The organism is Nitrosospira sp. Nsp11 (assembly GCF_900142705.1).
Lineage (GTDB): Bacteria > Pseudomonadota > Gammaproteobacteria > Burkholderiales > Nitrosomonadaceae > Nitrosospira.
The window spans coordinates 1-230,686 of sequence record NZ_FRBV01000003.1; the positions used below are offsets into that span (position 1 = coordinate 1).

At 52.6% G+C, this 230,686-nt stretch carries 207 protein-coding genes, 4 tRNA genes, 1 pseudogene and 1 riboswitch (1 of these 213 cut by a window edge); of the genes and pseudogenes, 70 read left to right on the plus strand and 142 right to left on the minus strand.

Translation table 11 applies throughout. The features are described 5' to 3' along the window. The first annotated feature begins 688 nt into the window (after positions 1-688). Together gluQRS and BUA28_RS05295 are read left to right on the plus strand one after the other, a co-directional pair. The gene (gene gluQRS, locus BUA28_RS05290) at positions 689-1,585 is read left to right on the plus strand and encodes a tRNA glutamyl-Q(34) synthetase GluQRS (RefSeq protein ID WP_083569888.1); all 897 of its coding nucleotides are present in this window, start codon (positions 689-691) and stop codon (positions 1,583-1,585) included. A gap of 221 nt (positions 1,586-1,806) precedes the next feature. Beyond that, complete coding sequence (locus tag BUA28_RS05295; protein ID WP_072767104.1) at positions 1,807-2,964, plus strand: NAD(P)/FAD-dependent oxidoreductase; 1,158 nt, start codon at positions 1,807-1,809, stop codon at positions 2,962-2,964. Positions 2,965-3,055: 91 nt separating this feature from the next. Here the strand turns inward: BUA28_RS05295 and BUA28_RS05300 are convergent, their stop codons facing one another. The 50 genes from BUA28_RS05300 to BUA28_RS05545 all read right to left on the minus strand — a co-directional run bounded on the left by BUA28_RS05300 (position 3,056) and on the right by BUA28_RS05545 (position 39,681). Further along, positions 3,056-3,511 (minus strand): DUF2806 domain-containing protein, encoded by a 456-nt coding sequence (locus tag BUA28_RS05300; RefSeq protein ID WP_072767300.1) that lies wholly within the window; start codon positions 3,509-3,511, stop codon positions 3,056-3,058. Between the two features lie 82 nt (positions 3,512-3,593). After that, positions 3,594-3,908, minus strand: a complete 315-nt coding sequence (locus BUA28_RS05305) for a hypothetical protein (protein WP_072767105.1) — start codon at positions 3,906-3,908, stop codon at positions 3,594-3,596. A gap of 242 nt (positions 3,909-4,150) precedes the next feature. Beyond that, positions 4,151-4,549 (minus strand): 50S ribosomal protein L17, encoded by a 399-nt coding sequence (gene rplQ / locus BUA28_RS05310; RefSeq protein ID WP_072767106.1) that lies wholly within the window; start codon positions 4,547-4,549, stop codon positions 4,151-4,153. After that, positions 4,536-5,540 carry a DNA-directed RNA polymerase subunit alpha gene (gene rpoA, locus BUA28_RS05315; protein WP_072767107.1) on the minus strand — a complete coding sequence of 335 codons (1,005 nt, stop codon included), beginning with the start codon at positions 5,538-5,540 and terminating at the stop codon, positions 4,536-4,538. The genes rplQ and rpoA overlap by 14 nt, the downstream gene beginning before the upstream one ends. A 33-nt stretch (positions 5,541-5,573) precedes the next feature. Next, positions 5,574-6,200 (minus strand): 30S ribosomal protein S4, encoded by a 627-nt coding sequence (rpsD, locus tag BUA28_RS05320; RefSeq protein ID WP_072767108.1) that lies wholly within the window; start codon positions 6,198-6,200, stop codon positions 5,574-5,576. Positions 6,201-6,210: 10 nt separating this feature from the next. Continuing rightward, positions 6,211-6,600, minus strand: a complete 390-nt coding sequence (gene rpsK, locus BUA28_RS05325) for a 30S ribosomal protein S11 (protein WP_004181016.1) — start codon at positions 6,598-6,600, stop codon at positions 6,211-6,213. A gap of 41 nt (positions 6,601-6,641) precedes the next feature. Continuing rightward, the gene (gene rpsM, locus BUA28_RS05330) at positions 6,642-7,022 is read right to left on the minus strand and encodes a 30S ribosomal protein S13 (RefSeq protein WP_072767109.1); all 381 of its coding nucleotides are present in this window, start codon (positions 7,020-7,022) and stop codon (positions 6,642-6,644) included. A gap of 54 nt (positions 7,023-7,076) precedes the next feature. Continuing rightward, entirely contained in the window at positions 7,077-7,190 is a 114-nt protein-coding gene (rpmJ, locus tag BUA28_RS05335; protein ID WP_072767110.1) for a 50S ribosomal protein L36, read from the minus strand. A 16-nt stretch (positions 7,191-7,206) separates the two neighbouring features. Beyond that, positions 7,207-7,425, minus strand: a complete 219-nt coding sequence (infA, locus tag BUA28_RS05340; protein ID WP_004181006.1) for a translation initiation factor IF-1 — start codon at positions 7,423-7,425, stop codon at positions 7,207-7,209. Positions 7,426-7,442: 17 nt separating this feature from the next. Next, positions 7,443-8,771 (minus strand): preprotein translocase subunit SecY, encoded by a 1,329-nt coding sequence (gene secY, locus BUA28_RS05345; RefSeq protein WP_072767111.1) that lies wholly within the window; start codon positions 8,769-8,771, stop codon positions 7,443-7,445. A 17-nt stretch (positions 8,772-8,788) separates the two neighbouring features. Beyond that, a complete protein-coding gene (rplO, locus tag BUA28_RS05350; RefSeq protein ID WP_072767112.1) occupies positions 8,789-9,220 on the minus strand; it encodes a 50S ribosomal protein L15 in 432 nt (143 codons plus the stop codon). Further along, the gene (gene rpmD / locus BUA28_RS05355) at positions 9,221-9,409 is read right to left on the minus strand and encodes a 50S ribosomal protein L30 (protein WP_072767113.1); all 189 of its coding nucleotides are present in this window, start codon (positions 9,407-9,409) and stop codon (positions 9,221-9,223) included. Continuing rightward, on the minus strand, positions 9,406-9,948 hold the full coding sequence (gene rpsE, locus BUA28_RS05360; RefSeq protein WP_072767114.1) for a 30S ribosomal protein S5: 543 nt from the start codon (positions 9,946-9,948) through the stop codon (positions 9,406-9,408). The genes rpmD and rpsE overlap by 4 nt, the downstream gene beginning before the upstream one ends. A 13-nt stretch (positions 9,949-9,961) precedes the next feature. Continuing rightward, positions 9,962-10,318 carry a 50S ribosomal protein L18 gene (rplR, locus tag BUA28_RS05365; protein ID WP_072767115.1) on the minus strand — a complete coding sequence of 119 codons (357 nt, stop codon included), beginning with the start codon at positions 10,316-10,318 and terminating at the stop codon, positions 9,962-9,964. Positions 10,319-10,329: 11 nt separating this feature from the next. Then, positions 10,330-10,863, minus strand: a complete 534-nt coding sequence (gene rplF / locus BUA28_RS05370) for a 50S ribosomal protein L6 (protein WP_072767116.1) — start codon at positions 10,861-10,863, stop codon at positions 10,330-10,332. An 11-nt stretch (positions 10,864-10,874) separates the two neighbouring features. After that, positions 10,875-11,270, minus strand: a complete 396-nt coding sequence (rpsH, locus tag BUA28_RS05375; protein ID WP_072767117.1) for a 30S ribosomal protein S8 — start codon at positions 11,268-11,270, stop codon at positions 10,875-10,877. 157 nt (positions 11,271-11,427) lie between these two features. Next, positions 11,428-11,733: a 30S ribosomal protein S14 gene (gene rpsN, locus BUA28_RS05380; RefSeq protein WP_072767118.1), complete on the minus strand. Its 306-nt coding sequence runs from the start codon at positions 11,731-11,733 to the stop codon at positions 11,428-11,430. A gap of 7 nt (positions 11,734-11,740) precedes the next feature. After that, the gene (rplE, locus tag BUA28_RS05385) at positions 11,741-12,280 is read right to left on the minus strand and encodes a 50S ribosomal protein L5 (RefSeq protein ID WP_072767119.1); all 540 of its coding nucleotides are present in this window, start codon (positions 12,278-12,280) and stop codon (positions 11,741-11,743) included. An 18-nt stretch (positions 12,281-12,298) separates the two neighbouring features. Continuing rightward, positions 12,299-12,616, minus strand: a complete 318-nt coding sequence (gene rplX / locus BUA28_RS05390) for a 50S ribosomal protein L24 (RefSeq protein ID WP_072767120.1) — start codon at positions 12,614-12,616, stop codon at positions 12,299-12,301. Between the two features lie 18 nt (positions 12,617-12,634). After that, positions 12,635-13,003, minus strand: a complete 369-nt coding sequence (rplN, locus tag BUA28_RS05395) for a 50S ribosomal protein L14 (RefSeq protein WP_025042198.1) — start codon at positions 13,001-13,003, stop codon at positions 12,635-12,637. Positions 13,004-13,199: 196 nt separating this feature from the next. Further along, the gene (gene rpsQ, locus BUA28_RS05400) at positions 13,200-13,466 is read right to left on the minus strand and encodes a 30S ribosomal protein S17 (protein ID WP_072767121.1); all 267 of its coding nucleotides are present in this window, start codon (positions 13,464-13,466) and stop codon (positions 13,200-13,202) included. Then, on the minus strand, positions 13,463-13,663 hold the full coding sequence (gene rpmC, locus BUA28_RS05405) for a 50S ribosomal protein L29 (protein WP_072767122.1): 201 nt from the start codon (positions 13,661-13,663) through the stop codon (positions 13,463-13,465). Before rpmC ends, rpsQ begins: the two co-directional genes overlap by 4 nt. A gap of 2 nt (positions 13,664-13,665) precedes the next feature. After that, a complete protein-coding gene (gene rplP / locus BUA28_RS05410; RefSeq protein WP_025042201.1) occupies positions 13,666-14,082 on the minus strand; it encodes a 50S ribosomal protein L16 in 417 nt (138 codons plus the stop codon). Next, complete coding sequence (gene rpsC, locus BUA28_RS05415; RefSeq protein ID WP_072767123.1) at positions 14,066-14,920, minus strand: 30S ribosomal protein S3; 855 nt, start codon at positions 14,918-14,920, stop codon at positions 14,066-14,068. The genes rplP and rpsC overlap by 17 nt, the downstream gene beginning before the upstream one ends. A 17-nt stretch (positions 14,921-14,937) precedes the next feature. Then, the gene (rplV, locus tag BUA28_RS05420) at positions 14,938-15,285 is read right to left on the minus strand and encodes a 50S ribosomal protein L22 (protein WP_025042203.1); all 348 of its coding nucleotides are present in this window, start codon (positions 15,283-15,285) and stop codon (positions 14,938-14,940) included. A gap of 12 nt (positions 15,286-15,297) precedes the next feature. Next, on the minus strand, positions 15,298-15,585 hold the full coding sequence (gene rpsS / locus BUA28_RS05425; RefSeq protein WP_025042204.1) for a 30S ribosomal protein S19: 288 nt from the start codon (positions 15,583-15,585) through the stop codon (positions 15,298-15,300). A 6-nt stretch (positions 15,586-15,591) separates the two neighbouring features. Next, positions 15,592-16,425 (minus strand): 50S ribosomal protein L2, encoded by an 834-nt coding sequence (rplB, locus tag BUA28_RS05430; RefSeq protein ID WP_072767124.1) that lies wholly within the window; start codon positions 16,423-16,425, stop codon positions 15,592-15,594. Further along, the gene (gene rplW, locus BUA28_RS05435; RefSeq protein ID WP_072767125.1) at positions 16,425-16,760 is read right to left on the minus strand and encodes a 50S ribosomal protein L23; all 336 of its coding nucleotides are present in this window, start codon (positions 16,758-16,760) and stop codon (positions 16,425-16,427) included. The genes rplB and rplW overlap by 1 nt, the downstream gene beginning before the upstream one ends. Beyond that, a complete protein-coding gene (gene rplD, locus BUA28_RS05440) occupies positions 16,757-17,377 on the minus strand; it encodes a 50S ribosomal protein L4 (protein ID WP_072767126.1) in 621 nt (206 codons plus the stop codon). Before rplD ends, rplW begins: the two co-directional genes overlap by 4 nt. Then, positions 17,377-18,102, minus strand: a complete 726-nt coding sequence (gene rplC / locus BUA28_RS05445; RefSeq protein WP_072767127.1) for a 50S ribosomal protein L3 — start codon at positions 18,100-18,102, stop codon at positions 17,377-17,379. The genes rplD and rplC overlap by 1 nt, the downstream gene beginning before the upstream one ends. A gap of 118 nt (positions 18,103-18,220) precedes the next feature. Beyond that, positions 18,221-18,529, minus strand: a complete 309-nt coding sequence (rpsJ, locus tag BUA28_RS05450; protein WP_004180980.1) for a 30S ribosomal protein S10 — start codon at positions 18,527-18,529, stop codon at positions 18,221-18,223. Between the two features lie 88 nt (positions 18,530-18,617). Next, positions 18,618-19,808 carry an elongation factor Tu gene (gene tuf / locus BUA28_RS05455; RefSeq protein ID WP_072767128.1) on the minus strand — a complete coding sequence of 397 codons (1,191 nt, stop codon included), beginning with the start codon at positions 19,806-19,808 and terminating at the stop codon, positions 18,618-18,620. Positions 19,809-19,832: 24 nt separating this feature from the next. Then, positions 19,833-21,923: an elongation factor G gene (gene fusA / locus BUA28_RS05460; protein ID WP_072767129.1), complete on the minus strand. Its 2,091-nt coding sequence runs from the start codon at positions 21,921-21,923 to the stop codon at positions 19,833-19,835. Between the two features lie 123 nt (positions 21,924-22,046). Next, entirely contained in the window at positions 22,047-22,517 is a 471-nt protein-coding gene (gene rpsG, locus BUA28_RS05465; protein ID WP_025042219.1) for a 30S ribosomal protein S7, read from the minus strand. An 89-nt stretch (positions 22,518-22,606) separates the two neighbouring features. After that, on the minus strand, positions 22,607-22,978 hold the full coding sequence (rpsL, locus tag BUA28_RS05470) for a 30S ribosomal protein S12 (RefSeq protein ID WP_025042218.1): 372 nt from the start codon (positions 22,976-22,978) through the stop codon (positions 22,607-22,609). A 522-nt stretch (positions 22,979-23,500) separates the two neighbouring features. Next, positions 23,501-24,913 carry an aspartate aminotransferase family protein gene (locus tag BUA28_RS05475; RefSeq protein ID WP_072767130.1) on the minus strand — a complete coding sequence of 471 codons (1,413 nt, stop codon included), beginning with the start codon at positions 24,911-24,913 and terminating at the stop codon, positions 23,501-23,503. Positions 24,914-24,991: 78 nt separating this feature from the next. Further along, a complete protein-coding gene (gene rpoC / locus BUA28_RS05480) occupies positions 24,992-29,221 on the minus strand; it encodes a DNA-directed RNA polymerase subunit beta' (protein WP_072767131.1) in 4,230 nt (1,409 codons plus the stop codon). A gap of 94 nt (positions 29,222-29,315) precedes the next feature. Then, on the minus strand, positions 29,316-33,389 hold the full coding sequence (gene rpoB / locus BUA28_RS05485) for a DNA-directed RNA polymerase subunit beta (protein WP_072767132.1): 4,074 nt from the start codon (positions 33,387-33,389) through the stop codon (positions 29,316-29,318). Between the two features lie 173 nt (positions 33,390-33,562). Further along, complete coding sequence (gene rplL / locus BUA28_RS05490) at positions 33,563-33,943, minus strand: 50S ribosomal protein L7/L12 (protein ID WP_072767133.1); 381 nt, start codon at positions 33,941-33,943, stop codon at positions 33,563-33,565. A gap of 56 nt (positions 33,944-33,999) precedes the next feature. Further along, complete coding sequence (gene rplJ, locus BUA28_RS05495; protein ID WP_072767134.1) at positions 34,000-34,524, minus strand: 50S ribosomal protein L10; 525 nt, start codon at positions 34,522-34,524, stop codon at positions 34,000-34,002. 413 nt (positions 34,525-34,937) lie between these two features. Next, positions 34,938-35,630: a 50S ribosomal protein L1 gene (gene rplA, locus BUA28_RS05500; protein ID WP_072767135.1), complete on the minus strand. Its 693-nt coding sequence runs from the start codon at positions 35,628-35,630 to the stop codon at positions 34,938-34,940. Continuing rightward, complete coding sequence (gene rplK, locus BUA28_RS05505) at positions 35,631-36,062, minus strand: 50S ribosomal protein L11 (RefSeq protein ID WP_072767136.1); 432 nt, start codon at positions 36,060-36,062, stop codon at positions 35,631-35,633. 104 nt (positions 36,063-36,166) lie between these two features. Then, on the minus strand, positions 36,167-36,700 hold the full coding sequence (gene nusG, locus BUA28_RS05510) for a transcription termination/antitermination protein NusG (protein WP_025042210.1): 534 nt from the start codon (positions 36,698-36,700) through the stop codon (positions 36,167-36,169). Then, positions 36,700-37,044, minus strand: a complete 345-nt coding sequence (secE, locus tag BUA28_RS05515) for a preprotein translocase subunit SecE (protein ID WP_072767137.1) — start codon at positions 37,042-37,044, stop codon at positions 36,700-36,702. Before secE ends, nusG begins: the two co-directional genes overlap by 1 nt. A 170-nt stretch (positions 37,045-37,214) precedes the next feature. Next, positions 37,215-37,290 (minus strand) — tRNA-Trp (locus tag BUA28_RS05520). Between the two features lie 54 nt (positions 37,291-37,344). Further along, the gene (gene tuf, locus BUA28_RS05525; RefSeq protein WP_072767128.1) at positions 37,345-38,535 is read right to left on the minus strand and encodes an elongation factor Tu; all 1,191 of its coding nucleotides are present in this window, start codon (positions 38,533-38,535) and stop codon (positions 37,345-37,347) included. Positions 38,536-38,575: 40 nt separating this feature from the next. Then, positions 38,576-38,650: transfer RNA gene (locus tag BUA28_RS05530), tRNA-Thr, on the minus strand. Positions 38,651-38,737: 87 nt separating this feature from the next. Beyond that, positions 38,738-38,811, minus strand: a tRNA-Gly gene (locus BUA28_RS05535). 159 nt (positions 38,812-38,970) lie between these two features. Beyond that, positions 38,971-39,055 (minus strand) — tRNA-Tyr (locus tag BUA28_RS05540). A gap of 161 nt (positions 39,056-39,216) precedes the next feature. After that, positions 39,217-39,681: an FKBP-type peptidyl-prolyl cis-trans isomerase gene (locus BUA28_RS05545; protein WP_072767138.1), complete on the minus strand. Its 465-nt coding sequence runs from the start codon at positions 39,679-39,681 to the stop codon at positions 39,217-39,219. Between the two features lie 128 nt (positions 39,682-39,809). On the opposite strand from BUA28_RS05545, the gene BUA28_RS05550 reads away from it, so the two are divergent. Beyond that, positions 39,810-40,259, plus strand: coding sequence for a YbaN family protein (locus BUA28_RS05550; protein WP_072767139.1), 450 nt, complete (start codon positions 39,810-39,812; stop codon positions 40,257-40,259). 129 nt (positions 40,260-40,388) lie between these two features. Here the strand turns inward: BUA28_RS05550 and BUA28_RS05555 are convergent, their stop codons facing one another. The 3 genes from BUA28_RS05555 to BUA28_RS05565 all read right to left on the minus strand — a co-directional run bounded on the left by BUA28_RS05555 (position 40,389) and on the right by BUA28_RS05565 (position 42,572). Then, positions 40,389-41,060 (minus strand): YiaD family glycine zipper/OmpA-like lipoprotein, encoded by a 672-nt coding sequence (locus BUA28_RS05555; protein ID WP_072767140.1) that lies wholly within the window; start codon positions 41,058-41,060, stop codon positions 40,389-40,391. A gap of 107 nt (positions 41,061-41,167) precedes the next feature. Beyond that, positions 41,168-42,088, minus strand: a complete 921-nt coding sequence (xerD, locus tag BUA28_RS05560; RefSeq protein WP_072767141.1) for a site-specific tyrosine recombinase XerD — start codon at positions 42,086-42,088, stop codon at positions 41,168-41,170. Further along, on the minus strand, positions 42,075-42,572 hold the full coding sequence (locus BUA28_RS05565; protein WP_072767142.1) for a methylated-DNA--[protein]-cysteine S-methyltransferase: 498 nt from the start codon (positions 42,570-42,572) through the stop codon (positions 42,075-42,077). The genes xerD and BUA28_RS05565 overlap by 14 nt, the downstream gene beginning before the upstream one ends. Before the next feature lie 191 nt (positions 42,573-42,763). On the opposite strand from BUA28_RS05565, the gene BUA28_RS05570 reads away from it, so the two are divergent. The 9 genes from BUA28_RS05570 (at position 42,764) to BUA28_RS05610 (ending at position 54,841) form a co-directional block, all read left to right on the plus strand. Next, positions 42,764-44,290, plus strand: a complete 1,527-nt coding sequence (locus BUA28_RS05570; protein ID WP_072767143.1) for a leucyl aminopeptidase — start codon at positions 42,764-42,766, stop codon at positions 44,288-44,290. Between the two features lie 6 nt (positions 44,291-44,296). Continuing rightward, positions 44,297-44,716 (plus strand): DNA polymerase III subunit chi, encoded by a 420-nt coding sequence (locus tag BUA28_RS05575; RefSeq protein ID WP_072767144.1) that lies wholly within the window; start codon positions 44,297-44,299, stop codon positions 44,714-44,716. Between the two features lie 109 nt (positions 44,717-44,825). Continuing rightward, positions 44,826-45,209, plus strand: a complete 384-nt coding sequence (locus BUA28_RS05580; protein WP_072767145.1) for a hypothetical protein — start codon at positions 44,826-44,828, stop codon at positions 45,207-45,209. A 149-nt stretch (positions 45,210-45,358) separates the two neighbouring features. Further along, entirely contained in the window at positions 45,359-48,184 is a 2,826-nt protein-coding gene (locus BUA28_RS05585; RefSeq protein ID WP_072767146.1) for a valine--tRNA ligase, read from the plus strand. A 184-nt stretch (positions 48,185-48,368) separates the two neighbouring features. Beyond that, positions 48,369-49,022 (plus strand): adenylate kinase, encoded by a 654-nt coding sequence (gene adk, locus BUA28_RS05590; protein WP_072767147.1) that lies wholly within the window; start codon positions 48,369-48,371, stop codon positions 49,020-49,022. Between the two features lie 354 nt (positions 49,023-49,376). Beyond that, entirely contained in the window at positions 49,377-50,636 is a 1,260-nt protein-coding gene (locus BUA28_RS05595) for a 6-phosphofructokinase (protein WP_072767148.1), read from the plus strand. Positions 50,637-50,708: 72 nt separating this feature from the next. Then, on the plus strand, positions 50,709-52,745 hold the full coding sequence (locus BUA28_RS05600) for a sodium-translocating pyrophosphatase (protein ID WP_072767149.1): 2,037 nt from the start codon (positions 50,709-50,711) through the stop codon (positions 52,743-52,745). A gap of 255 nt (positions 52,746-53,000) precedes the next feature. Continuing rightward, positions 53,001-53,408 (plus strand): GlcG/HbpS family heme-binding protein, encoded by a 408-nt coding sequence (locus tag BUA28_RS05605; protein WP_072767150.1) that lies wholly within the window; start codon positions 53,001-53,003, stop codon positions 53,406-53,408. 374 nt (positions 53,409-53,782) lie between these two features. Beyond that, positions 53,783-54,841: an AI-2E family transporter gene (locus BUA28_RS05610; protein WP_072767151.1), complete on the plus strand. Its 1,059-nt coding sequence runs from the start codon at positions 53,783-53,785 to the stop codon at positions 54,839-54,841. 98 nt (positions 54,842-54,939) lie between these two features. Here the strand turns inward: BUA28_RS05610 and BUA28_RS05615 are convergent, their stop codons facing one another. Then, entirely contained in the window at positions 54,940-55,764 is an 825-nt protein-coding gene (locus BUA28_RS05615) for an SDR family NAD(P)-dependent oxidoreductase (RefSeq protein WP_072767152.1), read from the minus strand. 192 nt (positions 55,765-55,956) lie between these two features. Between BUA28_RS05615 and BUA28_RS05620 the strand changes: the two genes are divergently transcribed. After that, a complete protein-coding gene (locus BUA28_RS05620; RefSeq protein ID WP_072767153.1) occupies positions 55,957-56,655 on the plus strand; it encodes an SDR family oxidoreductase in 699 nt (232 codons plus the stop codon). A gap of 133 nt (positions 56,656-56,788) precedes the next feature. Here BUA28_RS05620 and BUA28_RS05625 read toward each other — a convergent pair whose 3' ends face one another. Further along, positions 56,789-57,109 carry a heavy metal-binding domain-containing protein gene (locus tag BUA28_RS05625; RefSeq protein ID WP_072767154.1) on the minus strand — a complete coding sequence of 107 codons (321 nt, stop codon included), beginning with the start codon at positions 57,107-57,109 and terminating at the stop codon, positions 56,789-56,791. A gap of 83 nt (positions 57,110-57,192) precedes the next feature. Next, a complete protein-coding gene (locus BUA28_RS05630) occupies positions 57,193-57,537 on the minus strand; it encodes a hypothetical protein (RefSeq protein ID WP_072767155.1) in 345 nt (114 codons plus the stop codon). Between the two features lie 336 nt (positions 57,538-57,873). On the opposite strand from BUA28_RS05630, the gene BUA28_RS05635 reads away from it, so the two are divergent. From BUA28_RS05635 to BUA28_RS05645, 3 genes are read left to right on the plus strand one after another with little or no spacing between them, the layout of a single operon-like run. Further along, positions 57,874-58,860: an extracellular solute-binding protein gene (locus tag BUA28_RS05635; RefSeq protein ID WP_072767301.1), complete on the plus strand. Its 987-nt coding sequence runs from the start codon at positions 57,874-57,876 to the stop codon at positions 58,858-58,860. A gap of 12 nt (positions 58,861-58,872) precedes the next feature. Next, complete coding sequence (locus BUA28_RS05640; protein ID WP_083569889.1) at positions 58,873-60,558, plus strand: ABC transporter permease; 1,686 nt, start codon at positions 58,873-58,875, stop codon at positions 60,556-60,558. Between the two features lie 15 nt (positions 60,559-60,573). Beyond that, complete coding sequence (locus BUA28_RS05645; RefSeq protein WP_072767156.1) at positions 60,574-61,650, plus strand: ABC transporter ATP-binding protein; 1,077 nt, start codon at positions 60,574-60,576, stop codon at positions 61,648-61,650. A gap of 104 nt (positions 61,651-61,754) precedes the next feature. On the opposite strand, the gene BUA28_RS05650 is transcribed toward BUA28_RS05645, so the two are convergent. From BUA28_RS05650 to BUA28_RS05660, 3 genes are all read right to left on the minus strand, one after another. Next, positions 61,755-62,246, minus strand: coding sequence for a hypothetical protein (locus BUA28_RS05650; RefSeq protein ID WP_256325301.1), 492 nt, complete (start codon positions 62,244-62,246; stop codon positions 61,755-61,757). A 179-nt stretch (positions 62,247-62,425) separates the two neighbouring features. Continuing rightward, entirely contained in the window at positions 62,426-63,082 is a 657-nt protein-coding gene (locus tag BUA28_RS05655) for a response regulator transcription factor (RefSeq protein WP_072767157.1), read from the minus strand. Between the two features lie 12 nt (positions 63,083-63,094). Next, on the minus strand, positions 63,095-64,480 hold the full coding sequence (locus tag BUA28_RS05660) for a sensor histidine kinase (RefSeq protein ID WP_256598245.1): 1,386 nt from the start codon (positions 64,478-64,480) through the stop codon (positions 63,095-63,097). Positions 64,481-64,917: 437 nt separating this feature from the next. Here BUA28_RS05660 and BUA28_RS05665 point away from each other — a divergent pair, with 437 nt between their 5' ends. Then, complete coding sequence (locus BUA28_RS05665) at positions 64,918-65,577, plus strand: thiopurine S-methyltransferase (protein ID WP_072767158.1); 660 nt, start codon at positions 64,918-64,920, stop codon at positions 65,575-65,577. Positions 65,578-65,659: 82 nt separating this feature from the next. Here BUA28_RS05665 and mltB read toward each other — a convergent pair whose 3' ends face one another. From mltB to BUA28_RS05705, 8 genes are all read right to left on the minus strand, one after another. Next, the gene (mltB, locus tag BUA28_RS05670) at positions 65,660-66,655 is read right to left on the minus strand and encodes a lytic murein transglycosylase B (protein ID WP_072767159.1); all 996 of its coding nucleotides are present in this window, start codon (positions 66,653-66,655) and stop codon (positions 65,660-65,662) included. A 173-nt stretch (positions 66,656-66,828) separates the two neighbouring features. Next, positions 66,829-70,422 (minus strand): UvrD-helicase domain-containing protein, encoded by a 3,594-nt coding sequence (locus tag BUA28_RS05675; protein ID WP_083569890.1) that lies wholly within the window; start codon positions 70,420-70,422, stop codon positions 66,829-66,831. After that, positions 70,419-73,187 carry a PD-(D/E)XK nuclease family protein gene (locus BUA28_RS05680; protein ID WP_072767160.1) on the minus strand — a complete coding sequence of 923 codons (2,769 nt, stop codon included), beginning with the start codon at positions 73,185-73,187 and terminating at the stop codon, positions 70,419-70,421. The genes BUA28_RS05675 and BUA28_RS05680 overlap by 4 nt, the downstream gene beginning before the upstream one ends. A gap of 25 nt (positions 73,188-73,212) precedes the next feature. Then, positions 73,213-73,536 (minus strand): ferredoxin FdxA, encoded by a 324-nt coding sequence (gene fdxA / locus BUA28_RS05685; protein ID WP_025040257.1) that lies wholly within the window; start codon positions 73,534-73,536, stop codon positions 73,213-73,215. A gap of 280 nt (positions 73,537-73,816) precedes the next feature. After that, positions 73,817-75,832 carry an alpha-amylase/4-alpha-glucanotransferase domain-containing protein gene (locus BUA28_RS05690; protein WP_072767161.1) on the minus strand — a complete coding sequence of 672 codons (2,016 nt, stop codon included), beginning with the start codon at positions 75,830-75,832 and terminating at the stop codon, positions 73,817-73,819. Positions 75,833-76,011: 179 nt separating this feature from the next. Continuing rightward, positions 76,012-77,715, minus strand: coding sequence for a glycoside hydrolase family 57 protein (locus tag BUA28_RS05695; RefSeq protein ID WP_072767305.1), 1,704 nt, complete (start codon positions 77,713-77,715; stop codon positions 76,012-76,014). Between the two features lie 117 nt (positions 77,716-77,832). Next, positions 77,833-79,092 carry a glucose-1-phosphate adenylyltransferase gene (gene glgC, locus BUA28_RS05700; RefSeq protein WP_072767162.1) on the minus strand — a complete coding sequence of 420 codons (1,260 nt, stop codon included), beginning with the start codon at positions 79,090-79,092 and terminating at the stop codon, positions 77,833-77,835. Between the two features lie 412 nt (positions 79,093-79,504). Next, positions 79,505-79,858, minus strand: a complete 354-nt coding sequence (locus BUA28_RS05705; RefSeq protein WP_072767163.1) for a hypothetical protein — start codon at positions 79,856-79,858, stop codon at positions 79,505-79,507. 294 nt (positions 79,859-80,152) lie between these two features. On the opposite strand from BUA28_RS05705, the gene glgB reads away from it, so the two are divergent. After that, a complete protein-coding gene (glgB, locus tag BUA28_RS05710) occupies positions 80,153-82,366 on the plus strand; it encodes a 1,4-alpha-glucan branching protein GlgB (RefSeq protein WP_072767306.1) in 2,214 nt (737 codons plus the stop codon). 371 nt (positions 82,367-82,737) lie between these two features. Then, positions 82,738-84,219: a glycogen synthase GlgA gene (gene glgA / locus BUA28_RS05715; RefSeq protein WP_072767164.1), complete on the plus strand. Its 1,482-nt coding sequence runs from the start codon at positions 82,738-82,740 to the stop codon at positions 84,217-84,219. A 151-nt stretch (positions 84,220-84,370) separates the two neighbouring features. Here glgA and glgP read toward each other — a convergent pair whose 3' ends face one another. Further along, on the minus strand, positions 84,371-86,926 hold the full coding sequence (glgP, locus tag BUA28_RS05720; RefSeq protein WP_072767165.1) for an alpha-glucan family phosphorylase: 2,556 nt from the start codon (positions 86,924-86,926) through the stop codon (positions 84,371-84,373). Between the two features lie 320 nt (positions 86,927-87,246). Then, a complete protein-coding gene (orn, locus tag BUA28_RS05725; protein WP_072767166.1) occupies positions 87,247-87,792 on the minus strand; it encodes an oligoribonuclease in 546 nt (181 codons plus the stop codon). 98 nt (positions 87,793-87,890) lie between these two features. Between orn and BUA28_RS05730 the strand changes: the two genes are divergently transcribed. From BUA28_RS05730 to rsgA, 3 genes are read left to right on the plus strand one after another with little or no spacing between them, the layout of a single operon-like run. Continuing rightward, positions 87,891-89,147, plus strand: coding sequence for a M48 family metallopeptidase (locus BUA28_RS05730; protein ID WP_072767167.1), 1,257 nt, complete (start codon positions 87,891-87,893; stop codon positions 89,145-89,147). Positions 89,148-89,197: 50 nt separating this feature from the next. After that, complete coding sequence (locus BUA28_RS05735; RefSeq protein WP_072767168.1) at positions 89,198-89,539, plus strand: 4a-hydroxytetrahydrobiopterin dehydratase; 342 nt, start codon at positions 89,198-89,200, stop codon at positions 89,537-89,539. Beyond that, positions 89,536-90,423: a ribosome small subunit-dependent GTPase A gene (gene rsgA / locus BUA28_RS05740; protein ID WP_072767169.1), complete on the plus strand. Its 888-nt coding sequence runs from the start codon at positions 89,536-89,538 to the stop codon at positions 90,421-90,423. The genes BUA28_RS05735 and rsgA overlap by 4 nt, the downstream gene beginning before the upstream one ends. Positions 90,424-90,586: 163 nt before the next feature. On the opposite strand, the gene BUA28_RS05745 is transcribed toward rsgA, so the two are convergent. From BUA28_RS05745 to BUA28_RS05775, 6 genes are all read right to left on the minus strand, one after another. Further along, positions 90,587-91,171: a gamma-glutamylcyclotransferase gene (locus BUA28_RS05745; protein ID WP_083569892.1), complete on the minus strand. Its 585-nt coding sequence runs from the start codon at positions 91,169-91,171 to the stop codon at positions 90,587-90,589. Positions 91,172-91,555: 384 nt separating this feature from the next. Continuing rightward, positions 91,556-91,990 carry a universal stress protein gene (locus tag BUA28_RS05750; RefSeq protein ID WP_072767171.1) on the minus strand — a complete coding sequence of 145 codons (435 nt, stop codon included), beginning with the start codon at positions 91,988-91,990 and terminating at the stop codon, positions 91,556-91,558. A gap of 77 nt (positions 91,991-92,067) precedes the next feature. Next, positions 92,068-93,414 (minus strand): SulP family inorganic anion transporter, encoded by a 1,347-nt coding sequence (locus tag BUA28_RS05755; RefSeq protein ID WP_072767172.1) that lies wholly within the window; start codon positions 93,412-93,414, stop codon positions 92,068-92,070. 1,101 nt (positions 93,415-94,515) lie between these two features. Further along, positions 94,516-95,022, minus strand: a complete 507-nt coding sequence (locus BUA28_RS05765; RefSeq protein ID WP_072767174.1) for a COG3415 family protein — start codon at positions 95,020-95,022, stop codon at positions 94,516-94,518. Positions 95,023-95,553: 531 nt separating this feature from the next. Further along, positions 95,554-95,883 carry a P-II family nitrogen regulator gene (locus BUA28_RS05770; protein ID WP_072767175.1) on the minus strand — a complete coding sequence of 110 codons (330 nt, stop codon included), beginning with the start codon at positions 95,881-95,883 and terminating at the stop codon, positions 95,554-95,556. A 128-nt stretch (positions 95,884-96,011) separates the two neighbouring features. Next, positions 96,012-96,992, minus strand: a complete 981-nt coding sequence (locus tag BUA28_RS05775) for a sodium-dependent bicarbonate transport family permease (RefSeq protein ID WP_072767176.1) — start codon at positions 96,990-96,992, stop codon at positions 96,012-96,014. Between BUA28_RS05775 and BUA28_RS05780 the strand changes: the two genes are divergently transcribed. Next, complete coding sequence (locus BUA28_RS05780) at positions 96,991-97,302, plus strand: hypothetical protein (RefSeq protein WP_072767177.1); 312 nt, start codon at positions 96,991-96,993, stop codon at positions 97,300-97,302. The two genes, BUA28_RS05775 and BUA28_RS05780, sit on opposite strands and share 2 nt — an antisense overlap. A gap of 333 nt (positions 97,303-97,635) precedes the next feature. Here BUA28_RS05780 and BUA28_RS05785 read toward each other — a convergent pair whose 3' ends face one another. From BUA28_RS05785 to BUA28_RS05855, 15 genes are all read right to left on the minus strand, one after another. Further along, entirely contained in the window at positions 97,636-98,931 is a 1,296-nt protein-coding gene (locus BUA28_RS05785) for a sensor histidine kinase (protein ID WP_072767178.1), read from the minus strand. Further along, positions 98,891-99,574, minus strand: a complete 684-nt coding sequence (locus tag BUA28_RS05790) for a response regulator transcription factor (protein WP_072767179.1) — start codon at positions 99,572-99,574, stop codon at positions 98,891-98,893. Before BUA28_RS05790 ends, BUA28_RS05785 begins: the two co-directional genes overlap by 41 nt. A 221-nt stretch (positions 99,575-99,795) precedes the next feature. Continuing rightward, on the minus strand, positions 99,796-100,857 hold the full coding sequence (gene hemE, locus BUA28_RS05795) for a uroporphyrinogen decarboxylase (RefSeq protein ID WP_072767180.1): 1,062 nt from the start codon (positions 100,855-100,857) through the stop codon (positions 99,796-99,798). 307 nt (positions 100,858-101,164) lie between these two features. Continuing rightward, on the minus strand, positions 101,165-102,286 hold the full coding sequence (locus BUA28_RS05800; RefSeq protein WP_072767181.1) for a deoxyguanosinetriphosphate triphosphohydrolase: 1,122 nt from the start codon (positions 102,284-102,286) through the stop codon (positions 101,165-101,167). Beyond that, positions 102,279-103,379, minus strand: a complete 1,101-nt coding sequence (gene aroB / locus BUA28_RS05805) for a 3-dehydroquinate synthase (protein ID WP_072767182.1) — start codon at positions 103,377-103,379, stop codon at positions 102,279-102,281. The genes BUA28_RS05800 and aroB overlap by 8 nt, the downstream gene beginning before the upstream one ends. 98 nt (positions 103,380-103,477) lie before the next feature. Then, positions 103,478-103,891: a protoporphyrinogen oxidase HemJ gene (hemJ, locus tag BUA28_RS05810; protein ID WP_072767183.1), complete on the minus strand. Its 414-nt coding sequence runs from the start codon at positions 103,889-103,891 to the stop codon at positions 103,478-103,480. A gap of 309 nt (positions 103,892-104,200) precedes the next feature. After that, positions 104,201-104,761 (minus strand): NifU family protein, encoded by a 561-nt coding sequence (locus BUA28_RS05815; protein WP_072767184.1) that lies wholly within the window; start codon positions 104,759-104,761, stop codon positions 104,201-104,203. A gap of 72 nt (positions 104,762-104,833) precedes the next feature. Continuing rightward, entirely contained in the window at positions 104,834-105,316 is a 483-nt protein-coding gene (gene sufU / locus BUA28_RS05820) for a Fe-S cluster assembly sulfur transfer protein SufU (RefSeq protein ID WP_072767185.1), read from the minus strand. Then, the gene (locus BUA28_RS05825) at positions 105,316-106,575 is read right to left on the minus strand and encodes a cysteine desulfurase (RefSeq protein WP_072767186.1); all 1,260 of its coding nucleotides are present in this window, start codon (positions 106,573-106,575) and stop codon (positions 105,316-105,318) included. The genes sufU and BUA28_RS05825 overlap by 1 nt, the downstream gene beginning before the upstream one ends. A 2-nt stretch (positions 106,576-106,577) precedes the next feature. Beyond that, a complete protein-coding gene (sufD, locus tag BUA28_RS05830) occupies positions 106,578-107,888 on the minus strand; it encodes a Fe-S cluster assembly protein SufD (RefSeq protein WP_072767307.1) in 1,311 nt (436 codons plus the stop codon). A 2-nt stretch (positions 107,889-107,890) separates the two neighbouring features. Beyond that, positions 107,891-108,679 carry a Fe-S cluster assembly ATPase SufC gene (sufC, locus tag BUA28_RS05835; RefSeq protein ID WP_072767187.1) on the minus strand — a complete coding sequence of 263 codons (789 nt, stop codon included), beginning with the start codon at positions 108,677-108,679 and terminating at the stop codon, positions 107,891-107,893. Continuing rightward, positions 108,676-110,112: a Fe-S cluster assembly protein SufB gene (gene sufB, locus BUA28_RS05840; RefSeq protein WP_072767188.1), complete on the minus strand. Its 1,437-nt coding sequence runs from the start codon at positions 110,110-110,112 to the stop codon at positions 108,676-108,678. The genes sufC and sufB overlap by 4 nt, the downstream gene beginning before the upstream one ends. A 98-nt stretch (positions 110,113-110,210) precedes the next feature. Next, positions 110,211-110,552, minus strand: coding sequence for a HesB/IscA family protein (locus tag BUA28_RS05845; protein ID WP_072767189.1), 342 nt, complete (start codon positions 110,550-110,552; stop codon positions 110,211-110,213). Between the two features lie 66 nt (positions 110,553-110,618). Continuing rightward, a complete protein-coding gene (locus BUA28_RS05850) occupies positions 110,619-111,140 on the minus strand; it encodes an Rrf2 family transcriptional regulator (protein WP_072767190.1) in 522 nt (173 codons plus the stop codon). 135 nt (positions 111,141-111,275) lie between these two features. Further along, positions 111,276-111,515: a recombinase family protein gene (locus tag BUA28_RS05855; RefSeq protein ID WP_083569893.1), complete on the minus strand. Its 240-nt coding sequence runs from the start codon at positions 111,513-111,515 to the stop codon at positions 111,276-111,278. Positions 111,516-111,902: 387 nt separating this feature from the next. On the opposite strand from BUA28_RS05855, the gene BUA28_RS16215 reads away from it, so the two are divergent. Next, complete coding sequence (locus BUA28_RS16215; RefSeq protein WP_072767192.1) at positions 111,903-112,739, plus strand: hypothetical protein; 837 nt, start codon at positions 111,903-111,905, stop codon at positions 112,737-112,739. A 330-nt stretch (positions 112,740-113,069) separates the two neighbouring features. Here BUA28_RS16215 and BUA28_RS05865 read toward each other — a convergent pair whose 3' ends face one another. Next, positions 113,070-113,714, minus strand: coding sequence for a TetR family transcriptional regulator (locus tag BUA28_RS05865; protein ID WP_072767193.1), 645 nt, complete (start codon positions 113,712-113,714; stop codon positions 113,070-113,072). A gap of 182 nt (positions 113,715-113,896) precedes the next feature. Between BUA28_RS05865 and BUA28_RS05870 the strand changes: the two genes are divergently transcribed. From BUA28_RS05870 to BUA28_RS05890, 5 genes are all read left to right on the plus strand, one after another. After that, positions 113,897-115,102, plus strand: coding sequence for an efflux RND transporter periplasmic adaptor subunit (locus BUA28_RS05870; RefSeq protein ID WP_256325266.1), 1,206 nt, complete (start codon positions 113,897-113,899; stop codon positions 115,100-115,102). A 12-nt stretch (positions 115,103-115,114) separates the two neighbouring features. Then, positions 115,115-118,252, plus strand: coding sequence for an efflux RND transporter permease subunit (locus BUA28_RS05875; protein ID WP_072767195.1), 3,138 nt, complete (start codon positions 115,115-115,117; stop codon positions 118,250-118,252). Then, positions 118,239-119,636 (plus strand): efflux transporter outer membrane subunit, encoded by a 1,398-nt coding sequence (locus tag BUA28_RS05880; protein WP_072767196.1) that lies wholly within the window; start codon positions 118,239-118,241, stop codon positions 119,634-119,636. The genes BUA28_RS05875 and BUA28_RS05880 overlap by 14 nt, the downstream gene beginning before the upstream one ends. A 493-nt stretch (positions 119,637-120,129) precedes the next feature. After that, a complete protein-coding gene (locus tag BUA28_RS05885) occupies positions 120,130-121,368 on the plus strand; it encodes an efflux RND transporter periplasmic adaptor subunit (protein ID WP_072767197.1) in 1,239 nt (412 codons plus the stop codon). Continuing rightward, a complete protein-coding gene (locus BUA28_RS05890; RefSeq protein ID WP_072767198.1) occupies positions 121,365-124,538 on the plus strand; it encodes a multidrug efflux RND transporter permease subunit in 3,174 nt (1,057 codons plus the stop codon). Before BUA28_RS05885 ends, BUA28_RS05890 begins: the two co-directional genes overlap by 4 nt. Positions 124,539-124,617: 79 nt before the next feature. On the opposite strand, the gene BUA28_RS05895 is transcribed toward BUA28_RS05890, so the two are convergent. Continuing rightward, positions 124,618-125,541 (minus strand): LysR family transcriptional regulator, encoded by a 924-nt coding sequence (locus BUA28_RS05895; protein WP_072767199.1) that lies wholly within the window; start codon positions 125,539-125,541, stop codon positions 124,618-124,620. Positions 125,542-125,683: 142 nt separating this feature from the next. On the opposite strand from BUA28_RS05895, the gene BUA28_RS05900 reads away from it, so the two are divergent. The 5 genes from BUA28_RS05900 to asd all read left to right on the plus strand — a co-directional run bounded on the left by BUA28_RS05900 (position 125,684) and on the right by asd (position 132,328). Then, positions 125,684-127,153 carry a ribulose-bisphosphate carboxylase large subunit gene (locus tag BUA28_RS05900; protein WP_072767200.1) on the plus strand — a complete coding sequence of 490 codons (1,470 nt, stop codon included), beginning with the start codon at positions 125,684-125,686 and terminating at the stop codon, positions 127,151-127,153. Positions 127,154-127,176: 23 nt separating this feature from the next. After that, positions 127,177-127,611: a ribulose bisphosphate carboxylase small subunit gene (locus BUA28_RS05905; protein WP_072767201.1), complete on the plus strand. Its 435-nt coding sequence runs from the start codon at positions 127,177-127,179 to the stop codon at positions 127,609-127,611. Between the two features lie 234 nt (positions 127,612-127,845). Further along, on the plus strand, positions 127,846-128,805 hold the full coding sequence (gene cbbX, locus BUA28_RS05910; protein ID WP_113072962.1) for a CbbX protein: 960 nt from the start codon (positions 127,846-127,848) through the stop codon (positions 128,803-128,805). Positions 128,806-129,233: 428 nt separating this feature from the next. Continuing rightward, a complete protein-coding gene (locus tag BUA28_RS05915; RefSeq protein WP_072767203.1) occupies positions 129,234-131,069 on the plus strand; it encodes an ABCB family ABC transporter ATP-binding protein/permease in 1,836 nt (611 codons plus the stop codon). A gap of 389 nt (positions 131,070-131,458) precedes the next feature. After that, positions 131,459-132,328, plus strand: coding sequence for an archaetidylserine decarboxylase (gene asd, locus BUA28_RS05920; protein ID WP_072767204.1), 870 nt, complete (start codon positions 131,459-131,461; stop codon positions 132,326-132,328). Between the two features lie 130 nt (positions 132,329-132,458). On the opposite strand, the gene galU is transcribed toward asd, so the two are convergent. The 8 genes from galU to BUA28_RS15495 all read right to left on the minus strand — a co-directional run bounded on the left by galU (position 132,459) and on the right by BUA28_RS15495 (position 140,894). Continuing rightward, positions 132,459-133,541, minus strand: coding sequence for a UTP--glucose-1-phosphate uridylyltransferase GalU (galU, locus tag BUA28_RS05925; protein ID WP_083569894.1), 1,083 nt, complete (start codon positions 133,539-133,541; stop codon positions 132,459-132,461). A 152-nt stretch (positions 133,542-133,693) separates the two neighbouring features. Then, on the minus strand, positions 133,694-135,223 hold the full coding sequence (locus tag BUA28_RS05930) for a cytochrome B6 (protein WP_072767205.1): 1,530 nt from the start codon (positions 135,221-135,223) through the stop codon (positions 133,694-133,696). A 499-nt stretch (positions 135,224-135,722) separates the two neighbouring features. Next, entirely contained in the window at positions 135,723-136,502 is a 780-nt protein-coding gene (locus BUA28_RS05940) for a Crp/Fnr family transcriptional regulator (RefSeq protein ID WP_072767207.1), read from the minus strand. A 364-nt stretch (positions 136,503-136,866) separates the two neighbouring features. Then, positions 136,867-137,274, minus strand: a complete 408-nt coding sequence (locus BUA28_RS05945; RefSeq protein ID WP_072767208.1) for a DUF4870 family protein — start codon at positions 137,272-137,274, stop codon at positions 136,867-136,869. Positions 137,275-137,379: 105 nt separating this feature from the next. Beyond that, entirely contained in the window at positions 137,380-138,153 is a 774-nt protein-coding gene (locus BUA28_RS05950; protein ID WP_072767308.1) for an MlaA family lipoprotein, read from the minus strand. A gap of 362 nt (positions 138,154-138,515) precedes the next feature. Continuing rightward, positions 138,516-139,670, minus strand: coding sequence for a cysteine desulfurase family protein (locus BUA28_RS05955; protein WP_072767209.1), 1,155 nt, complete (start codon positions 139,668-139,670; stop codon positions 138,516-138,518). 81 nt (positions 139,671-139,751) lie between these two features. Further along, positions 139,752-140,222 carry a Fe-S cluster assembly transcriptional regulator IscR gene (iscR, locus tag BUA28_RS05960; protein WP_072767309.1) on the minus strand — a complete coding sequence of 157 codons (471 nt, stop codon included), beginning with the start codon at positions 140,220-140,222 and terminating at the stop codon, positions 139,752-139,754. Between the two features lie 354 nt (positions 140,223-140,576). Beyond that, the gene (locus BUA28_RS15495; protein ID WP_143148447.1) at positions 140,577-140,894 is read right to left on the minus strand and encodes a hypothetical protein; all 318 of its coding nucleotides are present in this window, start codon (positions 140,892-140,894) and stop codon (positions 140,577-140,579) included. On the opposite strand from BUA28_RS15495, the gene BUA28_RS05965 reads away from it, so the two are divergent. Further along, positions 140,856-141,173: an AI-2E family transporter gene (locus tag BUA28_RS05965; protein ID WP_072767210.1), complete on the plus strand. Its 318-nt coding sequence runs from the start codon at positions 140,856-140,858 to the stop codon at positions 141,171-141,173. The two genes, BUA28_RS15495 and BUA28_RS05965, sit on opposite strands and share 39 nt — an antisense overlap. Positions 141,174-141,325: 152 nt before the next feature. Here BUA28_RS05965 and BUA28_RS05970 read toward each other — a convergent pair whose 3' ends face one another. After that, positions 141,326-142,108 (minus strand): RNA methyltransferase, encoded by a 783-nt coding sequence (locus tag BUA28_RS05970; protein ID WP_072767211.1) that lies wholly within the window; start codon positions 142,106-142,108, stop codon positions 141,326-141,328. Positions 142,109-142,293: 185 nt separating this feature from the next. On the opposite strand from BUA28_RS05970, the gene BUA28_RS05975 reads away from it, so the two are divergent. From BUA28_RS05975 to BUA28_RS05985, 3 genes are all read left to right on the plus strand, one after another. Further along, positions 142,294-143,103 (plus strand): inositol monophosphatase family protein, encoded by an 810-nt coding sequence (locus BUA28_RS05975; protein ID WP_072767212.1) that lies wholly within the window; start codon positions 142,294-142,296, stop codon positions 143,101-143,103. A gap of 131 nt (positions 143,104-143,234) precedes the next feature. Further along, on the plus strand, positions 143,235-143,429 hold the full coding sequence (locus BUA28_RS05980; protein ID WP_256598246.1) for an amylo-alpha-1,6-glucosidase: 195 nt from the start codon (positions 143,235-143,237) through the stop codon (positions 143,427-143,429). Between the two features lie 5 nt (positions 143,430-143,434). Continuing rightward, a complete protein-coding gene (locus BUA28_RS05985; RefSeq protein WP_072767213.1) occupies positions 143,435-146,155 on the plus strand; it encodes an MGH1-like glycoside hydrolase domain-containing protein in 2,721 nt (906 codons plus the stop codon). 362 nt (positions 146,156-146,517) lie between these two features. Here BUA28_RS05985 and BUA28_RS05990 read toward each other — a convergent pair whose 3' ends face one another. Beyond that, positions 146,518-147,219: an SDR family NAD(P)-dependent oxidoreductase gene (locus BUA28_RS05990; protein WP_072767214.1), complete on the minus strand. Its 702-nt coding sequence runs from the start codon at positions 147,217-147,219 to the stop codon at positions 146,518-146,520. 702 nt (positions 147,220-147,921) lie between these two features. On the opposite strand from BUA28_RS05990, the gene BUA28_RS05995 reads away from it, so the two are divergent. Continuing rightward, entirely contained in the window at positions 147,922-148,914 is a 993-nt protein-coding gene (locus tag BUA28_RS05995) for a serine/threonine protein kinase (protein ID WP_072767310.1), read from the plus strand. A gap of 78 nt (positions 148,915-148,992) precedes the next feature. Beyond that, positions 148,993-149,484 carry a YchJ family protein gene (locus tag BUA28_RS06000; RefSeq protein ID WP_072767215.1) on the plus strand — a complete coding sequence of 164 codons (492 nt, stop codon included), beginning with the start codon at positions 148,993-148,995 and terminating at the stop codon, positions 149,482-149,484. Between the two features lie 312 nt (positions 149,485-149,796). Here BUA28_RS06000 and dnaJ read toward each other — a convergent pair whose 3' ends face one another. The 4 genes from dnaJ to purB form a co-directional block, all read right to left on the minus strand. Next, on the minus strand, positions 149,797-150,903 hold the full coding sequence (gene dnaJ, locus BUA28_RS06005) for a molecular chaperone DnaJ (protein ID WP_072767216.1): 1,107 nt from the start codon (positions 150,901-150,903) through the stop codon (positions 149,797-149,799). Positions 150,904-151,036: 133 nt separating this feature from the next. Beyond that, on the minus strand, positions 151,037-152,968 hold the full coding sequence (gene dnaK / locus BUA28_RS06010; RefSeq protein ID WP_072767217.1) for a molecular chaperone DnaK: 1,932 nt from the start codon (positions 152,966-152,968) through the stop codon (positions 151,037-151,039). Positions 152,969-153,056: 88 nt separating this feature from the next. Continuing rightward, entirely contained in the window at positions 153,057-153,641 is a 585-nt protein-coding gene (gene grpE, locus BUA28_RS06015; protein WP_072767218.1) for a nucleotide exchange factor GrpE, read from the minus strand. 221 nt (positions 153,642-153,862) lie between these two features. Continuing rightward, positions 153,863-155,248: an adenylosuccinate lyase gene (gene purB, locus BUA28_RS06020; RefSeq protein WP_072767219.1), complete on the minus strand. Its 1,386-nt coding sequence runs from the start codon at positions 155,246-155,248 to the stop codon at positions 153,863-153,865. Positions 155,249-155,533: 285 nt separating this feature from the next. On the opposite strand from purB, the gene BUA28_RS06025 reads away from it, so the two are divergent. After that, positions 155,534-156,142: a glutathione S-transferase gene (locus tag BUA28_RS06025; RefSeq protein ID WP_072767220.1), complete on the plus strand. Its 609-nt coding sequence runs from the start codon at positions 155,534-155,536 to the stop codon at positions 156,140-156,142. An 18-nt stretch (positions 156,143-156,160) separates the two neighbouring features. Here BUA28_RS06025 and mnmA read toward each other — a convergent pair whose 3' ends face one another. Then, on the minus strand, positions 156,161-157,261 hold the full coding sequence (gene mnmA / locus BUA28_RS06030; RefSeq protein ID WP_072767221.1) for a tRNA 2-thiouridine(34) synthase MnmA: 1,101 nt from the start codon (positions 157,259-157,261) through the stop codon (positions 156,161-156,163). Between the two features lie 9 nt (positions 157,262-157,270). Continuing rightward, positions 157,271-157,735, minus strand: coding sequence for an NUDIX hydrolase (locus BUA28_RS06035; protein ID WP_072767222.1), 465 nt, complete (start codon positions 157,733-157,735; stop codon positions 157,271-157,273). Positions 157,736-158,211: 476 nt separating this feature from the next. On the opposite strand from BUA28_RS06035, the gene icd reads away from it, so the two are divergent. After that, positions 158,212-159,465, plus strand: coding sequence for an NADP-dependent isocitrate dehydrogenase (icd, locus tag BUA28_RS06040; protein WP_072767223.1), 1,254 nt, complete (start codon positions 158,212-158,214; stop codon positions 159,463-159,465). A 110-nt stretch (positions 159,466-159,575) separates the two neighbouring features. Here icd and BUA28_RS06045 read toward each other — a convergent pair whose 3' ends face one another. Beyond that, positions 159,576-159,779, minus strand: a complete 204-nt coding sequence (locus tag BUA28_RS06045) for a cold-shock protein (RefSeq protein WP_004174375.1) — start codon at positions 159,777-159,779, stop codon at positions 159,576-159,578. A gap of 291 nt (positions 159,780-160,070) precedes the next feature. Between BUA28_RS06045 and clpS the strand changes: the two genes are divergently transcribed. Then, positions 160,071-160,379 (plus strand): ATP-dependent Clp protease adapter ClpS, encoded by a 309-nt coding sequence (clpS, locus tag BUA28_RS06050; protein ID WP_072767224.1) that lies wholly within the window; start codon positions 160,071-160,073, stop codon positions 160,377-160,379. A 1-nt stretch (position 160,380) separates the two neighbouring features. Further along, complete coding sequence (clpA, locus tag BUA28_RS06055; protein WP_072767225.1) at positions 160,381-162,639, plus strand: ATP-dependent Clp protease ATP-binding subunit ClpA; 2,259 nt, start codon at positions 160,381-160,383, stop codon at positions 162,637-162,639. 97 nt (positions 162,640-162,736) lie between these two features. On the opposite strand, the gene BUA28_RS06060 is transcribed toward clpA, so the two are convergent. From BUA28_RS06060 to ovoA, 9 genes are all read right to left on the minus strand, one after another. Continuing rightward, positions 162,737-162,958, minus strand: coding sequence for a dodecin family protein (locus BUA28_RS06060; RefSeq protein ID WP_072767226.1), 222 nt, complete (start codon positions 162,956-162,958; stop codon positions 162,737-162,739). A 275-nt stretch (positions 162,959-163,233) separates the two neighbouring features. Beyond that, on the minus strand, positions 163,234-165,801 hold the full coding sequence (cphA, locus tag BUA28_RS06065; protein ID WP_072767311.1) for a cyanophycin synthetase: 2,568 nt from the start codon (positions 165,799-165,801) through the stop codon (positions 163,234-163,236). Between the two features lie 66 nt (positions 165,802-165,867). Beyond that, positions 165,868-168,102: a cyanophycin synthetase gene (gene cphA, locus BUA28_RS06070; RefSeq protein ID WP_072767227.1), complete on the minus strand. Its 2,235-nt coding sequence runs from the start codon at positions 168,100-168,102 to the stop codon at positions 165,868-165,870. A 595-nt stretch (positions 168,103-168,697) separates the two neighbouring features. Then, positions 168,698-168,898: a hypothetical protein gene (locus tag BUA28_RS06080; RefSeq protein ID WP_072767229.1), complete on the minus strand. Its 201-nt coding sequence runs from the start codon at positions 168,896-168,898 to the stop codon at positions 168,698-168,700. Between the two features lie 24 nt (positions 168,899-168,922). Then, the gene (locus BUA28_RS06085) at positions 168,923-169,396 is read right to left on the minus strand and encodes a cyanophycin metabolism-associated DUF1854 family protein (RefSeq protein ID WP_072767230.1); all 474 of its coding nucleotides are present in this window, start codon (positions 169,394-169,396) and stop codon (positions 168,923-168,925) included. Then, positions 169,393-171,702: a cyanophycin metabolism-associated ABC transporter gene (locus tag BUA28_RS06090; RefSeq protein WP_083569907.1), complete on the minus strand. Its 2,310-nt coding sequence runs from the start codon at positions 171,700-171,702 to the stop codon at positions 169,393-169,395. Before BUA28_RS06090 ends, BUA28_RS06085 begins: the two co-directional genes overlap by 4 nt. 289 nt (positions 171,703-171,991) lie before the next feature. After that, entirely contained in the window at positions 171,992-172,921 is a 930-nt protein-coding gene (locus tag BUA28_RS06095) for a DMT family transporter (protein WP_256598247.1), read from the minus strand. Between the two features lie 240 nt (positions 172,922-173,161). Further along, entirely contained in the window at positions 173,162-174,391 is a 1,230-nt protein-coding gene (locus tag BUA28_RS06100) for a MalY/PatB family protein (protein WP_256598248.1), read from the minus strand. Then, positions 174,388-176,499, minus strand: coding sequence for a 5-histidylcysteine sulfoxide synthase (gene ovoA, locus BUA28_RS06105; protein ID WP_072767314.1), 2,112 nt, complete (start codon positions 176,497-176,499; stop codon positions 174,388-174,390). Before ovoA ends, BUA28_RS06100 begins: the two co-directional genes overlap by 4 nt. 726 nt (positions 176,500-177,225) lie before the next feature. Here ovoA and BUA28_RS06110 point away from each other — a divergent pair. From BUA28_RS06110 to BUA28_RS06125, 4 genes are all read left to right on the plus strand, one after another. Then, a complete protein-coding gene (locus tag BUA28_RS06110; protein ID WP_256598249.1) occupies positions 177,226-177,942 on the plus strand; it encodes a DUF3047 domain-containing protein in 717 nt (238 codons plus the stop codon). 65 nt (positions 177,943-178,007) lie between these two features. Further along, positions 178,008-178,991 carry an alpha/beta fold hydrolase gene (locus BUA28_RS06115; RefSeq protein ID WP_218587235.1) on the plus strand — a complete coding sequence of 328 codons (984 nt, stop codon included), beginning with the start codon at positions 178,008-178,010 and terminating at the stop codon, positions 178,989-178,991. Positions 178,992-179,235: 244 nt separating this feature from the next. Next, positions 179,236-179,784: a Slp family lipoprotein gene (locus BUA28_RS06120; RefSeq protein ID WP_072767317.1), complete on the plus strand. Its 549-nt coding sequence runs from the start codon at positions 179,236-179,238 to the stop codon at positions 179,782-179,784. Positions 179,785-179,924: 140 nt separating this feature from the next. Beyond that, positions 179,925-181,175: a YfiM family lipoprotein gene (locus tag BUA28_RS06125; RefSeq protein WP_072767232.1), complete on the plus strand. Its 1,251-nt coding sequence runs from the start codon at positions 179,925-179,927 to the stop codon at positions 181,173-181,175. A gap of 63 nt (positions 181,176-181,238) precedes the next feature. Here BUA28_RS06125 and BUA28_RS06130 read toward each other — a convergent pair. Beyond that, positions 181,239-182,027 (minus strand): annotated as a pseudogene (locus BUA28_RS06130) (SDR family oxidoreductase). A 56-nt stretch (positions 182,028-182,083) separates the two neighbouring features. Between BUA28_RS06130 and BUA28_RS16220 the strand changes: the two are divergent. Beyond that, positions 182,084-182,209: a hypothetical protein gene (locus BUA28_RS16220; protein ID WP_256598253.1), complete on the plus strand. Its 126-nt coding sequence runs from the start codon at positions 182,084-182,086 to the stop codon at positions 182,207-182,209. Positions 182,210-182,993: 784 nt separating this feature from the next. Here the strand turns inward: BUA28_RS16220 and BUA28_RS06135 are convergent. From BUA28_RS06135 to BUA28_RS06145, 3 genes are all read right to left on the minus strand, one after another. After that, positions 182,994-183,380 (minus strand): alpha/beta fold hydrolase domain-containing protein, encoded by a 387-nt coding sequence (locus BUA28_RS06135; protein WP_072767233.1) that lies wholly within the window; start codon positions 183,378-183,380, stop codon positions 182,994-182,996. Positions 183,381-183,493: 113 nt separating this feature from the next. Then, entirely contained in the window at positions 183,494-183,883 is a 390-nt protein-coding gene (locus BUA28_RS06140) for a RidA family protein (RefSeq protein ID WP_072767234.1), read from the minus strand. Between the two features lie 117 nt (positions 183,884-184,000). Then, on the minus strand, positions 184,001-184,456 hold the full coding sequence (locus BUA28_RS06145) for a hypothetical protein (RefSeq protein ID WP_072767318.1): 456 nt from the start codon (positions 184,454-184,456) through the stop codon (positions 184,001-184,003). Positions 184,457-184,766: 310 nt separating this feature from the next. Between BUA28_RS06145 and BUA28_RS06150 the strand changes: the two genes are divergently transcribed. Continuing rightward, positions 184,767-185,213, plus strand: coding sequence for a hypothetical protein (locus tag BUA28_RS06150; RefSeq protein ID WP_072767235.1), 447 nt, complete (start codon positions 184,767-184,769; stop codon positions 185,211-185,213). Positions 185,214-185,288: 75 nt separating this feature from the next. On the opposite strand, the gene BUA28_RS06155 is transcribed toward BUA28_RS06150, so the two are convergent. The 5 genes from BUA28_RS06155 to BUA28_RS06175 form a co-directional block, all read right to left on the minus strand. After that, positions 185,289-187,679 carry a sucrose synthase gene (locus BUA28_RS06155; RefSeq protein ID WP_072767236.1) on the minus strand — a complete coding sequence of 797 codons (2,391 nt, stop codon included), beginning with the start codon at positions 187,677-187,679 and terminating at the stop codon, positions 185,289-185,291. After that, positions 187,669-189,831 carry an HAD-IIB family hydrolase gene (locus BUA28_RS06160; protein WP_072767237.1) on the minus strand — a complete coding sequence of 721 codons (2,163 nt, stop codon included), beginning with the start codon at positions 189,829-189,831 and terminating at the stop codon, positions 187,669-187,671. Before BUA28_RS06160 ends, BUA28_RS06155 begins: the two co-directional genes overlap by 11 nt. Further along, the gene (locus BUA28_RS06165) at positions 189,828-190,745 is read right to left on the minus strand and encodes a carbohydrate kinase family protein (protein ID WP_072767238.1); all 918 of its coding nucleotides are present in this window, start codon (positions 190,743-190,745) and stop codon (positions 189,828-189,830) included. The genes BUA28_RS06160 and BUA28_RS06165 overlap by 4 nt, the downstream gene beginning before the upstream one ends. 416 nt (positions 190,746-191,161) lie before the next feature. After that, positions 191,162-191,896 carry a bifunctional demethylmenaquinone methyltransferase/2-methoxy-6-polyprenyl-1,4-benzoquinol methylase UbiE gene (gene ubiE, locus BUA28_RS06170; RefSeq protein WP_072767239.1) on the minus strand — a complete coding sequence of 245 codons (735 nt, stop codon included), beginning with the start codon at positions 191,894-191,896 and terminating at the stop codon, positions 191,162-191,164. Between the two features lie 170 nt (positions 191,897-192,066). After that, positions 192,067-192,459, minus strand: a complete 393-nt coding sequence (locus tag BUA28_RS06175; RefSeq protein ID WP_072767240.1) for a gamma-butyrobetaine hydroxylase family protein — start codon at positions 192,457-192,459, stop codon at positions 192,067-192,069. A 119-nt stretch (positions 192,460-192,578) separates the two neighbouring features. On the opposite strand from BUA28_RS06175, the gene BUA28_RS06180 reads away from it, so the two are divergent. After that, positions 192,579-193,667 (plus strand): FAD-dependent oxidoreductase, encoded by a 1,089-nt coding sequence (locus BUA28_RS06180; protein WP_256598250.1) that lies wholly within the window; start codon positions 192,579-192,581, stop codon positions 193,665-193,667. Between the two features lie 31 nt (positions 193,668-193,698). Here the strand turns inward: BUA28_RS06180 and BUA28_RS06185 are convergent, their stop codons facing one another. Further along, the gene (locus BUA28_RS06185; RefSeq protein WP_072767242.1) at positions 193,699-194,208 is read right to left on the minus strand and encodes a DUF1269 domain-containing protein; all 510 of its coding nucleotides are present in this window, start codon (positions 194,206-194,208) and stop codon (positions 193,699-193,701) included. A 242-nt stretch (positions 194,209-194,450) separates the two neighbouring features. On the opposite strand from BUA28_RS06185, the gene BUA28_RS06190 reads away from it, so the two are divergent. The 11 genes from BUA28_RS06190 to BUA28_RS06240 all read left to right on the plus strand — a co-directional run bounded on the left by BUA28_RS06190 (position 194,451) and on the right by BUA28_RS06240 (position 206,532). Then, positions 194,451-195,575: an S-(hydroxymethyl)glutathione dehydrogenase/class III alcohol dehydrogenase gene (locus BUA28_RS06190; protein ID WP_072767243.1), complete on the plus strand. Its 1,125-nt coding sequence runs from the start codon at positions 194,451-194,453 to the stop codon at positions 195,573-195,575. Between the two features lie 58 nt (positions 195,576-195,633). Continuing rightward, the gene (gene fghA / locus BUA28_RS06195) at positions 195,634-196,488 is read left to right on the plus strand and encodes an S-formylglutathione hydrolase (protein WP_178297925.1); all 855 of its coding nucleotides are present in this window, start codon (positions 195,634-195,636) and stop codon (positions 196,486-196,488) included. A gap of 169 nt (positions 196,489-196,657) precedes the next feature. Continuing rightward, a protein-coding gene (prfB, locus tag BUA28_RS06200; RefSeq protein WP_143021637.1) for a peptide chain release factor 2 occupies positions 196,658-197,762 on the plus strand; the annotation gives its coding sequence in 2 pieces (ribosomal slippage) (positions 196,658-196,738 and positions 196,740-197,762; 1,104 coding nt in all). Positions 197,763-197,774: 12 nt separating this feature from the next. Then, positions 197,775-199,304 (plus strand): lysine--tRNA ligase, encoded by a 1,530-nt coding sequence (gene lysS / locus BUA28_RS06205; RefSeq protein ID WP_072767246.1) that lies wholly within the window; start codon positions 197,775-197,777, stop codon positions 199,302-199,304. Positions 199,305-199,736: 432 nt separating this feature from the next. Next, positions 199,737-200,822, plus strand: coding sequence for an urease accessory protein UreH domain-containing protein (locus BUA28_RS06210; RefSeq protein ID WP_072767247.1), 1,086 nt, complete (start codon positions 199,737-199,739; stop codon positions 200,820-200,822). 56 nt (positions 200,823-200,878) lie between these two features. After that, positions 200,879-203,278, plus strand: a complete 2,400-nt coding sequence (locus BUA28_RS06215; RefSeq protein WP_072767248.1) for a heavy metal translocating P-type ATPase — start codon at positions 200,879-200,881, stop codon at positions 203,276-203,278. A gap of 51 nt (positions 203,279-203,329) precedes the next feature. Beyond that, a complete protein-coding gene (locus BUA28_RS06220; protein ID WP_072767249.1) occupies positions 203,330-203,539 on the plus strand; it encodes a heavy-metal-associated domain-containing protein in 210 nt (69 codons plus the stop codon). Then, complete coding sequence (locus BUA28_RS06225; protein ID WP_072767250.1) at positions 203,523-203,834, plus strand: metal-sensitive transcriptional regulator; 312 nt, start codon at positions 203,523-203,525, stop codon at positions 203,832-203,834. The genes BUA28_RS06220 and BUA28_RS06225 overlap by 17 nt, the downstream gene beginning before the upstream one ends. 79 nt (positions 203,835-203,913) lie before the next feature. Next, positions 203,914-204,645, plus strand: coding sequence for a c-type cytochrome (locus tag BUA28_RS06230; protein ID WP_072767251.1), 732 nt, complete (start codon positions 203,914-203,916; stop codon positions 204,643-204,645). Further along, a complete protein-coding gene (locus BUA28_RS06235; RefSeq protein WP_072767252.1) occupies positions 204,642-205,943 on the plus strand; it encodes a c-type cytochrome in 1,302 nt (433 codons plus the stop codon). Before BUA28_RS06230 ends, BUA28_RS06235 begins: the two co-directional genes overlap by 4 nt. A 100-nt stretch (positions 205,944-206,043) precedes the next feature. Further along, a complete protein-coding gene (locus BUA28_RS06240; protein WP_083569900.1) occupies positions 206,044-206,532 on the plus strand; it encodes a hypothetical protein in 489 nt (162 codons plus the stop codon). A gap of 161 nt (positions 206,533-206,693) precedes the next feature. On the opposite strand, the gene hpnA is transcribed toward BUA28_RS06240, so the two are convergent. From hpnA to BUA28_RS06265, 4 genes are all read right to left on the minus strand, one after another. Then, complete coding sequence (hpnA, locus tag BUA28_RS06245; RefSeq protein ID WP_176767771.1) at positions 206,694-207,686, minus strand: hopanoid-associated sugar epimerase; 993 nt, start codon at positions 207,684-207,686, stop codon at positions 206,694-206,696. A 215-nt stretch (positions 207,687-207,901) separates the two neighbouring features. Further along, entirely contained in the window at positions 207,902-209,548 is a 1,647-nt protein-coding gene (locus BUA28_RS06250) for a MutS-related protein (protein WP_072767253.1), read from the minus strand. Positions 209,549-209,951: 403 nt separating this feature from the next. Then, positions 209,952-211,313, minus strand: coding sequence for a TolC family outer membrane protein (locus tag BUA28_RS06260; RefSeq protein ID WP_072767255.1), 1,362 nt, complete (start codon positions 211,311-211,313; stop codon positions 209,952-209,954). A gap of 111 nt (positions 211,314-211,424) precedes the next feature. Further along, complete coding sequence (locus tag BUA28_RS06265; RefSeq protein WP_072767256.1) at positions 211,425-212,090, minus strand: protein-L-isoaspartate O-methyltransferase family protein; 666 nt, start codon at positions 212,088-212,090, stop codon at positions 211,425-211,427. 64 nt (positions 212,091-212,154) lie between these two features. Further along, positions 212,155-212,258, plus strand: a riboswitch (TPP riboswitch). 32 nt (positions 212,259-212,290) lie between these two features. Between BUA28_RS06265 and thiC the strand changes: the two genes are divergently transcribed. Then, entirely contained in the window at positions 212,291-214,198 is a 1,908-nt protein-coding gene (gene thiC, locus BUA28_RS06270; protein ID WP_072767257.1) for a phosphomethylpyrimidine synthase ThiC, read from the plus strand. Between the two features lie 134 nt (positions 214,199-214,332). Here the strand turns inward: thiC and BUA28_RS06275 are convergent, their stop codons facing one another. Continuing rightward, the gene (locus tag BUA28_RS06275) at positions 214,333-214,512 is read right to left on the minus strand and encodes a hypothetical protein (RefSeq protein ID WP_072767258.1); all 180 of its coding nucleotides are present in this window, start codon (positions 214,510-214,512) and stop codon (positions 214,333-214,335) included. A 2-nt stretch (positions 214,513-214,514) separates the two neighbouring features. On the opposite strand from BUA28_RS06275, the gene BUA28_RS06280 reads away from it, so the two are divergent. Further along, entirely contained in the window at positions 214,515-215,339 is an 825-nt protein-coding gene (locus tag BUA28_RS06280) for an undecaprenyl-diphosphate phosphatase (RefSeq protein ID WP_072767259.1), read from the plus strand. A gap of 73 nt (positions 215,340-215,412) precedes the next feature. Here the strand turns inward: BUA28_RS06280 and BUA28_RS06285 are convergent, their stop codons facing one another. Beyond that, positions 215,413-215,865 carry a rhodanese-like domain-containing protein gene (locus BUA28_RS06285; RefSeq protein WP_072767260.1) on the minus strand — a complete coding sequence of 151 codons (453 nt, stop codon included), beginning with the start codon at positions 215,863-215,865 and terminating at the stop codon, positions 215,413-215,415. Between the two features lie 258 nt (positions 215,866-216,123). Here BUA28_RS06285 and glnA point away from each other — a divergent pair, with 258 nt between their 5' ends. The 3 genes from glnA to BUA28_RS06300 all read left to right on the plus strand — a co-directional run bounded on the left by glnA (position 216,124) and on the right by BUA28_RS06300 (position 219,534). Continuing rightward, on the plus strand, positions 216,124-217,533 hold the full coding sequence (gene glnA / locus BUA28_RS06290) for a type I glutamate--ammonia ligase (protein ID WP_072767261.1): 1,410 nt from the start codon (positions 216,124-216,126) through the stop codon (positions 217,531-217,533). A 75-nt stretch (positions 217,534-217,608) separates the two neighbouring features. Beyond that, positions 217,609-218,271, plus strand: a complete 663-nt coding sequence (locus tag BUA28_RS06295) for a tetratricopeptide repeat protein (RefSeq protein WP_072767262.1) — start codon at positions 217,609-217,611, stop codon at positions 218,269-218,271. A 6-nt stretch (positions 218,272-218,277) separates the two neighbouring features. Continuing rightward, on the plus strand, positions 218,278-219,534 hold the full coding sequence (locus tag BUA28_RS06300; protein ID WP_072767263.1) for a putative Na+/H+ antiporter: 1,257 nt from the start codon (positions 218,278-218,280) through the stop codon (positions 219,532-219,534). 158 nt (positions 219,535-219,692) lie between these two features. Here the strand turns inward: BUA28_RS06300 and BUA28_RS06305 are convergent, their stop codons facing one another. From BUA28_RS06305 to BUA28_RS16230, 6 genes are all read right to left on the minus strand, one after another. Then, a complete protein-coding gene (locus tag BUA28_RS06305; protein WP_072767264.1) occupies positions 219,693-219,995 on the minus strand; it encodes a LapA family protein in 303 nt (100 codons plus the stop codon). A gap of 268 nt (positions 219,996-220,263) precedes the next feature. Continuing rightward, positions 220,264-221,094: a D-alanyl-D-alanine endopeptidase gene (pbpG, locus tag BUA28_RS06315; protein WP_072767266.1), complete on the minus strand. Its 831-nt coding sequence runs from the start codon at positions 221,092-221,094 to the stop codon at positions 220,264-220,266. Positions 221,095-221,249: 155 nt separating this feature from the next. Then, positions 221,250-224,336, minus strand: coding sequence for an EAL domain-containing protein (locus BUA28_RS06320; protein WP_072767267.1), 3,087 nt, complete (start codon positions 224,334-224,336; stop codon positions 221,250-221,252). Then, the gene (locus BUA28_RS06325) at positions 224,336-224,770 is read right to left on the minus strand and encodes a response regulator (protein WP_072767268.1); all 435 of its coding nucleotides are present in this window, start codon (positions 224,768-224,770) and stop codon (positions 224,336-224,338) included. Before BUA28_RS06325 ends, BUA28_RS06320 begins: the two co-directional genes overlap by 1 nt. Positions 224,771-224,782: 12 nt before the next feature. Further along, positions 224,783-226,018: a sensor histidine kinase gene (locus BUA28_RS16225; protein ID WP_072767269.1), complete on the minus strand. Its 1,236-nt coding sequence runs from the start codon at positions 226,016-226,018 to the stop codon at positions 224,783-224,785. Next, positions 226,018-226,797: a PAS domain-containing protein gene (locus BUA28_RS16230; RefSeq protein WP_072767270.1), complete on the minus strand. Its 780-nt coding sequence runs from the start codon at positions 226,795-226,797 to the stop codon at positions 226,018-226,020. The genes BUA28_RS16225 and BUA28_RS16230 overlap by 1 nt, the downstream gene beginning before the upstream one ends. 421 nt (positions 226,798-227,218) lie before the next feature. Here BUA28_RS16230 and BUA28_RS06340 point away from each other — a divergent pair, with 421 nt between their 5' ends. From BUA28_RS06340 to BUA28_RS06350, 3 genes are read left to right on the plus strand one after another with little or no spacing between them, the layout of a single operon-like run. Continuing rightward, on the plus strand, positions 227,219-227,863 hold the full coding sequence (locus BUA28_RS06340) for a MotA/TolQ/ExbB proton channel family protein (RefSeq protein WP_072767271.1): 645 nt from the start codon (positions 227,219-227,221) through the stop codon (positions 227,861-227,863). Further along, the gene (locus BUA28_RS06345; RefSeq protein ID WP_025041929.1) at positions 227,850-228,251 is read left to right on the plus strand and encodes an ExbD/TolR family protein; all 402 of its coding nucleotides are present in this window, start codon (positions 227,850-227,852) and stop codon (positions 228,249-228,251) included. The genes BUA28_RS06340 and BUA28_RS06345 overlap by 14 nt, the downstream gene beginning before the upstream one ends. A gap of 3 nt (positions 228,252-228,254) precedes the next feature. Continuing rightward, positions 228,255-229,121 (plus strand): hypothetical protein, encoded by an 867-nt coding sequence (locus BUA28_RS06350; protein ID WP_072767272.1) that lies wholly within the window; start codon positions 228,255-228,257, stop codon positions 229,119-229,121. A 129-nt stretch (positions 229,122-229,250) separates the two neighbouring features. On the opposite strand, the gene BUA28_RS06355 is transcribed toward BUA28_RS06350, so the two are convergent. Both BUA28_RS06355 and BUA28_RS06360 read right to left on the minus strand, forming a co-directional pair. Then, positions 229,251-230,141: a GGDEF domain-containing response regulator gene (locus tag BUA28_RS06355; RefSeq protein WP_072767273.1), complete on the minus strand. Its 891-nt coding sequence runs from the start codon at positions 230,139-230,141 to the stop codon at positions 229,251-229,253. Continuing rightward, on the minus strand, positions 230,138-230,686 hold the end of the coding sequence (locus BUA28_RS06360) for a PAS domain-containing hybrid sensor histidine kinase/response regulator (protein ID WP_072767274.1). It continues 2,793 nt past the right edge of the window; only the last 549 of its 3,342 coding nucleotides appear in the window; the start codon falls outside the window, past its right edge; its stop codon occupies positions 230,138-230,140. Before BUA28_RS06360 ends, BUA28_RS06355 begins: the two co-directional genes overlap by 4 nt.

The window sequence follows — 230,686 nt, forward strand, 5'->3', positions numbered from 1 at the left end:
CCGAATTTGTACCACCTCGAGTCATACCACTCCGACATGTCGTAGTCGCGACCACTTGCCTTGGCGTGACCCGACGTTCCTAGTGTTGTTGCCATGTTGTTTCCTCCTGTTGCCTTGTGCGTTGATCATGTGCTGCGCGCTCTACCGGCTTGAACCAAACTTCGACTCCTTAACCACTCCCCGCCGGTATGAGCTTCGATAATTTGTTGCTGTCTTTCGTTGCTATCAATCTGGTGTTGCTCAATGCTTCTGGTGCTGCTTATACTGCAGGTGTTGCCCGGTGCTGTCAGAGGTGTTTCCAGGTGTTTCTCTGTACCTGTGTTTCTGAATATGGTGTTACCAATACGTTACATACCCATAACCTCATAAAGACTATCCCCGAAGATGCCCTAAGTCAAGCAGTTTGTCAGGGCTGCAACAGGGCATCTTTCATAGCAATTTCTATGCCAATCAGTGTTGGTTTTTTCGTAATCTTTCAGTGATGCAGTCCGATAGATATTTTGTCGCCTGGAAGAACGCCAGTAAACGGGGATATGGTTTCGTTATTCGTGGAAGAATTGTAATGGAAGCTACCCGGTTAGCGACAGAATAAGCTAAGATAATTTCGAAAACGTATCATCATCTGTTACCACTTTTTTTGTCGATTTATTTTGCTGATCCTTCATACCCGGATCGATTACGTTGACCGTTGGCTAATAGTCCACCTATCTTTCCACCCTATCGTGGACGCTTTGCTCCATCTCCGACCGGACCGCTGCATTTCGGCTCCCTTGTCGCTGCCGTCGGCAGCTATCTTGAGGCGAAATCGCGTCAGGGCGAGTGGATGGTCAGGATCGAAAACCTGGATCCGACACGCGAAATTGCCGGCGTATCGGGGCAAATTCTAAATACCCTGCAAGCGCTGGGAATGGAATCGGATAGTGAGGTTATCTATCAAAAACAGCGCTACAAAACGTATCAGGCAGCGCTCGCTGTACTTGAAAGGCAGCATTTGGTTTATCCCTGCGTCTGCAGCCGTAAGGAAATTGCAGATTCCACGATCACAGGAATAGATGGACCCATTTATCCTGGTACCTGCCGTGGACGCTTCCTTCATGACCAATGCCCCGGGGCACGGCGAATACGAACTGATAACAGGCTGATCCAGTTCAGGGATTCGCTGCAAGGGCTGATTCTACATCGATTGCACAGTGATATTGGGGATTTCGTGCTGCGCCGTGCCGATGGGGTTTTTGCTTATCAATTGGCAGCGGTCGTTGACGATGCCGAGCAAGGAGTCACTCATGTGGTGCGTGGGAGAGATTTGCTGAATTCTACTTCTCGCCAAATATACCTGCAACAATTGCTGGGTTATCCGACTCCTTCCTATCTGCATCTTCCGGTAGTAGTTAACGCTCGAGGTGAGAAACTCAGCAAACAGACCGGCGCTGCGCCTCTTGATGTTTCCGATCCGATGCCACAATTAATGATGGCGATACGTTTCCTGGGTCAAGCACCACCGGCAGAATTGATCGGAAGCGATGTCGGTTCATTTTGGAAGTGGGCGACAGAATATTGGAAACCGGAGAAAATTCCTCAAAAATAGCGAAACTTCCAGCAGAAATCGAATTCGGTCAAGATGCAACGCCCTCATCAAGACATTCGTGCTACGCTGCTGCCCTGATTGCGATAGGCTGAGTAACTGGATGGCACCTCGTAACTTATTAAAGATGTTATATGAAATGAATATAACCCTGCAGGGATCTGAGAAGGGATACCGATGAATAGTGAAATACCTGAATTGATCTGCATTGCGAAGGAGGAGTAGTGCCGTTTCTGCCATTTTACATACCCAGGCATAAGCAACTCAAAATTGTAATTGTGGGTGGCGGTTATGCGGGAATCGCTGCGCTGGTAACCCTTCTGCGCCATATGCCCGAGGTCCGCATCACGATCATAGATCCCAGGCTTCATCACCTTAAGATTACGCATATACATGAAACCTTCCGGTATCCGCTGGACGACTTTCTCGTATCGTTTTCAGATCTGGAAAATCGCTTTGGCTGCCGACACGTTTGCGCCCAGCTGATCCTGAACGATTGTGTTCTCCAGCAAAGCCAGAAAGATAGATTTATCGTGGTCAACGACGAAATACTGGAATTTGATTATCTTCTGGTGGCCTCAGGTTCGCCTCTCGCGCAGCTGAGTAAATCAGAGGATATTTTCGACCTGAATGATTTCATGATCAACACCGGCTCGGACTTACTGAACCAGCAGCGCTATATACATGAGCCCGGCGAGAAAATCATTTCAGTAATAGGCGGAGGCGCCACAGGTATTCAATTTCTTTTCGAAATCGCCCATTTTCTCCAGCGCCAGAAATTCGGATGGAAATTGCGGTTGATTCATGGGGGAGATCGTGTACTTAACCAATTTGGAGTAGGCTTTTCGGAATATACCCAGGCACGCATGTCTGAACTGGATATAGATTTTTATCCTAATACTCGTTACCGGGACCAGGTCGCGAATAAGATTTTGCTGCAAGAAGTCGAAACGGGTCACCAATTCGAGCTACCTTCCACTATCTCGCTCCTGTTTCTCGGCAAAAAACTTGATACGCCGCTCTTCGCCAATGCGTTCGGACAAGTTGTGATCGAGCAGAAACAGTTGGAGAATATTTTTACCGCCGGCGATTGTTCCATATATAACTCTGCCGGTTCCAATGCCATGACAGCGCAATCCAGCGTTCGCAAAGGAATGCTGGCGGCAAGAAATATTTTACGTCACTCAGGCTCATTAAAGTTGCTGGAGCCATACTTTCATCGCGACTTAGGTTACGTCATCAGTCTTGGACCATCGGATGCCGTCGGTTGGCTGGCACTCGAAGGTAACGTGGTCGGTGGCATGCCGGCGCTGATGATCAAGGAGGTGGTAGAGGCTCAATATGATTTATTGCTGACAGGAATCGATACGTATCTGATCTAAGTTCGAATGTTTGGCATTAACAATACAATACCATATCGTTAAAATAAACAGTTGAAGAGCGGGCTATTAAGAGCGGGCTATTAATCGATATTCACCGGTTCGCCAGGATAGACGATATAACCATACCCTGCTGAAACCATTTATCGATCACATATTCATAAAACTCCTGATTTCGGTTATTGCTGAAAACGGTCGCTAGCGCTTTCCCTTTTTCTGTCAGGAGAACGTGTCCAAGATCAAGCTGATTGTTCGCTTCCTCCGGAAATTGGATTTTCGTAGCCTGGCCGAAATAAAACAGACGGGTATGCTTACCAAACCTTCTCTTCACATATCCAGCGGCCTCAAAGGATATCAAACCGATTGACTCCAAATGTTTTAATACCCGTAAGCTGATGCCATGCTTTGCATAAACCGCATGCTCCGGATTATAAATTAAAAGCAGCGGCTCCCCTTGAATCCATACAAACTGGCACAGGGATGTAAAAAGCGCTGCATCGTCTTCATCAAGATCAGGAATATGGGCGTCTATCTCTTTCTTTAAAGACATTGCCAACTCGATATCAATGGAGTTTTTTATTTCCTGGAAATTGGCTGCATCCAGGTGAAAACGCCGGGGATGGCGTAGCGCGTTAAAATTGATGGCCGCGACGGGTAAGTTCCTGGTCAATTTTTCCGAGAAAACTTATATTTTTTTTGCGCTGTTTGTCGCCCTTGTACCAAGTAAAACAGGCAAGAGTACCAAGCAAGACCAAGAGAAGGTTTGTCGCAGCCGGACCGCCGAAAAACATGTCCATAAGCCCGGTCAACAATGCAAACGCGCCCGCTATACCATTCCAGTTCAAGAACTTATTTCCCCACGTCGGGGCTTCACGTTGGAGACGCCACGCAAGAAGTTTCTCACGTATCGAAACAAGTTCGGCCACGGTCCAGGTCGTTAAATCCATCGGAATAGCCCCAACTGAAATAAAAGATACATAACCGATCGAATGTCCATGCTATCAATAGCTCAGATCAGTGTATGTTAGAAGCATACAAGAATTCTCTGAACCAGACAATGATTTATGCTGGGCAGAGCTAAAGCAGTTTTTATTCCGCGATGCCAAACCGGATGATGGTTTATTAATACCGGTCAGGCATAAAGAAGCCGGGATAACCCGGCTTCTTTTTTTTACCTTATCGCCGGCACTTACGTATCGGCTTTCTCAGCTACGGTCGTAGTTAATTGCTCTGGTCGATCCAACAATTCCACTAAAGCCATCGGTGCGTTGTCACCCTTGCGAAAACCGAATTTAAGAATACGCAAATAACCGCCGTTACGTGTTTGATATCGCGGACCCAGTTCACCGAATAACTTACCGACCATGTCACGATCGCGCAAGCGATTGAATGCCAGACGTCGATTCGCCAGCGATGGTTTTTTACCTAGCGTTATCATTGGCTCGATTACACGGCGCAACTCCTTGGCCTTAGGCAGCGTGGTTTTAATAACCTCGTGCCGCAACAATGAATTGGTCATGTTACGTAGCATCGCCAGTCGGTGGCTGCTCGTACGATTTAGCTTTCGTAGCCCATTATGGTGCCGCATGACTTGTTTCCTTTTTTCCCTTATCAAGATTGGAAGGCGGCCAACTTTCCAGCTTCATGCCCAGCGTCAATCCACGCGAAGCCAAGACCTCCTTTATTTCATTGAGAGATTTTCTTCCCAAGTTAGGGGTTTTCAGCAATTCGGTTTCCGTGCGCTGAATTAGGTCGCCAATATAATATATATTCTCCGCTTTCAGGCAATTGGCCGAGCGCACGGTAAGCTCCAAATCATCCACTGGCCGAAGCAATACCGGATCAATCTGAGGTAATTTTGGCTGCTCCACCGGTAACGGTGTGCCCTTAAGGTCGGCAAATATGGAGAGTTGCTCAACCAGCACCTTCGCCGCATAACGGATCGCTTCTTCCGGATCGACGACGCCGTTGGTTTCAATATCCATAACGAGCTTATCGAGGTCGGTACGCTGCTCAACCCGAGCACTCTCGACCGCATAACTTACGCGCCGCACAGGACTGAAAGAAGCGTCCAGCAAAATGCTACCGAGAGCACGACCTTCACTTGTCAATTGCCGCACAGTTCCAGGTACATAACCGCGCCCAAGCTCCACCTTAATTTGCATATCCAGCTTTCCGCCGGCAGTAAGATGTGCCACCACATGGTCTGGATTAATGATTTCCACATCATGTCCTGCTTCGATGTCGCCGGCAGTCACCGTACCTTCACCTTTCTTTTTAAGGATCAGTATAGCCTCGGTTCGGCTGTGTAGCTTTAGAACGATACCCTTAAGATTGAGCAAAATATCGACCACATCCTCTTGTACACCGTCCAGTGCGGAATACTCATGCACTACACCGCTAATCTGGACTTCGGTTGGTGCAAATCCCGGCATGGACGATAGCAAAATTCGACGTAATGCATTTCCTAACGTGTGACCGTACCCACGTTCAAACGGTTCCATGATAATCTTGGCATGCAGCGGGGAAATATTCTGCACGTCAATAATGCGGGGCGTAAGAAAAGTGTTACTTGGCATAGCCTGATCCTTTTGCGGAAACCTTGGCGGTAATTACTTAGAATACAACTCGATGACTAGAGACTCATTGATGCTTGAAGGCAAGTCAGAACGCTCCGGTTTAACTTTAAACGTTCCTTTCATAGCCTTGACATCCATCTCTATCCACTCTGGAAAATTACGCTGCTCCGCTGCTTCCACAGCAGCCTTGATGCGCAGATGACCTTTAGCCTTTTCCGCAACCTCTATCACATCACCGGGCTTAACCTGGTAGGAAGGAATATTGGTCCGGCGTCCATTTACCAGGATGCCGTTATGGCGCACGATCTGGCGCGCCTCTGACCGCGAAGCACCAAATCCCATCCGGTAAGAAACCGTATCCAGGCGACATTCCAGCAACTGCAGCAAATTCTCGCCAGTAATACCGCGCTGTCGTTCCGCTAGCTCATAATTGTTATGGAACTGGCGCTCCAATATGCCATATATCCTGCGCAACTTCTGTTTTTCGCGCAATTGGACCCCATAGTCAGACAACCGCGTACTTTTCTGACCGTGTTGACCGGGCGCATAGTTCCTGCGCTCGATTGCACATTTGTCGGTGAAACACTTCTCACCTTTCAAGAATAACTTCTCCCCTTCCCGTCGACATTGGCGACATTTAGGATCAAGATTTCTAGCCACAGACTACTCCTTAAATACGGCGTTTTTTCGGTGGGCGGCAACCGTTATGCGGAACCGGCGTCACATCCGAAATACTGGTGATTTTAAAACCGGCTGCGTTCAAAGCCCGCACGGCGGATTCACGTCCCGGACCAGGACCTTTGATACGCACTTCCAAATTCTTTACTCCGCATTCCTGAGCAACCTTACTTGCCTGCTCGGCTGCTACCTGAGCAGCGAATGGAGTACTTTTACGCGACCCCTTGAATCCGGCACCGCCGGAAGTCGCCCATGATAAAGCGTTGCCCTGGCGGTCCGTGATAGTCACGATAGTGTTATTAAATGATGCATGAACGTGGGCAATCCCCTCCGCTACATTTTTTTTGACCTTCTTGCGAACCCGTGTGGCTGCTTTTACCATATCGAATTATTCCTGTATGCTACCGTTCAGTTGGCTGAAAATTATCTCGTTGCTGCCTTTGCGTTGGAAGCTCGAACTGCCTTGCGTGGCCCCTTACGCGTCCTTGCATTTGTACGAGTACGCTGGCCCCGTACCGGCAAACCACGACGGTGACGCAATCCACGATAACAGCCCAAATCCATCAAACGTTTGATATTCATAGAAACCTCACGCCGCAGATCGCCCTCGACCGCAAATTTTGCGACGTTGTCTCTCAGCTTTTCCATTTGAGCATCGGTTACATCTTTGATCTTAGTGGAAGCACCGATGCCAACCGCAGCACAAATCTCCCGCGCTCTGGCGCGACCTATGCCGTAGATTGAAGTTAACGCAATTTCGGCATGCTGATGATTCGGGATATTTACTCCAGCGATACGGGCCATACAGGTTTCCCACAAAAATTTTGAATTATAACATCGAAAGTGATGCTTATTCGATCAACCTTGGCGTTGCTTATGCCTTGGATCTGAACAAATTACCCGAACTATCCGATTGCGTTTAATAATCTTGCAATTACGGCAGATTTTTTTTACAGAGGCTAATACTTTCATAAATACTCCTTCCCCACTATTTCGCGCGAAATGTAATTCGCGCTCTGCTTAAATCGTATGGCGTCAAATCCACCGTTACCTTATCACCAGGTAAAATCCGAATGTAATGCATTCGCATTTTTCCGGAAATATGGCCCAGCACGACGTGCCCATTTTCCAGCTTGACACGGAAGGTTGCGTTTGGCAACGTTTCGAGTATCTCGCCCTGCATTTGTATCGTTTCTTCTTTGGCCATCCTATCCTTAGATGTAACTATCTTGCCGGTAATCCGCCGCCGCCTTTGAAGTTGGTTTTCTTCAGCAAGCTCTCATACTGATGGGACATTATGTACGCCTGAACCTGCGCCATGAAGTCCATGGTAACCACCACGATAATGAGGAGAGACGTCCCTCCAAAGTAAAATGGCACGTTCCATTTCAAGATCAGGAATTCCGGCAGCAAACACACGAGTGTTACATAAATCGCTCCGGCCAGGGTAAGTCTTAGCATAATGCGTTCGATATACCGGGCTGTCTGCTCGCCCGGACGAATCCCAGGGATGAAAGCCCCGCTTTTTTTCAGATTCTCGGCAGTTTCTCTGGGATTAAATACAAGCGCGGTATAAAAGAAACAGAAAAATATGATCATTGCAGCATACATGATCACGTAAATCGGTTGGCCCGGCGATAGCGCGCCGCTCATATCCTTCAACCAACTCATGGATTCGCCCGTCGCAAACCAGCCTGCCAGCGTAGCTGGAAATAATATGATGCTGGAAGCAAAGATCGGAGGAATCACACCGGACATATTCAGCTTCAACGGCAAATGAGAGCTTTGGCCGCCATAAACTTTTCGTCCCACCTGGCGCTTCGCATAATTCACTAGTATCTTGCGCTGACCCCGCTCGACGAAAACCACGAAGGCTGTCACTGCCGTTGCCGCCACAAAGATCCCCAATGCAACCAGAAAATGCATTGCACCAGTTCTGACCAGTTCCAGCGTACCGCCAATTGCGCTGGGAAGCCCCGCTGCTATGCCGGCAAAAATTATGAGCGATATACCATTCCCGATGCCGCGTTCAGTAATCTGTTCGCCTAGCCACATTAGAAATATCGTTCCGGTAACCAAGGTTATCACCGTTGTCAACAGGAACATCGGCCCAGGCTCGATCACCAATCCGGGCTGGGATTGCAACGCAATCGATATGCCATAACCCTGCAGCAGCGCCAATCCCAACGTACCGTATCGAGTGTATTGGGTAATTTTCCTGCGGCCTGATTCCCCCTCCTTCTTCAGCGCTTCCAGATAAGGGAACGCAACTGTACCCAATTGCATAATAATAGAAGCAGAAATATACGGCATGATCCCGAGTGCAAAGATCGAGAAACGGGAAAGCGCGCCACCCGAAAACATGTTGAACATCCCAAGGATGCCCCCTTGCTGCGACTCGAACAGGTCTTTTAGCACCACTGGGTCGATACCTGGTACCGGAACATGCGCACCGATTCGATAGACGACTAATGCGAGCAACAAAAACCACAACCGACGTTTCAAGTCGCCAAGTTTTCCGGAGAGTCCCCGCAGGGATTCGCTAGCGGCCAATCTGTATCCTCTCGAGTTTATTCAACGCTGCCCCCAACGGCTTCGATGGCAGCCTTCGCGCCTTTCGTTACTGCAATTCCCTGCAACTTAAGTGCACGCTCGACCTTTCCGGAAAGTATCACCTTCGCACTCAAAGCAGATCCGGGAATAACCCCTGCCTGTTTCAGGATGAGGATATCGATTTCATTTCCTGGCAATTTTTCCAAGGCCGACAGTCGCACTTCAGCGGTAGCGCTCCGGGTAAGTGATACAAAACCACGCTTGGGCAAACGACGTTGAAGGGGCATCTGGCCGCCTTCAAAACCTACTTTATGAAAACCGCCAGAGCGGGATTTTTGTCCCTTGTGACCTCGTCCGGCAGTTTTGCCGAGGCCGGAACCGATGCCGCGCCCCAAACGCCGCCTTGCATGCTTGGCGCCACCGGCTGGCTTAATCGAATTCAGCTGCATCTAGGCCTCACTCTTTACAAGGTAATAAATATTATTAATCATACCTCGCACAGCCGGAGTATTCTCCAACTCAGCGCTACTATTTATTCCGCGCAGTCCCAACCCACGTGCAGTCGCACGATGCGATCGTTTCGTACCGATCAGGCTTTTGACTAAAGTCACTTTAATCTTTTTTTTATCCGTAGTCATTTCGCCAAGCCCATGATTTCTTCCACACTCTTGCCCCTCTTGGCTGCGATTTCCGCGGGCGTATTCATCGCTTGCAGTCCATGCAAAGTCGCACGCACTACATTATAAGGGTTGGTTGAACCGATACATTTGGCGAGAATATTATGAACACCCATCACTTCGAATATTGCCCGCATCGGCCCACCGGCAATAATACCGGTTCCTTCGGACGCAGGCTGCATATAGACTGTAGCAGCGCCATGTCTGCCGATGACTGGGTGATGTAGCGTGCCATTCTTCAAGCTTACCTTGATCATCTTGCGGCGGGCTTCATCCATTGCCTTTTGTACGGCAACCGGCACTTCGCGGGATTTACCTTTACCCATGCCGACAGCGCCATCCCCGTTCCCAACTACCGTCAGCGCGGCAAATCCGAGGATACGACCTCCTTTGACTACTTTGGTGACCCGATTAATCGCCACCATCTTTTCCTTAAGGCCATCACCTCGATCATCACCCTGAGGCACCTTTCCTTGCATGCGTCCTTGCATTTTAGCCATTATCTTCCCTCAGTTAGAATTTGAGGCCATGTTCACGAGCAGCTTCGGCTAATGCCTTTACGCGCCCATGATATTTGAACCCCGAGCGGTCGAATGAAACCGTCTCGATACCTAAACCTCTGGCTTTTTCTGCAACGCGTTTCCCAACTGCCGCCGCTGCATCAACGGTGCCGCCATTGGGCAACTCCTTGCGAAGCTCCGGCTCCAAAGTAGATGCACTGGTCAAGACCTTCCCGCCGGAGCCATCTATCAACTGTGCATAAATATGACAATTGCTGCGATGCACCGACAACCGCACCATCTTCAGCTCGGCGATCTTGGCGCGCGTCCGACGAGCACGGCGCAAACGGGATTTTGTTGGATTCGGCATATCTACCCCAATTATTTTTTCTTGGTTTCTTTCATAACGATGACTTCATCGGAATAACGCACACCCTTCCCCTTATAAGGTTCCGGCTTGCGGTAAGCACGTACGTCAGCCGCGACCTGGCCGACCTGTTGCTTATCCATTCCCTTGATAATGACCTCGGTTTGAGTGGGCGTTTCCACTTTAACGCCCTCAGGCATCTTGTGAGCGACGGGGTGTGAAAATCCCAGAGTCAAGTTTAGAACATCATTCGCCGCCTGAGCACGATAGCCTACTCCAACCAGTGTCAGTTTCTTTTGGAAACCGCTGGTAACTCCCTTGACCATATTGGCAAGCAATGCGCGCATCGTACCAGACATCGCATTTGCGTGTTTCGAATCATTCGCAGCTTTAACAAGCAAACTATCGCCCTCACGCTCGACAGAGATGTCTGAAACCAGATTGCGCTGCAACGCGCCCAGCGGTCCCTTTATCGACACTTCAGAGGCGGAAAGCGTTACCTCAACACCTGCGGGAATCAGCACAGGATTTTTACCCACTCGAGACATTTTTTATATCCTTAAGCCACAATGCATAGTACTTCACCGCCAACGCCATTGGCGCGCGCCTTTCGCTCCGTCATTACACCTTTTGAAGTGGAGACGATCGCTACGCCCAACCCGTTCATCACATTAGGAAGCTTGTCGCTGGCTTTGTAAATCCTCAGGCCGGGACGGCTAACACGTTCAATTTTTTCAATTACAGGACGTCCCGCGTAATATTTTAAACTGATATCCAACAGCGGCTTTCCGTCCGCTTGGTGAACCGCGAAATCCTCGACGTAACCTTCATCCTTCAATACTTGCGCAATCGCAGCTTTGAGCTTGGACGCGGGCATTACAACGGATGTTTTTTCGGAAAGCTGCGCGTTACGAATCCGCGTCAGCATATCGGCGATAGGGTCACTCATGCTCATCTAGGGATACCTCTAGAAATCCAGATTCCGTAACCGGAAAATATACTAATCTCTGAAATTATTAAATTGATCATGTTGGGTCCGCCTTTTGTATGAACGAAAGTCGCGTTTGGTTCATTAGTATTTAGACGCGCCCAAAATATTATGTCGCTCAATCTTACCAACTGGCCTTGATTATGCCGGGAATCTCCCCGCTCATCGCAATATCGCGGAGTTTGCTGCGGCCCAGACCGAACTTGCTGTAAACGCCACGTGGACGACCAGTCAGGGAGCAACGATTACGCAGACGCACCGGACTTGAGTTGCGCGGCAACATCTGAAGCTTGATCCTGGCAGAATGTCGATCTTCATCGCTCGAATTGGCATCGTTAATTATGGCCGACAATTCAGCGCGCCGAGGCGCATATTTCTTTACGGTTTCGCGTCGTTTCAAGTCGCGGTTAATCACAGCTATTTTGGCCATGCTACTCTCAATTTTTAAATGGAAATTTAAATGCCGCCAACAACGCTTTCGCCTCCGCATCCGTTTTTGCGGTGGTGGTGATGGTTATATTCATGCCCCTTAGCGCGTCGATTTTGTCATATTCAATTTCAGGAAAAATGATTTGCTCTTTTACACCCATGTTGTAATTTCCCCGCCCATCAAATGCCCTGCCGGAAACACCGCGAAAATCACGAATACGCGGTATAGCCACGCTAACCAGTCGGTCCAAAAATTCATACATGCGAATACGGCGCAATGTAACCATGCAGCCCACCGGATATCCATCACGAACCTTAAACGTCGCGATGGATTTTTTCGCCTTTGTCACCACCGGCTTCTGCCCTGCAATTTTTTGCATATCGCTTACGGCGCTATCCATGACCTTCTTATCGGCGACCGCCTCTCCCACACCCATATTAAGCGTGATTTTCTCGATGCGGGGGACTTCCATCACAGACTTGTAGCCAAATTGCTGCATTAATTGTTGGACTACAGTGTCGCGGTAATACTCTTGTAGACGAGCCATATTCTTTCCTTAACCTATTCAGGCATCAAGCAGTTCGCCGCTCGACTTGAAATAACGGACTTTACCTTTGCCTTCCTGAATTCTGAAACCCACACGGTCGGCTTTACGAGTGAAGGGATTATAAATCGCTATATTCGAGACCTGAATTGGATTCTCCATTTCGACGATTCCACCCGTGGCTCCCTTATTTGGATTGGGCCGCTGATGTTTCTTGACCTTATTGACGCCCTCGACCACCACCAAGTCAGCATTCACCGCGCGCAGCACCGTGCCACGCTTGCCCTTATCCTTGCCGGTGATGACAACAACATCATCACCTTTCTTTATCTTTCGCATATTCAGTCCTTACCGCGCCTACAAAACTTCTGGCGCAAGCGAAACAATTTTCATGAAACGTGCATTACGCAATTCCCGCGTTACCGGTCCAAAAATACGCGTACCAATTGGCTCCAGCTTGGCGTTCAACAACACGGCAGCGTTACTGTCAAATTTGATTAACGAACCGTCAGCGCGACGCACTCCTTTTGAAGTGCGAACCACCACCGCATTGTACACTTCGCCTTTCTTGACGCGTCCCCGCGGCGCAACATCCTTGATGCTGACTTTTATAATGTCGCCAATACCAGCGTAACGCCGCCTGGATCCGCCCAGCACCTTGATGCACATGATCGAACGAGCACCAGTATTGTCCGCGACTTGCAGAATCGATTGCATTTGGATCATTTTTTACTCACTCTTTCCAACTTTTCCCGCCCCGAGACCGAGGTGTGGATAGTATTGGAACCCGTCCGGGTTATGAAGTCACCAATTGATGACTGCCAAAATTAAAGATCTGAAAAACGAAGAGGCCGAATTATAAGTTAATCCCGCGAGAAAAACAAGGAAAAAGAAATATTGGCCTATCGGGCTCGTCAGTAAATCAACTGACTTGGTTGCCCTTCTCCATTAACTTAACCACGCGCCAGGCTTTTGTTTTAGAGAGAGGCCGGCATTCTTCGATTACTACCATATCACCTGGATGAAACTCGTTACTCTCGTCATGAACGTGGTATTTTTTTGAACGAACCATAATCTTCCCATAGAGGGGATGCTTAACTTTACGTTCGACCAAAACAGTAATGGTCTTATCCATCTTATCACTCAACACTTTTCCGCTGAGGGTGCGGCTTAAATTAGCTTCACTCATGACTGCTTTGCCTTCTGGCTAAGTATGGTTTTTGCGCGCGCGATATCCCGGCGCACGTTACGTAATTGGTTGGTATTACTCAACTGCTGTGTTGTGTGCTGCATCCGCAGGCCAAACTGCGCCCGTAGGAGCTCTAACAACTCCTGCTGCAACTCTACCGGATTCCGGGATCTAAGGTCTTTAGTTTTCTTTTTCATAATTAACCGCCTACCTGTCTTACAACGAATGTAGTCAGAATCGGCAGCTTGGACGCAGCTAAACGAAAGGCTTGTCGCGCCAGCGCTTCATCAACGCCGTCCATTTCATACAGCATTTTACCGGGCTGAATTTCCGCCACAAAGTACTCCGGATTTCCCTTCCCATTGCCCATCCGAACCTCGGCTGGTTTATGGGAAATCGGTTTATCCGGAAATATTCGGATCCAGATACGCCCGCCGCGCTTTATGTGACGGCTCATTGCGCGCCGCGCAGCCTCGATCTGTCGCGCTGTTAATCGACCACGGCCAACTGCCTTGAGACCATATTCCCCAAAACTGACTTTCGCACCGCGGGTTGCAACCCCGGTATTACGTCCTTTTTGCTGTTTGCGGTACTTCGTTCTAGCTGGCTGCTGCATCTTTTGCTCCTGGCGTTATAGTTGCAGACTTGGAGGAGGGCGCTTCAACCGTGTTCTCAGGTTTTCTGGCAATTTTCCTCTCGCTCGTTCTTGCGTCGGTCCTGGGTTCACCCCTGCCAGCCGGCTTCCTTGCTGGACGTCTGGCTTCCGGTTCTCCCGCAGGAGTCGGTGCTTGCGTTGCTGGCCCAAGTGCCCCCGATTGCTCGTTACGTCCTATCACTTCGCCCTTGAATACCCAAACTTTGATTCCGATCACACCGTATGTGGTCTTGGCTTCCGAAACACCGTAGTCCAGATCAGCACGCAAGGTGTGAAGCGGCACACGGCCTTCACGGTACCATTCGGTGCGAGCAATTTCAATACCGTTCAATCGCCCGGCACTCATGATTTTGATGCCTTGGGCACCTAAGCGCATTGCGTTCTGCATCGCGCGTTTCATGGCACGACGAAACATGATACGTTTCTCTAACTGCTGCGCAATATTGTCTGCAATCAATTGCGCATCAATTTCCGGCTTGCGGATTTCCTCGATGTTTACGTGCACCGGAACACCCATAAGCTTTTGTAGCACACCGCGCAGAACTTCTATATCTTCGCCTTTCTTGCCGATTACGACACCGGGACGTGAACTGTAAATGGTAATGCGCGCATTCTTGGACGGCCGTTCGATGATTACGCGACCGACGGATGCGTGCGCCAATTTCTTTTTAAGATATTCCCGAACCTTTATATCTTCGTTCAGCATCCCGGGAAAATTTTTTGTATTGGCATACCACTTCGACGACCAGTTTTTAAGTACAGAAAGGCGGAAACCCGTCGGATTTATTTTTTGTCCCATAATGTCCTGGTACGTCCTTATTTTTTGTTGCCGGCTTTGTCGCCAACAGTAAGAAGAATATGACAAGTTGGCTTGACGATGCGATTGCCACGCCCCTTGGCGCGGGCGCTGGTACGCATCATTGACGGTCCACGATCCACATATATCGTCGATACCTTTAATTCGTCTATATCCGCTCCATCATTATGCTCAGCATTGGCGATGGCCGATTCGAGCAGCTTACGAATAATGACAGCGCCTTTTTTGGGACTGAAGGCAAGCAGATTAAGCGCTCGATCCACAGGTAATCCCCGAATCTGATCCGCCACCAACCGACCCTTCTGTTCGGATAACCTGACCCCACGCAATACGGCAGTTGTTTGCATAATTGATTATCCCTATCTCTTCGATCCAGCCGCAACTTTCCTGTCGCCTGAATGTCCCTTGAAAGTACGAGTGTGAGAGAATTCTCCAAGCTTGTGTCCTACCATGTTCTCGGTAACGTATACCGGGATATGCTGTTTACCATTATGTACCGCAATGGTTAAACCAATAAAATCCGGTAGAACAGTTGACCGACGCGACCAGGTTTTGATCGGGCGCTTGTCATTGGTAGCGCGCGCAGTCTCCACTTTGGCTATCAGATGCAAGTCAACAAATGGACCTTTTTTTACAGAACGTCCCATGATTCATTACCCTTTATTTGAATAACGGCGCCGCACAATCATACCATCGGTACGCTTATTGGCACGAGTACGGAAACCTTTGGCTGGTGTCCCCCATGGGCTGACTGGATGACGCCCTGCAGCGGTTTTACCTTCACCTCCACCATGGGGATGATCTACAGGATTCATCACCACACCGCGCACTGTAGGCCGAATGCCGCGCCAGCGCTGTGCACCTGCTTTACCGATCGATCGCAAATTATGCTCCTCGTTTCCGACCTCGCCTATCGTGGCGCGGCAGTTTACGTGCACCCTTCGGATTTCTCCGGAACGCAGGCGAAGCTGGGCATAATCACCCTCGCGTGCCAGAAGCTGCACCGACGTACCTGCAGAGCGGGCCAGTTGCGCACCTTTCCCGGGCATCATTTCCACGCAGTGAATTGTGCTACCCACCGGAATATTGCGCAGCGGCAGCGCGTTACCGTTCTTGATCGGCGCATCCACGCCGCTCATCAATTGCATGCCGGCGGCAATGCCGCTCGGTGCGACGATATAGCGCCGCTCCCCATCGACATAGCAAAGTAATGCCAGATTTGCGCTGCGATTCGGATCGTATTCCAGCCGTTCTACCTTGGCAACGATACCATCCTTATTACGGCGGAAATCCACAATGCGATAATGTTGCTTGTGGCCACCGCCCATGTGGCGGGTAGTAATGCGACCTTTATTGTTGCGTCCCGCTGTATGATTCTGCTTCTCCAGGAGCCTGGCATAAGGTTCACCTTTATGCAAACCTGGATTAACTACCTTGACAACTGCGCGGCGGCCGGGAGAGGTTGGTTTGACTTTAACCAGTGCCATTATTTGACTTCTCCTTGAGCAATTTCAGAAAAATTTATTTCCTGACCAGCCTTTATGTTGACATAAGCTTTCTTCCAGTTGCGGCGGCGGCCCATGAAACGACCAAAGCGCTTTTCCTTGCCTTTGACGTTAGCGACCTGCACGCTCTCTACCTCAATATTCTGGCCCTTCCACAGTAGCTCGACCGCTGCTTTGATCTCGGGCTTCGTAGCATCCTGCGTCACGCGAAAAATGACCTGGTTATGCTTTTCAGCGATATAGGTAGCCTTCTCCGACACTTGCGGTGACAAAATGACCTGCATCAGACGTTCCGGATTGAATGTTTGCGTGCTCATGCAAGCATTTCCTCCATCTTGGCCAATGCGCCGCGAGTTATCAGCACGTTGGCAAAGCGCAGAAGGCTGACCGGGTCGACGTGACCCGCTTCCACTACCTTTACGAGAGGCAGATTTCGTGATGACAAATAGAGATTTTCATCCACACTATCGGTAACGATCATGACCTCATCCAATTTCATATCTTTCAGTTTTCCAGCCAGGGCTTTGGTCTTTGGCGTATCCAGGGCAAAATTTTCCACCACTGACAATCGGTTTTCACGGACAAGCTGGGATAAGATAGCCCCCATACCAGCACGATACATTTTACGATTGACCTTGTGGCTAAAATTCTCTTCAGGACTGTTGGGAAAAATTTTTCCACCACCACGCCACAACGGGCTCGACGCCATACCGGCGCGTGCGCGCCCCGTACCTTTTTGCCGCCAGGGCTTGCGAGTGGACTTGGCAACATCCGAACGTCCCTTTTGGGCGCGGTTGGCGCTACGAGCGTTTGCGAGGTAAGCGGTCACCACTTGATGCACCAGGGCTTCGTTGTACTCCCGACCGAAAAGGGAATCAGGAGCCGAAACACTAGCATCCGACTGACCATTATCGCCAATGAGTTTAAGTTCCATTATGCACCCGCCTTCTTACCGGACTTCGTACCGCTTTTTGCCGCCGCTTTTGCATCAACCTTTACAGCAGGCTTTGCAACAATCTTGCTGATCTTTGCGCTCGGATGCACCACCACGTCCCCGCCTTTCGATCCGGGTATCGCACCCTTGATGAGCAACAGGCCACGCTCGGCATCAACCCGCAGTACCTCAAGGTTCTGGGTGGTGCGTTTTACGCTACCTAGATGTCCGGACATGCGCTTCCCGGGGAAAACACGACCAGGGTCCTGCGCCATTCCGATGGAACCTGGAACGTTGTGAGATCTGGAATTACCATGGCTGGCACGGTTTGAGGAAAAACCGTGACGCTTGATTACGCCAGCATAACCCTTTCCGATGGTAATACCGGTCACATCCACTTTTTGGCCAACGCGGAAAATCTCCGAACCTACGACTACACCGGGCTTGAGACTATCAGTTACCTCCTGCCCCACACGGAATTCCTTAAGGACATGACCGGCTTCCACTGCAGCTTTGGCAAAATGCCCCGCTGCAGGTTTGTTGACGCGAATGGCACGGCGTTTGCCGAAAGTGACCTGCACTGCGGAATAGCCATCAGTGGCCGGTGTTTTGATTTGGGTTACACGATTGTTGGACACGTCAAGTACTGTGACCGGCTGGCTATCGCCATCGTCGGTGAAAATACGAGTCATGCCAATCTTGCGGCCGACAAGCCCTAAACTCATTTTAATTACCTTTTCAGAAAAGGTGCCGATTACAATTGACCGGCAAGTACATTTGTTTAAATCAGGGATTCAGATTATTCGTCAAAAAAACGATTAACTAAAGATTAAATTCAGCAACTCATAACTTTATTTCTACATCAACCCCTGCGGGGAGATCCAACTTCATCAAGGCATCCACCGTTTTATCAGTGGGGTCCATGATGTCCATCAGGCGCAGATGAGTCCGAATCTCGAACTGATCGCGTGATGTTTTATTGACGTGAGGGGACCGCAATACGTCGAAGCGCTCAATGCGCGTCGGCAGAGGTACAGGTCCTTTAACTACCGCCCCCGTCCGTTTGGCGGTTTCAACGATTTCCATCGCCGATTTATCGATCAATCGGTAATCAAACGCTTTCAGACGAATACGAATTTTTTGACTTTGCATAAACGAACCTCAGGTTGAGGATTTGGATTTCGAATTGACGATTCGGTGCTGTGGCACGAAATCTCAAATCCTATCCTTGATCCTGTTATTACTCTATAATCTTTGCCACCACGCCTGCGCCAACGGTTCTGCCGCCCTCGCGAATGGCAAAACGCAGACCTTCTTCCATCGCAATCGGCGCAATCAGGTTGACCGTCACGGAGACGTTGTCGCCCGGCATGACCATCTCGGTGCCCGCAGGCAATTCAATCGCACCCGTTACGTCGGTGGTGCGAAAGTAGAACTGGGGCCGATAGCCCTGGAAAAACGGGGTGTGACGCCCACCTTCTTCTTTGCTCAGTACGTATATCTCGGCGGTGAATTTGGTGTGCGGGTTGATGGTGCCAGGCTTGGCCAATACCTGACCACGCTCGACGTCTTCTCGCTTGGTGCCTCGCAGCAATACGCCAACGTTGTCGCCCGCCTGCCCCTGGTCCAGCAGTTTCCTGAACATCTCCACGCCGGTACATACTGTCTTGATGGTGGGCTTGAGTCCCACTATCTCGATTTCCTCGCCTACCTTGACGATGCCGCGCTCTACTCGTCCAGTGACTACGGTGCCGCGTCCGGAGATGGAGAAAACGTCTTCCACCGGCATCAGGAAGGGGCCGTCTATCGCGCGAACAGGCTCAGGAATGTAGCTGTCGAGCGCATCCGCCAGCTTGAATATGGAGGGCTCGCCTATGTCGCTCTGATCGCCTTCGAGTGCTTTGAGGGCAGAACCGATGATGATGGGGGTGTCGTCTCCCGGAAAGTTGTATTTGGACAACAGTTCCCGTACTTCCATTTCCACCAGTTCCAGCAGTTCGTCGTCGTCTACCATGTCCGCTTTGTTCATGTAGACAACTATGTAGGGAACCCCTACCTGACGCGCCAGAAGTATGTGTTCGCGGGTCTGCGGCATCGGTCCGTCCGCAGCCGATACGACCAGTATCGCGCCATCCATCTGCGCAGCACCGGTAATCATGTTCTTGACGTAGTCGGCGTGGCCCGGACAGTCAACGTGCGCATAGTGACGCTTCACCGTCTCGTACTCTACGTGCGATGTGTTGATGGTGATGCCTCGCGCCTTCTCTTCCGGCGCCGAGTCAATCTGCGCGTAACTCTTCGCCTCACCACCAAACTTCTTCGTCAATACCATGGTGATCGCCGCCGTTAATGTGGTCTTGCCATGATCCACATGCCCTATCGTGCCAACGTTTACGTGCGGCTTCGTCCGCTCAAATTTACTCTTTGCCATGATCGTTCCTTTACTTGATTACCGTTATTTCTTATTAATAATTGCTTCAGCCACATTTTTCGGTGCTTCAGAATATTGCTTGAATTCCATGGTATAGGTCGCCCGCCCCTGAGTCGCGGATCGCAGCGAAGTCGAGTAGCCAAACATCTCCGCCAGCGGGACTTCCGCACGTATCACCTTGAGACCGGGCAAGTCGTCCATACCCTGGATCATTCCGCGACGGGATGACAAGTCGCCTACCACATTGCCCATGAAATCCGCTGGCGTTTCCACTTCCACTGCCATCATGGGTTCCAGCAACACTGGACTCGCCTTGCGCATGCCATCCTTGAACGCGATCGAAGCGGCCATTTTGAACGCATTCTCATTCGAATCCACGTCGTGATAAGAACCATCAAATAACGTAACTTTGGCATCCACCACTGGAAAGCCTGCCAGCACACCATTCGGAAGCGTCTCCAGCAATCCTTTTTCTACCGCCGGAATGTATTCGCGCGGTACCGTTCCACCCTTGATTGCATCAACGAACTCAAATCCCTTACCCGCCTCATTCGGCTCCAGCTTGAGCCAGACGTGACCATATTGGCCCCGCCCGCCGGATTGCTTGATGAATTTACCCTCGACCTCTACCGGCTTCTTGATGGCTTCACGATAAGCGACCTGAGGAGCGCCCACGTTGGCTTCCACGCCAAATTCCCGCTTCATCCGTTCTACAATAATTTCAAGATGCAGTTCGCCCATGCCGGAAATAATAGTTTGTCCCGACTCTTCGTCAGTGCGAACGCGAAAGGACGGATCTTCTTGTGCCAGACGATTCAATGCCATTCCCATCTTTTCCTGGTCAAGCTTAGTCTTCGGTTCCACGGCAACGTGAATCACGGGTTCCGGAAATATCATCCGCTCCAATGTGATCACAGCGGTGGGATCGCACAAGGTGTCACCGGTAACAGCCTCTTTCAAGCCTACCGCAGCGGCGATGTCACCAGCCCTCACCTCCTTGATTTCCTCTCGCTGATTAGCATGCATTTGCAGCAATCTTCCAATTCGTTCCTTCCGCCCTTTAAGGGGGTTATAGATGGTATCACCGGAAGACACCACGCCAGAGTAAACGCGGAAAAAGATTAATTGGCCAACATAAGGGTCGGTGGCAATTTTGAATGCCAATCCAGAAAACGGCTCCTCGTCGTTTGCATGGCGTTCATCATGTCCGCCCTTCTCATCTTCTCCATTGATCGCGCTGATATCTACTGGCGAAGGCAAGTAGTCCAGGACGGCGTCCAGCATCGCCTGCACACCCTTGTTCTTGAATGCCGAACCACAAAGCATGGGAACGATCTCGTTTCCGATCGTACGAATGCGTAGCCCTTTCTTGATGTCGGCCGGAGATAAATCGCCCTCTTCAAGATATTTGTTCATCAACTCTTCATTCGCCTCGGCGGCGGTTTCCACCATTTTTTCACGCCACTGCTTGGCATTCTCCAGCAAATCGGCGGGTATATCCCGCTCCTCAAACTTAAGCCCCTGGCTCGCATCGTCCCAATAAATGCCTTTCATCTTTATCAGATCGATAACGCCTTCGAATTTATCTTCCGCACCGATAGGTAGTTGTACGGGTACCGGATGCGCTTTCAGGCGAGATTGAATTTGTTCATGAACGCGCATGAAATTGGCGCCGGCACGATCCATTTTATTGACGAATGCCAGCCGTGGGACCTTGTACTTATTGGCCTGACGCCATACTGTTTCAGTCTGAGGCTGCACTCCGCCAACGGCGCAGAATACGGTGCAAGCCCCGTCGAGGACACGTAGCGACCGCTCCACTTCGATGGTGAAGTCAACGTGACCCGGGGTATCGATAATATTGATGCGATGATCAGGATAGTTTTTTTCCATCCCCTTCCAAAAGCAGGTGGTCGCCGCGGAAGTGATGGTAATGCCGCGCTCCTGCTCTTGCTCCATCCAATCCATCGTTGCTGCGCCGTCATGCACTTCGCCAATTTTGTGCGATATACCGGTATAGAACAGTATGCGTTCCGTGGTCGTAGTCTTGCCGGCGTCGATATGCGCCATTACGCCGATATTCCGATAACGCTCGATAGGGGTTTTTCTTGCCACGATTCTTGAACCTTAAGGTTTTATTTGTCGGAGCAAAGCGCTCAGCCAAGTAATAAAATGAATTTGTTTCGGAAACAGGTCAGCCAGGGACCTGAATTTCGGTGATCGTCGCCGTAACTGCCGCTAGAACCGGTAATGTGCAAATGCCTTATTCGCCTCTGCCATACGATGAACTTCCTCACGCTTCTTGACGGCGCCGCCCCGGCCTTCAGCTGCTTCCGCTAATTCACCGGCAAGTCGCGCGCCCATCGATTTTTCTGCTCGTTTCCGGGCAGCATCGCGCAACCAGCGCATCGCCAGCGCATTTCGCCGAATCGATCGCACCTCTACGGGGACTTGATAGTTGGCTCCGCCGACACGACGGCTTTTTACTTCCACCATGGGACGAACATTGGATAGCGCCTGCGTGAACACTTCCACCGGGTCCTTGCCCGTTTTCTTCTGGATTTGATCCATTGCGCCGTAAATAATGCGTTCCGCTACCGACTTCTTTCCCCGGGTCATCAGCACATTGACGAATTTCGCCACCTCGGTACTGTGGTACTTGGGATCCGGCAAAATTTCTCGTTTTGGAACTTCTCTCCGTCTTGGCATTTTCTAACCTTGGGGGTAATTATTCAGCTTAAGTAACAACGTATTCAGTTCAATATTATCCGGCGCTAACGCTCAAACCGCTCTTAAGCCTATTTCGGCCTTTTGGCGCCATATTTGGAACGACTCTGTTTGCGATCTTTTACTCCGGCAGTATCCAGACTACCCCTTACGGTGTGATAGCGAACGCCCGGCAAATCCTTGACGCGGCCGCCACGAATCAGCACTACGGAGTGTTCCTGTAGATTATGTCCCTCTCCACCAATGTAACTGGACACCTCAAAACCGTTAGTCAGACGAACCCTCGCCACCTTGCGCAAAGCCGAGTTCGGTTTTTTTGGCGTAGTTGTATAGACTCGGGTGCATACCCCCCGTTTCTGGGGACTATTTCCCAGCGCTGGAACCTTGCTCTTCACACGTCTCGCCGCACGAGGCTTGCGTACTAACTGACTGATTGTCGGCATTTTATTCTCTACAAAATCGGGATGGCAATATAGCCGTCCCGCTGGCAATATGAAATTTTCTATCTTTCCGCGCCAGATATTTTTATCCAGGGACGGCTAAAAAACTGCGAATTCTAGGGGGTTTATCATGTGATGTCAAGCTAAAGTCTTTTTTGATTTCTGGTGAAAATACAATTCTTAAAACCTTAAACGTCTGTTCCAAATGGTCTTTGGCCATCCCTCTTACTCTTATTTGGATAACCGGCATGCGTCTGACCGACAGGCTTTCTGGCAGGACGATGCATTCATGGTATAGCTGCCGACAGCATAATGGCGGCAGAGCCTGTGATCTGGATCGAGCTTATAGTTGCCTGGCGAAGAGCACCAATAGTATATCTATCAGGCGCCTGCGGCTGAACAAGCCTACTTCAGTAGTCCTAGTCCCCACATTCGCCAGAAAGCCAGACTCTGTGTTTGTCGGCGTCCGTATGGATGATCTACACGGAACCGAGTCGCGGCATATCCAGTATCCGGTATTTAACGTCAGGTGGAGGCAGCGCGAACTTCGCGCCGCTTTGCGGTAAGCGCGTGGTTGCCCAGCTTCTTCAATACCTCCCACGCTGGTCCGGGAAACTTGTGCAATTTTACCATCACATCCTCTAGCGCTTCCAGGAACCAATCCACATCAGCTTCGCTGATATTCAAGGGTGGAAGAATTTTTACGATGGGCATGGCGTGTCCCGCTACCTGAGTCAAGATATGATGATCGTCCAGGAGCGGAAGAACGATCGCTTGGGCGAAAAGATTCTCATCCATCTTGTTGACCATAGCCCAGGCCGCCCTGAGAGACATCGATTCGGGTTGACCGAACTCAATGGCGATCATTAGGCCACGTTGACGCACGCCCTTCAGAAATTCGAAGCGGGGCACCATGGCCTCGATACCCGTGCGAAAACGTGCACCGAGCTCAATGGCCCGATCCATTAGCTTCTCATCGTCCAGAACGCTGAGCGAGGCCAGGCCGGCCGCCATTGCCATATTACCCATACCGAACGTCGAAGCATGAACAATCGCCCGATGCATGCCATCGTAAACACTATCATAAACAGCGCGGCGCGTAATAGTCGCACCCAGCGGGATATAACCACCCGAAAGCGCTTTGGAGAGACAGATGATATCAGGGCGGAGTCCCTCGACCCATTGGCTGGCGAGAAAGCGCCCAGTCCGCCCCATACCCGATTGAACTTCGTCACAAATCAATAAGGTACCGTATTTCCGGCACAACTCCTGAGCGCCGAGTAGATACTCGTTACTGGCGATATTAACGCCCTTGCCCTGAATAGGCTCAAGGACAAAGGCAGCAACATCGCCCCGGGCAAGACGTGACTCAAGACCCGCGAGATCCCCAAGATATACTTCCGAGCTACCGGGAAGCATCGGCTCGAAACCCCTCCGGAAACTCGCTTCTCCATTTAGAGATAGCGCCCCCATGGTCAGACCATGGAAGGCTTTAGCAAGATGAGCGGTGCAGGGCCGCCCTGTATAGGCACGCGCGAATTTGATCGCTGCTTCGATCGCTTCGGTTCCCGAGTTGCTGAAATAAACAGTGTCCAGACCAGGCGACATGCGCTTCACGAGTTCGCGTGCCAGCGCAGCCGCAAGGGGTGGAGCGTCGAAACCGATCCATCCGGGGAAATCGGTGTCCAGCACCTGCTGCAAGGCGCCGCGAATGGCAGGATGACGGCGTCCAAAATTGAAAACGCCCCAGTTGGTCAGGAAATCAAGGTAGCGCGTGCCGTGCTCATCCCAAAGATAAGGTCCCTCGCCTCTCACCCACGTTCGATTGAAACCGAGCGTGCGTAAGACTTTGACGAATACCGGATTAACATAATCTTCGTAGAGCTCGAAGTTTTTGCCACGTGTCTCGGCAATTATCGCGTCAATATCAATGGGCATAATTAAGTTTTCCACCAGACACAAATATGATGTTGGCGTTATCTCGCATGGCTGTCGCTGATCCAATCCCTTTATTCGTTAGACAGTATATCCACTATTCCGCATTTCTCCTGCATCTTCCTCTCCCAAACCTATCTTCTCTCCTGCATTTAACAACAGTTTCTGTTTCTTGCGGGTATTATGGAAGGCAAGGCCCGTGCCTGCAGGGATAAGCCGACCGACGATAACATTTTCTTTTAAGCCTCGCAGGTCATCCCGCTTGCCCATGATAGCCGCTTCGGTTAGCACACGTGTGGTTTCCTGAAAGGAAGCCGCGGAAATGAACGAATCGGTGGAAAGCGACGCCTTGGTGATACCCAGAAGCATGAATTCATAGGACGCCGGTTGTTTGTCCTCGGCCACCACCCTTTCGTTTTCCGACAACAGGTCCGCCCGTTCAACTTGCTCACCTGGAATAAAGCGTGTATCCCCCGCATCCACAATTTGTATACGCCGCAACATCTGGCGCACGATCACTTCGATGTGTTTGTCATTGATCTTGACGCCTTGCAGTCGATACACATCCTGGACCTCGTCAGTGATATAGCGTGCAAGCGCTTCTACGCCTAGCAAGCGGAGGATATCATGCGGATCGGCGGGCCCATCGACGATGCTCTCCCCTTTATTCACCACTTGTCCATCGTGGGCTGTGACGTGCTTTTCCTTGGGGATCAGATACTCATGCGAGATCCCGTCCAGATCGGTAATTACCAGGCGCTGTTTACCCTTGGTATCCTTGCCGAAGGACACAATACCGGTGACCTCCGCCAACACGCCAGCATCCTTCGGAGAGCGCGCTTCAAACAATTCCGCGACACGAGGCAGGCCGCCGGTGATGTCGCGCGTTTTTGAACTTTCCTGCGGGATACGAGCCAGTACTTCACCCACGCTGACCTGTTGCCCATCCCGGACCGTAATAACGGAGCCGATCTGGAAAGTGATGCTGACCGATAAAACGCTACCTGCGAGCCGCACTTCCTTTCCCTCTTCATCCAGAAGCTTCACCATCGGACGCAAACCCTTGGTCTGCACCACGCCACGCCGCTTCGGATCAATCACTACAAGCGTAGATAAACCGGTTACTTCGTCTATCTGCTTGGCCACCGTCACGCCTTCTTCCACGTTCTCGAAGCGAATCTTGCCGGCGTATTCTGTAATGATGGGGCGGGTATGCGGATCCCACGCCGCCAGGACCTGCCCCGCTTTGACCACTTCACCGTCGCGGATCAGCAATGTCGCTCCATAAGGCGCTTTATGGCGTTCACGCTCGCGGCCGTTATCATCATGTACCACTACTTCGCCGCTCCGGGAAATTGCGATCAGCTCGCTGCGCGAATTGGTAACGTAACGCATGGTTGGGGAATAACGCACAATGCCGTTGGACTTGCTCTCGACCTGGCTTGCTACAGCGGTTCTGGAAGCAGCGCCCCCGATGTGGAATGTGCGCATCGTGAGCTGAGTACCTGGCTCACCAATTGACTGGGCAGCAATCACCCCCACGGCTTCACCTACGTTTACGGGAGTGCCGCGCCCCAGGTCACGTCCATAACACTTGGCACATAAACCATAACGAGTTTCGCAGGTCAGCGGAGTGCGTACTTTTACCTCATCTATACCCAATGCTTCAATAGTATCGACCGCACTCTCGTCCAGTAGCGCGCCGGCCGGATAAATCACGGCTTGATGCTCCGGGTTGATTACATCGTTGGCGACTACCCGTCCAAGTATGCGTTCTCGTAGTGCTTCAATGACTTCGCCACCTTCGACCAAGGCCTTCATTACGACGCCATTACTCGTGCCGCAGTCGTCCTGGGTCACCACAAGATCCTGTGTCACATCGACCAAGCGACGGGTAAGATAACCGGAGTTGGCGGTCTTCAGTGCGGTATCGGCCAGACCTTTGCGTGCACCATGCGTTGAAATAAAATACTGCAGCACGTTCAACCCTTCGCGGAAGTTCGCTGTGATGGGCGTCTCGATGATCGAACCATCAGGCTTGGCCATCAAGCCGCGCATACCCGCCAATTGGCGAATCTGTGCAGCGGAACCCCGCGCACCCGAATCCGCCATCATATAAATCGAATTGAAGGATTCTTGTGTCAGTGCCTTGCCTTTCTTGTCTTTTTTGACTTCTCCGGTTTCCAGATCGATTATAGGCTCGACTCCCAGCTGATCCATCATGGCTTTAGCCACCTGATCGCCAGCACGACCCCATATATCCACTACCTTGTTATAGCGTTCGCCCTGTGTCACCAAACCAGAAGTGTACTGAACCTCAATCTCCTGCACTTCCCTTTCCGATGCGCCGATGATGTCATTCTTCTGTACCGGCGTCAGCATGTCGTCCAGGCAGATCGATATTCCTGCGCGTGTTGCGTAAGTGAACCCCGCATACATCAATTTGTCCGCAAAAATGACTGTTTCGCGAAGTCCGCAGCGACGGAAGCTGGCATTAATGAGCTTGGAAATCTCCTTCTTCTTGAGCACTTTGTTCATCAGCGGAAAAGGCAACCCGGCGGGGAGAATTTCAGACAGTAGCGCTCGCCCAACAGTGGTGTCATAACGCGTAGTTTTCTCATGACGTTCGCCATCGGCGTCTACGTCATACTCCTTGATTCTCACCGTAATTCTGGCATTCAGTTCAATTATGCGGCTCTCGTAGGCCCGAGAAACTTCGCTGATGTTGGAAAACATCATACCTTCGCCGCGAGCATTGATCTTTTCCCGTGTGGTGTAGTACAGCCCCAACACGATATCCTGAGATGGCACGATGACCGGCTCTCCATTTGCCGGCGACAAGACATTGTTGGTCGACATCATGAGCGTGCGACATTCCATTTGTGCTTCCAGCGATAACGGCACGTGGACCGCCATCTGGTCACCGTCGAAGTCGGCGTTGAATGCCGCGCATACCAATGGATGCAACTGGATTGCCTTGCCTTCGATCAACACCGGTTCGAATGCCTGAATTCCAAGCCGATGCAATGTAGGAGCCCGGTTCAGCATTACCGGATGCTGGCGAATAACGTCCTCAAGAATATCCCAAACGACAGGGCTCTCGTTTTCTACCTCGCGTTTGGCCGCTTTTATGGTGCTCGCGATACCCATTATTTCGAGTTTATTGAAGATAAACGGCTTGAACAATTCCAATGCCATTTTTTTCGGCAAGCCGCATTGGTGCAATTTGAGCTGCGGGCCCACCACAATTACCGAGCGCCCGGAGTAATCTACACGTTTACCCAGCAGATTTTGGCGGAACCGCCCCCCTTTGCCCTTGATCATATCGGCAAGTGATTTTAACGGCCGCTTGTTGGCGCCAGTCATGGCTTTGCCACGACGGCCGTTATCCAGCAACGAATCAACCGCCTCCTGCAGCATGCGTTTCTCGTTGCGCACGATAATTTCCGGCGCCTTCAACTCAAGCAAACGCTTCAAGCGATTGTTGCGGTTTATAACGCGACGATACAAGTCATTCAGATCAGAAGTGGCGAAGCGTCCGCCGTCCAGCGGCACCAACGGGCGCAACTCGGGCGGCAGCACGGGCAGGACCGCCAAAACCATCCACTCCGGTTTAATCCCGGACTTACAGAATGCCTCCAATACTTTCAAGCGCTTGGAGATTTTCTTCATCTTCGTTTCGGAGCCGGTTGTACCCATCTCGCGCCGAAGATTATCAATCTCAACGCGAATGTTGAGATTCCCCAATAAATCGCGCACACCTTCCGCACCCATGCTCGCACGAAAATCGTCGCCATATTCTTCCGTTTTGGCGCGATAGTCGTCATCCGTCAAAAGCTGACACCGCTGAAGAGGCGTCATGCCGGGATCCGTTACCACATAAGCTTCAAAATAGAGTACACGCTCGATATCACGTAAAGTCATATCCAGAACCATGCCCAAGCGAGATGGCAACGATTTCAGGAACCAGATATGCGCTACCGGCGAAGCCAGTTCGATATGACCCATACGCTCGCGCCGAACCTTCGACAGCGTAACTTCCACACCGCATTTCTCGCAGATAACACCACGATGTTTCAGACGTTTATATTTTCCGCACAGACACTCATAATCCTTTACCGGGCCGAAGATCTTTGCGCAGAACAGACCATCTCGTTCCGGCTTGAACGTACGGTAATTGATGGTTTCCGGCTTCTTGACTTCACCATAGGACCAAGAGCGTATTTTCTCGGGAGAAGCCAGACCGATCTTGATCGAATCGAACTCTTCCTTCTGGGTAACCTGTTTGAATAAATCAAGCAGTGCTTTCATTTGTCACTCCTGTTGATCAGGGATCGATACATAAAATTTCCGGTGGAAAAGCGAGGAAAAAAATAACCCTTCTCCGTACCTCTACACAACATGGCTAATGCCGATCCAAATCAATATCCATTGCCAGTGAACGGATTTCCTTCACCAGCACGTTGAATGATTCCGGCATGCCTGCGTCGATCTTGTGGTCGCCCTTGACAATACTCTCGTACACCTTGGTGCGCCCATTCACATCGTCGGACTTGACCGTCAACATTTCCTGCAGGGTATAGGCGGCGCCGTACGCTTCCAGTGCCCATACTTCCATTTCACCAAAACGCTGACCGCCGAACTGAGCCTTACCGCCAAGAGGCTGCTGCGTTACCAGGCTATAGGGGCCGGTTGACCGCGCATGCATTTTATCGTCCACCAGATGATGCAACTTCAGCACATGCATATAGCCTACCGTCACAGGGCGGTCGAACGCCTCACCGGTTCGGCCGTCATGAAGCGTCACCTGACCGGATCTAGGGAAGCCGGCAAGCTCCAGCATATCTTTGATTTCGTGTTCGGTAGCGCCATCGAACACAGGGGTTGCGAACGGCACGCCATCCACGAGATTTTCCGCCAAGTCGAGGATCTCCGCGTCCGTAAGCGAAGCGATATCCTCTTGCTTGCCACTCGTGTTATAGATCTTGTCGAGAAAATCCCGGATCTCGGCGGTCCGGCTGCCCGCGCGAAGCATATCGCCGATCTTCGTTCCCAATCCTTTCGCTGCCCATCCAAGATGGGTTTCCAGAATCTGGCCCACGTTCATGCGCGACGGTACACCCAAGGGGTTCAGTACTACATCGACCGGTGTGCCATCCGCCATGTAGGGCATATCTTCTACCGGCACTATCTTCGAAATAACACCCTTATTCCCATGGCGCCCAGCCATTTTATCTCCCGGCTGGAGCCGGCGCTTTACGGCGACATAAACCTTAACCATTTTCTGCACGCCTGGCGGCAATTCATCACCTTGCGTAAGTTTCTTTTTCTTCTCCTCAAAAGCGTCATCGAACGCTTTGCGTTTCTGGGACAAACCTTCCTCGATCTGTTCGAGCTGCAGGCTTGCCTCCTCATCAGAAAGACGAATATCGAACCAGTGATGCGGATCTATACTATCGAGATATTCCTTGGTGACGGGTGCGCCCTTGACGAGCTTTTTAGGCCCGCCAGTTGCAATCTTACCCTTGAGCAAGCGCTCGATACGCTCAAATGCGTCCCCTTCCACAATCCGCATCTGGTCAGCCAGATCCTTCTTGTATCGCTTCAGCTCATCATCGATGATCTGCTGGGCGCGCTTGTCACGTTCTATACCTTCCCGGGTAAAGACCTGCACATCAATGACTGTACCGGAAATACCGGATGGCACCCGTAACGACGTATCCTTGACGTCAGAAGCTTTCTCGCCAAAAATAGCGCGCAGAAGCTTTTCTTCAGGTGTCAATTGAGTTTCGCCCTTGGGGGTGACCTTTCCTACCAATACGTCGCCAGCCTCCACTTCCGCACCGATATGAACGATGCCAGAAGCATCCAGACGTCCGAGTTGTACTTCCGACAAGTTGGAAATATCACCTGTGATTTCTTCCGTTCCCAGTTTTGTATCACGGCTCACCACCGACAGTTCTTCGATATGGATAGACGTGAAACGGTCATTGGCAACGATACGCTCAGAGATGAGAATCGAATCCTCAAAGTTGTAGCCATTCCATGGCATAAATGCCACCAACATGTTCTGCCCCAGCGCCAGTTCACCCTTGTCCGTGGAGGCGCCATCCGCCACAACATCGCCACGCGCAATGATGTCGCCTACTTTCACCAGGGGCCGCTGGTTAATATTGGTATTCTGATTGGAACGGGTGTATTTGATCAGATTGTATATGTCCACACCCACTTCGCCCACGCGGGTTTCAATATCATGTACCCGAACCACGATACGGCTCGCATCCACATAATCCACGATGCCGCCTCGCACCGCCTTTACCGCTGTTCCTGAATCCACCGCCACTACCCGTTCGATACCGGTGCCAACCAGAGGCTTCTCTGCGCGCAGGCAGGGAACCGCCTGCCGTTGCATGTTGGAGCCCATCAGCGCGCGATTGGCGTCATCGTGTTCCAGAAATGGAATCAACGACGCCGCTACCGACACGATCTGAGCGGGCGCCACATCCATGTACTCGATCCGGTCCGGACTTGAAAGCGTAAATTCGTTCTTATGACGGCAGGAAACAATGTCGTTGGTAAAATTGCCATCGCTATCCAGCTCTGCATTTGCCTGGGCAATCACAAATTGACCTTCTTCAATGGCCGACAGATAGTCAATCTCTTCGGTTACATGGCCGTCCTTCACTTTACTGTACGGGGTTTCCATGAAGCCATATTCATTGGTCCGGGCATACAGCGCCAATGAATTTATCAGCCCGATGTTGGGGCCTTCCGGTGTTTCAATCGGACATACGCGGCCATAGTGAGTGGGGTGTACATCGCGCACCTCAAATCCTGCCCGCTCGCGCGTCAAACCGCCCGGGCCCAACGCGGACACACGGCGTTTATGCGTGATTTCCGAAAGCGGATTGGTCTGGTCCATGAATTGCGATAGCTGGCTGGAACCAAAAAACTCGCGCACCGCAGCCGATACCGGCTTCGCGTTAATCAAGTCATGCGGCATCAGATTATCTGACTCAGCCTGGCTGAGCCGCTCCTTTACCGCTCTTTCGACCCGCACCAGGCCAGAACGAAATTGATTTTCCGCAAGTTCACCGACCGAACGCACGCGACGATTACCCAGGTGATCGATATCGTCGATTTCACCACGGCCATTGCGCAGTTCGACCAGAATCCTGATCACTGCAATAATGTCGTCATTAGACAACGTTGTAGAACCATCCAGTTCAGTCTTGCCTATGCGGCGATTGAATTTCATCCGCCCCACCACTGAAAGATCATAGCGTTCGGGTGCGTAGAACAATCCGTTGAACAACGCCTTGACAGCGTCTTCGGTGGGTGGTTCACCGGGACGCATCATCCGGTAGATGGCTACCTGCGCGGCCATCTGGTCGGCGGTCTCGTCTATTCTCAGTGTTTGCGATATATAAGCGCCCTGATCAAGATCGTTTGTATAAATGGTGTGGATTTCTTTTATATCCGCCTCGCGCAATTTGGCGAGCAGAGTTTCCGTGATCTCGTCGTTGGCAAGCGCGAGGACTTCACCTGTTTCCTTATCCACCACATTATGGCCCAATATGCGGCCTAGCAAAAAGTCTTCCGAAACCGCAAGTTTATCTATGCCGGCTTGCTGCATTTCACGAACGTGCTTGACGGTGATACGCTTGTCTTTCTGAACAATAATTTTGCCGCTTTTGGAGACGATATCGAAACGGGCGGTATCGCCACGCAAACGTTCCGGTATCAATTCAAACAGGATACCCTTCTGCGGCAGGTGGAAGGTATCAAATGAAAAGAAACCCGCAAGAATTTGCTCTGGCGTATAGCCTATTGCCTTGAGCAAAACAGTAATTGGCATTTTACGACGGCGGTCGACGCGGAAATAGAGATAGTCCTTGGGGTCAAACTCGAAATCCAGCCAGGAACCGCGATAGGGAATAATGCGCGCAGAAAAGAGCAGTTTACCGGACGAATGCGTTTTACCCCGATCATGCTCGAAAAATACCCCGGGTGAGCGATGCAGTTGAGACACGATCACACGCTCTGTTCCATTGATAACGAACGAACCTGTGGTGGTCATGAGCGGAATCTCGCCCATGTAGACTTCCTGCTCCTTTACCTCCTTCACGGTTGGCTTGGAAGCCTCCTTATCCATGATCGTCAAGCGGACTTTTGCCCGCAAGGGAGAAGCGTAGGTAAGGCCACGCTGCTGACATTCCTTGACATCAAACGGCGGCATGCCAAGCACGTAATTAACGAAGTCGAGGCGGGCATTTTTGGAATGGCTCTCGATCGGAAAAATCGACATAAACGCGGCCTGCAATCCCTCAGTGGCGCGAAAATCAGGGTCGACTTGAGCTTGCAGAAAAGCTGCGTAAGACTCGATTTGAGTAGCGAGAAGAAAGGGAATCGGCAAAACGCTGGCGCGCTTTGCGAAACTTTTCCGAATACGTTTTTTCTCGGTAAACGAATAGCTCATGGAATCTCTCCGGGGGGGGGTCAGAAGACAGATGGACAGAAAATTGGAGCAGAGTACCTGGTTTTAGCTACCGTGCTGAGTGTTCTGGCGCATAAAAATGCGGAAATCCGAACTTAAAATAGCCAGTATCTGACGGCGTCTTTCACGCCGCCAGCTGGTCTTATCGTTTTATCTTATTTAATTTCAGCAGTTGCGCCGGCTTCGGTCAACTGTTTCTGGATGGCTTCCGCATCGGCTTTGGCGATACCTTCCTTGACTGCCTTGGGTGCACCGTCCACCAGATCTTTCGCTTCTTTCAAGCCCAGTCCGGTAACCGCGCGCACTACTTTAATCACATTTACCTTGCTATCGCCTACGGCAGTCAGCATTACGGTAAATTCCGTTTGCTCTTCCGCAGCCGCGGCAGCAGCACCGGCGGCGGGAGCAGCCGCCATGACGGTAGCGGCGGCGGCGGAGACGCCAAATTTCTCTTCCATTTCCTTAATCAGCTGAGAAAGTTCCAGCACAGTCATATTTGCAATCGATTCTAAAATTTCTGCTTTGGCTATCGCCATGGTTTTCTCCTGATAATTAACCTGATTGATTACGATCTCGAAATACTAATACCGGACTAGGCAGCTTGTTTCTGGTCACGGACCGCTGCAAGGCCCCGGACAAAACGGGTAGGCACTTCGTTGAGTGTTCGAACAAAATTAGCGATGGGCGCTTGCATCGTACCTAACAGTTTCGCAAGCAACTCGTCACGGCTTGGGAGAGAAGCAAGGCTTGCGACGTCATTGCTGGACATCAGCAAATTAGCCATGGCGCCAGCTTTGATCACCAATTTGTCATTGGTCCTGGAAAACTCGTACAGCACCTTGGCCGCCGCAACCGGGTCACTTCCGATACCATAGACAAGCGGACCGACCATATGCCCGGAAAGCTTCGAAAATGGTGTATCTGAAATTGCTCTACGCGCAAGCGAGTTTTTGACGACCCTAAAATATATTCCCGATTGACGCGCCTTCGCGCGCAATTGCGTCATATGTCCAACGGTAAGACCACGGTACTCTGCGATAATGATTGCCTGCGCATTCGCCACCTGAGCGCTTACTTCAGCGATTACTGCTTTCTTTTCTTCCAAATTTAGACTCAAGGGCATTCTCCATCAGTTAAAATGCGACGCGAGCTCAGCTTGTGGTATTGGTAAACTCATAAAACTCAGAACCAAAACCCGACAACCTACTCAACTATCGCGAACCGGCGACCTTAAATCAGGAGCTTAATCTGTTCCTGTTTTGGGGCACGCCATCTGCGCTGGGCGCCTGAGATGAAAAAAAACAGAAGCGAAAGCGATGCAAACGCTGCTGAGCCTCTCTCCCATCTCTATTTGCGATTAAGTTCCAAGCAATAGTTTGCATTCAATAGACTGATACACAGCTTATCGTTACGCTCTGCCATTGCTCAACAACCCCAACGGTCTTTGACAACCCGCCGAACAGGTACAACACGCTAGATACAGCATGCCTTTTCGGCGGCCCAAAGTCTTGCAAATAAATCCATTAAAACTTAACGCATGTTAGCCTGATCCACTCGGACGCCTGTTCCCATGGTACTGGAAACCGAAATCTTTCTAAGATAAACGCCTTTGGAGGCGGCGGGTTTAGACCTGTTGAGCGCATCCACCAGCGCCAGCATATTTTGTATCAGCGCGTCCACGGTAAACGATGCACGGCCGATAGTGCACTGAACGATGCCAGCTTTATCAGCACGATATTGCACTTGGCCCGCCTTGGCGTTTTTTACCGCACCCGCAACATCCGGAGTCACCGTGCCCACCTTGGGATTGGGCATCAACCCGCGCGGCCCCAGTATCTGCCCCAATTGTCCAACAATGCGCATGGCATCCGGGCTTGCGATAGCGACATCAAAATCTATGTTGCCTGCTTTGATCTGTTCCGCGAGATCTTCAAACCCGACAATATCCGCGCCGGCTGCAAGAGCCTCCTTAGCCTTATCACCCTGGGCAAATACCGCTACTCGCACTGTTTTGCCAATGCCTGCGGGCAGAACCACTGAACCACGAACAGCCTGGTCGGATTTCTTTGCATCAATACCTAAATTGACAGCCACATCGATAGACTCGTCAAATTTTGCGGTGGCGGTTTCCTTGATGATCTTGAGGGCGTCCGGCAGGGGATAAAACTTGCTGCGATCAACTTTTTCAATAATCGCCTTGAAACGTTTAGATACGCGCGCCATTTATATGCCCTCCACTTCGACGCCCATGCTGCGGGCACTGCCGGCGATAGTGCGCACTGCGGCGTCCATGTCGGCCGCTGTCAGATCCGGCGTTTTTATTTGTGCGATTTCTTCTGCCTGTTTCCGTGTCAACCGACCTATTTTATCAGTATGAGGCTTGGGACTACCCTTGCTGACGCCCACTGCTTTCTTTATCAGAACGGTCGCCGGCGTGGTTTTCATGATGAAAGTGAAGCTCTTGTCGGCGTAAGCGGTTATAACAACCGGCACCGGCAGCCCAACTTCCATTTTCTGGGTCGCGGCGTTAAACGCCTTACAAAATTCCATGATATTCAACCCTCGCTGGCCAAGCGCAGGGCCTATCGGTGGACTCGGGTTGGCTTTGCCTGCCGCGACTTGCAATTTGATATAACCGACTATCTTCTTTGCCACAATAACTCTCCTTTTGGGTACAAACGAACGTTAAGCTCTCCCCGCGTTAACAACAAACAGGGCAGCGTACTCAATCCTGAGCGCCAACCCATTCCATTCCATATTTAGGCTTTTTCGACTTGGCTGAAATCCAGTTCCACCGGCGTGGGTCGGCCGAAAATAGAAACCGACACCCTGATTTTGCTCTTGTCATAATTGACATCTTCCACGTTACCGTGAAAATCGGTGAATGGCCCTTCCTTGACGCGCACTGCCTCGCCCGTTTCAAAAAGAACCTTAGGCTTGGGTTTCTCCACCCCTTCCTGAATCTGATGAAGGATATTCTGCACTTCCTTGTCGCTGATGGGTGTCGGCTTCATGGCCGAACCCCCGATAAAGCCCGTCACCTTGGCCGTATTTTTGACCAGGTGCCATGTCTCATCGGTCATCTCCATCTCGACCAGTACATAGCCAGGAAAAAATTTCCGTTCGCTGAGATTCTTCTGGCCGCCTTTCATCTCAATGACTTCTTCCACCGGAACAAGTATTTGCCCAAATTTTTCCTGCATCCCGGCACGATTTATTCGTTCCTTCAACGCGCGCTGCACACCCTTCTCGAATCCGGAGTAGGCATGAACCACATACCACTTCTTATCCATCACCCCTCCTGTCCCATCAGATATTTCACCGCCATCAACAAGCCCGCGTCCACCATCCATAAAAACAGAGCCATTACCAGAACAAAACCAAAAACTATTCCGGTAGTTTGCATCGTCTCTTTACGGGTCGGCCATACAACTTTCCGGGTTTCTTCCGATGACTCTCTACTGAACGCATAGAACTGTTTGCCTTGGGTAGTAAACCAGACCACCACCGCCGCAAGAACGATACCAGCGAGTACGGAAATGACGCGTATTACCATGGCACTTTCGCGCAGGTAATAGAAACCGGCAATACCCGAGATCAACAGCAGAAGCGCGAATCCCAACTTGATCTTATCCACTACTCTATCCCACTCTGCCTGTGATACTTATCAGTAAATGAAGCGGTGCAGGAGCTGATCATACAATTTGCAACCTCAGCTCTTCATGCAATGTGTTGGTGGTATTATGAAGCTTTGCTTCCCTAGAAAAATATGCAGTAAGCTATGATTTTCAATAGCATCTCTTAGGGTGGCAGGCCAGGAGGGCATCGAACCCCCAACCTTCGGTTTTGGAGACCGACGCTCTGCCAATTGAGCTACTGGCCTGTATTTCGGACATGAATACAAAGGTCTTCAACGTTTGGAACGGTCTCGGCGACGTCACTCTATAATCTTTGCCACCACGCCTGCGCCAACGGTTCTGCCGCCCTCGCGAATGGCAAAACGCAGACCTTCTTCCATCGCAATCGGCGCAATCAGGTTGACCGTCACGGAGACGTTGTCGCCCGGCATGACCATCTCGGTGCCCGCAGGCAATTCAATCGCACCCGTTACGTCGGTGGTGCGAAAGTAGAACTGGGGCCGATAGCCCTGGAAAAACGGGGTGTGACGCCCACCTTCTTCTTTGCTCAGTACGTATATCTCGGCGGTGAATTTGGTGTGCGGGTTGATGGTGCCAGGCTTGGCCAATACCTGACCACGCTCGACGTCTTCTCGCTTGGTGCCTCGCAGCAATACGCCAACGTTGTCGCCCGCCTGCCCCTGGTCCAGCAGTTTCCTGAACATCTCCACGCCGGTACATACTGTCTTGATGGTGGGCTTGAGTCCCACTATCTCGATTTCCTCGCCTACCTTGACGATGCCGCGCTCTACTCGTCCAGTGACTACGGTGCCGCGTCCGGAGATGGAGAAAACGTCTTCCACCGGCATCAGGAAGGGGCCGTCTATCGCGCGAACAGGCTCAGGAATGTAGCTGTCGAGCGCATCCGCCAGCTTGAATATGGAGGGCTCGCCTATGTCGCTCTGATCGCCTTCGAGTGCTTTGAGGGCAGAACCGATGATGATGGGGGTGTCGTCTCCCGGAAAGTTGTATTTGGACAACAGTTCCCGTACTTCCATTTCCACCAGTTCCAGCAGTTCGTCGTCGTCTACCATGTCCGCTTTGTTCATGTAGACAACTATGTAGGGAACCCCTACCTGACGCGCCAGAAGTATGTGTTCGCGGGTCTGCGGCATCGGTCCGTCCGCAGCCGATACGACCAGTATCGCGCCATCCATCTGCGCAGCACCGGTAATCATGTTCTTGACGTAGTCGGCGTGGCCCGGACAGTCAACGTGCGCATAGTGACGCTTCACCGTCTCGTACTCTACGTGCGATGTGTTGATGGTGATGCCTCGCGCCTTCTCTTCCGGCGCCGAGTCAATCTGCGCGTAACTCTTCGCCTCACCACCAAACTTCTTCGTCAATACCATGGTGATCGCCGCCGTTAATGTGGTCTTGCCATGATCCACATGCCCTATCGTGCCAACGTTTACGTGCGGCTTCGTCCGCTCAAATTTACTCTTTGCCATGATCGTTCCTTTTTAAAGCACCTTTTATATTCACGTCCTATGGAGCCCATGGCCAGGATTGAACTGGCGACCTCTCCCTTACCAAGGGAGTGCTCTGCCACTGAGCTACATGGGCAAGCGTCTTCCTGCCTAAAACCTGTCACTCGCCTTCAGTATCCTGCAATAATTTGCCAATACTTTTAGCTTTTCTCTGGCCCGAATCTGGAGCGGGTGAAGGGAATCGAACCCTCGTCGTAAGCTTGGAAGGCTTCTGCTCTACCATTGAGCTACACCCGCATCTAGCCATCGATCTGGATTGAAGCGCCCAATCAACTCATCAGAGAAAAGGCGTCGCGCACCACCATGCGTCGCCCGCTATCTAAAGCCGGGCTCATCAGGATTGCAGAAGTTGCCAGCGCCTCGCAGCTCTGCCATACCTATATACACCACCTGATTTGGTGGAGGGGGAAGGATTCGAACCTTCGAAGGCAGAGCCGTCAGATTTACAGTCTGATCCCTTTGACCGCTCGGGAACCCCTCCAAACGAAACTGCCAATTGTGAATGCTTTAAGTTGATAAGTCAATGTGCATTTCAGGGTTTTTTGCTTGGCAACCGCGGCTATTCAAGATAGTGAATAGTCTGATTCAATCACCCTGAATTAATCATCTTGATAAGATGCCAACACCTCATCGCCGGGATAATCAGTGTGTAGATCCTTGGCGCAAGCCTAATAGCTCAACCTCAAAAATCAGTGCCGCGTTCGGTGGAATGACCTTACCCGCCCCTTGTGCGCCATAGGCCATATCGGCGGGAATGATCAAAGTTCGCTGCCCCCCCACCTTCATGCCGGCCACACCTCGATCCCAGCCTTTGATTACGCGGCCCGCGCCCAGCAAAAACGAAAAAGGCGTGCCGCGATCACGCGAGCTATCGAATTTTGTTCCTTTTTTATCAGCCGCGCTGGGATCGTAAAGCCAGCCGGTATAATGCACTTCAACCGCCTTGCCGACGACCGCCTCTTCGCCAGTACCGATTTTGGTATCTTCTTTTATAAGTTCGGTCACGTTGGACGCTCCTTGCCTGGTTTCAGAAAATGCAGCCTGGGGCAATAAAACCATGCCCAATAGTAGTATGCTCAAATTGATCAGTGCGTTTACTTTAGACATGATTGCCCCAAGAATTGAATTAGTATTTGGACGCCCTCAAACCTTATTATACCGGCTAACCGCCCACGGCTTGATAAAAGAGCGATTAAATTTTTAAACTCGTCAACATTTCCATTAAGCCTACGCATATGCAAGAGCGTTTGAACGATGAGGTATGCCAGGAGCAGCAAGAGCCGTCGTTGATACGGTTGCACGATTCGCCTGTCGTACGGTATCTCTACCTGGCAGCGGGGTTCGCTGCGCTGATACTTGCTGTGGCAGGCGTAGTGCTGCCGATATTGCCTACCACTCCTTTTGTACTGCTGGCCGCGGCCTGCTTCGCGCGTAGCTCGAAACACTTCCATGACAGGCTTCTGGCTAATCGCGTTGCAGGTCCGATCATCCGAGAGTGGGTTGAACATCGTAGCATTCCACGGCGGGTGAAGCGCTGGGTTTACTTCCTGCTGGCGATATCATTCGGCAGTTCCATCCTGATGATGCCATCTGTCTGGCATCAGGTGATGCTGGCTATGCTGGGTATTATCCTGGTTGCATTTATCTGGCGCATACCCGTAAGGGATTTGCCTGCCGGTCCATGACATCGCATAGCCAAATGCGCCCCATGGAAAGCTGGTGCTTTCAATTTGCGCCCTCCAAGGCGTAAGAGACGATGCAGCCAGTTCCATTTTATCCACGGGTTATTTATTGCGTTGCAAACGCCGGCGGTCCTACTCTGAAGCGGCTTGCGGCTCAGCCACAAAAATTTCGACACGACGGTTTTTAGCTCTGTTTGCGGGCGTATCGTTGGCGACTAGAGGCTCACGCGAACCACGACCATCAATATTGATGCGATTCGAAGAAACACCCCGGCTCACCAAATAATCCCGCGTGCTGGCCGCGCGGTTAATAGATAAGGGATTATTGATTGCATCGCTACCCGAGTTGTCGGTATGTCCAATGATCGTTACCTGGGAAGCAGTATTATTGCTCAGGCTCGTCGCGAAGCTATCCAGTACCGGTTTGAAATCATATTTGATCTCCGCGCGGCCGGTATCAAATGAAATATCGCTGGGGATATCCAGCTTCAGGCGGTTATCCGATGTCTTGACGACTTGTACACCCGTACCGGAGGTAGCTTGTTCCATTTCCTTTTTTTGCTGTTCCATTCTCCTGGACCATACATTCCCGGCAATAGCCCCAAGACCGGCACCCGCTGCCGCGCCAATCGCCGCACCCGTCCCTTTGCCTGCAAGAACGCCAATTATTGCGCCTGTACTCGCACCGATCCCTGCGCCTATAGCCGTGTCTCGAGCTCTATTATTCTGCGTTTCGGGCGTGCTAGCACAGCCACCCATTGTCAAGACCAGCGCCATTGAAATAATTGATAATTGATTACGCATGATTTTCCCCTTATTTGTCGGTAAAGTTATGTGGAGTGCAGATAATTTCTGCATATCAGCAACTCGCTTAAGCTAACTCTAGCAGAGAATGGGTGAAAAGCTATCAATCATCCTCGTGGATGATGCAGGGCATGAATACGCTTCAACCGTTCGCGCGCAACGTGAGTATAGATTTGCGTGGTGGAAATATCTGCATGGCCCAGCAGCAATTGCACCACGCGTAAATCAGCACCATGATTCAGCAGATGCGTAGCAAAAGCATGGCGCAATGTGTGTGGCGACAGCGGCTTGGCGATACCGGCCTGCTGCGCATAACGTTTGATCAGATACCAGAAAGCCTGGCGTGTCATGGCCGAGCCACGGGTGGTGACGAACAGCGCGTTACTCAATCTCCCTTTCAGCAACCCCGGTCTAGTCTCTCTAGTGTAGCGAGCTACCCACTCTAGCGCGTCCTCACCCAAAGGCGTCAGCCGTTCTTTCCCGCCCTTGCCGATCACTCGTACAATGCCCATGTTCAGGCTGATTTGTGGGCTTTCCAGGCTGATCAGCTCGGATACCCGCAGTCCGCTCGCGTATAGCACCTCAAGCATGGTGCGATCACGCAATCCTAATGGAGTCTTGACATCAGGCGCATCAAGCAATGCTTCCACATCCGCCTCAGTCAGGCTCGCGGGCAAATTACGGGGCAGTTTGGGCGTATCGATATTGAGACTTGGATCAGCCCGAATTCTTCCCTGGCGTAACAGGAAACGATAGAACCGCTTTAAACTCGACAGTTCGCGGCTGGTGGTGCTCGCCTTTACCCTGGCGGAAACCTTACAGGCAAGAAACTCCAGCAGATCGGGATGCGTCGCCGCCACCAGCAAGCTATCACTCTGTTTTCGCTCTTTCTGCTTGGCAAGCCATTGGCTGAATTGTTGCAGATCGCTGCGGTAGCTTTCCAATGTATTACGTGACAAACCGTCTTCCAGCCATAAGGCATCCGAGAACTCGTCCAGCAAGCATGAGTCAAGCTCAGGCACCTTCATGGTGCAATAGCCAGCGCTTGATAGTAAGCGGGACGCCGTCGCTCGCATTCATAAACCCCCCCAGCCCGCCGTTTTTTGCAATAACGCGATGACACGGAATAATTATCGGCAGCCGGTTGGCTCCGCATGCCTGCCCCACGGCACGCGGGGCAGAATGCAGTTGTGCAGCGATATCGCCATAACTGCGGGTGGTCCCGCTGGAAATATCCTGAATGGCACGCCATACCCGCCGCTGATGGACAGTGCCGCCAATGTGCATCGATAGATCGAATACAAAGGCCGGATCAGCCAGATACGCCTGCAGCTGCTCGCAGACTTCCTTGGCCAAAGCAGTACGCGGCGCAAGTAAAGGCGTGTCGACGGGCAGGTACGCTATATCGGTGAGCCAGTCTTCTTCGACGCGAAGACCGAGTACGGCAAATGGGGCAGCAAGCTTTGCCTGATAGTTGTTTGCTGATTTTTGAACAGCCTTAGGCTTCATCATGACAATATTGAGATCGCTTATTCATCTTGCTTACCGCCGCCTGGGGCAGAGAATTCAGTAGTCATAGAGGCTTTGTAAACAGCTGTAACAGTTTTCTGTCCGCTTTGACTTTATGCCGACAGTCCGGCGATAATCAGCCATTATCCGGCTTGAGTAATCTGCCGGCAAGACCCCTGATCAAGGAGCAAGTGGTGAAATTTAATATAAAAAGCGGAAACCCGGAGAAGCAGCGCAGCGCGTGCGTGGTGGTGGGCGTATTCGAGCCGCGCAAATTGACTGAAGCGGCAGAAGCCATGGACAAGATCGCCGATGGGTATATCGGCGGACTATTGCGCAGCGGCGATATGGAGGGTAAGACAGGCTCTGCACTGGTTCTGCACAACGTGCCCAACACCTTGTGCGAGCGAATACTCCTGGTGGGACTCGGCAAGGAACAAGAGCTCAGCGATAAAGCATACTGCGATGTGGTACGCAGCGCGTTCAAGGCATTGCATGGCACAGGCGCTACGGACGCCGCCCTGTTTTTGAATGAGGTACCGGTCAAAAACCGTGAAACCGCATGGAAAATTTCACAAACCGCCATTATCGCGATGGAAAGCAGGTATCGCTTCGATCGACTCAAAAGCCAGGTTGAAGAAACTAAACCGCCTCTTCGTAAGGTCACGCTTTGCACCCTGAGCGACGGCGGCCGCATAAAACTTGCCACCAGCGAAGAAGCCCTTCAGCAGGGCCTTGCCATTGCCGATGGCATGAATCTTGCCAAAGATCTAGGCAATCTTGCGCCCAACATCTGTACCCCGACCTACCTGGCGGAGCAGGCCATCGACGTGGCCAAGGCTTATAAGCTCAAGGTTACCGTTCTGGAGCAGAAGGACATGGAGAAGCTCGGCATGGGCGCATTGCTGGCCGTTGCCCGCGGCAGTCACCAGCCCGCCAAGCTGATCGCGCTGGAATACTGGGGGCGAACGAAGAAGGAAAAACCGGTCGTGCTGGTGGGCAAGGGCGTCACTTTTGATACCGGCGGCATTTCCTTGAAGCCCGCAGCGGAGATGGATGAAATGAAGTACGACATGTGCGGCGCAGCCAGCGTGCTCGGCACCATTACCGCGGTGGCAAAAATGCGACTTCCCGTCAACGTGATCGGCATCATACCCACCACCGAAAATATGCCTGGTGGCAATGCCACCAGGCCCGCGGATGTCGTTACCAGCATGTCCGGGCAAACCGTGGAAATTCTCAATACTGATGCTGAAGGACGGCTGATCCTGTGCGATGCGCTGACTTATGCCGAGCGCTATGAACCCGAGACCGTAATAGATATTGCGACCCTTACCGGTGCTTGTGTCATCGCCCTCGGCCATGTTGCGTCGGGATTACTCAGCACAGATGAAGAACTGGCAGAGGAATTGCTGCAGGCTTCCGGTCAAGCAGCAGATCCCGCTTGGCGACTGCCATTATGGGACGAGTACCAGGAGCAATTGAAAAGTAATTTTGCCGATATCGCCAACATCGGTGGCCGCGCCGCCGGAACCATTACCGCGGCCTGCTTCCTGTCGCGTTTCACGAAGAAATATCGATGGGCTCACCTGGACATAGCGGGTACTGCCTGGAAATCCGGCAAGGAAAAAGGGGCCACAGGCCGACCTGTGCCTCTGCTGACACAATTCCTGATCGGGCGGGCGGCGAAAAAAGGGCCTGCCGAGCATAAATCGAAATAGACTGGCATGACCGAGATCGACTTCTATTCCGGCAGCGAGGATAAACTTCATACCGCTTGCCGTCTCGTTGCCAAAGCGTTGCGGAAAGGCTTCAAGGTAATGATTTATTCAACCGATATAACAATGATCGAGCGGCTGGATAAACTTCTTTGGACTTTTTCTTCAATCGACTTTATTCCTCACTGCCGTGCTGACGACAAGTTGGCCGATGCCACACCGGTAATACTCGGCTACGCCGCGAATCTTCCACATAATGATGTCCTGCTCAACCTGGATCCTGAAAATCCTTCGTTCTTCAGCCGCTTCCGGCGCTTGATCGAAATCGCCGGCACTACGCCGGAAGATACGCAAGCGGCGCGAAAACGCTATCGCTTCTATCAGGATCGGGGATATGAAATTCGCCATCATAAGCTTGGAGCGGTATAGTTAAACCCAGATTGAGTCAGATGCGGGAATATATCCTGCATCACCTCTTTCCGCCGGATGTTCTTCTCTCCAGGCACCCTTTCAACTATTCGCGAAATCCGGCACTTCCATGACAAACAGCAGCGATGAAACGACGCCAGAAGCTGATTACAACGAAATCCTGAGCAAGCTCGAAGCGTTGCTGCGCAAGCACCAGGGCAACCCATCGGCTCCAGCCTCGGTTGAAACGGATGGCAAAGCCGAGGCTTTTCATATTGCTGCTCACGGAACCGCATTAGCATTAGAGCAGAGGTCGTTGATAGCAGTAGACGAGATACCAACGCTGACTGAAATGGTGTATCTGGCCCCTGAAATGCTGTCGCCTCAGCCTGATATTACATCGCTACTGGCGCAAATTCTGGATTCCGCGCTTGGGGACGCGGAGGTCGACCTGAATGCCGACGCGAGAAAAATATTGGTTCAGGCGCTGGAATCCCGCTTGTTCGGACTCTGAGCGGCTTCCGGCCACCGCGCGTGCATCAGCTTAGCCTCATCCCGGTTGGCCACCGCTTCAGGATAAACGTCACCTGACGATAACCGTCACTGTTTGCATCCGCACCTTCCGTTATAATTGCCGGTTTTCCGCCTTCCCCGTCAATATCCATGGAACTCGAAAAAAGCTTTAATCCCCGCACCATCGAAAACCGCTGGTATTCGCGTTGGGAATCCGCCGGCTATTTCAAATCCATGCCCGATGGGACACCCGCTCAAACAGGGATAGTTCCTGCCTACTGTATTATGCTGCCCCCCCCGAACGTAACCGGCACACTGCACATGGGCCACGCTTTCCAGCATACCTTGATGGATGCGCTTTCGCGTTATCACCGCATGTGCGGGGAAAACACGCTATGGCAGCCCGGCACAGATCACGCCGGCATTGCAACGCAAATTGTCGTAGAACGCCAACTGGATCAGCAGAATATCGATCGCCGCGACCTGGGGCGGGAAGAATTCATTGAGCGCGTATGGCAATGGAAAACGGAATCCGGCTCCACCATCAGTCGCCAGATGAGGCGCCTGGGTGCTTCCTGCGACTGGTCGCGCGAACGCTTCACCATGGATTCAGGATTATCCCGAGCCGTTACCGAAGCATTCGTCCGGCTTTATCGCGATGGCCTCATCTATCGTGGCAAACGGCTGGTGAATTGGGACCCGGTGCTGCAGACCGCGGTTTCCGATCTGGAAGTGATATCCGTCGAGGAGGAAGGATCTCTCTGGCATATTCTCTATCCACTCGAGAAGGACGGGGAAATAGATCTGGACGACAGAGCGTCCACAAGAGTAATCGTCGCCACGACACGTCCCGAAACCATGCTGGGTGATATGGCCGTTGCCGTGCATCCGGATGACCTCCGTTACCGCCACCTGATCGGTCGCCACGTGCGCCTTCCATTGTGTGAGCGAAGTATTCCTATAATCGCCGATGCTTATGTCGATCCGGAATTTGGTACCGGCTGCTTGAAAATTACCCCCGCGCATGATTTCAATGACTACCAGGTCGGGAAGCGGCATGAGCTTATTCCGCTCAGTATTCTCACGCTGGACGGAAAAATCAACGAGTTGGCACCCACGCAGTATCAGGGCATGGACCGTTCGGATGCTCGCAAAAAAATTATTTCCGATCTGGAAGGACAAGGTCTGCTGATTGAGACCAGGCCGCACAAGCTTATGGTCCCGCGCGGAGACCGAACCCACGCGGTAATCGAGCCCATGCTCACCGATCAATGGTATGTGGAGATGGATGGTCTCGCCAAAGCCGGGCTGAAAGTGGTAGCGAGCGGTGAAGTCAGTTTCATTCCGGAAAACTGGAGTCATGTATACAACCAATGGCTCGAAAACATCCAGGACTGGTGTATTTCGCGTCAATTGTGGTGGGGGCACCGGATTCCAGCCTGGTATGACGAGGACAACAACATCTTTGTCGCGCACAGCCTGGAGGAAGCGCAGCGGCTGGCTGGTGAACGCAAGCTCATCCAGGACGAGGACGTGCTCGATACCTGGTTTTCATCGGCGCTATGGCCATTCTCCACTTTGGGCTGGCCCGGAGAAACACCTGAACTCCGGACTTTTCTGCCAACGTCGGTTTTGATCACGGGTTTTGACATCATCTTTTTCTGGGTGGCGCGCATGGTGATGATGTCGCTGTATTTCACCGGCAAAGTGCCGTTCAGGGAGGTGTATATAACCGGACTGATACGCGATGCGGAAGGGCATAAGATGAGCAAGTCCAAAGGCAACGTGCTGGACCCGCTGGATCTCATCGACGGCATCGCCTTGCCGGACTTGATTTCCAAACGCACCACAGGTCTCATGAACCCCGCACAGGCCGAATCCATCGAAAAAATCACGCGGAAGCATTTCCCTGCAGGCATTCCCGCATTCGGCGCCGATGCGCTGCGTTTTACGTTTGCCAGTCTCGCCTCTCATGGCCGGGATATAAAATTCGATATGCAGCGCTGCGAGGGCTACCGGAATTTTTGTAACAAGCTGTGGAATGCCAGTCGCTACGTTTTAATGAATTGCGAGGGAAAAGATACCGGTTTGGCCGCAAGTCTGACCTTGGAATCCAATGAAGTGTCGGCCTTGGAATATTCCGATGCCGACAGGTGGGTCATCAGCCGTTTGCAATTGGCGGAACTTGCGGTCACTCAGGCTTATCGCGATTACCGCTTCGATATGGCGGCACGGGAAATCTATGAATTAGTCTGGGATGAGTATTGTGACTGGTATCTGGAGTTTGCCAAAGTACAGTTGAATGACGGCAGCGCTGCTGCACAGCGCGCCACCCGCCGCACGCTGGCGCGCGTATTGGAGGCGACATTACGGCTGGCTCATCCCATTATTCCCTTTATTACTGAAGAGTTGTGGCAAAACATCGCGCCGCTGGCCGGCAAGCAAGGCGAGAGCATCATGATGCAGCCATATCCCAAAGCCGATCCCGGGAAGATCAGCGAAGATGCAACCGGCCGGATCGCCGCACTCAAGGAAATGATCAACGCCTGCCGAACCTTGCGCGGCGAAATGAATCTGTCTCCAGCATCGAGGGTTCCCCTGCTGGCTGCAGGAGATGAGCAAACGCTCGCTGAATTTGTTCCTTACCTGATGGCGCTGGCTAAACTCTCAAGTGTCGAAATCGTGCGCGACAGCTTGCCCCACGCCGATGCGCCAGTGGCAATCGTGGGCGAATTTCGATTGATGCTTAAAATCGAAGTGGATATAGTGGCCGAGCGCGAACGACTGGCCCGGGAAATTGGTCGCATCGAAGCAGAAGTCGCCAAGGCGGAGAGCAAACTTGCCAATAACAGCTTTATCGAGCGTGCCCCCGCCAAGGTGGTGGAGCAGGAAAAAAACAGGCTTGGCAATTTTGGTGCAACGCTGGTGAAGCTGAAAGAGCAGCTGCTGAAGCTGGATAGCTCGCCACCCCTGTGAATGGATTTCTGATTTTGCCGCGCCATGAAGCAGGAAGAATATATTGAAGCCTCTCGATTCATAAAATTGAAGCAAAAAGTTCAAGCCTCATGCTCGGCTGCGCTATACTTATCGGAAATAATGAAGAAATACCTCTAGCTCTGCCTTATAAGGTGGAGATCATGGAAAGAGATAAGGGGAAATAATCATAATTGTTCTATTAGGCGGCCCCGGCGCGGGAAAAGGGACGCAGGCCAATTACATCAAGGAACATTTCGGCATTCCCCAGATATCCACGGGCGACATGCTCCGCGCGGCAGTCAAGGCGGGTACCGAACTGGGTATCATGGCCAAGAAAATCATGGATGAGGGTGGGCTGGTTTCCGATGACATTATTATCGGGCTGGTCAAAGCGCGCATTGCACAGCCCGATTGCGTAAAAGGTTTCCTCTTCGACGGTTTTCCCCGCACCATTCCCCAGGCGGATGCAATGAAGGCCGCCGGCGTACCCATCAATTTTGTGATCGAAATTTACGTGCCTGACGAAGAGATCATCAGGCGCTTGTCGGGCCGGCGCCTGCATCCCGCCTCGGGCCGTATTTATCACGTGATATTCAATCCGCCCGCCATGGATGAGAGAGACGATGTAACCGGCGAGCCACTGATACAGCGCGACGATGATAAAGAGAGAACCGTGAGGAAACGGCTGGAAACCTATCATGCCCAGACCGAACCATTGGTAGAATATTATGCTAATTGGTCAGCCAACGGCGGAAGGGGCGCCCCCAAGTACGTCAAAATAGCGGGGGTAGGATCGGTAGAAAATATTCGCGACGCCATTTTTGCTTCACTAAAATAAACCTCAAGCAAGAACCTTGGCGGACTTGAGCTTTATGATATCGCCGCCGTTTTAATCCGTGAACAGCAACACAGCAGCAGCCTTAACAAGCTGCAGCCTGGCGCATCGTTGCGCGGCCAGGACGGTAGCACTAACTGCCTGTCGGACTTGAAGAATCGCAGCGAAAAAGTGACTGGGTGAGGGCAGATTTTGAGGATTTTGAAGGTCAATATCTATTGGTCGAAAATCAGCGAAATATCACCCACCCAGACCCTTTTGCAGCCGATTTCCTTTAAGTCCGACAGGCTGCCCGGGCAGCAAACGCATCGGCGTAATGCGCAGCAGATAAAATTTTAGAATAATCAGGGGAAAATCATGGTAGCAAAAAATGCTTTTTATGCGCAGTCCGGCGGCGTCACCGCCGTCATCAACGCCTCGGCCGCTGGCCTTATCGAAGCCGCCCGCCAGCAACAAGGGAAAATAGGCGCGGTTTATGCAGGCCGCAACGGCATTATCGGCGCCCTGACTGAAGATCTGATCGACACCGGCAAGGATTCCGCCTCGGCAATCAGCGCCCTTCGCCATACTCCCTCGGGAGCGTTCGGCTCTTGCCGTTACAAATTGAAAAGTCTCGAACAAAACCGGCGTGAGTACGAACGACTGATCGAGGTATTCAAGGCGCATGACATCGGCTACTTTTTTTATAATGGCGGCGGTGATTCCGCTGACACATGCCTCAAGGTCTCACAGCTCGCCGATACGCTGGGCTATCCCATCCAGGCCATTCATGTACCGAAAACGGTGGATAACGACCTTCCCATTACAGATTGCTGCCCCGGCTACGGCTCGGTGGCAAAATACATCGCCGTGTCCACGCTCGAAGCCAGCTTCGACGTCGCCAGCATGTCAAAAACATCGACGAAAGTATTTGTCCTGGAAGTGATGGGACGTCATGCCGGATGGATTGCTGCGGCAGGCGGCCTGGCATCCAGTGTCGACCGTGAAATCCCGGTTGTCATTCTCTTTCCGGAGATCCCCTTCGATAAAGCGAAATTTATCGCCAAGGTGGATAGCAATGTCAAGAAATTTGGCTACTGCTCGGTAGTGGTATCCGAAGGCGTAAAAGGGGAAGACGGCAAATTCCTTTCCGACCAGGGTATCCGTGATGCTTTCGGTCACGCTCAACTGGGTGGTGTTGCCCCTGTGGTGGCGAATATTGTCAGGGAGGAGCTCGGCCTTAAATACCATTGGGCAGTAGCGGATTATCTACAGCGCGCCGGGCGCCATATCGCCTCGAAAACCGATGTGGAGCAGGCTTATGCGATGGGTAAGGCCGCGGTGGAATTCGCCATCGATGGACATAACGCCGTAATGCCTACCATAGAGCGCGTTTCCAGTCATCCTTATGTGTGGAAGGTAGGCATGGCGCAACTCTCCGAGGTTGCCAACGTTGAGAAAATGATGCCCGAGAATTTCATCAGCGAGGATGGCTTTGGCATCACCGACAAATGCAGGGAATATCTGGTCCCCCTTATCCAGGGAGAGGATTACCCTCCCTATAAGGAGGGCTTACCGGACTATGTGCGACTGAAGAACGTGGCGGTAGCAAAAAAACTGGGGGACTTCACGATTTAAACCCCTTCAAGCTTGATGGGATTAGGAATTCCGTGTGCGTTTTCGAGCAGTCCGACTTAACTGGAGGTTTAAATGGCTACTGGTTTAATTATCGCGATTGCTTGTGCGATGGCTGCGCTCCTGTACGGAGTGGTTTCGATAAAATGGATTGTCGCGTTGCCAACAGGCAACGAACGCATGCGGGAGATTGCTACTGCCATTCAAGAAGGGGCTTCGGCATACCTGAATCGCCAATACACGACCATAAGTATCGTTGGGGTGATTCTACTGGTGGCCATTTTCCTGGCATTGGGCTGGAAAACCGCTGTCGGGTTTTTCATCGGTGCTTTTTTGTCGGGGCTGACAGGTTATATCGGCATGAACGTTTCGGTGCGAGCCAATGTCCGTACCGCAGAAGCTGCAAGAGAAGGTCTCAATGCAGCGCTGAACGTGGCGTTCAGAGGCGGCGCGATAACCGGCATGCTTGTGGTGGGTCTGGGCTTGATGGGCGTGGCCGGCTACTATGCTTTCCTTACCGCCGGCCTGGGCACCAATGAATCAGATGCGACTCACGCCCTGGTGGGTTTGGCTTTCGGTAGCTCGCTGATCTCCATTTTCGCTCGTCTCGGCGGCGGCATTTTTACTAAAGGCGCCGACGTAGGCGCCGATCTGGTGGGCAAGGTCGAAGCCGGCATTCCCGAGGATGATCCGCGCAACCCGGCAGTCATTGCCGACAACGTGGGGGACAATGTAGGCGACTGCGCGGGAATGGCTGCCGATCTGTTCGAGACATACGCCGTGACCATTATTGCTACCATGCTGTTGGGTGGACTGCTGATCACAGACGCCGGTCCTAATGCGGTTCTCTATCCGCTGGTGCTGGGGGGATTTTCCATTATCGCTTCCATCATCGGTTGCTACTTCGTCAAAGCGCGTGAGGGCGGAAAGATCATGAACGCGCTTTATCGCGGTCTCTCGGTTGCCGGTGTACTGGCTGCGGTCGCCTTTTATCCCATCACGACGATGATGCTGGGCGAAGGAGTGATGATTGACGGCAAACTGGTTTCATCGATGAATCTATACCTCGCCGGGCTCGTAGGTCTGGTGTTGACTGCCGCCATGGTGTGGATTACCGAATACTACACCTCTACCGAATATGGGCCAGTACAGCATATCGCGGAAGCGTCCAGCACCGGTCACGGCACCAACGTAATCGCCGGTCTGGGTGTGTCCATGAAATCGACCGCCGCTCCGGTACTTGCCGTCTGCGTCTCCATCTGGTGCGCCCAGGAGTTGGCGGGCCTTTATGGCATCGCTATCGCCGCCACCTCGATGCTATCGATGGCAGGTATCATCGTGGCGCTCGACGCCTACGGACCCATTACCGACAATGCCGGCGGAATTGCGGAAATGGCAGGTTTGCCATCGGAGATACGCGATATCACCGACCCGCTGGATGCGGTAGGGAACACTACCAAGGCGGTAACGAAAGGCTACGCCATCGGCTCCGCCGGTTTGGCCGCGCTGGTACTGTTTGCCGATTACACTCATGCGCTTTCCACGGGCGGCAAGCTCTTGAATTTTGACTTATCCGATCACATGGTGATCATCGGCTTGTTCCTCGGCGGCATGGTGCCATACCTGTTCGGGGCCATGGCGATGGAGGCTGTCGGTCGGGCTGCCGGTTCGGTGGTGGTGGAAGTTCGCCGCCAGTTCAGGGAAATTCCCGGGATCATGGAAGGTACCGCGAAGCCGGACTATTCCAGAGCAGTGGATATGGTAACAAAGGCCGCCATCAAGGAAATGATTATCCCCTCGTTGCTGCCGGTTGCCGTGCCCTTGCTCGTCGGCCTCCTGCTCGGCCCCGTCGCCTTGGGTGGTGTCCTGATTGGCGCTATTATCACGGGTATCTTTGTAGCGATTTCCATGACTGCCGGGGGCGGAGCCTGGGATAACGCCAAAAAATACATTGAAGACGGCCACTTTGGCGGCAAGGGTTCGGAAGCGCATAAAGCGGCGGTGACCGGTGATACTGTCGGCGACCCCTACAAAGACACCGCCGGCCCCGCGATTAACCCGCTCATCAAGATCATGAATATTGTTGCCTTATTGATTGTCCCATTGCTATGAGCCTTTTATTCGCAGACAAGGCACGCCGAGAAATTATGGCGTGCTTTTTTTTGGTACACTAAAAATTGCATACCCGCTTTTTCAATCTTTCCCGATTCCCGGGCGTTATATATTTGGTGAGGAATATCATGTATTTCGTCACTTCAAGCTTGAACCGAAACCCGACCCCAGTCAGCAACAACGTATTTTGCGTCCCATTCGATACCGACTTTCATCGATTTGACGTTCACAATGTCGCCTGCCAGATGGATAGTCATGAATAATAAGATCGCCCTCACGCTCGATGATGCCAAAATTATTGCCGCTGCATCGGAAGCGGAAGCCAGGCGCAATAACTGGCCGGTGGTGATTGCAATCGTTGATGACGGGGCTCACCTGGTTTACCTGCTGCGCCTCGACAATACTCAGTTCGGCAGCGTCGATGTCGCAATTCAGAAGGCCTGCGCGGCGATTGCATTTCGACGTCCCACTAAGGTGTGGGAAGAACACGTCGCTGACGGACGCCTGCGTTATCTCGGCCTGCCCGGAACCCTGCCGATCGAAGGTGGTTTACCCATCATAGTGGATGGCCAGTTCATCGGCGCTGTAGGAGTAAGCGGTGTGAGATCCCACGAGGATGCGCAAATTGCACAGGCAGGATTGAATGCAATGCCAAAAAGCTGATATAAATAAATCAGGCTCATTCGCCTGATGCGGCACAGCTTATCCGCTCGTCGAATCCGGCGGGTTCGATATTAAAGTGTCACCTTTCCGCCTTCATAGTCAATTCAAACGGAAGACGTTGTCATTGGTACATTCAACGCCTGCGCGCTTCAGCCGTAGCCATCCAGACGGGAATTCAGCCAGGCATTCGTATGCATATCAGTATGCCGGGCGCTTCCCAACGGAGCCACCAACCCGGCCATTGCCGTACCCTGAATACAGTTTAACTGGGCAAATTTAGTCTCATTTCTTTCAACACCACTATCTATCCTGGGGCTGAGTTAAGATACGATTCGCGCTACAAATCACGCTCTTTACCTGACTATCTGGATTATATGAATTCTGTGGAGCTCCAACAAAAAACTTTCCTGCTCCTATTGGTTTTCGTTACCGTAGCATTCGGGTGGATTCTCTTGCCTTTCTATGGCGCAGTATTTTGGGGCTCGGTTCTTGCCATCATATTTACTCCGTTTCATCGCAGATTGCTGGTCGTCATGAACCAGCGGCAAAATCTTGCCGCGCTCACCACCCTCCTGCTCTGCCTGATCATAGTGATTCTTCCGGTTACGATAATGACGATTTCGCTGCTACAGGAAGGATCCATCGTCTACCAGGGAATCCGGTCTGGACAGCTTAATTTCGGTGCTTATTTTCAGCAGATCATGGGAGCTATGCCACCCTGGGTCACCAACGTTCTGGACCGGCTCGGGCTCACCAATATTTCCGAGCTGCAGGATATGCTATCGACCGGCGCTTTGCAGGGCAGCCAATTTATCGCAATGCACGCTCTCAGCATCGGCCAGAACGCCTTTGAATTCGTCATCAGCTTCGGCATTATGCTGTACCTGCTGTTTTTCCTGCTGCGCGACGGCGCTGCTCTTTCCATCAGGATCAAACAAGCGATACCGCTCAGCATGGAGCACAAGCGGCATCTATTCAGCAAGTTCACTACCGTTATTCGCGCCACCGTAAAGGGCAACGTTGTTGTTGCCGCGGCGCAAGGCACGCTAGGTGGAATAATGTTTTCGTTCCTCGGCATTCAAGGGGCCTTGCTATGGGGCTTTGTGATGGCCTTCCTTTCCCTGTTGCCCGCAGTCGGAGCCGGACTGATCTGGGTGCCGGTAGCGATCTATTTTCTCTTTACCGGTGCTGTTTGGCAGGGCGTCACCCTCATCGCTTTCGGCGTGCTCGTGATCGGGCTCGTGGATAACATTTTGCGCCCCATACTCGTCGGCAGGGATACAAAAATACCCGACTATGTGATTCTCATCTCAACCTTGGGAGGCATGGTCCTTTTCGGTCTTAACGGCTTCGTTATCGGACCCGTAATTGCGGCGCTCTTCATCGCTGCATGGGATCTCTTTTCTGCATCGAAAGAAGCGCCGGCGGATTGACGACGCGAGTTAGCGGGCAGCAAGCTGTCCTGTTAAAACGCGAAGGAAGCTAGCTATCGAATGAATCGATAGTTCCGGTCCTCCAATTGCCAAGGCTGTTACCGCCTGGAGAATCTCATCTGTAGCCGGACCGTCCAGGCAAAGATGCGGCCACCCAACAGCCACCTGGCTATGACCGAGATTCTGGAATCGAAGGGGAGCGCATGCCTTACCGGTGGAACCGAAGACGTGACGGCATCAAGCACCGCCTTAGCGATAATTTCCGGACCGGGCGCCCTGGGTTCGCCAACCAGAAGGTTATGCACGCCGTCGAGAAGTTTCTTGTAGGCTGGCGGATGCGCAACGGTCTTTAACAACCTTAGCTGGTTGGGAACAAACTCTGTCTTTATTATGCCAGGCGCAATGAGCACAACTTTAATTCCGAACTCCATCACCTCGCCACGCAGGGCATCGGTTAGCGCTTCAATGGCATACTTGGTAGCCGCATACCAACCAAAACCCGGCACCGATATTCTGCTCAGCGCCGAAACGATATTGACTATCGATCCTGATTTCTGCTCCCGCATATGCGGGAGGACTGCTTGCATGAACCGTGCATAGCCGAAAACGTTAACTTCGAACTGCCGATGGGCAGCCTCCATCGAAACACATTCGATAGCGCCTAACTGGCAGAGTGCCGCGTTGTTGACCAGCACATCGATACGCCCCTTGGTCGATATAATGTGACTCACTGCACGGTTAATGCCTTCTTCATCGGTCACATCCAGTTCTATCGGCTCGATGCGATCAGAACGAATCTCTTCCAGCCTGTACAAGCGCCGCGCCACGGCAAATACATAATAACCATTTTGGGCAAGAAGCTCGGCCGCAGCCCTTCCGATACCGCTGGACGCGCCGGTTACCAGTGCAATCCGCTGAATCATATCCTTCGCTCCTTTTATATTGCCATTCGTTTCACTTTTTATACATAATGAGCGAGAAAGCAATTAAACGGTTTATCTCGTTACCCAACATATTAGCCGCCGATATTTCTTTATAGCATCAGGCAGCGCGGGTATATTCCCGTTGACTACCAAGCGCTATTCACCTGCAGGCAGGCGCATGAGGAGAGAAATATGAAAACTGTATTAATCACAGGAGCCAACCGCGGGATTGGGCTGGAATTTTGCAGGCAGTATGCCGCAGAGGACTGGCGCATTTTAGCTTGCACTCGTCATCCTGAAAAATCAGGTGCGCTCAATACGCTGGCCGCCGGCTATCCTGAGCAGGTCACCGTGCATGCGCTCGATGTTGCTGATCATGCGCAAATAGAGGGATTGGCGCAGTCGTCAGCCGCCGAGCCGATCGATCTGCTGCTCAACAACGCCGGAATTTATACCGGCTCTCACGCGGGCACTTTCAATAGTATCGATTATGAGGCTTGGGCCCATGAATTTCGTGTTAATACCATGGCAACGCTGAAGATGGCCCAAGCGTTTAACTCGCATGTTGCCAGAAGCAGTCGAAAAATTATCGTGACCATCAGCAGCAAGATGGGCAGCATTGCGGAGAACGACAGCGGCGGCAGCTACCTGTACCGGTCCAGCAAGACGGCGGTAAATATGGTTATTAAAAGCCTTGCAATTGACCTGAAACCAGCGGGAATCATTGCGGTGGTACTGCACCCCGGATGGGTGCAGACCGATATGGGTGGCAAGAACGCATTAATCTCCACAGCAGAAAGCGTATCCGGCATGCGCCGCGTCATCAGTGATCTCACCTCGGCGGATTCGGGGAAATTCATCGCTTATGATGGTAAGCCAATTCCGTGGTAAGCGCCTGCTCTCCAGCATAGCAGCCGTTGTTAACCGATACAATCTTGCCAGTTAACAGTTGCCCGCAAGTAAAACCCGCTTTCATCCGTCGATAGAGGCTTGGTTAATTCGGAGAATTGGGTTTTCGTAGCGCTTATTCAACGATTACCGCCGTCCCGCTAGCCGAAACCATCAGCATCCCATTTTCCTTGCCCATTATCTCGTAATCGATATCGATGCCGATTACCGCGTTTGCACCGAGGTCCTGAGCGCGTCGCTGTAGCTCGTCAAGCGCGATTTCCCGCGCGCGCTGCAGCTCTTTTTCATAGGTTGCGGAGCGTCCTCCCACAAGGTCACGGATTCCGGCAAAGAGGTCTTTGAACAAATTGGCGCCGAGGATCGCTTCGCCGGCGATGACTCCGCAGTATTTCGTAATGCGCTTTCCCTCAATGCTCGGGGTAGTGGTAAGTTGCATAAACCTCCCATTGACGCTCTTCAATAAAATAAGTAATAAGCCCTAGCGGGCTATCTGTACAGCTTATCCATGGCAACGTGCCGTTACTGCGGCGCGGCGGGTTTCGGCCTCTTGCGAAGCTTCTTCAGGGGGCGCTTCCCTTGTGTACCATCACGGGATTTGAACTGATCAGGGGTCGGCATCCCCTTGCGCCGCACGTTTCGCTCAGCAGAAGAACTGCGCTCCGAGGCGTTTCGTTCCGAAGCGTTTCTCTCTGCGTTGTTCCGCTCCGAGGTGCTTCGCTCGGAAGTCATGGCGCGATTGACGGGAGTAAGCGTAATTTCAAGCTCGTTGATCTCATCCCATTCGGCCTCGGTACGCTGTCTTTCCGGAATAGCAAGAAGCTCTTGCAAGCGAATATTAGGCGGACTCGGCTGTAGTTTATCCATGGTATATTTAATGCGATGCTCTACTGATAATTATTATCATTTATAATAAGATTTGATCGATCTCACTGTTGATATCCGGAGTAAATAACGATGTTAAATGCCTGGTTAAAAAAATATCTGAACAAGACTTGCATTGAGCGCATGGCTGGCAACTTTACCGGAAAAATCGGGAGGACGACAAGGGTCCCGACGGAGGCATCATCGTACGCTTCTACGATGATGCCGGGGATCGCGGTGCAGGGAATATCCCATTTTACCGATAAAATACATTATAGGTCGCCCTCACGCCCTGGTGGGAAAACTCGGAGGCTTATTCAACGGTTCTTCAGCCAATATATTACTGCAATATTTTGCTGTGCCATTTTCTTTGGCGCCAGCGCATCTCACGCAGAGCAAGTAGTAGTCTATTCCGCCCGGATCGAACAGCTCATCAAACCAATGTTCGACGTTTTCACCAAAGATACCGGCATCAACGTAAAATTCGTCACTGACAAAGAAGGCCCATTGCTGGCGCGCCTCAAGGCGGAAGGAAAAAACACACCTGCCGACATGCTGATCACCTCGGATGCGGGCAATTTGTGGGAGGCCGCTCAAGAAGGACTGTTAAGACCTGTCGAGTCAAAAACGCTCCACGCAAATGTTCGCGCCTACCTCCGTGATCCCCAAAATCAGTGGTTCGGCCTGTCCGTGCGGGCCCGCACTATCATATATAACACACAGAAAGTAAAGCCTTCGGATCTTTCTACCTACGAAGCGCTGGCTGAGCCTCAATGGAAAGGACGGTTGTGCCTGCGCACTTCCAAGAAAGTATACAACCAGTCGCTGGTCGCGATGATGATCGCTGAGCATGGCGCGGTCAGGACCGAAGAAATTATCAAAGGCTGGGTCGCCAATCTCGCTATCGATCCTTTGTCCGACGAAACCAAGGCAATGGAATTCGTCGCCGCGGGACGATGCGATGTCACTATAGCCAACAGCTATTACTATGGCCGCCTGATGCAAAAAAACCCGGCATTGCCACTTGCGATTTTCTGGCCTAACCAGGAAGGCAGCGGCGTTCACGTCAATATCTCAGGGGCGGGGATTACCAAATACGCGCATAACGCACCCGCCGCAATCAGGTTGCTTGAATTTCTGTCATCGGAAAAAGCCCAGAATCTCTTTGCCGACGTGAATATGGAATACCCTGTCAACCCCAGGGTGAAGCCCGACCCCGCTGTCGCAGCCTGGGGCACCTTCAGGCAAAATACGATAAACGTAACCACAGCCGGGGAATTGCAGGCAGAAGCGGTAAAACTGATGGATCGCGCGGGCTATCGATAAGGCGTCAAGGATGTGAGAGATGAAACGCTTAGCTCAACGGAGACTGATTCAGGCACGAAAAATGGCTTTTCAAGCGCCTCAAGCTCCGCCTATCGGGTCTCGCACGGCTGGCGTCTAATCCCCTTTCTGGTAGCTGCGGTAGTACTCGTACCCGTTGGCACGGTCATCTCGTCCTTGTTCGTACCGGCAGGCGATGTCTGGCAACACTTGGTTGAAACGACACTGGCCGGCCTGTTGGTCAATACGTTCTGGCTCGCCGTGGGTGTTTCCGCCGGTTCCGCATTGCTGGGGGTGAGCCTGGCCTGGTTTACCGCGGTGTGCGAGTTCCCCGGTCGTAAATTCTTTTCGTGGGCATTATTGCTGCCGCTTGCCATTCCCGCATATGTTACCGCGTTCGTGGCTTTGGGCCTCTTCGATTACATCGGCCCGGTGCAAACGGCGCTGCGCGCCTGGCTGGGACCGGACAGATTCTGGTTTCCGGATATACGCAGCAGGCTGGGCGTTATCATTGTCATGGTCCTGGCGTTTTATCCTTATGTTTATTTGCTGGCGCGAAATGCATTTCTCACACAAGGCAAGCGCTCGCTGGAGGCTGCCCAGTCGCTCGGCTTTAATCGCACGCAAGGATTTTTCAAGCTGGCGTTGCCAATGGCGCGCCCGTGGATTGCAGGCGGGACAATGCTGGCTCTAATGGAAACGCTTGCCGATTTCGGTACGGTAGCGGTTTTCAATTACGATACCTTCACCACTGCTATTTATAAAGCCTGGTTTGCGATGTTTTCCCTCACCGCAGCCTCCCAGCTCGCCTCACTGCTGATCGTCATCGTTTTTGCCGTAATAGTTGTGGAGCAGCAATTTCGCTCACGCATGCGCTATGCCGAAACCAGGCAAAGTGCAAAGGCGACTCCCATTCCGCTCTCCGGTTGGCGCGCATGGCTGGTATCAGGGCTTGCGTCAGGCACGCTTTTTTTTTCGTTCCTGTTGCCGGTCATGCAACTGGGCATTTGGGCCGTGGGCGTTATCGAACGTGATTTCGACCAGCGTTACGTGGAATTTCTTTGGCATTCGCTGCTATTATCCACTTTTGCCGCCCTGCTCACTTGTGCCGTCGCGCTGCTCATGGTCTACGCCGCGCGACGCTACCCGGACGCCGCCACTCGCGGCGCAGTGCGCATATCCACTATTGGATATGCTCTGCCCGGTGCCGTTCTCGCGGTTGGAATTTTCATCCCCATAGCCTGGCTGGATAGTTGGCTGAGCGAAATGGCTATGCAGTTATTTCATATAGAAACCGGTTTGCTCATCCAGGGCACTCTTTTCACGATGCTGATTGCCTATATGACGCGCTTTCTCGCCGTCAGCCACAGCCCCATAGACAGCGCCATGCAGCGTGTGACCGGCAGTATCGATGAGGCAGCCATGGGACTTGGTTTGAGCGGATGGGCAACACTATGCCGCGTACACTTGCCCATTCTGAAGGGTGGAATATTCACCGCCGCCGCGCTCGTATTCGTGGATGTCATGAAAGAGATGCCCATCACGTTGATGACCCGGCCTTTTGGCTGGGACACCCTCGCCGTGCGGATTTTCGAAATGACGACGGAAGGCCAATGGGAGCAGGCCGCATTACCTGCCGTGACGCTGGTACTGGCAGGCCTGCTTCCCCTGATATTTTTTATGCGGCAAACCGAAAGTTGATTTGAACGATTGCCCATGAACGCGCTGCTTGAGCTCAAAAATATCCGGCATGCCTATGGCCGTCAAACAGTCGTAAACGACTTATCGCTCGTGCTAAAAAAAGGCGCCATCGGCTGCCTGCTGGGGCCGAGCGGGTGCGGCAAGACAACGGTATTGCGATGTATCGCCGGGTTTGAGCCCATCTCGACCGGAGAGATTGCGCTCAATGGCGTTGTCATAAGTAGCGCAGGTTTTGTCTTGCCGCCGGAACGGCGGCACATCGGCATGGTGTTCCAGGACTATGCATTATTTCCCCATCTGACCGTTCTGGCCAATGTTGGCTTTGGCCTGCATCGGATGCAAAAAACGGAGCGCGCGGCACGCATCCACGAGATGTTGAAAACCGTCGGCCTTGTTGATGTAGGAGGTAAATATCCGCATCAACTCTCGGGCGGTCAGCAACAGCGCGTGGCCCTCGCGCGGGCGTTGGCGCCAAAGCCTGATTTGCTGTTGCTGGATGAGCCTTTCTCCAATCTGGATGTGACACTGCGTGGCCGCTTGAGCCTGGAGGTGCGCGACATTCTCAAGAGTCAGAATGCTACGGCTATTTTGGTAACGCATGACCAGGACGAGGCTTTTGCCATTGCCGACGAGATCGGTGTCATGCACCAGGGCGAAATCCAGCAATGGGATACCGGCTACAATCTCTATCACAGGCCCGCCAACCGGTTCGTTGCAAATTTCATCGGCCAAGGCGTTTTTCTCCCCGGCAAAATACTGGATCCGCATCACGTGGAAATCGAGTTAGGGACTCTGGCAGGAGAGGTCCCGCATCAATGCATGCCGGACTGCCAACTATGTCGCGAGGGAAATCCCGTGGATGTGCTCATACGCCCGGATGACATTGTGCACGATGACGCCAGCCCCCTTCAAGCCGCCGTGATGCACAAGGCTTTCCGGGGCGCCGACATCATGTACACGCTGCGCCTGCCCGGCGGTGGAACTGCCCTATCACTGGTACCCAGCCACCATAATCATGCAATAGGCGAGAAAATCGGTATCAGGCTGGAGGCGGATCACGTTGTGGCGTTCAGCCAATCTACATCCAGCTGAAGCCTCAACGCAACTGCGTTGATCGCTTATCGGTTCCTGCAAAACTTGAGCGCATCATGTTCCCTGATCGTGTACCCCACCTTTTTATAGGAGTTGCCGAAACTTCAAATCTGCTCGTTGGGATCAGATTCGACCATCGCGTTGCTCTCGTGGTTTCGCTCCCGCCGGTTTTCCGCCGGCGTGGCGTAATCGCGCGGGGCAAGTTTTGATGCCATTTGCCGGTGAAAGGCCGCCTGCTTTATGTCTTCCTCGGCGGTTCGCTTGTATTTGTGCAGCAAAGCTGCGGTATGCGATTGTTTATCTTGTGCCTGTCTGCCATAAAGATAGCTTTTTTCTTCATAATGCTGAAGCAGTTTCTTTTGCTCCTCCGCCTTTTTCAGCATTTCTTGGGCGGTATTTTGGTATTGCTTCGCCAGTTTATCGTGGTCGGCATAAGTTTTCGCACTCTTTCCAGCTCTGTGAATATTGTCATTCTGCGCTTCGAGAGGACTCATTTGCGCGCAGGAAGCCAACAAGCCAAGCGCAGACAAGATCACAACGAATGTTCCTGATTTTGTTTTCACGATGGAACCCAAATAGAATGAAGGTAGCTTCATGCTAACTCGGTTCATACCACCAAATATATTGGGGAAACCCTGGTTTTTTGCTAAGGGAAACCCTTATGCAACTTTTATATGACAGAAGTTGCTATATAAAAGTTGACAGTATATGGGTCGCCCAAGAAAACCAGACAGAAACATCGGACAATCTGACGTAAAACCCAAGGCAATGCCTGCTATTGCGGTTCGGAAATCCAGTGGGTGGCATAACGTATCAAATCCGCACCGTCTTTCAGGTTCAATTTGGTACGAATGTTGAAGCGATGCGTTTCGATAGTTTTAATACTACGGCTAAGCAACTTGGCAATTTCCTGACTGCTATGCCCGGATCCGATCAAGTGCAGTACCTCGAACTCGCTCGGAGTCAGACTGTTGACCAACGGCTCAGACTCCGAATTTCCAGTCGCGACCCGGTTCAACAGCCTGGCGTGCATGGGCTTGCTCAGATAAATATTTCCCCTTAACACCTCGCGGATCGCAGTTATCAGCACTTCACCCGGCTCCTGCTTCATTACGTAGCCACGCGCGCCCGCCCGCAAAGCGCGTTCAGCATACACGCCCTCGTCATGCATGGAAACGACGAGTACGGGTAATGCCGGCATCGGAATGTGTATGCTTTTTATGACCTCAAAACCAGAGAGGGTCTTGAGAGACACATCCATTAAAACGATATCGGCATGATGCCCTGTTTTGAGGGTGGCTAGTGCTTCTTCGCCGTCGCCCGCCTCACCAAATACCTCCATGTCCGGCTCAAGATTGATGAGCATCGCCATACCATGCCGCAACATGGCGTGATCGTCCACCAGCATTACTTGTGCTTTCAAGGCTGACATACGGGAAAACTCCTACACCATTCGCATTGCGAGCCGCACTTCCATTCCCCCTTCCGGGTGCGACAGGAATTCCAACGTCGCGCCAAGCTGCCGGGCACGATATTGCATAATTTTAATGCCCATTCCCGGGGTTGCCCCGCATTTTTTTTTGAAATCGGAAAAGCCGCTGCCATCATCACGGATCGATAAACGGAGCATTCCTTCCTCTGAAATCAGCGAAATTGTCACATGCCGCGCGCGGCCATGACGTATCGCATTATTGGTAGCCTCCTGAGCAATCCGGTAAAGGTTAAGCGCAAAATTCTTATTCTTGACGATGACATTATTTTTGCATATCAAATCACAAGTAATCTTATAGGTAACTGCGATTCTCGACGCGAATTCCCGCAACGCGTCCATCAGGCCATTAGTCTCCAGCTCAAACGGAAGCAACCCCTGCGCGAGCTGCTTGCATTGCATCACGGCGACCTGTGCCTGGGCGGCGATGGATGCGGCAACCGTTGCCACATCCCCACTTCCCGATACGGATATTTTTTTTTCCAGCGCCTTGGCTTGATATCCAATCGCCGCAATCTGCTGCCCGAGATTATCATGCAATTCCTGGCCGATCGAACGCTGGTGTTCTTCTGCTATGGAAACCAGTGTCTGTTCCAGACGTTTGCGCTCAAGCCATCTCTCCAAATCGGTCGCGACCGCGTCGATGAGCCGCTGCTCTTCCGGCACCAGGAATGGCGTATCTTCCGGATAGAAAACACGCAACTGGCCACAGAGCTCATTGTTGGCGTTAATCTCCGAGTGCAGTTCGTGTGTGGAGCCCCGGCCGTAATTATCGGAAGTGAAGCGCCTGCCATCGAGTTCAATCATCGCCGTGGCGATCTCCGGGAATTGCATGGCGGGTATCAGGTGCTCAAAAATCTGCTGGCAAACACTATCTACCGATAGCTCCAGCCCCATACCCCGGCGAATCTCGTAGAGACAGGTGATTTCTTTCAGACGCTCGCGCAGCGCCTCATCGATCTGTTTCCGCTCGAACCACCTCTCCAGATCGGTCGCGACTGTGTCGATGAGCCGCTGCTCTTCCGGCACCAGGAATGGAGTTTCCTCGGGATAGAAAACACGCAACTGGCCGCAGAGTTCGTTGTTGGCGTTAATCTTCGAGTGCAGTTCGTGTTTGCGGCCCTCACGGTAATTATCAGAAGTGAAGCACCTGCCATCAAGTTCGATCACGGCGGTTGCGATTTCCGGGAATTGCATGGCCGGTATCAGGTGCTCAAAAATCTGCTGGCAGACGTTATCCACCGATAATTCCGGCCCCAAGCCCCGGCGAATCTCGTAGAGGCAGGTAATTTCTTTCAGACGCTCGCGCAGCGCCTGGCCTGCATTTGCATGTTCATCCATAGGGGGACGGACCCCATCCGCATGTCTTTTGTTCTAACTGATCTTTAACGGATTTCATCATTCGATCAATTCAATCTCACGTTTCGCCCGTCTCTTGAAATGCACTTGAATATTTCAGCCTATTTTATATCAGCCATCGCTTCTAGTGGGTCATTGCTATACGCGAGGGAAATCCTCTGGATGTGCGTGATTACATCGCACGATGGCGGCAATCCTTCAAGCCACGTGATGCACGCAATGGGCGACAAAATGGGTATCATGCTGAAGTGGACCATTTCACAACTCGCATCGTAACTGCACAACCATAACCCGCAGCCTGAATGTTCTGCATATCCAGAGAAATAGCTCATCGGTTGGCGTTACTTGTAAAGAGACATAACGTGTAAGGCGGCGATAAGCGTAGCGTATTGCGCCGTACGAGTGATCGGGATATAAAAATGGAAAAAGATTATTGGCAGGAGCGCTGGAAGCAGGAAGAAACCGGTTTTCACCAAAACGAGGTCAATCCCTATTTGCGCCAATACTGGCAGGAGTTACATCTCGCCGCCGGCAGCGAAGTGTTCGTGCCGCTGTGCGGAAAAAGCCGGGATATGTTGTGGCTTCGTGAACAAGGATGTGCAGTGCTAGGTGTGGAAACCAGTGCGGTCGCAGTGCAAGCATTCTTCAAGGAGAACGGCTACATTCCTAACCACGCCAGCAGCGAAAAATTCGACCGCTATGATGCTAATGACATACGAATCCTGTGCGGGGATTTTTTTGACTTGAGCAAACACGACCTGGCGAAAACAAGCGCGGTGTACGATCGTGCGTCTCTAATCGCGCTGCCGCCGGAAATGCGCGAACGTTATACACGCCACTTGTTGAACATTCTACCGCCCGCAGCGCAAATCCTGCTGATCACTCTGGATTATCCCCAACAGGAAATGGCAGGCCCCCCGTTTGCGGTTTCTGCGAACGAAGTCGAAGCGCTCTACCACGAGCAGTTCACGACACGCCAGCTGTCGCAAATGGACGTGCTCGCGCAAGAACCACGCTTTCAGGCACGTGGCTTAAGTCGGTTACAGGAAAGTGTCTTCCTTCTGGCACCGCATAAATAGCGAAACTGAGCAGCTATTTCAAAAATCGAGTATCTTCCCTAATCGACTACGAATGGAGAGTCAAAATCTTGCACAAGCAATTTCAATTTGAATTTCTTGCCGCGCGAATCTCGTCAGCCAGTTGCAGCACGCTCATGGCGTAATTCACGCTGCGGTTATAACGAGTGATGACGTAGAAATTATTGAAACCCAGCCAATGTTCGTTTCCGGTTTCATTTTCCAGTTCGATCAGCGTAGCCTGGCGGCCACCCGGTATGGCGACTTGCGGCGCAATGCCCAATTTTCTCATTCTTTCCACGGTATATGCTGGTCTTTCCCCTGCGTATATCGCCTCCCGGTAGTTTTCGCCGTTGACGAGGGCGGACGCGACTATCGCTTGCTCTGTTTCCCAGCCGTAGCCCTTCAGATAATTGGCGACGCTGCCAATGGCATCCACCGTGCTGCCCGACAAATCGACCTTGCCATCATTATCGAAATCCACGGCATATCGCCGATAGCTGCTGGGCATGAATTGCGGGACGCCGATAGCCCCCGCATACGAACCTTTGATGCTCAGCAGGTCTGAACGCTGTTCCCGCCCCAGCAGCAAGTAATGTTCCAGTTCGTCGCGAAAGAAAGCAGCACGCTTCGGATAATCGAACGCCAGCGTGGTCAACGCGTCCAGCACGCGATACTTACCGGTTTGTACGCCATAGTTTGTTTCGACACCGATTATGGCAATAATGATTTCTTCAGGAACGCCAAACTCTTTGCGCGCCCGCTCCAAGGTCGACGCATGGCTGTTCCAGAAGACAACGCCATCGGTGACACGCTGGGGGGTAACAAGCATTGGACGGAATTCATACCATGGCTTGGAGGTAGCGGGGCGCGAAATCGCATTGACGATGGCCGGCTGAAACTGGGCCAGGCGGAAAATACTTTCGAGTTCAGCCTGGGTGAATCCATGCCGTTCCACCATCTGGCCGATGAAAGTTTCGAGTTCCGGTCGCAATGGTGCTGCTGCCGCGGTTGCACCGGTCGTACCCGCCGCGCATCCAGCGAGCGTCAGAAATCCGAAGGCATAGAATAGCAGTCGCATGAATTCTCCCTAGTTTGCAAGTACAGAAAGCTGTTTATCTTTTTCACTATTGATCATTATTGATCGGCTTCATTCTCTTCAGCAAACTCATCGCTTTTCGGAAAACGCTGAATCAGCTCTCTCCTTAACGGGTGCGCGACGGCGCTTTCAGGATGGCCTGCCAGAAAGGCACTTTACCGCGTATCGCCCCACTCCCGCCATCCCTTCAGTATTGGGAAATAAAGCCCTCGCTTCACCGGCTGGCCATCGAGCGAGCGCATAAGCACCGCATAACGGTCGAGTTGGGCGCGATAGCGCTCCTGCTCGCTGTCGAGAAAGCCTTCCAGGTCCGAGCCTTCGTGACTACTGGTCTTGTAGTCCACCACCCATCGCTGGCCGCTCTCATCGCGAAAGGTACGATCGATAACGAGATCGATATACTCGCCTTCGGCTATCGTTGTCATGCGCAATTCGTTGCTAGCATCCCGCTGTGGGCCGAGCAGCCACTGTCCCCGCCGATCACTTACCGCATGGGTAAGAGCGGTTATTACCTGTTTGACAGCCGCATCGGTATCGCGCTCATTACCGCTCATGCCGTGGGCAGCGAATTGACGCTTGAAAATATCCCGCAACTCGAGAATCTTCACTGAGCCCCAGTTCTCCACCCCGTCCTCGGCGATGCGCTGTAGCCAGCGGTGTACGATATTGCCGATAATACGCGCCGTTTCCCCCGCCCATGAGTACTCGATCTCGCCCTGAATCGTCGATACCTGCTGCTGAGCCCTCCACTGTACCGAGGGCGGCGCGGCCGGCAGGGTCCAACCCGAGACAAGACGCCGGAGAGACTGATCGATCGCGTATTCGCCTGTCGCGCGCGGCTCTTTATCATCAGCGGCAAATAACGCGCCTGAAGACATCGCTTGTGCCGCAGCTTCTGCATAAATAGGCTCTACCATCGGCCAGATTTTACTCAGCAGCGTTTTTCCCGCAGGCGACTTCAGTTCAAAAGGGCCGCCCCCTTCGCGAACACCCGCGCTGCCCAGCAGATGCAGGCGCTGTTTGGCACGTGTTGCAGCCACGTAGAGCAAGCGCCCATCCTCCAGGCGTTCTTTTTCACCGTCGAGTTTCTCCAGCCATGAGTAAATGCGGTCAGCCTCCCCACCCGTTTCCTGAATCGGCGCGAGCAATAAGTCGTTACCTTCGCTTGGCTCTTCCGTAGCAAGCGCAGGCCGTAAATACTCCATCCACATGAATAGCTTCTTATCGTTGCCGCGCGATGACCGGCCAAGACCGGGTACGATGACATGATCGAATTCCAGGCCCTTGGCCTTGTGGATCGTCATGATTTGCAGGGTATCGTCCGCTTTTACGTCAGGCAGTGCGAAAAGCCTGACGAGCCCTTCCTCCAAGGCAACGACGGTGAGAACGCTGCTTTCGTTTTCGTTTGCTTCGAGGTAATCAAGATAGGCAGCGGCATCTTCGAAATCTGTCGCATCTTCAATACAGGCGGGGCCTCCCAGCGCAAGCCATGCTGCCTCAACAGTGTCACGCAGCGATTGGCGGCAACGGTGAGCCATGCATTCCACCAATACTTTCCGCACGCGTAGAAGCCGGATATAACCATCGGCGGAAACCGATGCCATGCAAACGTCATCATTGATCAATTCCCACACTGTACGATCAGGTGGCTTTGCCGCGCTATCTCTCCCGTCTGCTTGGGTGTCGCTAACGACCGCATCAGTAATATCGCCAATACTGGGTTGGGAATGCACCGATACAAGTGCGTGCATGTCCGCGAGCGTGAGGCCGCACCATGGCGCGCGCAGCAAAGCGAGCCAAGCCATTCTATCGCCAGGATGCGCCAGTGCGCGGGTCAACGCCAGCAAATCCTGAACGATGGGTCTGCGCGCCAGTCCTTCAATTTCTATCGCGCGAAAGCGAATGCCGGCTTCCTTCAGCCGAGGTATGATTTCACCGAGATGGCTACGGTTGCGCACCAGAATTGCCGTGGTGGAGCCGGGATCATCGCGTTGTGCTTGCGCGACGATCTCCACCACTTTTACCGCCTCGGCTGCGTGGTCATCATTGAAAAACGGATGCACGCTGACCCCTGTGCCTTCCAGCACGCTGCGCGTTGCGATGGAGTGTGCATAAGATACCGCTCCAAGGGCGATATCCTCCCGCTCCGGCATTACCTGCGAGAACGTGGCATTGACCCAATCGACGATGCCGCGCTGTGATCGGAAATTAGCGGAAAGAGCGCTCGGCTGCAATGCGACATTGCCTATTCCCTCTGCGCGGGCGCGGAGGAATAACCCAACCTCAGCCTCGCGGAATCGATAGATGGACTGCATGGGGTCGCCGACCGCCAGGACACTGCGGCCATCCCCCGGCTCCCATCCGGCGGTCAATTTCACGACCAGATCATACTGGCTGATCGATGTATCCTGGAACTCATCTATCAATAAGTGCTGAATACGGTAATCGAGCGCGAGTGCAAGATCGGTAGGCATCTCGGGTTCGCCGAGCGCTCGCAGGGCGCCCTGCGCGACCTCGGTAAAGTCCACCTTGTTATGGGCTTGAAACACAAGCCTGAGCTGCGCCACTGCGCGCGGAAGCAGTCGCATTATCGAGCTAAGCACTTGCCATTGCCGTTCGGTGTAAGCAGGGGGCGGAAGCTTTTCACGAATGTCATATAACGCCAGGCAAAGCGCGCTGTCATCTTGCTCAGCCAGATGCGTAACCAATGCCCGCACCCTGTCCTTCCATGAGTCCGCCATGGCTTTTCTGGCCTTGGGCTCCGGGGGAAAACCCTCTGTTATGGTGTGTCGCTTGCGCCATGCGCCTTCTTTTACGAGCAACAGTTCGGCAATGGCATGCCAGCAGGGAACATCTCCCTCGTCATCGCCAGGAAACGTGCTGAGTTCGCAAAGCTGTGCATAGTCGACGACGGACGAACCCTTGCCGCTGTTCGCCAGATTGCGTGAGGAGTAGCGCATCAGCTCAACCAGTTCGTCCCGGCTCGAGGCAGGAAATAGTGAACACAAGCGCCGGAGCGCATCACGGCGCGCGTTCTTCAACGCCCCTTCCAGTTCATCGCGGTCCTTGCCGTGAATATGCCGCAGCCAGTGATCGCGTCGCGCCAGCATTCCGATGAGCAATATAGCAACGCGTGCCGCATCATTGTCGAGATGCTCCAGCAAATGCTCGACATCCTGCGCCACGACATCGTTCCCCTCGACAAGACCAATGGTGGCACGCGCTGCATCGGCATATAAATCAGACGCGTCCTCGATAGTTTCCGGCTGAGAGCCGAACTCCGACAGCACAGGCATCTGCCGCGTCAGCGATGCGCACAGTGAATCGAATGTCTGGACACGCAATCGGGCCGGACTATCGAGAATATGCCAGCCAGCCCGTTCGTCCCGCTGCAAGACAGCGACGGCCAGCTCCCGTGTCAGCCTTTCGTACTCCGTTTGAAGCATTTCAGACGGATAAGATGACGTATCGCGGGCCTGCACAAGCGCCGCCATCAATCGTTCACGCATCTCTGCAGCCGCTTTTCGCGTGAATGTAATCGCAACGATTTCTTCCGGCTCATCCACAAGCGTCAACAGCTTGAGATACCGCTGTATCAGAAGCCCGGTTTTGCCTGATCCGGCAGGCGCCTGAACAATAAAGGAATGGGCCGGATCAAGTGCACGACGCCGCTCGGCAAAGTCCGGGGCCGGACCGGACGCCAAGTGCGGCGCGAGTTCCGTATGGAACAAAGGCGATGTGCTGCTCATCCCTCCTCTTCCTGCTCGGTAAACTCCTTCCCTGCCCGCTCATAAATACGGCAAACGGATCGCACGTCACAGTAGCGGCAAGTGTGCGGATAGGTCTTGGGATCGATTTTGGCATTTCCGCCGATGAAATCGGCCGCGATACGGGCTAGATCGGCATGCCAGGCCGCAACCAGGTCTTCCCACGAGTCATGCTGATCCGCCAAGCGTGACTCGCCCAGCGCTTTTCCACCCGGCAGCAGGTCGCCATCACGCGCAAGTGCAGTGAACCGCATCTCTCCCGCTTTAACCTGCGCAAATGCAACCGCAACCGCGGCTGGTTCGGCAGTAATGAGATACAAGGGCAGTTGCGGTTCTTCCGGACGCTCGCCAAGCATGGCGCTCACCGATGGCGCCCGCGTTTTGTAATCGATGACAATGCGGCGTCCGTCGCTGAGCTCGTCTACACGATCGAGACGCGTCGCCAGTTCAAGCCCGCCGATTTCGATGCTGCGTTTGTCTTCGATAGCAATGACCGCAAAGTCATTCCGCTTCTTGTCTTCATTAAGCCACTCGTGGGCCAATCGCACCAGGCGCCGCTGCTCGATCACCGCAAAACGACCCGAAAGCGTAGTCGGACGGTCGCGATGGATATGTGCGGTCGCGTCTTTCGCGGCCTGCATGAGCATCGCTCCAAGATCGTCATCACTCATGGCGTCAAGCGCATTTTTGGTTTTGAGCTGACCCCAGACCTGCGCGAGTACATGATGCACCAGTATGCCGCGCTGCATTGCATCCAGCCCAATGCCCGGCGCTTTTGTTCCGGACGCACCCAGTCGATGGATAGCGAAAGCCCGGAATGCGCAGGCCGCCTGATCTTTTATCACCGCCATGCCGCCATTGGCCATACCGCTAGCGCCGTTGCCTGCATCTATTGCCGGTGCTTCGTCATTTTTTATGCGTTCAAGCCGTCCGGCGCGATGGATCAGATCGCGGTGATTTGCATAATCGGGTAGTTCAAGCTCGCAAACGGCAATATCCGCTATCAGCGGGCTGGGTGCGAGCGCCCGCCCATCGCGGCCGTCCCCATGCCGTGGGTGACTCAGGATAACTTCGTTCGCCGCCGAGAACCAGGCTTTGGTAAGCCGGGACGCAAGCGCCAGGGAAGCGCCGGCCGAACCCTGCGGCAATGCGGCGGCTTGCTGAAGTTCAATCGGCAGAAAAGGATTGGGACGCGGCTGTGGCGGCCACGCTTCATCAGATAAGCCCATTACCCAAAGATGATCGAACGTCATGCCGGCAGCTTCGAGAACGCCAAGTATCTGGATAGGAACATCCGGGGTCTCAGGCTGAAACAACACCTCGGCAGCCATATGGCGCAGACGCGATAGTGCTTTGCCGTAGCTAGAGTTCGGCATAACGCCGTCGAGGGCAGCGAAGTCGGCGAGAACCTCATGCCATTTTTTCAATATCTGATATTCCGCCGAATCCAGAGCACGTTCGCCCGGAAAACCCATGATCCTCAGCACCTCGGAAAAGACCCTGGCCAACGCTGAGGGCGCTTGCGAACCGCGTAGCTTTACTTTGCGGAACTCGGCATAGGCGATTAGAACCCTCGCTAGAACCGGGCAGCTTTTACCGTCATGTTCGCGCTCGATAAGAGCAAGCAGCCGTTCAAGTGTAATTGTGGGCTCGGTACGATTGCGCAGTTGAGCATCAAGCCTTGCGCGCTGTGCCATTTCAGTTTCGCCGCCGCTGAGAAAAGGCGATCGGAGCAAGAGGCTTGTGCGCTCGAATCCGATTTCTCCCTTGCCGAGTTCGAGTATCAGGAAGGCGGCGTTTATCAAAGGATACGAAGCCAGAGTCTTACCAAGCGATGCATTAAACGGCAATACGCGCTTGGCTGCACCCGGTAGTGATCGCTGGATATCGGGCTCCATCATCGAACTGAAGATGCGCAGGATGGTGCTTCGGTGCTCTGAAAAGGCCGGAACGACGACGCCAACGCGAGCCGAGCCATTTGCTTCGATTCGTGCCCGCGCCCAAGCAGCCGCGTGATAAATCTCCTCACCGGCGTCGTCATATTGCACGCGTCGCGAACCGGGATTTTGCGATGACCGTTGTGGCTGCGGTTGCGCCAGCATTACTTCACAACCTGCATCCTCAAGCTTGACCAACAAAGATGCCTGCTGCGGGGTAATGATATCGAAACCATAGCAGATCAAGCGCCTCGGTTTTTTGATTTCAGGCCGCAGGCACAGCTCGGCTACGAGGTTGCAAAGCCGTGCACGATCGGTCTGCCGTGCGCGGTGGGTTGTTTCCTCATAGTATCGCGACCAATCCCGAAACGCCTTGCCATCTTCATTCAGCGGGAAATTCGCGAGCTGCGGGGTGAGGCGCCATGCATGGGCGAGTTGCCATGCCTCGCGAGCGAGCCGTGCAGCCTCCGCGACGGCAAGCAAAACCGTGCCCGTATCCGAACGGGCAATGGCGTCCTCCCATAACACCTGCTCTTGGGCAGGCCTGAGCAACGCGGGCAGGTGAGAGGCTTGCGCGGAGTAAAGCGCATCCTCGTAGAAACGTTCGATGAATGTGGAGATCGGCAGGATATCCGCCGAATCCCAGGCAGAGATGACTTCGGCTGACCGCGTCCGGTCGAACTCGCGTTTCAGTGTAGCTGCGAGCCGCCGGTTAGGCGTAACGACCGTGACACCGTCCATTGAGCCGACATCACGGCCGACAAAAAAATCCGTCAGAAGAACTTGGGGGAAATTCAGAATGGAGGACATGCGGTAAAAAGCGACCGCTGCCGGATCAGCGTTCCAGTTTGTCCAGTTTCCCGGTTACCTTTGCCCAGTCGTCGGCATCGGGGGGAGAGTCTTTTTTCTCAATGATGGGCTTCCATGCTTTCGATAACTCGGCGTTGAGCGCCGTGAAATGCTGTTGATCCGTCGGCACGTCATCCTCGGCATAAATTGCATCCACTGGACATTCAGCCACACACAGAGTGCAATCGATACATTCATCGGGATCAATTACCAGAAAATTAGGCCCCTCGCGAAAGCAATCCACCGGGCACACATCCACACAATCAGTGTATTTGCACTTGATACAGCTTTCTGTTACTACATAGGTCATGACGGATCCTTGCTGGGCTCTTTGAGAATTCGCAATTTTACCAGAAAATTTACGAATGCCGCTATAACTCTACAACCGGGACCCAGGCCGCCTGCAGGGGTTTAAGGCGAGAATCAAAGCTGGGATGCCGCCGTTGAAAGCGGAGTATGCCCGACTATGTATAACCGCACCTATAGGATGAGTTACCGCCAGGCCGCTTTTCTTTTTGCACGTTTGTACGTTTGTACTTGAGCGTTTGTATAATTCCGACCGGTCCACCGCGGTTACAGAAAATGTTCCGTCACGACGTTTGTCTTGCATTGATTGCCAGCGAGACAACCAACGCTCCAACTGTTACCGGCCATTGCAATTTCAAAGTCACAGCCTGCATGATTTTTTCGAATCCCTCTTCCGACTGTGATACCGAATAATAAGGCTGCGCGTGTAAATCGGCTGGAACAGATGCTTTCAGTTCGACGCTTCCTCCCAGCACATCATCATCAAGCGTTATATCGGTCATAGAGGAGAGCTCGAGTAGTTGACCGAAACCACCCGGAATTTGTCCCCGATAAATATAGCGCCCCCCCCAGCCATCGCAACTTGGCATTGCAAGGTTGATCTCGGTGCAGAATATGCCCTCCGCTTCAGCGGCGAACAAATATGACACCTGCAACCAGTTGCCCGCAAGGGCGATACTTTTTTTTACGTATTGCGAATACACCTCCGTCTGGCAGACTGAATCATCACCATTGGATGGTTCATGCCGATAGGTTATAAAATCACCATTCAGGCGATCCACGAACAACCCCCGAGCATGATCGTCAGCGACCATATCCCCGGCAGTTATCTTATCCTTGAAGCTGAGCCGTTCATGCGCCGAGGCAATTCCGGCATTGCTGTGCTCATGCGGGCCATCCTCGCGTTGATGGATTTTACGATAATAATGCTCGCCCTGGCGCCGCAACGTATCGCCAAAATTATGCGTCAGCAGATAGGAATCCAGTTCGCAGATAACGCCTCCGTCATCCATCTTCAATACCGCCTGGATTTTACCGGTCTGCAAATACATTTCCTCGGTCCCGTCGAGATCAGTATCTTCCAAAAATCTTGCCGGGCGGGGGGTGCAGGCGTCGAGCATCGCTTCCAGCTCGACGATGGCTTTAAATACCGCGCGCCTGAGATGAGGGAGATACAAGCCTCCGAATAAGCCATGCCAATATGCATCGTTGGCCTGAGACTCATACAGCTTATGCTTCATGGCGACGCTACGTTGCCGCTCCGGCAGCGAGGCAAGCCGCTTGGAAAGGCCCAGCATGCGCTTGTGCATCCAGTTGGATTCCGGATAGCGCGAAAAAAAATTTTTCCAGATGCCACCGCGCAGGAACGCCTTGTTGCCGTCATACCAGCCCGCCGCCTTGGCCTGCTGCACAAGGTCGGCATAAACATTGGCAGGCCCTGCAGGAAGTGTCCACTCGTTCATTTCTATATATGAAGTGGTTGGGAGATACACTACACCCCGGGTTTTCTCGACGGCATGATAATCCCGGTAGTGCTGGGTGCGAATTATGGGCGACGCCAGCACTCCTTGAATGAAGTTATCAAGCCAGCCTTTTTCATATACCCACTGATAAGTTTCCGGCCAAATACCGAATTTTTCGATATCGTCAAAATAGACGGCGGCATTGCCATGCCCGGCTGTACTGTTTTCAGCCAGAGACTCTATATACGCTACCGCTTCATCCGCCGGAGAAAACGGCAGCCGGTAACGCAACGCTTCGGAGATGGGAAACAGATCGAGTTTGCGCTCGTCCTCTTCGGTAGTGAAATAACCATCCAGTTCCGCAGCTGTTTTGCCAGCACAAAGAAAATGATAATCGTCCACGATCACGTAGCGTATACCACAATCCGCTAACGCGGGAACTACTGTTGCTTCCCACACGCGCTCGGTCAGCCATGCACCTTGCGGGCGCCGCCCCAGCTTCATCTCCAGCTTATCGGAAAATGTCTGGATCTGCCCGATGCGATCGCGATTGGGAATCACGGCCAGGACCGGCTCTGTATCGCCTGCGCCGAATAGCTCAACCTGACCGCGCATCACCATCTCCCGAAGCAGCGCCATGTCTTCTGGATAGTGATCAAACAGATAATCCAGCAGCCAGCCGGAAATATGCACCGCGAAACAAAAGCTGGGATAGCGGTGAAGGACTTGCAGGAAAGGCCGGTAACAGCGCAGGTGGGCGTCAGCCAGCACTTCTGGAAAATTGCCGACCGGCTGGTGAGCATGAACGCCGAAAAGCAGGGAGACGGGTCGGGACATCGAGTTCTCCTTGAGAGAAAGCTTAGCCACTCACTTGCGCCGCTACGCGCGGCCCAGGCTGGCGCTGGTCAGGTGAAATGCATCAGGTTGCATTATGTGGCCTGGAAAACCAACTCGACTTTCCTGGTTGAAATGCCGCTCTCAAGCTTGCGCCGGCAGTAATGCGCGGCAGGCTTCCTTCAAGAGGCGCGCCGCATTGCGCCCGACTCTTGAGCCACAACGCCGCCGCCGTGGCTGATAGGCTGATGTACGGATACGGGTACCGGCAATTTCAGTAAGGAATAAAGATTAGCCAGATTATCGCGGAATAATTGGTCAAAGCTCGATACTACGTTCGGCGGATTGTAATCACCTAGCCACCAGAACCAGTCGGAGCTTTCGCAGGAAGCGAGTTGCCGTTCGGCTTTAGCTCTTTCCTCCTCGGTCAAGCGCCTGCTTTGCATCACCAGGTCATAGCTATGCTTGGCCGCGCAGAGTAAATCCCAGGCACAGTTTTTGTCCTGATCGCCGATCCATGTGGAAAATGTTCCGTATACCCAACTCCCTGCCGTCAATATCGGCAAGCGGACGACGTCGGCCGGCTGTATGCTTCCCAGATAATCCTTATAAGTGGTCACCTCGATTGCGGGGTGGTTTTCAAGAATTCCGTAGAGATCATTGAGGAAGTAATAGCCGTTGTAAGGATAGTATTCCCATGCATTCTCGCCATCGAGAATAATACTTACCACTGGACTTTCTCCAGATAGTGCATTGCGGCCGATATCTTCGAGAGAGTGCACCAAATGCTCGGCGGCATCTCGTCCAAACCACTTGGAGTACTCAAAGCCGATCATGTCGGATAGTTTTTCGTCTCGAAAGAAGCATGTGACGCTATTGGCCTTACCCTCCAGATGGTAGGGCTTGTAGAGATAGCGGCCTCGCTCAGGCAAGGGTCTGCCCCCATACGACTTGCGCAGGCTATTCGCCAACACATTTTCGCCGCTGGCGCTCCATTGACAATCGTGGTCCGCCAGAATCTCGAGCATTGCAGTTGATATCGCGCCTTCCGCAGGCCATACGCCGCCGGGCCTTATCCCGAAGCGACTCGCATGGCTCTCGATTGCTGACGTCAACTGAAACGCGACCCGGTTTTTCCCTCCTGGATAAGTACTTTCGACCGGCAGTCGCACCTCGGGCATGCTATCGCGCGCGGAAGAAAAGTCTATCAATAGCGGGGCGAGGGGATGGTAATGCGGCGTCGTGGATAATTCGATCTGGCCTGACTCAGCCAACTTGCGATAGCGAGGAATCAATCCCTGTATCAACTCTCCGATCACATTGAGCAAGTCTATCCGGTCGGCATGGGTGAAGCCTCTGTCCTGCGTCATCAATCGCACTACTGCCTCATTGGTCCTGCGCACGCTTTCGCCTGTCCACGCCAAGTGATACCACACGATCAGATCCGCCAGATACTGCCCCGAAAGATAGGACAGTTCAGCCTCTCCGCGTGCCCGCAACGTTTCGTGCATATCATGCAGCCGCTTGTAGGTTGGGTAGGGTTGCATCATGGTGACATGATTGCTGCGAAAACAACTGTCAAACGCCCGTATGCGATCTCGCGCAGAAACCTGTTCCAGGTCGGGCGTCGCCAGCAAACGCAAGAGCGGATCCCGAAACTGACCCGACGCGAACTGTGCCGCATAATCCTCAAGTTGATCCAGCAGTACCGGCACAAAATTAACCACCGCCTTCATGGACGGATGCGCTTCAAGGTGGGCCACCATGTCGCTGTAGTCCTTGATGGCGTGCAGATACACCCATGGCAACGTAAATTCGCCAGTTTCGTAATTGCGGTAATCCGGCTGGTGCATATGCCACAGCAAGACTAAATGTATTGGTTGCATTTCTATCTGACCTGATGGAAGGTGTCGGCTGGACAAGCCCTGCGGTCGGGGCGGAACCTGCTTGATCGGCATAAATTATTTGCCTTATGCCCTCGCTGTCTTATTACAACTTGTTTATCACCTGACATAATGTATTTTCTGCCCCAGCATTTCCGGAGTAATAAGCGTAATGCCATTTTCGGTGACATAAAAGCGCTCGCGGTCCTCCTCCGGGTCAAAACCAGCCATCAACCCAGGAGGAATTATACAATTCTTGTCCACAACGACGCGTCTCAGGCGCACGTTTCGGCCGATGTCCACGTTGGGTAATATTACTGAATCCTCGATACTGCTGTAGCTGCGTACCTGTACATTTGAAAATAATAACGAGCGGCGCACGGTTGACCCACTGATAATGCACCCGCCAGAAACCATTGTATCCAGTGCTTGTCCACGCCGGTCATCGTCGTCGAAAATAAACTTGGCGGGGGGCAGTTGTTCCTGGTGAGTCCAGATTGGCCAATCCTTGTCATATAGATTGAGGTCCGGCGTAATACGGGTTAGATCAAGGTTCGCCTCCCAATAGGCATCAATGGTGCCAACGTCACGCCAATACGGCACACCCGACGCCATATTGACACAACTGTGGACAAAGCGGTGGGCAAATACCCTTCCGCGAGGCACCAGGTACGGGATCATGTCCTTGCCGAAATCATGGGACGAATGCTCGTCATCATGGTCATGAATCAGCTGTTCGAAAAGAAATGACGCATTGAACACGTAGATACCCATGCTCGCAAGCGCGTGCCCAGGCTGGCCGGGAATGGCTGTGGGAACTGCAGGCTTTTCTTCGAAACCGTTGACGCGCCATTCGTCATCGACGCTCATGATGCCAAGCCCACCTGCCGTCTCCAAGGGTACGTCGTGACAGGCTATCGTCATCTCGGCGGACCTTTCGACATGATCAGCAAGCAGCTTGCCATAGTCCATTTTGTAAACGTGATCACCGCCCAGGATCAGCACGTAATCCGGATTATGAACTCGAAGTATATCGATATTTTGATACACCGCATCGGCGGTTCCCTGGTACCAGGTTTCTTCGATGCGCTGTTGAGCTGGCAATAACTCGACAAATTCATCGAATCGCCCATCAAGAAATCCCCAGCCGTGCTGAATATGGCTGATCAGGCTCTGCGCTTTATACTGTGTTGCGATTCCGATACGTCGAATGCCGGAATTAACACAATTGGAGAGAGGAAAATCGATAATGCGGAATTTGCCGCCGAATGGCATGGCGGGCTTTGCACGCCAGTCTGTAAGCTGTCTCAAGCGGGTGCCGCGCCCGCCCGCCAGTATCATCGCTACCGAATTACGCGTAATCTGGCTGATATAACGCAAGCCCGCTTCTCCTTTTGTTTAGAGAACCTCGCCTCTGAAGAAGTTCCCAGTGCGTCGCTCATCGATGGCAGAACCGCACTATTCAAACTGATCAGGCGTGCACGACGAAAGCTCGCACTTACTATTCGTAAAGAGCAACGCCAGGAAGCGTAACGTAGTGAACGTCCGCTGGAACCCGGAGTGAAAGGGCGTCCCCTGCAAGCTGCCTGCTGTGCCAGGCTCCAAGCCGAAAGGAGGCGCCCCCAAAGCATCGTAATAAGCCACCGTCGGGTTCGTCAGTGCCGGGATGCCGCGAAAGCCTGTTCCGGTCCTTACCCCACGCATCTCCCGCAACAGGCGTATGCGCGGACTCCTACGTCTCAGGAAATCCCTTCTCCTGGAGTCCGTAAAACTGCCTCGCATCCACTCAGGCTTATCCGGAAACTCCCTGGGGTTGAACTTCTTCCCAGGTTCCATCGAGCTTGATATAGAACAGTTTTGGCTCGAATCCAAGTGAACGGGCAGTATCCGCCGCCTTGTAAAGGTCCTCCTTTACCGCACCGGCGCCACAGTCCTCGTGAACGGAGAGCACAGCCACGTGGCTATCATGCAGCCTCTTCGAAAGCCCCAGATGAGTTTCAAGCTGTTCTTTATTTGCCGCGCCCCCGGCGCATATCACTCGATCAAACGTTCCCTCTTTAACATTCAGGTACTCAAGTAATTTGTCAATTGTGCCCTGAATCCGAAAGTCCATACATCCAAACACAGCGTGAGAACATGTATGCATTTGTTTTTCCTTATTTTATTTATCCCCAAGATACTGGAGCGAAGCAATGAAGGGATAGAGATTGTGCCCCTCTCCAAATTCCCCGTCAAGTAATCCGTTCAGTTCGTAGAGAACGAATAAATTGTGCGAGTCTGTCGCAAATGTCTGTCTGGATTATGCTATCCCGAAGGGGAAGAGCATGAGGAGGGGAGCATGAAGCGGACAAGAAGGTTACAGGAGGTTCAGGAAATTACCCGCGTTGAATTTCAATTCATGGCCATGTTCCGCCTTATCCTTCAAGCTATAATCGGACGTATGCAATCCGATCTGAAACATCACGGCGTAACGGTCAAAATCGACCCATCCCTGGAAGCGCTGTTGGCAGCCCGACTTCATAATCCTTTCAGTTATCTCGGTGCTCGCATGGAGCATGGCCATAGCTTGATTCGGGTATTTTATCCGTATGCGATAAATGTATGGATCAATATAGAAGGTAGCTTCGAGGGGATGAAGCGGGCACATCCTGCCGGAGTTTTTGAATGGCGCGGCGTCGCGTTGCCGTCCATGCCATATCTTTTGCGCGTCGAAGACGGTAACGCATGGCCGGAAGCATGCGTGTACGAAACTTATGACGCCTATGCCTTCCAGCCGCAAATTTCCGATTATGACGTCTATTTGTTCAATGAAGGCCGGTTACGGCAAGCTTATCGAACCCTGGGTTCGCATATCGCGGAACGAGGGGGTATCACCGGCGTACTTTTTTCGGTATGGGCGCCTAATGCCGAGCGGGTGAGTGTTGTAGGCGGCTTTAACCGGTGGGACGGCCGAGTGCATCCGATGGCGGTTCATGGCTTCAGTGGCGTTTGGGAACTCTTTATTCCCGGCCTCCCCCCGGATTCACTCTACAAATATGAAATACGCAACCGCGACAGTGGTGCAATCCTTCTTAAAACCGACCCCTATGCCAGACACTATGAATTGCGGCCCAACAATGCAGCGCGCACGCCCGTGGTTGGCAAAACAGCATGGGACGACGCTGAATGGATGATAAACCGTGCTACGTGGAATTGGTTGCAGGCGCCGCTGAACATTTACGAAATTCATGCCGGGTCCTGGAAGCGGCATCCTGATGGAGGTTTTTACTCTTATCGTGAACTCGCCCGGCATTTGATTCCTTATGTGCGTGAAATGGGCTACACCCATGTTGAGTTGATGCCAATTTCAGAGCATCCGCTTGACGAATCCTGGGGTTATCAGACGACCGGCTATTTCGCACCTACCAGTCGTTTTGGTTCACCAGACGACCTGAAATATTTCGTTAATGCCTGCCATCTGGAGGGCATCGGCGTAATTCTAGACTGGGTGCCGGCGCACTTTCCTCAAGATGCTTTTGCGTTGTCGCGATTTGATGGTAGCGCACTGTATGAACACGAGGACCCTCGTATTGGCCTGCACCAGGACTGGGGAACACATATCTTCAATTTTGGGCGCAACGAAGTCAAATCGTTTCTGTTATCCAGCGCCCATTTCTGGCTATCGGAATTTCATCTTGATGGCCTGCGCGTGGATGCCGTTGCGTCCATGCTCTATCTGGACTATTCACGCAAGCCGGGTGAATGGCTACCCAACAAATATGGAGGCAGGGAAAATCTGGAAGCGATCGATTTCCTGCGTGAACTGAATATAATGGTGCATGAGGAATTCCCGGGGGCATTGACGCTGGCGGAAGAATCCACTTCATGGCCAGCAGTATCTCGCCCTGCCTATACCGGCGGTTTGGGATTTTCCATGAAATGGAATATGGGCTGGATGAACGATACGCTATCCTACATCCGTAATAACCCGGTTTATCGGCGTTTCTACCAAGACCAGCTTACTTTTGGCCAGTTGTATGCGTACACGGAAAATTTCGTCCTGCCGCTTTCGCATGACGAAGTAGTGCATGGCAAGGGATCGCTGCTGGGCAAAATGCCGGGCGACGCGTGGCAGCAATTCGCAAACGTACGCCTGTTATTCACTTACCAGATGACTTATCCCGGTAAAAAGCTCAATTTCATGGGCAATGAATTCGCCCAGGGACGTGAATGGAACTCAGGACGGGAACTGGACTGGGGTCAATTACGCGACGAACAACACCGCGGCGTCAGGGCTGCATTACGCGACCTCAACCATTTGTATGGCAGTATCGTCGCATTACACCAGCTCGATTTCTTATGTGATGGTTTCGCGTGGGTGGACTGCCATGATGCCAACAATTCTGTCATAAGCTATCTGCGCCGCGCATGCGATGGCTCATTCGCCCTGATCGTTCTCAATTTTACGCCTGTGCCACGCACACGTTATCGCATCGGTGTACCAGCCAAAGGCAGGTACACCGAATTATTCAACAGCGATTCCTCACACTACGGCGGCAGTAATCTGGGCAACATGGGGTGCATCGATACTACCGGCGAATCATGGATGGGAAGGCCCGACTCGATCGTTATCAGCCTCCCGCCGCTGGCGGGGATTATTCTTTCGCTTGAATAATGCTCCCCTGGCAAAATATGAATGGATGAGGTGGGGCTTGCCGCATCGCCCTATCGCGCTTCTAATCGATAATCGCCCGACAAATGGCTGACGCGTTGGAGTCGCGAAGACACGTCAAATAAACAAGACTCTACCGATCGTCTGCCTTTCCAGCAAGCCGTAGCAAAACGTACCTGACAATCGAACTCGCCTGGCACAACGGTGGCCAGGAGTACTCAACGCGGGCCTGCGCCAGCTTATTCCTTTTCTGATGAATGGCGGCATCAAGACGACGCCATGCTCGATCGGCGAGTTTCGGATGGAAATCAGTGAAATCCAGGACTGATCTTCATTTCTCGCTCTTTCCAAGAAAATCTTAATGGGTGGACCTCATGTCACGAGCTTTAGCAAATTCCAATCCCGGCGTTCTGTTTATCACGCCGGAAATTTATCCCCTGAATAAAACCGGGGGCCTCGGGGATGTCAGCGCGGCGCTGCCGCCAGCGTTGCGCCGGTTGAAGATCGACGTACGTTTACTCATCCCAGGCTATCCTCGAGTACTGTCGGGCCTCAAAAACAAACAAAAGATCGCCGAATTCAGGAATCAATTCCCATTTCCGCCGTCGACGCTGCTATCCGCAAAGCTGCCGCTGGGCGCATCCGCATTTCTTCCCACTTTCATCATTGATTGCCCCGTACTGTACAACCGGGAAGGTGGCCCATACGTGGATAGTGCCGGACACGACTGGCCTGATAATGCTTTGCGTTTCGGACTTCTCTCGAAAATTGGCGCAGTTCTGGCCAGTAATGCCAGCCCGCTTGTCTGGCGTCCACGGGTAGTGCACTGCAACGATTGGCAAAGCGGCCTGGTGCCGGCGTATTTGCATTTCCATAGAGGAAAAAAAGCGGCATCGCTGATGTCGATACACAATCTCGCTTTCCAAGGTGTATTTCCGCCCGATACGGTAGCTCAGCTGGGCTTGCCTGTCGAAAGTTTTGATATAAATGGCCTGGAATATTACGGCGACATGTCATTTCTCAAGGCTGGGCTCTACTATTCCGACCACATCTCCACCGTGAGTCCGACGTATGCTGAAGAAATTCAGACGGCGCCGCTGGGCTTTGGCATGGAAGGGCTGCTGGCTGCACGGCGCGAGCATATCAGTGGGATCATCAATGGCATCGCTTCAGAATGGAATCCTGCTACTGATCGCTATATTACGCAAAATTATGCGATTACCAATCTTGCAGCCAAAGCCCACAACAAAACTGCATTACAACAATTGATGGGGCTGGCTGCCGAACCCCATATCCCGTTATTCGGCGCCGTCGGGCGGTTTACTTATCAGAAGGGTTACGATCTTTTATTGCAAGTTGCAGCGCGGTTGACCGAAATACCGGCCCAACTGGTGATTCTGGGCAGCGGTGAAACGGCGCTGGAGCAGGAGTTCGCCAGGCTGGCAAAAAATTATCCGGGGAAAATGGCCGTCCGTATCGGCTTTGACGAAAAACTTGCCCATTTGATAGAAGCGGGCGCGGACAGCTTCCTGATGCCTTCACGCTTCGAACCGTGTGGCCTGAACCAGATGTACAGCCAGCGCTACGGTACGCCTCCGCTGGTACACGCGACCGGCGGCTTGCGCGATACCGTAGTCGATTGCACGCCTGCGGCTCTAGCCGACAAAAGCGCCAGTGGTTTTTTGTTCCACGACATGACCGCAGACGGTTTTCTCAGCGCGATTCGGCGGGTCGCCGTTGCTTATCACGATAAATCAGTGTGGTGCCGCTTGAAAAAAAACGGCATGACAAAAGATTTTAGTTGGCATTCAAGCGCTGCTGCGTACCGGCAAATCTACTTGTCGCTTTTCTCCTGATTTCCCCGCCGAGATAGAGCAATTGCGGGGAAAACCTGGAGCCTTATTCGGCGTTTTGAATCACAGGGAGGATATTTGTTTCAATGATTGGGTGGGGCCGCGAAGCATGGCGCTGGCGCGCGCCCCCTTGGACTAAATTGAAAAAAGGAAATTACACCCACACCATCATGCCCATTTCAAATGGATGCGTCAGCAATAGTTGATATGGATAAACGCGTATGTAATAGTCCAGCTTTCCGCATAAATCCGGAGTAAGGCTCAGTGAATACAGGTGCTCGCCCGATTCTTCGATGCCGCTAAATTCGAACCTGATATGATTGAACTCACGTAAAGTGACCTTGTTGCGCTGACGGCAAATCAACATTTCCACTATCACGTCCTCAGGCTGTAAACCATTCAGCCTTACCGCGACATCAAACTGCACAGCATCACCAAAACTGATACGCTTGCGTGGTGTATCTAATCGACGAATCGCTACGCCTTCCCATGTTTTCCGTACGAAAGCTTTCCAGGCCGCGATTTTTTTCGCCCCGCTGAAGTCATCGGCGGCGTAAAGTGCCCCTTGCCTGCTGGCCGGCACATAAAACTTCTGGGTGTACTCCTTTACCATGCGCGCGGCCGTGTAGCGCGGCAACAACGATATCATTGAGTCTTTCGCCATTTTCACCCACCCTGGGGAGTAACCCAATTTATCGCGCGTATAGTAGAGCGGCACCACGTGATCCTGCAGCGTTTCATAGAAATCCCTGCTCTCTTCCTTGTCGCGCCGCGCCATATCCATGTTTTCCGGTCCGGGCTTGATCGCCCAGCCATTCTTGCCGTTATAGCCCTCGCCCCACCAACCATCGAGCACGCTCAGGTTGAGTGTTCCATTTATACCTGCTTTCATGCCTGAGGTCCCGCTTGCCTCCAGCGGATATACCGGGTTGTTGAGCCACACATCGACTCCGGCCACCAACCGCCGGGCTAGACGTAAATCGTAATCCTCAACCAGCAAAAGTTGTCCCTCAAATTCTGGCAGCTGGGCAACCTGGTTGATGCGGCGAATCAGGTCCTGCCCCGGGACATCGGCGGGATGCGCCTTACCCGCAAAAATAATCATGACCGGGCGGTCCTGATTGAGCATGATCCTGCGCAACCAGTCGAGGTCATCGAATAGCAGTGTCGCGCGTTTATACGTGGCGAAACGGCGCGCAAAGCCGAGCGTCAAAATGTTTGGATTTATGGGATCAGTGAATCTCAGCAGGCGGTCGAGATGCGCTTCAGAACCATGATTGCGGGAAATTTGAACCGCGAGACGCGCACGTATGCTATATAACATCTGGGATTTCAGTGTTTGCCGCACACTCCAGAACAGGTGATCGGGAATGGCGCTGATACGCGACCAGTAATCGGTATCACACATATTGCTACGCCATTCATAGCCGAGATAGCGGTCGAATAAATCCGGCCATTCCTGAGCCAGGAAGGTCGGCACATGCACGCCATTGGTGATATGCGCCATCGGATTTTCTTCCGGCTCGATCTGTGGCCATAAATCTCTGCAGATTCGCGCGGAAACGTTGCCGTGTATCTTGCTCACGCCGTTCTGAAAACGCGAGCCATGAATGGCAAGATTTGTCATGTTAAAATCGTGGCTGCCGCGAACGCGGCCCAGCGCCATAAATTCTTCCCGGGTGATTTCAAGATCACGGTAAAACCCTTCGAAATAAGCGTCCATCATGTCATCGCCGAAGTGATCATGTCCTGCCGGTACCGACGTATGGGTTGTGAACACCGTGCTTGCCGCCACTGCCTCCAGCGAGCTCGCAAAATCCAGCCCTTCTTGCACCAGATTACGCATACGTTCCAGCATCATGAACGCAGCATGCCCTTCATTGATATGCCATATCGTGGGCTTGATTCCCACCGCCCTCAAGGCGCGGACACCGCCAATGCCCAGCAGGATTTCCTGCTTGATGCGCAGGTTCCGGTCGCCACCATAGAGTTGATGCGTGATATCGCGGTCTTCTGGAGAATTTTCCGCTAAATTCGTATCAAGCAGATAAAGCGTAACGTGACCGATCTTTGCCTGCCAGACCTTCACGACGACCTTCCGTTGCGGCATTTCCACTTCGATTCGTACTTCGGAACCATTGTCGCCCAACACGGGCGCTACGGGGAGATCTTCAAAATCCGAATCAGTATAGGTAACTCTTTGATTACCCAGATTATCGATGGTCTGGAAGAAATATCCCTGACGGTAGAGCAAACCCACCCCGACGAATGGCAAGCGCAAATCGCTCGCTGCCTTGCAATGGTCGCCCGCCAGGATGCCAAGGCCACCCGAATAAATTGGAAAGCTCTCATGAAAACCGAACTCGAAACAAAAATATGCCACCCGGTCATCAGGGTGCAAGCCTGCCGTTGCGCCGTTTCGCACGGGCTCTGAATGATATGAATCGTAAGCCGAAAGAACGCTGTTGTAATTAGCCAGAAATACCTGGTCCTCCGCGGCTCTCAGCAGCAGAGACTCATCCACGCGCTTGAGAAAGTCTTTGGGGTTGTGTCCCACTGTCGCCCAAAGGCTGGGATCCCGCCGGGAAAATAGCGAGCGCGTGGAGCGGTCCCAACTGTACCAAAGATCATTCGCCAGTTCCTCAAGCCGCGATAGACGAGGGGGTATTTTTGGATTGACAGCAATAGTAAATACAGTGCCGGAGGACATAGGTAATTTGAAAGGGAAAGTGGAGAGTTGCCTCAACCCGAAAGCCGAGAGGGAATCGCGTAGCTGGATTTAACCTAAATCCGATAGTTGGACGGGGTGAAGTGTACGGTTTTTGGGGTGCAGGGCAAGGCGCAACGACGCGGAATGGTCGTTCCATTCCAAGGAGTTGCAACGCAGCCATGTGCCCCCAAAACTGTGCAATTCACCTTGTAGCGCCCTCACCCGGAAGATGAACGTCAAATAATATGAAATGTTGTTATTAATCATGATACTGATCTATTAAATGAGCATTCAACTACCGGATTTAGGTTTAATCAGCGCTATGCTTTGATAAAGTGCTCGCGATAGTATCTCATCTCAGCAATGGAGTCGTAAATATCCGCCAGCGCCTCGTGCTTGCATTGCTTTGTCAAGCCTGCCGAGATTTCCGGCTTCCAGCGTTTTACCAATTCCTTCAGGCTGCTTACGTCCAGATTACGATAATGAAAATACGATTCCAGCTGTGGCATCCACCGCGCCAGAAAACGCCGATCCTGACATATAGAATTGCCGCACATGGGAGAGATTCCCGCGGCAATATGCTCTTGCAGGAACGTAATCATGGACGCCTCTACCTCGGCTTCCTTCAGGCTGGAAGATCTCACCTTGTCCATGAGGCCGGATTTTGCATGCGTAGACTTATTCCAGTTGTCCATGCCGTCAAGCACGGCTTCGGACTGGGATAGGACCAGCACCGGCGCTTCCGCCACCATATTCAGTTGAGAATCAGTTATCACGAGAGCGACCTCGAGGATATGATCATCCTGCGGACTGAGCCCGCTCATTTCCATGTCTATCCAGATGAGGTTATTATTGTCTTGTGCCATAATTTGATCACTTTGCTGAATTTTCAACGTGTAATTGTGTCATATCGGTACTGACCCGTCACCTTTCATTGTGTTGCCGCTGCGCCCACTCATAGACCATGCAAACGTTCACCACCCTCTTTCTTGCCGCTCTGACGCTTACTTTTTTAGCGCGGATATGGCTGGCAACACGTCACATCCATCATGTTCTCGCACATCGAGATCGCGTGCCCGACGAATTCTCTTCCAGGATTACATTGGAGTCGCACCAAAAAGCGGCTGACTATACCTGTGCCAAAACGCGGTTGGGATATATCGGCATAACGCTCGATACGTTGCTTCTGCTGGCACTTACCTTGGGCGGCGGATTAAATGCTTTGGCGGGTTTCTGGTCAAATTGGTTTGGCGACCCGCTGATACACGGCATAGCGCTTATTGTCAGCGCGGTGCTACTGATGAGCGTAGCAGGAATTCCGGTAAGTTATTATCGAACTTTTGTTATCGAACACAAATTTGGCTTTAACAAAATGAGCCCTCGCATGTTTTTTCTCGACCTGATCAAGCGCGCGATGCTGGGAGGACTGCTGGGCATCCCGCTGCTACTCGGTATTTTATGGTTAATGCAGAAAATGGGGCCGAGCTGGTGGTTTTACGCCTGGCTCGCATGGATGGGCTTCAATCTGATGGTTCTCGCCATCTTCCCGACCTGGATCGCGCCGCTTTTTAATAAGTTCACCCCGCTTGAAGACGCTCCGCTCAAGGCACGTATTGAACAACTGATGCGGCGATGCGGCTTTAAATCCAGCGGGCTTTTCGTAATGGACGGCTCACGCCGCAGCAATCATGGGAATGCTTATTTTACCGGTTTCGGCAAGACCAAGCGGATTGTTTTTTTTGACACATTGCTTTCTCGTCTGGATACACCCGAGATCGAGGCGGTATTAGCGCATGAATTGGGACATTTCAAACGACGCCACGTTATCAAACGTATCGTATGGACGTTCGCCATGAGCCTTGTATTTTTATGGGGACTGGGTTATTTGATGCAACAGGACTGGTTTTACGAGGGATTAGGGGTTTCCGTTTCGCACATGCCTTCCTCCGCTATGGCGGTGCTGCTGTTTTTTTTAGTAATGCCCACGTTCACTTTTCTGTTCCAGCCCGTGGCAAGTCTATACTCGCGCAAGCATGAATTCGAGGCTGACGAGTATGCTGCAGGTAACGCATCGGCCACTGACCTCATACGTGCGCTACTAAAACTCTATCAGGATAACGCTGCCACGCTGACTCCAGACCCCTTGCATTCGGCATTTTATGATTCCCACCCGCCCGCCGCGATGAGAATAGCGCGTCTGCAAAACCTGGCGCATAATTGAACTTCTGGAGTAGGATCAGCTATTTTTTTCACTGACCAGCAGGAGTACCAATGAGCGCCACTGCCAATGATCTCACTAGAAAGCAATGCAAACCCTGCGAGGGCAACATGCCTCCACTTTCTCCCAAGGAAATAACGCTGCTGATGCAACAGCTCGAGGGGTGGGAGTTTTTCGATAAAATAATTAAAAAAAGCTATAACTTCAAGAACTATTATCAGACGATGGCTTTTGTTAATGCCGTTGCCTGGATTTCCCATCGCGAAGATCATCACCCGGACATCATGGTTGGTTACAATAAATGTAAAGTCGAATATACCACCCATGCAATCAACGGATTGTCCGAGAATGACTTCATTTGCGCGGCGAAAATCGATACCCTATTCAACATTTGAGAACACTTCAGCGGGTTCCAACCACGTCGCCGATTACCGGGCAGATAGTCGCCGCATTCGGCAGATCTTTTCTCGTTAAAACCGTAAGCGGAGCAGCACTGTCGTGCGTAATGCGTGGAAAAAAGGGGGGGGTCGCCTGCGGCGATGTGGTGGAGGTTCAGCCGACAGAATCAGGGCAAGGCGTAATTGAAAACATAATGCCTCGTAGCGCGCTATTGTATCGTAGCGATGCTTTCCGCGAAAAACTCATCGCCGCCAATATTACGCAGGTTATTATCGTAGTGGCTGCGGTGCCGAGTTTTAGCGAAGAACTGATTAATCGCTGCATCGCTGCAGCTGAGAACCAGCGTATAAAAGTACTGATCGTACTTAACAAGGCGGACCTGATCCAGCCGACAAGCACTGCTTCCAACATCCTCTCCCTCTATCGGGAACTTGGCTATTCGTTACTGCAACTCAGCGCAAAGACAGATATTGAACCGTTATTACCCCATCTGTACGACCATCTCAGCGTCCTGGTGGGCCAGTCCGGAATGGGCAAATCCACTCTTATCAATGCGCTCATCCCGGCGGCGGAGCGCGCCACCTCCGGTATTTCCGTTGCGCTTGATACTGGGCGACATACCACTACCCATGCCCGACTCTACCACCTCGATGACAATAGCCGGATAATCGATTCTCCTGGCATGCAGGAATTCGGTCTTCATCATATTGACAGGGATGCGTTGGCGTGGGGATTTGTCGAATTTCGCCAATACATGGGACGATGCAGATTCAATAATTGCCGCCACGCGAATGAACCTGGCTGCGCGCTTGCACAGGCTGTTCAGGAAGGCAGGATCAGCGCCCGGCGCTTCGCTTTTTATCAAAAGCTGGCTAAATGACTCACCTATATAACTTCACCCCTTATCGTGAACATGATGGCGCCTAACTGAAGCAACTTCGGTCCAAATGAAAAAGTTAAGCGTTCCGGCAAAACAACGGGAGGTACTTAAACAAGTACCTCCCGCAGAATTAATGTTCCCGAAACGGGAACTGGCTTTTGCCTTAGACTTCGTTGACTACTGCCGCCCGACGCGCATCCATATCAACCTCGAATCGCGCTAGAGACAAATCACCGTACAACAGCGCTTCCCTCTCGGCGCAACGCTCTACATTGGCATCGCCTTGCGCTTCAAATATCCGCAGCCATTCGACATATTCGTTCGGCAGGCCATGCTCGATAGCGCCCAGGACAACCATCGCCTTATGCCAGTGATAAGGCCGAAGCACGGCCTCTTTGTAACTCCCGGCAAAAGTCAACGCGGTGTGTGTGCCAGTTGACGTAACGACTGGAATATTCAGTTCGCTGTAGCCTGTTCCGAGGCCTTCCGCCTGATTCAGGCTTTCTCTATCCTTTATGCTTATCTTATAAAGAACGCCATAAACCCGGTTCCTCTGATTACCGGTTGCTTCGATATTGCTTTTCCCGGAACCGTCACGACTGACCTTTCCAAAGGTAAACCTGTTTCCTTCGATGAAGCCAATGTCTACCGCTACTGCTGATGGCGCGATATTCGAGGCGTTTATTCTGCGAGAGAACATGTTCGCCCCGTAAGCGAAATAAAGAAATGTGTTAGTCGATGTTAGCATGATGGAAATGCCTATAAATAGGTTAGCTGGTTAAAAGTAAAACGCCCAAGTTTTGCATGTATAACTCGTCACTTAATGACAACGTGTTACTGACGGTATGACAACCAGGGTAAGAATTACGCTTTCATGCCGATCTTTTACACCGAGATGAACACTTGCTTCGTCCATCCTATAAAGAAGCTCGACCACCAAATCGCACTTCCCTGACATTTTTTCCCCTCTTGAATCGCTTGTAGGAACATTTTTAAGCGGACTAAGGGTATTTAACTACTTCACAAATACTTGACAAATAGTATATACATTTTTCACAAATTCACAACTATTTTATGCATTCACCACAAATTCTTCACATCCTGGATAAAAATTTTTTAATCTTACGGGCGCCTAGTGGGGCCGGACCAACAAAATTGAAATTTCGACATCTTTTACCAGTTGCTCCGCCACAGAGCCAGTAACCAAGCGCTCCAGGCCGCGGCGGCCTTCCGTACCCACAACGACCAGGTCAGCGCCCCATTCCGTAACGGCAGCGGCGATGGCCTCCACGATAGCAGTCCGGCCGTATCTTTCTTCTGCTTCCAGTAAACGAGTCTCCACTATAGGCGTTGCACTGGTAGTAGCCGTTGTCCTGGCACGTTCCAGCAGCGCCGCTCCGGCTTTCCGGTTATTAACCTCATCATCGTCGATCCCCTTCATCCCTTTCGTCACAGTATGGACGATGCATAGTACGGCTGCATCGGTAGCTGCAATATACTGGGCCTCCTCCAATGCGATCCGGGAAATTTCATCGTCGGCGATAGCTACCATGATCTTCTTGTACATTAAGACTCCTTTTATAGGTGATTTATAAAAAGGGGCGGCATCAGTGCCCGCCCCAATTAAATTGTATCCCCGGTCAGCTAGTCAGCGGTGCCGCCTGTCGAAAATTTCTCGAAATATTTCTTGATGATGACCTTGCTCGGTATCTTGCCAGCCTGTTGAAAAACCAGGTAGTTGATAAGCCCATGAACCGCTAGTGCTACCAGCATGCCTTCGAAGATACCTATCTTGAAGACCAGCAAGGCAGTAAGAACTGAAAGCATCAACGCATATTGTCCGTAGTTTGCGACGTGCCACAATCCCATGACCATTTTCCAGCCCGAGAAAATCATGATTGCGGCCAGCGAGAACTTCGGCAAATACTCAAGATAGTGCGAATTGAAGAAGAAGAAGAGAACGACCAAACCGACGATGGCATTCGAAAACTTGGTATATGCCCCGGCCAGTCTATTGGTGGTGCTTTTAGCCAGTCCGTCCAAATTGGTCATGCCACCAAAAAAACTCGCGCCCATATTGCTTATCCAGATAGACCACAAGCTGTTATTGGTGTTGCATTTGCGCCCCAGCGGATCTATTTTTTCGATCGCGGCGTTGCTCATTACCTGCTCTATCACATCGATCGTGGCAAGCATCGCGGCGAACCCCACGATATACACCCACATCATTGCGCTCTCGATGTGCGGCATCGGGAGGGAAAGCGTAAACGGAACGTCCTCCACGAATAGCATGGACAACGGCAAGAATTGAGCCAGCACGATACTTGCTATTATTAGCAAGAAGTAAGGAATTGCGGGCTTTGTATCCTTGAATTTTGAAAACAGGTATACAAACCCGGCGAAACCGACTATCGATATAAGCACGATCTGGATGCGTGCCTCGTTCCAGAATACATCGGCTGTTTCCTGGTCTGCCGGTATCTCATAACAAAATGTAGCAAATTTGAGACCTATCTTCAGGCCCACTCCCGCCAACAGACCTTCTACGAGATAAACCGGCACCGCCTGCAAAATATACCGCTGCCAATTGTATTTCCATACGACCGCTTGCATGGTGGCAGTCAGGAAAATGACAAAAGCCATATTTTCTATACCGAAAGCATGAACGCCCATCGCCAAAGCAGGCGCGAGACCTGCCGCCACCCCCGGCACGCCGATATAATTGCCCGGCTTGAAAAAAGCATTGACCCATCCGATGAAACAGGCAAAAACGACCGTCGCCAGCGCTACTTTGATAGGATACTCCGACATCATGGCAATGCCGATCGATAGCGGGACCGCCATGGTTCCAGTTATAATTCCAGCCTGAACGTCGCGAGCGAGATACTTGACCTGAAACCCTGCCGACCCTGGCGCGACAACTTCTTCCGGGGTGGCAGCGGGCACATGATCGTCGGTTGACAGCGACTTATCGATAGTAGATGAACTCATGGTACCTATCCTTCCTTTTTAAAAAATTTAAACATAACTTCAAACGAAGAAAAAACTGAGAGGGACCTGCTTTCCGGCGGTTGTTCGACGTCTGCTCAATTTCGTCATAAGTAAAAAACAGCTGATCTGGAAGTAACCTGAAGTCCTTAACTGGCTTGCCCACAATCAGATGCTGAAGCGTTTGCTTAGCCGGCTTTGGCAGCCGCTTTTGCAGCGGATTCAACATTTAAATCTCTACAAATCCATTAAGGCATTAAAAGCAACGCTAACATAGCACCAGCGATGTGAAGAATATGTCTGTTAAATGTCAAGAATTTGTGAAGTTTTAAATATCTACTTCACATCACGCAAAAGCGGGTTTGCTCATTCTTGTGCCAATATGCGTTTAAGTCGTTTTTATACAGCTACTTAACTGATAATAATTTCTGGATATGACACGCTTTGAATCGATGGTATTTGTGACATATGTCAATTTTATGTAGGTAAATCGGAATTACCGCATAAGGAGTAAACGCGCGTCCAAGCCCAATTAAATGGAAGGTGTGCGTTAACCGAAAAAGAATTGAGATAGTATTCGGGCTGAAGCCCTACTATGCTTTGGTGCGGTGATTTGGGCCGACGACGTGATCCCGCGAAATAGCTCTGAGATCAACTGTATCCTGGAAAAGCTGCCATAGTCACGTGCCGTTTTTTCCGGTTCACGTGGACTTGGGGACTTGGGCGGGGATGCATTTAACCTGAATCGGCCCCAGCCGCTCATTTTTCAGCTCGCTTGTCAGCTCATTGTCAACCAAGTGCTAAATTGAAAAGAGATTTTTGTACCCATCCATCTGCCGGATCAGGTTTAAGAAGGACCTGCTCAGGTGGTGAATACTGCCTGTTCCTTGTTGAGCCGAACCACAATTTTCCCTGTTTCTCAAAGGCGTGCGGGGGCAAGGTCAGGCACACGATGAATCTGGGTAAGTGGGGTGGAAGGTGTGACGGTAAATCCGATGGGCTACCCATTGAGGCAGAGTGGCCTCTCCAGAAGATGGCGTAGACCAGGAGAGAGCAGGCGCCCGAAGCGCGGCCGCGGCAATTCGATCGTGCGCAATCCCGACTTCACGCTTCTGGATTATTTTTCTTCTGACCCGTTCTTTGCGGTGGATGCATGGCCGTTGCATCTGTTTTTACGTGGTGCGCCAGCTTTGACCATCCATGGCGGCGAAGCAACTGATATACCGTCGATGTCGACACGGACCCGCCTACGCATCTTTCAAGTTCGGCTTTCAATTCGTGTATAGGAAGAGCGCCCGAGGCCTGGGCTTGGGTAACGAATGGAGCGAGAAACTGTACTTCTTCATCGAGACTCATTCGTGCGTGATTGCGCAGTCCCTTTTTTGTTTTGACCTGTTCAGCGCCGGCCTCAATTCGCTGAAACCGCGTCCGCAGTTTTCCCGTTCTACTTTTAGATAAACCGATGATGACGGCTGTCTGTTCCAATGACAGCCCGAATTCCAGCGGAAGAAGTAATGCCTGAGCAGCACGCAACGCCTCGACTGTTTTGGCTGAGGCGATTTTTTCCTTCGCCACTTCCACAAACTCCCGTCCTGTCGCAGGTCTCGCCATTTGTATTCTCAACTCAGGTTTATACCGAATAATTCGGCTAACTTCAGCCACAATTCAATTTCGCCAGCAGGTTGATCAATTAGTTGGATCTCGATCGTTAAACTCGAATCAGGAAACTACAGTCAGCTTGCGAGTCAAGCCATCCTTCACTCCATCTTCCGATTCGGCCGCCCAAGACGCCAATTCCCTTGAGAACGCGGCCTTACCATCTTTCATACCTTTTGGATTGAAGTGCGAAATCCATAAAATCCGTTCCCTGCACCGACTGGAACGAATCAGTTCCCCGGCTGTTGCGTTCGATATAAGCCGGGGAATTTGATGGCGCCCGGTCAGGAGTAGTTGCCATAATTATTAATAAGCCGGACGGCGGGAGAGCCGAAAGCCAACTAGCAACGTCTTTTCGGGAATTGATGATTTGGCATAATCAACTCCTTAGGTTATTAGAAACTGGCAATGGTCGGTTTAAAAACTCAAAAAGGCGCATTCTCTTTCTTCTTACTTCATATCCTTGAAGCGCCACGCTAAGACGGATCAATAGGAAGCTGCAGGCCCTATAACCCATTTGCAGTCCGACATCAGGCACATTCCGCCATATTCTTTCAGTTTTGGACGAAGCGCCATCACCACTCTCTCAGCCTGCTTTTCTTCGCAAGCCAGAATCACTATGGCATTTCTTTCCTCCAGAGCAATGTCATCCGGGCGCCGCTCGCCGCGCGATCCAAGGCCACCTCCATGTCTCATGAACGTGTAGCCGCGCACATCGACTGTTCGTAACAAGGCAATCAGATCACCGAGTTTTTCTTCATCGATGACGATCTCTATGCGTATCATCGAAATTAAAACGTCTGCTCTATTAAACATGGTTTCTCTCCCCAGAATATTTATGCGTTGATAGTCGGATTTGAATACTCAGCCGGGCCGAAATACTTCTTGAAAGGATTTCAATGAATTGATGAATCACCCCCAGATAACAGCGGCATCCGTTTTCGCTACACACCCGCCAGATACTGGGCGGCACCGTAATACAAGGGAATACCGATTACCACATTAAACGGAAAAGTCACGCCGAGTGACAGAGTCAGGTAAAAAGATGGATTAGCCTCCGGCACAGCCAGGCGCATCGCAGGCGGCACGGCGATATAGGAGCAACTCGCTGCAAGCACGGTGACCAGCGTGACTCCGCCTACCGAGTATCCAAGCCAGAAGTGACCGACCATGAGGCCGCAAATCGCGCCGATCAGAGGCATCGCGATACCGAAACAGACGAGGAAGACCCCTACCGCCTTAAATTCCGACAGCCTTTTTCCCGCTTCCATGCCCATATCGCACAGGAACAGGCACAAGGCGCCCATGAATATGGTTTCAAAAAACGGCTCGATCTTGTGATAGCTTGGGTCCGAGACCACTGCACCTATTCCCATGGAGCAAAACAGCAAAAGAATACTGCCATTGGTGAAGGCTTCGCGCAGCAGGTGCATATACATCCCCTTCTCGCCCTTGGTAGCCCCCCCCATTACTTTCCGCGAATAACCGGCCAGCACCAGACCGATCATGATTGCGGGGGACTCCATGATTGCCAGCATGATGACCGGATAAGCTTCAAAGGTCACGCCGATGCCACCCAGGAACGCCACCGCCGTCATGTAAGTGCCCGCGCTCACCGAGCCGTAGTGCGCCGAAATTGCCGCGGCATTGAGCGGGTCGATCTTTCCAAGCCCCCGCAAAATAATATATGCGAGAATAGGCAAGCCAATACCAAACAGAAAAGCCGCTCCCACGGCAGGCAGGGCATCGCCCATAGACCCCTGAGTCAGAGCCTTGCCGCCATGCAACCCGATACCTATCAGCAGATAAATAACGATCATCTTGTGCATATCGGGCGGAAATTTAAGATCCGATTTGATCACCTGCGCGAACATACCGAGGGCGAAAAATAGTATCGCCGGTACGAGAAGACTGGTAATTGACATGGTAAACCCTCCTTATGTAGTTATTAACCCACTTGAACTATTACGATCACCCGGCCTTCAGGACCAGCCGCGATGGGCGCACTCGAGCCATTGGCTGGTATGTTCGAGCGGCCAGGAGCTCGATGGAGAGTACTTCACCGACTTGCGGGAAAGCAGCCGAGCCCGCAAGCGCGTAGAGGTTCCCGTCAACGAAGATCTTCGATCCGATCTCCCCAACATTTCCACGGGGGTGGCGGAGTTCGCACTTTTCGCGGGCCTGTTCTCAGCACGGGACTTTTTTGCATCTCTCAAGTATATGACTGTCATATAGCCCTCCGAAGGTGAATGAAAATTTCTGGAACGGTGACGGAATCGGTAACGATTCTTTGCTGGGTTCGCATTGGTTTATCCTTATTTGTAAATCAAAAATGTATAGAATGGTGGAAGCTGCAGCGGTAACAATAGTTTTCTTAATACCAGTAAAATCATGGAACAACTCGTTGCTTTACGGCTGCGAAACAAACGTTATAGTTGTGCTTCCATGAAGCACAGATTGCCACAACCCATGTGAAGAACCTGTCGCGGGGTTGTGATTAATTTGTGAAAGGCAAAAAAAGAACGATCACGAAGCGTGATGTTTTTGGAAACCGCAAATGCAGGAGGATTACGGAAAGGTGATGTGGAAGGTGGCGCCTTTTCCCGGCGTGCTATCGACCTCTATGATCCAGCCATAGTGGTCGCAGATACGCTTGACAATCGCGAGGCCGATTCCCAGGCCTTCGCCTTTTGTCGACCCGCGAAAAAAGCGCTCATAAAGGAGGGGCAGATAGGAGGGTTCGATGCCGATGCCGGAATCGGAGATTGAAAGACGCTTCCGGCTGAAATTTACGCGAATAAAACCGCGCTCTGTATATTGCACTGCATTGCGAAGCAGATTCACAAGAGCCGTGTGCAATGCTTGCCGGTTTAGCGTGAGGACAGCATTCGGCTCTACTGCAACCTCGAACATGAGGCGTTTTCGATATATTTCAGTGCATACAGGCTCCACTGCATCATATACGCACTCGGCGATTGCGACGGGCTCCATGATGCCCAGCGCCTGCTCGCGAGCAAGGAATAACAACGCCTGCAATTGTTCTCCCATGCGAGTCGCTGCGACCTCGATCATTCCGATGCGCGCTCGCGCCCTCTCCGAGAAGCCCGGTTCCGTAACGAGCAGTTCGCAACTCGTAAGGATGGTAGTGATCGGAGTACGCAACTCATGACTTATGTTCGCGGTGAACTCCTGCTCGCGTCGCAGCATGCGTGTGATGCGGTTCTGATAGTCGTCCAGTGCGCGGGCTAGTTGCGCCACTTCCTCGTCCTGACCGGGCTGGATCATTGTTGCGTCCTGTCCCGCGCCGGGCGCTAGATGTCTTACTCGCTCCGCGAGATCGGTAACTTGCCTGACAAGTACTCCTGCAAGCAGATACCCCACCAGCAACGCAACCCCGACCACCGAAAGAAGGGATAAAATGATAAGAAGCCTGAGTTCCTGTTGCCGCTGATCATGAAGCCCGATTTCATAGGCAACAAGAAATTTGACGCCGTCGACATGGCGTACCGCGACCCGAATCTCCTCCGGGCCCCTGAAAACCTTGTGGCGTCTATAATTGAGCCCTTGCAAGTACTGTGGGAGTTTGGATTCCTCGGCGGGATCATGGATAATGTACTTTTCGAGATTTGAGCCCACCTGGGGAACAAAATCACTACTCTGGCGATAGCGCTCGAGCAGATAGTCCATCTCGGTTTCCATGATTTGCTCGATATGCGCCTCTTCGATATCGTCAGAAGCAATATACAAGCTGATACCAAGCGTTCCGACGACGACTATGCAGAATACCGCAAAGGCCAGCGCAACTCGTCGGCGTAGGCCACGTTTAATCCCTGGCACGGGAAATGAGGCGGTACCCAAGTCCATGAATTGTCTCAATCGGATCATAGCCGCCAGCGCGACTTAATGCACGGCGCAATTCGTGCATATGGCTGCGCAATGTATCGCTGGTTCCCTGCGTGTCGCCCCAGACTTCGGATTCAAGTTCCCTGCGACTGAATACGCGGCCGGGCTCGCCCATCATGAGTGCGAGCAGGCGGATACATTTGGGGGGCAGCTTAACGGGTGTGCCGGCAAAAAGTACTGATAGCGTTTTGGGATCAAATGACAGATCGCCGGTTTCCAGCATGCGGCTGGTAACCTTTCCGCCATGCCGTTTATGCATCGCGACGAGACGGGCTTCGACCTCTTTTAGCGCAAACGGCTTGATCATGTAATCGTCGGCGCCGTGATCAAATCCTTTGAGCTTATCCTCCAGCGTATCACGCGCGGTCAGCATCAGCACCGGCGTGTCAAGGTCTGCTTCCTGGCGGAGTTTCCGGCACAATGTGATGCCGTCCATGGCCGGCAGACCAAGATCAAGCAGAATCCCATCAAATTTCTGCGTTACCGCGAGATGCAGACCCGTGATGCCGTCAGCGGCAGCATCGACACTGTGACCGCGCGCCTCGAGAAAATCGTAGAGGTTTGTGGCAATAGCCGGATCATCTTCAATAATAAGTATATGCACGGGAAGGCTTACTAAAAAATTATAAGATAAAACGGCTATTTAATTTTAACAACACCCTAAAAATATGCCCGATTTGAAAAATATAGCTGATTCCGACGGAAATCAACATCGACCCAAAATCGCTACTCGCGCTTAACTTGGCTCGGGGTTCGTTGAGAATCTAGCACAGTTCGATATGTTTTGTTGGTATTTAATGCCTTTTTTATTTATAAAATTGCGTATTAGCGATATTTGCGGCTGAGGGCATGAACTGCTTCCACCAAGGTCAGGGCATTCTCCGGTGGAGTAAACTGCGAAATGCCATGGCCAAGATTGAAAACATGGCCGTTGCCTTTTCCGTAACCGGAAAGAATTTTTTCCACTTCAGCAGCAATCACTTCCGGTGTGGAAAACAGCACTGCGGGATCAATATTTCCTTGCAAGGCAACTTTGTGTCCAACCCGTCGGCGTGCCTCGGCGATATCTACGGTCCAGTCGAGTCCAACCGCATCGCAACCACTATCCGCAATGCTCTCCAGCCATAGCCCGCCACCCTTCGTAAAAACGATGTTAGGCACGCGCTCACCACCATGCTCGCGCTTTAGTCCCGCCAGTATCTGACTGATATAGCGCAAAGAAAATTCCCGATAGGCTGCGTGAGACAAGGCACCGCCCCAAGTATCAAAAATCATCACCGCTTGGGCGCCGGATTCGATTTGTGCATTCAGATAAGCGGTTGCAGCCTGCGCGGTAATATCGAGAATGTGATGCAACAGATCCGGTCGCCGGTACAACATGGTTTTGATCTGGCGGAAATCGGTACCGCCGCAACCCTCCACCATATAACAGGCAAGCGTGAAAGGACTGCCGGAAAAGCCGATCAGCGGAACCCGGTTGTCCAACGTCCTTCGGATTTGAGAGACCGCATCCATTACGTAACGCAGGTGTACCTCGGGATCAGGTACCGTAAGCGCACGAATCTCCCATTCTTCACGTAAGGGTCGCTCGAACTTGGGCCCCTCGCCATCGGAGAAATAGAGCCCCAACCCCATCGCATCGGGGATAGTTAGAATGTCCGAAAACAATATTGCAGCATCCAGCGGGAATCGCGCCAGAGGCTGCATCGTAACTTCAGTCGCGAAATCCGGATTTTTGCAAAGAGCGAGAAAGTTGCCGGCACGAGCGCGCGTCTGGTTGTACTCGGGCAAATATCGCCCAGCCTGGCGCATCAGCCACACCGGTGTATATTCAGTAGGTTGCCGCAGGAGAGCCCGCAGCAGGGTATCGTTCTTCAATCTTGTCATCGGCTCCAGTTTAATCGTACAAACTCAGCAAGAAACAGCATCGTTTATGCGCCAGTTCCCGGGTAACAGCTTGTGTCCCGGATCATACCCCGTTGGAACTCATCTTCCTGAGGACAGATTGTTCGCGGGCTTAACTTGTTAATGTTATCAGCTATTGGCTTCCGGGTACATGGTCGCCAGCAAGTGGCGATTGTGGCGGAACTTTATCCTTGCCGGCGCCAGCCTTTACGGTGACCCCAAATAGGCAGCAAATGAAATGAATAAAAGATGTTAAAGACATAGTAGCAGCAAACGCATAGTAGAAGCGTCAGCTCTCCTCGATGGCAAATAACCGTCTATATTCCCGAATTGCATAACGATCGGTCATGCCGGCAATATAATCGGCCACCGCCTGATGCTTATCGTGATGATACTTTGACTGAAATACTGGAGGAAGCAGCCGGATATCCGAGCAAAACGCCTTGAAGAGTGCCTGGATCGTGTGTCGCGCCTTGGCGCTCATGCGCGCCACTTTGTAGTGCCGGTACAGATAATCACGCAGAAATTTTTTCAGTTCCTGTTGTTCCTGCCAGATTCCCTTGCTGAAACCAATCAGGGATGGAGCCGCCCGCACAGCCTCAAGACTATCCGGACGGGTATCCGCGATATTGGCGGCGCTTTGACTGATCAAATCCCCCACCAGCGTATTGATCATGCGTCGAACGGTTTCATGAACCAGACGCCGTCCCGAGATGTCAGGGTAATGACTTCTTGCCATCGATAAATGCCGATCGAATATTTTGACTTCCGCAAGTTGCTCCTGGGTAATCAGGCCGGAGCGCAAACCGTCGTCTACGTCGTGGTTGTTGTAGGCAATTTCATCGGCAAGATTGGCCAGTTGTGCTTCCAGTGACGGTCGCTGATCCGAAAGGAAACGCTCGCCCACATCTCCAAGTTTAACGGCATTCTTTCTGGCGCAGTGCTTGAGGATGCCTTCACGAGTTTCGAAGCACAGGTTCAGGCCGTCAAATGCGCCGTAACGCTCTTCCAGCACATCTACCACACGCAGAGATTGCAAGTTGTGCTCAAAGCCGCCGTAATCTTTCATGCAGTCGTTCAGCGCTTCCTGCCCGGCGTGACCGAATGGCGTATGGCCGAGGTCGTGCGCCAAGGCAATAGCTTCTACCAGGTCTTCGTTGAGATTCAAATTGCGCGCCACCGAACGGCCGATTTGCGCCACTTCCAGGCTGTGCGTCAAACGCGTGCGGAACAGGTCGCCTTCGTGATTTACGAAAACCTGAGTTTTGTATACAAGCCTGCGAAACGCGGTGGAATGAATGATGCGATCGCGATCACGCTGGAAGGCGGTACGTCCTGGCGCTGATTCTTCCGCGATGCGACGGCCGCGCGAACTGGCCGGCGTTACCGCATAAGGCGCCAGCTCATGCATTGGCAGTACATTCCACAAGAGTTTCAGTCAATATATCCGCCGGTACATCCGAATGGAGCACGGCCTCGCCTATATGCCGCAGTAAAATGAAACGCATATTCCCTCCCTCTACCTTCTTGTCCAGTCCCATCAAGCGCAGGTATGTTTCGGGACCGAGAGCGGGCGCTATAGCAGAAAGCCCTGCTTGCGCATAAATTTTCCGGATTCGCTCTACCTCGGCCTCACCGATCATTCCCATGCGCCTGGATAGTTCCGCAGCCAGCATCGTACCGGCTGCAACTGCTTCGCCATGCAACCAGACACCGTAACCCATCGCATTTTCGATGGCGTGACCAAAAGTATGCCCTAGGTTGAGTAATGCGCGACCACCGCTTTCGCGTTCGTCGGCTTGCACAACCTCCGCCTTGTTTACGCAACTTCGGCGTATTGCCTCGACCAGCACATCAGCGTCGCGGATAAGGAGCTTGGCCATATTCTGTTCTAGCCACTCCAGAAAGCCGGGGTCGCGGATAAGGCCGTATTTGATGATCTCGGCAATGCCTGCGCGCAATTCCCTTTCCGGCAACGTATCAAGCGTTGCTGTGTCTGCCAGTACGACCCGGGGCTGATAAAAAGCGCCGATCATATTTTTGCCAAGCGGATGATTGATACCGGTCTTACCGCCTACCGAAGAATCGACCTGTGCCAGAAGTGTCGTTGGAATTTGAATAAACGGCACTCCCCGCAAATATGTCGCGGCGGCAAACCCGGCCAAATCACCCACGACTCCGCCGCCAAGGGCGATGATGGGCGTGCTTCGCTCACAGCGGTGACCAAGAAGCGCATCGAATATGGAGTTCAGCGTCCGCCAATTCTTGTGCTCTTCCCCGTCGGGGAGAACGATGGGTACGGTCGCCACGCCTTGGCCTTCCAGCACGCTGCGCAGCTTTTCCATATAAAGGGGCGCTACCGTAGTGTTTGTGACGATTGCGGCGCGCTTTCGCGGCAAATGGTCCAGGATAATTTCGGAATGGCTCAGAACCCCATTGCCGATATGTATCGGGTAACTACGCTTACTTGGCGTAGAGGCAAAATCTACCGTGATTGTTTGCATGGTTTAGCGGTTCTCGAAGCACGATTTCTATTCTTGTCTACCTGATGATCAACAGGTTTTTGTTGGGCGGAACTCATCATGGAATAGCAAGCAATCTTTCAAAATGGCTTAACCACAACCAGGATTACCACTGCAATCAGGATCGCCACCGGAAATTCATTAAACCACCGGTAATAAACATGGCCGCGCCGATTGCGATCATACTTGAAATCGGCGAGCAGTTTTCCGCAGTAGAGGTGATACGCGATCAGCACGATGACGAGTGCAAGTTTTGCATGCAACCAGCCGCCAGAAATTCCATAACCCAGCCAGAGCCAAAGACCAAAGAGAATTGTCAGCACTGCGCCAGGCGTCATGATCCCATAATAAAGTTTGCGCTCCATCACCTTGAAGCGCTTGATGCCTGGTGGGTCATCGCTCATCGCATGATAGACAAACAGACGCGGCAAATAAAACAATCCTGCAAACCAGGTCACCATGAAAATGATGTGTAGCGATTTTATCCAGAGCATCTCTGATTCTTCTTAGCCTGAACCTGGCATCTATATGAGGTCGGGGGATAATGTATGGCGCGAGAGCAAGCACGGGCAATCTGCCGCGAAAACCGGGCGACCCGCTCTGCAAGAGCCGTAAAAAACAGCAAAAAAAACGCAGCAGCCGATTAGTTCATTGGGTGCCGGTAGGCCAGCACCCTGCCATGCAGAAATCGAGCATACCATAGCCGAGCATGCCCGGATGAAAAGGAATATCATCGAAAACGCATCTTGGAGCAGCAAAACGAGGAAGAACCTACATACTGCAAAGCACGTGGCGCCCAGTCTTTATAGCGCGACAACTTCGATATCGGGTTCTATTGATCTCAGCATATTCTGAATACCTCGCAACGTGCCTGAGATCGAGCTCGGGCAGGTGCCGCAAGCACCTTGATAATGAACGCTAAGCTTGTTGCCATCGAGCCCGAGCACATGCAGGTCGCCGCCGTCATTTTGGAGATAAGGACGAACCTCCTCGTCGAGCATGACATTGATAGTATCGAGCCGCTGCTGGTCCTCCGGACTTAAACCGGCAATCGCACTGGTTGCCGCAGCTACTGTTGCGGCTGATTGCGCATCGGCCGCGGGCGCGGCGCGGATGGGATCGGCCACCTCGCGTGCAAGGTCTTGCCAGTCGGCGCCGCCGTCTTGCGTTACCGTGATCCAGCGATCGACATAAAATACGTTAGTCACATGATCGATGTCGAACAATGCCGAGGCAAGTGGATCGTCTTTCGCCTGCTCGGCATTGTCATACGAACATGTCACCCCCCAGGTCAATGGCTCCTTCAGGATGAACTTCAGCGCGTTTCGATTTGGGGTGCCTTCTATTTCCGCTATTTTTGGCATTTCCTGTTCCTTTCAACCTAAATCAGGTATTTGGACGGATGAAGTGGAGGCGGTCAACTACCGGATTCAGGTTCAAGCATCACCTATTGGAGCATGCATCGGGTCATCCTCGGACTCGGTCGAGATAGTGGTCACGGCATTGAGCGCAGCATGCAGCGTATGCCACGGCAAAATCGCGCATTTTACACGCGTTGGCAGATCACGCACGCCTGCAAACACGGTGAGCCGCCCCAGATGATGCTGGCCCTCGAGATCGAGCGTGCCGGTCGCCATATCACGAAACTCCTTGATCAGCGTCTCTGCATCCGCGCGTGTTTTGCCTTTCACGACGGTGGTCATCATCGAAGCCGATGCCTTGCAGATCGCGCATGATTCACCGTGGAATGCAATGCCGTCAATGCGCTCTCCCTCGAGGTTTAGCGCAATGTCGAGGTGATCGCCGCATAATGGGTTATGGCCAACCGCATGGTGGCTTGCTTTATCAAGCGTGCCATAATTACGGGGCTTCTTGTTGTGGTCGAGAATAACTTCCTGATAGAGTGATTTCGTGTTCATTACATGAAAATTTTTTGCACGGTGCGAAGGCCCGCGATAAATGCATCCACCTCGGCCATCGTATTGTAAAAAGCAAACGAAGCACGTGTCGTCGCGGGTACCTTGAGGCGCAGCATTACCGGCTGTACGCAATGGTGCCCGGTCCGTACCGCGACCCCTTCCTGATTCAGGAGCGTGCCGATATCATGCGGATGCACGCCCTCGACCTCAAACGACAGTACCGCGGTCTTCATTGCAGCCGTGCCGATAATACGCACGCCCGGCATACAGCTTATCTGTTCAGTCGCATAGTTGAGAAGATCAAGCTCGTACGCGGCGATTGCGTCCAAACCGATCGAGGATAAATAATCAACCGCGGCGCCGAGTCCGATCGCAGCTGCGATCGGCGGTGTACCTGCTTCAAATTTGTGCGGTATGGAATTGTATGTGGTTTTTTCGAAAGTTACCGACAAAATCATGTCTCCGCCGCCCTTGAATGGCTGCATGCGCTCAAGTAGCTCAGCTTTGCCGTAGAGCACCCCTATGCCCGTTGGTCCGCATAGCTTGTGGCCGGAAAAAGCGTAGAAGTCGCAGTCGAGATCTTGCACGTCCACCGTCATGTGCGGCACGGCCTGCGCGCCATCGATCAGCACCGGTACATTGCGCGCATGCGCGAACGCAATCATTTCCTTGACCGGATTAACTGTACCCAGTGCATTCGACACATGCAACACACCTACGAATTTGGTTCGCTCGGTAAACAGTTTTTCGTATTCATCGATGAGGAGCTCCCCGGCATCGTTGATGGGCACAACACGGATCTTCGCGCCCTTCTCTTCCGCGAGCATCTGCCAAGGCACGATGTTGGAATGATGCTCAAGTGTAGTCAGAATGATTTCGTCGCCGGCACCGATGAATTTTCGGCCGTAACCATGCATAACGAGATTGATCGCATCGGTGGTGCCACTGGTGAAAATGACTTCCCTGTCTTCGCGCGCGTTGATGAAACGTTGCAATCTACGGCGCGACCCCTCGTATTCCGCAGTGGCCAATTCGGATAAATAGTGCACGCCGCGATTGATATTGGCGTGCTGGGTCGTCTGGTAGCGTACCAGGCGGTCAATTACCGGTTGCGGCATCTGGCTGGACGCCGCGTTGTCGAGATAGACCAGTGGTTTACCCTCAACCTGGAGCTCGAGGATCGGAAAATCAGCGCGAACGCGGTCAATGTCGAACGTCGAAGCGAATTGCGGCTTTAGAGTGGAATCTATTATCTTCATGGTCAATCTCGTTGAGTCCGCTCAAGTACCGTTCGCTCAAGCCGGTGCTTGAGGGATGCAATGGAAATGCGATCGATAATTTCGGCGCCAAACGCGTAAGTCAGCAGATTGCGCGCCACTACCTCGGATAGTCCACGACTCTTGAGATAAAACAGCTCCTCACTGGCGAGTTGACCAACGGTGGCGCCGTGCGCGCACTTTACGTCGTCCGCAAAAATTTCAAGCTGTGGCTTGGTGTCGACACGCGTCTTCCCACTCAGCAGCAAGTTGCGGCTCGATTGCGTGGAATCAGTATGTTGAGCCCCTGGACGTACTATTATCTTACCGTTGAACACGGCGTGCGCAGCGCCGTCCACGATGCATTTATGTAACTGGCGGCTTGTGCAATTCGGCACCGCATGATCAATGCTGGAATGGGTATCGGCAAGCTGGCGTTCCGTAATCAAGGCGAGCCCGTCAATCGTGCACTCGGCTCCCTCCGCCGCAAGCAGCACATTCAAATCATATCGTGAAATACGCGCACCCAGCGCGACGCTGACCGATCGATAGCGGCTAGCATGCGCTAGCGATACCGCACAGTTTGCGATATGAAACGCGTGGATGCTATCTCGCTGCACCCGGATGTGATTGACCTCGGCATTATCTCCCAGCGCGATTTCTGCCACCGCATTGGTGACATACGCGCCTTCATGAAGCGTAACATAATCCTCGACGAGCGTGACCGAACTACCCGATTCGGCAATCAGAAGGCAACGCGGATGGCTTGCAGCCTCTGGCTGTGTTGCAATGAACAACACATGCACCGGTTCCCTTGCCGCCGTCTCACGCGGTACCACGACCAATGCCCCGTCGTGGAGAAACGCGGTATTCAGTGCGGTGAACAGGTTATGCTCAAACCCGGCATGGCGCCCAAGATGCGGCTCTATTGCCACGCCATGCGTGGCAATAGCCGTCGACAGATCCGTGACTACCAAACCGAGCTCCTTGGCCCTATTCGGCGATGTTGAAAACTGCGGCATATATGCGCCATCGACGAACACGAGCCTGACCGCCGCTTCGTCCAGATAGAAACGTTCCACGTCGACAGTTTTCACCCTCGATGCACCGCGCAGCGGCTGGAAGGACAGCTTGGCAAGCGGTGAAATATCGGTAAAGCGCCACTCTTCGTCCCGAGTAGTCGGCACCTTTAATGTACCGGCACGGTCAACAGCATTTGCTCTCAACTGATTAAACCATGCGAGAGGGCTGGGCGGCAGTTGTGGCTGTCCCTGAAGCAAGCTTTCGAGATAGCTGTTGCCGGTAACCATGCTCATGCTCATGCCTCGACCGCAGCACGTTGCTCGGCGCCGACCCAGTCATATCCACGATTTTCGAGATCGAGTGCAAGCTCTTTGTCGCCGGTCTTGATGATGCGACCTGCCTCCATTACGTGCACGTAGTCCGGCACGATGTAATTAAGAAGGCGTTGATAATGGGTGACCAATATGATTGCATTATCCTTGTTGGCCAAGCGGTTCACACCCTTGGTGACGATCCTTAGCGCATCGATGTCGAGTCCGGAGTCGGTCTCGTCGAGAATCGCCAGCCGTGGCTCAAGCAGCGCCATTTGCAATATCTCGTTCCGCTTTTTCTCACCGCCGGAAAAACCTTCATTGACGCCACGATCGAGAAAATCGGGGTTCATGTCCAGCAATTTCATTTTTTCACGCACCAAGTCATCAAATTCGAGCGGATCAAGCTCATCCTTCCCGCGTTGTGCCTGTACAGTATTGTAGGCGAGACGCAAAAAGTGGCTATTGGCAACGCCGGGGATCTCGACCGGATACTGAAAGGCGAGGAATACGCCCGCGCGCGCGCGTTCCTCCGGTTTCAGATCAAACAGATCATTTCCTTCAAACGCCACCGAACCGCCGGTTACCTGGTATGCGTCGTGGCCGGCCAGCACCTTTGCAAGGGTGCTTTTGCCCGAGCCGTTTGTGCCCATGATTGCGTGCACTTCACCGAATTTGACCGTAAGGTCTATACCCTTGAGGATTTCGATACCGTTGACAGTCGCTCGCAGCCCACGTATTTCAAGTAACGTTTTGCTATCCTGATAAATCATCCGACGCTCCCTTCGAGCTTGAATCCGAGCAGCTTGGTCGCTTCGACCGCGAACTCCATCGGCAACTGTTGAAATACATCCTTGCAGAATCCATTAATGATCATCGATACCGCTTCCTCGCTGCCGATACCACGCTGGGCAAAGTAAAATAGTTGGTCTTCACCAATCTTTGACGTTGATGCTTCATGCTCGACCTTGGCTTCCTGGTTGCGAACCTGTATGTAAGGAAAGGTATGGGCTCCGCATTTGTCGCCGATCAGCATTGAATCACACTGCGAATAATTACGCGCCCCAGTAGCGGTAGGCGCGATTCTGACCAGTCCGCGGTAGCTGTTATTGGAATGGCCGGCCGAGATACCCTTGCTGACTATGGTGCTGCGCGTATTTTTTCCGATGTGAACCATTTTGGTGCCGGTATCTGCCTGCTGATAGTTATTGGTGACAGCCACCGAATAAAATTCTCCTACCGAGTTTTCGCCCTGAAGAATACATGAAGGATACTTCCAGGTAATAGCCGATCCGGTTTCAACTTGAGTCCACGAAATACGCGAATTAACGCCCTTGGCCAAGCCACGCTTGGTAACGAAGTTGTAAATGCCACCCATGCCGTTTTCGTCGCCCGCATACCAATTTTGCACTGTCGAGTATTTGATGTCGGCGTTGTCCAGCGCTACCAGCTCAACCACTGCGGCGTGCAATTGATTCGTATCGAATTTGGGCGCGGTACAACCCTCGAGATATGAGACCGATGAACCCTCCGCGCCGATAATGAGAGTGCGCTCGAATTGTCCCGATTCCTCCGTATTGATTCGGAAGTACGTAGCCAGATCCATGGGGCATTTCACGCCTTTGGGAATAAAGCAGAATGTCCCATCCGTAAAAACGGCGGAATTGAGCGCAGCGTAGTAATTGTCGCCCACCGGCACCACCGTACCAAGATACTGCTTCACCAGGTCCGGATGCTCATGAACGGCTTCCGAAATTGAGCAGAATATTATGCCCACCTCGGCAAGCTTCTGCTTGTAGGTCGTCGCAACCGACACGCTGTCGAAAATCACATCTACCGCTACGCCGGCGAGCGCTGCCCGCTCATGCATCGGCACCCCGAGTTTCTCAAAAGTGCGCAGTAATTCGGGATCAACCTCGTCCATGCTGTTCAGCTTCTTTTTCTGCTTCGGCGCCGCGTAGTAGCTGATTGACTGAAAATCAATCTTCGGATACTTGACGTTAGGCCACCGTGGCTCTTCCATCTTGAGCCATTGCTCATACGCCTTCAGCCGAAACTCAAGCAGCCATTCGGGCTCCTCTTTCTTTGATGAGATGAGGCGGATAATGTCCTCGTTAAGCCCTTTTGGCGCGATATCGGACTCGATCTCGGTAACAAAGCCGTGCTTATAAGGCTGATTGACCAGTTTTTGTAATACTGCACTCATGTCGATTGCTCCAATGTCGTTTTGCCTTGAGGATACGTCAAGGCATTGCCGCTCCGTATACGGCTCTTGTTTTTTTACTTCTCAGATCTTTGACATAACTAAACTTTGGCTGGTTCTTTCAAACTGAAGCTTTCACCGCAGCCGCATGTATTGTCGACGTTGGGATTTTCAAATTTGAACGAATCATTAAGCCCTTCCCTGACAAAGTCCACACGGGAACCATCCAGGAAAGGCAGACTGCTGGCATCAACCACTACACTGGCGTTATAAGATTCGAACATCTGATCGCCAGCAAGAATTTCGTCAGCATAGTCGAATGTATAAGCAAACCCGGAGCAGCCCACCTTTTTCAAGCCGATGCGCAGCGCCAATCCCTTGCCCCGCTTTGCAAGCTGCTTCCGGATCTGTTTGGCTGCGTTTTCGGTTAATGTTACTGCCATGCTATTCTCCAATTACCATTCGCAAAATATGGTGACCAGAATAAAGGCGGAGATCCTTGATCGGAATCACGCCGAAAATGCGGCATGCCCAAGCTCAGGCACAACCTTTTCCGACGGAATTACGTTTCGCATATCGAGCATTTGCATAACGCCACTCTCTCTCGCCTTGTTTGCATCACTTCTAGCTTTCTGGTCATCAACCAACTGTTTCAACGTCACAGCACCAAGGTGATCGAAAATGAGTTCATTGAGCTTTACCCATAAGTCGTGAGTCATGCACTTTTTATCGTTGTGACAATTTTCCTTTCCGCTGCATTGCGTCGAGTCGATCGGTTCGTCAACAGCGAGGATAATCTCCGCAATCGACACGTGCGCCGTGTCCTTAGCCAAACAATAACCGCCACCCGGACCTCGCACACTGTCGACGAGCCTGCGCTGGCGCAGTTTGGCAAACAATTGCTCAAGATAAGATAGCGAGATTTGCTGGCGCTGACTAATTTCGGCGAGCGTCACAGGGTGAGCGCTGTGCTGCATTGCAAGATCCAGGAGTGCCGTTACCGCAAACCGTCCTTTGGTTGTTAGCCGCATGATAAACTCCTCTTTACTCTTGTGATTCAATCAAATAGGGATATTGATCAAAAACCGGTTCAGTCATTACCAATACTTCAGTCATTACCAATACATGACTGATTTAGTCAACTATAAGATACCTGATTGATTTAGTCAACTATAACAAAACGTCTCCGGCAGAAGGTCAACATCTGCCGCAAATAAGCGCGGGACACGTCTGTCACCCCTCCCAGTCGCGGCAATTGCCCGAGACAGTCTTTGACGCTCGATAGTTGCTCCGCAGACACCCTGATCGGTGAATATCCGTTTACACCCCACTTTGTTCAAAGCGTCTATCTGCAAACCCGAATTCTGGTCACGGGTGGATACCGCGCATAGCCAATTATTATGAATTTGCTTTCTTTATTTTTGCCCTTGCCCTTTTGCAATAAGCAGGTTTCTTGCCTCAACTGATTCAACTTCTAAACACTTGGAAGTGGCGCTTACGCTCTGGAGCATAGGAAGCGGAAATCTGTCTTGGTATGGCGACAGGAAAAAATCTTATAGTTCATGTGTTTGATTGAAGCACATGAACAAGCGTCTCCCGTGGGGGACGAAATTTTGCTTAAAACTGGCAAAATATCTGTAATCCACTGATTTAAAGATTAATATTTTCTGGCATACAAATTGCTTTTATGCCTATAGCCGCGCTATTGCCGTGTTTGTTTCATTAGACGCCATTGGCCGGCTGCAGCTTCATTTTTTTCAAAAACAATATTAAAAACCTGGAGAATAAGCATTATGAAAATCAATAAGAAAAAGGTGGTACTCGCCCTCGTTGCGGTGTTTGGGCTCGCGGCGGAATCGTCAGCATCTGGCGGATTAGGAGTTTCTGCAGGATTAGGAGCACCTACGGGACTTAGCGGTTCCACAGGCTCAGGCGCTTATGCCGGATCCGGCGCTTCTACGAACCTAGGCACCTCTACAAGCTTAGGAACTTCCGCCAACATGGGAACTGCTACCGGTGCAGACATAGATTTGGGAGTTTCTAATGACCTGGGAGTATCTACCCGCTTAGGGGTTTCCGCAGGAGCCAAGGTTTTAACCAGCACATCCGGTCTAACCGCGCTCGATGCTGGCATAGCAGCCACCATGCCGGTGCCAGCCACAACCAAGGTAACGTTGAGCTCACCGGCGATCGCCGTCACGAGCGAAGTCATCGCTGCACAAGCGGTGGATAATACAACCACGATTACCGTGGGTGCACCCGCTGTCACCGCGATCACCAAGGGCGATGTCACGGCTCCAAAGCTCAGCCTCTTTGCTGATGCAAATGCCTCAACCTCTACCGGGATCAGCGCGTGGGTCGCATCGGCAGCTGGAACCAACAATACCGGAGTATCTGCCGTGCTCGGTACAGATATCGCATATGCAGGTGCTGATATAGCAGGTCAATTAACTGACACCCCTGGTTTCAGCACAACAGTGGGGGTCGAAAACCCGCTTCCCCTCCAACTGGCAATCACGGGGGACGCTGCAGTTTCAGCAGTTCCGGAAGCCAACGAATATGCCATGATGTTGGCCGGGCTCGGACTGATGGGTTTCATGGTAAACCGTAGAAAGGAAAAGCTGAAATAGAAATACAGAAAGCCTGCTGAGGTGCGCCCGGGGCGCTTGGTTTGTTCAAGCGCCCCGGGCGCACCTCAGCAATATTCTTTTGTTGCCTCCTTATTTACCCAAACGACGCCTGATGCCCCGGATCGTCCACTTCAGCCACTACCGGGTTTTTTCACTCGGATTCGACCGCGCTGCCCATTCCGGCATTTGGCGCCACTCCCCCTAGATTTGCTGCTGCGCACCTGGACTCTTTTTGTAGTCACTGGATGATGATTTGAACTTGCTTGAACACTGTTAAACGGATTTTTGTAAAAGAAACAACTGGCAGGAGAGGGTCCCTCGAGAATCCAGCTAACTGGAAGGTTGCGTCAGGGTACTCTCGCGGCGACGGAGATTCATATGGGCTTTTACCAACTCAATCGCCTGATGGCGAAACCGATTGCCATCCGTATCTTTTACCCACATATGCAACAGTCCGATAAAAAATAGATGCGTATCCATCGCCAACTGAGCAGGATCGCGCAATGGAAGCAGCTGCTCCTGGGCTTCCGCGCGCTCGTAAATCAACCGCAATTTTTCCTCGATATCAGAACAGTTACACAAAATTTGCTGCAAAACAGTAGCGAACTCATCTACATATTCACACTTTATCATCAGGATTTCATATACCTGGCGCGTTTCGACGCTGTCCACCAGGGATTGAACAGTGCCGCATAAAAAATTTTCTATACACGTAAGCGCATCTTCACAACCTTCGACCAGCAGAGTATCGTCCATGCGATCAATCAATGGCAGCAATACTTGCTCACGCATGGCCTGAAACAGATCGAGTTTATTACTGAAGTGCCAATAAATCGCACCCCGCGTGACACCGGCCTGGACCGCGATATGTTCCATCGTTGTGCGGCTTACACCGCGCGTCAGAAATACCTGGCGCGCCGCCCCGATCAGGCGCTGCCGGGTTAATTCCGAATTTTCCTTTGTTTTACGGGCCATGGTCCAGTTGCTTTTCCAGTCATTAATTTATTTACATTGATGTGCTTCTTATGTATATAATTTACATACATACACGAATGTATGCAAGATGTTTCTTTTTGACTGTTTCCGTTTACTGCGTGGGGTTAAAGATGTCAGCTGCCAAATATTATAAAAATGATAAAAACAGACTTGGCAATCTGATGGCGACTTCGCATTCGAAAGCGACCATCGCGTTTATTATTGGCATTGCCATGAACATTGCATTGGCCGCTTGTGGCAAGAGTGATCAGGCCTCCAATCAACCGCCTGCTGGAATGGCGCTCCCGGTAAGCGTGATCGAAGTACAACCCACTAGTGTGCCGATCAGTGCCGAGGCGGTCGCACAAACCGAAGGCGCCAAGGAAGTCGAGATACGTCCTCGCGTCGGCGGTATTTTGCTCAAACGCCTCTATGAAGAGGGGGCGGCGGTAAAGCTGGGCCAACCCATGTTCCTGATTGATCCTGTACCCTATAGAAATGCCTTGGCCCAAGCAAAAGCGCAACTCGCAGAACAGAAAGCCCGCATTGCACAGACGGAGCGCGAAGAAAAGCGCTTGCGCGATCTACTTGAAACGCAGGCCGTCAGCCAGCGCGAGTACGATAATGCAGTCTCCGATAACGCAATCGCAAACGCCTCCCTGGAGCAGGCGGAAGTTCGCGTGCGCGATGCCGAGCTAAATCTCTCTTATACCTCCGTGCCGGCTCCGGTGACCGGAGTATCCGGCCGCTTCCAATTTTCCGAGGGAACGCTGGTTGAAGCCAACACCAGTCTTCTGACGACGATTGTCCAGTTATCGCCGATCTGGGTACGCTTCAGTTTATCGGATAACGAACTGGCGCAGATCGGTGGTCCGCTACATGAACAAAACGTGCAGCAGGTAACCTTGATACTGCCGGATGGCTCGGAATACCCCAAAAAAGGCAAGTTGAATTTTGCAGCCAGCGAAATCGATCCAATGCTGGGTACGCAGCAATTGCGCGCAACTTTCGAAAACGTGGATCAGCGGCTTTTGCCAGGGCAGTTTGTGCGTGCGCGCGTAACCACCGGCGAACGTGATGGCGTTTTTCTCGTACCCCAGGTTGCAGTGCAGACGTCCGATCTGGGAAATATCGTGTATATCGTCAATGAAAAAAATGAAGCCACCATGCAACCGGTTGTAACCGGCCATTGGCTGGGCAAGGAGTGGGTCATCCTGAGCGGTCTCAAAGCGGGTGATAAAGTCATAGTCGACAATATAATCAAGCTTCGCCCCGGAGCCGCTGTGGCGCCTAACCTGCTTCGTCCAGAGACACCCGTGGCGACCCATGCTCCGGGATCACCGCCTGCTGAGACTTCTGCTCGGCCCGACCCAGAGAAACAGACTTAGGCGGAAATCATCATGACAAGATTCTTCATCACGCGACCTATTTTTGCGTCCGTAGTATCCATTATCATCGTACTTGCGGGGTTGGCAGCCGCGATGCAATTGCCCATCGCACAGTATCCGCAAATTGCGCCGCCGACCGTGCTGATCACCGCGACCTTTCCAGGCGCCAGCGCCGATACCTTGGCTAAAACGGTCGCTGCACCGATTGAGGAGCAGTTAAGCGGTGTCGAAGATCTATTGTATTTCAGCTCCAGCGCCGATTCGAGCGGTACGCTGACAATAACCGTGACCTTCGAAGTCGGCACGGATGTCGATCAGGCAACTTTCAACGTAAGCAACCAGGTAAATATTGCTCTGCCGCGCTTACCGGAGGAAGTCCGCCGCACCGGCCTGATAATACAAAAGCGTTCCAACGACATTCTTCTGGTTTTTATGCTCGTCTCCAAGGAGAAGGGCAAGTACGACCCCCTGTATCTGAGCAATTATGCGACGCTTAACGTGCTGGATGAGCTAAAACGCACCAAAGGAGTGGGTGACGCGATAGTTTTCGGGGGACAGGATTATTCCATGCGTATCTGGCTGCGCCCTGACCGCATGGCTCAATTAGGCGTTACTACCACGGATATTGCCGCAGCTATTCGATCTCAAAACGCTCAATATGCTGCGGGCAAGATAGGACAGGAACCTGCACCTGCGGATCAGCAGCTGATTTATACCGTTAACGCCAAAGGCCGGCTGCTGGAACCTGAACAATTCGGCAATATTATCCTGCGGGCCGATGGGCCGCGCGGCGCACTTTATCTCAAGGATGTAGCCCGCATCGAACTGGGTGCGCAAAGTTACGATGTGCGCACTGCACTCAATGGCGAACCGGGCGCGGGCATTCCCATCTTCCTTCAGCCCGGTGCAAATGCGCTGGAGACGAAAGAAGCCCTCGTCGCCAAAATGGAGGAATTGAAGACTCATTTCCCTGAAGGAATGGATTATGTAGTGCCTTACGATACCAGCCTGTTCGTTACAGCCTCGATCTGGGAGGTCATTAAAACGCTGGGCGAAGCGATGATACTGGTGATACTGGTTGTGTACCTTTTCCTGCAAAGCTGGCGCGCCACGCTCATTCCCCTTGTCGCGGTGCCGATCTCTCTCATTGGCTCGTTTGCGGGACTATGGTTGTTCGGCTTCTCCATCAACACGCTTACGCTGTTTGCGATGGTGCTGTCTATCGGCATTGTGGTGGACGATGCGATAGTGGTGCTGGAAAATATCGAGCGCTTGATGGACGAGGAACAATTATCACCGATGAAAGCTGCCATCAAATCCATGGAGCAGGTTTCACGGGCCGTTGTAGCCATTGTATTAGTGCTGTGTGCAGTGTTTGTGCCTGTAGCCTTCATGGGCGGCATTGCCGGTGAGCTATATCGCCAGTTTGCCGTAACGGTTGCGGTAGCAGTGGTAATTTCCGGCATAGTAGCGTTGACGCTCACACCGGCGTTGTGTGCCATTATCCTGAAAACCACTCATGGAGAATCTGCATTCTTCAGAAAATTTAACGGTGGATTCCGGCACTTGACCAATTTCTATACCCACACGGTCAGCCTGACATTACATCACCCCATTATTGGTGCGCTCGTATTCGCAGGAATCGTCGGCGTGGCAATTTACCTGGGCAAAACGGTTCCCGAGAGTTTCGTGCCGCCTGAAGACCAAGGCTATGTGGTGGCCGCGACGATTCTGCCTGACGGCGCAACGCTGTCTCGAACAACCCAGACGGCTGAAGCCGTGCGCGCTGCCATTGCAGAAGACCCGGCAGTTTCCCACCAGTTTGTGGTCAACGGTTACGATCTTATCGGCGGCGGAAACAAGACAAGCTCGGCAACCATGTTCGTGACATTCAAAGATTGGTCCGAAAGAATTGCCACTGCCGAGGATATCGTCAACAAGCTGTTCGGTATCGGCATGCAGCAGCCTGACGGCATCGCGATAGCATTTAATCCCCCTGCCATCCGGGGGTTGGGTACCGCAGGGGGGTTTGAAGTTTATGTGCAGGCCCGCGGCGGATCGGACCCCTTGCGATTGTCGGGGGTCGTGAGCAATCTCATCGACGCATTGAACCAGGAACCGCGCCTCGCCGGCATCAATACTTTCTTCCGTCCCACAGTACCGCAATTTTTTATCGAAGTGGATGAGGCCAAGGCGATTTCGCAGGGAGTATCAATTGCTGACCTGTATGCCACCTTGCAGAGTACTATGGGTTCGCTCTATATCAACGATTTTAACAAGTCCGGTCGCACCTATCGCGTACAACTGCAGGCAGAACCCCAATACCGTATGAAGCCGGAAGATCTCGGCAGAGTGTACGTGCGTTCCGAATCCGGTGCGATGGTGCCCATGTCGGCGCTGAGCACGATAAAAAGCATCGTCGGTGCGGAACAACTGGAGCGCTATAATGGTCTTCTTGCCGCTAAAATCATGGGAAGTGGCGCACCCGGCGTAAGCTCAGGTGACGCCATTAAACTCGTGGAAGAGATCGCGGCAAAAAACCTGCCGGATAATTATCAGATTAGCTGGACGGCACAGGCCTTCCAGGAGAAACGCACGGGTTCCGCAGCAACTCTCGCTTTCAGTTTTGCCATTATTATGGTATTTCTGATTCTGGCTGCGCAATTCGAAACCTGGGGATTGCCTCTGGCCGTTATCATGGCCGTGCCCTTTGCGCTGACAGGTGCGCTTCTGGCGGTGCTGGTACGCGGGATGCCGAATGATATTTACTTTCAGGTTGGCTTGATTACACTTATAGGGCTGGCGGCAAAAAATGCAATCCTGATCGTGGAATTCGCCAGCCAGAAAATGAAAGAAGGAATGCCGGTTGCAGAAGCCGCGGTTGAAGCTGCACGGTTGCGTTTTCGCCCTATTGTCATGACTTCCATGGCTTTTGTGCTGGGGATCGTACCGCTGGTAATCGCGACCGGGGCCGGGGCCGCCGCACGCCGCTCAATGGGAACCGGCGTCTTTGGCGGCATGCTGCTTGCGACTTTTGTCGCAACCATATTCATTCCGTTATTCTTCACATGGCTTACTCGCAAAAACCCGGGAAAGTCGGCTGAAGATGTACAACATGTACAAGAGGAAAGGGCAAATGCGCCACTATAATGCATGGGTCAGAATACTGTTCTTACTCCCGATCCTGGTCGTGACCTCTTGCGCCATGGGGCCCGACTATGTCCGTCCCCATATCGACACCGCTGACAGGTTTCGCATGGCTGAAAATGAAGGGCACTCCATTGCCAATCTGCCATGGTGGGAGTTGCTTCACGATGATGTACTTCAACAGCTTATCCGGCAGGCTTTAGCGGAAAATAAAGATCTCAAGCAGGCCGTGGCAAGCGTTGAGGAACTCGAGGCCCGCAGCGCAATCAGCCGTTTTGACCTGCTCCCGAAGCTCGAATACAACATCAACGCGCCTGCATTCGGCACTCTCGGTGGATTCCTTTTCCCCGGATTTCCCACACCGTACAGCTACTTCGCACAAAATAACGTGGCTTGGGAAATAGATGTCTGGGGCAGGCTCCGCCGCGCCAACGAAGCCACTCGTGCCGACTTGATGTCGCGCGAAGAAAATCGCCGGGCCGTTGTCCTCACACTGGTGAGCTCGGTAGCACAATCCTATTTCGATCTTTTGCAATTCGACATGCAGTTGGGCATTGCGCAAAACGCACTGCGGTCTTGGGAAGAATCGGTCGCCCTCTCCCGGGCACAACTACGCGGCGGCGTCATCTCGAGACTTGATCTGGATCAGTTCGAGGCAGAACGGGCCAACGCGGCAACGCGCGTGGCGGAGATCGAGCGTCAAATGGTTCAAAAAGAGAATGAGCTGAGCGTATTGCTGGGCAAGAATCCAGTACCGATCGGTCGGGGGATTGCATTGACAGAGCAACTGTTGCCGCCCGTGGTGCCGGCCGGCCTTCCCTCGGAGCTTTTGCAGCGGCGCCCCGATATCCTGCAAGCAGAACAGACGCTGGCAGCAGCAACCGCCAGGATTGGAATGGCCAAAGCGGCGCGGTTTCCCAGAATTTCGATCACCGGTTTTCTGGGCGTGGCCAGTCCGGCATTGTCCAAGCTGCTTGTTACGGGAAGCGAATTTGGAGCGGCGGGCGTCGGCTTGGCAGGCCCATTGCTGAATCCGCAAAGCCTGGGGTTCGAACAGCGGGCAACTGAGGCTCAGGCAAGGCAGGTGTTGGCCAAATACGAGCAGACCATTCTTGTGGCCTTCAAGGAGGTTGAAGATGCCCTAGTGGCTGTTCGTACGTTCAATGATCAACGTACGGCGCAGCAGGAACAGGTCGAGGCATTGCGCTCGGCTTTGCGTGTGGCTGACCTTCGCTATAAGGGAGGCATTACCAGCTATGTGGACGTGCTTCTTGCCGAGCGCAATCTGTTCGATGCCGAGTTTGGGCTCTCGGCAACACGCCGTATGCATCTGGTGTCTGTCATTCAGCTATATAAGGCCTTGGGCGGAGGATGGTTGCCATCGTAAACGAGCATCACGATACCATTTAGCCCCGGCCAGCAATGTTACCTGTCCTTCAGTTCTTGACGTATTTTCTTTGTACCCGGTCTTTTTGCAAGACTTGCAAGGTTTGACGTTTAAGCACCGGCCAGACGTATCCTCATGTACCAGTACCCTTCGCAAGCTTCGCTACGTTTTTATATTGCTTCACTGGCCTGCTGCGGATCACTCATAATGGAAGAAGCAAGGAAGCGCTTAGTTTTTTAATTTGCTGGCAGTTCGTACTTCATAGCGAATTGCGGCTGAGGCGCGGCGGGAATCAAGAGCAGCAGGCGGAAACAATACGACATTCATAGCCCATGGCCTCCCGCTATGTGTCAGTCGTGGTCTCAACCGAAACCGCAATACGAATATCGATTATCGACTACCCAGAGCTGAATTTCCGGCAAAACCCAATCGCCGGTAATACGATCCCTGGGGAACCTGTCTTTTATCCGGGGCAACCCGAGAGCCGGGGTATATGAATCTGCTAACTCAGCGGTTAATAGAAGTAGTCATCCGGGATGGAACCCTCGTTATTCGCATGAGCGTGGGATTACTCCTGATTCTCCTCGCCGCGTGCTCTGAGAAATCAGCGCCACCCTCAGCCCAGCCTGCCCCTGAAGTGGAAGTCATTACCGTAACCACACAAACGATTCCGGACGAGCCGGAGTTTATCGGACGAACAGAGGCCTTCCGCCCCGTGGAAATTCGGCCACAGGTTACCGGTATCATTCAAAAAATATTTTTTACCGAAGGCCGGAATATTCGCAAAGGTGAACAGTTATATCTCATTGACCCTGTTCCCTTTAAAGCTGTTTATCTCAGTGCCAACGCTCGCGTGGCCCAGACTCAGGCGCGACTTGTCCAGGCGGAGCAGGATCTGGTCCGTGTGAGGCCCCTTCTTGAGGAACAGGCTGTCAGCAGAAAAAATGTCGACGATGCCGTGGCCGAGACGCTGGCGGCCAAAGCCGCGCTGGAAGCCGCGCGAAGCGACCTGGTGAAGGCGAAATTCGATATGGATAATACCCTGATCACGGCGCCGGTAAGCGGCCGAGTCGGCCGTAGCCAGTTCTACGAAGGAAGGCTGGTCTCCGCGCAGACCACCCTTCTTACGACTATCGATCAATTGGACCCCATGTACGTCAACGTAAGCGTCCCGGAAAGCTATCTCCTGCGGCGGCGTCGCGATCTTGCCGAGCACAGGATCGAGAGACCGGACATTTTTCAGCTGCGGGGTGTGATGACCTTTTCGGATGGGAGCGTATATCCAGGAGAAGGCCTGCTTGATTTCGCCGATGTCAACCTGCGGACCGAGACAGGGATGCTACAGACGCGGTTCACATTTCCTAATCCCGAAGGGGGCTTCGCGCCGGGGCAGTCCTACTTTTATCCGGGGCAGTTCGTCAAGATTCGCCTCAAGGGGTATATCCGGCCCGATGCGATCCTCATCCCGCAGCGAGCCGTTCAACAAATGCCTACCGGATCGTTTGTCTACGTGATCGGCGAGGGCGGCAAGGCGGAGCTTCGTCCTGTTCAAGCTAGCTTGTGGTATGAAAACGAGTGGTTGATCGACGATGGCCTTCAGCCAGGGGAACGGGTGGTGGTGGAAGGTTTTCATCGGGTCCGGCCAGGGGCTCAGGTGACCGCTGTCCCATTCCAGGGTGGAAAGACTCCCAATAGTCTTCCGGAGGAAAAACCCACGCAGAACGCATCATGAGTTCCCATTTTTTTATTGATCGTCCAATTTTTGCCTCGGTCCTGTCCATCATTATTGTGGTGCTGGGCCTGGTGTCTTTGCAAAAGCTCCCGATAGCGCAATTTCCGCAAATCACGCCACCTATGGTGCAGATCGATGCGGATTATCCCGGCGCAAGCGCGGAAGTTGTCGCAGAAGCCGTGGCGCGGCCGATCGAGGTACAGCTTCCCGGTATCGACAATCTCCTCTACTACGACTCCACCAGTACGAATGATGGGCACATGACGATGAGGCTCACGTTCGAGATTGGCACTGACGTGGATATCGCGCAGGTCCAGACCCAGAACAGGCAACGCCTTGCCGAACCCCAGTTGCCCGATGAAGTCATCCGCCAGGGTGTAACCGTAAAAAAGACGTCGCCGGATTTGCTGGCGGTCATCATGTTGACCTCGACCGATCCCAGGCATGAGACTGTTTTTCTCTCGAACTATGCCCTGCTTCGCGTTCTCGACAACGTCAAACGAATCCCGGGTGTCGGCGACGCCATCATCTTCGGTGCGCAAAATTATTCGATGCGGTTGATCCTCAATCCTGTCCGAATGGCGCAACTCGATATCACGCCGACCGAAGTTGCGGCCGTGGTCCGCGAGCAGAATCGCGATTTCCCCGCCGGGAGGATAGGCCGCGAACCTACGCCCAAAGGCACCGAACTCACTATTCCCGTCATTACACGTGGCCGAATGAGCGAGGTCAAGGAATTCGAGGATATGATCGTTCGAGCGTATCCGGACGGTTCCATGGTCCGGATGAGGGATATCGCGCGGGTGGAACTCGGTGCTCAATCGTATGACCTCGAAGGGCGATGGAACGGGCAGCCCAATGCGTTCCTGCTGACCTTTCTCTCCCCGGGCGCCAATGCGCTCGAGACCGTCAAACACGTTCGCCAGGAAGTGGAAAAGCTGTCGAGAAGTTTTCCGGCAGGCGTGTCCTACGATATTCCCTATGACACGACCACATTCATTGATGTCTCCATCAAGGAAGTGGTGAAAACCCTTATTGAAGCCACGCTCCTGGTCATCCTGGTCGTCTTTCTTTTTCTTCAGAGCTGGCGTGCGACGCTCATCCCGGCCGTCGCCGTTCCAATTTCCCTCATCGGAACCCTGGCCGGGATGGAAGCGCTGGGATTCTCGATTAATACGCTGACTCTGTTCGGCATGGTTCTTGCAATCGGCATCGTCGTGGACGATGCCATCGTCGTGGTGGAGAATGTCGAGCGGCATATGACCAAGGGAGGCCTGTCCCCCAGGGATGCAGCCAAAAAAGCCATGGATGAAGTAACAGGGCCGGTGATTGCAATTGTCCTTGTACTGGCTGCCGTATTTGTTCCGGTCGCTTTTTTAGGCGGTATCACCGGTGAGCTGTATAAACAGTTTGCCATCACCATTGCCCTGTCTGTCGCCATTTCCGGGTTCGTGGCGCTAACGCTCAGCCCCGCGCTTTGCGCGCTGGTTCTCAAGCCGGGCCATGACTCCGCCAACAAGTTCTGGAATATTTTCAACCAGTCGTTTGACTGGCTACAGAGCCGTTACGTTGGAACCGTCGGGATGATTCTGAAGCGATCCTTGATTGCCCTGGCCATCTTCGGAGCCCTGGCAATCGTCATCCTCGGGCTGTTCAAGACCATTCCAGGTAGTTTCCTTCCGGAAGAAGATCAAGGCTATTTTATTACCATCGTCCAACTGCCGGAGGGCGCCTCCAAGACACGAACAATCGAAGTCTTGAAAAAGATAGAACGCTATTTCATGGCGAATCCGGCGGTCCATTCAACGGATGTCCTGGCGGGCCAGAATTTTGTGTTCGGCACGCGGGGCACGAATCAAGCAACGATGTTCGTGCCGCTGCAACATTGGGATACACGCACCAATCCCAGCGATCAGGTCCCGGGTCTTATCGCGGCGGCTTTCGGGGAATTTGCCAAAATTCCCGAAGCCTTGATTCTTGCATTTAATGCGCCCTCTATCCCGGGTCTTGGTTCCACAGGAGGTTTTTCGCTTCAATTGCAAGACCCCAGCGGTGGCGATTTTACGGAGTTCGCCGCTGTCGCTCAGGAGTTTGTAACCAAGGCGGTGGAATATCCGGCGATCGCGGCTGCCAATACGAATTTTCGCGTGAGCACCCCGCGGTTGTATGCCCAGGTAGACCGCGAGCGGGCTAAAGCACTGGGCGTGCCCATTTCTGAAGTCTTCGATACCATGCAGGCTTATTTCGGAAATCTGTATGTAAACGATTTTGTGAAATTCGGTCGCGTCTACCGGGTGCAAACAGAGGCGCTACCGGAGTATCGTTCCCGCCCGGACGATATCAGCAAGGTATATGTGCGCGCCCAGAATGGGACGGAACATACCATGATCCCGCTGGACTCGGTCGTGTCCACCGAATTCAGCAGCGGCCCGGATCCGGTTACGCATTTCAACGGATTCAATACCGCACTCGTGCTGGGCGGCGCCGCGCCGGGATACAGCTCGGGGCAGGCGCTGGAAGCGCTGGAACAAGCAGCAAATGAGATTCTGATACCGCGCGGCTATACAATCGACTGGAGCGGGATATCTTTTCAGGAGCAGAAGGCTGGAGGACAGTCCATCATGGTGTTTGCCTTCGCTCTGCTCATGGTCTTTCTGGTACTGGCTGCCTTGTACGAAAGCTGGTCTGTTCCCTTCGCAGTCATTCTTGCGATACCTTTCGGTGTTCTGGGCGCACTGCTGGCTATATGGACTCGTGGGTTAACGAATGACATCTATTTTCAAATCGGGTTGATAACGCTGATCGGCCTAACGGCAAAAAATGCAATCCTGATTGTTGAATTTGCGAACCAACGCTACGCCGAGGGCGTGCCACTGATCGATGCCGCGCTCGAAGCGGCACGGCTTCGTTTTCGGCCTATCATCATGACCTCCATGGCCTTCATCCTGGGTGTGTTTCCCCTTGTGGTTGCGTCCGGGGCAGGAGCGGCGAGCCGGAATTCCATCGGGACGGGCGTGTTTGGCGGTATGCTGGCTGCCACATTCCTGGCCATTTTTTTTGTACCGCTCTTTTTTGTCATGATCGGCAAGATCGCTCGGCGAGGCAAGCGACTAACAGCCGAGCCTCAGCAAATTCCGGTTGGCGATTTGTCTTCTGAAGAAAAACCATAGCGGCTATGCGATCAGCACAAATGTTGGCTGCCGAAATCAGCCGTCTCGGTCGTAACAAGGTGAATAACAGGACGCTTCTTTAATCCTTTGCTCCTGTTATTCCCGGCATCAGCGCCGGCGCCTCCTTCAACAAGAATTCCCTGAATGCTTGCGCTACGCTTGAAAGCCGTTTGTTTTTTCGGTGTACCACATGCCAATGGCGAATGATTGGAAAATCCTGCACATCCAGAATCGAGAGACGCTTTGTCTCCAATTCCAGCTCGGCCGTATGCAACGACATGATGCCCAGCCCCATCCCCGCTTGTACTGCCTGCTTGATCGCCTCGCTGGTATCCGTTTCCATCCCCCGGTTAATGGCAATATGGTGCGCCGCAAAAAAACGTTCCATCGCACCGCGCGTGCCCGAACCGGGCTCACGCACGAGGAAAGTTTCCCGCTCCAGCCGTTTTACGGGAATACGGCGCTTTTTGCACAAGGGGTGATTCGGGGGAGCAATGACCACCAGTGGATTTTCCATAAAAGATTCCGTGGCGATATCCAGATCATCCGGTGGCTGCCCCATGATGGCCATATCGACCACGTTGTCGGATAATTGCTTCAAAACCGTTTCCCGGTTGGCGACATTCAGGCTGACAGTAACGCCGCTATAGCGCTGGCAAAACCTGGCGAGCAGGTGCGGGGCAAAATAATTGGCGGTGCTTACCACCGCGATATTCAGTTTGCCTCGCTCCAGACCCTTCAATTCATCGAGCGCCAGCTCCATATCGGCCAGTTGTTGGGAGATTGCGCGGCTGTAATGATAAAGTTCGCGCCCCGCATCCGTCAGATAGATTTTCTTACCCATCTGTTCGAACAGCGGCAGACCGATACTTTGCTCCAGCTGCTTGATCTGCATCGAAACCGCGGGTTGGGTCAGGAAGAGGCTTTCAGCCGCGCGCGAAAAACTCAGGTAGCTGGCAACGGACTCAAAAACCTTTAATTGCCTCAGAGTAAGATGTAGCATGGTCGTTTTGCCGGGGTCGATTTTGAGGAATCATATAAGATAAAGATTATCATAACAATCAAAACACGTGACTGTTGTTTATGATAATTCCGGTTACAATGCATCCTGTAGTACTTTTATCTACCCTATGAGGAGAATCGACATGAGTGAAGAATTAACCGGCAAGGAACGCTACAAATCTGGCGTACTGCCATACAAAAAAATGGGTTACTGGGATTCCGATTATGTACCCAAGGATACGGATATCATTGCCGTGTTTCGTATCACCCCTCAACCAGGGGTGGAGCATGAGGAAGCCGCCGCCGCTGTTGCAGGCGAATCTTCCACCGCAACCTGGACCGTGGTATGGACCGACCGGTTGACCGCCGCCGAGCTCTACCGCGCCAAGGCCTATCGCTCCGAGCTGGTGCCCAACACCGGCCCCGGCACGAAAAACGAGGCTCAGTATTTCGCCTACATCGCCTACGATCTGGATTTGTTCGAGGGCGGTTCAATTGCCAACCTGACCGCATCGATCATTGGCAACGTTTTTGGTTTCAAGGCGGTGAAAGCGCTACGCCTGGAAGACATGCGCATCCCGGTCGCTTACCTGAAAACCTTCCAGGGCCCCGCTACCGGAGTCGTGGTAGAGCGCGAACGCCTCGACAAATTCGGACGCCCCTTGCTCGGCGCCACAACCAAGCCGAAGCTGGGTCTGTCAGGACGTAATTATGGGCGCGTGGTATACGAAGGGCTCAAGGGTGGTCTCGACTTCATGAAAGATGACGAGAATATCAATTCGCAACCCTTTATGCATTGGCGCGACCGTTTTCTGTATTGCATGGAAGCTGTCAACAGGGCTTCCGCTGCAACGGGCGAAGTCAAGGGCCACTACCTGAACGTCACGGCCGGCACGATGGAAGAAATGTACGAGCGCGCCGAGTTCGCCAAATCGCTGGGCTCAGTCATCGTCATGATCGATCTGGTGATCGGCTACACGGCGATACAGTCGATGGCCAAATGGGCACGCAAGAACGATATGATTCTTCACCTGCACCGCGCCGGCAACTCGACCTACTCGCGCCAGAAGAACCACGGCATGAATTTCCGTGTGATCTGCAAGTGGATGCGTATGGCGGGCGTGGATCATATACACGCAGGTACGGTTGTTGGGAAGCTTGAGGGCGATCCGCTCATGATCAAAGGCTTTTACGATACCTTGCGCGAAACGCACACTCCACAGAATCTCGAAACCGGCCTGTTCTTCGAGCAGGACTGGGCTTCTCTGAACAAGGTCATGCCGGTCGCTTCAGGCGGCATTCACGCGGGTCAGATGCACCAGTTGCTTGATTATCTCGGTGAAGACGTGATATTGCAGTTTGGCGGCGGAACGATCGGTCACCCAATGGGCATACAGGCCGGTGCTGTTGCCAATCGTGTTGCGCTGGAAGCGATGGTACTGGCGCGTAATGAAGGTCGCGATTACGTGAATGAAGGCCCCAAGATTCTCGAAGCCGCCGCCAAATGGTGCACGCCGCTCAAGCAAGCGCTGGATACCTGGAAAGACATCACCTTCAACTACGAATCCACTGATACTGCCGATTTTGTGCCGTCCACCACGGCCAGCGTTTAATCATATTAGGAGATATATAAACCATGATGACCAATGTAGGAAATCTCGTCACGCAGGGGCAGTTTTCTTTCCTGCCCCCATTGACGGACAAACAAATCTCGGCGCAAATTAAATATGCGCTGAAGAACAATTGGGCAATAGGCATTGAATATACCGATGACCCGCATCCACGCAACACTTATTGGGAGATGTTCGGCAATCCGATGTTCGATCTGAAGGATCCGGCAGGCATTCTGGCGGAGATCAATGACTGCCGTAAAACCTATCCGAATCATTACATAAGGGTAACGGCATTCAACTCCACTCGTGGCGTCGAGAGTCCAACCATGTCGTACATCGTCAACCGTCCCAAAACCGAACCGGGCTTTGGCGTGGTACGTCAGGAAACGGAAGGTCGCTGCATTCGCTACACCATTCATTCCTACGCAACCGACAAACCGGAAGCCGAGCGGTATTAATCAGGATCTCCCCTATCCCTTTTGACGGATAGGGGGTTGATTGGAGGCAGAAAACGAATGGGCAGCCAACAGCGCTCAATCGACTTCTGTCTCTTCCCTGATTGCTCTTAGCACTACCCTGATTTCAACTAGTAGCAAGGCGGCACACGCGACACCCATGGTGTCTGGCGGGCGCGAATAACTTTATAATTTACCCCGTACAAGCTTTGTATGGCTATTTTGTATGGATCAAACGTGAAAAAACCTTCAAAAGAACCCATTTCTTCGGATGATGATAACCCGGTTGATCTGGCTGCAGAATTTCGCGACTCCAACATCAAGGAGGTGTTGGACAAGCTGGACCTCGAGTTGATCGGCCTTAAGCCGGTTAAAACGCGTATTCGCGAAACAGCTGCACTGTTGCTTGTCGATCGCCTGCGCAAAAAACTGGATCTGACCGCCGGGGCACCCAGCCTGCACATGTGTTTCACCGGCAACCCCGGTACCGGGAAGACAACCGTGGCGTTACGCATGTCCGAAATCCTGCACCGCCTGGGATATGTGCGTGAAGGGCATCTTGTCTCGGTCACACGTGATGACCTGGTGGGTCAATATATCGGCCACACCGCACCTAAAACCAAAGAGGTATTGAAGAAAGCAATGGGCGGCGTCCTGTTCATTGACGAAGCCTACTATCTTTATAAACCCGAGAATGAACGCGACTATGGTGCCGAATCGATAGAGATTCTGTTACAGGCCATGGAGAACAACCGTGAAGACCTGGTTGTAATACTGGCAGGTTACAAAGACCGGATGGATAAATTTTTCCATAGCAACCCGGGCATGCGTTCGCGCATAGCGCATCATATCGACTTCCCGGACTATGGCGCCGATGAGTTGGTCGCCATCGCCAAGCTCATGCTGGCTGCGCAAAACTACCGCTTCAGCCCGGAGGGCGAGAAAGCTTTTCGCGAATATATCGGGCTAAGAATGAAGCTGGAGCATTTTGCGAATGCCCGTTCCGTTCGCAATGCGCTTGATCGAGCGCGTCTGCGCCAAGCCAATCGCCTGTTCGCGGGGGCGAAGAAAAACCTTTCGCGAATAGATCTGATGACTATCGAAGCCGAAGACATCCGCGCAAGCCGGGTGTTCAAGGAAGGCGCGGTGGATCTGGATGGCGATGAGGGAGCGAATGAGATACCGTCAATCGGTTGATCTCTGGGATATCAATTCATAATAAAACGACACTGAAATTATCAAAGCGTGATATGAGGGCGCCCACTCGGGCGCCTTTTTTTTGCACTGCGGAACGACATGCCTGCGGGGTCATCTGCCACGTCATTAGCGACAGCGCCACGTTATACTTATTCTACCATCCTAAATCCGGTAGTTGACCGCTCATTTAATAGATTAGTGTTATGATTAATAACAATATTTCACATTATTTGACACTTACCTTCTAGGTGAGGCCGCTACAGGGTGAATTGCACAGTTTTTGCGGCACATGGCTGCGTTGCAACTTCTTGGAATGGAACGACCATTCCGCGTCGTTGCGCCTTGCCCTGCACCCCAAAAACCGTACACTTCACCCCCTCCAACTACCGGATTTAGGATCATTTGACATTGATCCGAAAAAATAACTGATGCGTCCTACCCGTCTGGAAAAACCGTCCGCCAATCGCAACGATTGGCAGACCATTCGTTCTTTGCTGCCCTACCTGTGGGAATTCAAAGGCCGGGTAATCACGGCATTGACGCTGCTGATCATGGCCAAGCTCGCCAACGTGTCTGTGCCGCTGATTCTCAAAGAAATCATAGACGCGCTTGATCGTCCGCGCGCGCTGATGGTTCTGCCGGCTCTACTGCTCTTGGCCTACGGCATCTTGCGCCTGTGCAGCACACTGTTCGGTGAGCTGCGGGATGCCGTATTCGCCAAGGTGACACAACGGGCTATTCGGCGGGTAGCTATCAGGGTGTTCAATCACTTGCATGCATTGTCCCTGCGTTTTCACCTGGAGCGTCAAACAGGTGGTGTCTCCCGCGACATCGAGCGCGGCACGCGAGGTATTTCGTTTCTGCTTAACTTCATGCTGTTCAACATTCTGCCTACGTTGCTCGAAATCGGTTTAGTAGCCGCTATTCTTCTCTCCAGGTACGACATCTGGTTCTCCGTGGTTATTTTTGCAACGCTGGCTGCTTATATTGCACTCACGCTGATCGTTACCGAGTGGCGCATGATCTTTCGTCGCACCATGAACGACATGGATTCGAAAGCCAATACTCAAGCCATAGACAGTTTGCTGAACTATGAAACGGTTAAATATTTCGGCAATGAGTCATGGGAGGCGCGGCGCTACGACGAGCATATGCAAAAATGGGAGACTGCGGCCGTGCGTAACCAGACTTCTCTGGCCGCGCTTAATTCCGGACAAAGTGCCATAATCGCGGTTGGTGTAACCTTGCTGCTGTGGTTGGCGGCGGATGGCGTCATCAAGGGCACGATGTCGTTGGGCGACCTGGTACTGGTCAACACCTTTATGCTCCAGCTATATATGCCTCTGCATTTTCTGGGATTCGTTTATCGCGAAATCAAGCATTCCCTGGCGGATATGGAAAAAATGTTCAGCTTATTGGCGGAGAATGAGGAGATAAAAGACAAATCAGGCGCAACCGATCTCATTCCCGGATATTCGGCGGTTCGCTTTGAGGAAGTGAATTTTAGCTATGAGTCCAATCGCCAGATTCTGTTTAACGTGACCTTCGATATACCGGCTGGTCGTAATGTAGCAGTGGTCGGGCATAGCGGATCCGGCAAGTCGACGCTGGCCCGTCTGCTGTTCCGTTTCTACGACATCGACAGCGGTCGTATTTTGATAAACAATCAGGATATCCGCGATGTCACTCAGCAAAGCCTGCGTGCGGCGGTGGGTATCGTACCTCAGGACACCGTCCTGTTCAATGACAGTATTTATTACAATATTGCATACGGGCGCCCTGATGCGACTCGTGAAGAAGTACTCGAAGCTGCCAGGCTGGCACACATCCACGACTTCATCGAAAGCCTTCCGGGAAAATATGAAACTACCGTAGGAGAACGAGGATTAAAACTTTCTGGTGGAGAAAAGCAGCGTGTCGCTATCGCGCGCGCAATTCTGAAAAATCCCAAAATTATTATTTTCGATGAGGCCACTTCGGCACTTGATTCAAAATCGGAAAAAGCCATCCAGGCAGAGTTAAAGCGCATTGCCGTGAATCGGACTACGCTGACCATTGCGCATCGATTGTCCACTATCGCGGATGCCGACCAGATTCTGGTCATGGACAAAGGCAGTATTATCGAACGTGGCACCCACTGGGAGCTACTTGCAGCAAATGGTACTTATGCCCATATGTGGGAACTTCAGCAGCAGGAAGAACAAACGAGACAACTGCTGGATGGCCCCAAAGCGCAAGCGGATACCATCGCAGGCCCGGGGTAAATTTTCCATTAACCATCATTTCCATCATTTGCTATTATTCAGAATAAACGCCACTATTCGCGAACCCGGATAACGTTGAAGCGCCCTCTACAAAATCAGCAAAACCAGCGCGGCCCCAACCCTACTACTGGAAAAAATGCGACGCGCCTGAAAAGCTTCTCCCATTAAGTATTATGCAAGTCATCTATTGTAATTGTTGTAAATGACTTGCATTGCAAGGTCATGTGGAATCCGGTTGGAATTTTTTATGGCCTTCCCGTGTCAAAAAAGTTGAGCGGTCAAAATAATCTTGATCCATAGAGCACAAACGGATTCTGTAGGGAGTTTTAGCAAGACTTAATGTGGCCAACCTAATATAATTACCGTTCGGCTTCCAAAGGTACCTCAAAGTGTCCAAGGCGTCTTTTTCGGTTCTTCCGCAATATCTGCTACCCAAGCAGGCAATTACCGTATTTGCCGGAAAGGTTGCAAGTGCCCGTGCGGGTCGCCTGACGGCATTTTTGATTCGCTGGTTCATCAAGCGCTACGATGTGAATATGGACGAAACGGTTAATCCTGATATTCACAGCTACAAGACCTTTAATGATTTTTTTACTCGTGCGTTACTACCAGGGAAGCGGCCTCTGGCTCAAGCGGACTTTATTTGTCCAGTCGACGGCAGTATAAGCCAGCTAGGCGTTATTCGCGGTGATCAAATATTTCAGGCCAAGGGGCATAATTATTCTACAACCGCGTTGGTAGGCGGCGATAGCGAGTTGGCTGAGAAATTTCGCGGGGGCAAGTTTGCCACGCTGTATCTGAGCCCTAAGGATTACCATCGGGTGCATATGCCTTGCGATGGTCGATTGACCCGTATGATATATGTCCCAGGCGTATTGTTCTCGGTAAATCCCCTCACAGCCCGCGGTATTCCAAGCCTGTTTGCCCGTAACGAACGTGTGGTGTGTGTATTTGAGTCGGAGCATGGCCCATTTGTGCTAGCGCTGGTAGGCGCCACCATCGTTGGAAGTATTGCCACGACCTGGCATGGGGTCGTAAATCCTAAACGCTCTGGGCGTGTTCGCGAGTGGCGATACGATTCGCAAAACCTGATGCTCAGAAAAGGCGACGAAATGGGCCGTTTTCAGCTAGGCTCAACGGTGGTGATGTTATTTCCCGAAAATACAATGCAATTTAATTCGCTTTGGGGGCCCATGCGAACCATCCGTTTCGGCGAAATGATGGCCATAGGAACCAGTGACAACAATCGGGATGTGTAGTCAACCTGGTTCGATGAGATGGGCCCGCTTTCTTGAACCCCCACTGTTACTGAAAGTCCCCAAACAAACTGCATCTGAAGCGCGTCCCTCCCCCAACTCAGCACGGACTCATAAGCTTGCTCCAGATTGTTCAGGCCGAGGCACTCTTTAACAGCGCTGGACGAGTGTCAGTCCTGTCGATAGCGAGATTCGATGGATAGGAATGCTCGGACGAGAGTTCACGCCCTACCTCCAGCAGCACTTCCCGAAATTGCCTGCCTACCTCGGGATGCTGCAAGCCATACGCTACCGTGGCCTGCAAAAAACCTATCTTGCTACCGCAATCATAATGCTTGCCCTGGTAACGGTAACTCATCACAGGTTCCTGTTTGAGAAGTCGCGCGATTCCGTCCGTAAGCTGAATTTCCCCCCCTATCCCCGGTTCCACGTTTGCGAGGCATTCAAAAATGGTGGGCGAGAGAATATAACGACCTACAATTGCCAAGTTAGATGGGGCAACATCGGGAGAAGGCTTCTCCACCAAGCTTCGAATTTTCATGGTACGGCTTTCGGCATCCTCCCCGAAAGTATCCACAATCCCATAATGACGGGTGTCTTCGTGGGGTACCGGCCGGACAGCCACGAGGCTGCTAAGGGCTTGCTCGTACTGGGAAATCATCTGTGCCAATACAGGAGGCTGGGCATCGATCAGATCGTCCGGAAGCAACACAGCAAAAGGCTCATTTCCAATTTGATGTCGCGCACATAAAATCGCGTGCCCCAGCCCCCTGGGCTCTTCCTGGCGCACAAAAGTGAAACGGACCCCGTTAGGTGTGAGTTGCCGCAGCATTTTCAACGAGGCGTGTTTCTCTTGTGAGGCCAGTTCGTTTTCCAGTTCCACCGCGCGATGGAGGTGGTCTTCAATAGACCGTTTGCTGCGATGGGTCACAAAAACGATCTCTTCGATACCCGCCGCCGCTGCTTCATCCACAGCGTATTGAATCAATGGCCGATCTACAATGGGCAACATTTCCTTAGCCACCGCCTTGGTTGCAGGCAAAAAACGCGTGCCGAGCCCGGCCACGGGAAATACAGCTTTTCGCACCAGTTTTGTCGATTTACGAACGGATGCGCCATTGAGCGGCACAACTTCTTTTCGGTTTGGGGTTGCGGTTGCGGTTGCGGTTGCGGTTGCGGTTGCGGTTGCGGTTGCGGTTGCGGCGGAAATGCTCATGAGTCCTCTCCTGATTATTTCGTCATCTTTACATCAATCATTTATATTCCAGTCGTAAAAATTCCAAGGATGGGTTCCACTGAGTTTTAGTCAATACAAGTTTCATTCAACACAAATGAGTTTTTCTCTTTCGCCAAATTGCAAAGCGTAAACTATAGTTGGCGCATATAAGCGACAAGATCGGATTTCTCTTCATCTGTCAGTTTGAGCTGCAATACGAGATTGAAAAATTCAACGGTATCTTCGAGGGTTAGCAAACGCCCATCATGCAGATAAGGCGGGCTATCCTTGATGCCCCGCAAAGTGAAAGTCTTTATCGGCCCGTCTCCCGGCTCTTGCAGGAAGCGTTCGAGTTTCAGGTCGTGCATTTGCTGATCAAGAAAAGCGGGCGGCTGGTGACAGCTCGCACATTGGCCTTTCCCGAAAAAAACCTTTTCACCACGAAGTTCATGCGTGGTTGCTTTAGATGGATCGAGCCGGCCTTGCGTGTCGAGTTTTGGCGCAGGGGGAAAGTCCAGCATATTCTGAAGCTGCGCCATATGGCTCACATGAATTCGATCGAGAACCGGGAATCCCTTTTTCATGGCATGAATCGGGTCACCATTGAAATAAGCGGTACGAAACTCGAACTCGGTGAAATCCTCCACCGAGCGCAAGCTGCGTTTGGACCCGTGGATTTGCTGATTGAACATCCCACGCAAGCTTACCGTATCCAGTCGAAAACGCCTTTCCTGGGTCCTGATATCCGGGCTTAGATGAAATTGACCCGTGGTATGTCCGTTCACGTGACAGTCAAAGCAAGTGACGCCCAAGCTGGGCTGTGCGCTTTTACGGTCATCAGTTGGATTAAATTCTTCCTGGGGAAGAGGGGTGAGCAAAATCTGAAGGCCGTTAAGCTGTACGGGGGTCAGAATGTCTTTGAAGAGGCGATAAAAGTTATTGATCGATACGACTTCCCCGCGAGAAACGTCCCCTAGTTCGGGCCGGTTTTGAAGAAAAATGGCGGGGGGAAATTCCGGAAGAAATACTTCTGGCAAATCATGCTCGACGTCAAACCGCTCCAGTCGTGGAAACATGTCGATTTGAGCCTGCGTGAAGACTTGTCCCCCTGGAGATTGTTTCGGGTGAGGTAAGGCCGGGTACGGAAACATATTTTTTACCCGTATTTCGGGCGGAGACATGTCGGCCAATTTTTGCCAAGTCATTCCTGCCGGCAGGCGAGCCGTAGGGCCAACAGCCAGAGGCTTGCCGCGAGACATTTTCGCTTCCTTATCAAGCCGGGGCGTTAAATCGTATCGCCGCAGGAGAAGTTCCCGCTGTGTTTTCATGATTTTGGGGCGAGCGGCCACATCGGCTTTCATGGTTTCCTCGAAAGTCTGCATCGGCTTTTTCGCGTTCAAGGGATCACGATAAAAATCGAATCCCAATGTCTTTCCCTTGTCGGGCTGGTTTTCAAAAGCGGGCGAAGAAGGCATCGCATTCGTGGCGGCAAACTCGCTGGAACGGTCGTGCTCATTCTTCTGCTGTTCGGGCCGGGTATTGCGTGTTTCGCGCGCAGTCTGAGCGCGGACAACAGCATCCTGCGATTGCCGATCCTCCGCGCGGTTATCGTAATCGTTCTGGCCGAAAGCACTTCCCGTGGTCAATCCTAAGCTGAACACCAGAAAACCCAGTCTTCTCATGATAGATCTCCACTCTGATTGCGGAAAGAGTACCAACTCTTCATGACCATTTTTTGGATATCCCACACGTTCAATCAGTAACGTAAATATTCCCACGCTTGAGGTAGCAGGTCTGTGCGAAACCGCACACTAGCAGCCTGTCGAACTTGAAGAATCGCGGCGAAAAAGTGACTGGGTGAAGGCAGATTTTTTCTATTGGTCGAAAAGCAGTGAAATATGAACCACCCAGACGCTTTTGCAGCCGATTTCCTTTAAGTTCATGCATCTCTGCTGGTTGCGCTGCACGTTACAAAGCGGCAAAATGGCGCAAAGGCGAGCAATCGCGTAAGCGTCAGAGAGGGAAAACGCAGCACGCCCGGGTCCTCTTACGAGGCGCTCAGCATCGCGGGCCAACAGGCTGCTAGGAATTGAGCATTTTCTCCTTGGACACACGCTCGACCGGGGACGCCTTGTTTCCTTTCTCCACAGCGAGACTGTCATGCCGGGGCAGATTTGTAACCTACTCGATTGACTGGAAGAACCGCTTGAACTGTTTCTCAGGAGACCGTCCAAAACGGGAGGCAGACGATAGATAAGTCTCCAGCAACCGCTCATACTCTTCTTTTACGATCTTATAGTTCTCGCCCGCGCTGGCTTCCAGTTGTTTGCGGTCTGCTATCGCGATGTGGCCTCGTCTGCAATGAATCGCTCCCGCCATATGAAGTTTGTTCGCTGCTACCGTTACGCTTTCCCGCCGTACTCCCAACATAATCCCAGCCTGTTCATGCGTTATGTGAAGTTCATTGCCCGAGAGGCGGTCCAGGCTCATCAGCAGAAAGTAGGCAAGCTGCTGATCGACAGTATGATATCGATTTGAAACCGCTATCTGTTCCGTCTGGATCATCAGTGCATGCGCAAAACGCAAGAGAAGATGTCGTAGCTCGGTCCCCGCCTCGAATTCGCTTTTTAATATACCTGCCTTGATCCGATAGGCTTCGCCTGTGCTCTGCACTATTACCCGTGCGCGACTGCGCTCGCCGCCAAAAAGAACAGAGATATCTGCCAAACCCTCGTTGCCTATGATCCCAATCTGCGTGCACGCGCCGTTTTCCGTCTCATACAGTCGCGTGACGATGCACGTGGTCGGAAAATATAGATACTTTATGGGGAGCCCAAGCTCGTAAATCACGTACCCCGCAGGCATCGGTACCAGCTCAAGGAGAGGTAACAGGTGTGTGTAACCCGCAAGAGAAAGTGCTGCCAGCATTCTGTTCTGCTTGGGGCTTTGGGGCGCAGGCATGATAAATCCCAGTATCGGTTGTCGTATCAAAAGAATACGTCTCGCAATTCCTAGCCGAGAGTATGATTTAGCCGCGATGTATTGCCGCTTTTGGGCTGGTTTCGGGATACCATCCCCGCTATTGAAAGCTCAGATTGGTGAAATGTTAATGCCCGAGAACAGGTGGCTCTGTACGGCGACACACATAGGCACAAGGCCTCGATGGATCAAATCAGTGGAAGAAAGCTCGGGGTGACCATGATGGCAGTAAAACCATCAATGGATGGAATAGGCGAGAGTAGAGCATCCTACCCCAGCCGTATAACCTGAATTGAGGACGTGCAGCAGACTTGGGGGAAATGCTTTGATCCGATGGGGTGCCGGTTCAGAGCGGCATGGACCTGCCCTCATTAAGAGCCATCCAGCCGCGCCTGACGCGGTAGATGACCCAGATACCCGTGCCTACCGCGAGTATGTATGCAAAAGTGATACCGATGACTGTCGCAAAAGGCATTGCCGCCATAACCAACCAGGGCAAGGCATACCAGAACGTCCGTATTTGCCAGCGGAAATGGGAATCAAGATAAGTGTGGCGTACTTCTTTACGCTTCAAATAGTTAAGGATCACAGCGATAATTGAAGGCCAGCCGCTGAGAAATGTCGTAATGATAAGCGCCGGCCCTAGAATACCCATCAGGACGCTGAAACCATGCAGTAAATAAATGATGTGCGTAAGACGGACGAGGTCTGCCGGAGGGACGGTGGGCACGACTCGTGAGCCGACTTCACTCATGCTTCGAATATCCCCCTCTGAGCGAATAATTGCGCAACACCCAATTTGGAAGATGAGGTGTTTGCGATACCGTAGCGCAAACACCTCTGGACACCTGCAGAGCTACTATAATTTATCCGTAGATCGATCCTCGACGGGTTGATCGTAAGCTTCGGGTGGGGGTTCTCCGTCGTAAATCACGTGCTTGCGCTGCTGCAGGTAGGCATCGCGCACAAAGAGATAAGGCTCCAGCGCTGCCTGGTCACGGATGCGCATGGGGCCGGCCAGCCTCGCTCGCTTGTCAACGGCGCCGATAAAGCCAAGCGGCACCGTGACGGGCGCACCGATTACGAAAATACCTGTCCAGAAGAGAACGTTGGTGAGGGCGGTGACAGGAATGCCGGATATGTCGCGGTTGCTGCTGGGGCCAAGCAAAGGAACAAACAGATAAGTTTTTGCATCAACACCCCATACTCCCAACGTTTGCCCGAAGTCCTCGTCGTGCTGCGCCAAACCCATAGGTGAAGCCATATCGAAGAGCCCAGCGCCGCCAATGGTTGAATTGACAACAAAACGAAGGGTGTCCCGAAACCCCTGGCGTACCTTGCCTTGCAGGAAGGCATTCAGAATGACATTTGGATACTGGAGGTTGTCGAAAAAATTTCCGACGGAGCGCTGTGCACCATTGGGTACGTAATCGATATAGAAATCGGCAATCGGCTCCATGATCTTCCGGTCAACCACATCGGTGAACGTATAGAACTTGCGGTTGATTTTTTCATAAGGATCGACCGGATCGAACGATTCTGTTCTTTGGTCATTTGGTCGCGTGGTAGCGCAACCCGAAAGCAGCGCTACGCATATCAACAACAGGAGGGAAGTAGAATAATTATGTCTCACGATAAGTAATAAGTGAAATGACACGGTTGATTAGAACTTATGAGAATCAGTGAGGCATCGATTCCCTCTGGATGAAATTAGAGTATAACCATAAATTGTCAGATAACGGACAAGATTATTCAATTATTCCGGGAAGACAGTATTCCCCCGCTTAACGCTTCCTGGCGCCTCCTGGCAAGACGAAGGCATATCGTCAATCATCGTTTCGACTGATAGCGACCGGTAGCTATCGCCGACCCATTCCGCAGTCGTAAAACCATGATACATGTAGCCCCCAGGAGAGATCGGTATTCAAGACGAACGCCGTGATCCGTACTCGACCATAAATTCCACCAGGAGCTCATCCGTGATCAAGGTGGTGCTCAAATCGAGGCCATGTTCATTTGCTTTAATTCCTGAACAACGCTACTTAAGGCCTTAAGAAAATTCTCCACCTGTGCCGTTGAATTGCCATCGCCCAGGCTTACACGTACCGCACAGCGCGCCAAATCGGATTCCACCCCCATCGCTTCCAGGACATGGCTTCTGCCGGGGTTTACACTGGAGCAAGCCGCTCCGCTTGCTACTGCGAAACCTGCCTTGTCGAGGCGCACGACCAGTGTGTCGCCTTCAATGTCGGGCAATGCGAAATAGCAGGTATTGGGCAAACGCGACGCACCTAACCCAAAAATAACAGCGCCCATCTCAACCAACCCTTGCTCCAGTCGGGCGCGTAACGCCGAAATATGCGCCGTCCTTTCCGCTATCCGTGCCTTGACTAATCCGCAGGCGACGCCGAGCCCCACAATGGCCGGAACATTTTCAGTACCGGAGCGCAATCCGTTCTCATGACCTCCCCCATAGATAAGGGGCTTGAGCAATAACCGTTTATCGATAATCAGCGCTGCCGCACCCTTGGGTCCATAAATCTTGTGCCCGGAGAATGTCAGCGCATGCACATTGAGCGAAGCGAAATCCACAGGAATTTTGCCGAATGCCTGTACGGCGTCGGTATGAACCCAGGCGCCGCATGACCGTGCTTTCTCGGCAATCGCCGCCACATCCTGGATAACGCCGGTTTCGTTGTTCGCCAGCATTACCGATACCAGACTGGGGTGTCGGTCCGGCAAGGCGTTGTCCAGATCCGCCATATCTACGCGCCCCAGATTATCTACCGTCAATCGATGCAAATTCCAGCCATACGGGTTCCGGACCAATGCCTGAGCGGATCGCATCACACAGGGATGCTCGACCGCGCTCACGGCAATTCGCGCCGGCTTCAGATAACCTGCCGCCCCGTGGATAAACAGATTATTCGCTTCCGACCCGCCGCTGGTGAAAATAACCTGCGCCGGTTGCACGCCTACTGAATCCGCGACCCGCTCGCGCGCCTGGTTCACCGCGTGGCGGGCTGTTATGCCTTTCGCATGGCGACTGGAAGGGTTGCCGTACTCTTTTTGAAAATATGGCAGCATTGCATCCAGCACTGCCTCATCAACCGCTGTCGTGGCGTTATGATCGAAATAAGCGTAAGTCACTTTTTCCGCTCCCGGCAATTACCGATTTTTGTGCACATCCCGTCTGGATCGAATTCTACCTTTGTTGATATGAGCCACCACTCAAGCCAGAACCGTTCCATGAGATTTCTTGCATGCTCTCATGTCTTGCAGTACAGCAATGTCCTTCACCTTTGGATTTGCCACGAGTTGATCCAGCGTAACCAATGCCAGGTAATCCCGTATCCTGCCATTAAGAGTGGCCCACAAGTCGTGGGTCATACATCGCTGGTCGTTGTGGCAATTTTCCTTGCCTCCGCATTGCGTCGCATCGATCGGCTCATCCACGGCAAAAATGATGTCTACCACGGACACCTCGTTCATCGGTTTTGTCAAGCGATAGCCGCCGCCCGGTCCGCGCACGCTACCCACCAGCTTATTACGACGCAGCTTTCCAAATAATTGCTCCAGATAGGACAACGAAATTTTCTGCCGTTCGCTGATTCCCGCTAACGTAACCGGACCCTCCGCACTGTGCAACGCAAGATCAATCATCGCGGTTACCGCAAAACGCCCCTTAGTCGTTAATCGCATTTTTTCGCTCCAATTGGATTTATACCAGGTTAACATCTGCTGAAGTTATCGGCTTAATACCCGACAACGTTAGTCAAGTATATGAATCCCCTCCATTCCGGTCAACTATTTTGTTCAGCTAATTTGAATCAAATTTGACGGTTGTCAACTTTTCTCCGCTTTACCGGCCCAATAACCTCTGGACCTCTGGTTTGTTCTCGCGGAGGTGAGGCGGCAATATCGGCCCCGTTATAGCGTCTATAGCGGCTGACGACACTCACCAGGATTCTACTGGGTCATATTTGCTAGTTCCGGGGGACCAGGCCATATTTTCCGGACGAAACGTGGCTAATGACATTAGAGCTAATCAATTCGTCACGTGTTGGATACCACATATCCTGTGGCACGGTCTGCACGATACGTTGCACGAATGCATCCGGTAAACCGGCGGATATTGCTGTTGACAATCGCAGCGACAGCGGCAAATAGAATTATCGTCAGGACGCCTACCAGGATAATTGCATTGATCCAGTAAGAAACAGGTAGCGATAGATTCCTCCGCCAATGACGCAGAAAGTAATTGGGTGACCGGGGCGCAGATTTTATGCTGGCGCAATCTGCACTGCTGATCACATTTGCGGCACAAGCCCGGTAGTGTTGCTGCTCACCTATTTTTTTGCTGGTATCCGACATACATTTCCGACGCAAACTGTTGCAAATGGCGGGCCGCCGCTATCGCGAAAGAAAGATGTATTGCGAATACTCGAGGAGGTGGATGTGCAGGCCCAGCACTATTCCCTGATCATGCTGACATCAAATGCTGTGGTTGCGCTCCTAACCTGGCTCGCGTTCGAAATGCTCGGGCTCGACCATGCAAGCGTATGGGGCGTTGCCGCAGGAATATTACATTTCATTCCTTATTCAGGAACGGTCACTATCGCGCCCGCCAGCGGGATATCCGGCTTCCTGTAGTTTGGCTCAATCCCGAGCACTCGCTATAGCCGCCCTATCCGCTCTTATTTCAGGCTTGGTCGAACTGCTGTTCATAACATGACTGCAGAGGCGATTCACTCACGTAAACACGGCAGTTTTTTGGATTTGAGCAAATCAAATGACCACAGGTTCTAATCCAGATGTCCCGGAGAAGCGGTCGAGGCGTTGGAAGACATGGGCTGATGCGCTGCCTGTACCTGTTTTTCGCAGGCGCCAAGCATACCGCGCAAAATATTTACTTCTTCCTTTTCCAGGCGGGCACGGGCAAACATCCGTCGGATCCGCTGCATCAACCGTTTTGGTTCCTGCGGATCTAGAAAACCGCTATTGATCGCGACCCGCTCCAGGTGATGGTAAAGTAATTCAATTTCCTCGAAGCCTGCTGGCACGCCAACCGTTGGTAAAGGCTCGATTGATGGCAGCGCCATGCGTAATTCATACGCCATCAATTGCACAGCGCTAGCGAGATTAAGGGAAGAATATTCGGGATTTGCGGGAATATGCAGAATAATTTGACACTTACTCACTTCCGACGTAGTGAGACCGGACATTTCCGTACCAAAAACCAGTGCTACCGGATTTTGCCGCGCATGACCGAGTAACTCCAGCGCGCCGCCGCGAGCATCAAAGATTTCATGCGAAAGATCACGGTGGCGTGCGGTAATGGCCGCTGCCAGAACCGTGCCGCTCAGAGCCTCGTCAAGATCCCGGCAAACCTTGGCATTGTTGAGCACGCTCCACGCACCGGCGGCACGTCTTTCCGCTTCCTTGTCGGGAAACGACTTTGGATTCACCAGGTAGAGCGAATCCAGCCCCATCGTTTTCATCGCTCTCGCCGCCGCGCCGATATTGCCGGGATGACTGGTATGGCTTAACACCACGCGAACATTATCCAGCGGATCGTCAGGATTCATATCGAGTCTAAATCAGGTAATGGGTGGTTCATTCGGTTTAGTGCTGAGCACAAGGACTTTTTGCACCACGTGACCTTCACCTTGCCCGGCGAGCTGAGCCTTTACAGGGGCAAATCGAACACTCCATCCGCCTTAGCGCCGGATTTAGGTTAAGATTCACGCTCGTCCAACTCTGAATCCAGCCAATGCACCCTATGCTCACCATTGCGGTAAAAGCCGCACGCCGCGCAGGCAGTATCATCAATCGTGCCGCGCAGAATCTCGACTTGCTCCACGTCTCGCGTAAAGCGCACAGCGATTTTGTCAGTGAAGTGGATGGCGCTGCTGAAGAGGCCATTATCGGAATACTGCTGGATGCCTATCCCAATCATTCCATTCTAGCAGAAGAAAGCGGGGCTCAAGGTGATGCCAGTAAATCCGAGTACCAGTGGATTATCGACCCACTCGATGGCACCACCAATTTTCTCCACGGCTTTCCACATTATTCGGTATCCATCGGACTGATGCATAAAAACATACTGTTTCAGGCGGTTGTCTACAATCCGGCCGCTAATGAGCTATTTACTGCCAGTCGTGGCGCGGGTGCCTATCTAAACGATCATCGTCTTCGTGTGAGCAAGCGCGCCCAGCTCGCTGATTCCCTGATTGGCACCGGTTTTCCATTTCGCGAATTTACGCACGCTGAAGCCTATCTTGCCATGTTCAAGGATATCATGCCCAGGGTGGCCGGCATTCGCCGCCCGGGCTCGGCCGCGCTGGACCTGGCCTATGTGGCCGCGGGCCGCTATGACGGCTTCTGGGAATTCGGGCTCTCTCCCTGGGATATGGCAGCCGGTTGCCTTCTTATTACCGAAGCTGGCGGACTTGTGGGTGATATGGAAGGCAACGACTCTTATTTGCAGAGCGGCAACGTGCTGGCGGGAAATCCGAGAATTTTCGGACAGCTGCTGCAGGTGATTGCGCCGCACCTGACAGCCGAGCTGAAAACGAACTAAAGACATAAGCAAAGAAAGATTCTCACGTGTTGTGCATTTGAAGTAGCGAAGATGGAACTGCCCAAATTCGTTCACTTCGGCTGTGCAATCTGTTGCGATGGAGGAGTACCGGGTCACCAGGGGATGCCGGGTTGGCTCAATCCCGGCAGGCTCTCCTTCGTGATCACCTGCTGGATGCGGGACTGGGCACCTTGTCAGAAATTTTCGACGGCGAACCGCCTCATACACCGCGCGGCGCTCTGCCACAAGCATGGAGCGTGGCCTGCGTACTGGAAGCCTGGGTCAAGCTGGAGAGTATCTGGCGCGGCAAGCAAAAAGAGGAGTAACGCCTATGTCCCCACTGCTGGATTGCGAAAAACAACGACTTGAAAACCAGCGGCAGGGCATGGAAAATTGGCGCTTGTGGGGGCCATATCTGTCCGAGCGTGCCTGGGGCACGGTTCGCGAAGATTATAGTCCGGACGGCACCGCTTGGGAATACTTTGATCACGATCAATCTCGCTCCCGCGCCTATCGCTGGAATGAGGATGGCCTGGGCGGGATTTCCGACGAGGCACAGCATCTCTGTTTCGGCTTGGCGCTATGGAACGGCAAGGATTCCATTCTCAAAGAACGTGCTTTCGGCCTTACCGGCAACCAGGGCAATCGGGGCGAAGATGTAAAAGAATGCTATTTCTATCCTGACGCGACACCTTCGCATTCCTGGCTCCATTACCTCTACAAATATCCACAGTCCCCATTCCCCTATACTCGACTAGTAGAGGAAAACGCTCGCCGTTCACGCAAGGATCCCCCTTTTGGTTTGATTGATAGCGGCGCTTTCGCCGATGGACGCTATTGGGATGTAGAAGTATTCTATGCAAAAGCATCTCCCGACGAGTTGCACATCCGCATACTCGCCAGTAATCGCGGATCAGACGAAGCCGTCCTATGGCTGTTGCCACAACTCTGGTTTCGAAATTATTGGTCGTGGTCGGAAAAAGGTGAAGTAAAACCGGTCTTGCACACCATGCCCGCGCCTGAAGGCGCTGCCTGGGCAGTTATGGCGGAGCATCCGGCGCTGGGAAATTACAATCTCTACGGGCGGCAGCAAGCCGACCTCCTTTATACCGAAAATGAGAGCAACAACTCCCGCCTGTGGAGCACGCCCAACGCCGGGCCTTATGTTAAAGACGCATTTCACCGCTACGTGGTGGATGGTGAACTGACGGCAGTAAATACGGCCCAGCAGGGAACGAAATTTGGGGCAGTTCATAAACTCACTATTGCGCCAGGCAAGACCGAAACGATCGATCTGGTATTGTCGGCCGCCGCGCGGCCTCAACCATTCGTGTGTCAGGACGAGATTTTTTCCCAGCGTTGTGCAGAAGCCGACGCTTTTTTCGCGACCTTGCTACCTGAAGCTGCCGATCAGGATAAACGCATCCTGCGGCAGGCATTAGCGGGCATGATATGGAACAAGCAGTTCTTTCACTATGATGTTTCCGACTGGCTGAAAGGCGACCAGGCAGCGCCGCCCCCTTCGAGGAAGCACGGACGCAACCACAACTGGCGCCATCTCAAGGCAAGCCATGTCATTTCCGTGCCCGATGCCTGGGAATATCCCTGGTTTGCGGCTTGGGACCTCGCTTTCCACTGTGCACCGCTAGCGCTCATCGACGTGGATTTCGCCAAGGAGCAAATCGAGCTGCTGCTAAATGAAAACTATCTACACCCCAACGGCCAGATTCCTGCTTATGAATGGTCGCTCGGCGACGTGAATCCGCCGGTACACGCCATGGGAGCCCTTAAGGTATTCCGAGCCGAGCGCGTGCAACGCGGCCGGGGTGACATCGGTTTTCTCAAACGCGTGCTGCACAAGCTGTTGCTGAATCACACCTGGTGGATCAACCTCAAGGATGCTGACAGCATGAACGTATTCGAAGGCGGCTTTCTTGGGATGGACAATATATCGGTGTACGATCGCTCCGAGCCGCTAGACCCAGGCTATACGCTGAAGCAGGCAGATGCGACCGGCTGGATGGCGATGTTTTCCCTGCAAATCACAGTGATGGCCCTGGAAATTGCCGTGGAGGATCCAGCCTATGAAAATATCGCAATTCAGTCCTACAGCCAGTTTTTGGCGATTGCCAATACGATAGCCGGCCATACCGGTGCGGGTGTATCGCTATGGGACAATGTGGATGGCTTCTTCAAGGATCTCGTGGTTGAACCGAACGGCGACATACATCGTATCGATGTTTTTTCCTGGGTCGGCATCATTCCGCTATTTGCATGCGAGGTCGTGGATGCGCGCTTGCTTGCAAACAGGAAGCGCTTTAACGCCTTGCTCTGGGAGCACAAAGGCGGCATGTTCGACGGAAGCGTCATATGCGCGTGCCCTGTAGATACGAACGAGCGCGGCGAGCACTTGTTATCGCTGGTAACCCCGTCCATGTTCGTAAAAATGCTGCCGCGCATTTTTGACGAAGAGGAATTCTTTTCCCCGTATGGCGTGAGGAGCGTTTCAAAGCGCCACGCCGCAGAACGAAATCTGGGCCATATCCCTGGCATCGGCAAGGCCGTTATTCGCTATGTGCCAGGCGAATCCGAATCTGGACTCTTCGGCGGCAATTCCAACTGGCGCGGACCGGTATGGATGCCAACCAATTATTTGCTGGTTCAGGCTATTGAAAAAATGCACCGTTACCTGGGCGATGCTTTTACTTTTCCGGCACCTTGCCTGAACGGGTACGAAATCAATCTTAGATATGCGGCAAACATGCTGGCGGACCGGCTTGCGGATATTTTCCGCGAAGATGAATCCGGTCTGATCCCGGCCTTTCCCGAAAACAGTCCCCATCAGGCCGACCCTCACTGGCGCGACCTGCTGCTGTTCCATGAATTTTTTCATGGCGAGACCGGTCAGGGGCTGGGCGCCGCCCATCAAACCGGATGGACCGGGCTAGTGGCCAACCTGGTGATGCGACGATATCGGGCGGATATTCCGGAGTTTTGGAGGCAACAGGTTAAAATTACCCTCCCCAGAATCCTAGTGCCTCAGGAGAAGTAATTGCGATGTGGCCTCAACCACCGCTCGCAGCACCGGTAACACGTGCATCCATGGGCGAGATGGGGATCGAAATCTACACGTGATCGGTGATCGATTTTCATGTTCGTGAACATTGCCGACCTGCGCTCTGCGATGGCGCTGTCCCATTGCTCTATGCACCCATTTTTGGATGGCGGTGAGCCACCCATAATGCATAGGAAACTTTCCGCAATCCTCGTCAATAATGAAACCGGCGCTGGTTGATGCATTCAGCCGCTATGCGGTGACCAAACGCTTCTCATCCATTTCGTCGTCATCAATGGTCGGTAGCCAAACGAATCAGTGGAAATTTCAACATCCTCTAAATCAAGCAATTTCCTCTTTCACCATTTCTCTCCGAAAGGCCGAAGATCAAGCTCGAAGGTCCAAGCCTGTGATTGCTGTTGCGTAAGGAAGTAAACAGTTTCCGCTATCTGAGAGGGTTCCATGAAGAATTCGTCAGGTTTGCCTTCCATGTGCTGCCGGGTTCGCTGCAAATTCAGTATACCGTCTAGAATCACGTAGCTGACGTGAATCCTTTCAGGGTCGAGATACCGCGCCAATGATTGGGCGAGGCCGCGCTGACCCGCTTTCGCAGACGCAAAAGGAGCAAAGTTGGCGCCGCCTTTAATTGATGCGGTCGCGCCGATAATGACTATATTACCGGTTCCCGCAGCTCGCATATCCGGAAGTACTTCTTTTACTGTCTGGAACAACCCGCGGCAATTGACTTCCCAAGCGTCCTGAAAACTTTCCAGTGTCGCATCATCTATGTTTTGAAATGCGCCGGCGCCAGCGTTGTATATTAGAACTTCCACCGGGCCGAACTGCTGGCGGATTTCCGCAAAAACCTCGGATGCCGTCTCCGTATCCTTGACATCATATTGAAATGCACGAGAACCCTTGATCTTCCCGGCGATTTTATTCAGTTTCTCTTTATTGCGGGCGCAAAGCGCCACCCGATAGCCATCTTCCGCAAATCGGGCGCCAATAGCGGCACCGTTACCAGGACCGGCACCTACAATCACACAAACACCTTTATCCATTATTTGACTCCAATGAAGAAGCGGTTGGCCGTATAGGTTGGCCGTATAGCAATGGTAAGCCGCACAGCGATGACCAGGCCACCTCCCTGGTGAAGATGGTATTTTTTAGGTAGCGCTATCGCTCGGAGGCGATATGATCTCAATAAGCGCCGTAAGAGAAAAGATTGCGCTAAGGGTTTATCTTAAAGCTAAAAAATTTGTTGAATCAAAGAACACGCATGAGAATCCGATATCGGCACACCTTGTCTAATATCAGCCATGGCTATTATGCATAGTACCGTGGTAGCCTAAATTCAAGCCGCAGGTTTGTATTTTGAAAAGAAAGCAAACCGGATTTTTGAAGGCGGGTCTGACACGCCACAAGCTGAAATTCGCCAACCTGACACAGTATGCATGTGCTCATGGTCTTGGTGTGGACCCGCCATCTTCCCACCAACAAGCCCTTGCGGGAAACCAGTATCGAAAGTTTTATGGAGCTTTCCTCGATGGACGCCTGGCTATCCCATGGCTTTCGACCTCAAGCAACCGGGAAGGCCTTTCAGGGCCAGACACCATTATTTCACTCCTGAATACGAATACTGCAAGTAGCAACTCACCAGTCGTTTACGGTATAGTCCTTCCGAATTGAAAAACTGCAGCACGCAACCCCCACCCGGTGAAAAAAGAAAACCGGCACCGCATCATCTTGAGTGTTTGGAAGTGATAAAAACGAGTAACCCGCCCCGAAATTTTTCTACACTCCCTCCCGATTGTGTGTTGAACGCGCTGGAAAGCGTGGGCTTCTACAGCGATGGCCGCCTGTTGGCGCTCAACAGCTACGAGAACCGTGTCTATCAGATCGGCATGGAAGAGAGAGCGCCGCTGGTGGCAAAATTTTATCGCCCCGAACGCTGGACGGACGCCGCGATATTGGAAGAACACGCCTTCGTTCAGGAGTTGGCCGAGCGCGAAATCCCCGTCGTGCCCGCGCTGGTGCTGAATGGAAAAACCCTGCATAATTTTGAAGGATTCCGCTTCGCTGTTTTTCCAAAACATGGTGGCCGTGCCCCCGAACTGGAAAACCGCCACACGCTGGAGTGGATGGGACGATTCCTCGGACGCATCCACTCCATTGGCGCACTCAAGACGTTTCGGGAACGTCCCTCACTGGATATAGCCAGCTTCGGCGAACAACCGCGGGACTATTTGCTAACGCATGAATTCATTCCGGCCGATCTCAATGCAGCCTATCGCAGTGCGGTGAATCAGGCGCTGGATGGCGTTAGCCACTGCTTTGCGCGCGCGGGTGACGTGAATGCCTTGCGCCTGCATGGTGACTGTCATGCGGGCAATGTGCTTTGGACGGACGACGGTCCGCATTTTGTGGATTTTGATGACAGTCGCATGGGACCGGCAGTGCAGGACCTGTGGATGTTGTTGTCGGGGGACCGCTCCGATATGGTACGGCAATTGAGCGACGTGTTGGCCGGATATGAGGATTTTTGTGATTTCGACCAACGCGAATTGCATCTGGTCGAGGCGCTACGCACGCTGCGCCTGATTCATTATGCAGCGTGGCTAGCGCAGCGCTGGGATGATCCCGCCTTCAAGCAGGCGTTCCCGTGGTTCAACACCCAACGCTATTGGCAGGATCGCATCCTTGAGTTGCGCGAACAGATCGCGCTGATGGATGAGCCGCCGCTGTGGCAGGCGTAACGTTGCTCACATGTGGTCATGTTGTGGCAAAAAAAATAATTTGAGAAATTCAGACAAATCTAGCGGCTGTCTGTGGATATGGATATAGACGCGAAAACGATGTGCTGCCCATGCCGCGGCGCAGAGGAAACAGCGAAAACGAAGGGAACCCGGCCGCGCTCCTCTTCATCGGACCGCAACAAAACATACGTCGGCTGCTGCGGCCGCTATCTGGATGATGGCGAAGCGGCTCCCACTGCAGAAGCATTGATGCGCTCACGCTACACCGCCTATACCCTCGGTCGTGAAGATTATCTGCTGAGGACCTGGCACCACAGTACACGTCCCTCTTCACTTGAACTTGCAAACAAACCGCACAGCGCGCACTGCAAATGGCTGGGGCTGGAAGTGAGGCGTCATGAACAGCTAGAGCCGGACAGTATGTTGATGGAATTTGTGGCGCGCTATAAGGTGGACGGTCGGGCGCGTCGTTTGCATGAAATCAGCCGTTTTGTGCGCGAGGCCGGGCAGTGGTTCTATATTGATGGCGAAGTACCTGAGATTCTGAAGCGGAGCAACCAGTCTTCTTAAGCGTTATAAATGTCAGATCGCAGTCGTTACGGTAAACGTAATTGCAGTAGACGTAGGGCGACAATAAGCGAAGCGCATTGCGCCGTATGAGAATCTTCTCGAACTATTGCCATGCATGACTATTATAGAGTCGCGTCTAATTTCATTGCGTCATCGAACTCCCGCCCAGAAATGCTGCGTTTCAATCCGGCGCGGTTGATCAAAAGCGCGTTTTCCAAGACCTTACCAACCATTATCCAAGTGATGTTTCAAATTGACGGTGCAATGCACTTCGCTTATTGCACCCTACTTCTTATTCTTATCGCCGGAAGATTACTCCGCAAAAAACTCCCGCACCTTGTCCATCCATGATTTGGCACGGGGGCTGTGGCGAGGACCGTCTTCCTGATTGATCACTTCCAGTTCCTGCAACAACTCTCTCTGACGCGCCGTGAGCTTGACCGGGGTCTCCACTACCACATGACATAATAGATCGCCCTGGTTATTGCTGCGCACGCCTTTGATGCCCTTGCCACGCAGCCGGAATATTTTCCCACTCTGGGTTTCAGCCGGAATCCTGATTTTGGCGTGGCCGTCGAGCGTAGGAATTTCAATTTCCCCGCCGAGTGCGGCAGTGGTAAAGCTGATGGGCATTTCGCAGTGCAGATCATTGTGGTCGCGCTGAAAGACAGAATGAGGGGTGAGCTGGATAACGACATACAAATCCCCCGGAGGACCATTGTTGACCCCGGCTTCACCCTCCCCGGATAAACGGATACGGTCGCCTTCATCCACCCCGGCAGGAATCTTTACCGATAGGGTCTTATGGTTCTTGACGCGCCCCGAACCGCCGCACGTCGCGCATGGGCTCGAGATAAATTTCCCGCTTCCATGGCATTTGGGGCAGGTTTGCTGAATCGAGAAAAACCCTTGCTGCATCCTGACCTGGCCGTGACCGTTGCAGGTGGGGCATGTAACGGGTGAAGTACCGGGCTTGGCGCCATTCCCATGGCAGGTTCCGCACGCATCCATCGTCGGGATGCGGATCTTGGTTTCCGTACCGCGTGCCGCCTGCTCCAGCGAAATTTCCAGGTTATAGCGCAGGTCCGCACCGCGATAGACATTGGCCTGCCCTCCACGCCCCCCGAAGAGGTCACCGAATATATCGCCGAATGCGTCGGAAAATCCCTGGGCACCCGCGCCCGCCATATTGGGATCCACGCCGGCATGGCCATGCTGATCGTATGCTGCGCGCTTCTTCGAGTCCGACAGTATTTCGTAGGCTTCCTTGGCCTCCTTGAAATGCTCTTCCGATTTGGGATTATCCGGATTGCGGTCTGGATGATGTTTCATCGCCAGTCTGCGATAGGCTTTTTTTATATCCTCTTCGCTGCTGTCGCGGTTAACGCCCAGAACTTCATAGTAATCGCGTTTGTTCATGTCAGTTTTAATGGAAAATCGGAAGTGCGGAGACGATAGCCGATACTGTTTTGCCTATTCCCGTAATAGGCAAAACGCAGAATGCAGAAGAATGGCTCTCCGCATTGCTGCGCTTTGACGTTTCTGTGCTTACTTATTTCTTGTTCTTGACTTCTTCAAACTCGGCATCTACTACCTCGCCTTCAACAGGTTTTTCGCCCCCGCCATGTGAAGCGTGCTCCGCACCCGGCTGAGCCTGCTGACCCTGCTCTTGCGAGTACATCTTCTCCGCCAGTTTATGCGAGACCTCGGCCAGGGCCTGAGTCTTGGCCTCGATGACATCCTTGCTATCCGATTTCAGCGCATCCTCCGCCTCTTTCAGCGCATCTTCTATTTTGGACTTTTCATCGGCATCCAGTTTTTCGCCATGCTCCTTCAATGTTTTTCTCACCGAATGGATCATGGCGTCACACTGGTTGCGGGCGGTGACCAGTTCCAGCGTTTTATGATCCTCTTCGGCATGCGCCTCCGCATCTTTGACCATGCGCTGTACTTCTTCATCCGAGAGGCCGGAGCTTGCCTGAATCTTGATTTTATTTTCCTTCCCCGTCGCCTTATCCTTGGCGGATACGTGCAGTATGCCGTTTGAATCGATATCGAATGCCACTTCGATTTGCGGCATGCCGCGCGGTGACGGCGGAATATCGCTTAGATTGAATTGACCGAGGCTCTTGTTGCCGGACGCCATCTCGCGCTCACCTTGCAGTACATGAATGGTCACGGCAGTCTGATTTTCCTCGGCCGTCGAAAATACCTGTTGCGCCTTGGTCGGAATGGTGGTGTTTTTCTGAATCAACTTCGTCATCACACCGCCCAGCGTTTCGATGCCCAACGATAACGGGGTAACATCCAGCAGCAGCACGTCCTTGACCGAACCCTGCAGCACGCCGCCTTGAATGGCCGCACCGACCGCAACCGCTTCGTCCGGATTGACGTCCTTGCGCGGTTCCTTGCCGAAAATTTCCCTGACCTTATCCTGAACCTTGGGCATACGGCTCTGCCCACCCACCAGAATAACGTCATCGATATCGGAAGTCTTTACTCCGGCGTCCTTGATAGCAATCCGGCAAGGTTCCATGGTTCGGTCGATCAACTCTTCCACCAGGCTTTCCAGCTTAGCCCGGGTAATTCTCACCGCGAGATGTTTCGGTCCCGAAGCATCCGCCGTAATGTAGGGCAGGTTGACCTCCGTTTGCTGACTGGATGAAAGTTCAATCTTGGCTTTTTCCGCCGAATCCTTTAGACGTTGCAGTGCAAGCATGTCTTTTTTCAGGTCTATGCCGGTTTCCTTCCTGAATTCATCCACCAGGTATTCGATGACGCGCGAGTCGAAATCCTCACCGCCCAGGAAGGTATCTCCGTTCGTGGCCAACACTTCAAACTGGTGCTCACCCTCTACTTCCGCGATTTCGATAATGGAAATATCGAAAGTGCCACCGCCCAGATCGTACACGGCGATCTTGCGGTCACCCTCTTTTTTATCCATGCCGAAAGCCAGGGCTGCCGCAGTCGGTTCATTGATGATGCGCTTGACTTCCAGGCCGGCGATGCGTCCCGCGTCTTTTGTCGCTTGACGCTGGGAATCGTTGAAATAGGCAGGAACGGTAATAACGGCTTCGGTAACGGGTTCACCCAGATAATCCTCCGCGGTCTTTTTCATTTTTATCAACACTTGTGCCGATATTTCCGGCGGGGCGATCTTCTTGCCGCGCACCTCTATCCAGGCGTCATTGTTGTCGGCCTTTACAATGCTGTAAGGCACCATCTTGATATCCTTTTGCACCATCTCCTCGTTGAACCGGCGTCCAATCAGGCGTTTCACCGCAAATAACGTGTTCTTGGGATTAGTGACCGCCTGACGTTTGGCTGAAGCACCCACTAGAATTTCGCCATCTTCCGTATAGGCGACAATGGACGGTGTTGTACGCGCTCCCTCTGAATTTTCTATGACCTTGGGCTTGCCGTTTTCGATGACAGCCACACACGAGTTCGTGGTGCCGAGGTCAATGCCGATAATTTTTCCCATGATTTGGATCCTTGTTAGTAGTTGGTATCGAATATTCGACTATGCGAAATATCCGCTTGTGCAGAAAATGGGGATTAAGATTGTAATTTCAAGTCTCTCCGGCCTTGGAAACAGACACTAATGCCGGTCGAATCACCCGGTCGTTCAAAACGTAACCTTTCTGCATCACCTGTACTACCGTATTGGGGGCAAGATCGGAATTTACCGTACACATAGCCTGATGCAGATGTGGATCAAATTTCGCACCTTCCGGATTGATCACCTTGATATTGAATTTTTCGAAAACGGTAGTCAGTTGCTTTAGCGTCAATTCCATTCCGCTTTTGAAATTCTCGACCGTCGCGTTTTCCACCGCCAACGCGGCTTCCAGGCTGTCCATCACTGCGAGCAGTTCAGTAGAAAAATTCTCTACTGCATATTTATGCGCGCTGGCGATGTCTATTTGCGCACGCTTTCTTATATTCTCGGCATCCGCCTTGGCGCGCAGCCATGCATCGTGATGCTCCTCCGCATCGAGTTCGGCTTTTTTCAGTAACTGTTCCAGGCTCGGCATCGATTCCGTCGCCGGTTCCGGTGCCTTGTCTTCGTTGACTTTGGCCTCAGACGCGCTTGTTTCATCCATCGCTGCAGTCAGTTCCGTCGGGTCTGATTGGGGTCGATTTAACTCAGTCATGGCGCTTCTCCTAATTTCGTTCATCACTATATCGGGATAGTTTTTTCAATTTCAAGCTCTAGAGAATACCACGGCAGGTTGAGCAAGACCTCGTTTGGGCATGTTACTGAAAGACCCGAATCCTCAGGGGCGTCGCGCCCGGCTTGTACCTATGGCTTGTACCCATGTGTCGAACCGAAGATTGGGAAAAACCGATACCCAGGAATCAGGGCACACAGAAATCAACTGTCTTCAATGCCGATTTTTCGGGCCAGCGCAGCGGCATCGCCAATATAATTCTGCGGCATGATTTTGCATAAGCGTATTTTTTCGCTTTCCGGCAGGGTGAGACTGTCGATAAATTTGTGCAATGTATCTCTGTTGATACCCTCTTTGCCACGAGTCAACTCTTTCAACTGCTCATACGAATCCGGTATGCCATGGCGGCGCATTACGGTCTGTATCGGCTCGGCCAAGACTTCCCAGGCATTTTCCAGATCTTCCATCAAACGTTCCGGATTGACTTCCAGCTTGCTCAATCCGTTGCTGCAGGAGCCATATGCCAGCAATGTATGCCCCAACGCCACCCCCATGTTGCGAAGCACAGTGGAGTCCGTTAGATCACGCTGCCAGCGAGATATCGGAAGCTTCTCGCTCAAATGGCGCAACAGGGCGTTGGCGATGCCGAGATTGCCTTCGGAGTTTTCGAAATCTATCGGATTAACCTTGTGCGGCATCGTTGAGGAGCCAATTTCACCTTCTCTGGTTTTTTGCTTGAAGTAGGCAAGAGAGATATACCCCCACATGTCGCGATTAAAATCCAGCAGTACTGTATTGACATGGGCATAGGCGTCGAATAACTCCGCCATTGCGTCGTGCGGTTCGATCTGCGTCGTGTAGGGATTAAATTTCAGGCCAAATTTTTCTACAAACTCCTGCGCGAATTTTTCCCAGCCGAAAGCGGGGTATGAAGCGAGATGGGCGTTGAAGTTGCCTACCGCGCCATTGATTTTTCCCAGTATGGCCACGCCCGCCAGCCGTTTACGCGCCCGCAGCAGGCGATATGCGAAATTGGCAAGTTCCTTGCCAACTGTAGTGGGGGTGGCGGGCTGACCATGCGTTCGGGCGAGCATGGGCGTATCAGCCAATGCATGCGCCATTTGTATGAGCCTGCTGATGATTTTTTCCAATGCCGGCAGCATCACCCTGTCGCGGCTGTGCATCAGCATCAATCCGTGAGAAAGATTATTGATATCTTCCGACGTACACGCAAAATGGATGAATTGCGCGATATGCGCGGCCTCGGCATTCTTTATCAGATGCTCCCTGAGCCAGTACTCGACCGCCTTGACGTCGTGATTGGTTCTTGCCTCGATAAATTTGACCGACTCCGCGTCGGCCTCGGAAAAATTCGTCGCGAGAGCATCGAGCTGTGCAACGGTGGCGGGAGAAAATGGCGGGGCCTCGGCGATGCCTGTTGCGTTGCTCAAGGCCTTGAGCCACTCTATTTCCAACTGAACACGGTACCGGATCAGCGCGAACTCGCTGAAGTACGGCCTCAGGTCTGCGACCTTTGCGCTATAACGCCCATCAAGGGGGGAGAGTGCGGTGAGAAAAGATGAATTCATGTTCTGATTCCGGGTTATTGTCACCGGTAGGGCATTCTAGCAGCCTGTCGGCCTTAAAGGAAATCGGCTGCAAAAGCGTCTGGCTGGCTCATATTTCGCCGCTTTTTCGGCCACCAGAATAACTATTAACCTTCAAAATCCTCAAAATTCCGTCCTCCCCCAATCACTTTTTCACTGCGATTCTTCAAGCCCGACAGGCTGCTAGCATAGGCACTAGCCCAGACTATGCACCGCGCTGCCGAAAGCCGATATAATGCCCTTTGATAATTCCCCTCAAGGCTGATCATGAAGCTTATCGGATCGCTCACGAGTCCTTACGTTCGCAAGACGCGCATCGTTCTGGCTGAAAAGCATATCGGTTATACTTTTGAGCTGGAAGCTCCCTGGAACGCGGATAGTCACGTATCGGATCACAATCCGCTTGGAAAAGTGCCGGTGCTGATTATGGACGACGGCACCAGCCTGTTCGACTCGCGCGTAATTGTCGAGTATCTCGATAGTGTCAATCCGGTATCCCGTTTACTTCCTGAATCCAACCGGCGCAGAATTATGGTAAAGCGCTGGGAGGCGTTAGCGGATGGTATTTGCGACGCTGCCGCCGCGATGTTCCTCGAACGTAAACGGAAAGACGCGGAACAAAGCGTGGAGTGGATTTCCCGTCAGCAGCAAAAAGTTACGCGGGGCCTGGAAACGGCTGCTCACGAACTGAGCGATAAAAAATGGTGTGACGGCAACGTCTATACGTTGGGCGATATTGCATTAGGATGCGCCCTGGGATACCTGGCTTTTCGATTCCCTCAAATTGACTGGCGCGGTACCTTTCCCAATCTTGCCGATCTTTCCGACAGGCTGGAAAAGCGCTCTGCCTTCATGGAGACAGTTCCGGTAGCATGATGAATGGCTCAGGGAATGCTACTCGCATTCCTTCGCCTGTTCGTCTGTAATTACCCCTCCCCCAAGACATACCTTGCTCTCGTAAACCACAACCGATTGCCCCGGTGTCACAGCCCACTGCGGCTGGGCAAATTCGATTTCGCATTTGCTGTGATCGACATACGCGATTGCGCAGGGCGCATCAGCTTGGCGATAACGGGTCTTGGCCGCATAAACCCAGTTGCAATGGGGCGCACGGCCACTTATCCATGTCAATTCGGCTGCGGTAAGCGAGGACTTGAATAAGTCAGGATGATCGTGGCCCTGTACCACGACCAGGACATTCCGCGCTTTATCCTTGTTCGAAACGAACCAGGGTTCGCCACCCCCCTCTCTTGTCCCGCCAATGCCCAATCCCTGCCGCTGGCCGATGGTGTAGTACATCAAGCCGGTGTGCTCCCCCACGACGTTTCCAGCCGGGGTCTTTATCTCGCCCGGTTCATGCGGCAGGTAGCGATGGAGAAACTCCCTGAAAGGCCTTTCACCGATAAAACAAATCCCGGTACTGTCTTTTTTCGAAAAATTGGGTAACTTATAATCTCTGGCGATCCTGCGTACGTCACGCTTGTAAAGATGGCCGATAGGAAATAAGGTCCGGGATAACTGTGCTTGATTCAAACGATAGAGAAAATAGCTCTGATCCTTGGTTCCGTCTTCACCTTTCAACAGCTGGAACATACCGTTTTTTCTTTGCACCTGGGCATAATGACCGGTAGCGATAAAGCTAGCGCCGAGCCCGGCAGCGTGTTCCAGAAATGCTTTGAACTTGATCTCGGCGTTACATAACACATCCGGATTGGGCGTTCTCCCGGCCTGGTATTCCGCCAGAAAGTGGCTGAATACACGCTCCTTATACTCAACCGAAAAATTTACCGCTTCCAGCGGGATCCCGATGATATCCGCCACCGACGCGGCATCGATCAAATCCTGCCGGGAAGAGCAGTATTGGTCAGTGTCGTCATCTTCCCAATTCTTCATGAAAAGGCCGACTACGTCGTAACCCTGTTGCTTCAACAACAAAGCGGCGACAGATGAATCAACCCCGCCAGACAGACCAACTACTACGCGCGTTTTGCTCATGGTTTAAACCTAAACCCGGCAGTCGGACGCGTACGCGTGTGAAAGGATTTCCAGTGGATAATGCTTTCCCGCTACATGGTCTTCGATGCATTTCATTACTAACGGACTGCGATGGCAATAGGTCGTCTCGCGGATTTCCTCGATTCCGAACCACCCCGCGCGCACTATACCCGTGTCTAATGCCCGATCCGGATCAAAATCGACGACGGAACCGTTAAAAGCAAACCGAATAAAGGTAATATTCTCCGCCTCGGAGTGCCAGTGATAGATACCCAGTACCGATTGTGGGGCAAAAGTGTAGCCCGTTTCCTCAAGGGTTTCCCGAATTGCGCCGTGAATGATCGATTCGCCCGGCTCCAGATGGCCCGCCGGCTGATTGAACAGTAAACCGCCACCAGTTTGTTCCTCGACGAGCAGGTACTTTCCTTCTCTTTCGATGACTGCTGCAACCGTGACGTTGGGTTTCCAGATCATAATCTTTAAACTTCGCTTATTGGAAAAATAGAGTACAAGGAGATATCGCACCCGGCATTCTAGCGCCCTGCAGACGGGAAAGAAACAATAAGTGGGATAAGGCTCCTCCCCGAGGCCAGCCTCGCTTTTTTTGTACAGGTTCTTTTGTATAGGTTCTTTTGTACAGGTTCAAAAATATAGCTGTTAACCGATTTTTCCGGTAAACCGTTTTCCGTAAAGTCGAGCTACCCCTGTCGTTAATATATCCAGCCGAGATAACGCGGGCAATCCGGCGCTGCAATCCGTACGCTTTGTCACATTCGCCCGGTAATTCGATTCCAGCTCCAGGCGGAACAAAGCATGTTAGCGCTTCTCTTCCAAACCCGGGTAAAATGTAGGGGTTTGACCAGTTTACTGTTTACCGTTTACTGTTTACCGTTTACGACAGACTCACTGCTAACCACTACGACCACCGAAACACTCATATTGGAGAAACCATGTACCAGCACATCAAGACGCCAGCCGAAGGCAAAAAAATCTGCGTAAACGCTGATTTTTCCCTGAGTGTGCCGGATAACCCCGTTATTCCCTATATAGAAGGCGATGGTATCGGCGTGGATATAACGCCGGTAATGAAGGACGTGGTGGATGCCGCGGTGAGTCGCGCTTATGGCGGCAAGCGCAAGATTAACTGGATGGAGATTTATGCTGGCGAAAAAGCCACTCGTATTTATGGTGAAAACGTCTGGCTGCCCGAGGAAACACTGCAAGCCGCGGCGGAATATGTGGTTTCCATCAAGGGACCGCTAACCACTCCGGTAGGCGGGGGTATTCGCTCCATCAACGTCGCTTTGCGGCAGGAACTTGATTTATATCTATGCCTGCGTCCTGTACGCTATTTTCAGGGGGTACCCAGCCCGTTAAAGAATCCTGAAAAAACCGATATGATAATTTTCCGTGAAAATTCGGAAGACATTTATGCCGGTATTGAATGGGAAGCCCAGTCGGAAAAAGCGAAAAAGATAATTAATTTTTTAACGGCGGAAATGGATGTAACCAAAATACGCTTTCCCCAAACATCGGGAATCGGTATCAAGCCCGTTTCCAGGGAGGGCACCGAGCGACTGGTACGCAAGGCAATACAGTACGCAATCGACAACAAGCGCCCCTCTGTGACACTGGTGCACAAGGGTAATATAATGAAATACACCGAGGGCGCCTTCAAAAATTGGGGCTATGAACTAGCTTCCAGAGAATTCAACGCCCGCCTGCTCGACGGCGGCCCGTGGATGAAGCTGCCGGAGGACAAGGGAGGCGTCATAATCAAGGACGTGATCGCGGATGCTTTTTTGCAACAGATTTTGCTGCGTCCGGAGGAATACGATGTAATCGCCACGCTGAACCTGAACGGCGACTATATTTCTGACGCGTTGGCGGCGCAGGTCGGTGGTATCGGCATAGCCCCCGGGGCGAACCTCAGCGATTCGATTGCAATTTTCGAGGCAACGCATGGCACTGCGCCGAAATATGCTGGCAAGGATCAGGTTAATCCGGGGTCCATCATACTATCCGCTGAGATGATGCTAAGGCACATGGGCTGGATGGAGGCGGCGGACCTGATTATCGAGGCGATTGAAAAAACGATCCAGGATAAAATCGTGACTTATGACTTTGCGCGTCAGATGAATCATGCGCAGAAGGTTTCGTGTTCGGGGTTCGGACGGGCGCTGATTGAGCACATGCCGGCATAGCTCATGATTAAAAAAGCCCCTTGCCGATTTCCGGCAAGGGGCTTTATATAATTTTGTATTGGATTACAGCATGATCGCGGCTAACCACGTCAGTCTGGAATCGTCAAACGTCAAGCAGACTGAATATTTGAAGCTTGTTTGCCCTTCGGACCTTGAGTAACCTCAAAACTTACTTTTTGACCTTCTTTAAGAGTTTTGAATCCGGACATATTGATCGCGGAGAAGTGAGCGAATAGATCTTCGCTACCATCATCCGGTGTAATGAAACCAAAACCTTTTGAGTCGTTGAACCACTTTACTGTACCAGTTGCCATTTTTGCTTCCTATATAATAAAAAAACCGGGCCGGAAACCCGAACACTGTTTGAGTTTCAAGACCGCAAAACGGCTGTAACCGGTACTGCAGAGAACTTGAAGCCAAACGCCAAGAGCAGTTTTACGCAACTCTAGTATTCAAGTCAAGTGCTCAATCTACTTATTTTATAGAAATGCAATAGAATAATTTTCTGAAGGTACTTGAATATTTCGGTGTAATCGTCAAATATTATATCAAGAGGCAGAGACTTGCCCATTTCGCTCTAACTGATGAATAGCGAGACTGGAGACATGAAAGCAGGGAATCATGGAGATGTTGTACTGGAGGCTAAAAAGAGTAAACTCAAACCACCGCCAATGTTCAAGGTGATTTTACTGAATGATGATTTCACGCCTATGGATTTCGTGGTGGCCGTGTTGCAGACTTTTTTTTCAAAGAATCGAGAACAGGCAACCCAAATCATGCTCAAAGTACATATGGATGGAGCGGGAATATGTGGAGTTTATCCCAATGATGTAGCTACCACCAAAGTTGAGCAGGTGGTCGCATTTGCGAGGCAGCATCAACATCCGCTAAGGTGCGTGATGGAGGAGACGTAAAATGATTGCCCAAGAGTTGGAAGTAAGTTTACACATGGCGTTTGTCGAGTCACGACAGAAGCGGCATGAGTTCATAACGGTCGAGCACTTGTTATTGGCTCTGCTCGACAATCCGACCGCCGCGGAAGTGCTGCGCGCCTGCTCGGTGGATATGGACGATTTGCGTCGACTGCTGACAGAGCACGTTACGGAAAACACACCTACCGTGGGCGGCAGCGGCGAAGTGGATACACAGCCAACGCTAGGTTTTCAGCGTGTGATCCAGCGCGCAATCCTGCATGTCCAGTCTTCCGGGAAAAAAGAAGTCACCGGCGCCAACGTGCTGGTAGCGATATTTGGAGAGAAGGATTCCCACGCAGTTTATTTTCTTCATCAGAAAGGCATCACCCGTCTCGATGTAGTGAATTATATTTCTCATGGCATCAGCAAGGTATCCCAGGGAAGTCCCGCGAAATCCGACAGCGAAGGCGATGCGGAGCAGGAAATGAGTGCGGGCGGCGCACTGGAAAGTTACGCGGTAAATCTCAACTCACTCGCGCTGGCCGGCAAGATCGATCCGTTGATTGGACGTGAGCGGGAGCTGGAACGCCTGATACAGACGCTATGCCGCCGCCGCAAAAATAATCCGTTGCTGGTGGGTGAAGCGGGCGTCGGCAAGACCGCTATCGCTGAGGGGCTTGCAAGGCGGATTATCGAAAATGACGTTCCGGAAATTCTTGCGCATCATCAGGTTTATGCGCTGGATATGGGCGCACTGTTGGCCGGGACGAAATACCGGGGGGACTTCGAACAGCGCCTGAAGGCGGTGTTGAAACAGTTACTCGACAGTTCCAACGCCATTCTTTTCATTGATGAGATTCATACGTTGATCGGTGCGGGGGCCGCTTCCGGCGGTACGCTGGACGCTTCCAATCTTCTTAAACCAATACTTAATACCGGTCAGCTGAAATGTATCGGTGCGACGACTTACAGCGAATATCGGGGAATTTTTGAAAAAGACCATGCCCTATCGCGTCGCTTCCAGAAAATCGACGTACTCGAACCCAGCGTGGAAGAAACAGTCTCGATATTACGCGGCCTGAAAGCCCGCTATGAAGCGCACCATGGTGTCAAATATACGGCCATTGCGCTTACCACCGCAGCAGAATTATCGGCGCGCTTCATTAACGACCGGCATTTGCCGGACAAGGCGATAGATGTCATCGACGAAGCCGGCGCAGCACAGCGCATTTTGCCGAAGTCGAAGCAGCGCAAGGTAATCAGCAAACATGAGATCGAAAGTATCATTGCTAAAATCGCGCGCATCCCGGCACAAAATGTCTCCAGCGATGACCGAAGCACGCTAAAAGTGCTGGATCGAGATCTCAAAGCGGTGGTATTTGGTCAGGACAAGGCCATCAATGCGCTGACAGCGGCGATAAAGATGGCAAGAAGCGGCTTGGGCAATCCACAAAAGCCCGTTGGCTCATTTCTTTTTTCCGGCCCTACCGGCGTTGGCAAAACCGAAGTAGCGCGGCAGCTGGCTTATGCGTTGGGCATTCATTTGCACCGCTTCGACATGTCTGAATACATGGAGCGGCATGCCGTTTCACGCCTGATCGGCGCGCCGCCCGGATATGTGGGTTTCGACCAGGGCGGTTTGCTTACCGAGGCCATCATCAAGCAGCCATACTCGGTACTGCTACTGGATGAAATCGAGAAGGCGCATCCGGATATTTTTAATATCCTGCTGCAGGTGATGGATCACGGCACGTTGACCGACAATAATGGCCGCAAGGCGGATTTCCGCAACGTGGTAATTATCATGACCACGAATGCGGGCGCCGAAGCGCTCAGCAAATCGTCCATGGGCTTCACCACCGGTGCGCAGGCAGGCGATGAGATGGCCGATATCAAACGCATGTTTACGCCTGAGTTCCGCAACCGGCTGGATGCGATCATTTCCTTCGCATCCCTGGATAGGGACGTGATTCTGCGTGTGGTGGATAAATTCCTGATGCAGCTTGAAACGCAGCTGCACGAGAAGAAAGTGGAAGCGATATTTACCGATGCGCTGAGAGAATACCTCGCCAAAAACGGCGCTGATCCTCTCATGGGCGCCCGCCCCATGGCCCGGCTCATTCAGGACACTATTCGCAGCGCTTTGGCGGATGAGCTATTATTCGGACGGCTTGCCAACGGTGGCAAAGTGACGGTGGATATCGGTACCGATAACAAGGTGAAACTTCAGTTTGAGGAAGAAGCCGCCTCTGCCGTATAAGCTTGATCTCATCAACGCAGTTAAAACAAAAAAGGCGCGATCAGCGCCTTTTTTGCATCGGGAATGTCTGAGTAATCCAGGCTTTGCCCAATAACAATTACTTGCTTTCGGTTTCATACTTGAAAGACAGATTCACTCTTGCGCGATACGCAACCACCTTGCCATCCTCAATTACCATATCCAGCTTTACTATTTCTGCAACCCTCAGGTCTCGCAATGTTTTTGACGCCGTCTCGACGGCATTTTTGGCTGCATCCTCCCAAGAGGTCTGGCTGGTTCCGATTATCTCTGTAATTCGATAGATACTATCTCCTGACATGATTTTTCTCCTTGTGGGGTGAGCAATAAAAACAGTTACTGAGCGGTCTCAGCGCAGCAATCTCAACGCTAATTCAGTTTATGGGTAACCTCGGCGGATTGCAATCTGTACTCAGTTGCCGAGAGACGATATCAACTGCCCGCCTGTCTGACCCTGATCGGTGGCATTTGATCAGTTATACGGGCGCGTTGGCGTGTTACAGGCTGATAACCGTATTATATCTGCGGCTCAGTAGCTCTGCTCTCGAGCGCAATCGGTTACGCCAGCGCCGCTTGTCAACCGGCAACCACACGCTGGGTAATATACCCGAGTGCTTCATCCACCTGGTCGATGAGAATAAGGCATAACTCTCCGGCTTTCAGGTTGGCAAAGGCAGTATCGATCGCCACAAACTCGCCGCGAATCTCCTTGACGTCGCGGGCCCGCTTCGCATTCTTCAGACCTTGCCGCAACAGGCTCAGCACTTCCCCATCGGCGCGGCCTCTTTGACACTTGTCCTGATAAAGCACCACCTCGTCAAAAGCATCACCGAGGATCTTGGTCTGTTGACGAATATCCTCGTCGCGACGATCACCCGCGCCGCTAATCACGACCGAGCGTCTCTTGGCAGGCATCTTATCGATGGCGAGCACAAGCGCCCGGATGGCATCCGCATTGTGACCGTAGTCAGCAATAAGCGTGGCGCCCCGGTGATTGAAGAGATTGAAACGGCCCGGTGCGGTTTGCGTGTCGCTGACAAAACTGGCTAAACCGAAACGTATGACTTCCCAGTCGAGGCCAAGCGCCCAGCCCGCTCCAGTGGCGGCCATTGCATTTTCGATCTGGAAAGCGATGGCCCCGTTCTGCGTGAGAGGAATTCCCGCCAGCGTCAGGCGGTGCTCAGCACCCGCTTCCGAAGCGACGATAGAACCCCCGTCGAGATAAATGACACGCTTGCCTTGCGCCCGATGTTTCACTATCACGGGATTGCGGGGATCACGGGCGAAAAATGTGACCGAACCCGGGCAGTGGACCGCCATGCTTGCCACCAAGGGATCAGCCGCGTTGAGCACGGCGACGCCGGTACCTGGTGTAACATTTTGAACGACGATGCGTTTGACGGCAGTTAAATCCTCCACCGTGTTGACGTGGGAAAGGCCAAGATGATCGCCTCCACCGATATTGGTCACCACAGCCACATGACAACGATCGAAGCCCAGCCCCTCACGCAGCAGGCCACCCCGCGCCGTCTCGAAAACCGCCGCATCGACATCGGGGTGAAGAAGAACTTTCTTTGCACTCTTAGGGCCACTGCAGTCGCCCGTATCGATGCGCTGACCTTCAACATAAACACCGTCAGTACTGGTCATGCCGACGCGCATGCCCTGGCATTCGAGGATATTGGCAATCAGGCGGACGGTGGTGGTCTTGCCGTTGGTTCCCGTTACCGCCACAACGGGGATGCGCGCGTCATCCCCGTCTTTGAACATATTGGCAATAATCGCCTCCCCTATAGCACGCCCTGTACCGAATGAAGGTTGCAAATGCATGCGAAGGCCTGGCACGGCATTGATCTCGACAACCGCGCCGTGCTCTTCCAGCGGATTCGACACACTATCGCAGACAATGTCCACGCCACAGATATCAAGACCTACCATTCGAGCAGCGGCTTCCACGCGCGCCGCAAGCTCGGGATGAACATCATCGGTGACATCGGTGGCCGTTCCCCCGGTGGAAAGGTTGGCGTTATTGCGCAGCACAACGCGTTCGCCTCTGGAAGGCACGGATTCCGGAGCCATACCCTTGGTAGCCAGTTGGGCAACCGTAATTTCGTCAAAATGAATTTTTGTCAGTGCGTTCGCATGACCTTCACCACGTCGCGGATCACTATTTATCTGCTCAACCAATTGACTGATGCTGTGCATGCCGTCGCCGACAACCTGGGGCGGATCACGCCGCGCAGCCGCAATCAACTTATTGCCTACCACCAGCATGCGGTAATCATTACCGGGAATGCAACGCTCAACCAGGACTTCACCGCTGATCTCAGCCGCTACCGCGTAGGCAGCGTCCACCTGCTCCCGACTGGTCAGGTTCACGCCTACTCCCCTGCCCTGATTGCCATCCCGCGGCTTGACAACAACCGGGCCGCCTATTTCACAAGCAGCCACCCAGGCATCTTCCGCATTCGCTACCGGTCTGCCTGCCGCGATCGGAATACCGGCACTGCTCAGCAACGTTCTGGTCAGCTCCTTGTCCTGTGCAATGGATTCCGCCACGAGGCTGGTCCGGCCCGTCTCCGCAGCCTGGATACGGCGCTGGCGGCTGCCCCAGCCAAACTGGACCATACTGCCATCGGTCAGCCGGCGAAAAGGAATACCGCGTGCGACAGCCGCACGGACGATCGCGCCCGTACTCGGCCCGAAACGTATCTCTTCATACAATTCATGAAGACAATTAACGGCATTGGCGACGTCGAAGAGAGTATCCTCAATCGCGGCATGACATAAGGTTTGCGCATATTCGAGAGCAAGCCTGCCTACCGATTCTTCGCTGTACTCGACAATGACTTGATAAATGCGGGCTTCCAGCGTGCGAGTAGTCTTACTGAAGGTCACCGGACAGCCGGCCTGTGCTTGCAGGCCGAGCGCAACGCGCCCAAGCGCATGCGCCATGATTCCCGCTTCAGCCAGGAAAACTGGTTGGAGCAAATCGATTTGCGGAAATCGGTCACGCAACCGGATGAGGAAGTCTCTGTTTTCCACGAGAGATTCAGTTTCACCGCAAGAAACTATTGCTTCTATGGCTGTGTGGCGACTCCACAAATTAGGCCCACGCAATGCGCGGACAGACGATACTTTCATTGAAAGTTCTCCTGGTGCTTCTTGCTCATCCGGATGCGTTGCTGATATGCATCTGATTTCCATGTTTTATTGAGCGGCGGCGAAATTTTCAATCCCGGCACGTATGAGAGCGGGCTCGATACCGAGCGCCCAGGCAGCGCCCACTGCAGCCAGAACATTTTCTACCTCCGGAACGGCATAACCACCCCGGGTAAGCGGAATGTCCGCTACTTTTCCCAGCGACGACTCACTGGAACCGGTAACGAGCAGAATTTTCCCATCTCGAACTATCACCGCCCGCTTACCCTGTGTGCCTTTTATCTCCGCCGCAGCGGCTAAACAGTGCTTTCTGATTACGGGTAATTCAGGATCGAGGCTGAAGTAAATGACCTCGCCGTTGCACAGCGCAGCCATTTCAACCAGCATTGCCTCCCTGGCGTTGAGAATCGCCGCACCCGTGGGCAACACCACATCCACTTGAGTGCGCAGTATATCGAAAACCTGCCTGGCGGTTTCGATATAGTGCCGTCCATAGTGACGCTGTAGCTCGACATTGGTAATGACGCCCACATGACATCCATCGTAGGCCAAGCCCTCACCCAGAATGCTATCGCTGCCGTTTTCAAAAACCGCAGCTTCTATCGAACGATTCATCAGGATGTTGTTAGCCGTCTTCCATCTGGCGTGATCGCCCTTGTAGACTTGCCTGCGGTCGAGATAAAACCCATCGCTGCATGCCAGTCCCGTATGTTTGCCAGACAAGGCGAGTAGATGAGCGACAAGGCGCGCTACTGTAGTTTTACCATAGCTGCCAGTAATACCTACGACCGGAACCCGGCCGTCTCCCTGGTTAGGGAAGAGATGGTCAACAATAGCTTCGCCAACGGGACGCGGCGTGCCAATGACGGGTTTGATGTGCATCAGCAAACCGGGGCCGGCATTGACCTCGACAATCGCCCCTCCCTGTTCGGCAAGGGGTCGGGAAATATCCCTGGCAACGAGATCGATGCCGGCAATATCCAGCCCGACAATGCGGGCCGCAAGCGAAGCAGCCGCAGCGATGCTGGGATGTACTTCGTCAGTAACATCAAAAGCGTGATTACCGTTACGCTGAATCAGAACTTCGAGACCGGCCTGCGGCATTGAATTGATGGTGAAGCCCTGGCGCGCAATTTCCATTGTCGTTACGCCATCGATGCTGACAGGATTCAAGGGATGGTCTTCGCTTGTCCCCCGGCGCGGATCTGAATTGATCTGGTGGTCTATCAGCTCGCCAATGGTTGATTTACCGTCGCCGGTCACTGAGACCGAATCGCCTCGGCTAGCGGCCACCAGGCGTCCGCCAACCACCAGCAAGCGGTGTTCCGTACCCGGAACATAACGTTCGACCAATACGCCGTCACCTTCTTCCGAAGCAGCGCGATAAGCGGACTCGACTTCTTCCTGCCTGCTAAGCTCAATAAAGACACCACGTCCATGGTTGCCGTCGCTGGGCTTGACCACGACCGGCAGACCTATGTCCTGTGCGGCTGTCCATGCATCTTCCGCACTATGAACACTACGGCCGTCAGGGACTGAAACACCGCAGGATTGAAGCAACACCTTGGTCAGGTCCTTATCCCGCGAGATACTTTCGGCAATGGCCGGAGTGAGGTCGGTCTCGGCTGTCCATATACGCTGGCTTCGAGCACCATAGCCGAGTTGCACGAGGTTGCCCTTGGCCAGAAGGCGGATGGCGGGAATATTGCGGATGGCGGCGGCCTCGACGATACAGGCGGTCGATGGGCCCAGCCAGAGTGAATCCACCATGTTGCTCAGGCGCTCGATGGAATGCTGGACGTTATAGGGCGGGTTCTCGGGTTGCAGATATCCCATGGCAGCCAGTACCAGTTCACGTGCCTCTGACAGCGCGCTACGCGCGATATTCTCATGCCACGCACTGACAGCCACCTTATAAACGCCGCGCAATGAGGTCTCTCTGGCTCTGCCAAAGCCGCCGGGCATACCCGCCAGGTTTTGCAGTTCAAGCGTAATATGCTCGAGAATGTGGCCTGCCCAGGTACCGTCCTTCAATCGGCGCAGAAATCCACCGCGCTCTCCATAGCTGCAGCGGTGCTCAATCAGCGAAGGGAGCCAGGAATAGAGGCGTTCGTAAAAACCGGGGATGGTATTTGACGGGAAATCCTCGAGATCTCCGATATCAACAATGGCTTCCAGCACCGGGCGAAGCGTCCAGATGTTAGGCCCGTTCAGGTGGTGAACCTCAAGAAATTTGATATCCCTGTTTGCACAATCGGTATTTGTATCCGCGTACGCCAGCATAAAATAGGGTTCTCGAAAGAGTAAGTTAAAACTGGACTAACGCTGCTGACGGGAATCGGTTTACAGCTAAGCAATCAGCTCTGCTGCGTGCTTTGGGCTAAATTCGGCAGTTAGGATGGTTGGAGTATGCGCACAAGGTGAAGCTCACAGGGTACAAAAAATCCTTTTCGATTATAGCGCTCAGCTGGAAAATGGGCTGAAGAATGGACGGTCAATTGCCGGACTTAGATTCAACAGTCTGCTGCAAAAAGGTTTCAGATCCTCGGTCGTTCATCCCGACGCTCTCGCTCAGCTCAAGGCAGCCTGTACGGTAGCAGGCTGTCCTGTTTGATGACTCAGGTTATTGGTAGCTGATGCCGCTATCTCGTGGCGTATCGGCCTGACGAACGTTTTGGAGGAGCACTCGATTTTGCTATGTTCGTTTTTGACACCTGATTATTCCGCGATTATTGGCTGCTGCAGGCCGGAAACCGACAAAGAATAAAGCAATCATCATACCAGTTTTAATTAATCTTATTAAACAATATGTTGCTGTCGCCAAAGGAAAGATTGGCGTCACTATTTACCGACGGTTTATATTCAAATTGATACTAACCTATTGATGAAATAAAAATATCGTATGTCTCCTGTCAGCGACAATTCCATAAAGAGCCTGCCCGGCCGAAACGGGGCAACATGAAAAGAACAACGACGTAAAATCGACGGATGAACCGAGATGCCCCCATGGGAAATCAATGGGAAATCTCAGTTCAAACATGCTGGGGCGAATGGTTCCAAACTGCATCAGCATTTTCATGACACATCTCCTTCGTAGCCTGGGCTAAAGGAAGCGGTCCAGAATCTTGCGGCTGTGATGGTCCAGAGCGAAACGGTCGCGGATCAGAAAATGGATGCCCTGACTGTCCATAATCAGCAGAGAAGGTGGCTTGAGCCTGCGAATGTATTCCTCACCCTTGAGGATGAAAGCGGTTTTGCCCCGATCCGTTTCCACATACCAGGTACTCGGCGTAGCAAAACTCGAAACCTCGTGTATGAGCTTGATTTCCGGCATGAACTCCCGCGCGGCAAGATCCGCTTCCACGAGTTTACGCATCTCGTCCGGCACATCGCTTAATTTTTCAATCCAGGCGAGTTCGCGGCCATGCGAATCGATCAGGGCGATGTCTCGCTCGGGCGCGGTAATAGGGAACGCTCGTACTGGGACTACGCCTTCCTGCACCTTCCCATCGTTCGCGACAAACACCAGCCGCCCGAACGTGTTACGGCTTAACAGATAATCTGGTTTTCCGCTCATTCTCGGCCACCCTCAGCTTTGCGGTCGACATTCGGCCTGCGCAAGTCATCCTCGGTATCGATGTTGCGCGCCTGAGCCTCGTAGAGGCCGTAGTAATGGCCTTTTCGTGACATAAGTTCGTCGTGGCTGCCGACCTCGACGATGCTGCCGCGGTCAAGCACGATGAGCCGGTTAGCATCGCGTAGCGTAGAGAGACGATGGGCAATCGCAATAGTCGTGCGGCCCCGCACCAGATTTTCGAGCGCTTTCTGGATTTCTTTCTCGGTTGTTGTATCGACAGAAGAAGTGGCCTCGTCGAGAATCAGAATACGCGGATCGATGAGCAGGGCACGAGCAATCGAGATGCGCTGCCGCTCTCCTCCTGAGAGAGTCTGGCCTCGCTCGCCGACCAGGGAATCATAGCCATGCGGCAGGCGCAGGATGAACTCATGGGCATGCGCTGCGCGGGCTGCGGCAACCACCTCCTCCAGGCCAGCGTCCGGTTTGCCGTAGGCAATATTCTCGGCGATGGTTCCAAAAAACAGGAACGGCTCTTGAAGCACGAGTCCGATGTGCCGGCGGTATTCGGCGACCGGCAAGGAGCGAATATCTACACCGTCGAGCAAAATTGCGCCTTCGGTAACATCGTAAAATCGACAGATCAGGTTGACAAGCGTGCTCTTGCCTGAGCCGCTGTGCCCCACGAGGCCGATCATTTCGCCCGGCGCGATGGTGAGGCTGATGTCATGTGTCACAGTGCGGGTGCCATAACGGAATCCGACGTTGCATAACTCGATACGACCCTCGACGATAGGCAGATGTACGGGATGCGCAGGGTCGGGCACACTGGAAATATGATCGAGGATTTCGAAGATACGCTTGGTGCCGGCCGCTGCTTTCTGCGTAAACGAGACAATACGGCTCATCGAGTCCAGCCGCATATAGAAACGGCTGATATAGGCAAGAAAAGCGGTAAGCACGCCCACCGTGATTTCGTCCCTGGATATCTGCCAGATGCCGAACACCCACACCACGAGCAGACCGACTTCAGTTAATAGCGTCACGGTCGGCGTGAACAATGACCAGACCTTGTTGACCCTGTCGTTGACCTCCAGATTGCGATCGTTTGCCGAGCGGAAGCGTGCCGCTTCGCGTTTCTCCTGCGCAAACGCCTTCACGACGCGTACGCCGGGAATGGTATCGGCAAGCACACTCGTGACCTCGGCCCAGGCGCGGTCGACTTTTTCGAATCCCGTGCGCAGCCTGTCACGCACCAAATGGATCAGCCAGGCGATAATCGGCAGAGGCATTAGCGTTACCAGCGCCAGCCAGGGGTTGATTGAAACCAGGACGGCCACAGTCATGCCGATCATCAATACGTCGGTAAAAAAATCAAGCAGGTGTAGCGACATGAAAACGTTGAGGCGATCGGTCTCCGAGCCAATGCGCGCCATCAGATCGCCAGTACGCTTTCCGCCGAAGTAGGCATGCGAGAGCTTGAGGAGATGCTCGTAGGTGGCAGTGCGCAGGTCGGCGCCGATACGCTCTGAAACGAGCGCCAGCATATAGGTTCGCGACCAGCCCAATACCCATGCCAGAACTGCGGCGCCCAGCAGGCCGGCCAGATAAAATATGACAAGATCAATATCGATGGGCTTGCCGTTCTGATAGGGAATCAGAATATTATCCATTAGCGGCATGGTCAGGTAGGGCGGCACCATCGTTGCAGCGGTGCTGCCCAACGTCAGCAAGAACCCGGCAAGCAATCGCCCTTTATAAGGTTTGGCAAAGCGCCACAAGCGGAACAGTGTCCAGGTCGACGGCGGCGTTTCGGTTTCCCTGCTGCAGACCTCGCACTCTTCCTGCCCCGGCAATAGGGGTGTATCAAGCGCCCTCAGGCATTTTGAGCAGAAAGCCTGAGCAGGTACCGACGGTACCTCGCCGGTAAGTTGATGGTTGAGTTGCAGGTTGAAGCTCTCGATCAAACGTCCGGCTGCAGTATCCGCTCCAAGCGTGTAGCGCCAGTGAGCAAGCAGTGAATTCTCGTCAAGAAGCTCAAGGCTGCCAATACCGGCATGATCGTAGCGCGCCAGCGTCAGGCCGGGGCGATAAGGCCATTCCTGCCAGGTTGTATCCCTGCCTGATGTAGCCAACAGGCGTTTATTGGTAACAACGACCAGGCCGGATACAAAATACAGTTGGGTATCAAGATCCGTTTCAAGCCAGGCCAGGACATTTTCTTCCTGATAAAGCTGTGATTCAGCGCTTGTAATCCAGGCGGACGGCAGGGTGAGCGGCGGCGTGCCGGGTAAGTGGCCGGCAGGCAAAATCGGCAAAGACTTGGAGTGTGGCGTCGTCAATCTGGTGTAATGGACCAAAAATTTTCTTTACTCAAAAAACAGGGTTGCCGCTACGCAACCTTGCTCATCGTTTTTATGGGCGATACGCAGCGCTCCCGTTGCTGTCGCCAATACAGTTCCTCAACATCGGCCTTTATTCCATTCAATCGGTGACGATTTCCGATCCCCTATGGGGGATTCCTGATGGACTGGAGGCCCCTGGTTGGGATCAGCTTCGTTGGGATCAAGCGGATTATGCCTTATCGAAGATGTTATGTTACCTACATTCAAATCCTGGTTCTGTTTCATGATTCTCCCGTGCTCCAAGGATGGCACCAGCGGTGACCGCAGCTAATCCCGCAAGCGCCAGCAGGGACAGAGGCTCGCCCAGAAGAGGCACAGCAGCCAGCGCCGATACGACAGGCACAAAAGCCATCAGCAAAGCCACTGTTTGGGAACCAAGGCGGCTTACCGCGAAGGTATAAAGCAGCATTGCCAGAAACACCACTACTACGCCCTGATATATTGCCTGAACGGCGATTTCGCCGACAGGTGCTTGCTCAAGCGTACTGGGCAGGAACAACCACCAGATGGGCAGGTAGACTAACGCGCTACCCAGCGTAGTCGCCACCGTCGCGGCAAGAGGCCGTATCGGATAGCGGCTGAGCAGCAGCGTGAAGATGGCCCAGGATGATGAACCGCATAGTAAAAGCAGGTCGCCAAGAATTTGAGTATGGGTGAGTTTCGGCCCGCGAGAAAACGAGTCTACGGCAATCAATACGATCCCGGAAAAGACAATGACCAGCGCGATATGGCGTTTTCTCAATGGTCTCAATCCAAGCCATAACCATGCAATGATCGCCGTCAAAAAAGGCAAAGCGCCGGGCAATAGCACAGAAGCATGAGCAGCCGGCGTCATACGGAACGCAGCGTACACAACAACAGCATAACCTATGCCGCCGAACAGCGAGAACAGCACGATCACCTTGAATGGCGGCAGCAGAATCCGTGGCAAAAAAAAGACCGCGATGGAGGCGCCGACACCAAAACGCAGCGCCGCGATGTCCCAACTTGTCAGCGTGCCGGTGCCGCCCAAACGCGTAACCAGGATGAAGCCGGTCCAGATGCACATGCTTAAGAAAGCCGCGATCCAGCCGCTACGGATGTTTGCTGCCGGATTCGCGGTATTAACTACTACTGTCGGCAAGATATATCCCAAATAAAAAACTATAGCCGGAGCACGGCAATAAAACCTATAACTCTAATGGAACAGCGCAACGCTTCTGTCAAATACTAACGGAAGTAGAAGGCTGTACCAGCAAGGGGGAGCTTCCCGCAAACTTCTGATACAAGCGCGCACCCTGCATTCGCATGGCTATGAGGGATGCTGGGTAAGGGTCGTAGCGTAAATGCTGCGGTATTGAAAATACGGATTTCTAGAAATGCGTCAGGCTGGAACCGATCCAGGCTCAACGCTATGTCGTGCTTTCCTGATATTTTCAAGGGCTGCTTCAATGATGCGGCGCGGGGCGCCGATATTCATGCGCATGAAGCCGCTTCCGGCTTCGCCGAAAAGCGTGCCGGGACTCATGCCCACGCCAGCTTCGTGCACGAAGAAATGCCTGAGCTGTGCATTGTCTATATCCAATGCAGCCATTAGTGCACGACAATCGAGCCAGAGTAGATACGTTCCCTCCGGTCTGATGAGACGAATTTCCGGAAGATGCTTTGCCAGATATGCCGCGACGAAATCGCGGGTTTCCTGAAGATAAACAAGTAACGCGTCCAGCCATGCCCCGCCTTCTCGATAGGCAGCCTCGAAAGCAGTGATACTGAAAGGATTGGATGCACTAACGTGCATCGTATCGAATATTTGCGTGAGTTCCTTGCGGCGCTGCGGATCGGGCACAACGAGCGCGGAGAGATTCATCCCGGGGATGTTGAATGTCTTGCTGGGCGCGGTAGCAGTCACAATATTGTTCCCTTTTCCGGGTGCCGCTTCCGCCAGCATCGACAGCGTATGGTGCTGATTTCCAGGATAGACCAAATCGGCGTGAATCTCATCCGAGAATATCACCAGATCGTATTTCTCGGCAATTTGCAGAATTCGCTCCAGTTCCTGCTTGCTCCATACCCTGCCGACCGGATTATGTGGGGAGCATATCAACAACAGGCGGGCTTTCTCCGCGCATTGCTCCAGGTGGTCATAGTCGATGTCGTAGCGACCGTTCCTGAGGCGCAACGGATTATGTATCAGTTGTCGGCCGGTGCCGGTAACCGCCGAAAAAAAAGGAAAATAAACCGGCGGTTGCACGATAACCGACTCGCCCGCCGAGGCGAAAGCCATTACAGCTGCATGTAGCGAGGGGACCACACCGGGACACATCATGATCCAGTCGCGGCGTACTTCCCAACCATGACGTTGCTTCAACCAGCCTATCAAGGATTCATACAGGCTTTCCGGGTAGACGGTATAGCCGTATATGGGGTGGACGGCACGCCGCGAAAGGGCCTGGGTCACTGCCGCCGGTGCTGCGAAATCCATATCCGCCACCCATAGGGGAACGACGTCCGCTGCACCAAACATACTCTGGCGTGCTTCATATTTCAAACTGGCGGTACCGCCCCTTTCTATTTCAATATCGAAATCAGGGGCGGGAATATTGCTGCCGCTCAATCAATTCTCTCCCAGATCGTCGCTTGCGAGACCGTATGCTGGAATTTCCGCCGGGTTTCCCGAATTACGAATGGTACGTCCTGTGGATCTTGAATCAGTTTGAAATGGCTGCCCAGGATCTTTTTCAGACCGTCAAGCGTGGTAAAACTTTCACCATCCCGCTTGAATCCACCAATCCATGCATCCCGCTTGGTATGTTCCTCCAGCCAGGTATACGGCGAAGCGATCAGCAAAAGACCCCCTGGGTTGAGCCGTGTGTGAATGGTTGTGAGCAGTTTGGCCGGATCGTAAAGACGATCGATGAGGTTGGCTGCAAGGATGAGATCGTAACCGGTAAAGATAGGCTTGAGGTTACAGGCGTCGCCCTGGTAGAACGTCACCTTATGCTTCACATCATCCAGGCCAAGGCCAGTCAGCGTACGCTCTCTATAGAGAACGAGATCGCCCTCATCCGTTAGCGTATAGCGCAACATACCCTGCGCAGCAAGCTGGACGCCTTGTCCGATGAAGCGGGCGGAGAAATCGATACCGGTTACCTCATCGAAGTGCCGCGCCAGCTCAAAAGTCGAACGTCCGGAAGCGCAGCCGAGGTCGAGTGCTTTGCGGGACGGTTTATTACCCATGGCGGCAATAGCCAGCTTGGCAAGTGCCTTCGAAAAATTAGGCACCCCGAAGTAGGTATCGCCATAATGAAATTCCGCATACTCGGAGAGAAGCTTGTCGGTTTCATAGTGAGAGTCATGCTGCACGGCAGGCGCATCGCTAACCACGTAGCGAAATCCGGCATGCTGAAAAAAATGACGCCGAAACGCATAGCGAGCGCTCTTCCGCGATTCATCCCCACATGAAATCCAGGAGCCGCCCTTCATGAGATTGTGCCGCCCATCGAATGTGGGCGTGGTGAAATCATCGTAATGCGGATGAATATCAAAACCTTCAAATGGATAGATGGGGGTTTCAGTCCATTGCCAGACGTTACCGACAATATCGTAGAAATCTCCCTGAGGAAATTCATTGACCGGGTGAGCGGATGCAAAATGATCGAGATGAATATTGGCCGGCGCAGGTTCAGCAGGTAGAAGTTCGGATACCCCTGCCATATCGTAAAGGCGATACCATTCATCTTCCGTCGGCAACCGGTACGGTTGACCGCTTGTTGCCGCTTTCCAGTTACAAAACGCCTTTGCTTCATGATAATTCACTTCAGCCGGCCAATCCCAAGGCATGGGTATCTCTTCGGTCATCAGGCGCAATCGCCACTCGGCGCCTTGCCTGATCCAGAAAAGGGGGTATTCCGCGCGAGCATGACATCGCCAGGCACGGCCTTCTTCTTCCCAGAAACTTTCGGTGCCGTAGCCGTTTGCCTGGACGAAGGCAAGGAACTCCTGGTTGCTTACCAAATATTTCCCTGCTTTAAAAGCCGCAACTTCCGCTACATGACTGCCATACTCATTGTCCCATCCATAGGTGGGATCGGCTTTGTCTTTACCGAGACGCACGGTGCCCGAAGTCACATTGATGAGCCGGTTTTGGGGCGCCGGGCCGGACTTCCGGCAAGGTTCCCATGCTGGATGAGGCTTGACATGTTCAATTGCATGCTGACGGATGAGTACGGATGACGTCTCAAGATGGATGAGCTCGTGCTCGATGCACATCATAATGGTCCACCAGGGGTTATCCCAGCCTATTGGCAAGCTAAGCGGCGTGTCCCTTATAAGCCGGTCCACGACATTACGCACCGTATGGCGGTAAGCTCGAACTTCTTCGACGGACGGCCAGTCGTAATGGGCCGTATTCAGGTCATCCCAACTCATTTCGTCGACGCCGACCGCGAACATGGATTCCAACCTGGGATTGATCCGTTGCGTAATAAGTCCCGCGAGCAGCAGCTTGTTTGTAAAAAAAGTAGACGTATGGCCCAGGTAGAAGACTAGCGGATGACGCAACGGAATCGGTTTTTTGAAATAGGCTTCATCGCCCTGCAATGTCTCAAAAAGCTGCTCGTAGCGATCGAGCGTGGCGTGAAAATATTCGCGTATCTCCTCACGTTTTGCAGCGACATTATCGCCAGAAAGAACCGGCGTTCTCGGGAAAAGCAATTTTGGCATCATGCGTAATTTTGGAACTTCAGAAGCGGACTGGACGGGCATTATGCCTTTTTTTGCGTTCAGATTCATATTCAACCTCGGGTATGAATTGCCTCAATATAGTAAAGAACAAACCAGAAAGTGTACACCTGGATACATGGCCGCGACATTGCTTTAAACCTGAATCCGCCCACTCAGCCGCTCATTTTTTTACTCATTTTCCATTGGCGACATGATCCACAGAGATTTTTTCCACCACTTTTTTCCACTCTTCGGCCTCATCTTTTTGTTCGGTTCGCTACAGCACGGATAGATTAGATCACCTGAAGGAAAATCAGCGTATCCCGAACTGGAGGACCAAGACTTAACCAGCTGAATCAACCAGAAGGTAACCAGCGAGTCAAGCAATGCACCATTTCTGACCAACGTTGAACAGTTAATTATCTTCGAATTCGATTCCGATGACGGGAATGAGTTCCTTAACCCGCTTTCCCCTTACCCCCATTCCCATCTTTTGGAGCTGGATTCCAGCATGTATAGCTGCGAGGGAGAGGCGAAGGATGTGCGTGAGGCGAGAGAGTAGCGCAAATAAGAAAAAAAATGAACGCCCTTGACGTTCAAGCAGGTTAACCTGGTTGCAATGTGAGCTTCTCGTTATCAGCGCTCAACCCCTGTCCGGCTGGGTGATGTCAAGGGCTGGACCAGGCTCAACGATAAGTAAACCCTTACGCGCTATGCGGAAAATCGATGTTGTTGATAGGGGGTACGATCATAATTCATCGCAGGTTCACACCCATTTTCGAGAAGACGCTTAAATATATTCAAATGGCTATGCTGGCTTCGGTATTCGCATTTTTGCCGATCCCGTCATTGGCAGGGAATGAACGGGTGGATATCGCGCGTTTCTCGCGCGGTGACCTGACAGGCTGGAAACCGAAAATATTTTCAGGTCTGACCCGTTATGCCGTGACGAATGAAAACGGGCGAACTGCCCTGCAAGCGCAGAGCAGTGCCACCGCTTCCGGGCTTTATCGCGAGATGAGCATCGAACTCGGCAAGACGCCTATCCTTAACTGGACATGGCAGATCGGCGACATACTGACGGGGGCGGATGAGCGCACTCGTGCGGGCGACGATTACCCAGCACGCGTCTATGTCATCTTCTCCGGCGGCATGACGTTTTGGCGGACCCGCGCCATTAACTATGTATGGTCAAGCAAGCGGCCGGTCGGTAGTAGCTGGCCTAACGCGTTTACGGGTAATGCATACATGATCGCAGTAGAATCGGGCTCTAAGCGGGCCGGCCGATGGGTTGAGGAGCGCCGCGATGTTCTTTCCGATTACCGACAGGCTTTTGGCGAAGAGCCTGGCCCCGTGGATGCCGTGGCAATCATGACCGACACGGACAATACAGGCACAATTGCAACCGCCTGGTATGGAGACATCTGGTTTAGCTCGAAATAAAAATCGATGCTTATCGATATTGTGAAATTGCCCTCTTTTCTTGTCTGTTCCTATTGTTATTGTGAATGCTACCGCGCGCCAACGTCATCGTCACTGTCATCGTCATTGGGATATGTTGCGTTTCATCGCCAACCTACGCCGAACTTGATCGAGACTACTCCATGGAAGAAATAGAGCTTCGTCACGAACGCATGGCGGGCGATGGCATAGATCTTCATGTTGTCGCCGCCGGAAAGGGGCCGGCAGTCATTTTGCTCCATGGCTTCCCCGAAAATTGGCGCTCCTGGCTGCAGCAGATCCCGGTCCTGGCTGCCGCGGGCTTTTCGGTACTGGTGCCGGATATGCGGGGATACAATCTTTCAGGACGTCCGGCGGAGCGAGATGCTTATAAATTAGATCGCCTTGTTGCAGACATCGCTGCTCTGGTGCATGCAACCGGCTACCCCCGAGCCCATATCGTCGGGCACGACTGGGGCGGTATTATCGCGTGGTCGTTCGCAGACCGATACCCCGAGCTGGTGGACAAGCTTGTTATCCTTAATGCGCCCCACCCGAAAATTTATCTCGAAAAAGTGCGACATCTGCCACAAATGCTCAGGAGCTGGTATGTGCTCTTTTTTTTACTGCCACGCTTACCCGAGCTTATGCTTTCAGCCAATAACCATCAGGCAATACGCGATATGTTCCAACTGCGCCCGGCACGAAAAGGAACTTTCGGCGAACGGGATATCGAGCATTATATCGAAGCGCTCTCACAGCCGGGGGCGCTTACCGCCGCACTTAATTACTACCGGGCAAACGTGCCTGGAGGTTTGCGCAAGTTCGCGCAAGATGGGCGTATCAACGCGGAAACCCTGGTGATCTGGGGAGAGCTTGACCCCGCACTGGGACTTGAATTACTGGATGGGCTCAGCGATGTTGCGCCCCGCCTCCGGATTTATCGAATCCCGGATGCGAGCCATTGGGTCCAAAATGAGGCGCCTGCGGAAGTTAACCAGGCGCTCGTGGACTTTTTAAAGGGTGAAGACATGAACACACCGCTTCGTTAAGAGAGCCCTCGCTTCGTTGCAGCCTGTGGGACTTGAAAGAAACCGGCTGCAACGGCGTCCAGCTGGTTCATTTTCGCTGCGATTCTTCAAATCCAACAACCTGCTAGGGAATTTTTCGTGAAGTCAATATTACTCTTCCAGTTTTCAACTATGCTGTAAACGATATTCGGAGAAATTTTGGGGCGCCAAGTGGATGTCACCGCGCATTCCGGAAAGTGCTTTTATAATTGAAGGGAACAAGGCCATGAAATTATATCTATTATCCTTCTGTATGTTGTTGAGCGCATGCGTCGGGCTGCCGTCCGCGGTCAGGAATGTGCCCGTTGCAGATATTACCTATCCCCAGGCAAACCGGGACCTGAACCAGTACAAGGATACATCCGTCCGCTGGGGCGGGGTCATAATCGATGTAGACAATGAAGAAAATTTCACTCTTGTACAGGTATTGTCCTATCCCCTTAATTATTACGGCCGGCCCCAGCTAAACAAATCGGCAGAAGGGCGTTTTGTCATAAAAAGCACCGAGTTCCTTGACCCCGCTGTTTATGCAAAAGATCGGGAAATCACGGTGGCGGGAAAACTTGAGGGCGATATCCAGCGTATGATAGGGAAAAAAACTGTGCTGCTGCCATTGCTGACTTCTCGAGCTCTTTATCTATGGCCGGTATATCAAAACGATCCTTACGGGTATGGTTATAGAGGCATGGGTGGTTATGGTTTTAACCCATATTTCGGATATGGATATTATGGCAGCCCATTTTATTGGGGCGGGTACTATAGACCATATTGGTAAGATATGGACTTGATAGTCGAGTCCTGAAGCCATTCAGGCGCTACCATTTTCGGTTTTCCGCACTGCTACATAGGTGGCATTCGCCCTGGATGCTCGACTTTGCATTTCAGTGATAGCTCTCGAAATATAACCCCTGCCTGATGCACAAACTTCTCCTTATTTCGATAAGCTTGCTGGCCATTGTCCTTTTGGCACTGGCAGCCGCGTTCTCGCTCGCCATCGAAGATCATCCTCGTATAGACCGCCAGGTCATTCTTACGCCAGAGCATATAGGCCGCGCCAAACAGATCATCGACGCGCATCGTTACTGGGTGAGACCAGGTATGCTTGCAGCCGCAAACATAGCGTCCTCTGATGTTGATCTTGCTGCAAATTACCTGGCACATCGTTTTGGAAAAGGCAGCGCGCAGGTAATCCTCGCCGACGGCAACGCGGTCATCCGGCTAAGCCTTCCTATGGCTATAATTCCAATTAACGGCTATATAAATCTTGCGGCATCTGTGATGGAGGAAGATGGAAAACCGCAACTCCAGTCGGTGCAGATAGGGAAACTCATGCTGCCTGATGTGCTTACGCAGATACTCGCGCTTCAGTTCGTGGACTGGCTGCGGCAAAGCGCAGAATATAAAGCTGGGCTCGACTTGCTGAAATGGGTCAAGTTATCGCGCAACGAGTTGGGTATCGTTTATCGTTGGGCGGGCGGTTTTTCCAAGGGTATGCGGGCTTCGATCATTGATAAGCAGGAGCGCGAGCGCCTGCTTCATTATCAATCCCTCCTGGCCGCGAATAGCGTATGCAATGAAGCAGTAATGCCTCTATCCCAAATCCTGCCTCCACTCGTCCGCGTTGCCGCGGCTCGCTCGGTAAACGGAGACGCGTTGGCGGAAAATCGCGCGGTCATTCTGGTCGTGGCATTTCACGTACTGGGCGTCTCTTTGAAACGGATTCTTCCAGAAGCACCGAACTGGCCTCGGTCTGTTCCTCAGAGCATTACGCTCGACGGACGTGATGACTTTGCAAAACACTTCATGGCCTCTGCCGCTATTGCTGCCTATGCCGACACCATGTTATCCGACGCAATCGGGCTGTATAAGGAGATCGAGGATTCTGTGCATGGCAGCGGCTTCTCGTTCAACGATATTGCCGCGGACCGTGCAGGCACGAAATTTGGGGAAAAGGCGGTGATAAGCGAAGCTTCCGCACAGCAGCTCCAACGTCAGGTTGTTTCAGGGCTCAAGGATGCGGATCTTATGCCTCTGTGGTCGGATTTGCCTGAATTCATGTCTGAGATGGAGTTCAAGCAACGCTTCGGCGGAATTGATGCACCGGCCTACCAGAGAATGATGCAGAAGATCGAGCAACGTGTCGCAGCTTTGCGCGTGCTGCAATAAGAATTTCGGGAATTACCATACGTGATATTTATGGAAAGCGCCAGCTGGCGATAATGTCCGGTGCTAGGGTTGTCCTTCTCCGCCGGAGGCGCCGTACACCTGTCCAGTTGCGTAGCTTGATTCCTGCGACGCAAGGAAGACGTACAGAGGACCTAGCTCCGCCGGCTGGCCGGGACGCCCAAGCGGGGTCTCATTGCCGAACCTGCTGAAATCTGCCCATCCAGTCGTTTGCATCGGGGTCCAGAATGGTCCCGGCGCCACCGCGTTTACCCGTATACCCTGCTCGGCTACCTGCTTCGCCAGCGATTTTGTGAAAGCAACGATGCACGCCTTCGTCTGCGCGTAATCGAGAAACGCCTCGGATGGAGTGTAAGCCTCGACCGAACTCGTATTGATAATTGCCGCGCCGGGCTTGAGGTGCGGCATGGCGGCCCTGGTGATCCAGAACATCGAATAGACGTTGCATTAGAATATCGAGTCGAACTGCTCGCTCGTGAGATCGACGATCGACGGTTGCGCGGCTTGCATTGCGGCATTGTTGACGAGGATGTCCAGTCCGTTCAGTTCCCGGACGGCATTGGCGACGAGCCTGGAGCAGAAATTCTCGTCCCGGATATCGCCGAGGATCGCGACCGCCTTTCGCCCTTCCGCCCGGATCAGTTCCACGACCTCCCAAGCGTCGGACTCCTCAACAGGGAGATAGTTGATCGCGACATCAGCGCCCTCACGCGCAAAGGCGATGACGGCAGCGCGGCCAATGCCGGAATCGCCGCCGGTCACGAGCGCCTTTCTACCCACCAGCCGGCCCGAGCCCTTGTAGGTTGTTTCGCCATGATCAGGCCGCGGCTTCATCTTGCTCACAAGGCCGGGCGGCTCCTGTTTCTGCGGGGGGAAGGGGGGGCTGGATATTGCGTCGTCGGGTCCTGTTTACGGGACTGGCTGGGCCCTTGCAGGGAACCTTGCTGCCCGAAGGCTGGAGAGACGAATGCCGTGGCAAGGCCGGCGGTCATGCCGCCAACAAACTGGCGCCGTGAGGCGCTGGCGTCGTCTTCTGGTTTCATACCTGTTCTCCTATGAAAACTGCTGAGGTGGTTTCCTATCAGAGATTCTAGCCAGTCCGACGATCAGACCGGAGCCACGAAACCGAGCACTAATTGTCCCAATGCGCGAACATATGATTTCGCTTTTCATTTATCCCATCCGTGCGTTAAGGCACATTAGAGGCAGGTGTGTAATAGTCTAATAGGGCACAGATCACAGTTTTTGTAATACGAGACAGCAAATTGACACAAAAACGCGGAATGGCAAGAATTGCCACCAATGTAGGGAAGATTTTAGGCAAAAATCCGGAAGCTTACCGGACTTGAAGATGCGAGGCGAAAAAGTGACTGGATGAGGGCGGTTTCGAGTGCCGATTGTTGTTACATCAGCGAAAATCGGCGGAATATGGACCGGCCATGATCCTAAAATTTTTGCAGCCGGTTTCATTTAAGTCCGGCAGGGCTGCTAGAGTTGTCCTTCCCTGCCCGAGGCAACTGTACCACTGTACACTTGTCCGGTTGCGTAGCTAAATAGTCGGCCTGGCGATCAGGTTTGCGCTTGAGCCTGAATTTTCGGGGGAAAAGATGATGAAGAAGTAATGCTTGGGGGTGTATTCCCCGCATCGACGTGCGATAGCCAACTATTAGCAGGGGCGGAGAAACGCTTCAACATGAATCAATGCACGGGTGAGAGCAATAAAACCATGGATTCGCTTGCAGTACCTGAACTGTTGTATGCCGCCCCATACTCGCTATGGCTGGCTACGCGGTATAGCGCTTACAGCCTGTTGAGGAATGTTGAAATGATGGGCCAAGTCCAAGCGTCGATCTCCCGCTCGCCCACTGGCTCAGGCAATTTTGCCGGTAGTTTATCATCGTCGCCGTGAATGAGCAGCACGGGCACCCTCCCCTCGTAGGCGCACCGCAACTCCCATTGCTGACCATCAGCCCTGATAACGTTTTTCGTAATGAGGCCAATTACTCCGTCACAATCGGTCACGATCTTACGGCACTCTTCCTTCCAGGATGGCTCCCATGATTGCTTGATGGGCATTTCCACAAAAGAATAGGTTGTCTGCTCCTTTTTCAATTGCTCAAGGAGCCGGTCGTGCGCCTTGATATCCCTGAGCGCAAAGCTGATAAAAACTTTATTCGTTGAAGCCATTCATTACCTCCCTGGAGTATTTATTGTTACCGGACCTCTATGCAAGCTCAAATTGCATTTCATCATCATCGATTGACCACTTACACCTGCCACCTACAACCGTTGGCAATATCTCAGGTACCCGAACCGCGACGGGCCGTTACCTGTATTTCAATACGCATGCGCGGATCGGACAAGCCGGCCGAGATCATCATCGCCGCGGGCCTGATCTGCCCGAGATGCTTGCGAAAGGTCGGCCAGCACTTAGGGAAGTCTGCTGCATGAGGTAATACATAGGTTACCCGGACAATATCTCTCATACTTGCTCCCGCTTCGCCCAGGGCTGCCTCGATATTCTTGAAACACTGCTCAGCCTGTTCCAGCAGATCATCGGAAATGGTCATCCTGGCATAGTCGAATCCGGTTGTGCCGGAGACAAAAATCCAGTCGCCGTCAACCACGGCTCTCGAATAACCAATCTCCTGCTCAAACGTGGAACCTGAACTTATTAATTGGCGTGGCATAAAATTCCCCCAATTATCGTAGCCGCAAATGCTCAGTTACTGCATTACGGCCCGAAAGAAAGTACATCAAAAGCGCCCCGATAGCGTCCGATATCCACTAGCCCAACTCTGCAGGCATTAATTGGAAAAACATTGACTCTTGTCTGACACAACAGTGCAGGCATATAGCAACTGCTGAACGCCTCCGGCGCGGTTAAAAATATACTCCGCCCTCAGCGCCTTGAACTCGGAATCTTTAAAAGAAATTGATTGAGACACATGGCGCTCCTGGTTCCAGAACCTCACTCTGCAAAAGTCAGGCTCGGACCGGCATATCTTGCTAAGTGCTGCGCCATAAACAGCCTTGTCCATATCGCGGTTGCTATCAATCAGGACCATATGAATATAGTTTCCCGATTTTCCCAGCTCGAGTGACCGGACGAGGCGCCAGCCATCGCCATGGGCTAGCGGTGGTAGCTGTGATTGCTGCTGGGCCTGTGGCTGTGTCTGTGGCTTTGGCTGCGATAACGAGGCAGAGACTGGCCATGACAAGATAAATGCGACAAATGCAATACCTGTAAATTTTTTGTTCATGAGTACTCCTGAGCTAAATTTTTTCCAGCCGTAGAACAAAAAAAATGCCACCCGGCAATAAAACAGCATTGCAGCTCGCGCCACTTGAACGTGCCGAACGAGCCACTGCTAAATAACCGAGAGCATATATCCAACTTTTATGAAGTGTACCTAAAAGCGGCGCCCTATTTCCATAAACTTTTCTATGTCTTGCTGCCTGACGCGTTCAAGATCCCCCTCCCATTATCGCGACAGCTTGAATAGACCCACGTTTATGACTTGAATACGGCATTGGCCACTCATTTTTCAGCTCGTTTGCCAGCTAAGCGCGATGACCGAAAAGGAGTTTTTTGTACCCTTTGAGCTTCACTCTCCCAGTGACTCGCTACGGAACGGATTGAACAGTTTTTGCGACACAGTGCTGCGTTGCAACTTCCTGGAATGGAATGGCGCCGCGAAGTGTCGCAAGAGGGGCCGCGCGAAGCGGGGATCGAGCAGCGTAGGGGAATACCGTGATCGTGTTTTACGTGCGCAGGGCGCCGCATCCTGCTTCGGAGCAAAACTTCCTGCGGAAGGCACTGCTCCGCCCTGCGCGGTGGCACCCCGTGTCGTTGCGCATTTCTTTGCTCCAAAAACCACTCATCCATTCCGTCAAGCCGCCGGATTCAAGATAATCGAATTTATTCTATCAACAAAGAAAGTCGACAACAAGGAAATCCCGTTTGCGGTTACAAGGCTGGCTACATATCGCGAACATCGGACGCCGGATAGCGATTGATGCTTTCCGCCGCAGATTCTATTCCTGGCGCCGCATCAAAGCCAGGAATGTGTTGACGCAAAGACTCTATATTATTTATTGATGAGGGAGCAGTGCCTGTGCCATGGGACGAAATTGCAAATGGTAGAACATATCGAGATAACGTACAGTTTCTTCATGCTCCAGATTGCTGACAAATTTCCAGAAACCGTAAATACGCGATAAAGTCATCATTCGTTCTGCGTACAAACGCCATGTATAACGTGATTCGACCCGTTTTAAAGCCATTTGGGAAATATTATCCCAAAAATTGGGATCGGCGGCTGAGCGAGTGAAAAAATCAGCCATGGCTGCGGCCGCAGCAGAACCATCATTAGGGTCGAAATGATAGCCCGATATTCCATGCTGGATGATCTCTCGCGGACCGCCATAACAGGTAGCGAATACGGGAAGGCCGGAAGCCATAGCCTCGATGATAGTCAGCCCAAACGCCTCGAATCGGGCTGGCTGGACAAAAATGCCGCGCTTATCAGCCACATGCCGATACAATTCACCCGCAAGATTCTTTTCCAGGCGAGTGCCGAGCCAACGCATACGTCCTTCCAGCTTATATTCATTCATGATGGCGTGCATGTGGTCAATCTCGGCGCGTTCCTCACCATCGGTCGAAGCGGCAGGGTCGATATGCCCACCGATTACAAGTAGATTGGCCGCATCCGATAAGCGCGCACACTGGGCAAACCATGCCGCCAATCCGGTCAAATTCTTGACCAAATCGAGGCGAGCCATTGTAAAAATCAGAGGCTTGGCAGGATCGATAAAATGGCCGCGCCAGGGCACGCCGGGATCGTCTCCATATAAGAGACGTTCAATGTCGGGCAATAGCGTTTTCAGGCGGCGCTCCCCGTCGAGATAGGAGAAATACACCTCGGCATCAGCACCGGGGGAGACAATATTGAACTTGGGGTCAAAAAGATCTATGCCGTTCAGCACTCGATACAAGCCGGGCATCGTGTAGTTCTGATAGGTTTCATATTGGCCCACGGTATGAGAAGTACCTGCAATTTCCTGATAGGTACTCGTAATAATAAAATCGGCGCTATTCATTGCGATGAGATCAGCGGTGTATTGGCAATTAAAATGATATTGGGCTTCATTCTCGCGCCAGTGCAAGGCTGAATGCAGGTATTTGCTCTGCTCCAGCGCGTGAGCGATATTGCACTGTGTTACACCGATTCGTTTGGAAATCAGTGAGGCTACCAGGTTTCCATCTGAATAATTGCCGATTACCAGGTCCGGGCGGCCGCTCAGTTGCGCCAGCGCTTCGCGTTCAATATCATGCGCGAAATTCTCCAGATAAGGCCATATCTCGAAACGCGATATCCAGGAACGGACAACTTCGCCGTTGGGTTTACGAAATGGTACACGCACAATCCATGAGTTCTGGGTACCGTGGATTTTTTCCAACGGCTGGTTGCATAAGGTATCCCCCGCCTCGGGGATCAGGCGTGTGCCTATCAGAATTTTCGGTTGGGCCGTTATTCCTTGAAGGATCAGGCGCTCGCTCATGTCCCGTTCCAGAGCCCTTACCTGATCCAGGATGTAAACCACCTGACCGCCCGTATCCGGCAATCCCAACACATTATCCTGCCCGAAATAGCCATGGGGCGACAGGACCAGCAATTTTGATATCATGGGAATTCGCGCCAGAAAATTCTCAAGTATTTGTGCTGAAGGCGCTTCGAGAATATCTACCAACAGACTCATGGTATCGCTCACCCGCGTAGCGCAATCGCCCCAACCGGGTGCAAAGCCCAATCCGCTCAGTGACTCCGCAAGCATCATCCAGGGCGTATCACCTGGATATTTGTCAAGCAACCCAAGCGCGCGGCGCAAACCGGCACGTAACGCAGCCACATCGGCAAAGTTGCCGTTGAGCATCAATTGATGCCCGTCCATGGAATGCACTGTTAAAAAATTCAACAGCTTGACCGAACCCATGCCGGCATGGGTGAACAGCGTGCCCGCCAGTTGCTTGTTGAGAAAAATTACTCCTTGACCGATTGATCGAATTTCCTTGAGCCGCGAGAAACCGCGATTAAATGGCGCAAAATCCAGCTCCAATACCGGTTCATGAGCGCTATCCGGGCGCACCAGCATTTCCTTGAAAGCCAGATAATCGGACACGCTGACAGGCTCAGGTATAAGCTGCTGCTGATGGATACTCATAAAGTGCCAACTCCCCGCGCCTTCGCGTAACGCCATATAGATCAGCGGAGGCCGGCACACCGCTTCTTGCAGGAGATCGACAACTTCATGCAGCGGAGTCTCAACAAGAGACTGGGGAAGCTCTGTGCTTAATGCATCAAAAGCTGCCCGAAGGTCCGAGCGCAGCAAAAGCGGACGTTCCAGTTCGAACCATCTACGTAACAATGCGTACAAATCGCTACGATGATCCGCAGCCCAGACATCAAATTTAGGTATCATTCGCGGTCTCCATGATGGAAGTGCCAAACTCGTAATGTGCCATGCCTTCGGCGATGCCGTCCGCGTAGCCTGCACGGGCAAAATAAATTTGTTCATTTCCCCTTAGACTCGCCAATTCGGGACTATGATTGGCAACGATCACGCCAAGTGTGTCACCGATCAGCATTTCTCTATCGTTGCCTGAATCACCTGCGACTAAAAAGGAACGCAACGGCAGCCCCCACTTATAGGCAAGATAACGTATTGCTCCTCCTTTGGAACCGCGTAGAGGCAAAATGTCGAGATAGGCCTGGCGCGAATAGACCAAATGTGCGGACAATTTTTGCTCGCGTAATAGCGCCCGTATTTTAGCTATTGGTGGCATTTTTTCGGGATCTACATTGTAGCTAAGCTTGAATTCGCGCTGATTTTCTTCCGCTTGCAATGTGAGACCCGGCACTCCGCCAAGCGCGCTTTTAATCGCATCGCGGCGCCAAAGGTGTTTGATAAAATTTTGCCATCCTATATCCGGGCGGAGTTCAGGACCATAATTGATCTCGCTACCGACCGCCGTAATAAGCACATCAGGTAAGGGAACGCCCCACTCCTTCAGTATTTTGAGTGTACTTTCCAGCGTGCGCCCTGTGGCGACTCCAAAGCCTAAATTGGGCGGAGTCGCCCGCATGATAGCCAGAAAACGGCGCAAGGCGGCACGATCACCCAGCAGGGTATTGTCGATATCGCTAATAAGCATATGCGATATCAGCGGTAACGGATGCCGCTGCGGCCTCTGATATATCGCCATGGTGCGCCGGATCTGCTTACGCTCCTGATGCAACAGACGGAACAAAACGCGCAGGTATTTCCTGACGTGGGCATCCCAGGTGTAGTAATTCCTGACCCCTGCAATACCATTGCGCGCCCAGCGCCGCCAACGGGTCGAATCAGCTAATCCGTATTCAATCGCCTCCGCTATGGCCTTGATATCCGTGGGATTCACCAGCACCCCATTTTTGCAGTGCGCCACGATATCGCGTGGCCCGCCATCTTCTGTAGCAACAATGGGAAGCCCGCTGGCGGCCGCCTCGATCAAGGTAAGACCGAACGGTTCGGTGAGCGCAGGATTGACAAATATGCCCCGGCGTCGGGCTGCAAGCCGGTAGAACCCCGCGATATCCGCCGGCTTGTGCTGTTTGGGTAGCGCCACTTTGCCCCATAAATCGTAAAGATCGATATCGAGCAGTAGATCGGTCATTACCTCAACCTGCGCGACGTCAAGCTTACGGATGTCCTCGCGATTACCCGCGATGATGGCCAGGTTTGCGTGCTCATGCAATTTAGGTGAACTGCCGAATGCGGCGATCAAAGCACCGAGATTCTTTCGCATTTCGGGGCGGCAAATCGTGAGTACCAAAGGCTTGCGCGGGTGCACCAGAAAACGGTCGATGAGCCTCGCGGCCTCCGGCTCCGGCGCTATCCGGCGACTGGGCGGAGAAAAGCGCGAGATATCAGTCCCGGGGGGAATAACCACCGCACGCTCACGGTGATAGTTGGTATACAGTCCGTATTGCTCGTCACTCTCCTGAGGTGTGCTTGTTATGATCAGGCTCGCATGCTGAAGTATGGCTTCCTCGGTCGCTATTCGGCGGTAGAAGCTGAATTGACGCTCCAATGCCTGTGGTTTACGCCCTTGTGCAAGCAGGCGCTGCTGTTTGCTTCGCCCAAGCGAGTGCCCGGTATGGATTTGCGGGATACCGAGAAGCTGAGAAAGCTGCATCCCGACATATCCTGCGTCGGCATAATGGCTATGTATGACATCGGGTAAACGTTTCTGCTCGCGCAGAAAAAGCAGCGCACGATCTACTAGTTGATCGAGATAGGGCCAAAGACTCTCCTTGCGCATATATCGGCGCGGCCCGCAAGGAAGACGAATAATTCGTGCATTGTCGCCGAGCATCTCTTCCGGACGAGCATAGTCAGCGGATACAGAGGAATCTTCTATCCTTCGGGTCAGTAGATCGACTTTGACGACCTCGTGCTGGCGCGCCAATGCGCGGGCCAGCTCTACCACATATAGCACCTGCCCGCCGGTATCCGCATCGCACCCCAGTTCCAGGTCGCTCCCCCGGATCAATCCGTGCAGGCTTAGCATCAGGATATATAAATCTTTCATTCAGAGGGATTCATATGCCAATCACTGGTGAAGGGTTCGTAGAAATCGTTGTGTTCCGGAAGTCCGCCACGTATCCGGCAAATTGCACCGGCAAAATGATGTGCCCGTTGCAAGGTGAGGGGTATGGCCCAGCCGTTCAGCAGGCCGAGTATAAAAACGGCCGAGAACGCATCGCCCGCGCCGACCGTATCGCGGATATCCGTGATGGGATCGGATACCACCGCTACCGGTTCCGCGGAATCTGCCAGCCACCAGGCCCCCGCTTCACCACGAGTTATAAGCATGCCGCGCAGCTGATAGCGCTGGATCAGCGCCTTGGCCTGAGCCTCGGCGGATATTTCCTCAATATCCAGTAACTGAGCCATTCTTTCAAGTTCGCTGTCATTAGCCTTGACGATATCGGCGTGCTGCAATGACCATCGTATGCGGTCTACATAAACCCATGGATCGCGCAAATTGACATCAAAAAAACGCTGACCGCCCGCAGCACGCAATAAATGACGCAGGGCTCGATGCGAGCCGGCACGCTGCGCCAATGTTCCGAAATAGACAAATTCCGGATTCGCGGCAAGGGCAGCCATTCGCGATAACCGGGGATGAATATGATCGTAGGCTTGATCGGGAATAATATCGAACCGGTGACCTTCAGAAGTAAAATTAATATCCACCATGCCGGTCGGATAGATGGTATCGAGTTGAACGCCGTGTGTGGCCAATCCTGAGCTTTCCAAGGTCTGTAACAGGCGAGCACCCGCGGCGTCCTGCCCTATACGCGTAACCAGGACAGGGGCGCAGCCGAACGCACGCAAGTGCCGGGCAACATTGAAGGGCGCACCACCCAATACCTCCCTGTCGGGAAACCGGTCTACCAGAATTTCACCAAACAGAAGCACGACATGACGACTGCCGGTCATTGTTTTTACCTTGCGAAGGATTGAACCTCCAATTCAACCTTGATTCAAACATAAATTGGGCCATAACCAACGCATCTGTGAGACTTTCGTGAAGGCAGTCTTCTTCAATATCGATGATGAGGGACAGCAACTGCTTATCATCGGTTGGTTAAAGCGCTTCTTGACACAGGCACGATGCTCATGCTCGAGGCCAGAACTTGCCTTATTATGTCTTATCGGTATCTAATCAGGTTGCATAGACGAGGTCCGCAGCTCATTTTCTGCGGGGATAAGCGGGCCTTTATCCCTCGGGTCGAGAACCGGAAAGATGAGTGATACTGACAGGCTGCGTGGAGTTTTTCTGTGCGCTATCATACATACGACAGTTTGTTTCTCCTCCAATCGCCGACGTGTGTTGGCCTTAAAATCTCCAGACCTTAGAACTTGTAGCCGCGGTGAAGCGCAACCACGCTCGCTGACAGATTGAAGTACTCCACTCGTTCGAATCCAGCGTTTTGCATCAATTGTTTCAATTCCTCCTGCGAGGGATGCACACGAATGGATTCGGCTAGATAGCGATAGCTATCCGGGTCTCTGGCGATGAGCCCGCCCATCGCAGGAAGTACCTTGAATGAGTAAAGATCATAAAAGCTTTGCAATGGTTTCCATACCTTGGAGAATTCAAGGACGATAACCCGTCCGCCCGGCCGGAGTACGCGCAGCATTTCTTTCAATGCCACATCCTTATGGGTCATGTTTCTGAGCCCGAAGGCAACACTGACACAATCAAAATAGTTGCTTGGGAACGGCAGTTTTTCTGCATCGCACTGCGCTACCGAGACAGCCGCACCTTCATCGAGTAATCGGTCGCGACCTATCGTGAGCATAGCGTTGTTGATATCGGTGAGCCAGACCTCGCCATTGCTGCCCACTTGCTCCAAAAACAACGCGCTCAAGTCGGCGGTGCCGCCGGCAATATCAAGTACCCGGTCTCCTTTTTTGACTCCGCTGGTTTCCACTGCGAATCGCTTCCACAATCGGTGCATGCCCGCGGACATGACGTCATTCATCAGGTTGTAGCGCTCGGCAACCGAATCGAATACCCCGGCTACCTTGCGGGCTTTCTCTGCTTCAGCTACGGTATTAAAGCCGAAATGGGTCGTTTTTGTCATGGATGATCAGTTATTAAATGAAGGGCACATACTACAGCAAGATAAGGTTGCTGTAGAACCTTGCGCATACACCGGGTTGGGGCGGATAGTTGGGGCTGGGCTGGTAGCTGAACCGGCTCCGAGCCGCGAAACCAGGAAGTTCTTCAGCGGATTCGGTTGCTGATTGCGGTTCAATGCTTGCTGGCCACCATCGGTTCCCGGCTCGCCCCTGCCGCTTGCATGCGATGAAGGTACCGCTGCCACATTTCATCGTGGTGCAATCCATAGTCATAAAGTAAATCCCAGGAATAAAGGCCGGTATTATGGCCATCCGAAAAATTAAGCTGGATTGCATAATTTCCCACGGGCTTGATATCGTTGATATTCACCTCTTTCTTACCGGTTTGCAGCACTTCCTGGCCAGGGCTGTGGCCGCGCACTTCCGCGGAAGGCGAATAGACCCGCAAAAATTCACAGGGAAACTGGAAAATTTTGCCATCACTGAAAGAAATCTCCAGTATTCTGGACTTTCGATGAAGTTTTATTTCGCTAGGACTGGGAGTTTCTTTACTTAGCCCTGCCATTGTGCTTCTCCTCCGGTTTGCAACGGTGAATGATAAACCAGCGTGGACAAAACTAAAACGTTGATACGGGGATTTCAACCATTATAGCCAACTCGTCAAATGGCACTCGTCCTCGTGAATTGATACTTATCGGTGGAGGCCACACGCATGTCTTATTGCTGCGAAAACTCTGCAAAAATCCTTTACACGACGTGTGTATGACCATGGTGAGCGATTTTGAGTGCGCTGCATACTCGGGAATGTTGCCCGGGCATATCAGCGGCTTCTACCAGCAAGCAGCACTGCTTATCAATCTACGACATCTATGCAAACTCGCCAATGTTCAGTTCATCCATGCAAAAGTGCGTGGCATGAATCTGAAGCAAAAACAGGTGCTGCTCGACAGCGGTGCTGCGCCCCTGGCTGCCGACCTTGTCTCCATTAATGTCGGCGGCATACCTGATATGGACAACGTAGAGGGCGCGAAATCATGGGCGATCCCAGCGAAGCCCGTGCCACGCCTGCTGGAAGGCTGGGCAAGCACTCTGGCCGCGGCCGAAAATAGCACAGGCCAGCTGCAAATCATTCTCGCGGGTGGCGGCGCAGGCGGCGTAGAACTGGCGCTAGCCATGCGTTCCCGGCTGCAACACGCGGAGTTCACAATCATTCACAGCGGGGCACGCTTGCTGCCGGAGCACAATTCATGCGCTCAACACATTGCTCGCAACCTGTTACTGGAACGAAACGTGGTTGTGATAACTGAGGCCAAGGTGGTCGAGGTTATGCCACAAAGTGTGCGTCTTGATGACGGAAGGCGCCTGGCCTCGGACTTCGTTTTCTGGGTTACGCAGGTTGCCCCCCCAGGTTGGCTCGGAGAGAGCGGTCTGGATATCACGCGTGAAGGCTTTATTAGAGTCAAGCCTACTCTCCAGGCAATAAATTATCCCTGGATTTTTGCTGCAGGGGATGCAGCCTCCATCGAAAGTCAGAAATTACCCAAGTCCGGTGTATTTGCGGTGCGTATGGCGAAACCGCTGGAGTACAATCTTCGAGCCTGCCTGGGCGGCAGTCTGCTCAAGGATTATAAACCTCAACGGCACAGCCTCAGCCTCATCGGCACTGCGGATGGACGTGCCATTGCTTCTTACAGCCGTTGGGCAGCGCATTCCGCTTTTTTCTGGTGGTTAAAAAACCAGATCGACCGGCGTTTCATGCGGCAGTTCCAGTAACGGCTACCCTCTAGCTGTCCCGCAAGGCAGGTTAAGGAAATGCGGGTATTATGGGTTCCGTCCCTTCTACAATCACGTCAGGCAAGTGCGTTTTTATCCGTGCCTCGATCTCGGCAACGCGTTTCTTTGGCACGTCGGCCAGAACGAGAAACTGACCGGCCTCAATTGCCTCCTCAAATTGCTTGACCCTGGAATTGGCCGTGCTCACGCCTATCATACTGCCCGCCCACGCACCTACTCCCGCCCCTGCAAGAGTGCTCCCCAACAGAATGCCGCCCGCAATGACCGTTGAGGCAGGGGGAAGCGCGATGGCGACCAGTCCGGCGAGCGCACCTGCCGTTCCGCCCACTGCGAGCCCCCGCTCCACTGCGGGCACAAAATCGCTCTTCTGAAGCAAACTGGCTTCGGGTAGCTCTTCCAGAGGAGTGCCGCGCTTTGCCAGCACGTGAATGTGTCGCTCCTCGATTCGCGAAAGGAGTAGCTCATCGACGATACGTTTGGTCGTGGCTAAATCGGGAACAAGAAAGTAGATTCGTCGCATCATGATCTCCTAAAAATTGTTCACAGGTAAATAATTTAGGGCGGAAATGGCAGAGATCCAAACCAGCCCAACTTACCGGATCGATTTCATCATAGGACGGCTCAGATGAAAAAGCAAACCATCGCAGGGATTCTCAAGCGAGACGCAACCACCGCTACAAAGCGGTAACGGAATTTGAAAACTGACGGATTCCTGAGCATACTAGCCATGCTGATCAAAGTAACGAAAACGGAGCGAATTACATGGAAACAATCAAAACACGTGCAGCGGTTGCATGGGGACCGGGCCAGCCGTTAACTATCGAGGAACTTGACTTGCTACCGCCACGAAAAGGCGAAGTACTCGTTCGCATCGTGGCCACTGGCGTTTGTCATACAGATGCATTCACCCTGTCGGGGAAAGATCCCGAGGGAAAGTTTCCGGCCATTCTCGGTCATGAGGGCGGCGGCATCGTCGAGGCTCTCGGCGAGGGTGTCACCAGCGTTGCGGTGGGAGATCATGTAATTCCGCTCTACACCCCCGAATGCGGCGAGTGCAAGTTTTGCAAATCGGGGAAAACCAACCTGTGCCAGGCTATCCGGGCCACCCAGGGACAAGGGCTTATGCCCGACGGTACGACACGTTTTTTTAAGGGCGGAAAACCCATTTATCATTACATGGGCACCTCGACCTTTTCAGAATATACGGTAATACCTGAAATTTCATTGGCAAAAATCAGTAAGGAGGCGCCGCTGGAGAAGGTATGCCTTCTCGGTTGCGGTGTGACGACGGGTCTGGGCGCTGTTGCCAAGACCGCGAAGGTGAAGGCAGGCGATACCGTGGCGGTTTTCGGCCTGGGTGGCATTGGTCTGGCCGTGATTATCGGGGCAGCTATGGCCCGGGCCGGGCGTATCATTGCAATCGACATCAACCCCGACAAATTTGAAATAGCACGTCAACTGGGTGCCTCCGATGTGGTGAATCCCAAGGACTACAATAAGCCGATTCAAGACGTGATTATCGATATGACTGGCGGAGGCGTGGATTTTTCGTTCGAATGCGTCGGTAACGTCAAGCTGATGCGCTCTGCCCTTGAATGCTGTCATAAAGGGTGGGGGGAGTCCGTGATAATAGGTGTCGCAGGCGCGGGCGAAGAGATCTGTACGCGCCCTTTTCAACTGGTAACGGGACGTATATGGCGCGGCTCGGCATTTGGCGGAGTAAAAGGCCGTACCGAACTTCCTGGCTATGTCCAGCGCTATCTCGATGGAGAATTTGAGCTCGATACTTTTATCACTCACACCATGGGCCTGGAAGATATCAATAAAGCGTTCGACCTCATGCACGAGGGTAAATCCATTCGCACGGTTATTCATTTCAATAAATAAAACCAGGTATTTTACGCTGGGGCTGAAAATTGCTTTTGAGGATAGGAATATGTCCGAATTGGAACTTCTCTCGTCGCACCGTTCATGCGATGGGTCGCAAGAGCGTTACAGACACGCTTCAAAGTCGTTGAATTGCAATATGAATTTTTCTATTTATCTTCCGCCCCAGATATCTCCCCCGCTGGACAATCGCAGCCAGGTGCCGGCCGTTTACTGGTTATCGGGGTTGACCTGCACCGACGAAAATTTTGCCACGAAAGCCGGGGCCCAACGGGCCGCAGCGGAACTCGGGATTGCGCTTGTCATGCCGGATACCAGCCCCCGGGGTGAGGGCGTGGCGGATGTTGCCGATGCATACGACCTGGGGCTGGGCGCCGGCTTTTACGTGAACGCAACCGAGGAGCCCTGGAGCCGCCATTACCGCATGTACGACTATATCGTGGATGAGCTACCGGCCCTGGTCGAGCAGCATTTTCCAATTAACGACCGACGCTCGATCTGCGGACATTCCATGGGAGGCCATGGCGCGCTCATGATCGCACTGCGAAATCCTGTACGCTACCGGTCGGTGTCGGCTTTTTCACCTGTGGTCAACCCGACCACCAGTCCCTGGGGGAAAAAAGCGTTCAGCCATTACCTGGGTGACGATATAAAAAACTGGTGGGCGTATGACGCTACGCTACTGATTGCGGCTGCGCGCGCATCGGAACATCTGCCGATATTGGTCGACCAGGGCAATGCGGATGAATTCCTGGCTGAGCAACTGAAAACCGAGCGCTTCATTGCCGCCTGTGAAGCAGCCCACTACCCCGCACGGATCAATATGCGTGCAGGGTACGATCACAGCTACTTCTTTATCAGCACATTTATCGAAAGTCATCTGCACTTTCATGCGCAAGCGCTGAGTAGTTGATGGAGTAACTGATGGATTAACGGGACCGAGTTCGCCATCGTCAAGCGGCTTCCTTCGTTTATTTTAGATATCTGCGTACGTTATTACTCTCATCCATATGTGGTCAAGTCACGGACGAGATTCTCGCTTCCTGTATAATTCTTGATCTTTTGCACCTTTAAAGGCTCCTATGGAAGCGGAACAGCTTAACGACATTGCCCATCAGCTCGTAGATCTCGACAGCCGGACAGCAGCATTGCGGAGGTATCTTTGACTTCGATAACAAACAAACACGGCTAAACGAACTCACCCGTCTGACCGAAGACCCGGCGATCTGGGACGACAACAAGCGCGCCCAGGAATTGGGGCGTGAGAAAAAAATGCTGGAAGGGGTTGTCGTCAATCTGGAAACAGTCGGACGGCAGTTACATGATGCCCGAGATCTGTTCCAGATGGCGAAGGAAGAGAATGACGACGCTACGTTGCATAGTATCAAGCAGGATATCGGCCGATTGGAAAAGACCGTGGTGGAAATGGAATTCCGTCGCATGTTTTCCAACCCGATGGACCACAATAATTGCTTCGTGGATATTCAGGCCGGCTCCGGCGGTACCGAAGCGCAGGACTGGGCGGCAATGCTGGAACGCATGTACCTGCGCTATTGCGAGCACCGCAACTATAGTGTGGAGGTGATGGAGGAGTCGCCGGGCGAGGTCGCGGGTATCAAGAGCGCAAGTCTCAAAATTTCAGGCGATTACGCCTATGGCTATCTTCGCACAGAAACAGGCGTTCACCGGCTGGTGCGAAAATCTCCGTTTGATTCGGGTAATCGACGCCATACGTCCTTTGCCAGCGTGTTCGTTTATCCTGAGGTGGATGAGACCATCGAAGTAGAAATCAATCCTGCTGATTTACGCGTCGACACCTTCCGCGCGTCCGGAGCGGGTGGGCAGCACATCAATAAAACGGACTCGGCCATTCGGATAACCCACAACCCCACAGGTATAGTGGTGCAGTGCCAGAGCGGCCGCTCGCAGCACCGCAATCGCGCGGACGCGATGGCCATGCTGAAATCGCGCCTGTACGAGGCGGAACTGCGCAAGCGGCATGACGAGAAGCAGGCGATAGAAGACAGCAAGACCGATATCGGCTGGGGACACCAGATCCGCTCTTATGTGCTGGATCAGTCTCGTATCAAGGATTTGCGGACTAATATCGAAAGTGGCAACACGCAGGCCGTACTGGACGGCGGACTGGATGATTTCATTGAAGCCAGCTTGAAACAAGGCATATAAGGAGAACCGACAGTGGCGAATGACGCTTTAGAGGAAAGTCCGGGCGAACCCATCGATTCGCTTAACGCGGAGGCCAAACTGGTCGAGGAACGCCGCGCCAAGCTGGATCTGCTGCGCACAACAGGTAACGCCTTCCCGAACAATTTTCGTCGCGACGATTTTTCGTCGGATCTGCACCGGCAATATGGCGGCCATTCCAACGAAATGCTGGAAGCAGAGCCAAAGATCGTAAACGTCGCGGGACGCATGGTATTAAAACGCGTGATGGGCAAGGCGAGCTTCGCCACCATCCAGGACATGAATGGACGCATCCAGCTTTATATTGCCCGCGACGTTGCCGGCATCGAGGCGCACGACGCATTCAAGCACTATGACCTCGGCGATATATTGGGCGCTCAAGGGACGCTGTTCAGAACCAGAACCGGCGAGCTTTCCGTTCGCGTCACGAAGCTGCAGCTGCTCACGAAATCACTGCGCCCTCTACCGGAAAAATTTCACGGCCTGGCCGATCAGGAGCAAAGATATCGCCAGCGCTACCTCGACCTCATCACCAACGAAAAAAGCCGGAGCGTATTTATTACACGATCCCGGGTCATCCAGTCCATACGCGAGTTTTTGGTCAGGCATGGCTATCTGGAAGTGGAGACGCCAATGATGCACCCGATTCCCGGCGGCGCTGCGGCACGGCCTTTTATCACTCACCACAACGCGCTGGATATGCAGTTGTATCTCCGCATCGCACCGGAGCTTTATCTGAAGCGCCTGGTTATCGGCGGCATGGAACGGGTATTTGAAATCAATCGAAGCTTCAGAAACGAAGGGATTTCGACTCGGCATAACCCCGAATTCACCATGCTGGAATTTTACGAGGCTTATCAGGACTACACATACCTGATGGATTTCACGGAAAGCATGCTGCGGGAAATCGCGATAAAGGTGCTGGAAACAACCAAAGTCATTTACCAGGGGCGTGAAATTGACCTTGCACAACCGTTCGCGCGGCTTACCATTACCCAGGCAATCCGAAAATTTCATCCGGAATATACCGATGTGCAACTCGGCGATCGATCGTTCCTGATCGAAAAACTCAAAGCGCTCGGAATCGCCTGCAAACCCACGGATGGCATTGGCGGGCTACAGCTTGCGTTATTTGACGAAACCACCGAGCATTTACTGCTGGAGCCGACCTTCGTCGTTGACTATCCAGCCGAGGTTTCACCGCTGGCACGGCGCAACGATGCAAATCCCGCGATAACCGACCGGTTCGAACTGTACATTGCCGGCCGCGAAATCGCCAATGGATTTTCGGAATTGAACGACCCGGAGGACCAGGCGGCGCGCTTTCTCGAACAAGCCGATGCAAGAGAAGCGGGAGATGCCGAGGCCATGTATTATGACGCTGACTTTATTCGCGCGCTCGAGTACGGCCTGCCCCCGACCGCGGGCGAGGGTATCGGTATAGACCGCCTGGTAATGCTCTTCACCGATAGCCCGAGTATTCGCGACGTGATTCTGTTTCCGCAATTACGACGGCAAGATTGACCTGGATGAAAGGCCAGGTCTTGAAGGCAAGTCGACTGCTCCTGTCGAATGCCATCAGGAATCTCTAATTCTCCGCAAACCCTGGTCAGCAATCCTGGCTTATCCAGGGGTTCTTCAAGCATAGCAACCGGCGCTACCTTTACCCCTTTATCTCCAGTGAACCCGGTGCGACCAAGCGGGGCTGTATAAACGCGCCCAGCTTGGTCGCACCTGCAATATACCCTACCCAGGTATTGACATATACCCCCATGTAGTATACGATTTTATCGTAGACATTCAAACAGGTGGTCTAAATAAACATTGGATTTCCTGCCGCAGCGAACACTACGTCACGCAATTGAAGCCGGGAAAAACAGAAAATAAAGCCGTAGTAGATAGGCAAAGCAGTGGAATTGCATTGTAGACATCTGCTGTGAAACCAGAGGTGCGACGATGACGAATAAAGCCTCTCATCTGAAAGTCAAAGGCATGCATTGCTCGGGGTGCGAAGAAACCATCGAGCATGCAGTGAATCGTCTTCCCGGTGTGCAGAAGGTAAAAGCGGATTACGTAAAGCAGACTGTCGATGTCGAGTTCGACGGCAAGCGCATCAAGGAAATCGACATTCGCAATGCAATCGAAGAAAAAGGTTATGAGTTTGAAAGCGCCATCGCCGACGCTTCAGGCCAGCATCTGCGAAACGGACTGATTTTACTGTTCTTCCTGCTGATGGTCGGTGGCGTTACCTTTTGGGGCAAAAGCATGATACCGGGGCTAGTGGGAGAGATGAACCCCAATCTCGGACATGCCATGTTATTTTCCATCGGGTTTTTTACGGGGTTCCATTGCGTTGGCATGTGCGGCGGCTTTGTGGTCGGCTACGCGACCTCAGGTGTTCCTCAATCCGTAGCTTCCACCGCGATGCGCCACTTGATGTACGCAACCGGCAAGACAGCCTCTTACGCGGCCATTGGCGGCACTTTAGGCTTGCTGGGCTCGGTCGTGACTTTTACTCCTTACATGCGGGGCATCATCAGTATCGCAGCCAGCCTCTTTGTAATTATCTATGGTCTGAAAATGCTGGATGTATTTGCTGCGCTGCGCGGCTTTACCCTGCGCCTGCCTCATTTTGTGACCAAAGGTGTCGCGAATGAACTACGAAGCCAGCGCAGCCCTCTCGTAATCGGGCTGTTGAATGGATTCATGCTGGGTTGCGGTCCTCTGCAAGCCATGTACATCATGGCAGCAGGTACTGGCAGTCCCCAGGAAGGCGCTACCATGCTGTTCTTCTTCGGCCTGGGCACGCTGTTGCCGCTCCTGAGCTTCGGCCTGGTCGCCAGCAGCGTGTCCCGCAGCATCATGCGCCAGCTGGTGCTTGCTTCCGCAATTCTGGTTATCGCCATGGGTGTGATGATGGCGGATCGAGGACTCAAGCTGACGGGGTCCGGTTATGACTTTAACTCGCTTTCGTCCCCTTGGCAGCAGGTAAAGCCAGCAGACAATCACCTCGAGCCGAGCGACGCGCCCACGCAGCGCTGAGCGAATACATTTACATTTGTCGAGTTTATCAATGAATCTTGCGACGCGAGGCATCCATGCATTCTCTAGCGCTTAAGCAAATAGAATTGCCGATCGAAGGCATGACCTGCACCGCCTGTGCGGCCCGTATTGAAAAAAACCTTAATAAGCTTCCAGGCGTACGTGCTGCAGTTAATTTTGCGAACGAAAAAGCGCGGGTTGAGTTTGATGCGGCCACGACCCAGCCTGAAGATCTGGTCCGTTCGATTGAGAAAGCCGGGTTTCACGTGGTTCCACAATCGGTGCAACTGCAAATCACGGGAATGACCTGCGCCGCGTGCAGCGGCCGTATCGAAAAAGCGCTGAATAAACTGCCGGGCGTCACCGCTACCGTCAATCTCGCTACAGAGATTGCCCACGCCGGCTTCAGCCCCGGCGCGATAGCAGTGGATGACCTGATTGCCGCAATTGCCCGGGCGGGCTACGGCGCCAGCGAAATCAGCGAAGCCAGTCGCGCCGAGGAGAAAGCGCGCAGGCTTGCCGCTTACAACGCGGAACTTCGCATGTTCTGGATTGCAGCTGCGCTCAGCCTGCCGCTATTGCTGCAGATGGCGCCGATGCTCTGGGAAAGCGGTGCAGAACTGCCGCGCTGGCTGCAATGGGTGCTGGCAACGCCGGTACAGTTCTGGGTGGGCAAGCGCTTCTATACCGCGGCATGGAATGCGTTACGCGGCGGCGGAGCCAACATGGATGTGCTTATCGCGCTGGGCACTAGCGCAGCATACTTTTTCAGCGTAGTGGTAGTGGTGCTGAGCCTGGATCAGCACGTCTATTTCGAGGCAAGCGCGGTCATCATCACGTTGGTTCTATTGGGTAAACTGATGGAAGCCCGCGCCAAGGGCAAGACTTCGGCGGCTATTGAGGAACTTGTCAGGCTGCAGCCCAAGATTGCCCGGGTGGAGCGCAACGGCGAGATCGTGGAAGTGGATGCAAGCAGCCTCAAGCCGGGAGAGGTGTTTATCGTTCGCCCGGGCGAGAATATGCCGGTGGATGGCGTCGTCATTGAAGGCGCCTCCAGCGTGAACGAGGCGATGTTGACCGGCGAAAGCCTGCCCGTTACAAAACGAGTTGGCGCGAAGGTCTACGCGGCTACCATGAATCAGCAGGGGCTGCTTAAATGTCGCGCGACCGGTGTCGGCGCTCATACCCAACTTGCGGCCATTATCCGTCTCGTTGAAGAAGCGCAAGGTTCCAAGGCGCCCATCCAGCGATTGGCCGATACGATTTCAGGCGTGTTTGTGCCGGTGGTGGTCACTCTCAGCGCGCTGACCCTGGTCCTCAACTGGTGGCTGGCCGCGGATTTTGTGCCGGCTCTCATTAATGCCGTAGCGGTGCTGGTTATTGCCTGCCCCTGCGCATTGGGGTTGGCTACGCCAACTGCAATCATGGTGGGTGCGGGACGCGGGGCCCAAGCCGGCGTGCTGGTGAAAAACGCTGCTGCACTGGAACAGGCCGAAAAAATTCAGGTTCTGATTGTGGACAAAACCGGCACGCTCACCGAGGGGGCGCCCGCAGTGACGGATATTGTTCCGGCAGGAACGGTTATGGAACACGATCTGATGCAGATTGCCGCGACGCTCGAGCGGGGATCGGAGCATCCTCTGGCAAAAGCAGTGATGGAGCATGCCAGTAGCCTGGGTATCCAGCCACAAACAGTGAGCAATTTCAGAGCCGTCACCGGCAGCGGTATCACTGGCTGCATCGATGGCATCGAGTATCTTCTCGGCTCGCCCCGATTTCTGCGCGAACATGGCGCGCTGGTCGATGAAAATTCGATGGCCATTCTTCAGGCCGAGGGTAAAACTGTCGTAGGCGTGGCTCTGGTAACCAGTACAAACAGCACGGCGCCTAAAGTTCTCGGCCATCTCGCCATCGCCGACCGGCTGAGGCATAGTTCCGCACAAGCGGTAGCGCGGCTACAGTCGATGGGAATCGAAGTCGTGATGCTCACCGGCGACAATTCCGCCACCGCAGCCGCCATTGCCGGGCAAGCAGGCATTACCACTTATCGTGCTGAGGTGCTGCCTCAGGATAAAGCTGCCGAAGTGGGCAAAATGAAGGCAAACGGTAAATTTACCGGTATGGTAGGCGATGGTATCAATGATGCACCGGCGCTGGCCGCGGCCGACGTGAGCTTCGCTATCGGAGAAGGCTCCGACGTGGCGATCGAGGCCGCCGACATCACACTTATGCGTAATGACCTGATGAGTGTGGCGGATGCTATCTCGCTTTCACGCGCAACGCTGGGAAAAATCCGCCAGAACTTGTTCTTCGCCTTCATCTATAACGTGCTGGGGATACCGCTGGCGGCGATAGGATTGCTTAATCCCGTGGTCGCAGGTGCAGCAATGGCAATGAGCTCGGTATCGGTAGTAGGCAATTCGCTGTTGTTGAAACGGTGGCGAGCCGGCGTTTGAACAGCTGATCGATTCACTTAACGCATTCACTTAAACGGAAGGAGTATGAAAATGCAAACGGAAGTCATAAAAGTCGAGGGAATGACCTGCATGGGCTGCGTCAATAGTGTGAAGAGCGTGCTGGAGAAAATTCCTGGCGTGGACAGTGCGGATGTTTCTCTCGAACAGAAACAGGTGACCATCCAGTACGACGCTGCCACTACTAAACCCAACCAGTTCAAGAACGCTATCGAGGACGCCGGCTTTGAAGTCATTACCTAGCAAGAAGCCATGCCATGCACCGCAGACGGTGGTGCAACCGGACAAGGAAGCACTGATAAAGCGGCTCAACCGCATCGAGGGGCAGGTACGGGGTGTCAACAAAATGATATCGGAAGATCGTTATTGCGTTGACATCCTGAACCAGGTCTCTGCGCTGCAATCCGCACTTGACGCGGTGGCCATGCTGTTATTGGAAAACCATACGCATGGATGCATGCAAGGCGCCATCAAATCAGGTCAGGGCGATGAGGCAATTGATGAGCTGATGGCGGTAGTGCGGAAATTTGCGCGGTAGTGGCAGTAAAGCTGCGGAATTTCAGTTGATCTTACGGTGCATCCGGTTAAACGAACCAAACAAAGGGGTAGAGAACGCAATGATACGAGTTGTCCTGATCGCTTTTTTGTTGTTTACCGACCATGCAATCGCCACCGGAGTTTCCCCGGCTGATGTACCCGACACCATGGCGGAGCGGGTAAAGGCCTGCACTGCCTGTCATGGCAAAGAGGATAAACAGGGCAGAGATGCGTACTACCCGCGTATTGCTGGCAAGCCGGAAGGCTATCTGTTCAACCAGCTGCGCAATTTCCGTGACGAGCGGCGCCACTACCGCCCCATGGCCTTGCTGCTTGAAGGTTTGCCCGATCAATACCTGCGCGATATGGCCGCCTATTTCGCTTCGTTGAAACAGGCTTTCCCCCCGCCCGAACCATTAAAGTCATCGCCCGATGAAGTTGAACTCGCCCGCAGGCTTATTACTCAGGGCGACCCCGGCCGTAAGATTCCCGCGTGTACTGAATGCCACGGCAAAGACCTGATGGGCACGGAGCCTTTTATTCCCGGCCTGCTGGGCCTGCCGCGCGTCTATATCATCGCCCAGTTCGGTAACTGGCAGAATGGAGGAGCGATGCGCGGGGAAACGCCCGACTGCATGTCCGAAATCGCAAAACAGCTCACAACCAACGAGGCGAGCGCCATTGCGGCGTGGCTGGCCGCGCAACCCGTTTCCGAAGCCCTCTCAACGCGCGCAAGCCCGGCGGCAACTCTCCCTGGTAAGCTGGCTGAGCGTTGCAGCAGCATCGTCCTCCAACCAGGAGGGTTGCAATGAAACTTATCCTATTGGCTGCGGCGCTTGCCGGGCTAATAGGCCTCGGCATTTTCATGGTACCGGTAAGCTCCTCCTCTGTTCCTGCCGGCGTGGAATCGCCACCGGCAAAAACAGATGGCATTACCGGGCGGCAAGCACAACAGCAACAGCAGGCGCGGGGCGCCTATCTCGCGCAGGCCGGCAATTGCATGGGTTGCCACACGGCACAGGGTGGGCGACCCTATGCGGGGGGACATGTCCTCGATACGTCTATCGGGACCTTCATCACACCTAATATTACCCCTGATCCGGAAACGGGTATTGGACTCTGGAATGAGGGGAACTTCTGGCGAGCGCTCCACGATGGCAAGGCACGCGACGGCAGCCCTTTATACCCCGCCTTTCCCTATACGGAATATACGAAGATCACGCGTGAGGACTCCGATGCAATCTTTGCCTATCTTCAATCGCTTCCACCTGCTCAGCAGCGCAATCGGCCGAACCAGATCCGTTTTCCTTTCAACCTCCGTCCACTCATTTATATCTGGCGCGCCATTTATTTCGAGCAAGGCGTTTATCGGGCTGATAACGCAAAGAGCGATGAATGGAACCGGGGCGCCTATCTGGTGCAAGGACTCGGCCACTGCAATGCTTGCCATACCGCCCGGAACCCGTTCGGCGCAAGCCAGGGCGAACTATTCGGGGGAGGACAGCTCATGGGCTCGAACTGGTACGCGCCCTCTCTGACATCTCTCCAGGAGGCCAGCACTTCCGACTGGGCGGTCGAGGACATCGTTGAATTACTGAGGACAGGTTCGTCTAGCCGCGCAATCACAACAGGGCCGATGGCGGATGTCATCAGCCAAAGTCTTCAATATCTGACGAAGGAGGACGCCTATGCCATGGCGACCTACCTGAAGTCGCTACCTGAGACCGGTCCCCGCTCCAGAGGCATAGCCCCTGCGCTGACGGAAGAAGTCGACACGCTGCTCCGCCAAGGCGGCGAGATCTACGAGACGCACTGTCAGGATTGTCATGGAAATTTGGGGCAGGGCGCCCCCGGCGCTTATCCGGCGCTGGCGGGAAACCGCGGCATTACACTGGCCTCCCCGATTAATGCAATTCGCAGCATTCTCAATGGTGGCTACGCACCCGTCATCGCAAGCAATCCGCGACCTTATGGCATGCCACCGTTTGCGCAAATCCTGCGTGATGAGGAGGTTGCGCTGGTCTTGTCATATATCCGCAACGCATGGGGTAATCGGGGCACCCTGGTTACGGCGGCTCAGGTTGACCGGAGCAGGAAGGGTGCGCAATGAAGGATCGTGTCGGCAGCATTTATTATCCGTAATACGTTGGCGCTACAGAGCATCAGTGATGGACATTAACGACTTATTTCAATTATCGAGGAGAATCAAGATGAATAAGTTCATATCTACCATTCTGTTTGGATCTGCTTTTGCTTTTGCTATTGCCTTACCTGCCGGCGCCCATACCGAGGAATATTTCGATTCCAAGGAGTCGGTTCACGGCGGGCAAACGCGCATGGCCGGTCCGTATCATCTGGAGCTTGTCGCCAAGGATAAGGAAATCGTACTCTATGTAATGGATCATGCCGACCGAAATCTCAGCACCGAAGGGGGTGCAGGCAAGGCAACCGTTCAAACCGGCAAGACGAAGAACAAGATCTCGGTCAAACTGGAACCGGCGGGTAATAATATATTGAAAGGAACGGGGGATTTCGTCGTTTCACCAGAATCGGTAGTGACCGTATTCGTTGAGCTACCGGAACAGGAGGTAACCTCCGCCCGCTTCACCCCGCTCAAGGTCAAAAGCAAGACTACGACGAAAGCCAGCAATGGCAAACCTTTAGCAGATGGGCAAGGCGCCAGCGCCACCACATTTTGAACCTGTCTTTACCCTGCAGAGTGCTGCTCATGGTGGCAGCATCTCTGCAAACAACCAGAGTTCGGTGGCACCGAAGCCATGCAGCGTTTCGGCTCGGAAGATAATGATTCGTGCATTATTCGACTGACTTGTACCGAGGAGCTTGCAATGCCTGAAAAGATCTATCCGCAATAACCATTGGCCAGAAACCAATTCATCGCATCTTCAAGCGCTTCCGCCGCCGGCCGGTACTGGTAACCCAATTCACGTATGGCCTTGTCGCTGGAGTAAAACATCTTTTGTTTGGCCATTCGCAGGCTGTCCACTGTCGCGCGCGGCTCAACATTCGTGACCATTGCCATTTTTTCCATTAACCAGGCAGCGGGAAGAATCAGCTTGACGGGAAGGCTGACTCGCTTTTTCCGCTTTCCGCTAATCTTGTCTATTGCTTGCAATATTTGCAGCAAGGTCATGTTTTCGCCTCCCAGGATATAACGCTCTCCTGGTTTTCCATGCGCATAGGCCAGCAGGTGGCCCCGTGCAATGTCATCGGCATGAGCGACGTTCAAGCCGGTATTCACATAGGCCGGCATACGGCCGCGCAAGGTGTCAACGACTATACGCCCTGTCGGCGTGGGCCTTATGTCGCGCGGCCCCATCGGCGTAGATGGATTCACTATGAGTAAATGCAGTTTATGCTCATCGGTCATCCGCTGAACGACCTGTTCCGCCATGAATTTGGATCGCTTGTAGTGCCCATTCATGGCCAGGAGGCTCGAGGGCGTGTCCTCGTTTGCAGGGACGCCATCCTGGCTCGTTCCCAGGGTCGCCACGCTGCTGGTGTATACCATGCGTCTCATTCCCGCTTCAGCAGCAGCCAGTATCAGCGCCTGAGTTCCCTTCACGTTGATGTCGTACATGGTTTCAGGATTCGGCACCCAGAGCCGATAATCGGCGGCAACATGAAATAAATTATCACAGCCTGCGACCGCACGTTTTAGTGATGGGGCAGAGCGCAGATCACCTTCCGAGATCTCAACAGGTAGTTGATAGAGATTTCTACGATCACTTCCCGGCCTGACCAGGCACCGCACCTCGTGGCCTGCGTTAAGCAAACAGCGCGCAACTGCCGAACCCACGAATCCATTCGCGCCTGTAACCAATGACTTCAGCATGGCTGACACCCAGTCAGCGCGGTTGGTCCAAAATTTATAAACAACGTTCGAAACTGCATTGTTGCGGTAGCTCCACAGCTTTTACACCCCATATCGAATTCAGACCGGGCGATTGAAGGTGTAACTCAAAAATAGATAACGCAACGAAAAGATCAAAGCACACTCATATATCTGCATCAACACATCTAACACAAAAACAGTCCTTTGCCTTGCGCTCACATACGCCGTGTCGTAAGGTGTTTCTCCACATCTTCCTTGCTGAAACCCAGGGCAGCGGCCACGCGGTCGGCATGGCTTACCGTGGATACACCCGGAATCAGACGATAGGTGGGCCCTTCAGGAAGAAACTCTCCTTGAAGGTAGCGGCCCATTCCCCTTTCCTGCAAGCGCTCGCATAATTCATGGTTATGCGTGACAAGCAGTGTGCTTGCTCCAAGTTTGTAAAAACCAGCGAGGACATACTCGGAAAGCTCCATTTTCTCTTCGAACGTCGTCCCTTCCGACAGCTCATCGAGCACGACGAGGCTGTCGGGCGTAGCGCTGAAGAAAATCTCGCGCGTACGCTTCAGTTCATGGCCAAAGCGTCCTATGCCCTCATCCAGACGGCCCGGATCTGGCACCTGGTAAAAAATATGTTCCGCCAGTACCATCTGCGCCGCTGCTGCGGGAATGTAACAACCGATCTGCCCCAGTAGCTGAATCTGGACCACTGTTTTACAGTAAGCGGTCTTACCGCCACTATTCGGCCCTGTGATTACCAGTAGCCGTCCGGTATCGTTCAGTAGAATGTCGTTTGGCACATAATCGGGATTTGCTTTGGCAAGTAACGGGTTTCTGGCTTCGGTAACACTAAGGAAATGGCGTTCGCGTTCCAATATCTCCGGCAGCACCGTCTTGCCGCCAAACGTGAGCGAATAATGATGAAATGCCAAGAGTTCATCGATCAGCCCCAGCGTCTCCAACATACGCGCCAACTCGGCGCTGTTCTTGAACAGCTTGCGTAGCGGATATATGACTGAATCGCGATCGGACGCGGCAATGGCTATCAGGAGGACCGACAGCACCGGTACCGCCAGCACAAGTATTCCGTAGCTTAGGTAAGAAATGCCAAAGCCAGCCAGCAAGCTCTGAAAGAAATAAAGCGCTGCCCCTATCGCACCCAATGCCCCGAACATCGGAAGGGGTTTAATCATCGACGGCCTAAAGCGCAGGATTGGCAGATAAGGTGGTCTTTCGTCCCTGGTCTTGAACTTTCCGTCCACAGAATAGACCGGTCCACGCATCAGGGAATAAGTGCGCGTGTTTCCAAAATCGCGAATCGCGTCGAATAAGCCCTGCAGATACGCGCTCTTCGGCTGTGGCAGGGTTTGCATTGCCTCGACCATATCGATGACAAAAGCGGTACCATCAACGAATTGATGATAACCGTAACCGCTAAATTCCATTTCATCTTTACCGGCTCTGGAATTAGCGATGGCGAGCCCACCGGTAAACGTACCGTATAGCAATTGATAAAGACATTGTTCTCCTCCCGCCATGATCTCCACGAAATGCCGTAAGGCTTTGTAAAGGCTGGGATCCGATTCCAGTTCGCGCAATGCCTCGTGTTTTCCGCGTATCACTTCGGCATCCGTCCCCGGTTGGGCAAGGGACCGGTAAAGCACACATTGCCCGGCATGGGTGACAGCGTGGTTAAGGGAATCGAATAATTGGTCCGTTTCGATTGCGCCAAAAGTTTTTGCATCCAGCACGCCTTTGACGGCTTCCGTCGGACGGGTGTCTCGAATGCCCGAGGGTCTGTCGCCAGTCGAAAGGATAGACGGCTGACCCCGGTATGTATCAGATACGGCTGGCTCGCTCATGGTTGGCCTCGGTAGCCATCACGCTACGTATATTCAATTTGAAGGTACAACGGCGCGACAACGGGCGTTGTGGAAGATCACGTCCGTTCCGCTTGAATTAGGCCGATATGCCCAGGCAAAATAATTGGTTGATGATATGTTACGGAGAATTCGAGCTGAAGTTTTCCTGCGTTCATTGCTGCGAGCTTACCGCCACAAGGCATGGTACTGCCATGCCTCAACCGCAAATGCAGTTCCTGGTGGGTAGCCGGTTCGGGCATCAGAACAATGCACCGATCCATCAATAAACCAAAAACGACTTGCAACCTCTCCTTTTGAGAAAATCTAACACTCAACCACTTGCGCGTCAACGCCGTGAGGGGTCCTACGTCAAAAACCTCATTTAAAAAGGGGTTTGAAGAGGTTATTGCAATAATGCCTGGTTTACCTCCCTCAAATCATCCTCGTCTAATTCTCCCGCCTCAGCCTCTAATCTCAATTTGGACATGAGAAAGTTATTTCTCGCCTGGGCGAGATCCCGGCGGGCCGAATAATATAGCTGCTGAGCATTTAATACGTCCACCTCCGTTCTCACGCCAACCTCCTGCCCGAGCTTGGTGGAGTCCAGCTGACTCCGGCTGGATAGCAGCGCCTGCTTTAGCGCTTTTACCTGGGCAATACCGTTGGTAACGTTCAGGTACTGCTGGCTCACCTGCAGAACGCTGTTGCGTCGGGTATTGTTCAGTTCCTGGAACACTCTTTCCTGGATAGCCAGGGCTTCACGCACCCGTGATTGCACAGCGAAACCCTGAAACAACGGAAAGCTGACTTGAATCCCTATTTCTTTTGAGGTCAGGTCAATTGGCCGGCCGGTGATTGTACCGCCCACACCTTTCTGGTCGCTGTATATGGCGACCAGGTCCAGCGTGGGATAATGCCCTGCCTTGGCTCGTTCCACGTCCTGTTTTGCGATTTCATATACCGATTGCTGTACTTTCAGCGCAAGGTTATTCTGTTCAGCTACGGTTATCCAATCCTGCATGTTCGCGTACTTCAGGTTGAGCAACTCGAAGGTAGTGTCTTTCGGGCGCACGAGTTCATCGGGCATACGTCCGATGATCTGTTGCAGAGTGCGCTGCGCCACCTCCAACTGGTTCTTTGCAGCGATTTCCTGAGATGTAGTCAGATCGAAACGGGCCTGGGCTTCGTAAGTATCGACGATAGTCGTCGTACCCACCTGAAAGTTGCGCTTGGCCTGCTCAAGCTGCTCCGAGATCGCTTTCTTCTGGGCCTCTGCCACCTCCAGATTCACTTGGGCGGTGAGGATGTCCAAATATGCCTGGGCGACCCGGAGGATCAGATCCTGTGCTGCAATGATGAACTGTGAGTCCGCCTGAGCAACCTGAAGCTTGGACTGTTCATAGATTACGAAATTTTCCTTGCGATAAATTGGCTGGGTTGCCGTGATAGTCAGGCTCTGGTTATCGATAATCACTTCAGACGGCCTCACCGTTCCAACCGTCCCGACAGGCGCGATACTGCTGACGTTGCCTATATCTATGAATTGCCTCCGCTTCACAAACGCAAGCGAGAGAGTGGGAAGCAGTCCGGCTCGACCCTGCGGCAGCCTTTCCTGCGCCGCCATGTGGGCAGCACGCGCGGCGCTATATAGCGCGTCCTCTTCCAGCGCTTGACGATAGGTTTCCATCAGGTCGGCCGCGTGGATTGGAGTATGTAAAGCTGCTCCTGCAATCAGTAATGCATAAATGTATTGCCGAATTTTCACTTTGATTCCAGATTGTCTAACTCTTGGACGAAAAAAGAGCTATCGACCGATTGAACGCGGTTGAGCTAGATCAGCCAGGCGGACTTGTAATTCATGGATTGGGCCGTAAGATCAAAATGTAAATCTCTCAGGCTGCATCGCGTTTCTGAGCGGGGAAATACAGGTTTCAAACAAGCCGACCGTATTATATACGCCCGCTTTTTCCTTTTGAACCACGCAAGTGACGAGCACAGCTTGCATGACCGGAGCATCGCCTGTCACCGCGAACAGGCGTCCACCGGTTTTGAGGCTTTTTTGGAAAGCCCCCGGTAAAACCGGAGTCGATCCCGTCAGTACGATCACGTCGTAAGGCCCATGCCGGGGCCAGCCGCGGGCGGCATCTCCATTCTCCAGGATTACATTGGTTATTCCATGCGCCTGGAGATTTTTTTCCGCCATGGCTTTCAGTTCCGGCACAATTTCCACGCTGCAAACAAATTCGCCTTTGGTTGCCAGCAATGCGGTCAAGTATCCGCTGCCACTGCCTACCTCCAAAATCCTGTCGGTTTTTTTTACTTGCAATTCCTGCAAAATCCGCGCTTCCATTTTTGGGGCAAGCATTACTTCACCATATCCCAGCGGAATTTCCATGTCCACGAATGCAAGGGAGCGGTAAGCCGCCGGGACGAATTCCTCGCGCCGCAGCTCGAACAATAATTTGAGAACTTCCTGGTCCAGCACTTCCCATGTACGAATTTGCTGTTCTATCATGTTAAAACGGTTTTGTTCAAGATCCATGTCCAGCCTTTATATAAAATATCGTCCCAGACTTGCAATTATTCCACATTTCCATTAGCTTCACAGCAGCAGCTAGGGGTCCTTTCCGGAAACGCCGGAAACTGGTGAGACAGTCCCTTACTACCTGACACGGATAATGCCGCCGTAGGGAAGCTGGGATGTGACTATCCCGCTCCTTTACGGCGCTAAAGGAGCGTATTATGAATGCAACCGTTTTAAATGCCGCACAAATTCCTTTGCCCTTTTCGAGCAAAACAGCCCATGTGGACGAAGGGGCGGTCAAGCCCCTGCCTGAATCCCGAAAAATTTATGTACATGGCTCCCGCCCTGATATTCAAGTGCCGATGCGGGAAATCAGCCAATCCGACACGCCTGCCAGCATGGGTGCGGAACAAAACCCGGCAATTTATGTTTACGACACTTCTGGTCCATACACGGATCCGGCGATAAACATCGACATCCGTTCCGGCTTGGCGCCCTTACGCGAAAAATGGATCGACGAGCGGGGCGACACGGAAATTCTCTCCGGTCCCGCTTCCGCTTATGGCAGGCAGCGCCTGGCCGACCCCAAGCTCGCTGAAATGCGCTTTGATTTGAAGCGCCAGCCCCGCTGTGCCAAGGCCGGAGCGAATGTCACGCAAATGCATTATGCGCGTCAAGGCATCATTACGCCGGAAATGGAGTATGTAGCCATACGTGAAAATCAACGTTGCGAGCACCTGGGTAATCAGCACCGGGAATTACTCACACGCCAGCATCCCGGGCAGGATTTCGGCGCCTTTCTGCCCCAGCATATCACGCCGGAATTCGTACGCGATGAAGTAGCCAGGGGTCGCGCCATCATTCCTGCCAACATTAACCATTCCGAATCCGAACCGATGATCATCGGCCGCAATTTTCTGGTAAAAATCAATGCGAATATCGGTAATTCGGCACTGGGTTCGAGCATCCAGGAAGAAGTCGAGAAAATGACCTGGGCTATCCGTTGGGGCGGAGATACGGTAATGGATCTTTCCACCGGAAAAAATATTCATGAAACTCGTGAGTGGATAATCCGCAACAGCCCCGTTCCCATCGGCACCGTGCCAATTTATCAGGCGCTGGAAAAAGTCGATGGCAAAGCGGAAGACCTCACCTGGGAAATTTTTCGCGATACGCTGATCGAACAGGCTGAGCAGGGCGTGGACTATTTCACCATCCATGCCGGCGTGCTGCTCGCCTATGTTCCAATGACGGCAAAACGTCTGACCGGCATCGTTTCGCGCGGCGGCTCCATCATGGCCAAGTGGTGTCTCGCGCATCACAGGGAAAGTTTTTTGTATACCCGCTTCGAAGAAATCTGCGAAATCATGAAGGCATATGACGTGAGCTTTTCCCTGGGAGATGGTCTGCGCCCCGGTTCGATTCACGATGCCAACGATGAAGCCCAGTTCGCGGAACTGAAAACCCTCGGCGAATTAACACAGGTCGCCTGGAAACATGACGTGCAGGTGATGATCGAAGGTCCGGGCCATGTTCCCATGCACCTGATCAAGGAAAATATGGATATGCAGTTGAAATACTGCGCCGAGGCTCCGTTCTATACGTTGGGGCCGCTCACTACCGACATTGCACCTGGCTACGATCATATTACATCCGCCATCGGCGCCGCCATGATCGGCTGGTATGGCACGGCAATGCTGTGTTATGTTACGCCAAAAGAGCACCTTGGCCTGCCGGATAAGGATGATGTAAAAGATGGGATTATCACTTATAAAATTGCTGCTCACGCGGCAGACCTGGCGAAGGGCCACCCTGGTGCGCAGATTCGCGATAATGCACTTTCAAAAGCCCGCTTCGAGTTTCGCTGGAATGATCAGTTCAACCTTGGTCTCGATCCCGACAAGGCAAAGCAGTTCCATGACGAAACCCTGCCGCAGGAAGGCGCTAAACTTGCCCATTTTTGCTCCATGTGCGGCCCCCACTTCTGCTCGATGAAAATAACCCAGGACGTTCGCGATTTTGCCGCACAGAAAGGTGTTAGCGAAAATGAGGCGTTGAAAAAAGGCATGGAAGAAAAAGCGGTCGAATTTGTGGCAAAAGGGACGGAGATTTACAGCAAACTGTAATAGTGATGGCGTATTGCACTCATCCTGCCATAGAGCCAACCGTTAAATAGGAAGAGGAAGCGCTCGGCTTTCCCGGGAAAACGGAAATCGAGCGGTCTCCTCTAAATTATTCTCTGATCGTCTTTATGGCAACCTCAAGAAGTATTTTTAAGCCTGAAGCGGGCTTCGATGCGATAATGCCCGACAAAAATATTCACCCGGTTAATCGCGACCACTACGCCGCCCTTGGGAAAACCCGTTGCCTGGTAACACCTTGACTTACCCGCATCCGCTCGTGCTTGTCCGGCGCTTAATTCTTTTGGCCGGATAATCACATATGGACTGGTTTCTGTTCCTCAAGGCCCTGATCCTCGGCATTATCGAAGGCCTGACCGAATTTCTCCCCATTTCCTCTACCGGCCATCTCATCCTGGCGGGCGATCTGCTCGACTTCAATGACGACAAAGGAAAAGTATTCACGATTGTCATTCAACTGGGCGCCATTCTGGCGGTATGCTGGGAATATCGCGTCAAGATTCGTAGCGTAGTCGCGGATGTGGGTTCGCGTCAGGATGCAAACCGCTTCGTGCTCAATCTTTTCATCGCGTTTCTGCCCGCTGCGATTTTGGGCTTATTGCTCATTAAAACCATCAAGCAATATCTGTTTCATCCGGTACCCGTGGCAATGGCATTTATAATCGGCGGAATTCTAATCCTGTGGGCCGAGCGCAGGAAACACGTGGTGGATGTTGAACGGGTGGAAGATATCGACTGGAAACACGCGCTGAAGGTCGGATTAATGCAATGTCTGGCCTTGATACCGGGTACCTCGCGCTCAGGTGCAACGATTATTGGCGGACTCTTTTTCGGCTTATCACGCAAGGCCGCTACCGAGTTCTCTTTTTTCCTGGCAATACCCGTTATGTTCGCGGCCACCTTCTACGATATTTTCAAAAATCGGGATATTCTCCATTTCGACGATATCGGCGTATTTTTTATCGGCTTCGTGGCCTCCTTCATCAGCGCATTATTAGCTGTACGCGGATTATTGCGCTTTATCAGTCACCATGATTTCACCGTGTTTGCATGGTATCGCATCGGATTCGGAATCATTGTGCTGATCACAGCTTATTCGGGAATGGTCAAATGGTCAGCAGCCTGAACTGAACCCCTTCGATTTCTCAAAATCGAACTCGGAGAATTCTGATCCAACGCTGGTTTGTTGGTCCCTTTGCTCAACCCTGTATCCATGGTAACCCCGCCGCTTTCCAACCCCCCTTGGTACCGCGGTGGCCGGTGGCGTCTTTCTCGCCCTCAAAGCCTTCGAGAATGTTATAACAATTTGCATAGCCCGATTCGGTGGCGGTAGCCGCAGCCTGATGTGAGCGGCCTCCGCTGCGGCAGATGAACATCACCAGCGATTCCTTGTCCACCTGACTGGAAAGATAGTCTAGGAAACTGGCGTTGGGCCGCATGCCGGGATAGGACTGCCACTCGATTTCAACCGCGCCCGGTATTCTCCCTACCCAATCCCATTCGGCTCTGGAGCGCACGTCCACCAATTTTGCTCCAGGCGCTTCCTGCAGCAGATCAAGCGCTTCACCGGGCAACAGTGCACCTTCGTACGGCAAATCCATTTCCCTGGCGCGCTGTTGCGCCCTCTCTAGTATTGCAGCAATGGTTTCCATATGGTTTCCCGAAATAACGGATTAAAATGCAATGGTAATCCATTTTCAAGCGGGTGTTTACCTAAAACTTTATGTGCTGAATAGGCTTCATAGCGAGCATCACGGCGGGGCCCGGGATCCCCACGCATCTTTTCGGAAAATGCCGGGCCCCGGGCATGTTCGGCTCGTCATGTTGAAAAAACGGAGACGCTCCTGCTGATATAATGTTACCTTTGTGCTTATGCGCTTCAATTCAAGGCAGTCTTCATGGAGAGAAATATGGCGGTACCCGATGTTCTGAAAATGATCCAGGACAACGAAGTCAGGTTCGTTGATTTAAGATTTACCGATACCCGCGGCAAAGAACAGCATGTAACGCTTCCTGCCCATGCCGTCGACGCGGACAAGCTGGAGGATGGTCACGCGTTCGATGGTTCCTCCATTGCGGGCTGGAAAGGCATTCATGCCTCAGACATGCTACTGATACCCGACCCCGACACGGCAAAAATGGACCCGTTCATGGACGAGGCGACGCTGTTCATGACCTGTGATGTGGTGGAGCCTTCCGACGGCAAAGGCTATGACCGCGACCCCCGCTCGCTGGCAAAACGCGGCGAAGCTTATCTTAAATCGACGGGTATTGGCGACATCGCCTATTTCGGCCCTGAGCCGGAATTCTTCATCTTTGACTCCGTTATCTGGCACGCTGACATGTCCGGCTGCTCGGTAAAGATCGAGTCCGAGGAAGCAGCCTGGAGCTCGGCGCTAAAATACGAGGGGGGGAACACCGGGCACCGTCCGGGTATAAAAGGTGGGTATTTTCCCGTTCCTCCGGTTGATTCCCTGCATGATATTCGTTCCGCCATGTGCCTTGCACTGGAAGAACTGGGTATCGAAGTCGAAGTACATCATCATGAAGTCGCAACTGCCGGACAGTGTGAAATAGGCACCAAGTACAGCAGCCTGGTGAAGCGCGCCGACTGGACCCAGGTATTCAAATATGTCGTGCACAACATCGCACACTCCTACGGAAAAACAGCGACTTTCATGCCGAAACCCATCGTCGGCGACAATGGTTCCGGAATGCATGTGCATCAGTCGATCTGGAAAGGCGGACAAAATCTATTTTCCGGAAATGGTTATGCGGGACTATCGGAAATGGCGTTGTATTATATAGGCGGCATTATCAGGCACGCCAAGGCATTGAACGCTATAACCAATCCGGGCACCAACTCCTATAAACGCCTGGTTCCCGGTTTTGAAGCACCGATCAACCTTGCTTATTCGGTAAGCAACCGTTCCGCCGCGGTGCGCATTCCTTACGCCAACAGTCCCAAAGGAAGGCGCGTTGAAGTGCGTTTTCCCGATCCTACCGCCAACCCCTATCTCGCTTTCACCGCATTGATGATGGCTGGACTGGACGGCATCCAGAACAAGCTTCATCCAGGTGACCCCATGGACAAGAATCTTTATGACCTTCCACCCGAGGAAGCCGCCAGGATTCCCAACCCCTGTGTCTCGCTGGATGAGGCGCTGGATAGCCTGGATAAGGATCGCAACTTTCTTACCCGGGGTGGCGTGTTTTCGAATGATATGATCGATGGCTACATCGAACTCAAGATGGAAGAAGTGACACGATTTCGCATGACCACCCATCCGGTCGAGTTTGATATGTATTACAGCTTATGAAGCTGAAGCCCATTTGCCTCTGACTCCACAACCGCTTAACCAGCCTGGACGGGACCTGACAGGACATAATAATCGATGAATATCCTTATTGTTACGTTACTCGCAGTACCCATGCTCATGCTTGCCGGGTGCGGCGAGAAAGCGCCAGAGACCGCCGCCAAAACAGAAGCACAGACCCGGCTTCCGGATGAGTTTACATCGGAAAAACAAATTCCGAGCATACTGGAAAATGAGCTGACCCCTGAAGAAAAATCGGCGATATTAAAGGAAATCATGCCGGCTGGTTCCGAGAATGAAGCGACGCCAGAAGAAAAATTCCTGCAATTAAGGAAAGATGCCGAGGCTGGCGATGCCAAAGCGCAAAACGGACTTGGCGTCATGTACTACACGGGGGAAGCCATATCCAAGGATTCATCCGGCAAAATCCTGAGTAATGATCCTGTTACGGCTGCTGCCTGGTTTCATCGATCCGCTGCGCAGGGATACGCGGATGCCCAATTCAACCTCGGGCTGATGTATGCGAATGGCGAAGGTGTCGCCAAAGATCCGGTCAAAGCGGTGGAGTTATTTCAAAAGGCCGCTGATCAGGGCAATGTCGATGCTGAGAACAATCTTGGGGTGATGTACTTTTCCGGGGAAGGGATAGCCAGGGATACCGATAAAGCCAAAGAATGGTTCGCGAAAGCCGCCGCCCAGGGAAATGCTGATGCAAAAGCCAACCTTGATGCGATGAAATAAAACGAATTGGACCCCGCCCCCATCGAGATAGTAGGCGCAATACTGTTTGGCATTGCGCTGATTCACACTTTCTCGACGAAATATTTCGAGCAACTGGCGCATAGCCACCCCGCCCACGCAGGCATCTGGCATTTTCTCGGTGAGGTCGAGGTTGTTTTCGGCTTTTGGGCCATGATCCTCGTCATCATGATGTTTGTCACGGACGGCAAGCACGCCGCCATCGCTTACCTCGATCGACAGAGCTTTACCGAGCCGATGTTCGTGTTCGCCATCATGGTCATCGCCGGCACCCGCCCGATCCTGCAGTTCGCCATGCTCAACGTAAAAGCGCTTGCGAGGCTCATCCCCTGGCCGGAAGGCAGCGCATTTTACTTCGTCACATTATCGTTTGTTCCTCTGCTGGGCTCACTTATCACCGAACCGGGCGCCATGACGTTAGCCGGACTGATTCTGCTTGAGCGTTATTATTCCAAGGGGATTTCCACCCGGCTCAAGTATGTTACCCTCGGCGTGCTGTTCGTCAACATTTCTATCGGCGGAACGATGACATCCTTTGCCGCACCGCCGGTACTCATGGTGGCGGGCAAATGGGGATGGGACACCGCCTTCATGTTTACTACATTTGGCTGGAAGGCGGCGATTGGCGTGCTGGTGAATGCCTTGGTCGTCACTTTATTGTTTCGACGCGAATTATCGGGGTTGAAAAGTGAAGCGCGCGCTACGCATGCCAAGGTCCCATCACCCGTAGTACTTGTGCACATCGTATTTCTGGTAGGCGTGGTAGTGTTTGCGCATCACCCTGTCGTGTTCATGGGGTTGCTGCTCTTCTTCCTGGGCTTTGCAAGCGCCTATGAACGCTACCAGGACCGGCTGATTCTGCGCGAAGGGTTGCTGGTCGCTTTTTTCCTTGCCGGACTGGTCGTCCTTGGGGGACAACAGAAGTGGTGGCTGCAGCCCTTGCTGATCGACATGGACAGCACTGTGCTTTTTTTTGGCGCAACTCTACTTACAGCAATCACCGACAATGCAGCGCTCACTTATCTGGGTTCTCTCCTGGAAGGCACGAGTACAGAGTTCCGATATTCGCTCGTTGCCGGCGCCGTTACCGGCGGAGGTCTCACAGTCATTGCTAATGCGCCGAACCCGGCAGGCTTTTCCATATTGAAAGGTTCATTCAGAGATGGAGCAATACATCCCTTAGGCTTGTTGGCAGCCGCGCTTCCACCCACGATCATCGCCATTCTTGCGTTTCGCCTGCTTTAAACCCAAATCCGGTAGTTGACCGCTCATTTAATAGATCAGTGTTATGATTAATAACAATATTTCATATTATTTGACGCTTACCTTCCGGGTGAGGCCGCTACTACCGGATTTAGGTTAAACCGGATAATCGATATTACCGTTGGGCTCGCGGCTATAAATTAGTACCCATACGGTAGTGCAGATTCGTCTTTCTTCAGCCCATTCAGGCTGTCATTCTCCGCGCGCAATATTTCGACTTGTTTACGCAGGCGGCTTATCAGAATTCGCTCACGCAACAACGTGGGAACAGTAATTAATGCACCGATGAGCGTTCCAAGGCCGAAGCAAACAGCAATCACAGAGGAAAGCGACGCGTCGATGCGCCACAGAAAGAATACGACGCTTACCGCCACAGCGTTCTGAACCGCGAACATAACAATCAGAAAAACAATGATGAGCGCGACAATCAGTTGTAATTGCATGACAGTTCCTTCCCGGGTGACTGCTCGCTTCCTGGTACTACGCAATGCCCTACCTGGAAAAAAATCATGCGCCGACCCTGTATTCCGCCTGAATACCCGATATCCGCGCGATACCCCAGCATCAGCGCACATTGAAGCGCGGCCGCATGCAGAGTTAAAGATAGCAGGACAGAAACTTTTTCCGGGCTTGTATCAAAAAACTTCTTTAAGACCGAGGCCCAGATATATGCCAAGCGTTACCCACCTTAAATGGCCCTCCTTAAATATATTACCCCCGAACTTTACGAGTGAACCCGATCTCCATCCATTTCTTGATGCGGTTGGCGTCACCGATACGCGAATTCTTTCCCCAGGAATCAAGCAATACAATGATAATTGCTTTTCCCGTTATGTTGGCCCGCATGACAAGACAGCGCCCGGCCTCACTGAGAAAGCCCGTTTTCGATAAATCAATATCCCAACTCCCGCTACTCACCAGGCGGTTGGAATTGACGAATTGCATGCTACGGTCTTCATCCGTGAACGCCACCGCATGCGCAGCGGTAGTCGAAAATTCACGAATGACATCGTAGTCATGTGCGGCACTCACCATTTTTGCGAGATCACGCGCAGTGGAAACGTTGGCACTATTCAGTCCGGTAGAATCGACAAAATAACTGTTGCCCATGCCGAGCTCGAATGCCTTCATATTCATTGCAGCGACGAATGCGTTGATGCCTCCGGGATAGGTGCGCCCCAGCGCCGCCGCAGCACGGTTCTCGGAAGACATCAATGCCAGCCGCAGCATTTCCTGGCGAGTGAGGCTTCCCCCCACGCGCAAGCGAGACCGGGTATTTTTGATAACATCGATATCAGCGGCTTCAATGACGATTTCCTCATCCAGAGGCAATTTCGCATCAAGCACAACTATTGCTGTCATGAGTTTCGTAATAGAAGCGATCGGCATTACGTTATCGGCATTTTTGTTAAAAAGGATATGCCCATGCTGAGCGTCCATAACCAGGACTGAATGCGATCTAAGATTCAACTCCCCCTTCTGTGCAAAAGCCCCACCAGTAAAGGCGAACATGAGGCAAATCACCAGGATAATTTTTTTCATTTGTCATTATCTGCCAAAAGATTCATCCGCCCCCCGCGGATTGGGAATTTGCGCGCAGTTAAGTTAACAAATATCGCGTAATAGGGAAAGGACTTTATAGCAATCAGGGGCGGTCAAACCTGAGACGAGAGCGCTACTGACGGTAAGCCGCAAGGTTATCTTTCATGCAGCGACCCGTTGCTCATCGGTATCCGATAACCTTTAATAAGCGCTTGGGATGCGCTCTCGAGCGGAAGGGGCCGCGAAAAATAGAAGCCTTGCATTTCATCGCAACCGTGTTTTATCAGGAAATCAAGTTGCGCCCTCGTTTCAACGCCTTCGGCTACCACCTTCAGCCCCAGGCTGTGGGCCAGTTTGATCATCGCCACGGCGATGGTTGCGTCGTCCGGATCAGTGGTAACATCCCGAATGAATGCGCGGTCAATCTTGATTACGTCGAGCGGAAACCGCTTGAGGTAGGCAAGACTTGAGTAACCCGTACCAAAATCGTCCATCGATATCTGCACACCGAACGCTTTCAGATTTTTTAGCGCATTGGCGGTTGTTTCAGCTTCTTTCATCAATATCGATTCAGTCAGTTCGAATTCCAGCAAATGGGGATCAATTCCGGTGATCTGCAAAGTCTCTCCTACACACGAATCGAGGTCTTGCTGCTGAAACTGTCGTGCCGACAGATTAACCGCTATCGGATACAAGGAAAGCCCTTGATTCTGCCACGTTTTTATCTGCTCACAGACTGTTCGCACTACCCATTCGCCAACTGAAACAATCAGCCCTGTATCCTCGAGCACCGAGATGAACTGAAGCGGCGGCACGAGCCCATGCGTTGGATGCTGCCAGCGCAACAGCGCCTCAAAACCGGTGATTTCACCACTAACCAAACTTGCCTTCGGCTGATAGTGCAGCACGAACTCGCGCCGCGCGAGTGCGCCACGAAGCTGGGTTTCAATTTTCAGGCGGGCTACTGCGCGCTCATTCATCTGCGGCAGATAGAACCGATAAGTGGCTGGGCCCTGTTCTTTTGCCTGGAACATCGCGGTGTCGGCGTTCCTGAGCAATCCATCCGCATCCGTGCCATCTCCGGGATAAATGCTGATTCCAAGACTCGCTGAAATGTAAATTTCCTGCCCTTCCAATTCGAAGAGCAGCGAGAGCGCAGTAATTACCTTTTCTGCAACCAAGGTTGCATCTTCGGCTTGAGCCAGATCGGTCAGAATGAACGCAAATTCGTCCCCACCCAATCGCGCAACCGTATCGCATGAGCGCACGCATCGTTGCAGCCGTTGCGCAACCTGAACCAGTAATTTATCGCCGGTGCTGTGGCCCATCGTGTCGTTAACGATCTTGAAGCGATCCAGATCAGCGAATACCACACCTACCCGGCATCGATTGCGCTGCGCATGCTCCATTGCCCGCCTGAGGCGATCGAGGAAAAGGCTCCGGTTGGGCAACTCCGTCAGCGGGTCGAACTGGGCCAGATAGGTGAGGCGCTCCTCCGTAGCTTTGCGGTCGATAGCAGTTGCAATGATATTGGCCAGGCTCTGCAAGAAGTTGATACTACTCGACGTGAAGCGGAGCGCTTCACGTGAATAGGCTCCCAATACACCGTAGGGGCCGCCAGCGCCCGAGATAAGCACATCGGCACTACTACGGATGCCGTGATTTCGCAAAATATTCGAAGGCTTGAAACGGGTCTCGGAGTGGAAATCTCCTACGATCACCGGTTGGTGGCTCGCGAGAACAAACCGGTTCTGACTGTTTTCGTAGGTGAATGATATTTTGCGGCCTATCCAGCCGGCTTGCCAACCTGAACCCGCCTTGAGTACAAAAGAACGTAAATCCGGCGCAAGCTGGAGGACTTTACAAAAATCGATGTTCAGGCCCTGGGATACAATCACCGCAGCCTGATCCCATAGCTCGTCAAGATTTGCGCTGGCGAGCGCCTGTTGCCCGAACGCTGCAATAAGGCCCTGCTGCATGGCATGCTCTTGAATTGCCAGTTCGGTCTGCTTGCGCTTCGTGATGTCGATGGCAGTGCCTACTATTCGCAACTCGTTACAGTTCGTGCTCCATTTTACCGCTTTGGCGATATGCAAATGACGTATGGTTTCGTGCCCGCGCAGAATCCGGAAATCAAGCTGTGCCCGTCCACTTTCCGCACTGATTTTTTTTAATTGCGCTTCCTGCTCGGGCAAGTCGTCGGGATAAGTGTAGGATCTCCAGATTTCATACGTGATTGCGGTCCCGCGTGGAACGCCATAAATCTCGTACATGCGATCATCCCAGATGATATTGCCGGTAACCGTATTCCACTCCCAAATACCTATTGCGGCTGCTTCAGTGGCAAGAGAAAGCCGGGTCCTTTCCTCCAGCAAGACCCGCTCTCTGCGATTTGACTCGGCCCGGAGCCAGACATTTTCAATGACCGTGGGCAACCGTTGAAGATAACCCGCACTTTTTACCACATAATCAGCGGCGCCCAGCTTGAGAGACTGCCGCGCAATTTCCTCATCGCCGGAACCTGTAACCAGAATGATCGGCAGGTCAAACCCACGCACCTGGCACAGCTCCTTCAAAATATCGGTGGCGGAGGCGCCGGGCAAATAATAATCAAGTAGAAGAACGTCAATGGCGGCATCTGGACCAGATGCCGCAAAACGCTGAAAAACCTGCCCTGCTGTCTGAACCGACTCAATGTGCAGGTGTGGCGCGATGGAAGCGAGTTCTCGCTTGGCCAGATCGAATTCATCAGCATCAGGCTCGACGTAAAGAACCCTCAGCGCAGCGGCTCTCCTATAGGTTTCCGTGCGAAACTTGTCGAATGCAGCACGCAGCACGAGAGCCAACGTTTCAAGGAAGCCGTCACGCTTTATGACGTAATCATCTGCGCCGGCCCGGAGCAATTCAACCAGCACTTCTTCGTTGCTCGCACCGGTAAGCACGACGACGGGGAGCGGCAGGCGCTGACTGCGAACCCGTGCCAGCAACGTTCTGCCACTGCCATCGGGAAGATTGAGATCGGTCAGGATCAGATCGTAGCGATGTGAAGCATCCTCCCCCACCCTCGCGATCGCCGGGGTTTCCAGGCTGGTTCCATAAATCTCATGGAACCGTTCGATCCGTCCCAATGCCTCGGCCAAAGTCCCGACGATATCCAGTTGAATATCCGGCGCACGTTTCTTCAGCTCCAGCCGCACCAGACCTGCGTCCAGAGCGTTATCCTCCAGATAGAGGATTTTCATTATGCAGGCTTCGAAAAACTATGCATATTGAGAACTGTCCAATAGAGTTCGATCTGCCGCGCCACATCGATGAATTTTTCAAAATCCACCGGCTTCACGATGTAGGAATTTGCACCCAGCAAATAGGCTTTACGAATATCATCATCCTCAGCCGAGGACGTAAGAACCACGACAGGGACAGTTCCGATATCGGGATGCGCCCGAATGACCCTGAGGACTTCCAGCCCGCAAATTTTCGGGAGCTTTAAGTCGAGCAATATCACGGAAGGCACCGGATCTCCTGCTCTCCAGCCTGCCACGAAATCAATTGCTTCCTGACCGTCACGCATTACTTCAAGGGGATTGGCCAAATTGTGCCGAATAAACGCACGCTGGGTCAGGTCCACATCCATCGGGTTGCCTTCAATGAGCAAGATCGGCAACGTAGTATTCATCGATAGTTGTTGCTAACCGGACGCAGAAACTGCCGGAATCACTGCTGTAGGGGTACTGTATAGAGGTAATTCGAGATAAAAAACCGCGCCGCCGCCCACCTCGCTTTCCGCCCAGACGCGTCCTCCCATCCGCTCCATGGCCTTGTGTACCATCGCAAGTCCGATACCCGTTCCGGGGTAATCTTCGGCTCGATGGAGGCGCTGGAATATTTCAAAAATCTTGTGGTAAAAACGCATGTCGAATCCAATTCCATTATCCCGAACCGAGAGGATGCAGTAGCCATCGGCAGGCTGAGCAAGAATTTCGATAGCCGGTTCAGGGGCAAACCTTGAAAACTTGAGCGCGTTATCGATCAGGTTACGCAATGCAATTGCGAGACCATCCGGATCGGCGCTAATGCGCAAATCGTCGACTTTGACCGTTAGACGCGCATTTTCAATGCTGTCCTTGAACTGGTCCAATAGCTGGGGCAGGAAGCTGGAAAGCCTGACGGCCGTTGTAGATAGTTTTTGCCGTTCAAGCTTTGAATAAGAGAGCAAATCTTCAATTAAACTACTCATGTGCGTTGTTGCCACACCTATATTCTTCAGAAAACTGCGGCCTTCCTCATCAAGACACTCGTGATAACTTTCAAACAGAAGACGGCTGTAGCCTGCTATCCCGCGAAGGGGCGCCCTGAGATCATGCGATACCGAATAACAAAAATTTTCCAACTCTTTGCTCTTGGCCACGAGCTGAGCAGTACGCTCATTTACTTTATGCTCGAGGTTTACCTTGGCATCCCGCAGCGCTTCTTCCGCATATTTACGTTCGGTAATATCCTTGATCATCATAAACGCCAGGTCTTTGTCATCGCCACACTGCAAAATTGCGCCGGAATAGCTGAAGATACGCGTCCATTCTCTATCCAGGCGCCTGACACGCAACTCCAGATCATGCAGCTGCTCGCCCCCGAGAATGCGCGCTAACGGCCAGTGTTCGATAGGCAAAACGGCACCCTCAACAGTGGATAACTCATAGAGCCGTGCAAAGCTGCGTAGATTGGTCAAGACCTCTTCCGCATTACTGATGTCATGCATCCTCAGTGCTGCCGGATTCCAATGCAGTAATTTTCCGCTTGAATCGGAGATCACAAGACCTTCACTCATGCTCTCCATCACCACCTGAAGCTGCTTTTCGGTTGCGCGCCGCGCTTTCTTCTCCGATCTCTGATCGTTTACGTCGGTATTGGTACCAAGCCATTGCATCACTGGCCTTTCGCATCCTTTAACGGCTCCGCCCGTGTCAGGAATATCCTGTATTGCCCATTCGCGCCAAGTAGGGAAACTTCCATGGCAAACGCCTGCCCGGCTGAGACTGCTTCGTTCCATTTTTCTATTACAACAGGCAGTAGCGCTGGATCATGCACCCTGCGCCAGCCCCAACCTTTCATTTCTTCCGGCGTTGTGCCTGTGTAGTCATACCAGCGCTGGTTGTGCCAGGATCTCGATCCCTCGGTTTCCAATAGCCATGAGAGTGTTGGGATCGTATTGGCAATGATTCGAAAACGCGCCTCATTTTCCTGCAACGCTAGCTGGGCACGGCGGCGACTCGTAATATCCAGCATAATTGCAAGAAATTCTCTGCAATCTGATTGCGTAACCCATTGTAGGTGGACTTCGGCTGGGTAAAGGGTACCGTCGGCACGCAAGTGCATTGTTTCGAAAACCAGAGCCTCTTTCTCCCCATTTACAAGTGGACTGATCATGGTTCGGAACGACGCTTCGTCCAGTTCCGGTTGAATGTCAAATAGCGTCGTCATGGGCAGCCTATCCATGTCATAGCCCAGATTGCGCCGTGCACTCTTATTCAGATAATGAAAATGCAAGGTCTGAGCATCAAAAAGACAAATCCCGGTCAAACTTTGATCGAGATTATCGGAAAATCTGGGGTGCGCATTCTGTATTTGCATAGCCTCGGCTGTGCCACACGGGATCTGCGAAGCGCCTGCAACACTTCTTGCCTGGCTTTTGTATGGAAATATCATTAAGAAAATCCGGAGCTGCCTGGAAACCTGGTTGGTTCAGATAATAACCCGGAGAAATAACAGTACTATGAAACCTTAAAACAAGCCGTGTGAATAGCTGTAAGATTTTACAGCTTGGCAGGTGAGAATCAGTTCGAGAGTCTGACCAGAATCCTCGCTCAGGAGGAAGAAAATGGCGCTTATGATTCCGCATCGATAAATGCACATCAACAACGAGCGAAAATGATTTTCTAACTACAATAAGCGAGAATAAGTGCTTTTCCCGGAAGAGTAAGGTATAAGCCGTCACCTACAGCCACAATCCCTCATATCCCGTGACCGTTGCGCTTCGCACAAGCCATCTTACCGAAAACGGTATCGGTCTTCATCTTATAATCCATTCTATTTAACAAGCGGACATATCACCCGTTCGGAGATAAACATGCAAGAACTACAAGCAACCTGGACCGCGCTAAAAGTCGGCGGATTTACTATTTTGCCGTTGTCTCTGCTGGCGATCATCGCTCTGGCCATCATGCTGGAGAAGGGATTTGTCTACTGGCGTTATGCCCGCCTCTCGCACGATCTGCTGAACCTCGTCGAAACCTACGGCTTCGAATGGCACGACCTTGAAAAAATACTTTCGGGCCTGGATGAGCGTCACTATTACAAGCGATTTTTCGAGGTCGTAATCAGCAATCGCCACCGGCCATCCTGGTGGACAGAATCCCGGGCCGCGGATGAAGCCCAACTGATAGAAAAATCTCTTGCCCGCAGGCTATGGTTTCTGGAAACCACCGTTACCGCCGCACCCTTGCTCGGACTCGTAGGGACGGTTATCGGCATGATGCGCGCATTCCAGATCATCGGCGGCGAGGGCGTCGTCAATCCAACCGCAGTGACGGGTGGGGTGGCTGAAGCGCTTATTGCGACTGTGGTCGGCCTGATAATCGCGCTGATTTCCCTGTTTGGATTCAATTACTTCTCTGGTTTGCAATCACAGACGATGGATGAGATGGAGCGTCTGGGCACGCGCCTGATCGACCATATCCGCCTGGACCAGGAGGGCGACAATGAAGCTGCGTAAACCAAGGGTTTATCGCAAAGGCCGAATCGAGATCATCCCCATGATCGACGTGATGTTCTTCCTGCTTGCCACATTTATGCTCGCGTCATTGTCGATGCAAAATCTGGATTCCCTGCAGGTGAATCTGCCCCAGGGGAAAGCCGAAAAACTCCGTACCAAGGCGCCTGTAACGCTGACGCTGACGAGCGACAGCAAAATATTCATCAACCAAACGTCTGTTACCCTGGAAACACTGGCCGATACGCTGAGGCCGCTACTCGAGGATTCCGAACAGAAACTGGTGGTATCCGCAGATAACGATGCGCCGCAGGGTATTGTCGTGCAGGCGATGTTGCGAGCCCGATCCGCTGGCGCGCAGCACTTTTTGATTGCGGTTAAGCACCAGTAATACATGCTGACACTGAAGTCCAGGCCGAAGGAAGTCCAATTCTGGTGGCCCGTCCCGCTAGCGGTCATCATTTGGGTGGTCATCATCTGGGCATTCGGATTTCTTTTCGCGTCTTCAGAGGGCGAAACCGAAACTCCACCACCCATCGAAGCAAGCTTTGTAGAACTGCCTGAAGAAAAACCAGCGCAAAAGCCATTGCCGGTCCCGCAGAAGAGCACCAAAATTCCCACCCCGGTAAAGCCTCAGCCACAGCCTAAGCCTCCCCCACAGCCTCGCCTGGGCGCTGAAAAAGCGGAACCGGTGAAGCGTCTCGCTGAAAAAGGAACCGCAAAAAGCGAGGCCAGAGCGGATAGCTCATCAGCGGCAAAGACAGCTCCAGATTCAGCGCAGCCGAAAGATATGCTGGCCTATATGAATGAAGCGCGGGAACGCCGCCGTGCGGGAGGAATCTTTGAGGATGAGCCCAAGGAACCGGAAGCTATCGAGCGCGAACCTTCCGCGGAAGAGCTCAGGATGGCGAACGTCATGCGCAACCTTAAAGAACCGGGCGCAAGCGGAATATTCCAAATCATAAGAATGGGACCGCGCAACGCACAGTTTCTGTTTCGTGCCTGGAAAAAGGATAGCAGTGTCCCGCGGCGGGAGTTGATCGAAGTGGATGCCGGACCGGGTGGAGACATTCAACGTGCTGTCGTCCGGAAAATGATCGAACTGATCCGTGAGTATCACAAAGGCGACTTCAACTGGGAGTCATACCGCCTCGACCGGGTCGTTGTCCTATCGTCGCGCCTGGAAGACAGCAAGGGACTGGAGGATTTCCTGATACGCGAATTTTTTGGCGACAGCGAGGCGCCGGTTCGGCGCCGGTAGGAAGTGGAAGAGAATAGTTATCTGATGACTTGAATGATTGTGTGAGCGGTAGGGGAGTCAACAAATGCCCGCAGGACCGTTTGACGATTATCGGCTGCAAGTTCGCTTCATTGATGGGTTGGATCTTGATCAAACCTTCCGGGTTGACGTTTCAACGCGATTACGCCCGGCCTTTTTTGCTCGATAAAGTGCCTCATCCGCGGCTGAGATGAGCATGCCCGCATCTTCGCTTTGTCCATAGCCCGTAGCAACGCCCAAGCTCACAGTCATGGGGATTTTTCCGAACCGACTATTAACAGGCTCTGCTCTGATAGAACAACAGACTCTTTCGGCGAGAGCTTCAGCCTGACTCCCGTCACCACCCAATGCTGTGATCAGAAACTCTTCACCTCCATAGCGTCCGATACGGTCATAACCACGCAACGCAAGTCCCATGCGCCGGGCTGCCTCTTGCAATACCTCGTCACCTGCCGGATGCCCGTAAGTATCGTTGACTCGCTTGAAGTGATCGAGGTCCGCTACGATAACGCTTATACAGGTACCTTGGCGCGATCCCCGTTCCAGCTCCTTTTGAAGATAAGCCATGATTGCGCCTCGATTCCATACGCCGGTCAGATGGTCATGCGTTGCCTGGATATGCAGCCTGTTGTGTAAGCCCAGTATCCGTTCGGCGACTCGTAGCCGGGCTGCCAGCTGTTCTTCATCGAATGGTTTGGTAATGAAATCATCGGCGCCTGCGTCCATGCCTTCAAGATAGCTGCCCTTGCTGTCCAGCGACGTGAGAAGAATAACGTAGGTATATTGCAGGCCAGGTTCTCCACGAATCATCCTGCACAACTGCAAACCATCAATATTCGGCATCATCCAATCAGATATGAGTAGAGGATACTCGCCCTGTTGCCAGGCTTTCCAAGCCTCGTGCCCATCCTCTACAGCCGTTACGGTATGCCCTAATTTTCTGAGGGTAGCGCTGAACAAAAGGCGTGAGGTGGTATCGTCTTCCGCAATGAGTATCTTCATGATTGATCCGTATCTGACAACGGCGGGCAATTTATACCAGACTCCGCAATCTCGCTCTTAACACGTTCAAATTCGCCTTCGATTTGTTCTATCAAAACCGCAGCTCCGCTCATGCTGCCCGCTTGACCCAAGAGTTCCAGTTGTTGAGCGATATCTGCCATGTGATGTGCACCGATATTCGCACTGGCGCCTTTGAGAGTGTGGGCGGTCTTGCGCAGAAGTTCAGGATCGTTTCCATCGAGAGCATTTTGCAGCTTGTCGAGGCGTTCGGCGCCATCGCTCAGGAACGACGTGAATATCTGCCCGATCAAAGATGGCTCCGTCGCTTCTGCCAATGCATGCAAGCGGGCAATGACTACCGGATTCAATGCGGAGGAGATGCAAGAGAGAGATGAGGAAACTGGAAATGGAGGGCAGTCAGGCGCATTGGCGTTGCCCGTCTTTTCATCGCCCCTTGTTATGTGCTGTTTGGCTTCACCCTTATCTTGCACGTCTTTACCAGGTACCCAACGTGTCAATGCTGCGGCAAAATCTTCCTGCCTTAC

What these genes read in the sequence shown, in the direction of transcription:
- BUA28_RS05300 (WP_072767300.1), bottom strand. Translation starts at nt 3,511, where the DNA reads ATGTCTTTAAAGAAAGAGATAGACGCCCATATTCCTGATCTTGATGAA.
- BUA28_RS05305 (WP_072767105.1), bottom strand. Translation starts at nt 3,908, where the DNA reads ATGGATTTAACGACCTGGACCGTGGCCGAACTTGTTTCGATACGTGAG.
- rplQ (WP_072767106.1), bottom strand. Translation starts at nt 4,549, where the DNA reads ATGCGGCACCATAATGGGCTACGAAAGCTAAATCGTACGAGCAGCCAC.
- rpoA (WP_072767107.1), bottom strand. Translation starts at nt 5,540, where the DNA reads ATGCCAAGTAACACTTTTCTTACGCCCCGCATTATTGACGTGCAGAAT.
- rpsK (WP_004181016.1), bottom strand. Translation starts at nt 6,600, where the DNA reads ATGGTAAAAGCAGCCACACGGGTTCGCAAGAAGGTCAAAAAAAATGTA.
- rpsM (WP_072767109.1), bottom strand. Translation starts at nt 7,022, where the DNA reads ATGGCCCGTATCGCTGGAGTAAATATCCCGAATCATCAGCATGCCGAA.
- rpmJ (WP_072767110.1), bottom strand. Translation starts at nt 7,190, where the DNA reads ATGAAAGTATTAGCCTCTGTAAAAAAAATCTGCCGTAATTGCAAGATT.
- infA (WP_004181006.1), bottom strand. Translation starts at nt 7,425, where the DNA reads ATGGCCAAAGAAGAAACGATACAAATGCAGGGCGAGATACTCGAAACG.
- rplO (WP_072767112.1), bottom strand. Translation starts at nt 9,220, where the DNA reads ATGCAGCTGAATTCGATTAAGCCAGCCGGTGGCGCCAAGCATGCAAGG.
- rpmD (WP_072767113.1), bottom strand. Translation starts at nt 9,409, where the DNA reads ATGACTACGGATAAAAAAAAGATTAAAGTGACTTTAGTCAAAAGCCTG.
- rpsE (WP_072767114.1), bottom strand. Translation starts at nt 9,948, where the DNA reads ATGGCTAAAATGCAAGGACGCATGCAAGGAAAGGTGCCTCAGGGTGAT.
- rplR (WP_072767115.1), bottom strand. Translation starts at nt 10,318, where the DNA reads ATGCCGAATCCAACAAAATCCCGTTTGCGCCGTGCTCGTCGGACGCGC.
- rplF (WP_072767116.1), bottom strand. Translation starts at nt 10,863, where the DNA reads ATGTCTCGAGTGGGTAAAAATCCTGTGCTGATTCCCGCAGGTGTTGAG.
- rpsH (WP_072767117.1), bottom strand. Translation starts at nt 11,270, where the DNA reads ATGAGCATGAGTGACCCTATCGCCGATATGCTGACGCGGATTCGTAAC.
- rpsN (WP_072767118.1), bottom strand. Translation starts at nt 11,733, where the DNA reads ATGGCCAAAATAGCTGTGATTAACCGCGACTTGAAACGACGCGAAACC.
- rplE (WP_072767119.1), bottom strand. Translation starts at nt 12,280, where the DNA reads ATGGCTCGTCTACAAGAGTATTACCGCGACACTGTAGTCCAACAATTA.
- rplX (WP_072767120.1), bottom strand. Translation starts at nt 12,616, where the DNA reads ATGCGAAAGATAAAGAAAGGTGATGATGTTGTTGTCATCACCGGCAAG.
- rplN (WP_025042198.1), bottom strand. Translation starts at nt 13,003, where the DNA reads ATGATCCAAATGCAATCGATTCTGCAAGTCGCGGACAATACTGGTGCT.
- rpsQ (WP_072767121.1), bottom strand. Translation starts at nt 13,466, where the DNA reads ATGAGTGAAGCTAATTTAAGCCGCACCCTCAGCGGAAAAGTGTTGAGT.
- rpmC (WP_072767122.1), bottom strand. Translation starts at nt 13,663, where the DNA reads ATGAAAAAGAAAACTAAAGACCTTAGATCCCGGAATCCGGTAGAGTTG.
- rplP (WP_025042201.1), bottom strand. Translation starts at nt 14,082, where the DNA reads ATGCAGCAGCCAGCTAGAACGAAGTACCGCAAACAGCAAAAAGGACGT.
- rpsC (WP_072767123.1), bottom strand. Translation starts at nt 14,920, where the DNA reads ATGGGACAAAAAATAAATCCGACGGGTTTCCGCCTTTCTGTACTTAAA.
- rplV (WP_025042203.1), bottom strand. Translation starts at nt 15,285, where the DNA reads ATGCAAACAACTGCCGTATTGCGTGGGGTCAGGTTATCCGAACAGAAG.
- rpsS (WP_025042204.1), bottom strand. Translation starts at nt 15,585, where the DNA reads ATGGGACGTTCTGTAAAAAAAGGTCCATTTGTTGACTTGCATCTGATA.
- rplB (WP_072767124.1), bottom strand. Translation starts at nt 16,425, where the DNA reads ATGGCACTGGTTAAAGTCAAACCAACCTCTCCCGGCCGCCGCGCAGTT.
- rplW (WP_072767125.1), bottom strand. Translation starts at nt 16,760, where the DNA reads ATGAGCACGCAAACATTCAATCCGGAACGTCTGATGCAGGTCATTTTG.
- rplD (WP_072767126.1), bottom strand. Translation starts at nt 17,377, where the DNA reads ATGGAACTTAAACTCATTGGCGATAATGGTCAGTCGGATGCTAGTGTT.
- rplC (WP_072767127.1), bottom strand. Translation starts at nt 18,102, where the DNA reads ATGAGTTTAGGGCTTGTCGGCCGCAAGATTGGCATGACTCGTATTTTC.
- rpsJ (WP_004180980.1), bottom strand. Translation starts at nt 18,529, where the DNA reads ATGCAAAGTCAAAAAATTCGTATTCGTCTGAAAGCGTTTGATTACCGA.
- tuf (WP_072767128.1), bottom strand. Translation starts at nt 19,808, where the DNA reads ATGGCAAAGAGTAAATTTGAGCGGACGAAGCCGCACGTAAACGTTGGC.
- rpsG (WP_025042219.1), bottom strand. Translation starts at nt 22,517, where the DNA reads ATGCCAAGACGGAGAGAAGTTCCAAAACGAGAAATTTTGCCGGATCCC.
- rpsL (WP_025042218.1), bottom strand. Translation starts at nt 22,978, where the DNA reads ATGCCGACAATCAGTCAGTTAGTACGCAAGCCTCGTGCGGCGAGACGT.
- BUA28_RS05475 (WP_072767130.1), bottom strand. Translation starts at nt 24,913, where the DNA reads ATGCCCATTGATATTGACGCGATAATTGCCGAGACACGTGGCAAAAAC.
- rpoC (WP_072767131.1), bottom strand. Translation starts at nt 29,221, where the DNA reads ATGAAAGCACTGCTTGATTTATTCAAACAGGTTACCCAGAAGGAAGAG.
- rpoB (WP_072767132.1), bottom strand. Translation starts at nt 33,389, where the DNA reads ATGAGCTATTCGTTTACCGAGAAAAAACGTATTCGGAAAAGTTTCGCA.
- rplL (WP_072767133.1), bottom strand. Translation starts at nt 33,943, where the DNA reads ATGGCGATAGCCAAAGCAGAAATTTTAGAATCGATTGCAAATATGACT.
- rplA (WP_072767135.1), bottom strand. Translation starts at nt 35,630, where the DNA reads ATGGCGCGCGTATCTAAACGTTTCAAGGCGATTATTGAAAAAGTTGAT.
- nusG (WP_025042210.1), bottom strand. Translation starts at nt 36,700, where the DNA reads ATGGATAAGAAGTGGTATGTGGTTCATGCCTACTCCGGATTCGAGAAG.
- tuf (WP_072767128.1), bottom strand. Translation starts at nt 38,535, where the DNA reads ATGGCAAAGAGTAAATTTGAGCGGACGAAGCCGCACGTAAACGTTGGC.
- BUA28_RS05545 (WP_072767138.1), bottom strand. Translation starts at nt 39,681, where the DNA reads ATGTCTAAAGTAAACGCACTGATCAATTTGAGCATACTACTATTGGGC.
- BUA28_RS05550 (WP_072767139.1), top strand. Translation starts at nt 39,810, where the DNA reads ATGCAAGAGCGTTTGAACGATGAGGTATGCCAGGAGCAGCAAGAGCCG.
- BUA28_RS05555 (WP_072767140.1), bottom strand. Translation starts at nt 41,060, where the DNA reads ATGCGTAATCAATTATCAATTATTTCAATGGCGCTGGTCTTGACAATG.
- xerD (WP_072767141.1), bottom strand. Translation starts at nt 42,088, where the DNA reads ATGAAGGTGCCTGAGCTTGACTCATGCTTGCTGGACGAGTTCTCGGAT.
- BUA28_RS05565 (WP_072767142.1), bottom strand. Translation starts at nt 42,572, where the DNA reads ATGATGAAGCCTAAGGCTGTTCAAAAATCAGCAAACAACTATCAGGCA.
- BUA28_RS05575 (WP_072767144.1), top strand. Translation starts at nt 44,297, where the DNA reads ATGACCGAGATCGACTTCTATTCCGGCAGCGAGGATAAACTTCATACC.
- BUA28_RS05580 (WP_072767145.1), top strand. Translation starts at nt 44,826, where the DNA reads ATGACAAACAGCAGCGATGAAACGACGCCAGAAGCTGATTACAACGAA.
- BUA28_RS05585 (WP_072767146.1), top strand. Translation starts at nt 45,359, where the DNA reads ATGGAACTCGAAAAAAGCTTTAATCCCCGCACCATCGAAAACCGCTGG.
- BUA28_RS05595 (WP_072767148.1), top strand. Translation starts at nt 49,377, where the DNA reads ATGGTAGCAAAAAATGCTTTTTATGCGCAGTCCGGCGGCGTCACCGCC.
- BUA28_RS05600 (WP_072767149.1), top strand. Translation starts at nt 50,709, where the DNA reads ATGGCTACTGGTTTAATTATCGCGATTGCTTGTGCGATGGCTGCGCTC.
- BUA28_RS05605 (WP_072767150.1), top strand. Translation starts at nt 53,001, where the DNA reads ATGAATAATAAGATCGCCCTCACGCTCGATGATGCCAAAATTATTGCC.
- BUA28_RS05610 (WP_072767151.1), top strand. Translation starts at nt 53,783, where the DNA reads ATGAATTCTGTGGAGCTCCAACAAAAAACTTTCCTGCTCCTATTGGTT.
- BUA28_RS05615 (WP_072767152.1), bottom strand. Translation starts at nt 55,764, where the DNA reads ATGATTCAGCGGATTGCACTGGTAACCGGCGCGTCCAGCGGTATCGGA.
- BUA28_RS05620 (WP_072767153.1), top strand. Translation starts at nt 55,957, where the DNA reads ATGAAAACTGTATTAATCACAGGAGCCAACCGCGGGATTGGGCTGGAA.
- BUA28_RS05625 (WP_072767154.1), bottom strand. Translation starts at nt 57,109, where the DNA reads ATGCAACTTACCACTACCCCGAGCATTGAGGGAAAGCGCATTACGAAA.
- BUA28_RS05630 (WP_072767155.1), bottom strand. Translation starts at nt 57,537, where the DNA reads ATGGATAAACTACAGCCGAGTCCGCCTAATATTCGCTTGCAAGAGCTT.
- BUA28_RS05645 (WP_072767156.1), top strand. Translation starts at nt 60,574, where the DNA reads ATGAACGCGCTGCTTGAGCTCAAAAATATCCGGCATGCCTATGGCCGT.
- BUA28_RS05650 (WP_256325301.1), bottom strand. Translation starts at nt 62,246, where the DNA reads ATGAAGCTACCTTCATTCTATTTGGGTTCCATCGTGAAAACAAAATCA.
- BUA28_RS05655 (WP_072767157.1), bottom strand. Translation starts at nt 63,082, where the DNA reads ATGTCAGCCTTGAAAGCACAAGTAATGCTGGTGGACGATCACGCCATG.
- BUA28_RS05660 (WP_256598245.1), bottom strand. Translation starts at nt 64,480, where the DNA reads ATGGATGAACATGCAAATGCAGGCCAGGCGCTGCGCGAGCGTCTGAAA.
- BUA28_RS05665 (WP_072767158.1), top strand. Translation starts at nt 64,918, where the DNA reads ATGGAAAAAGATTATTGGCAGGAGCGCTGGAAGCAGGAAGAAACCGGT.
- mltB (WP_072767159.1), bottom strand. Translation starts at nt 66,655, where the DNA reads ATGCGACTGCTATTCTATGCCTTCGGATTTCTGACGCTCGCTGGATGC.
- BUA28_RS05675 (WP_083569890.1), bottom strand. Translation starts at nt 70,422, where the DNA reads ATGAGCAGCACATCGCCTTTGTTCCATACGGAACTCGCGCCGCACTTG.
- BUA28_RS05680 (WP_072767160.1), bottom strand. Translation starts at nt 73,187, where the DNA reads ATGTCCTCCATTCTGAATTTCCCCCAAGTTCTTCTGACGGATTTTTTT.
- fdxA (WP_025040257.1), bottom strand. Translation starts at nt 73,536, where the DNA reads ATGACCTATGTAGTAACAGAAAGCTGTATCAAGTGCAAATACACTGAT.
- BUA28_RS05690 (WP_072767161.1), bottom strand. Translation starts at nt 75,832, where the DNA reads ATGTCCCGACCCGTCTCCCTGCTTTTCGGCGTTCATGCTCACCAGCCG.
- BUA28_RS05695 (WP_072767305.1), bottom strand. Translation starts at nt 77,715, where the DNA reads ATGCAACCAATACATTTAGTCTTGCTGTGGCATATGCACCAGCCGGAT.
- BUA28_RS05705 (WP_072767163.1), bottom strand. Translation starts at nt 79,858, where the DNA reads ATGCATACATGTTCTCACGCTGTGTTTGGATGTATGGACTTTCGGATT.
- glgB (WP_072767306.1), top strand. Translation starts at nt 80,153, where the DNA reads ATGCAATCCGATCTGAAACATCACGGCGTAACGGTCAAAATCGACCCA.
- glgA (WP_072767164.1), top strand. Translation starts at nt 82,738, where the DNA reads ATGTCACGAGCTTTAGCAAATTCCAATCCCGGCGTTCTGTTTATCACG.
- glgP (WP_072767165.1), bottom strand. Translation starts at nt 86,926, where the DNA reads ATGTCCTCCGGCACTGTATTTACTATTGCTGTCAATCCAAAAATACCC.
- orn (WP_072767166.1), bottom strand. Translation starts at nt 87,792, where the DNA reads ATGGCACAAGACAATAATAACCTCATCTGGATAGACATGGAAATGAGC.
- BUA28_RS05730 (WP_072767167.1), top strand. Translation starts at nt 87,891, where the DNA reads ATGCAAACGTTCACCACCCTCTTTCTTGCCGCTCTGACGCTTACTTTT.
- BUA28_RS05735 (WP_072767168.1), top strand. Translation starts at nt 89,198, where the DNA reads ATGAGCGCCACTGCCAATGATCTCACTAGAAAGCAATGCAAACCCTGC.
- BUA28_RS05745 (WP_083569892.1), bottom strand. Translation starts at nt 91,171, where the DNA reads ATGCTAACATCGACTAACACATTTCTTTATTTCGCTTACGGGGCGAAC.
- BUA28_RS05750 (WP_072767171.1), bottom strand. Translation starts at nt 91,990, where the DNA reads ATGTACAAGAAGATCATGGTAGCTATCGCCGACGATGAAATTTCCCGG.
- BUA28_RS05755 (WP_072767172.1), bottom strand. Translation starts at nt 93,414, where the DNA reads ATGAGTTCATCTACTATCGATAAGTCGCTGTCAACCGACGATCATGTG.
- BUA28_RS05765 (WP_072767174.1), bottom strand. Translation starts at nt 95,022, where the DNA reads ATGGCGAGACCTGCGACAGGACGGGAGTTTGTGGAAGTGGCGAAGGAA.
- BUA28_RS05770 (WP_072767175.1), bottom strand. Translation starts at nt 95,883, where the DNA reads ATGTTTAATAGAGCAGACGTTTTAATTTCGATGATACGCATAGAGATC.
- BUA28_RS05780 (WP_072767177.1), top strand. Translation starts at nt 96,991, where the DNA reads ATGGTAAACCCTCCTTATGTAGTTATTAACCCACTTGAACTATTACGA.
- BUA28_RS05775 (WP_072767176.1), bottom strand. Translation starts at nt 96,992, where the DNA reads ATGTCAATTACCAGTCTTCTCGTACCGGCGATACTATTTTTCGCCCTC.
- BUA28_RS05785 (WP_072767178.1), bottom strand. Translation starts at nt 98,931, where the DNA reads ATGGACTTGGGTACCGCCTCATTTCCCGTGCCAGGGATTAAACGTGGC.
- hemE (WP_072767180.1), bottom strand. Translation starts at nt 100,857, where the DNA reads ATGACAAGATTGAAGAACGATACCCTGCTGCGGGCTCTCCTGCGGCAA.
- BUA28_RS05800 (WP_072767181.1), bottom strand. Translation starts at nt 102,286, where the DNA reads ATGCATGAGCTGGCGCCTTATGCGGTAACGCCGGCCAGTTCGCGCGGC.
- aroB (WP_072767182.1), bottom strand. Translation starts at nt 103,379, where the DNA reads ATGCAAACAATCACGGTAGATTTTGCCTCTACGCCAAGTAAGCGTAGT.
- hemJ (WP_072767183.1), bottom strand. Translation starts at nt 103,891, where the DNA reads ATGCTCTGGATAAAATCGCTACACATCATTTTCATGGTGACCTGGTTT.
- BUA28_RS05815 (WP_072767184.1), bottom strand. Translation starts at nt 104,761, where the DNA reads ATGCCAAAAATAGCGGAAATAGAAGGCACCCCAAATCGAAACGCGCTG.
- sufU (WP_072767185.1), bottom strand. Translation starts at nt 105,316, where the DNA reads ATGAACACGAAATCACTCTATCAGGAAGTTATTCTCGACCACAACAAG.
- BUA28_RS05825 (WP_072767186.1), bottom strand. Translation starts at nt 106,575, where the DNA reads ATGAAGATAATAGATTCCACTCTAAAGCCGCAATTCGCTTCGACGTTC.
- sufD (WP_072767307.1), bottom strand. Translation starts at nt 107,888, where the DNA reads ATGAGCATGGTTACCGGCAACAGCTATCTCGAAAGCTTGCTTCAGGGA.
- sufC (WP_072767187.1), bottom strand. Translation starts at nt 108,679, where the DNA reads ATGATTTATCAGGATAGCAAAACGTTACTTGAAATACGTGGGCTGCGA.
- sufB (WP_072767188.1), bottom strand. Translation starts at nt 110,112, where the DNA reads ATGAGTGCAGTATTACAAAAACTGGTCAATCAGCCTTATAAGCACGGC.
- BUA28_RS05845 (WP_072767189.1), bottom strand. Translation starts at nt 110,552, where the DNA reads ATGGCAGTAACATTAACCGAAAACGCAGCCAAACAGATCCGGAAGCAG.
- BUA28_RS05850 (WP_072767190.1), bottom strand. Translation starts at nt 111,140, where the DNA reads ATGCGGCTAACAACCAAAGGACGGTTTGCGGTAACGGCACTCCTGGAT.
- BUA28_RS16215 (WP_072767192.1), top strand. Translation starts at nt 111,903, where the DNA reads ATGAAAATCAATAAGAAAAAGGTGGTACTCGCCCTCGTTGCGGTGTTT.
- BUA28_RS05865 (WP_072767193.1), bottom strand. Translation starts at nt 113,714, where the DNA reads ATGGCCCGTAAAACAAAGGAAAATTCGGAATTAACCCGGCAGCGCCTG.
- BUA28_RS05870 (WP_256325266.1), top strand. Translation starts at nt 113,897, where the DNA reads ATGGCGACTTCGCATTCGAAAGCGACCATCGCGTTTATTATTGGCATT.
- BUA28_RS05875 (WP_072767195.1), top strand. Translation starts at nt 115,115, where the DNA reads ATGACAAGATTCTTCATCACGCGACCTATTTTTGCGTCCGTAGTATCC.
- BUA28_RS05880 (WP_072767196.1), top strand. Translation starts at nt 118,239, where the DNA reads ATGCGCCACTATAATGCATGGGTCAGAATACTGTTCTTACTCCCGATC.
- BUA28_RS05885 (WP_072767197.1), top strand. Translation starts at nt 120,130, where the DNA reads ATGAATCTGCTAACTCAGCGGTTAATAGAAGTAGTCATCCGGGATGGA.
- BUA28_RS05890 (WP_072767198.1), top strand. Translation starts at nt 121,365, where the DNA reads ATGAGTTCCCATTTTTTTATTGATCGTCCAATTTTTGCCTCGGTCCTG.
- BUA28_RS05895 (WP_072767199.1), bottom strand. Translation starts at nt 125,541, where the DNA reads ATGCTACATCTTACTCTGAGGCAATTAAAGGTTTTTGAGTCCGTTGCC.
- BUA28_RS05900 (WP_072767200.1), top strand. Translation starts at nt 125,684, where the DNA reads ATGAGTGAAGAATTAACCGGCAAGGAACGCTACAAATCTGGCGTACTG.
- BUA28_RS05905 (WP_072767201.1), top strand. Translation starts at nt 127,177, where the DNA reads ATGATGACCAATGTAGGAAATCTCGTCACGCAGGGGCAGTTTTCTTTC.
- BUA28_RS05915 (WP_072767203.1), top strand. Translation starts at nt 129,234, where the DNA reads ATGCGTCCTACCCGTCTGGAAAAACCGTCCGCCAATCGCAACGATTGG.
- galU (WP_083569894.1), bottom strand. Translation starts at nt 133,541, where the DNA reads ATGAGCATTTCCGCCGCAACCGCAACCGCAACCGCAACCGCAACCGCA.
- BUA28_RS05930 (WP_072767205.1), bottom strand. Translation starts at nt 135,223, where the DNA reads ATGAGAAGACTGGGTTTTCTGGTGTTCAGCTTAGGATTGACCACGGGA.
- BUA28_RS05940 (WP_072767207.1), bottom strand. Translation starts at nt 136,502, where the DNA reads ATGCCTGCGCCCCAAAGCCCCAAGCAGAACAGAATGCTGGCAGCACTT.
- BUA28_RS05945 (WP_072767208.1), bottom strand. Translation starts at nt 137,274, where the DNA reads ATGAGTGAAGTCGGCTCACGAGTCGTGCCCACCGTCCCTCCGGCAGAC.
- iscR (WP_072767309.1), bottom strand. Translation starts at nt 140,222, where the DNA reads ATGCGATTAACGACTAAGGGGCGTTTTGCGGTAACCGCGATGATTGAT.
- BUA28_RS15495 (WP_143148447.1), bottom strand. Translation starts at nt 140,894, where the DNA reads ATGTCGGATACCAGCAAAAAAATAGGTGAGCAGCAACACTACCGGGCT.
- BUA28_RS05970 (WP_072767211.1), bottom strand. Translation starts at nt 142,108, where the DNA reads ATGAATCCTGACGATCCGCTGGATAATGTTCGCGTGGTGTTAAGCCAT.
- BUA28_RS05975 (WP_072767212.1), top strand. Translation starts at nt 142,294, where the DNA reads ATGCACCCTATGCTCACCATTGCGGTAAAAGCCGCACGCCGCGCAGGC.
- BUA28_RS05985 (WP_072767213.1), top strand. Translation starts at nt 143,435, where the DNA reads ATGTCCCCACTGCTGGATTGCGAAAAACAACGACTTGAAAACCAGCGG.
- BUA28_RS05990 (WP_072767214.1), bottom strand. Translation starts at nt 147,219, where the DNA reads ATGGATAAAGGTGTTTGTGTGATTGTAGGTGCCGGTCCTGGTAACGGT.
- BUA28_RS06000 (WP_072767215.1), top strand. Translation starts at nt 148,993, where the DNA reads ATGGATATAGACGCGAAAACGATGTGCTGCCCATGCCGCGGCGCAGAG.
- dnaJ (WP_072767216.1), bottom strand. Translation starts at nt 150,903, where the DNA reads ATGAACAAACGCGATTACTATGAAGTTCTGGGCGTTAACCGCGACAGC.
- dnaK (WP_072767217.1), bottom strand. Translation starts at nt 152,968, where the DNA reads ATGGGAAAAATTATCGGCATTGACCTCGGCACCACGAACTCGTGTGTG.
- grpE (WP_072767218.1), bottom strand. Translation starts at nt 153,641, where the DNA reads ATGACTGAGTTAAATCGACCCCAATCAGACCCGACGGAACTGACTGCA.
- purB (WP_072767219.1), bottom strand. Translation starts at nt 155,248, where the DNA reads ATGAATTCATCTTTTCTCACCGCACTCTCCCCCCTTGATGGGCGTTAT.
- BUA28_RS06025 (WP_072767220.1), top strand. Translation starts at nt 155,534, where the DNA reads ATGAAGCTTATCGGATCGCTCACGAGTCCTTACGTTCGCAAGACGCGC.
- mnmA (WP_072767221.1), bottom strand. Translation starts at nt 157,261, where the DNA reads ATGAGCAAAACGCGCGTAGTAGTTGGTCTGTCTGGCGGGGTTGATTCA.
- BUA28_RS06035 (WP_072767222.1), bottom strand. Translation starts at nt 157,735, where the DNA reads ATGATCTGGAAACCCAACGTCACGGTTGCAGCAGTCATCGAAAGAGAA.
- icd (WP_072767223.1), top strand. Translation starts at nt 158,212, where the DNA reads ATGTACCAGCACATCAAGACGCCAGCCGAAGGCAAAAAAATCTGCGTA.
- BUA28_RS06045 (WP_004174375.1), bottom strand. Translation starts at nt 159,779, where the DNA reads ATGGCAACTGGTACAGTAAAGTGGTTCAACGACTCAAAAGGTTTTGGT.
- clpS (WP_072767224.1), top strand. Translation starts at nt 160,071, where the DNA reads ATGAAAGCAGGGAATCATGGAGATGTTGTACTGGAGGCTAAAAAGAGT.
- clpA (WP_072767225.1), top strand. Translation starts at nt 160,381, where the DNA reads ATGATTGCCCAAGAGTTGGAAGTAAGTTTACACATGGCGTTTGTCGAG.
- BUA28_RS06060 (WP_072767226.1), bottom strand. Translation starts at nt 162,958, where the DNA reads ATGTCAGGAGATAGTATCTATCGAATTACAGAGATAATCGGAACCAGC.
- cphA (WP_072767311.1), bottom strand. Translation starts at nt 165,801, where the DNA reads ATGAAAGTATCGTCTGTCCGCGCATTGCGTGGGCCTAATTTGTGGAGT.
- cphA (WP_072767227.1), bottom strand. Translation starts at nt 168,102, where the DNA reads ATGCTGGCGTACGCGGATACAAATACCGATTGTGCAAACAGGGATATC.
- BUA28_RS06080 (WP_072767229.1), bottom strand. Translation starts at nt 168,898, where the DNA reads ATGAAAATGCTGATGCAGTTTGGAACCATTCGCCCCAGCATGTTTGAA.
- BUA28_RS06085 (WP_072767230.1), bottom strand. Translation starts at nt 169,396, where the DNA reads ATGAGCGGAAAACCAGATTATCTGTTAAGCCGTAACACGTTCGGGCGG.
- ovoA (WP_072767314.1), bottom strand. Translation starts at nt 176,499, where the DNA reads ATGCCAAAATTGCTTTTCCCGAGAACGCCGGTTCTTTCTGGCGATAAT.
- BUA28_RS06110 (WP_256598249.1), top strand. Translation starts at nt 177,226, where the DNA reads ATGTTGTTGATAGGGGGTACGATCATAATTCATCGCAGGTTCACACCC.
- BUA28_RS06115 (WP_218587235.1), top strand. Translation starts at nt 178,008, where the DNA reads ATGCTACCGCGCGCCAACGTCATCGTCACTGTCATCGTCATTGGGATA.
- BUA28_RS06120 (WP_072767317.1), top strand. Translation starts at nt 179,236, where the DNA reads ATGAAATTATATCTATTATCCTTCTGTATGTTGTTGAGCGCATGCGTC.
- BUA28_RS06125 (WP_072767232.1), top strand. Translation starts at nt 179,925, where the DNA reads ATGCACAAACTTCTCCTTATTTCGATAAGCTTGCTGGCCATTGTCCTT.
- BUA28_RS06135 (WP_072767233.1), bottom strand. Translation starts at nt 183,380, where the DNA reads ATGGCTTCAACGAATAAAGTTTTTATCAGCTTTGCGCTCAGGGATATC.
- BUA28_RS06140 (WP_072767234.1), bottom strand. Translation starts at nt 183,883, where the DNA reads ATGCCACGCCAATTAATAAGTTCAGGTTCCACGTTTGAGCAGGAGATT.
- BUA28_RS06145 (WP_072767318.1), bottom strand. Translation starts at nt 184,456, where the DNA reads ATGAACAAAAAATTTACAGGTATTGCATTTGTCGCATTTATCTTGTCA.
- BUA28_RS06150 (WP_072767235.1), top strand. Translation starts at nt 184,767, where the DNA reads ATGACCGAAAAGGAGTTTTTTGTACCCTTTGAGCTTCACTCTCCCAGT.
- BUA28_RS06155 (WP_072767236.1), bottom strand. Translation starts at nt 187,679, where the DNA reads ATGATACCTAAATTTGATGTCTGGGCTGCGGATCATCGTAGCGATTTG.
- BUA28_RS06160 (WP_072767237.1), bottom strand. Translation starts at nt 189,831, where the DNA reads ATGAAAGATTTATATATCCTGATGCTAAGCCTGCACGGATTGATCCGG.
- BUA28_RS06165 (WP_072767238.1), bottom strand. Translation starts at nt 190,745, where the DNA reads ATGACCGGCAGTCGTCATGTCGTGCTTCTGTTTGGTGAAATTCTGGTA.
- ubiE (WP_072767239.1), bottom strand. Translation starts at nt 191,896, where the DNA reads ATGACAAAAACGACCCATTTCGGCTTTAATACCGTAGCTGAAGCAGAG.
- BUA28_RS06175 (WP_072767240.1), bottom strand. Translation starts at nt 192,459, where the DNA reads ATGGCAGGGCTAAGTAAAGAAACTCCCAGTCCTAGCGAAATAAAACTT.
- BUA28_RS06185 (WP_072767242.1), bottom strand. Translation starts at nt 194,208, where the DNA reads ATGCGACGAATCTACTTTCTTGTTCCCGATTTAGCCACGACCAAACGT.
- BUA28_RS06190 (WP_072767243.1), top strand. Translation starts at nt 194,451, where the DNA reads ATGGAAACAATCAAAACACGTGCAGCGGTTGCATGGGGACCGGGCCAG.
- BUA28_RS06210 (WP_072767247.1), top strand. Translation starts at nt 199,737, where the DNA reads ATGACGAATAAAGCCTCTCATCTGAAAGTCAAAGGCATGCATTGCTCG.
- BUA28_RS06215 (WP_072767248.1), top strand. Translation starts at nt 200,879, where the DNA reads ATGCATTCTCTAGCGCTTAAGCAAATAGAATTGCCGATCGAAGGCATG.
- BUA28_RS06220 (WP_072767249.1), top strand. Translation starts at nt 203,330, where the DNA reads ATGCAAACGGAAGTCATAAAAGTCGAGGGAATGACCTGCATGGGCTGC.
- BUA28_RS06230 (WP_072767251.1), top strand. Translation starts at nt 203,914, where the DNA reads ATGATACGAGTTGTCCTGATCGCTTTTTTGTTGTTTACCGACCATGCA.
- BUA28_RS06235 (WP_072767252.1), top strand. Translation starts at nt 204,642, where the DNA reads ATGAAACTTATCCTATTGGCTGCGGCGCTTGCCGGGCTAATAGGCCTC.
- BUA28_RS06240 (WP_083569900.1), top strand. Translation starts at nt 206,044, where the DNA reads ATGAATAAGTTCATATCTACCATTCTGTTTGGATCTGCTTTTGCTTTT.
- hpnA (WP_176767771.1), bottom strand. Translation starts at nt 207,686, where the DNA reads ATGCTGAAGTCATTGGTTACAGGCGCGAATGGATTCGTGGGTTCGGCA.
- BUA28_RS06250 (WP_072767253.1), bottom strand. Translation starts at nt 209,548, where the DNA reads ATGAGCGAGCCAGCCGTATCTGATACATACCGGGGTCAGCCGTCTATC.
- BUA28_RS06265 (WP_072767256.1), bottom strand. Translation starts at nt 212,090, where the DNA reads ATGGATCTTGAACAAAACCGTTTTAACATGATAGAACAGCAAATTCGT.
- thiC (WP_072767257.1), top strand. Translation starts at nt 212,291, where the DNA reads ATGAATGCAACCGTTTTAAATGCCGCACAAATTCCTTTGCCCTTTTCG.
- BUA28_RS06280 (WP_072767259.1), top strand. Translation starts at nt 214,515, where the DNA reads ATGGACTGGTTTCTGTTCCTCAAGGCCCTGATCCTCGGCATTATCGAA.
- BUA28_RS06285 (WP_072767260.1), bottom strand. Translation starts at nt 215,865, where the DNA reads ATGGAAACCATTGCTGCAATACTAGAGAGGGCGCAACAGCGCGCCAGG.
- glnA (WP_072767261.1), top strand. Translation starts at nt 216,124, where the DNA reads ATGGCGGTACCCGATGTTCTGAAAATGATCCAGGACAACGAAGTCAGG.
- BUA28_RS06295 (WP_072767262.1), top strand. Translation starts at nt 217,609, where the DNA reads ATGAATATCCTTATTGTTACGTTACTCGCAGTACCCATGCTCATGCTT.
- BUA28_RS06305 (WP_072767264.1), bottom strand. Translation starts at nt 219,995, where the DNA reads ATGCAATTACAACTGATTGTCGCGCTCATCATTGTTTTTCTGATTGTT.
- pbpG (WP_072767266.1), bottom strand. Translation starts at nt 221,094, where the DNA reads ATGAAAAAAATTATCCTGGTGATTTGCCTCATGTTCGCCTTTACTGGT.
- BUA28_RS06320 (WP_072767267.1), bottom strand. Translation starts at nt 224,336, where the DNA reads ATGAAAATCCTCTATCTGGAGGATAACGCTCTGGACGCAGGTCTGGTG.
- BUA28_RS06325 (WP_072767268.1), bottom strand. Translation starts at nt 224,770, where the DNA reads ATGAATACTACGTTGCCGATCTTGCTCATTGAAGGCAACCCGATGGAT.
- BUA28_RS16225 (WP_072767269.1), bottom strand. Translation starts at nt 226,018, where the DNA reads ATGCAATGGCTTGGTACCAATACCGACGTAAACGATCAGAGATCGGAG.
- BUA28_RS16230 (WP_072767270.1), bottom strand. Translation starts at nt 226,797, where the DNA reads ATGATATTTCCATACAAAAGCCAGGCAAGAAGTGTTGCAGGCGCTTCG.
- BUA28_RS06340 (WP_072767271.1), top strand. Translation starts at nt 227,219, where the DNA reads ATGCAAGAACTACAAGCAACCTGGACCGCGCTAAAAGTCGGCGGATTT.
- BUA28_RS06345 (WP_025041929.1), top strand. Translation starts at nt 227,850, where the DNA reads ATGAAGCTGCGTAAACCAAGGGTTTATCGCAAAGGCCGAATCGAGATC.
- BUA28_RS06350 (WP_072767272.1), top strand. Translation starts at nt 228,255, where the DNA reads ATGCTGACACTGAAGTCCAGGCCGAAGGAAGTCCAATTCTGGTGGCCC.
- BUA28_RS06355 (WP_072767273.1), bottom strand. Translation starts at nt 230,141, where the DNA reads ATGAAGATACTCATTGCGGAAGACGATACCACCTCACGCCTTTTGTTC.